The organism is Pseudomonas syringae group sp. J248-6 (genome assembly GCF_032586995.1).
Lineage (GTDB): Bacteria > Pseudomonadota > Gammaproteobacteria > Pseudomonadales > Pseudomonadaceae > Aquipseudomonas > Aquipseudomonas amygdali.
Map to the genome: position 1 here is coordinate 140,035 of NZ_JAWHOP010000006.1, position 183,485 is coordinate 323,519.

The 183,485-nt window shown below is 58.5% G+C and carries 165 protein-coding genes, 1 tRNA gene and 3 pseudogenes (1 of these 169 running past the window's edge); 62 read left to right on the forward strand and 107 right to left on the reverse strand.

Annotated features, from left to right (window positions below; all coding sequences use genetic code 11):
• Window positions 1–160: the end of a hypothetical protein gene (locus RYC17_RS10560; RefSeq protein ID WP_316903013.1), read on the forward strand. It extends 629 nt beyond the left edge of the window; only the last 160 of its 789 coding nucleotides appear in the window; the start codon falls outside the window, past its left edge; its stop codon occupies window positions 158–160.
• Entirely contained in the window at window positions 157–828 is a 672-nt protein-coding gene (locus RYC17_RS10565; RefSeq protein WP_316903015.1) for a hypothetical protein, read from the forward strand. Before RYC17_RS10560 ends, RYC17_RS10565 begins: the two co-directional genes overlap by 4 nt.
• A gap of 2 nt (window positions 829–830) precedes the next feature.
• Here the strand turns inward: RYC17_RS10565 and RYC17_RS10570 are convergent, their stop codons facing one another.
• On the reverse strand, window positions 831–1,043 hold the full coding sequence (locus RYC17_RS10570; protein WP_058417388.1) for a hypothetical protein: 213 nt from the start codon (window positions 1,041–1,043) through the stop codon (window positions 831–833).
• Window positions 1,044–1,167: 124 nt separating this feature from the next.
• Here RYC17_RS10570 and RYC17_RS10575 point away from each other — a divergent pair, with 124 nt between their 5' ends.
• The 3 genes from RYC17_RS10575 to RYC17_RS10585 are packed head-to-tail and all read left to right on the forward strand — an operon-like array spanning window position 1,168 to window position 3,028.
• On the forward strand, window positions 1,168–1,665 hold the full coding sequence (locus tag RYC17_RS10575) for a hypothetical protein (protein WP_316903019.1): 498 nt from the start codon (window positions 1,168–1,170) through the stop codon (window positions 1,663–1,665).
• A gap of 36 nt (window positions 1,666–1,701) precedes the next feature.
• Window positions 1,702–1,944, forward strand: coding sequence for an excisionase (locus RYC17_RS10580; protein WP_316903021.1), 243 nt, complete (start codon window positions 1,702–1,704; stop codon window positions 1,942–1,944).
• Window positions 1,925–3,028 carry a phage integrase Arm DNA-binding domain-containing protein gene (locus RYC17_RS10585; RefSeq protein WP_316903023.1) on the forward strand — a complete coding sequence of 368 codons (1,104 nt, stop codon included), beginning with the start codon at window positions 1,925–1,927 and terminating at the stop codon, window positions 3,026–3,028. Before RYC17_RS10580 ends, RYC17_RS10585 begins: the two co-directional genes overlap by 20 nt.
• 429 nt (window positions 3,029–3,457) lie before the next feature.
• Here the strand turns inward: RYC17_RS10585 and RYC17_RS10590 are convergent, their stop codons facing one another.
• A complete protein-coding gene (locus tag RYC17_RS10590) occupies window positions 3,458–4,240 on the reverse strand; it encodes a hypothetical protein (RefSeq protein WP_316903025.1) in 783 nt (260 codons plus the stop codon).
• Between the two features lie 587 nt (window positions 4,241–4,827).
• Here RYC17_RS10590 and RYC17_RS10595 point away from each other — a divergent pair.
• From RYC17_RS10595 to RYC17_RS10610, 4 genes are read left to right on the forward strand one after another with little or no spacing between them, the layout of a single operon-like run.
• Window positions 4,828–5,175 (forward strand): ArsC family reductase, encoded by a 348-nt coding sequence (locus tag RYC17_RS10595; protein ID WP_316903027.1) that lies wholly within the window; start codon window positions 4,828–4,830, stop codon window positions 5,173–5,175.
• Window positions 5,176–5,222: 47 nt separating this feature from the next.
• A complete protein-coding gene (dapD, locus tag RYC17_RS10600; RefSeq protein ID WP_002554736.1) occupies window positions 5,223–6,257 on the forward strand; it encodes a 2,3,4,5-tetrahydropyridine-2,6-dicarboxylate N-succinyltransferase in 1,035 nt (344 codons plus the stop codon).
• A gap of 58 nt (window positions 6,258–6,315) precedes the next feature.
• A complete protein-coding gene (locus tag RYC17_RS10605) occupies window positions 6,316–7,521 on the forward strand; it encodes an aminotransferase class V-fold PLP-dependent enzyme (protein ID WP_057421386.1) in 1,206 nt (401 codons plus the stop codon).
• A complete protein-coding gene (locus tag RYC17_RS10610) occupies window positions 7,518–7,925 on the forward strand; it encodes a SufE family protein (protein WP_316903029.1) in 408 nt (135 codons plus the stop codon). The genes RYC17_RS10605 and RYC17_RS10610 overlap by 4 nt, the downstream gene beginning before the upstream one ends.
• Here RYC17_RS10610 and tcdA read toward each other — a convergent pair.
• On the reverse strand, window positions 7,916–8,746 hold the full coding sequence (tcdA, locus tag RYC17_RS10615) for a tRNA cyclic N6-threonylcarbamoyladenosine(37) synthase TcdA (protein WP_122259214.1): 831 nt from the start codon (window positions 8,744–8,746) through the stop codon (window positions 7,916–7,918). The two genes, RYC17_RS10610 and tcdA, sit on opposite strands and share 10 nt — an antisense overlap.
• A 412-nt stretch (window positions 8,747–9,158) precedes the next feature.
• Between tcdA and dapE the strand changes: the two genes are divergently transcribed.
• From dapE to RYC17_RS10640, 5 genes are all read left to right on the forward strand, one after another.
• Window positions 9,159–10,310 carry a succinyl-diaminopimelate desuccinylase gene (dapE, locus tag RYC17_RS10620; protein WP_058399647.1) on the forward strand — a complete coding sequence of 384 codons (1,152 nt, stop codon included), beginning with the start codon at window positions 9,159–9,161 and terminating at the stop codon, window positions 10,308–10,310.
• Complete coding sequence (locus RYC17_RS10625) at window positions 10,310–11,119, forward strand: putative RNA methyltransferase (protein WP_058399646.1); 810 nt, start codon at window positions 10,310–10,312, stop codon at window positions 11,117–11,119. The genes dapE and RYC17_RS10625 overlap by 1 nt, the downstream gene beginning before the upstream one ends.
• A 19-nt stretch (window positions 11,120–11,138) precedes the next feature.
• Entirely contained in the window at window positions 11,139–11,516 is a 378-nt protein-coding gene (locus tag RYC17_RS10630) for a hypothetical protein (protein ID WP_058399645.1), read from the forward strand.
• A gap of 164 nt (window positions 11,517–11,680) precedes the next feature.
• A complete protein-coding gene (plsB, locus tag RYC17_RS10635) occupies window positions 11,681–14,182 on the forward strand; it encodes a glycerol-3-phosphate 1-O-acyltransferase PlsB (RefSeq protein WP_058399644.1) in 2,502 nt (833 codons plus the stop codon).
• A gap of 432 nt (window positions 14,183–14,614) precedes the next feature.
• Window positions 14,615–15,304 (forward strand): DUF4197 domain-containing protein, encoded by a 690-nt coding sequence (locus RYC17_RS10640; protein ID WP_230017857.1) that lies wholly within the window; start codon window positions 14,615–14,617, stop codon window positions 15,302–15,304.
• 73 nt (window positions 15,305–15,377) lie between these two features.
• On the opposite strand, the gene RYC17_RS10645 is transcribed toward RYC17_RS10640, so the two are convergent.
• The gene (locus RYC17_RS10645; RefSeq protein WP_230017855.1) at window positions 15,378–16,187 is read right to left on the reverse strand and encodes a class I SAM-dependent methyltransferase; all 810 of its coding nucleotides are present in this window, start codon (window positions 16,185–16,187) and stop codon (window positions 15,378–15,380) included.
• 96 nt (window positions 16,188–16,283) lie between these two features.
• Here RYC17_RS10645 and RYC17_RS10650 point away from each other — a divergent pair, with 96 nt between their 5' ends.
• Window positions 16,284–16,907 (forward strand): energy transducer TonB, encoded by a 624-nt coding sequence (locus RYC17_RS10650; RefSeq protein ID WP_122259217.1) that lies wholly within the window; start codon window positions 16,284–16,286, stop codon window positions 16,905–16,907.
• A gap of 34 nt (window positions 16,908–16,941) precedes the next feature.
• On the opposite strand, the gene RYC17_RS10655 is transcribed toward RYC17_RS10650, so the two are convergent.
• The 6 genes from RYC17_RS10655 to ppc form a co-directional block, all read right to left on the reverse strand.
• A complete protein-coding gene (locus RYC17_RS10655; protein ID WP_122280200.1) occupies window positions 16,942–17,631 on the reverse strand; it encodes an extensin family protein in 690 nt (229 codons plus the stop codon).
• A 133-nt stretch (window positions 17,632–17,764) separates the two neighbouring features.
• Complete coding sequence (locus tag RYC17_RS10660; protein WP_316903104.1) at window positions 17,765–18,628, reverse strand: DUF72 domain-containing protein; 864 nt, start codon at window positions 18,626–18,628, stop codon at window positions 17,765–17,767.
• A gap of 2 nt (window positions 18,629–18,630) precedes the next feature.
• On the reverse strand, window positions 18,631–18,942 hold the full coding sequence (locus RYC17_RS10665; protein WP_002554750.1) for a hypothetical protein: 312 nt from the start codon (window positions 18,940–18,942) through the stop codon (window positions 18,631–18,633).
• Between the two features lie 237 nt (window positions 18,943–19,179).
• On the reverse strand, window positions 19,180–19,854 hold the full coding sequence (tsaB, locus tag RYC17_RS10670; RefSeq protein WP_058399639.1) for a tRNA (adenosine(37)-N6)-threonylcarbamoyltransferase complex dimerization subunit type 1 TsaB: 675 nt from the start codon (window positions 19,852–19,854) through the stop codon (window positions 19,180–19,182).
• A 91-nt stretch (window positions 19,855–19,945) separates the two neighbouring features.
• Window positions 19,946–20,593: an adenylate kinase gene (adk, locus tag RYC17_RS10675; RefSeq protein WP_002554752.1), complete on the reverse strand. Its 648-nt coding sequence runs from the start codon at window positions 20,591–20,593 to the stop codon at window positions 19,946–19,948.
• Window positions 20,594–20,872: 279 nt separating this feature from the next.
• Window positions 20,873–23,509, reverse strand: a complete 2,637-nt coding sequence (gene ppc, locus RYC17_RS10680; RefSeq protein ID WP_316903033.1) for a phosphoenolpyruvate carboxylase — start codon at window positions 23,507–23,509, stop codon at window positions 20,873–20,875.
• 379 nt (window positions 23,510–23,888) lie between these two features.
• Here ppc and RYC17_RS10685 point away from each other — a divergent pair, with 379 nt between their 5' ends.
• Both RYC17_RS10685 and RYC17_RS10690 read left to right on the forward strand, forming a co-directional pair.
• Window positions 23,889–24,302, forward strand: coding sequence for a DUF4398 domain-containing protein (locus RYC17_RS10685; RefSeq protein ID WP_004657980.1), 414 nt, complete (start codon window positions 23,889–23,891; stop codon window positions 24,300–24,302).
• 58 nt (window positions 24,303–24,360) lie between these two features.
• Complete coding sequence (locus RYC17_RS10690; RefSeq protein WP_002554755.1) at window positions 24,361–25,143, forward strand: OmpA family protein; 783 nt, start codon at window positions 24,361–24,363, stop codon at window positions 25,141–25,143.
• Window positions 25,144–25,219: 76 nt separating this feature from the next.
• Here RYC17_RS10690 and RYC17_RS10695 read toward each other — a convergent pair whose 3' ends face one another.
• The 13 genes from RYC17_RS10695 to RYC17_RS10755 all read right to left on the reverse strand — a co-directional run bounded on the left by RYC17_RS10695 (window position 25,220) and on the right by RYC17_RS10755 (window position 40,232).
• On the reverse strand, window positions 25,220–25,540 hold the full coding sequence (locus tag RYC17_RS10695) for a hypothetical protein (protein ID WP_058407362.1): 321 nt from the start codon (window positions 25,538–25,540) through the stop codon (window positions 25,220–25,222).
• The gene (locus tag RYC17_RS10700; RefSeq protein ID WP_058399636.1) at window positions 25,537–26,433 is read right to left on the reverse strand and encodes an alpha/beta hydrolase; all 897 of its coding nucleotides are present in this window, start codon (window positions 26,431–26,433) and stop codon (window positions 25,537–25,539) included. Before RYC17_RS10700 ends, RYC17_RS10695 begins: the two co-directional genes overlap by 4 nt.
• Window positions 26,434–26,653: 220 nt before the next feature.
• Window positions 26,654–27,973: a flavohemoglobin expression-modulating QEGLA motif protein gene (locus RYC17_RS10705; RefSeq protein WP_177342336.1), complete on the reverse strand. Its 1,320-nt coding sequence runs from the start codon at window positions 27,971–27,973 to the stop codon at window positions 26,654–26,656.
• 90 nt (window positions 27,974–28,063) lie between these two features.
• The gene (locus RYC17_RS10710) at window positions 28,064–28,789 is read right to left on the reverse strand and encodes a TetR/AcrR family transcriptional regulator (protein WP_005743405.1); all 726 of its coding nucleotides are present in this window, start codon (window positions 28,787–28,789) and stop codon (window positions 28,064–28,066) included.
• A 77-nt stretch (window positions 28,790–28,866) separates the two neighbouring features.
• Window positions 28,867–30,369 (reverse strand): lysine--tRNA ligase, encoded by a 1,503-nt coding sequence (gene lysS / locus RYC17_RS10715; protein ID WP_005732488.1) that lies wholly within the window; start codon window positions 30,367–30,369, stop codon window positions 28,867–28,869.
• 69 nt (window positions 30,370–30,438) lie between these two features.
• Window positions 30,439–31,534, reverse strand: a protein-coding gene (prfB, locus tag RYC17_RS10720; protein WP_122259221.1) for a peptide chain release factor 2 whose coding sequence is annotated in 2 segments (ribosomal slippage) — window positions 30,439–31,461 and window positions 31,463–31,534 — 1,095 coding nt in all. Because the reading frame shifts where the segments join, the coding sequence is not laid out codon by codon here.
• Window positions 31,535–31,651: 117 nt separating this feature from the next.
• Window positions 31,652–32,656 (reverse strand): PleD family two-component system response regulator, encoded by a 1,005-nt coding sequence (locus tag RYC17_RS10725; protein ID WP_058399634.1) that lies wholly within the window; start codon window positions 32,654–32,656, stop codon window positions 31,652–31,654.
• A gap of 45 nt (window positions 32,657–32,701) precedes the next feature.
• Window positions 32,702–33,712 (reverse strand): chemotaxis response regulator protein-glutamate methylesterase, encoded by a 1,011-nt coding sequence (locus RYC17_RS10730; protein WP_122259222.1) that lies wholly within the window; start codon window positions 33,710–33,712, stop codon window positions 32,702–32,704.
• Window positions 33,709–36,084 carry a hybrid sensor histidine kinase/response regulator gene (locus RYC17_RS10735; RefSeq protein WP_058407364.1) on the reverse strand — a complete coding sequence of 792 codons (2,376 nt, stop codon included), beginning with the start codon at window positions 36,082–36,084 and terminating at the stop codon, window positions 33,709–33,711. The genes RYC17_RS10730 and RYC17_RS10735 overlap by 4 nt, the downstream gene beginning before the upstream one ends.
• The gene (locus RYC17_RS10740; protein ID WP_058407365.1) at window positions 36,081–36,770 is read right to left on the reverse strand and encodes a chemotaxis protein CheW; all 690 of its coding nucleotides are present in this window, start codon (window positions 36,768–36,770) and stop codon (window positions 36,081–36,083) included. The genes RYC17_RS10735 and RYC17_RS10740 overlap by 4 nt, the downstream gene beginning before the upstream one ends.
• Window positions 36,770–38,068 (reverse strand): CheR family methyltransferase, encoded by a 1,299-nt coding sequence (locus tag RYC17_RS10745; protein ID WP_122259224.1) that lies wholly within the window; start codon window positions 38,066–38,068, stop codon window positions 36,770–36,772. Before RYC17_RS10745 ends, RYC17_RS10740 begins: the two co-directional genes overlap by 1 nt.
• Window positions 38,065–38,601, reverse strand: a complete 537-nt coding sequence (locus tag RYC17_RS10750; protein ID WP_058399630.1) for a chemotaxis protein CheW — start codon at window positions 38,599–38,601, stop codon at window positions 38,065–38,067. The genes RYC17_RS10745 and RYC17_RS10750 overlap by 4 nt, the downstream gene beginning before the upstream one ends.
• A gap of 8 nt (window positions 38,602–38,609) precedes the next feature.
• Window positions 38,610–40,232, reverse strand: coding sequence for a methyl-accepting chemotaxis protein (locus RYC17_RS10755; protein WP_058399629.1), 1,623 nt, complete (start codon window positions 40,230–40,232; stop codon window positions 38,610–38,612).
• Window positions 40,233–40,521: 289 nt separating this feature from the next.
• Between RYC17_RS10755 and RYC17_RS10760 the strand changes: the two genes are divergently transcribed.
• The gene (locus tag RYC17_RS10760) at window positions 40,522–46,491 is read left to right on the forward strand and encodes an NEL domain-containing protein (protein ID WP_316903037.1); all 5,970 of its coding nucleotides are present in this window, start codon (window positions 40,522–40,524) and stop codon (window positions 46,489–46,491) included.
• A 57-nt stretch (window positions 46,492–46,548) separates the two neighbouring features.
• On the opposite strand, the gene RYC17_RS10765 is transcribed toward RYC17_RS10760, so the two are convergent.
• Window positions 46,549–47,295 (reverse strand): tellurite resistance TerB family protein, encoded by a 747-nt coding sequence (locus RYC17_RS10765; RefSeq protein WP_057403261.1) that lies wholly within the window; start codon window positions 47,293–47,295, stop codon window positions 46,549–46,551.
• 288 nt (window positions 47,296–47,583) lie between these two features.
• Here RYC17_RS10765 and RYC17_RS10770 point away from each other — a divergent pair, with 288 nt between their 5' ends.
• On the forward strand, window positions 47,584–49,671 hold the full coding sequence (locus tag RYC17_RS10770) for a PAS domain-containing sensor histidine kinase (protein WP_058399627.1): 2,088 nt from the start codon (window positions 47,584–47,586) through the stop codon (window positions 49,669–49,671).
• A 59-nt stretch (window positions 49,672–49,730) separates the two neighbouring features.
• Here RYC17_RS10770 and RYC17_RS10775 read toward each other — a convergent pair whose 3' ends face one another.
• The 3 genes from RYC17_RS10775 to RYC17_RS10785 form a co-directional block, all read right to left on the reverse strand.
• A complete protein-coding gene (locus RYC17_RS10775) occupies window positions 49,731–50,837 on the reverse strand; it encodes an NADH:flavin oxidoreductase/NADH oxidase (RefSeq protein WP_316903038.1) in 1,107 nt (368 codons plus the stop codon).
• A 113-nt stretch (window positions 50,838–50,950) separates the two neighbouring features.
• Window positions 50,951–52,666 (reverse strand): single-stranded-DNA-specific exonuclease RecJ, encoded by a 1,716-nt coding sequence (gene recJ / locus RYC17_RS10780; RefSeq protein WP_004666049.1) that lies wholly within the window; start codon window positions 52,664–52,666, stop codon window positions 50,951–50,953.
• A 62-nt stretch (window positions 52,667–52,728) separates the two neighbouring features.
• The gene (locus tag RYC17_RS10785) at window positions 52,729–53,271 is read right to left on the reverse strand and encodes a YaeQ family protein (RefSeq protein ID WP_002554774.1); all 543 of its coding nucleotides are present in this window, start codon (window positions 53,269–53,271) and stop codon (window positions 52,729–52,731) included.
• Window positions 53,272–53,604: 333 nt separating this feature from the next.
• Between RYC17_RS10785 and RYC17_RS10790 the strand changes: the two genes are divergently transcribed.
• Window positions 53,605–54,444 carry a TIGR02285 family protein gene (locus RYC17_RS10790; protein ID WP_058407370.1) on the forward strand — a complete coding sequence of 280 codons (840 nt, stop codon included), beginning with the start codon at window positions 53,605–53,607 and terminating at the stop codon, window positions 54,442–54,444.
• 183 nt (window positions 54,445–54,627) lie between these two features.
• Here RYC17_RS10790 and RYC17_RS10795 read toward each other — a convergent pair whose 3' ends face one another.
• Complete coding sequence (locus RYC17_RS10795) at window positions 54,628–54,924, reverse strand: DUF3509 domain-containing protein (protein ID WP_005743386.1); 297 nt, start codon at window positions 54,922–54,924, stop codon at window positions 54,628–54,630.
• A 287-nt stretch (window positions 54,925–55,211) separates the two neighbouring features.
• On the opposite strand from RYC17_RS10795, the gene RYC17_RS10800 reads away from it, so the two are divergent.
• A complete protein-coding gene (locus RYC17_RS10800; protein ID WP_058399624.1) occupies window positions 55,212–55,874 on the forward strand; it encodes a response regulator transcription factor in 663 nt (220 codons plus the stop codon).
• On the opposite strand, the gene RYC17_RS10805 is transcribed toward RYC17_RS10800, so the two are convergent.
• From RYC17_RS10805 to ffh, 11 genes are all read right to left on the reverse strand, one after another.
• Window positions 55,847–57,076: an EAL domain-containing protein gene (locus RYC17_RS10805; protein ID WP_230018823.1), complete on the reverse strand. Its 1,230-nt coding sequence runs from the start codon at window positions 57,074–57,076 to the stop codon at window positions 55,847–55,849. The two genes, RYC17_RS10800 and RYC17_RS10805, sit on opposite strands and share 28 nt — an antisense overlap.
• 172 nt (window positions 57,077–57,248) lie before the next feature.
• Entirely contained in the window at window positions 57,249–60,806 is a 3,558-nt protein-coding gene (locus RYC17_RS10810) for an ATP-binding protein (RefSeq protein WP_316903107.1), read from the reverse strand.
• 182 nt (window positions 60,807–60,988) lie between these two features.
• Complete coding sequence (thrC, locus tag RYC17_RS10815; RefSeq protein WP_002552528.1) at window positions 60,989–62,398, reverse strand: threonine synthase; 1,410 nt, start codon at window positions 62,396–62,398, stop codon at window positions 60,989–60,991.
• Window positions 62,399–62,496: 98 nt separating this feature from the next.
• Window positions 62,497–63,801 carry a homoserine dehydrogenase gene (locus RYC17_RS10820; RefSeq protein WP_002552527.1) on the reverse strand — a complete coding sequence of 435 codons (1,305 nt, stop codon included), beginning with the start codon at window positions 63,799–63,801 and terminating at the stop codon, window positions 62,497–62,499.
• A 145-nt stretch (window positions 63,802–63,946) separates the two neighbouring features.
• A complete protein-coding gene (gene dsbC / locus RYC17_RS10825; protein WP_002552526.1) occupies window positions 63,947–64,687 on the reverse strand; it encodes a bifunctional protein-disulfide isomerase/oxidoreductase DsbC in 741 nt (246 codons plus the stop codon).
• A 145-nt stretch (window positions 64,688–64,832) separates the two neighbouring features.
• The gene (xerD, locus tag RYC17_RS10830) at window positions 64,833–65,729 is read right to left on the reverse strand and encodes a site-specific tyrosine recombinase XerD (protein WP_057411794.1); all 897 of its coding nucleotides are present in this window, start codon (window positions 65,727–65,729) and stop codon (window positions 64,833–64,835) included.
• A 102-nt stretch (window positions 65,730–65,831) separates the two neighbouring features.
• Window positions 65,832–66,182, reverse strand: coding sequence for a 50S ribosomal protein L19 (rplS, locus tag RYC17_RS10835; RefSeq protein WP_002552524.1), 351 nt, complete (start codon window positions 66,180–66,182; stop codon window positions 65,832–65,834).
• A gap of 44 nt (window positions 66,183–66,226) precedes the next feature.
• Window positions 66,227–66,979, reverse strand: coding sequence for a tRNA (guanosine(37)-N1)-methyltransferase TrmD (gene trmD / locus RYC17_RS10840; RefSeq protein ID WP_002552523.1), 753 nt, complete (start codon window positions 66,977–66,979; stop codon window positions 66,227–66,229).
• A gap of 5 nt (window positions 66,980–66,984) precedes the next feature.
• On the reverse strand, window positions 66,985–67,524 hold the full coding sequence (gene rimM / locus RYC17_RS10845) for a ribosome maturation factor RimM (protein ID WP_002552522.1): 540 nt from the start codon (window positions 67,522–67,524) through the stop codon (window positions 66,985–66,987).
• A gap of 5 nt (window positions 67,525–67,529) precedes the next feature.
• Window positions 67,530–67,787 (reverse strand): 30S ribosomal protein S16, encoded by a 258-nt coding sequence (gene rpsP, locus RYC17_RS10850; RefSeq protein ID WP_002552521.1) that lies wholly within the window; start codon window positions 67,785–67,787, stop codon window positions 67,530–67,532.
• 247 nt (window positions 67,788–68,034) lie between these two features.
• On the reverse strand, window positions 68,035–69,411 hold the full coding sequence (ffh, locus tag RYC17_RS10855) for a signal recognition particle protein (RefSeq protein ID WP_002552520.1): 1,377 nt from the start codon (window positions 69,409–69,411) through the stop codon (window positions 68,035–68,037).
• Window positions 69,412–69,624: 213 nt separating this feature from the next.
• On the opposite strand from ffh, the gene RYC17_RS10860 reads away from it, so the two are divergent.
• From RYC17_RS10860 to RYC17_RS10870, 3 genes are all read left to right on the forward strand, one after another.
• Window positions 69,625–70,437 (forward strand): inner membrane protein YpjD, encoded by an 813-nt coding sequence (locus tag RYC17_RS10860; RefSeq protein WP_058407374.1) that lies wholly within the window; start codon window positions 69,625–69,627, stop codon window positions 70,435–70,437.
• A gap of 12 nt (window positions 70,438–70,449) precedes the next feature.
• The gene (locus tag RYC17_RS10865) at window positions 70,450–71,697 is read left to right on the forward strand and encodes a CNNM domain-containing protein (protein ID WP_058399622.1); all 1,248 of its coding nucleotides are present in this window, start codon (window positions 70,450–70,452) and stop codon (window positions 71,695–71,697) included.
• Window positions 71,698–71,846: 149 nt separating this feature from the next.
• Window positions 71,847–73,157 (forward strand): MFS transporter, encoded by a 1,311-nt coding sequence (locus RYC17_RS10870; protein WP_058399621.1) that lies wholly within the window; start codon window positions 71,847–71,849, stop codon window positions 73,155–73,157.
• A 56-nt stretch (window positions 73,158–73,213) separates the two neighbouring features.
• Here the strand turns inward: RYC17_RS10870 and purT are convergent, their stop codons facing one another.
• The 5 genes from purT to RYC17_RS10895 all read right to left on the reverse strand — a co-directional run bounded on the left by purT (window position 73,214) and on the right by RYC17_RS10895 (window position 76,611).
• The gene (gene purT / locus RYC17_RS10875; protein WP_058407377.1) at window positions 73,214–74,395 is read right to left on the reverse strand and encodes a formate-dependent phosphoribosylglycinamide formyltransferase; all 1,182 of its coding nucleotides are present in this window, start codon (window positions 74,393–74,395) and stop codon (window positions 73,214–73,216) included.
• Window positions 74,396–74,498: 103 nt separating this feature from the next.
• Entirely contained in the window at window positions 74,499–74,966 is a 468-nt protein-coding gene (locus tag RYC17_RS10880) for a preQ0 transporter (protein ID WP_004666056.1), read from the reverse strand.
• Window positions 74,967–75,164: 198 nt separating this feature from the next.
• Window positions 75,165–75,383, reverse strand: coding sequence for a DUF1289 domain-containing protein (locus RYC17_RS10885; RefSeq protein WP_316903045.1), 219 nt, complete (start codon window positions 75,381–75,383; stop codon window positions 75,165–75,167).
• Window positions 75,383–75,907 carry a gamma carbonic anhydrase family protein gene (locus tag RYC17_RS10890; protein WP_002552513.1) on the reverse strand — a complete coding sequence of 175 codons (525 nt, stop codon included), beginning with the start codon at window positions 75,905–75,907 and terminating at the stop codon, window positions 75,383–75,385. The genes RYC17_RS10885 and RYC17_RS10890 overlap by 1 nt, the downstream gene beginning before the upstream one ends.
• A 107-nt stretch (window positions 75,908–76,014) precedes the next feature.
• Window positions 76,015–76,611: a CoA pyrophosphatase gene (locus RYC17_RS10895; protein ID WP_044323865.1), complete on the reverse strand. Its 597-nt coding sequence runs from the start codon at window positions 76,609–76,611 to the stop codon at window positions 76,015–76,017.
• A 150-nt stretch (window positions 76,612–76,761) separates the two neighbouring features.
• Between RYC17_RS10895 and RYC17_RS10900 the strand changes: the two genes are divergently transcribed.
• Both RYC17_RS10900 and RYC17_RS10905 read left to right on the forward strand, forming a co-directional pair.
• Window positions 76,762–77,313: an NUDIX hydrolase gene (locus tag RYC17_RS10900; RefSeq protein WP_058399620.1), complete on the forward strand. Its 552-nt coding sequence runs from the start codon at window positions 76,762–76,764 to the stop codon at window positions 77,311–77,313.
• Between the two features lie 204 nt (window positions 77,314–77,517).
• Window positions 77,518–77,940: pseudogene (locus RYC17_RS10905) on the forward strand (L,D-transpeptidase family protein); the annotation flags it as partial.
• A 115-nt stretch (window positions 77,941–78,055) separates the two neighbouring features.
• Here the strand turns inward: RYC17_RS10905 and RYC17_RS10910 are convergent.
• Both RYC17_RS10910 and purL read right to left on the reverse strand, forming a co-directional pair.
• Complete coding sequence (locus tag RYC17_RS10910; RefSeq protein WP_004656323.1) at window positions 78,056–78,367, reverse strand: YqfO family protein; 312 nt, start codon at window positions 78,365–78,367, stop codon at window positions 78,056–78,058.
• 5 nt (window positions 78,368–78,372) lie between these two features.
• Window positions 78,373–82,269 carry a phosphoribosylformylglycinamidine synthase gene (gene purL, locus RYC17_RS10915; RefSeq protein WP_122259229.1) on the reverse strand — a complete coding sequence of 1,299 codons (3,897 nt, stop codon included), beginning with the start codon at window positions 82,267–82,269 and terminating at the stop codon, window positions 78,373–78,375.
• Window positions 82,270–82,482: 213 nt separating this feature from the next.
• On the opposite strand from purL, the gene mltF reads away from it, so the two are divergent.
• Complete coding sequence (gene mltF, locus RYC17_RS10920; RefSeq protein ID WP_219171712.1) at window positions 82,483–83,973, forward strand: membrane-bound lytic murein transglycosylase MltF; 1,491 nt, start codon at window positions 82,483–82,485, stop codon at window positions 83,971–83,973.
• On the opposite strand, the gene tadA is transcribed toward mltF, so the two are convergent.
• From tadA to RYC17_RS10935, 3 genes are all read right to left on the reverse strand, one after another.
• The gene (tadA, locus tag RYC17_RS10925) at window positions 83,970–84,479 is read right to left on the reverse strand and encodes a tRNA adenosine(34) deaminase TadA (protein WP_044317308.1); all 510 of its coding nucleotides are present in this window, start codon (window positions 84,477–84,479) and stop codon (window positions 83,970–83,972) included. The genes mltF and tadA overlap by 4 nt on opposite strands.
• Entirely contained in the window at window positions 84,479–85,852 is a 1,374-nt protein-coding gene (locus RYC17_RS10930) for a multicopper oxidase family protein (protein ID WP_057421724.1), read from the reverse strand. The genes tadA and RYC17_RS10930 overlap by 1 nt, the downstream gene beginning before the upstream one ends.
• Before the next feature lie 178 nt (window positions 85,853–86,030).
• Window positions 86,031–88,007, reverse strand: coding sequence for a tetratricopeptide repeat protein (locus RYC17_RS10935; protein ID WP_219171082.1), 1,977 nt, complete (start codon window positions 88,005–88,007; stop codon window positions 86,031–86,033).
• A 747-nt stretch (window positions 88,008–88,754) separates the two neighbouring features.
• On the opposite strand from RYC17_RS10935, the gene RYC17_RS10940 reads away from it, so the two are divergent.
• A complete protein-coding gene (locus RYC17_RS10940; protein ID WP_005743367.1) occupies window positions 88,755–89,333 on the forward strand; it encodes a GIY-YIG nuclease family protein in 579 nt (192 codons plus the stop codon).
• A 9-nt stretch (window positions 89,334–89,342) separates the two neighbouring features.
• Here the strand turns inward: RYC17_RS10940 and RYC17_RS10945 are convergent, their stop codons facing one another.
• From RYC17_RS10945 to RYC17_RS10960, 4 genes are all read right to left on the reverse strand, one after another.
• Window positions 89,343–90,611: a DNA cytosine methyltransferase gene (locus tag RYC17_RS10945; protein ID WP_219171081.1), complete on the reverse strand. Its 1,269-nt coding sequence runs from the start codon at window positions 90,609–90,611 to the stop codon at window positions 89,343–89,345.
• Window positions 90,612–90,921: 310 nt separating this feature from the next.
• Entirely contained in the window at window positions 90,922–92,499 is a 1,578-nt protein-coding gene (guaA, locus tag RYC17_RS10950; RefSeq protein WP_058399614.1) for a glutamine-hydrolyzing GMP synthase, read from the reverse strand.
• 105 nt (window positions 92,500–92,604) lie between these two features.
• Window positions 92,605–94,074 carry an IMP dehydrogenase gene (gene guaB, locus RYC17_RS10955; protein ID WP_004666065.1) on the reverse strand — a complete coding sequence of 490 codons (1,470 nt, stop codon included), beginning with the start codon at window positions 94,072–94,074 and terminating at the stop codon, window positions 92,605–92,607.
• Between the two features lie 94 nt (window positions 94,075–94,168).
• Window positions 94,169–94,717, reverse strand: coding sequence for a hypothetical protein (locus RYC17_RS10960; protein ID WP_005778322.1), 549 nt, complete (start codon window positions 94,715–94,717; stop codon window positions 94,169–94,171).
• A 131-nt stretch (window positions 94,718–94,848) separates the two neighbouring features.
• On the opposite strand from RYC17_RS10960, the gene xseA reads away from it, so the two are divergent.
• The 4 genes from xseA (at window position 94,849) to RYC17_RS10980 (ending at window position 100,329) form a co-directional block, all read left to right on the forward strand.
• Entirely contained in the window at window positions 94,849–96,228 is a 1,380-nt protein-coding gene (gene xseA / locus RYC17_RS10965) for an exodeoxyribonuclease VII large subunit (protein WP_005743365.1), read from the forward strand.
• 7 nt (window positions 96,229–96,235) lie between these two features.
• Window positions 96,236–97,060 carry a M23 family metallopeptidase gene (locus RYC17_RS10970; protein WP_003409128.1) on the forward strand — a complete coding sequence of 275 codons (825 nt, stop codon included), beginning with the start codon at window positions 96,236–96,238 and terminating at the stop codon, window positions 97,058–97,060.
• A gap of 373 nt (window positions 97,061–97,433) precedes the next feature.
• On the forward strand, window positions 97,434–99,104 hold the full coding sequence (gene leuA, locus RYC17_RS10975) for a 2-isopropylmalate synthase (RefSeq protein ID WP_316903050.1): 1,671 nt from the start codon (window positions 97,434–97,436) through the stop codon (window positions 99,102–99,104).
• Window positions 99,105–99,459: 355 nt separating this feature from the next.
• The gene (locus RYC17_RS10980; RefSeq protein ID WP_002552494.1) at window positions 99,460–100,329 is read left to right on the forward strand and encodes an oxaloacetate decarboxylase; all 870 of its coding nucleotides are present in this window, start codon (window positions 99,460–99,462) and stop codon (window positions 100,327–100,329) included.
• A 390-nt stretch (window positions 100,330–100,719) separates the two neighbouring features.
• On the opposite strand, the gene RYC17_RS10985 is transcribed toward RYC17_RS10980, so the two are convergent.
• The 22 genes from RYC17_RS10985 to trmJ form a co-directional block, all read right to left on the reverse strand.
• On the reverse strand, window positions 100,720–101,154 hold the full coding sequence (locus tag RYC17_RS10985; protein WP_058399612.1) for a hypothetical protein: 435 nt from the start codon (window positions 101,152–101,154) through the stop codon (window positions 100,720–100,722).
• A gap of 59 nt (window positions 101,155–101,213) precedes the next feature.
• Window positions 101,214–102,005, reverse strand: coding sequence for an amidohydrolase (locus RYC17_RS10990; protein ID WP_316903053.1), 792 nt, complete (start codon window positions 102,003–102,005; stop codon window positions 101,214–101,216).
• Window positions 101,993–103,141 (reverse strand): pyridoxal phosphate-dependent aminotransferase, encoded by a 1,149-nt coding sequence (locus RYC17_RS10995; RefSeq protein ID WP_316903055.1) that lies wholly within the window; start codon window positions 103,139–103,141, stop codon window positions 101,993–101,995. The genes RYC17_RS10990 and RYC17_RS10995 overlap by 13 nt, the downstream gene beginning before the upstream one ends.
• Window positions 103,142–103,250: 109 nt before the next feature.
• A complete protein-coding gene (gene der / locus RYC17_RS11000) occupies window positions 103,251–104,723 on the reverse strand; it encodes a ribosome biogenesis GTPase Der (protein ID WP_004666071.1) in 1,473 nt (490 codons plus the stop codon).
• A 138-nt stretch (window positions 104,724–104,861) separates the two neighbouring features.
• Window positions 104,862–106,016, reverse strand: a complete 1,155-nt coding sequence (bamB, locus tag RYC17_RS11005; RefSeq protein ID WP_316903057.1) for an outer membrane protein assembly factor BamB — start codon at window positions 106,014–106,016, stop codon at window positions 104,862–104,864.
• Window positions 106,009–106,650, reverse strand: a complete 642-nt coding sequence (locus tag RYC17_RS11010) for a YfgM family protein (RefSeq protein WP_002552488.1) — start codon at window positions 106,648–106,650, stop codon at window positions 106,009–106,011. Before RYC17_RS11010 ends, bamB begins: the two co-directional genes overlap by 8 nt.
• A gap of 39 nt (window positions 106,651–106,689) precedes the next feature.
• Entirely contained in the window at window positions 106,690–107,979 is a 1,290-nt protein-coding gene (hisS, locus tag RYC17_RS11015; RefSeq protein WP_058407384.1) for a histidine--tRNA ligase, read from the reverse strand.
• A gap of 22 nt (window positions 107,980–108,001) precedes the next feature.
• A complete protein-coding gene (ispG, locus tag RYC17_RS11020) occupies window positions 108,002–109,111 on the reverse strand; it encodes a flavodoxin-dependent (E)-4-hydroxy-3-methylbut-2-enyl-diphosphate synthase (RefSeq protein WP_004656273.1) in 1,110 nt (369 codons plus the stop codon).
• Between the two features lie 3 nt (window positions 109,112–109,114).
• On the reverse strand, window positions 109,115–110,113 hold the full coding sequence (locus tag RYC17_RS11025; RefSeq protein WP_010201603.1) for a helix-turn-helix domain-containing protein: 999 nt from the start codon (window positions 110,111–110,113) through the stop codon (window positions 109,115–109,117).
• A complete protein-coding gene (gene pilW / locus RYC17_RS11030) occupies window positions 110,113–110,871 on the reverse strand; it encodes a type IV pilus biogenesis/stability protein PilW (RefSeq protein WP_058399608.1) in 759 nt (252 codons plus the stop codon). The genes RYC17_RS11025 and pilW overlap by 1 nt, the downstream gene beginning before the upstream one ends.
• A 26-nt stretch (window positions 110,872–110,897) precedes the next feature.
• The gene (gene rlmN / locus RYC17_RS11035) at window positions 110,898–112,046 is read right to left on the reverse strand and encodes a 23S rRNA (adenine(2503)-C(2))-methyltransferase RlmN (RefSeq protein WP_002552483.1); all 1,149 of its coding nucleotides are present in this window, start codon (window positions 112,044–112,046) and stop codon (window positions 110,898–110,900) included.
• Window positions 112,047–112,079: 33 nt separating this feature from the next.
• On the reverse strand, window positions 112,080–112,505 hold the full coding sequence (gene ndk, locus RYC17_RS11040) for a nucleoside-diphosphate kinase (RefSeq protein ID WP_002552482.1): 426 nt from the start codon (window positions 112,503–112,505) through the stop codon (window positions 112,080–112,082).
• A gap of 96 nt (window positions 112,506–112,601) precedes the next feature.
• Window positions 112,602–112,802, reverse strand: coding sequence for a Fe-S cluster assembly protein IscX (gene iscX / locus RYC17_RS11045; RefSeq protein WP_002552481.1), 201 nt, complete (start codon window positions 112,800–112,802; stop codon window positions 112,602–112,604).
• 14 nt (window positions 112,803–112,816) lie between these two features.
• Window positions 112,817–113,158 carry an ISC system 2Fe-2S type ferredoxin gene (fdx, locus tag RYC17_RS11050; RefSeq protein ID WP_003433456.1) on the reverse strand — a complete coding sequence of 114 codons (342 nt, stop codon included), beginning with the start codon at window positions 113,156–113,158 and terminating at the stop codon, window positions 112,817–112,819.
• Between the two features lie 3 nt (window positions 113,159–113,161).
• The gene (gene hscA, locus RYC17_RS11055; protein WP_316903060.1) at window positions 113,162–115,024 is read right to left on the reverse strand and encodes a Fe-S protein assembly chaperone HscA; all 1,863 of its coding nucleotides are present in this window, start codon (window positions 115,022–115,024) and stop codon (window positions 113,162–113,164) included.
• Between the two features lie 44 nt (window positions 115,025–115,068).
• Window positions 115,069–115,590, reverse strand: coding sequence for a co-chaperone HscB (gene hscB / locus RYC17_RS11060; protein ID WP_316903062.1), 522 nt, complete (start codon window positions 115,588–115,590; stop codon window positions 115,069–115,071).
• Between the two features lie 11 nt (window positions 115,591–115,601).
• Entirely contained in the window at window positions 115,602–115,925 is a 324-nt protein-coding gene (iscA, locus tag RYC17_RS11065; protein WP_002552477.1) for an iron-sulfur cluster assembly protein IscA, read from the reverse strand.
• Between the two features lie 75 nt (window positions 115,926–116,000).
• Entirely contained in the window at window positions 116,001–116,387 is a 387-nt protein-coding gene (iscU, locus tag RYC17_RS11070; RefSeq protein ID WP_002552476.1) for a Fe-S cluster assembly scaffold IscU, read from the reverse strand.
• Window positions 116,388–116,468: 81 nt separating this feature from the next.
• On the reverse strand, window positions 116,469–117,683 hold the full coding sequence (locus RYC17_RS11075) for an IscS subfamily cysteine desulfurase (protein ID WP_316903064.1): 1,215 nt from the start codon (window positions 117,681–117,683) through the stop codon (window positions 116,469–116,471).
• A gap of 44 nt (window positions 117,684–117,727) precedes the next feature.
• Window positions 117,728–118,219, reverse strand: a complete 492-nt coding sequence (gene iscR, locus RYC17_RS11080) for a Fe-S cluster assembly transcriptional regulator IscR (RefSeq protein ID WP_002552474.1) — start codon at window positions 118,217–118,219, stop codon at window positions 117,728–117,730.
• A gap of 158 nt (window positions 118,220–118,377) precedes the next feature.
• Window positions 118,378–119,154 carry a serine O-acetyltransferase gene (gene cysE, locus RYC17_RS11085; RefSeq protein ID WP_058407387.1) on the reverse strand — a complete coding sequence of 259 codons (777 nt, stop codon included), beginning with the start codon at window positions 119,152–119,154 and terminating at the stop codon, window positions 118,378–118,380.
• Window positions 119,154–119,927: a tRNA (cytosine(32)/uridine(32)-2'-O)-methyltransferase TrmJ gene (trmJ, locus tag RYC17_RS11090; protein ID WP_058399604.1), complete on the reverse strand. Its 774-nt coding sequence runs from the start codon at window positions 119,925–119,927 to the stop codon at window positions 119,154–119,156. Before trmJ ends, cysE begins: the two co-directional genes overlap by 1 nt.
• A 215-nt stretch (window positions 119,928–120,142) precedes the next feature.
• On the opposite strand from trmJ, the gene suhB reads away from it, so the two are divergent.
• Window positions 120,143–120,958 (forward strand): inositol-phosphate phosphatase, encoded by an 816-nt coding sequence (suhB, locus tag RYC17_RS11095; RefSeq protein ID WP_002552472.1) that lies wholly within the window; start codon window positions 120,143–120,145, stop codon window positions 120,956–120,958.
• Between the two features lie 66 nt (window positions 120,959–121,024).
• Here the strand turns inward: suhB and RYC17_RS11100 are convergent, their stop codons facing one another.
• From RYC17_RS11100 to queA, 6 genes are all read right to left on the reverse strand, one after another.
• The gene (locus RYC17_RS11100) at window positions 121,025–121,564 is read right to left on the reverse strand and encodes a glycine zipper 2TM domain-containing protein (RefSeq protein WP_122259238.1); all 540 of its coding nucleotides are present in this window, start codon (window positions 121,562–121,564) and stop codon (window positions 121,025–121,027) included.
• A 108-nt stretch (window positions 121,565–121,672) separates the two neighbouring features.
• Window positions 121,673–122,584: a protein translocase subunit SecF gene (gene secF, locus RYC17_RS11105; protein ID WP_316903066.1), complete on the reverse strand. Its 912-nt coding sequence runs from the start codon at window positions 122,582–122,584 to the stop codon at window positions 121,673–121,675.
• A gap of 9 nt (window positions 122,585–122,593) precedes the next feature.
• Window positions 122,594–124,462, reverse strand: a complete 1,869-nt coding sequence (gene secD, locus RYC17_RS11110; RefSeq protein WP_058399602.1) for a protein translocase subunit SecD — start codon at window positions 124,460–124,462, stop codon at window positions 122,594–122,596.
• Window positions 124,463–124,525: 63 nt separating this feature from the next.
• Window positions 124,526–124,861: a preprotein translocase subunit YajC gene (gene yajC / locus RYC17_RS11115; protein WP_002552468.1), complete on the reverse strand. Its 336-nt coding sequence runs from the start codon at window positions 124,859–124,861 to the stop codon at window positions 124,526–124,528.
• Window positions 124,862–124,914: 53 nt separating this feature from the next.
• Complete coding sequence (gene tgt, locus RYC17_RS11120; protein WP_004656249.1) at window positions 124,915–126,030, reverse strand: tRNA guanosine(34) transglycosylase Tgt; 1,116 nt, start codon at window positions 126,028–126,030, stop codon at window positions 124,915–124,917.
• A 14-nt stretch (window positions 126,031–126,044) separates the two neighbouring features.
• Window positions 126,045–127,109 (reverse strand): tRNA preQ1(34) S-adenosylmethionine ribosyltransferase-isomerase QueA, encoded by a 1,065-nt coding sequence (gene queA / locus RYC17_RS11125; RefSeq protein ID WP_316903067.1) that lies wholly within the window; start codon window positions 127,107–127,109, stop codon window positions 126,045–126,047.
• Window positions 127,110–127,226: 117 nt separating this feature from the next.
• Between queA and RYC17_RS11130 the strand changes: the two genes are divergently transcribed.
• The 5 genes from RYC17_RS11130 to hopZ3 all read left to right on the forward strand — a co-directional run bounded on the left by RYC17_RS11130 (window position 127,227) and on the right by hopZ3 (window position 130,084).
• Window positions 127,227–127,311, forward strand: a tRNA-Leu gene (locus RYC17_RS11130).
• Window positions 127,312–127,497: 186 nt separating this feature from the next.
• On the forward strand, window positions 127,498–127,800 hold the full coding sequence (locus tag RYC17_RS11135) for a phage major capsid protein (RefSeq protein ID WP_227449389.1): 303 nt from the start codon (window positions 127,498–127,500) through the stop codon (window positions 127,798–127,800).
• Window positions 127,781–127,987: a hypothetical protein gene (locus RYC17_RS11140; protein WP_316903068.1), complete on the forward strand. Its 207-nt coding sequence runs from the start codon at window positions 127,781–127,783 to the stop codon at window positions 127,985–127,987. The genes RYC17_RS11135 and RYC17_RS11140 overlap by 20 nt, the downstream gene beginning before the upstream one ends.
• A 397-nt stretch (window positions 127,988–128,384) precedes the next feature.
• Window positions 128,385–128,852, forward strand: a complete 468-nt coding sequence (locus RYC17_RS11145; RefSeq protein ID WP_058399599.1) for a type III secretion system chaperone — start codon at window positions 128,385–128,387, stop codon at window positions 128,850–128,852.
• A complete protein-coding gene (gene hopZ3 / locus RYC17_RS11150) occupies window positions 128,849–130,084 on the forward strand; it encodes a type III secretion system YopJ family effector HopZ3 (RefSeq protein WP_058399598.1) in 1,236 nt (411 codons plus the stop codon). Before RYC17_RS11145 ends, hopZ3 begins: the two co-directional genes overlap by 4 nt.
• A gap of 266 nt (window positions 130,085–130,350) precedes the next feature.
• On the opposite strand, the gene RYC17_RS11155 is transcribed toward hopZ3, so the two are convergent.
• The 4 genes and pseudogenes from RYC17_RS11155 to RYC17_RS11175 all read right to left on the reverse strand — a co-directional run bounded on the left by RYC17_RS11155 (window position 130,351) and on the right by RYC17_RS11175 (window position 134,134).
• A complete protein-coding gene (locus tag RYC17_RS11155; protein ID WP_058399597.1) occupies window positions 130,351–130,680 on the reverse strand; it encodes a hypothetical protein in 330 nt (109 codons plus the stop codon).
• Window positions 130,586–131,007: pseudogene (locus RYC17_RS11160) on the reverse strand (hypothetical protein). The gene RYC17_RS11155 and the pseudogene RYC17_RS11160 overlap by 95 nt, the downstream one beginning before the upstream one ends.
• Window positions 131,008–131,199: 192 nt before the next feature.
• On the reverse strand, window positions 131,200–133,506 hold the full coding sequence (locus RYC17_RS11170) for a type III effector HrpK domain-containing protein (protein WP_058407432.1): 2,307 nt from the start codon (window positions 133,504–133,506) through the stop codon (window positions 131,200–131,202).
• A 73-nt stretch (window positions 133,507–133,579) separates the two neighbouring features.
• On the reverse strand, window positions 133,580–134,134 hold the full coding sequence (locus tag RYC17_RS11175; protein WP_058399595.1) for an RNA polymerase sigma factor: 555 nt from the start codon (window positions 134,132–134,134) through the stop codon (window positions 133,580–133,582).
• A gap of 243 nt (window positions 134,135–134,377) precedes the next feature.
• On the opposite strand from RYC17_RS11175, the gene sctW reads away from it, so the two are divergent.
• Genes sctW through sctU form a run of 12 tightly spaced genes read left to right on the forward strand, consistent with a single transcriptional unit; the run spans window position 134,378 to window position 144,834 of the window.
• The gene (gene sctW / locus RYC17_RS11180) at window positions 134,378–135,484 is read left to right on the forward strand and encodes a type III secretion system gatekeeper subunit SctW (protein ID WP_058399594.1); all 1,107 of its coding nucleotides are present in this window, start codon (window positions 134,378–134,380) and stop codon (window positions 135,482–135,484) included.
• Window positions 135,481–137,568 (forward strand): type III secretion system export apparatus subunit SctV, encoded by a 2,088-nt coding sequence (sctV, locus tag RYC17_RS11185; RefSeq protein WP_122259244.1) that lies wholly within the window; start codon window positions 135,481–135,483, stop codon window positions 137,566–137,568. Before sctW ends, sctV begins: the two co-directional genes overlap by 4 nt.
• A 33-nt stretch (window positions 137,569–137,601) precedes the next feature.
• Window positions 137,602–138,576: a type III secretion system inner membrane ring subunit SctD gene (gene sctD, locus RYC17_RS11190; protein WP_058407435.1), complete on the forward strand. Its 975-nt coding sequence runs from the start codon at window positions 137,602–137,604 to the stop codon at window positions 138,574–138,576.
• A complete protein-coding gene (locus tag RYC17_RS11195; RefSeq protein WP_122259245.1) occupies window positions 138,573–139,922 on the forward strand; it encodes a FliI/YscN family ATPase in 1,350 nt (449 codons plus the stop codon). Before sctD ends, RYC17_RS11195 begins: the two co-directional genes overlap by 4 nt.
• A 2-nt stretch (window positions 139,923–139,924) precedes the next feature.
• A complete protein-coding gene (locus RYC17_RS11200; protein WP_122259246.1) occupies window positions 139,925–140,371 on the forward strand; it encodes a YscO family type III secretion system apparatus protein in 447 nt (148 codons plus the stop codon).
• Between the two features lie 6 nt (window positions 140,372–140,377).
• On the forward strand, window positions 140,378–140,950 hold the full coding sequence (locus tag RYC17_RS11205) for a type III secretion system HrpP C-terminal domain-containing protein (RefSeq protein ID WP_316903072.1): 573 nt from the start codon (window positions 140,378–140,380) through the stop codon (window positions 140,948–140,950).
• The gene (locus tag RYC17_RS11210; protein WP_058399590.1) at window positions 140,947–141,663 is read left to right on the forward strand and encodes a hypothetical protein; all 717 of its coding nucleotides are present in this window, start codon (window positions 140,947–140,949) and stop codon (window positions 141,661–141,663) included. Before RYC17_RS11205 ends, RYC17_RS11210 begins: the two co-directional genes overlap by 4 nt.
• A complete protein-coding gene (locus RYC17_RS11215; RefSeq protein WP_316903075.1) occupies window positions 141,653–142,039 on the forward strand; it encodes a FliM/FliN family flagellar motor switch protein in 387 nt (128 codons plus the stop codon). Before RYC17_RS11210 ends, RYC17_RS11215 begins: the two co-directional genes overlap by 11 nt.
• Window positions 142,036–142,689 carry a type III secretion system export apparatus subunit SctR gene (sctR, locus tag RYC17_RS11220; protein ID WP_057430737.1) on the forward strand — a complete coding sequence of 218 codons (654 nt, stop codon included), beginning with the start codon at window positions 142,036–142,038 and terminating at the stop codon, window positions 142,687–142,689. The genes RYC17_RS11215 and sctR overlap by 4 nt, the downstream gene beginning before the upstream one ends.
• A gap of 7 nt (window positions 142,690–142,696) precedes the next feature.
• Window positions 142,697–142,963, forward strand: a complete 267-nt coding sequence (sctS, locus tag RYC17_RS11225; protein WP_002552413.1) for a type III secretion system export apparatus subunit SctS — start codon at window positions 142,697–142,699, stop codon at window positions 142,961–142,963.
• Window positions 142,964–143,758: a type III secretion system export apparatus subunit SctT gene (sctT, locus tag RYC17_RS11230; RefSeq protein WP_058399588.1), complete on the forward strand. Its 795-nt coding sequence runs from the start codon at window positions 142,964–142,966 to the stop codon at window positions 143,756–143,758.
• Window positions 143,755–144,834 (forward strand): type III secretion system export apparatus subunit SctU, encoded by a 1,080-nt coding sequence (gene sctU / locus RYC17_RS11235; RefSeq protein ID WP_058407440.1) that lies wholly within the window; start codon window positions 143,755–143,757, stop codon window positions 144,832–144,834. The genes sctT and sctU overlap by 4 nt, the downstream gene beginning before the upstream one ends.
• A gap of 205 nt (window positions 144,835–145,039) precedes the next feature.
• Here the strand turns inward: sctU and RYC17_RS11240 are convergent, their stop codons facing one another.
• The 14 genes from RYC17_RS11240 to RYC17_RS11305 all read right to left on the reverse strand — a co-directional run bounded on the left by RYC17_RS11240 (window position 145,040) and on the right by RYC17_RS11305 (window position 156,712).
• Window positions 145,040–145,387 carry a hypothetical protein gene (locus RYC17_RS11240; protein ID WP_002552410.1) on the reverse strand — a complete coding sequence of 116 codons (348 nt, stop codon included), beginning with the start codon at window positions 145,385–145,387 and terminating at the stop codon, window positions 145,040–145,042.
• 2 nt (window positions 145,388–145,389) lie between these two features.
• A complete protein-coding gene (gene hrpT / locus RYC17_RS11245; RefSeq protein ID WP_002552409.1) occupies window positions 145,390–145,593 on the reverse strand; it encodes an HrpT family type III secretion system protein in 204 nt (67 codons plus the stop codon).
• On the reverse strand, window positions 145,590–147,689 hold the full coding sequence (gene sctC, locus RYC17_RS11250; RefSeq protein WP_316903077.1) for a type III secretion system outer membrane ring subunit SctC: 2,100 nt from the start codon (window positions 147,687–147,689) through the stop codon (window positions 145,590–145,592). The genes hrpT and sctC overlap by 4 nt, the downstream gene beginning before the upstream one ends.
• A 1-nt stretch (window position 147,690) precedes the next feature.
• Complete coding sequence (locus RYC17_RS11255; protein ID WP_058399586.1) at window positions 147,691–148,122, reverse strand: type III secretion system protein HrpG; 432 nt, start codon at window positions 148,120–148,122, stop codon at window positions 147,691–147,693.
• Window positions 148,109–148,333 carry a type III secretion protein gene (locus RYC17_RS11260; protein WP_002552406.1) on the reverse strand — a complete coding sequence of 75 codons (225 nt, stop codon included), beginning with the start codon at window positions 148,331–148,333 and terminating at the stop codon, window positions 148,109–148,111. Before RYC17_RS11260 ends, RYC17_RS11255 begins: the two co-directional genes overlap by 14 nt.
• Window positions 148,334–148,416: 83 nt before the next feature.
• Window positions 148,417–148,998, reverse strand: coding sequence for a type III secretion system stator protein SctL (gene sctL / locus RYC17_RS11265; RefSeq protein ID WP_058407441.1), 582 nt, complete (start codon window positions 148,996–148,998; stop codon window positions 148,417–148,419).
• Between the two features lie 35 nt (window positions 148,999–149,033).
• The gene (locus tag RYC17_RS11270; protein WP_058399584.1) at window positions 149,034–149,561 is read right to left on the reverse strand and encodes a hypothetical protein; all 528 of its coding nucleotides are present in this window, start codon (window positions 149,559–149,561) and stop codon (window positions 149,034–149,036) included.
• Entirely contained in the window at window positions 149,561–150,367 is an 807-nt protein-coding gene (gene sctJ, locus RYC17_RS11275; RefSeq protein ID WP_058399583.1) for a type III secretion system inner membrane ring lipoprotein SctJ, read from the reverse strand. The genes RYC17_RS11270 and sctJ overlap by 1 nt, the downstream gene beginning before the upstream one ends.
• Window positions 150,368–150,375: 8 nt before the next feature.
• On the reverse strand, window positions 150,376–150,750 hold the full coding sequence (gene sctI / locus RYC17_RS11280; RefSeq protein ID WP_058399582.1) for a type III secretion system inner rod subunit SctI: 375 nt from the start codon (window positions 150,748–150,750) through the stop codon (window positions 150,376–150,378).
• A gap of 27 nt (window positions 150,751–150,777) precedes the next feature.
• Window positions 150,778–151,815 carry a type III secretion system effector HrpZ gene (gene hrpZ / locus RYC17_RS11285; protein ID WP_122280233.1) on the reverse strand — a complete coding sequence of 346 codons (1,038 nt, stop codon included), beginning with the start codon at window positions 151,813–151,815 and terminating at the stop codon, window positions 150,778–150,780.
• Window positions 151,816–151,867: 52 nt separating this feature from the next.
• Window positions 151,868–152,194, reverse strand: a complete 327-nt coding sequence (locus RYC17_RS11290; RefSeq protein ID WP_058399580.1) for a hypothetical protein — start codon at window positions 152,192–152,194, stop codon at window positions 151,868–151,870.
• Window positions 152,195–152,285: 91 nt separating this feature from the next.
• A complete protein-coding gene (locus RYC17_RS11295) occupies window positions 152,286–153,194 on the reverse strand; it encodes a sigma 54-interacting transcriptional regulator (protein ID WP_058399579.1) in 909 nt (302 codons plus the stop codon).
• A gap of 50 nt (window positions 153,195–153,244) precedes the next feature.
• Window positions 153,245–154,165, reverse strand: a complete 921-nt coding sequence (locus RYC17_RS11300) for a sigma 54-interacting transcriptional regulator (protein WP_058407442.1) — start codon at window positions 154,163–154,165, stop codon at window positions 153,245–153,247.
• Between the two features lie 1,083 nt (window positions 154,166–155,248).
• Window positions 155,249–156,712 (reverse strand): transglycosylase SLT domain-containing protein, encoded by a 1,464-nt coding sequence (locus tag RYC17_RS11305; protein WP_316903080.1) that lies wholly within the window; start codon window positions 156,710–156,712, stop codon window positions 155,249–155,251.
• Window positions 156,713–156,930: 218 nt separating this feature from the next.
• On the opposite strand from RYC17_RS11305, the gene RYC17_RS11310 reads away from it, so the two are divergent.
• On the forward strand, window positions 156,931–162,075 hold the full coding sequence (locus RYC17_RS11310; RefSeq protein ID WP_316903082.1) for an AvrE-family type 3 secretion system effector: 5,145 nt from the start codon (window positions 156,931–156,933) through the stop codon (window positions 162,073–162,075).
• Window positions 162,076–162,124: 49 nt separating this feature from the next.
• On the opposite strand, the gene RYC17_RS11315 is transcribed toward RYC17_RS11310, so the two are convergent.
• From RYC17_RS11315 to RYC17_RS11325, 3 genes are all read right to left on the reverse strand, one after another.
• Window positions 162,125–162,511 carry a type III secretion system chaperone gene (locus tag RYC17_RS11315; protein WP_316887651.1) on the reverse strand — a complete coding sequence of 129 codons (387 nt, stop codon included), beginning with the start codon at window positions 162,509–162,511 and terminating at the stop codon, window positions 162,125–162,127.
• A gap of 77 nt (window positions 162,512–162,588) precedes the next feature.
• Window positions 162,589–164,823 (reverse strand): restriction endonuclease, encoded by a 2,235-nt coding sequence (locus tag RYC17_RS11320; protein ID WP_316903084.1) that lies wholly within the window; start codon window positions 164,821–164,823, stop codon window positions 162,589–162,591.
• A complete protein-coding gene (locus tag RYC17_RS11325) occupies window positions 164,820–165,314 on the reverse strand; it encodes a CesT family type III secretion system chaperone (RefSeq protein ID WP_058399574.1) in 495 nt (164 codons plus the stop codon). Before RYC17_RS11325 ends, RYC17_RS11320 begins: the two co-directional genes overlap by 4 nt.
• 302 nt (window positions 165,315–165,616) lie before the next feature.
• Between RYC17_RS11325 and RYC17_RS11330 the strand changes: the two genes are divergently transcribed.
• Window positions 165,617–166,885, forward strand: coding sequence for a pectate lyase (locus RYC17_RS11330; RefSeq protein ID WP_316903086.1), 1,269 nt, complete (start codon window positions 165,617–165,619; stop codon window positions 166,883–166,885).
• 86 nt (window positions 166,886–166,971) lie between these two features.
• On the opposite strand, the gene RYC17_RS11335 is transcribed toward RYC17_RS11330, so the two are convergent.
• A complete protein-coding gene (locus tag RYC17_RS11335; RefSeq protein ID WP_058407461.1) occupies window positions 166,972–168,342 on the reverse strand; it encodes a hypothetical protein in 1,371 nt (456 codons plus the stop codon).
• Between the two features lie 460 nt (window positions 168,343–168,802).
• On the opposite strand from RYC17_RS11335, the gene RYC17_RS11340 reads away from it, so the two are divergent.
• Window positions 168,803–169,747, forward strand: coding sequence for a bestrophin family protein (locus tag RYC17_RS11340; protein ID WP_058399572.1), 945 nt, complete (start codon window positions 168,803–168,805; stop codon window positions 169,745–169,747).
• Between the two features lie 148 nt (window positions 169,748–169,895).
• On the opposite strand, the gene RYC17_RS11345 is transcribed toward RYC17_RS11340, so the two are convergent.
• Both RYC17_RS11345 and RYC17_RS11350 read right to left on the reverse strand, forming a co-directional pair.
• Window positions 169,896–172,520, reverse strand: a complete 2,625-nt coding sequence (locus RYC17_RS11345) for an ATP-binding protein (protein WP_227447877.1) — start codon at window positions 172,518–172,520, stop codon at window positions 169,896–169,898.
• A 268-nt stretch (window positions 172,521–172,788) separates the two neighbouring features.
• Entirely contained in the window at window positions 172,789–173,217 is a 429-nt protein-coding gene (locus RYC17_RS11350; protein WP_005735168.1) for a MarR family winged helix-turn-helix transcriptional regulator, read from the reverse strand.
• Between the two features lie 97 nt (window positions 173,218–173,314).
• Here RYC17_RS11350 and surE point away from each other — a divergent pair, with 97 nt between their 5' ends.
• Window positions 173,315–174,091, forward strand: coding sequence for a 5'/3'-nucleotidase SurE (surE, locus tag RYC17_RS11355; protein ID WP_058399786.1), 777 nt, complete (start codon window positions 173,315–173,317; stop codon window positions 174,089–174,091).
• Window positions 174,092–174,300: 209 nt separating this feature from the next.
• On the opposite strand, the pseudogene RYC17_RS11360 reads toward surE, so the two are convergent.
• Window positions 174,301–174,540, reverse strand: a pseudogene (locus RYC17_RS11360) (SDR family NAD(P)-dependent oxidoreductase); the annotation flags it as partial.
• Window positions 174,541–174,647: 107 nt separating this feature from the next.
• A complete protein-coding gene (locus RYC17_RS11365; RefSeq protein ID WP_005735171.1) occupies window positions 174,648–175,565 on the reverse strand; it encodes a LysR substrate-binding domain-containing protein in 918 nt (305 codons plus the stop codon).
• 188 nt (window positions 175,566–175,753) lie between these two features.
• On the opposite strand from RYC17_RS11365, the gene RYC17_RS11370 reads away from it, so the two are divergent.
• The 8 genes from RYC17_RS11370 to RYC17_RS11405 all read left to right on the forward strand — a co-directional run bounded on the left by RYC17_RS11370 (window position 175,754) and on the right by RYC17_RS11405 (window position 183,222).
• On the forward strand, window positions 175,754–176,503 hold the full coding sequence (locus RYC17_RS11370) for an SDR family NAD(P)-dependent oxidoreductase (protein WP_058399568.1): 750 nt from the start codon (window positions 175,754–175,756) through the stop codon (window positions 176,501–176,503).
• Between the two features lie 100 nt (window positions 176,504–176,603).
• Window positions 176,604–177,905, forward strand: a complete 1,302-nt coding sequence (locus RYC17_RS11375; RefSeq protein WP_316903089.1) for an MFS transporter — start codon at window positions 176,604–176,606, stop codon at window positions 177,903–177,905.
• 18 nt (window positions 177,906–177,923) lie between these two features.
• Entirely contained in the window at window positions 177,924–178,772 is an 849-nt protein-coding gene (locus tag RYC17_RS11380) for a transketolase (RefSeq protein WP_316887654.1), read from the forward strand.
• Window positions 178,769–179,788, forward strand: a complete 1,020-nt coding sequence (locus RYC17_RS11385; protein WP_316903091.1) for a transketolase family protein — start codon at window positions 178,769–178,771, stop codon at window positions 179,786–179,788. The genes RYC17_RS11380 and RYC17_RS11385 overlap by 4 nt, the downstream gene beginning before the upstream one ends.
• A 58-nt stretch (window positions 179,789–179,846) precedes the next feature.
• Window positions 179,847–180,800: an alpha/beta hydrolase gene (locus RYC17_RS11390; RefSeq protein WP_058407450.1), complete on the forward strand. Its 954-nt coding sequence runs from the start codon at window positions 179,847–179,849 to the stop codon at window positions 180,798–180,800.
• A gap of 41 nt (window positions 180,801–180,841) precedes the next feature.
• The gene (locus RYC17_RS11395; RefSeq protein ID WP_058399565.1) at window positions 180,842–181,129 is read left to right on the forward strand and encodes a YceK/YidQ family lipoprotein; all 288 of its coding nucleotides are present in this window, start codon (window positions 180,842–180,844) and stop codon (window positions 181,127–181,129) included.
• Window positions 181,130–181,252: 123 nt separating this feature from the next.
• Complete coding sequence (locus RYC17_RS11400; protein ID WP_316903093.1) at window positions 181,253–182,998, forward strand: OPT family oligopeptide transporter; 1,746 nt, start codon at window positions 181,253–181,255, stop codon at window positions 182,996–182,998.
• 62 nt (window positions 182,999–183,060) lie between these two features.
• The gene (locus tag RYC17_RS11405) at window positions 183,061–183,222 is read left to right on the forward strand and encodes a DUF2986 domain-containing protein (RefSeq protein WP_316903095.1); all 162 of its coding nucleotides are present in this window, start codon (window positions 183,061–183,063) and stop codon (window positions 183,220–183,222) included.
• Window positions 183,223–183,485: the final 263 nt, after the last annotated feature.

The following is a 183,485-nucleotide window of genomic DNA, read 5'->3' on the forward strand; positions in this document are numbered from 1 at the left end:
CGGAAGTAAACCGGCATGGCTGACCAGGGGCACCTCACGCGGGCAGTGGCTGGAAACGGAACATATGCCGGCTTTCGACAAACAGCACCCCGACGCCTATGCGCTGGCAGTGTTTGAAATCACCTCGAAAGCTGACGCCCCACTGGAGTTATTGTCATGACGAACCAAACCAAAGAACGCCCCATCCTGTTCAGCGCGCCGATGGTGCGCGCCATCCTGTCCGGCCAGAAGACAGTCACGCGGCGCGAGGTGAAGAAGCCAGCCGCGCTGGATTGTCTGGCTGCAGGTTTCGAGCCTGCCTTTCTGGCACTGCCTGGCAACGCCGACCTATGTCCATACGGCAGGGTCGGCGACCGGCTATGGGTGCGAGAGACGTGGTACTGCGATCACTTCCAAGTGCTACGCGGGCCATACCTGAAGCCAGACGATCTGGATGTTGTTGAGGCGCGTGAGGACGGATCACTGGTCTACGCCGCCGATGGCCTTGCACCCTATGAGACGGAGCAGCCAGTCTGGAAACCTAGCATTCACATGCCGCGCTGGGCAAGCCGCACCCTGCTGGAGATCACCGACGTGCGAGTTGAGCGCTTGCAAGCGGGTGACGGGGAAACAGCGTTCGAAAGCCGCTACGTTGCCGAGGGTATTAACAGAATCCATCACGGCGATGGCGAGTACGCGTTTCACCCTTTCAAAAACGAACCAGGCCCAGGCAACTGGATCGATCCTTTCGACGCGTGGCATGAGTTGTGGGTATCGATCAATGGCGCAGACTCCTGGAACGCAAACCCGTGGGTCTGGGTAGTCGAGTTCAAGCGGGGGACGCCGTGACCCTACCGCACCATAAAGATCAGCTCTCCCCTGTCAGTCATCGCCATGCCGTACTTGAGCCGGCCCAGGTACTGCTCGTGCATTGAGTAGACCCGGTCATCGATGATTCTGAATATGAGCGTCCTCCCCGACCATATGTTGCCGTCAGCGCCGCGCCTACCCAGCTTGGCGTTATACGGCCCGTAAACCTCGTTCGTGGCTGTGGTGCATTCCATGACCTCTCCTTGGCGCTGCGCCAGCTCCTGCTGGCTGCGTGGACCATAGCAGTGATCGGTAGCACCTGCCGGATATCCCCTTCCCATTTACAGCCTGCCGGTGATCGGCGGGCGAGGCGTCTCTATGGCTAGTCCAAAGCATCACACGCGTGAAGCAATAATCAACGCCCTGCCTGACATTGCTGTGCAGCTCCCACTCGACTGTGAGCTGGTTGTGATAGCTGTCCGCCCAGGCAGCGACGACTTCGACCTGGTCCTGCCTTCTCCGGAAGCGAACCTGAACAACGCTCTTGATGCTCTCCGCCGAAACGGCCTGAGCATTGACGGAGACAACTCGTACAAACGCGATCTTCTGGATGCGGCAGTGGGCGCGATGGGGTTTGGCTTTCAAGGCACAAATCCACCGCCTCCCGGCCACTGGGGTCAGCGATTCTATGACCTTGGACGCGCAGAGGCTGAACTTCGCGAAGAGCTGGTCGCAGCACTCAAGCTCAACCGCGAAAACCTGCGGGCATGCCAAGCGACCATCCACCTTTGCGGCGGCTTCGATCTCGCCTACGTCAAAAATGCACAGGTTGCCATGAAAGTGGCTGACGACGTGCTAAGCAAGACGCCTCAATAACCCCTACCGCCGCCCAGCGCGGCCCGGAGCAATATCATGAGCAAAGTTACCCTCGACGAGTGGGCGGCCGAACAGTTCCGGACGCCGCCCAGCCGGAACACCCTGCGCAAGTGGGCTCGCGAAGGCCGAATAGCGCCAGCACCCGTGAAGCATGGCCGGAGCTACTATGTAGAAGCCGAGGCGCAATACAGTGAGCCTGAAAAACCTGTTGTCCGTATTTCGGGCGGCAGCCTTATAAGCCGAATAGAGAGTGCACGCAATGGTTCCAAGGCCGCGTAACGCCGGGTCAAAAGACCTACCACCTAACCTATACCGCAAAACCGACAAGCGTAACGGGCACACCTACTACACATACAGGGACCCCATCACCGGGCGCATGTTCGGGCTTGGCAAGGACAAAGATTCGGCAATACGCGAGGCAATCGCAGCAAACTTTGCAGAAGTATCAAGGCCGACTCTGGGCGAGCGAGTGAGCGCGCCCACAGCTATTAAGTCACGCCTATTCACTGAATGGCTTGAAGAGTACCGATCCATATACGCGGAGCGCGGTCTTTCTGTGTCGAGCAACAAAAATGTCGGGATGCGAATTAAACGGATTGATATGGAGTTCGGACAGAAAGATATCAGGGCAATAACCACTATTGATGTAGCAGGTTATTTAACGAGGATGGCGAAGGAAGGTAAGGCGCAGATGTCGCGGGCCATGCGTTCACTCTTGCGGGATACCTTCATGGAAGCAATGGCAGCAGGTTGGACGGACGTCAACCCGGTGGAGGTTACGAAAGCGGCGCGAGTTGTGGTCAAGCGTGAGCGCCTGACGCTGGAACTGTGGAAAGCCATCCACGAAGAGGCTAAGCAGCCTTGGCTGAAGCGAGCCATGGAGTTGGCAGTGTTGACTGGGCAGCGTCGCGATGATCTGGCGTCCATGCTATTTAAGGATGACCGGGACGGATTCCTGCACGTGGTCCAGTCAAAGACCGGGGCAAGGTTGCGCATCAGTACGAGCCTCAGGCTCGAATGCCTTGACCTCGACTTGGCGGCGATCATAAAACAGTGCCGTGACAGGGTTTTATCGCAGCACCTTATTCACCACAGCCGAACTATCAGTCGAGCGAAAGCTGGGATGCCGATCGTGCTGGATACCCTCAGCAAAGAGTTTTCTGCTGCAAGAGATAGAGCTGCAGTGACCCTCGGTATTGACCTCGGTAAAACGCCACCAACGTTCCATGAAATGCGCTCACTTGCAGCCAGGCTGCACGCGGCAGAGGGACGGGATCCTCAAGTTCTACTTGGTCACCGGTCGGCCAAAATGACCGACTTGTATCGAGATTCTAGGGGCGCAGAGTGGATTGACGTTGCTTAATTCACGCAGCCTTTACCAGAGCTTCTAATTCCTCGACTATTAGAATGCACTCCATACAACGCTGGTAATGCGAGTCAGCGTCAATCTGGAGAATCACTGCATCTAGGTCATAGTCAGCCTTGCGTCGGTTTCCAACTAAGGCCTTTAAAATATATCCGACACGCTTACGTTTTCGACGCACAGCCTGATCAGAAGACATGTCTTCCATGTAATAGGCTCGCAGATTCTCGTGACAATGCCCCGATCTGTCAGAAACCGGAGGAATGTTCACCTTATCAGCATAAGCGAGAGAGCTATGATAAAGCCCGTAGTAAGCGCGTGAAATTGAATTCCGCAGTTTACTTTCTGTAGACGGCGCAAAGTGAAGCAGTTCACTAGCATCCGTGCAAAAATCCGCGTACGTAACCGGCATTATTTAATTCCCTGTAATCACGCAGCGTCTTCGGCAGCGCTCGAGTGAAAACTAACGATGTTATACACAAGCTTATCCCAACAAGTAAGCGCGTCACAGTCGATAATAAGCTCAACTACTCTATTATTAACCTTAACAAGATCGGAAGCACACTTAGCTTCAACTGCAAGCTCTACATAAATATGTGCAACGCTATCAAAATTGCTGAGTTGCTCAAACATATGCTTAGCATTATAACCAAACTCGCTCATCGCTTGTTCGACCAATGCTCCTGCAATTTTAAACTCATGCTCAGGCACGCCAACAACTTCAAGATGATGTCGAATCGAGTTTATAGTGCTCACGAAATCAATCTCCGAAATATTGAACTCCGGGTTAGCCCTATGAAAGCGAGACACTAGTGCCTCATATCTCTCAAAATCCCCAGTGAACGCCATCAGCTGCAGGGCACATTCAACGTAAACCGGATTAGCCGGATCCATATCTGCGGCCCTGAGGTAAAGAGTCAAAGACTCAGTCGAGTGTCCTAGTCTCTTCATCGAAACCGCATAATTCACTATCTCGACCAGAGACGATGAAATCTTGAGCGACTTCTCGTGAAATTCCTTGCTACGGGGGTATTCACCCAGAATCGAGCTGAGCATGCCAGTGAGCATGTAGGACTCACCGGCCCTCTTTTGCTTCAAAAGATCGATTTGGCGCTGAAGGGATTTAACCTCAAATGGGGTGACCACATCCTGCCGGGACAGCAGGTTGATTTTTTCGGTGATTTCCGACGACTTCGTCTCGGGAACAGACATTTCTTCTCCTGATGTGGCTTTCCGTGCCCATCGCTGACCTGACTATAGCTATCAGAACACAAGCGATGTGAAAAATTTCTTTCCTAGGGAACGCAACGAGCCACCTAGGAAAGAAATCTTACTGAGCCTGACAAGCCAGGCGGGACGTTAGGCTTCCCAATCAAGCGCTTACGCTTGGCCTGCAGGATCAGGGCTTGAGCAAATTAGCTACTTATTAGCCCATCCTCTGGGCCGCCCGGGCGCAAGACTATCAAATCAACCGACTGTTGAGCAGTGGCGCAAGTCGCAAAAAATGATTATTTATCTGTGGAATCGAGCTTTTTTCTATTAACCGCCTCCTGTGAGCCACGTAACCTGCTTGTAAAATAAGGTGTTTTAGGGGCGCGACCTATGTGTCTAACTCAACATGAAATCTTCGAGTAGGTATGTAAAGTTTGCACGGAGGTACCAAAGCGACCGCTGTAGCAGAGCACCATTTGTCTGACAGATCAGACGCGCTTGGCGGCTTGACGTGGCATAATCGAGAGCTGAATTTTGGGGAGGTATTGGGGGAGTTTTGGGGAAGACCCGACACCTCATATGATTCAATGGCTTACACTCTATTTGGCATCAAAGCCTGCGACACCATGAAGAAGGCCCGCACCTGGCTCGACGATAATTCCGTGAGCTACGATTTTCATGACTACAAGACACAGGGCATCGACCGGGAACACCTCGCGCAGTGGTGCAATGAACACGGCTGGCAGGTCGTGCTGAACCGCGCAGGTACTACCTTTCGCAAGCTCGATGACGGACAAAAGGCCGATCTCGATCAAGCGAAAGCCATAGAACTGATGCTCGCGCAGCCGTCCATGATCAAGCGTCCGGTGCTTGATCTGGGCAATAAAACCCTGATCGGCTTCAAGCCCGACCTGTATGCAGCGGCTTTACAGTAAGCCAGAGCGCTACTGAAAGCCCCTTGATAAAGCCAAGAGGTATTTACATGTCCACTACCCTGTTCAGCCTGGCCTTCGGCGTCGGCACTCAAAATCGTCAAGGCTCATGGCTCGAAGTATTTTACGCTCAGCCGCTGATCAATCCTTCCGTAGAACTGGTCGCGGCCATCGCGCCTGTTCTGGGTTACACCAACGGCAATCAGGCAATCACCTTCAATGTCGACCTGGCATACAAGCTGGCCGAGGCGGTCAAATCCGTGGACGCGACCCAGGCCGCGCTGCTGACTCGTCTGGCGGAAAGCCAGAAGCCGCTGGTTGCCACCCTGCTGGCTGAAGACGCAACCCTGACGTCGACTCCAGAGGCTTACCTCAAGCTGCACCTGCTGTCGCATCGCCTGGTCAAGCCACACGGCCTGAACCTGGCAGGTATCTTCCCGTTGCTGCCAAACGTAGCCTGGACCAGCCAGGGCGCGGTCGACCTCGCCGAACTGGCCGAACGTCAGCTTGAAGCACGCCTTAAAGGCGAACTGCTGGAAGTGTTCTCGGTCGACAAATTCCCGAAAATGACCGACTACGTCGTACCGAGCGGCGTTCGTATCGCTGACAGTGCTCGCGTACGTCTGGGCGCTTACATCGGCGAAGGCACCACCGTCATGCACGAAGGCTTCGTCAACTTCAATGGCGGCACCGAAGGCCCGGGCATGATCGAAGGCCGCGTTTCTGCAGGCGTATTCGTCGGCAAGGGCTCTGATCTGGGTGGCGGCTGCTCGACCATGGGCACGTTGTCGGGTGGCGGCAACATCATCATCAAGGTTGGCGAAGGCTGCCTGATCGGTGCCAACGCCGGCATCGGCATCCCGCTGGGTGATCGCAATACCGTGGAATCGGGTCTGTATGTGACCGCCGGTACCAAGGTCGCGCTGCTCGATGAAAACAACGAACTGGTCAAGATCGTCAAGGCACGCGAGCTGGCAGGTCAGAACGACCTGTTGTTCCGTCGCAACTCGCAGACCGGCGCAGTGGAATGCAAAACCCACAAGTCGGCCATCGAGCTGAACGAAGCACTGCACGCTCACAACTGATGCTGTGTGCGGGTTCAAGGCTGCGGCCTTGACCCCGCCTCCACACGCTGGACGAACAATGCCCCTCATTTCTCCCTGGCGTGGCGACTTCCCCGCTATCGCCGCCCTGCAACGGCAAGGCCAGACCTATCTGGACAACGCCGCCACCACGCAAAAACCCCAGGCGCTGATCGATGCCCTGACTCATTACTACGTCAACGGTGCCGCCAACGTGCATCGTGCCCAGCATCTGCCGGGCGCACACGCCACCCAGGCGTTCGAAGCCAGCCGTGGCAAGGCCGCGCACTGGTTGAATGCCGGCGAGAGCGGACAAATCATCTTTACCCACGGGGCCACTTCTGCGCTCAACCTGCTGGCCTATGGGCTGGAACATAGTTTCACTGCGGGCGACGAGATCGCCATCAGCGCACTGGAACATCACGCCAACCTGCTGCCGTGGCAGCAACTGGCTCAGCGCCGCGGCCTGAAACTGGTGATACTGCCACTCGATCCCGATGGCGTGATCGACTGCCATGCTGCGGCCAGCCTGATCGGCCCTCGCACGCGTCTGCTCGCAGTCAGTCAGTTGTCCAACGTGCTCGGCACCTGGCAGCCGCTCGCCCGCCTTATCGCACTGGCGAAGGCGCAAGGTGCGCTCACGGTGGTGGACGGATCACAAGGTGTGGTGCATGGACGCCATGATGTACAAGCACTGGGCTGCGACTTTTATGTATTTTCCAGCCACAAGCTTTATGGCCCTGAAGGGCTTGGTGTGCTGTACGGACGCAACGACGCGCTACCGAGCCTGACGCACTGGCAGTTCGGCGGCGAGATGGTACTGACCGCCGATTATCAACACGCGAAATTTCGCCCGGCACCGCTGGGCTTTGAAGCGGGCACCCCGCCCATCGCCAGCGTGATCGGTTTGGGCGCTACACTGGCTTACCTGGAAAGCCTTGATCATCAGGCGGTCGCGGAACACGAAGCAAATCTGCACCGGCGCCTGCTTGAAGGCCTGCAAAGGCGTGAAGGTATTCAGGTATTAGGCTCTCCGGACCTGGCACTGGCCAGTTTCGTCGTGGACGGCATACACAACGCCGATCTGGCTCATCTGCTGACCGAACAGGGTATTGCCGTGCGCGCTGGTCGTCACTGCGCGATGCCACTGTTCGATACGCTCGGCCTGCCCAGCGCAATTCGTGTTTCGCTGGCGCTCTACAATGATTCAGATGACTTGCTGCGGTTTTTCAGCGCACTGGATCAGGCACTGGAGCTGCTTCGATGAGCCTTCCCGCATTGGCGCAGACCGCGCTCGACAGTTTTTCCCAGCCACAGAGCTGGGAACAGCGCGCACGCCTGCTCATGCAATGGGGGGATCGCCTCCCCTCGTTGAGCGACGAAGAAAAGACGGGCGACAATCTGGTACACGGCTGCGAAAGCAAGGTCTGGCTGACCGGCGAAGTCAGCGCAGGTGCCTGGCTGTTCCGGGCCAGCAGCGACGCCCGGCTGATTCGCGGTCTGGTGGCGCTGCTGCTGGCCCGCGTTAACGGTCTGTCGGCCCCGGAGCTGGAAGCCGTGGACTTGCCTGACTGGTTCAGTCAGTTAGGCCTTGGTCGCCAGCTCTCGCCGTCACGCAGCAACGGCCTGAATGCCGTACTGCAAAAGATGCGCCAGCTGACTCAAGCCTGATCGGGCGTTGCAACCGCTGGCTTGACCCGCTCCGAAGGCCGTCGCGCACCTGCAACCAGCTTGTCCACTGCACGCGTGGCGGCGACCATGCCGAACGTGGCAGTGACCATCATCACCGCGCCGAAGCCGCCTGCACAGTCGAGCTTTACGCCCTCACCGACGAACTTCTTTTCCAGGCAAATGCTGCCATCAGGCTTGGGGTAGCGAAGTTGCTCGCTGGAAAACACGCAAGGCACGCTGTAGTGGCGGTTCGGTGTGCGTGAAAAGCCATAGTCGCGACGCAAGGTGGAACGGACCTTGGAAGCCAGCGGGTCGTTGAACGTGCGGTTCAGGTCGGCGATCTGAATCAGGGTCGGATCGATCTGCCCACCGGCCCCACCGGTGGTAATCATCTGGATCTTGCGCCGTTTGCACCACGAAATCAGTGCTGCCTTGGCGTTGACGCTGTCGATACAGTCGATCACGAAATCCATGTCCGGGGTGATGCACTCAGCCATCGTATCGCGGGTCACGAAATCAGACACCGCATGCACGATGCAATCAGGATTGATCGCGCGAATCCGCTCGGCCATCACTTCGACCTTCTGGCGACCGACCGTGCTGTCCAGTGCATGCAATTGGCGGTTGCTGTTGCTGACACAGACGTCGTCCATGTCAAACAGCGAAATCTCGCCGACGCCACTGCGCGCCATGGCTTCGGCCGCCCACGAGCCCACGCCGCCGATACCGACCACCGCCACATGAGCCGCGCGCAGGCGCGCCAGCCCTTCAATGCCGTACAAACGGGCGATGCCAGCGAAACGTGGATCTTCTGCGCTCATGATCAATACCTCAAAAACCGGCGCGCATTATAGGGGGTTGTCGGGGGTTAAGGCACCCGGCTTGTCGCCCCGTCGAAATCAGGGCTGACGGGGCAAAAACTATCTCGGGCCTCTCATATAACCCTTTCGCTCCGCACAAAGCCTCTACAAACATATTTGTCCGAGCAGCGAGCAAATAAGAGACGAGACGTCAGGTCCGGGCCTGAGATTCTGGATAGCCATGCTGTTCGCACAATTAATCCCTTATCTGGCAGCCATCATTATTGCCGTCCTGTCTGCTCGCACGACCCGCCCTCCCCTGTCGACTGCTTGACCTATCCACAGCGCACAATAAACGACGGCCCCAGGTCGTCGTTTTGCTTTAAGATATCCGCCTTTTCGCGCCCAAAGTCTTGCTACCGGAGTTCTGTACATGACTGCCCCTACCGACCTGTCGCCCACCCTTCAACTTGCCTGCGATCTGATCCGCCGCCCGTCAGTGACGCCGGTCGATGCCGACTGTCAGGCAGTGATGATGCAACGCCTGGGCAATGCCGGCTTCAAGCTGGAGCCCATGCGTATCGAAGACGTCGATAACTTCTGGGCCACACACGGCACTACCGACGGCCCGGTACTGTGCTTCGCAGGTCATACGGACGTGGTCCCTACCGGCCCGGTTGAGAACTGGCAGAACGACCCGTTCGATGCGTTGATCGACGAGCACGGCATGCTCTGCGGACGCGGTGCAGCGGACATGAAAGGCAGCCTGGCAGCCATGCTCGTGGCCGCCGAGCGCTTTGTAGCCGATCACCCGAATCACAAGGGTTCGGTGGCATTCCTGATCACCAGTGACGAAGAAGGCCCGGCGCACCACGGCACCAAGGCTGTCGTCGAACGTCTGGCAGCGCGCAAGGAGCGTCTGGACTGGTGCATCGTCGGCGAACCTTCGAGCACCACGCTGGTGGGCGATGTGGTCAAGAACGGGCGTCGTGGCTCGCTGGGCGCCACCCTCACCGTGCGCGGCAAACAGGGCCATGTGGCTTACCCGCATCTGGCGAAGAACCCTATTCACCTAGCAATGCCGGCACTTGCCGAACTCGCCGCAGAGCACTGGGACCACGGTAACGATTTCTTCCCGCCGACCAGCTTCCAGATCTCCAACCTGAACGCCGGCACGGGTGCAACCAACGTCATCCCGGGCGATCTTGTAGCGGTTTTCAACTTCCGCTTTTCGACCGAGTCGACCGTCGAAGGCTTGCAGCAGCGTGTCGCCGCCATCCTCGACAAGCATGAGCTGGACTGGCATGTGAACTGGGCGCTGTCCGGCCTGCCGTTCCTGACCGAGCCGGGCGCATTGCTGGATGCCGTGTCGTCCAGCATCAAAAGCGTCACGGGCCGCGACACCAAAGCCTCGACCAGCGGCGGAACCTCCGACGGCCGATTCATCGCAACCCTGGGTACGCAAGTGGTTGAGCTGGGCCCGGTCAACGCGACGATTCACCAGGTCAACGAGCGGATTCTGGCCAGCGACCTCGATGTGCTGACCGAGATCTACTACCAGACCCTGGTCAAGTTGCTCGCCTGATGCTGACCTGCCCGATCTGCTCTGCGCCGCTCAGTACCGCCGACAACGGCGTGGTATGTCCGGCCAACCACCGCTTCGACCGTGCACGTCAGGGGTATCTGAACCTGTTGCCGGTGCAGCACAAGAACAGCCGCGACCCTGGCGACAATCAGGCCATGGTCGAGGCGCGACGCGACTTTCTCAACGCCGGGCACTACGCTCCGGTAGCCCGGCGTCTGGCTGAACTGGCCGCCGAGCGATCCCCCGCGCATTGGTTGGACATCGGCTGTGGCGAAGGTTATTACACCGCGCAGATTGCCGAAGCCTTGCCTCATGCCGATGGCTATGCGCTGGACATCTCCCGTGAAGCGGTCAAGCGCGCCTGCCGTCGTGACCCGACGCTGACCTGGGTGGTCGCCAGCATGGCGCGTGTGCCACTTCCGGATGCCAGTTGCCAGTTTCTGGCCAGTGTGTTCAGCCCGCTGGACTGGCTTGAAGCCAAACGCTTGCTGACGCCAGGCGGCGGACTGATGAGGGTTGGTCCGACCAGCGAACATCTCATGGAGCTGCGTCAGCAGCTTTACGATGAGGTCCGCGATTATGCCGACGACAAGCACCTGTCTCTGGTGCCACCCGGCATGCAGTTGCAACACAGCGAAACCCTGCGCTATACGCTGAAGCTTATCGACGGCCAGTCCCGTGCCGATCTGCTGGCCATGACGCCTCACGGGTGGCGCGCCAGCGCCGAGCGCCGGACTGCCGTCATCGAGCAATCAGGACCTTTCAAGGTCACCGTTTCCATGCGCTACGATTATTTCGTGCTGCAATAAGCATTCAACAGAGGCACCCATGCGCCAACCCGATATCGAGATTTACCTGAAAGACGAAGACGTCGACCACAAGGCTATCGCCCAATGGCTGAGCGTCGCCCTGGGCCCGTGCAGTGACTGGAGCCAGAAAGGCCAGACCTGGAAGTGCAAGGCCGGCAATGTGACCGTAACCTGGCTGCCCAGAGCAGTCGGCAAATGGAACAGTCTGCATCTGGACAGCGATCAGACCCCGTGGGAAGACGACATCGCCTGCGCCCGTGCGGCATTCAAAGCCTTGAACGTCGAAGTGCGCTGCGCACCCGGCACCTGGGTTGAAGAAGAAAGCGACGAGACTGCCGACCGCTGGATACGCGTGAGTGCCGACGGCGAGGAAGAAATCACCTGGCGCACTTCGTAAGCCTTTCGCAGCGACGGTATCAGGATGTGCCGTCGCGGCTCTCGAAGGTGGCCGCTCAGTCTTTACTCTTCTACAAACACCAGGCTTTTTGCCGATCGCTTCGGGATACGTCACACTGACGCCCATCTCGGGCAGTCGCCCGTCCCTTACTCAGCAGAAGCCGTATGACCCGTTCTCCGTTCCGTCGTCTTGTGTTCGGCACCCTGCGCCGATTGTTGTATCTCTGGGTGCGCTCGGAAACCATCAATCAGTCGTCTTTTACGCTCAACCTGGACCGTAGCCGTCCGGTGTTCTATGCCCTGCAGTCGCCGTCTATAAGCGATCTGGCGGTGATCGACACAGAATGTCGCAAGGCTGGCCTGCCTCGCCCCGTATTGTCGGTAGCGGTCGGCAACCTGATAGAGCCAGCTGCATTCTTTTACCTGACCCCGGCGCCTGACTGGCTTGGCCGCCAGGACAAGCGCGGCGCACCGCCGACACTGGAACGTCTGGTCGCAGCCGTGAGCCAGAACCCCGGCGAAGATGCGCAGATCATTCCGGTCAGCGTGTTCTGGGGCCAGTCGCCAGACCGCGAGTCCAGCGCCTGGAAACTGCTGTTCGCCGACAGCTGGGCGGTAACCGGCCGGTTGCGCCGTCTGGTCAGCATCCTGATTCTGGGCCGCAAGACCCGTGTACAGTTTTCCGCGCCCATTCACATCCGCGAGCTGGTGGGTGAAAACAAAGGTTACGAACTGACCCTGCGCATGACCCAGCGTCTACTGCGCGTGCACTTTCGCAACCTGAAAAGCGCGGTCATCGGCCCGGACGTTTCGCACCGGCGCACGGTGGTCAAAGGACTGCTGGACGAGCCGCTGGTCAAGCAGGCGATCATCGAAGAAGCCGAACGGGAGAACATCACCCAGGACAAGGCACGGGACCGGGCGCTGAGCTACGGCAACGAGATCGCCTCGGACTATACCTATTCCGTCATCCGCTTCATGGAAGTCGTCCTCAGCTGGTTCTGGAACAAGATTTACGACGGCATCAAAGTCAGCCACATCGAAGGCGTGCAGGAAGTGGCACCAGGGCATGAAGTCATTTACGTCCCTTGCCACCGCAGCCATATCGATTACCTGCTGCTGTCCTATCTGTTGTTTCGCAACGGGCTCACGCCGCCGCACATCGCTGCTGGCATCAACCTGAACATGCCGGTCGTCGGCAGCCTGCTGCGCCGTGGCGGGGCGTTTTTCATGCGCCGCACATTCAAGGGCAACCCGCTGTATACAGCGGTTTTCACCGAGTACCTGCACACGCTGTTCATCAAGGGTTTCCCGGTCGAATACTTTGTCGAAGGCGGTCGCTCGCGGACCGGGCGAATGTTGCAGCCCAAAACCGGCATGCTCGCCATCACCCTGCGCAGCTTCCTGCGCAACTCGCGGATGCCGATTGTGTTCGTTCCGGTGTACATCGGCTACGAGCGCGTGCTGGAAGGCCGTACTTATCTGGGCGAATTGCGCGGAGCGACCAAGAAGAAAGAGTCGATCTTCGACATCTTCAAAGTCATCGGTGCGCTGAAGCAGCGTTTCGGCCAGGTATCGGTGAACTTCGGCGCCCCCATCAAGCTGGCCGAATTCCTTGACGGCGAACAGCCGGACTGGCGCGAACAGGCGCTGGCACCGCAATTTCGCCCGGAATGGCTGAGCGAAACCACTCATCGGCTGGGTGAGCGTGTGGCCCAGCACCTGAATGAAGCCGCCGCCGTCAACCCGATGAACCTGGTTGCTGTGGCCTTGCTGTCAACGCAAAGGCTGGCGCTGGACGATCAGGCCATGGAGCGTGTTCTCGACCTCTACCTGACGTTGCTGCGCGCCGTACCTTACTCACCACACACCACATTGCCGGAAGGCGACGGGCGCTCACTGATCGAGCACGTCAAAGGCATGGACCTGCTCGCCGAACAAAAAGATGCACTGGGCAAAATTCTGTACCTCAACGAACAGAATGCAGTCCTGATGACGTACTACCGCAACAACGTCCTGCACATCTTTGCCCTGCCCTCACTGCTGGCCAGCTTTTTCCAGAGCTCGTCGCGCATGAGCCGCGACCAGATTCTGCGCTACACACGTGCGCTGTATCCATTCCTGCAATCGGAACTGTTCATTCGCTGGCCGCTGAGCGAGCTGGATGAGGTGGTCGATCAATGGCTGGCTGCGTTCGTCGAGCAAGGCTTGCTGCGCTTCAAAAAGGACGTCTATGTGCGTCCGGAGCCCAGCTCCCGCGAGTTCGTGCTGCTGACCCTGTTGTCACGGGCCATCGCGCAGACCCTGCAGCGCTTCTACATGGCAATCGCCTTGTTACTCAACAGTGGACAGAACACATTGAGCGCCGAACAGCTGGAAGACCTGTGCACGGTCATGGCCCAGCGCCTGTCTATTCTGCATGGCCTTAATGCACCAGAGTTCTTCGACAAGAGTCTATTCAGGCACTTCATCCAGACCTTGCTGGACCTGGGCGTGCTGCGCAAGGACAGCGCCGGCAAGCTGAGCTATCACCCGATGCTGGGCGAACTGGCAGAAGGTGCGGCCAAGCGGGTGTTGCCGGCCGAAATCCGTCTGTCGATACGGCAAGTGGCGTTACACAGCAATGAAGAAGAGCAGGATGCGGGAAATGGTGAAGGGGTAGCGTAGGGCTTTTCCGCAATTAGCCGGGGATCTTTAGACACGTGTTTTATGCTCCCCGGCCGCTGCTAAGGTGTGGTTTGTACCCATGACTGGTACTCATCACACTCAATAAGAAATTGAAATGTCCAGCGAACCCCTGGTAAGTGAAGCCCGCGAAAAACAGATTACCCAGCAAGTGCCATTGCCGTTTGAACTGGGCTATGCCGCAGGACCAGAGCGGTCTGAAGATCAAGGTCATTCAAGTGAACGGTTGATTGTTCTTCGCTGCAAAGGCTTTCATCAACGGCGCGTTTTCAGCGCGCCGTTGATGTTTTTGTTGCTGCGCACCGCATCATTTCCATCGGCACTAAACAGCACTGTTTCCTTTCGGGCTTCGGGTGGATACCGCAAGTTCCTGATACGCTTGATCCCGTACCCACTTCTCACAAGGACGCTCTCATGCCTCGCTTTTCGTTCACCTTCGCTGGTCTATGCGCCGGTCTGCTGCTGTCGGCCAACGTCTTCGCCCTGTCGCTGAACGACCTCTCGCAATCGGATGCGACCGGTGGTCTCAAAGACGCGCTGACCCAAGGCGCACAGGTCGCGGTCAAACAGCTCGGAGTTCCCGGCGGTTTCAGCAAGAATGAAGCGGTGCGTATCGAGCTGCCAGGCAAACTCGGTCAGGTCGCGAAAAAAATGAAAATGCTTGGCATGGGTGCTCAGGTCGATCAGCTGGAAACCAGCATGAACCAGGCCGCCGAAGCTGCAGTGCCTCAGGCTCAGGCGTTGTTGGTAGACGCCGTGAAAAAGATGAGCGTGACCGACGCCAAGGCCATTTTAAGCGGCGGGAAGGACTCGGCAACCCAGTACCTCAACAGCACCAGCCGCGAACAGATCCGCGCCAAGTTCCTGCCTATCGTCAAGAAATCTACCGATCAAGTCGGTCTGGCACAGAAGTACAACGCATTCGCTGGCAAGGCGGCGGCACTTGGCGCGCTGGACAGCAAAAATGCCAACCTTGAAAGCTACGTGACCGAACAAGCGCTGAACGGGCTGTTCGAGATGATTGCAAAACAGGAAGAAAGTATTCGCGCCAACCCCGCGGCAGCCGCTACAGGCCTGGCGAAGAAGGTATTTGGCGCGCTTTGAGTGCAGGGTTAGCGCCTGTATTCACGGGCGCATCTGCGTTTGATTCGGGCTCAGGCCGTCGACGCTACAAGCGCTATGCACCGCTATCGTCTGTGACTGCCTTAGGCTTCAAGGCCTTCTTCGGGTAGATGTCGTAGCGGCTGGATTTTCCATCCAGCGCATAACCTGGCTTGGGCCCGTCAATGCATGGGGCCTTGCGCGGGCGTTTGACCACAACACGGTGAGTGGCAAGCGCAAGAGCCGCTTCCAGCAACGCAGGCGCATCCATGTCATCGCCGACCAGAGGCCGGAACAGGCGCATTTCCTTTTTGACCAGAGCGGTTTTTTCCCGATGCGGGAACATCGGGTCGAGGTAAATGACCTGCGGCGGCTCCGCTGTCCAGCCACGAATGATTTCAATGGAGTTGCCGGTCAACAGCTGCATCCGCGCAACGATCGAACCCACGTCACGATCATCGCGTCCGCGCGCCAGACCGTCTTCCAGCAGTGCAGCAATAATCGGCTGACGCTCGATCAGGCTCAGCTCGCAACCAAGACTCGCCAGCACGAACGCATCCTTGCCCAAACCTGCCGTAGCATCCAGCACGCTGGGACGAACGCCTGGCTGAATACCGACGGCCTTGGCAATCATTTGCCCGGTGCCACCGCCAAACAGACGACGATGTGCCACTGCACCCTCGACAAAATCAACTCGCACAGCGCCAGGCGCATCGTCGCCCAACTGCTGCAATTGCAGGCCATCGTCGGTTGATTGCAACGCAAAATCAGCTTCAGCGTCGTGCAACGGCAAGCCTAGACGCTGCGCCCAATGCTCCGCCTGCTCCTGCCCTGCGACCGCGAGCGCTTCGACCCGGATACGACTGCCTGTTTGCTGCTCAATCATTACGCCCACACACTCAAAAATTGTTAATGATCGGCAAAGTCTGCCGATAACCAAGTATCCGGCATTTTGCCAGACCCAAGGCCAGTACTGATCGCTATGTCAGAGATTGTTCAATCATCCATCGGCTATTTGTCGCACTCAGGCGACTATAGCGTTCGCAACAGCCGCACACTGGGTGGTGTGACGCAGCTGTGGTCGGATGCATTTGCCCGAGCGATGGCGGATCAGGTCAGCGAAAGCACTCCAGTGCCGGTGCACCCGACGGCCGTTGAAGTGGATGTTGAAACAGGCGAACCGGTCGCTGGCGCAAAAACCCTGAGCAAGATTGTCGAGCAACGGGCCTGCCCGGTCACCGACACCGAGGTCAAACCACCTGAGCCGCTGTTCCTGCCAATTGCGGAGTTCGACCTTGACTTGCTGCCGCCGCCTGCCGAGCCCTTCAGCATGGCTGAGCTGATCGAACAACAACGTCATCTGGAATTCGAGAGCCACTGGGTACGCCCTACAGTTCTGAACCCGTACAGCGACAGCGTCAACCCGGGCCCCGGCCCTCAACCACGCCCATTGCACCTGCCAATCGCCGAATTCGAATGGGAACTGGCCGACAAGCCTGCCCTGCCCCTGGATGAGCAGACCATTGCTGCCCAACAACGCCAGTTCGACTACGAGAACGGCTGGGCTCGCCCGCTGATCCTGCAGAACCTGCGGATGGCGGCATAAGCCCCAACGCTCTTGCCGGCAGCTTAAAGGCTCGCTACCTACACACCGACCAGCGCCCCATGTCGACGTGAAAATGATCACGATGCGCCGCGTTGTACTCAGGCCCGAGCACCGTACTGAAGTTTTTGCAGGCGCCGTCACGTAACAGCCTCAGAAAACGCCCCTTGTCCCCTTCGTCGTCCCAATCCTTGAGAACCCCGATGCGCTGACCGTCTGCGAGGCGAAAACCTGCCATATCCAGTGCATTGGCGGTCGCGTGCTGGCTGAGCCGAGCATTGGCGCGGTTGTAGATGTTGCGGCAGGCAAAGCTGCCCAAATGATCGATCCGCGCTACCCGCTGGCCGAAAACAGCCTGGGCGGCGGGTTGCAAGGTGTGAATATCAAACAGCGCATAGGCGACCGCCAACGGGCAACTGGCCAGGAAGCTGCTGCTCAGCGCCACGTCGCCGCCCTGAATGCGCAGGGTATTTTCCAGAGGGCAGCGAGCAGAAGGTTCACTGTCGGCCTGACGACTGAAACGCAGCCCGGACGTACTCAGCACCTGGTCGCACAGCGCAGGGTCGTTCTGCAGTCGTGACAGCTTGTAAGACGTCAGGAAGTTGGGCTCGGCCCGCACATCCAGCGGCGTCCAGGGGTTCCAGCGCGCAGGTACATCGACCCAGCCGCGCCAGACTGCGAACGCCCCCATTGCACAGATCAGCAGGAATACCAGAAGCACACGCATGCTCAGCCCATGCCCCAGACAACAGGGGTGAATTTGAAGAAGGGTTTGTAAATGGCAAGCAAACAGCGCAGTTGCGAATCCATTAGCGGGCTCTCCACAAGGTCGGGCTCTGTCAACCCACACCTGGAAGACCTCAGAGCAAGCCCAACTGTTCCACCTGAGGCCCGCGATCCAGCTCGAACAATGCCGGCAAGCCAGGCAATCGCGCCATTAGTTGCTGGTGAAAGCGCATGGCCTGCTCGGCAGCCTTGATGTTGTCAGGGGTGTGCAGGAAGACATAAGGCGTGCGCCCCTCTTCGATCCACACGGCGACCTTTTCCACCCACTGCACCAAAAACTGATCATTGGCCTTCAGGTCAGGACCGCCGATGAAACGGACCTGGGGAAACAGCGTCAGCGCAGCAGGACGAGGCGGCACCTTGGGCTTTTTCGATTGCGCGTGCAGGACTGCGGGATCGCTCGAGACACAGCTGAACAATGCCCGGGAGTCGAGACAGATGCGCTCGACGCCTCGATCCAGCAGCAGGCGATTGAGCATGCGCTCTTCATCACCCTTCATGAAAAACGCGATGTTGCGTACTTCTACGGCGAGCGGCACATTGAGTTCATCAAGAAAACCGGCCAGCTCGGCCAGACGCTGCGGTGTAAAGCTGGCGGGCAACTGCAGCCAGAACGGTGCGATCCGCCCACCCAGAGGCGCAAGCAGACGGATGAATTCCTCAGCTGCGCCCACCTGCTCACGAAGGTCGCCGTTATGACTGATGTCTTTATGGAATTTGGCGGTGAAACGAAAATCATCGGGCATCGTTTCTGCCCAGCGCTGCACTGTAGTGGCGGCGGGACGGGCGTAAAATGTGGTGTTGCCTTCGACAGCGTTGAATACCTGAGTGTAGAGATTCAGGAAATCATTCGGGCGGGCATCTTCGGGATACAGCGAATCGCGCCAGGCGTTTTCACTCCATGACGGACAACCTAGGTAGTAAGGCAGGCGAGACACGGTCAAACGTGAAGATCGAGCCCCGATACTTCAAGGTCCCAATCGACAAAGCTGGCGGTGGTCAGGTAGCTGGCCAGCGCGTGAGCGACACGAGAGCTCATGGAGCGCGGGAAAATGATGTCTTGTGGACGCGCAGGCACGTTGGCAGTGCTGCCAATCGGTGAATCACCCGCATCGCGACGAGCCTGCGCCGGAGGCGGCGGCAACTCGGCATCAACTACGACTTCCTCGAAAGAACCTTCAACGGTCGAAGGCGTCTTCTGCGGCTTTCGCTTGATGGGGTAAGAGCGTGATGAGGTTCCGTCTATGCGCATCGATTATATACTCGGCGTCGATAGTGGCAATTTAGCGTTACTGCCTTGTAGTTCGCAAATTGCTTAACGATAACTAGACCACACATATTGCAAATTGTTTTCGCCAAATGAGATTAAAGACCATTCAGACGATAAACGGTAGATGGCGAATTGATATTTTTCCAGCTATAGACGGAATAGTATGACTTGGACAGGCACGACAGCAGAACACTGTGGCGTGCCTTGAAGCCAATCACATCAACGCGCTTTGGGCGTTGCAACCTTATCGCGCAGATAGACCGGCTGGGCGTCGTCTGCCGGCAGGGCTTCGCCACGCGCCCAGGCGAAGGACGCCAGCGTCAGCAAGTCCTGCGCATGGGGCAGCATGCCTGCGTCATGACCGGCCAGACTGACCGGGATGCGCTCGGCATAGCCCCAGCCAGTACCGGCTCCAAACCATTGTCCACTGGTGTGCGCAGGCAGTGTCGCCAACTCGGGCGCCATGACCGCCTCGTTGCCGAGCAGACGCATCTCCCCGGCTGTCTCGTGATAGCAACCCCAATACACCTCATCCATGCGCGCATCAATGGCCGATGCCACCTGGGACACGCCATGCTCACGAAAGGCACGCTGGGCCAGCACGGCAAGATTGGAAACAGGCAATACCGGGCGCTCCAGCGCGAACGCCAGGCCTTGCACGACACCAATGGCAATGCGCACGCCGGTGAAAGCGCCAGGGCCGCGCCCGAACGCGATGGCATCCAGCGCCGACATCGCAATGCCTGCCTCGGCCATCAGGCTTTTGATCATGGGCAGCAGCCGCTGGGCATGCAGGCGCGGGATCACCTCGTAGTGGCTCAGCACTTTGCCATCGTGCAGCAAAGCGACCGAGCAGGCTTCAGTGGCGGTGTCCAGGGCCAGCAAGGTGGTCATCGGTGTTTCCGTCATGGTCAGGGTGAAAAGTGCAGCAGTATAAATGACAAATGGCCCGCAAGCGGGCCATTTATTGTTCAGACTGAAAGTCTTACTTCAGGGCTTCCAGTACTTTTGCAGTGATCTCTTCAACCGAGCCGACGCCAGGAATATGGCTGCATTTGGGCTTGCCATCCTTCGCTTCCAGCTTGCTGTAGAACTCGACCAGCGGCTTGGTCTGGGCATGGTAGACCGACAGGCGATGGCGCACGGTCTCTTCGACGTCGTCCTTGCGCTGCAGCAGCGGTTCGCCAGTCACATCATCGATACCCTCGACTTTCGGCGGGTTGAAGATGGTGTGATAGATGCGACCAGAGCCTTCGTGAACCCGGCGGCCCGACATGCGCTTGACGATTTCTTCGTCATCAACGGCGATTTCCAGCACGTGGTCGATTTCCAGACCTGCTTTCAACAGGGCTTCGGCCTGAGGAATGGTGCGCGGGAAGCCGTCGAACAGAACGCCGTTCGCACAATCCGGCTGGGCCAGACGATCCTTGATCAGACCAATGATCAGGTCATCGGAAACCAGACCACCCGAGTCCATGACACTCTTGGCCTTCAGGCCAAGCTCGGTTTCAGCCTTGACTGCAGCGCGCAGCATGTCGCCTGTCGAAACCTGCGGGATGCCGAACTTTTCAGTGATGAATTTTGCCTGAGTACCTTTACCGGCCCCGGGAGCTCCTAGCAGAATCACGCGCATCGTCATGCTCCTCAAAATTTTTATAGTGAAATCAACGGATTCGCCTCGGGGGCCAATCTAAAAATAATCAGGCCAACAGGCCGAAAGGCTGATCAAGATACACAGCCGACCGAGGCCGCACAAGCCGCCAAAAGTCGCATTAACCGCGTGCGCACCGGCTTGCGCGCCCCGATTGTCGAGCGGCGTGATCTGTATCAACGTTTCCGGCAGGCCAGCCCGCAAACCCGGCATTGCCAATGCCGGGCCAAAACGGCCCGGCAATTAAAGTAATGCGCGTGTTCAACCAGTGTTACGCAGACCGGCAGCGATCCCGGCTACAGACACCAGCAGCGCCAGTTCCAGAGGGCTGTCCAGACTGGCTTCGCGACTGCGGGAGCGGGACAACAGCTCGGCCTGGAGCAAATGCAACGGGTCGAGATAGGTGTTGCGCAGACTGATGAATTCCAGCGTTTCAGGGCTATGCGCCAGCAGTTGCTTCTGCCCGGTCAGCCCCAGAACCACATTGCACGCCTGCGACAATAGGTCGCGTAATTGTGCGCCTAAATGTTGCAGCTCAGCACTGACCAGACGCTCGTCATAGAGTCGGGCAATGTCCGAATCGGCTTTGGCGAGGACCATTTCCAGCATGTCGATGCGGGTTCTGAAGAACGGCCACTGTTCGCGCATCTGCGCCAGCACCGTACCCTCGCCGCGCTCCAGAGCCTTGCTTAGCGCAGCTTCCCAACCCAGCCAGGCGGGCAACATAAGACGCGTCTGCGTCCAGGCGAAGATCCACGGAATGGCGCGCAGGCTTTCCACGCCACCTTCGCGGCGCTTGGCCGGGCGACTGCCGAGTGGCAGGCGCCCCAGTTCCTGCTCGGGCGTTGCCTGACGGAAATACTCGACGAACTCAGGGTTCTCGCGCACTACCGCGCGATAGGCACTGACCCCGTCAGCGGCCATCTGGTCCATCATTGTCCGCCACGCCGGTTGCGGAGGCGGTGGCGGCAGCAGGGTCGCCTCCAGCACCGCTGCCAGATAGAGATTGAGGTTCTGTTCGGCGATGTCCGGCAGGCCGAATTTGAAACGAATCATTTCCCCTTGCTCGGTGGTCCGGAAGCGCCCGGCTACCGAACCTGGCGGCTGCGACAGAATCGCCGCATGCGCGGGACCGCCACCACGACCAACCGTACCGCCGCGACCGTGGAACAGCAGCAGTTCGACCTGCTGCTCGCGACAGATCTCCACCAGCTTTTCCTGCGCGCGGTACTGGGCCCAGGCCGCCGCCGTAGTGCCCGCGTCCTTGGCCGAGTCGGAATAACCGATCATGACTTCCTGCGGGCCGTGCAGACGCGAGCGATAGCCCGGCAAGCCGAGCAGCGTCTCGATCACCGGCCCGGCGTTATCGAGGTCAGCCAGGGTCTCGAACAACGGCACCACACGCATCGGCCGTTGCAGCCCGGATTCCTTGAGCAGCAACTGCACGGCCAGCACGTCGGATGCCGAACCTGCCATCGAAATGACGTAAGAGCCCAGCGAAGCTGCCGGAGCTGCTGCCACTACCCTGCAGGTTGCCAGCACTTCTGCGGTGTCGGCTGCCGGTTTGAAGTAGCTTGGCAGCAACGGTCTGCGGTTGTTCAGTTCGCGCAACAGAAAGTCGATGCGGGTCTGCTCGTCCCACTCCTCGTAGCGACCCAACCCCAGATAATCGGTAATTTCAGTCATCGCGGCACAGTGGCGACTGGAGTCCTGGCGGACATCCAGACGCACCAGAAACAGGCCGAACGTGACGGCACGGCGCAGGCAATCCAGAAGCGGCCCGTCGGCAATCACGCCCATGCCGCACTCATGCAGCGACTGGAAGCACAGCAGCAGCGGGTCCAGCAGCTCGCGGTTGTCTCGCAGCACCGCTTCAGGCGCAGGCAAGGCCTCGCTCAATGAGGCATTGGCCCAATTGCGCGTCGCGCGCAGGCGCTCACGCAGACGCTTGAGTTCTGCCCGATAAGGCTCGGCACTGTCACCGACGCTGGCCCGCAAGGCGTCGCTGGCCTGTTGCATCGACAGCTCTGCGGCCAGGTTATCCACATCACGCAAATAAAGGTCAGCCGCCATCCAGCGCGCCAGCAACAACACTTCACGGGTAACCGCGGCCGTGACATTCGGGTTGCCGTCACGGTCTCCGCCCATCCACGAGGCAAAGCGGATCGGCGCGGACTCCAGAGGCAAATGCAGGCCGGTGGCTGCGTGCAATGCATGGTCAGCCTTGCGCAGGTAATTCGGAATGGCGTGCCATAGGGAGTGCTCGATAACCGCAAAACCCCATTTGGCCTCATCAACCGGCGTGGGCCGGATACGCCGGATCTCTTCGGTATGCCACGCCTCGGCGATCAGACGCTGCAAGCGCGAGGTAATCTGTGCGCGCTCGGTGCTGTTGAGGTCACGATGATCGAGCGCGGCCAACTGCGCAGCAATCGCGTCGTATTTCTGAATGAGCGTGCGGCGTGCCACTTCGGTGGGGTGAGCTGTCAGCACCAGCTCGATTTCCAGCTTGCTCAGCTGACGCGCCAGAGCTTCAGGCGTGTGACCTTCCGTTTTCAGGCGGTCAAGCAGCTCGGGCAGCACCCGCGACTCAAACGGCAGAGGCTGGGTATCGTCACGACGATGCATGAGCTGATACTGCTCGGCAATATTGGCCAGGTTGAGAAACTGATTGAAAGCGCGGGCCACAGGCAGGAGTTCATCATCACCCAGCCCGTCGACACTGGCGCTGAGTTGCTCGGCACCTTCTGCAGAACCGCGCCTGCCCGCCTTGGCGCCCTTGCGAATACGTTCGATCTTGTCGAGGAATTCAGCGCCTCGTTGCTCACGAATCGTGTTACCCAACAGCTCACCCAGCAGGTGAACGTCTTCGCGCAGACGCGCATCGATATCGGCCATCGTTCCTCTCCCGGTTTTTGTCTGGGCTCAGTTGCGTACCCGCAAAACAGCGCGGGCGTACGTGAATTTAAATCCGCATGCCAACAGTGCACCAAAAGCCTGCGATTGGACAAATGGTTCAACAAAAAGCCGCACCTCAGTGCCTGATTAATTCTGCATCGACGTCCGTTCACATGTCGACCAACATGCTGACCGCTTTCTGAAGCCCCCTGAAAATTCCTGACCACGCAGTAGATATTTATCTGAACTATTCAAAAACCGCGCAGGTCGGAGCCTTTAACCATTACAGGAAAGCCCGAAAGGCAGCAGGCGGTTGTACGACCTCATGCCCGGACTTGATGCAACAACTGTCATGGATAACCACGTTCGGAGTCAGACAATGGAGTTGATCACCATGAACACCTTAACTGCCAAAACCAAGTTCAAAGGCCTGCGCGGTCTCAAGCTGGCTGCGCTGGCGCTCGGTAGCACCTTTATCCTCGCCGGTTGCGCAGGTAACCCGCCATCCGAGCAATATGCAGTTTCGCAATCGGCCGTCAACAGCGCTGTCAGCGCCGGCGGTACCGAATTCGCAGCGGTGGAAATGAAGTCGGCTCAGGACAAGCTCAAAGAAGCTGATCTGGCCATGCAGGATCACAAGTACGACGAAGCTCGCCGTCTGGCTGAACAAGCCGAGTGGGACGCTCGTGTAGCAGAACGCAAATCTCAGGCCGCCAAGGCTGCCAAGGCTGTGCAGGATGCTCGTCAGGGCGTCAACGAACTCCGTGAAGAAGGCCTGCGTCAGGTGCAGTGATTGCCCTGAACCCTTTCTGTTTTCATGAATTCGTAACTGATTAAAGGACGACAATATTATGCGTAAACAATTGATGATCCCTGCTCTGCTGGCCATGAGTGTTGCCCTGGCAGCCTGTGCAACCAAGCCAAACCCTAATCTGGAACAGGCTCGCAGCAACTTCACCGCGCTGCAGACCAACCCGGAAGCCACTAAAGTCGCGGCGCTTGAAACCAAGGACGCCAGTGAATGGCTGGCCAAGGCAGAACAGGCTTTCCGTAACGATGATGACGTCAAGAAAGTTGACCAACTGTCTTACCTGACCAACCAGCGCGTAGAACTGGCCAAGCAGACCATTGCCCTGCGCACCTCCGAAGCGGCTCTGCAGAACGCTTCTGCTGACCGCGCCAAGGCACGCCTGGAAGCTCGTGATGCTCAGATCGCTGCGCTGAAAAACAGCCTGAACGCCAAGCAGACCGAACGCGGTACGCTGGTAACGTTCGGTGACGTGCTGTTCGACTACAACAAGGCCGATCTGAAGCCGACCGCTCAAGGCGACATCGGCAAGCTGGCTGCTTTCCTTCAGGAAAACCCTGATCGCAAAGTGATCGTTGAAGGCTACACCGACAGCACAGGTTCTGCTTCCTACAACCAGTCGCTGTCCGAGCGCCGCGCCAATTCGGTTCGCATGGCACTGGTACGTATGGGTGTAGATCCAGCGCGCGTTGTGACCATGGGCTACGGCAAGGAATATCCGGTTGCTGACAACACCAGCAACTCGGGCCGTGCCATGAACCGTCGTGTGGAAGTTACTATCTCCAACGACAACCAGCCTGTTGCACCGCGCTCGTCGATGAAATAAGCGACTGAGCCGCTGCACTCAAGCCCCGCCTGCGCATACAGGCGGGGCTTTTTAATGCCGAAAATTATCGCCGTCTTTATTGCTGTGGCGTCTGCTGGCCGACGCACCGCACCGCTTGCCTGTGATCATCAATCAAAACGCCTGACAAACCCTTTCGCGACGTGTCGAACAGCACCAGCACGCCATCAACGCATTGCGCCACCTCGTCCGCTGGCGTCGCGGCGATCTTGTAGTCCTCGCCAGGCACGGTCTTGAGCAGGGTGAACTCACTGAGCAATAGCGCATCTTCAGGCTTCGCAAAATGCAGATAGCCGTAAAACCACAGGCAGCCGACGGTGCCGATGACTGCACCGACAGCGCTGAGGATCATGCCGTTGACGTTACGCTCGCGACTCATGGCGCTGGCGGTGTAGCTGGGGTCGGATAGTTGGGCACTTGCGCAAGGCGACGCAGGCCGTTGAAATGCGTCGGGTCGTCCAGATAGCGCAGCATCACCTGACGCCAGAGAGGGTCGGCGAACGTCTGTACGTGCTCGCCACGGGTCAATTGCAATACCCGCGGTGGAGGCGCCGCCTTGTACAGCTCGATGCCGTTGGCGAGCGGCACCAGTGTGTCGTCCATGCTGTGAAAGATCAGCATCGGTGTGCCGGCCAATCGTGGCAGGCCGTTGACGGCGCTGTCGGCCTCCGGGATCAGCCAGGACAAGGGCGTCTTCAACGGCCAGGTCAGCCACGACTTGCTCAGCGAGTTTCGCGCGACGCTGCGGTAGCTGGCCGGCACGCTGTCCAGCACCAACGCCTTGAGCCGCGAGCGCTCCTGCGGGTGTTCTGACAGGTAATGCACCGCCAGTGCTCCACCAATGCTTTGCCCCAGAACCACAAGGGGTTTGCCTTGCACTTGCGGTGCAGTGTTCAACCAGTCGAAAGCGGCCTGAACATCCTGATAGACCGCCGGCAGGCTCGGCTCGCCCTGCGACTCGCCATAACCGCGGTAATCCACCATCAGCACCTGATAACCCTGCTCGGGCAACCACCAGACGCCACCAAGATGCCAGGACAGGTTGCCGCCGTTGCCATGCAGATGCAGCACCGTACCCTTGACCGGTACACCCTCTTTCGCGGGCAGCCACCAGCCATGCAGGCGCGTACCATCGGCGGCGGTGAGGTTCACATCCTGATACTGCAGGCGCGCCTTGTCGGGTGTGAACGGAACACCTTGCTCGGGGTAGAACAGCATCGAACTGCAACCGGTGAGTGCGAGGAACAGGGTGAAGATGCCGAGCAGTTTCAAATGGGGTTTCCTTGCTGTTTTCATCGCCACATCACCGCCGTGCTGGCGCAGAGCAATGGCACGATAGTTACAAGATTATCGTTCCTCACGCTCCAGCGTGGGAATGCCGTTCTGGACGCTCTGCGTCCGATCCTGACTGTGCAGCGCGGCGCAGATTTGTGACGCGGAGCGTCACCCACTGCGTGCCAACGCGGAGCATTGGCACGATAGTCAGTTCGGCCTACAAAATATTCGAGTAGTCCGCTTCGATACGGTCCAGGCTCAGGTGGTTGAGGAAGTTGGAGAAGCACATCCAGGCCGATAGCGCGTTCATGTCACGGAACTGCTCAGGCAGGTATTTGGGTGCCACCACCAGCCCTTCATCCACCAGTTGGCGCAGGCTGCGCATGTCTTCCAGCGTGGTCTTGCCGCAGAACAGCAGCGGCACCTGTTCGAGCTTGCCCTTGCGCACGGCAAGCTGAATATAGTTGTAGACCATGATGAAGCCTTTCAGATAGGACAGGTCTTTAGTGAACGGCAAGCCGTTGGGCACCGAGCCGCGGAATACGCGACTGGCGTTGCCGTAGCTCTCCGACATGCCGAAGCCCTGCTCGCGGTAAAACTCGAACACCTGCAGAAAATCAGCACCCTGCTCGGCCATGTGAATGGCACGGGTACGATTGGTCAGCTTGCGCAAACGGCTGGGGTAGGAGGCGAAGGCGATGACTTCCATGAGAATCGCCAGGCCTTCCTGAGTGACCGTCGATGAGGGCGGACCTTTGGACAGGAACGTACAGATCGGCTGGTTTTGCCCGTTCAACGTGGTGCCGACGTGTACCAGCCCTTCGTGAACCTCCAGCGCCCGTACATCACGCTCATTGAACATCGCGTCGGTGCGGATCTTGATGTAGTCGGCACCCGCGGCCGCGTCGGCGACGATACCGTCGGACTCGAAAACCCGAATGGTCTCCTCGGCCTCACCGAACACACGATTCAAACGCGATTGCAGCAGCGAAACAGCGTCCTTGGCCGTGAGCGTTTTCGGCTCGTCCTTGAGATCACCACGCCCGGCGATGTTGTTCAGGTAATCCGAGAGCATCAGGCCCAGATCGGCCAGCGTCGGGTCACCGGCGTGAAAGGCATCGGACGCAGCGCCATACAGCTCCTGCGAGATCAGCCCGAAGTCAGGCGTGCCACGCGCTTCGAGCATACGCACCACCATGCGGTACTCACGGCACATGCGGCGCATGATCTGCCCGACCGGGTTGAACTGCCCCAGTTGACGCGTGACATCCCGCTCGATGTTCTGAAACTCTTGTTTCAAGGCAACCGAATCGAAGCCCAGCGGGCGGTTTTCGTAATAGGCACGGTCCACGGCAGGAAGCGCCTTGCCCTTGGCGGCCAGAAACTCCTTGCGAACTGTCTCATCCCATTTAACTGCATCCAGAATGCGAATCGGCGTCTGTGCAACGACGATCCGATCCGATAACGCACGAATAGTCTGTTGATACTCGTCCACCGGTACTCCTTGGCTGGCTGTTTCGCTACTGCTCGGCGGCATGAGAACACGCCACCGCTGGAAAATATCGAAATTGGCAGGGTCGTCAAGCCGTCTGAACCGCCGACCCAGAGCACGTCGAACGAAGTATAGTCACCCTCGAACCGGCTGCGGCGTCCCCAGAACCAGACGCATCTGCCGGGTCAGAATACAGAGCATTTCTTCGTCCGCCTGACGCTGTGGGCCATGCAGCAGGCCTTGATACTCAATGCGCCGGATAAGCCCCGTCAACACCTGAGCGTCCTGATAGGGCTGCAACGAACCAATCACCTGAAAGAACTGACAACTGCCCTGCAGCAGAATTTCCTGATGGGCCATCACCAGCGGGGTCAGACGCGGGTTGATCAGCGCTTCGTGGTAGAACGCCTGTTCGGCGATCAGGTAGTCGCGCCGGGTCAGCAATTGATGCCGGATATGCTCCATCACCATACGCGCAATATCGTCAGCCAGCCGAAATCGATCGGTCGGGCTGCCCGAACTACGGCTCATCATCTCACGCAGAATACCTTCAGTGTTCTGCCAAAGCCGCGCCAGGTAATCGGCACTGCGCTGTACATACTGGGCGAAGGCATCGGTCAGCAGGTCATTGATGTCCTTGAAGTAATAGGTGGTTGCCGACAACGGTACGCTGGCCTCAGCGGCCACTGCGCGATGACGTACAGCGCGCACGCCGTCGCGTACCACGATACGCATGGCCGCATCGAGAATGACCTGCCTGCGTTGTTCACTGCCTTCGCGGGCCGCCTTGCGGCCTTGATACTTGACACTTTTGGCCACCGCGCTCGCTACTCCGGCGGCCCCTTCTCTGGCAATCGTCACGACAGCTTCCTTTTTAAATCGTCCTGAAAAACACCTAAAAAAAAGCCGCCCATTGAAGGCGGCTGTTTTTTCATTGATTACGCTTGCGGGCGCATGTGCGGAAACAGAATGACGTCGCGGATCGAAGGCGAGTCGGTGAGCAGCATCACCAACCGGTCGATGCCGATCCCCTCGCCCGCAGTGGGCGGCATGCCGTACTCCAGCGCACGGACGAAGTCGGCGTCGTAGTGCATGGCTTCGTCGTCACCGGCATCCTTGTCGGCCACCTGAGCCTGGAAGCGTTCGGCCTGATCTTCGGCGTCGTTGAGCTCGGAGTAGGCATTGGCGATTTCACGGCCGCCGATGAACAACTCGAAACGGTCGGTTACGCTCGGATTTTCGTCGTTGCGACGAGCCAGCGGAGAGACTTCGAACGGGTACTGAGTGATGAAGTGCGGCTGTTCCAGCTTGTGCTCGACCAGCTCTTCGAAAATCATCACCTGCAATTTGCCCAGGCCTTCGAAGCCGAGCACCTTGGCACCGGCCTTTTTGGCAATGGCACGTGCCTTGTCGACGTCCTGCAGATCGGCAGCGGTCAGATCCGGGTTGTACTTGAGGATCGAGTCGAACACCGACAGGCGCACAAACGGTTCGCCGAAGTGGAACACCTTGTCGCCGTAAGGCACGTCGGTGGTGCCCAGAACCAGTTGAGCCAGTTCACGGAACAGCTCCTCGGTCAGGTCCATGTTGTCTTCGTAATCAGCGTAGGCCTGGTAGAACTCGAGCATGGTGAACTCGGGGTTGTGCCGGGTCGAAACGCCCTCGTTACGGAAGTTGCGGTTGATCTCGAAGACTTTCTCGAAACCACCGACCACCAGACGCTTGAGGTACAGCTCCGGCGCAATGCGCAGGAACATTTCCATGTCCAGCGCGTTGTGGTGGGTTTCGAACGGCTTGGCTGCCGCACCGCCTGGAATGGTCTGCAGCATCGGCGTTTCGACTTCAAGGAAGTCGCGCTTCATCAGGAAGCTGCGAATGTGAGCGATAACCTGCGAGCGCACGCGGAAGGTCTCACGCACGTCTTCGTTGACGATCAGGTCGACGTAACGCTGGCGATAGCGCTGCTCGGTGTCGGTCAGGCCATGGTGCTTGTCGGGCAGCGGACGCAGCGACTTGGTCAGCAGGCGAACGGTGGTCATCTCGACGTACAGGTCGCCCTTGCCGGAGCGTGCCAGGGTGCCTTCGGCAGCAATGATGTCGCCCAGGTCCCAGGTTTTCACCTCGGCCAGGGTTTCTTCAGGCAGGGTCTTGCGGTTGACATAGACCTGGATACGCCCGGTCATGTCCTGGATCACCATGAACGAGCCACGGTTGAGCATGATGCGACCGGCGACCTTGACCGGAATCGCTGCCTCTGCCAGTTCTTCCTTGGTCTTGTCGACGTACTGTTTCTGCAAGTCGTTGCAGTAGCTGTCGCGGCGGAAGTCGTTGGGGAAGGCCTGACCCTTGGCACGGCCTGCAGCAAGCTTTTCCTTGCGCAGGGCGATCAGGGTGTTTTCTTCCTGTTGCAGGGCTTGCGGGTCGAGTTGTTGGTCGCTCATGTCTTTAAATATTCCATCACAGGTTCGCCCTCGTCTTGCGACGAGGGACTTGAGGTGTCGGCTGACGGTTTACAGCCCTTGCTTGAGGCTCGCGATCAGGTATTCGTCGATATCGCCATCAAGCACCTTGTCGCAGTCGCTGCGTTCGATGTTGGTCCGCAGGTCCTTGATACGCGAGGCGTCCAGTACATAGGAACGAATCTGATGACCCCAGCCGATATCGGACTTGGTGTCTTCGAGCGCCTGGGACGCTGCGTTGCGCTTCTGCACTTCCTGCTCATACAAACGGGCCCGCAGCATTTTCATGGCGGTGTCCTTGTTCGCATGCTGGGAACGTTCGTTCTGGCAACTGACCACGGTGTTGGTCGGGACGTGGGTGATACGTACCGCAGAGTCTGTGGTGTTTACGTGCTGACCACCGGCACCGGAGGAGCGGTAGGTATCGATGCGCAGGTCCGACGGGTTGATGTCGATTTCGATGTTGTCATCGATTTCCGGCGAAACGAACACGGCCGAGAACGAGGTGTGGCGACGGTTGCCGGAATCGAACGGGCTCTTGCGCACCAGACGGTGAACGCCGATCTCGGTACGCAGCCAGCCAAAGGCGTATTCGCCCTTGATGTGCACGGTAGCGCCCTTGATACCGGCGACTTCACCGGCAGACAGCTCCATGATGGTGGCGTCGAAACCGCGCTTGTCAGCCCAGCGCAGGTACATGCGCAACAGGATGTTGGCCCAGTCCTGCGCTTCGGTGCCGCCGGAACCGGCCTGGATGTCCAGGTAGGCGTTGTTGGGGTCCATCTCGCCACTGAACATGCGACGGAATTCGAGCTTTTCCAGCGATTCGCGCAGGCGCTCGACTTCGGCAGCGACGTCATCGACGGCGGCCTGGTCCTCTTCTTCGGCAGACATCAGCAACAGGTCTTTGGCATCGGCCAGACCCGAGGACATTTCGTCCAGGGTTTCTACGATCTGCGCCAGCAGGGAGCGCTCGCGCCCCAGTTCCTGAGCGTAGGCCGGGTTGTTCCAGACGTTTGGATCTTCGAGCTCGCGGTTGACTTCGGTCAGACGATCATGTTTGTGATCGTAGTCAAAGATACCCCCGAATGGTTTCGGAGCGCTCGGACAAATCCTTGATGCTGTTTAGGATCGGGTTGATTTCCATGGTAGGCAGCACTCGCAGGCGAAATTTTCAAAGCCGACGAGTATACCCCAGGCAAGGCCACGAAAGCAGCCCGTCGAGCAGGCGTTGTGAGGCCTATTTTACCGGCCACTGGCGGCGTCAGCCTGCCGCGACCTGATTGCGTCCGTTGTTCTTGGCCTGATAAAGCCCCTTGTCGGCATCCAGAATCAGCTGGCGGCTGTGCATCCCGACCTGCGGCGTCAGGGTAGCGACACCAATACTCACGGTAAGGCTGGAACCAGGCGTTGGAGCGATATGCGGGATATTCATGCCTGACACGCTCTGACGCAGTTTTTCAGCCAGCAGACGCGCCCCGCCTGGAGAAGTATTGGGCAGGACCATGGCAAACTCCTCGCCGCCGTAGCGCGCGGGCAAGTCCGACGGGCGACTGCAACTGTTGCGGATGGCTTTCGCCACCTGACGCAGGGCCTCGTCGCCCTCCAGGTGCCCGAAATTGTCGTTGTAAGCCTTGAAGTAGTCGACATCGATCATCAGCAGCGACAACTGCGCCTGATCGCGAGTGGCACGCCGCCACTCCAGCTCCAGGTACTCATCGAAATGGCGGCGGTTGGACAGTCCCGTCAGGCCATCGGAGTTCATCAGGCGTTGCAGCACCAGATTGGTGTCAAGCAACTGTTGCTGGCTGACCCGCAGGGCACGATAGGCCTCGTCACGCTGCAGCAGTGTCATATAGGAGCGCGAGTGGTAGCGAATGCGCGCCACCAGTTCGATGTTGTCCGGCAGTTTGACCAGATAATCGTTGGCCCCGGCCGAGAACGCGGCGCTCTTGATCAGCGGGTCTTCCTTGGTGGACAACACGATGATCGGGATATCGCGGGTCAACGGGTTGCTGCGGTACTCGCGAACCAGCGTCAGACCGTCCAGGCCCGGCATGACCAGATCCTGAAGAATCACGGTCGGCTTGATCCGCACAGCCTGGGCAATTGCCTGATGCGGGTCGGCGCAAAAGTGGAAGTCGATCGATTCGTGGCCAGACAGTCCACGCCGGACAGCCTCGCCAATCATGGCCTGATCATCAACCAGAAGCACCATGGCGGTGTTCTCATCCGGGGTCTTGATCTCATCCGTCTGCAGGTCATGCATAGTGTTTCTCCTGATCGCCGACCACAGGTGAATGCACCTGAACGGTCATTGAGTAAATACCTCGACCAAGCGAGGGGCAATGGCGGGCAGCGGACGGATCTCAACAGCAGCATCAATGGCTGCGGCCGCTTTGGGCATCCCATACACAGCAGAACTGGCCTGATCCTGGGCGATGGTCAGAAAGCCTCGCTCCCGCATTGCCTTGAGTCCCTGCGCACCATCGCGCCCCATGCCGGTCAGTAGAACGCCGACTGCCTCACCACTCCAATAACGGGTTACGCTCTCGAAAAACACATCGATCGAGGGCCTGTAGACTTCATTCACTGGCTCTGCGGTATACGCCAGCGTACCGTCCTTGAGCAAACGAATATGATGATTGGTTCCGGCCAGCAGCACCACCCCAGGCTGCGGCGTTTCGCCTTCCTTTGCCAACCGCACGGGCAAGCCGGAAGCGGAAGTCAGCCACTCTGCCATACCGGCTGCAAATACCTGATCAACATGCTGCACCAGGACGATCGCTGCCGGAAAGCTCACCGGAAGCCCCTTCAGGAGGATCTCCAGCGCCGCGGGACCGCCCGCCGAAGAGCCGATTGCAACGAGCCTGTCGCGCCTCGCCGGCTCCGATCTCGGCGCAGCCACCACGCGCTCTCGGCCGACGCGCTGACCGATCAGCCAGTCGATATTGAGTATCTTGCGCAGCAGGGGCGCCGCCGCCTCTTTGGGGTTGGGACCGCCGATGGCAGGCGTATCCACCACATCCAGCGCACCGTGCCCCATCGCTTCGAATACGCGGCGCATGTTCTGCTCGCGGTCGACGGTTACGATGACAATAGCGCAGGGTGTTTCGGCCATGATCCGACGGGTGGCCTCTACGCCATCCATCACCGGCATGATCAGGTCCATCAGGATCAGGTCCGGGGTCTGCTCGACGCAGCGCTGCACGGCATCGGCACCATTGGACGCCACCCATATGATCTGGTGCGCGGGCTCGAAGGCCAGCGCGCGACGCAGGGCTTCGATGGCCATGGGCATGTCGTTGACGATGGCAATCTTCATCCTTGCGCGTCTCCTATCAATTCGACAACAGCGTCGAGCAAGGCATCATCGTGGAAACTGGCTTTGGCCAGATAGTAATCCGCTCCGGCGTCCAGGCCGCGGCGTCGGTCTTCTTCACGATCCTTGTAGGAAACAACCATGACCGGCAATGACTGCAAACGGGTATCACGGCGCAGCAACGTCACCAGTTCTATACCGTCCATGCGCGGCATATCGATGTCGGTGATGAGCAGGTCGAAGTCCCCGGCACGCAGGGCATTCCAGCCGTCCATCCCATCCACGGCGACCGACACTTCGTAACCGCGACCGACCAGCAGCTTGCGCTCCAGCTCGCGAACAGTCAAAGAGTCATCGACCACGAGAACCCGCTTGCGCGACACATGGTCGACCTGACGGTTGCGCCGGTCAATACGCTCCAGGCGTCCGGTATTCAGGAGCTTCTCCACCGAGCGCAGCATGTCTTCTACATCAACGATCAACACTACAGAACCGTCATCAAGCAAGGCCCCTGCCGAAACATCCTGAACCTTGCCCAGCCGCGCATCAAGCGGCATCACCACCAGCGTACGCTCACCGATGAAGCGTTCGACGGCTACGCCATAAACTGCATCACGCTCGCGAATAACCACAACCTTGAGCGCTTCGCCGGCATTCTGGGCGGGCGGCCGATTCAATAACTGACTGGCCGAGACCAGACCGACATGGCGCTCTTCATCCCAGAAGTGCTGACGCCCTTCCAGTTGCAAAATATCATCCGGCTGCAAGTCGCGCATGCGCTCGATATGGGCCAGAGGGAAGGCATAGGCTTCTCCGCCCACTTCCACCACCAGGCTGCGCACTACTGAAAGCGTCAGCGGCATTTCAATCCTGAAACGACTGCCCTCGCCCGTCCACTGCTGCAGCTCGACACTGCCGTGCATCTGGCGAACCATATGCTGCACAGCATCAAGCCCGACACCACGACCGGAAATCTGCGTGACCTTGTCGCGCATGCTGAAACCCGGCAGAAACAGAAAACTCAGCAGTTCCTCCTCGCTCAACTGCGCGGCGGTTTCTGCTGGCGAAAGCTTGCGTTCAACAATGCTCTGGCGCAAACGCTCCAGGTCTACGCCGCCACCGTCGTCACTCAACTCAACGACCAGCAAACCAGCCTGATGCGATGCCTGCAGACGAATCAGACCTTCAGGGTCCTTGCCCGACGCCGCGCGTTTTTCGGGCGACTCGATACCGTGGTCCACAGCATTGCGCAACAGATGGGTCAGCGGCGCATCAAGCTTTTCAAGTACATCGCGGTCGACCTGGGTCTTCTCCCCTTCGATCTGCAGACGTACCTGTTTACCCAACTCACGCCCCAGATCTCGGACCATGCGCGCCTGACCGTTCAGCACATCAGCGAAGGGCCGCATGCGGCAGGCCAGTGCGGTGTCATACAGCAGCTGCGCGCGCTGCGCCGACTGCCAGCCAAACTCATCCAGCTCTGCGGTTTGCTGGACCAGCACCTGTTGCGCCTGGGACAACAGGTTGCGTGCATCTTCCAGGGCTTTTTGCACATCAGCCGGGGGGCCTTCTTCGCCAAAGCTCGCACCCAGCACTTCAAGCGCGCGGTCGCTGCTGCTTTGCAAGCGTTTGAGGCGCTGCATACCGGCCAGCAGCGGCTTGAGTCGCTGGGTCTCGACCAGCGACTTGCTGGACATGTCCAATAGCCCGTTCAAACGCTCGGCAGTGACCCGCAATACACGCTCGCCGCCCTCGGCCACTCGACGTTCACGCAAAGGGGTAAAAGGTGCTTCCGGTTCCGGCGCCGACGTGGCTGCGGGCCTGGATGGCGGACGCGACTCTGCTGGCAGCGGATCAGGTGCAGGGTTGATTATTGGCTCAGCCCCTTGGGCTGAAGACTCAAGCTGCTGCATCGCGCTGGCCAGCAATGCGTCCGAAGCCGGGTCAGGCAGCGGCGTATTGACCGTGCGCGCTGCGCCAGCACCGGACGCCAGCAGCGCGTTGAGCCTTTCAACATAACTGTCGATATCCGGCTGACCGACGCTGTTACCGCCTGGCGTAGCGATACGCATCAACAGGTCAGTGCCGGACAGCAGCGCATCGATGTGCTCGGCCTGCAGCAATAGACGGCCTTCCTGGGCGCTGACCAGACAGTCTTCCATCACATGCGCAACGCTCACCCCGAAATCGACGCCGACAATGCGCGCCGCGCCCTTGAGCGAATGTGCCGCCCGCATGCAGGCTTCCAGTTGATCCGCCTGGGTCGGGTTACGCTCAAGTGCCAGCAGGCCCGCACTCAATACCTGAGTCTGCGCATCGGCTTCCAGCGTGAACAGTTCAAACAGTGAGGCGTCACGCATTTGATCTGGCGTCATGTAAGGCTCCGGTGCACCGCCGACAACAACTCTTCTTCGTCCAGCCAACGCAGGCTGCGGCCCTTCCATTGCAAAACGCCGCGAGTGAAACGGGCGTTGGCATGAGTACCGGACGCAGAAGCGGCTTCCAGCTCACGCTCGTCAATGGCGTGAATGCCGTCTACCTCGTCCACCGGCACCACGACCGGACCGCCTTCAGCGGCAACGATCAACATGCGTGGCACCACCCGTGCCGACTGGGTACTCGCTGCATTGCTGTCGAGCCCTAGCAACTCGACCAGCGATATGCACGCTACCAGAGCACCCCGTACATTGGCGACACCCAGCATCGCACGCGAGCGCTGGTGCGGCAGCGAATGGATGGTCTGGTTGGGGGCGACCTCCGAGAGGCAGCGGGAGGCCAGCCCCAGCCATTCTTCACCAAGACGGAATACCAGAATGGAGCGGGTCTTGATGTCGCGCAGCAACACAGAGCCCTGAAACTGTTCATGCGACTCCTGGGCCAGCGCGTAGCGGTCCAGCAGACGGGTGGCCGCCGCGGAATAAACCGCGCAGTTGCGGCAGTGGATGTGCTCTTCAAGCAACGGGCAGGAACGATCACCGTGAATACCGATACGGTTCCAGCAGTCATCGATATCCAGGGCTTGGTCATGGGTAAGACTGGAAAAACCGGACACACCCGTCATCAATGGTTTCCTTGTTTATTCGCGCCACGTGCAGCGCGGTCCTGCAAGCGCCGGGCCCCGGTACTGTCACCCTGGGCGGCCAGCAACGCCGCCAGTTGGGCCAGCGATTCGGAATGCTGCGGTTGCAGGTACAACGCCTTGCGATAGAAACCCTGAGCCTGCGCCACGCTACCTTCTACTTCGCTGAGCAGGCCCAGCCAGTAAAACACCTGTGCAACCGGCTCATGCTGTTGCAGATAGCGTTCGCAGGCAGCCCGCGCCTCGACACTTTTGCCTTCGTTGGCCAGGCCGGCAATCCTGTCGAGCAGCGCCGAAACCTCGCTATTGCCAGTGACAGCAACCGGCTTGACGATGGGCGCAAATGCTGCGGACGTTCGTGTGGCAGGTCGTGGCGCAGGCGCTCTGGCAGGTGCATCAGGGACCGGGCGCGGTGCAACCGGCGCGGCTACCGGCGCCGGAGTGCGAGCCTGGACTGGAGCCGGAGCCGGAGCCGTCGGTTCGACTGGCGCATGCCGGAAGGCAAATGATTGCGCAATACCGATCGAACGCATGCCAATACCTGCCAGCAGGTTGCCCTCCGCCGGCCCGATGAACAGCAGGCCGTCTTCCCGGGTCAGCTGCTTGAGGACCTTGAACACATGTTGCTGGGTCTGCCGATCAAAATAGATCACCAGGTTGCGGCAGAAAACGATGTCATACGCGACCTGCGAAGCCAGTTTCGGATCGAGCAGGTTGCCAGCCTGAAAACTCACACAAGCGCGCACACTGTCGGCGATTTCAAACCCGTCAGCGACCGGGTTGAAATACCGCTCGCGAAAACCGGTGTCGCTGCCCCGGAACGAGTTCTTGCCATAGATGCCGTGCTCGGCCTTGGCAATCGAAACAGGGCTGATATCAATGGCATCGACCTTGAACTGCCTGGCATCGACCCCCGCATCGAATAACGCCATGGCAATCGAATAGGGTTCCTCGCCGGTCGAGCATGGCAGGCTGAGAATGCGCAACGGGCGCACACCGGCAAGGCTGGCTATACGTTCACGGGCCAGCATGCCCAGTGTGACGAAAGATTCCGGGTAGCGAAAAAACCAGGTTTCAGGAACGATCACCGCCTCGATCAGCGCCTGCTGTTCTTGAGGAGACGACACCAGAAGGTGCCAGTACGCATCACTGTCGGGGCAATGGGCGGCCGTCGCACGCTGACGCAAGGCACGCTCGATGATCGCCTCGCCGACCGAGGTCACATCCAGCCCGATGCGCTCCTTGAGGAAGCTGAAGAAGCGTGAATCGTCGACCTTCATGGCGCGTCCTCAAGCAATTCGAGGTCGATTGGCGGCACCGGGTACAACAAATCTCGAACCGGCTCGCTCAACAGCTCCTGAACGTGAATCCATTGCAGCAGCCCCTGCTCATCCTCGCGAACCGGCCCCAGGTAAGGTGACAGGCGATTGTCCAGCCCATACGCCTTGAACTGTGACACCGGGCAACGCAGCGTTTCGGTGGCCTGCTCCAGAATCAGCCCGAGCAACTGCGCCGGGTGCGCGTCGTCGTGCCGATAATGCACCAGAACCATGCGTGTGCTGGTGCGCAAGCGCGCTGACTGACCCGAGTTCAGCGCACTGATGTCAATCACCGGCACGATCTCGCCGCGATGGGCAAAGATCCCCGCCACCCAGTGCGGAGCCTGGGCAATTGCCTTGAGTTTCACCCGAGGCAGGATTTCAGCAATCTCTGTCGCGTCCAGCGCATAGCGGTCTTCGCCGATGCAAAACAGCAGAAAGAGTTTGCTGGTGGTCAGTGGCGTGCCGTTGCGCCTCGGCGATTGATCCGTCATTGGAGTGTTCAGACCTTGAATCGCGAAACGCCACCGCGCAGCCCGACCGCGACCTGACTCAGCTCGTCGATGGCGAAACTGGCTTGACGCAGAGACTCGACGGTCTGGCTGCTGGCATCCGCCAGTTGCACCAGTGCCTGATTGATCTGTTCGGCACCGGTAGCCTGAGCCTGCATACCTTCATTGACCATCAACACACGGGGCGCCAACGCCTGTACTTGCTGAATGATCTGCGACAACTGCTCGCCGACCTGAGTGACCTCGAACATGCCACGGCGCACTTCTTCGGAAAACTTGTCCATGCCCATAACGCCTGCGGAAACCGCCGACTGGATTTCCCGCACCATTTGCTCAATGTCATAGGTGGCGACAGCAGTCTGGTCGGCGAGGCGGCGCACTTCGGTGGCGACCACCGCGAAACCACGGCCGTACTCACCCGCCTTCTCGGCCTCGATGGCTGCGTTAAGCGACAGCAGGTTGGTCTGGTCGGCCACCTTGACGATGGTAACGACGACCTGATTGATGTTACCGGCTTTCTCGTTGAGGATGGCCAGCTTGGCGTTGACCAGGTTGGCAGCGCCCATCACCTGATGCATGGTGTCTTCCATGCGTGCCAGCCCCTGCTGGCCGGAACCGGCGAGAATCGACGCCTGATCTGCTGCAGAGGTGACTTCGGTCATGGTTCGCACCAGGTCGCGCGAGGTGGCAGCAATTTCCCGCGAGGTCGCGCCGATCTCGGTGGTGGTTGCCGCGGTCTCGGTAGCGGTGGCCTGCTGCTGGCGGGAAGTCGCAGCGATTTCAGTGACAGAGGTCGTTACCTGCACCGAAGAACGCTGGGCCTGCGCAACCAGCGCGGTCAGCTCGGTCATCATGTCGTTGAAGCCGGTTTCGACCGCATTGAACTCGTCCTTGCGGGACAGGTTCAGGCGGGTGCTCAGATCTCCTGTACGCATAATGTCCAGAATCCGCACGATCAGTTGCATCGGAGCCATGATCGAACGCATCAGCAGCAGCCCACAGGCCGCTGCAGCCAGCACTGCCACCAGCAACGACAGGATCATGCTGACCTTGGCAGCCAGCACGGCATTGACGATATTGGCAGTGGCCTGATCAGCCAGCTGCTTGTTGGCGACAATCAGGTCGTTGAGCTGCTTGCGGCCCGTGAGCCAGACCGGGTTGACCTCGCCATAGAACTCGGCGCGCGCACCGGCGTAATCGCCGCGGTCATACTTGGCGTGAACATCGGCAAGCATGCGCGAATAGGCTTCGCGGCGTTTTTCGAAAAGCGCAAAACTGTCTCTGTCCGCGTCATCGAAGATGGACTTCTTGTAGCCGTCCATCTGCGCCTGCAGGTTTTCGTCAAACCCCTGAAACTGGTCCCTTTCCTGCTTGGTCAGCGCACGCCCCTGCCCTTCGGCAATCAGCTCCAGGGTGCGGATGTAACTTTCGCCCCATGCGCTGCGCACCAGCGTGCTGTAGTAGACACCGGGTAACGCATCAAGACGGACATCTTCCTCGCTGGACTCAATGGACAACAGTCGTGAATAAGATACAACGACCATCAACAGCATGATTGCGATGATGACGGCGAAACTCGCCAGAATCCGTTGGCGCAAGGTCCAGTTCTTCACAGTCAGCCCTCAAGAGTTCAACGACGGCATCGGGCCGTGTTCAAGAAGCGGACCGACGAGCGGTCCAAGCGGCGTGAGTATAGCCCAGCCGTCAACGGGTACACGGGGAATGAAAACCAAATCATGGCACCTGCTCATTAACCCGCTTTCCTGCCTTCTTGTCGGCACTTGTCACCACTACTTGAGCACAAGGTCTCAGGAACCTGTGCAGGCTATAAATAGTTAGCACTTGCTGTCCCGACCTCAAACGTAAGCTTTGTCGCCTGCTCACTCACGACAAGGCACTTCAATGCTGGATCAAACTTCGCCGGGCAAGGCATCTACCGCCCCGCATGTGCAACTTATAAAAGATAAAACACCCCGATGGCTGCTTGACGCAGAATCGGCAACCCATGCGGCTCTGCGCAAAACCTCCGGACGCCCCTTGCAATGGCTGACGAGCGCGCGCGCATCCAGTCCGGAGCAAGTCGATAAACTTCAGCAGCTCTATGCCGAACATCGCCAGAATGAACAAAAGGTTCGTCCGACGCTTGATCGCCTCTCGACACTGGAAGACTTTGCGCTCCCTCTTCTGACGGCGGCGATCAAGGACCGCTTCGGTCTGGACGTGGACGTCGCCCGAACCTCGCTGTTTCACGCCAGCCGGGCCAGGGTCGACCAGTCGTTCCTTGCGGCATCCCGAGACCCCATCACTCAAGCCAACATTGCCTTGAGGGCCGCCTGTCAGAGCCTGCTAAAGGCTGCACTGCAGAATTTCGAAACGTGGGAAACCGCGCCTGGCGCGATGGACTCGGACTCGGGCATCGAGGCTCAGGTGTTTTCCTCCGTTGAAATCATCGGCCCACAGATCGCCGGCCAGTCCTTGCCGATATCTGCAACCGGGTTCGCAGCAATGTGCCGCGAGCTGGACCTGGGCGGTAAATACCAGACCCACCTGGAGTCCGTCTTCAATGCACCTTCAACACCCGAAGAAACAGCGGACGCTGCGGCATCCAGGCTGCGCAAGGACTTCCTGAAACTTCAGTCATCGTCCATCCGGCTTCAACTGCAGATTGCCTCCCTGCAGAAACTGGTCAGCCCGCCATTGCAGGGCGCGTTACTGGATATTCTCGAAGGCAAGCAAAACGTCCGGCTTGATAACAGGCCGGTCACCTGCAGCGTGCTGTGCCTTGGGGATGTCGAACTTGACGGCCCGTTCGTTATTGGCAAAGACCGCGACATGGCAACTCAGGCAGAAAAAATTGTCGTCTACATTCCGGACGATCCCGTTGCGCCATTGAAGGAATACGACTCGGTCGAGGCGTTTATAAACTCGTTGCGCGACCGAATGTTCATCGATGGGTATCTGAATTTTTTCATGCGCTTCATACCGGCGCGCCAGCGAAGTGCCTTGTTTGAAAAGCTGTCCGAGCGTCTGCACCCCAAAGTCAAGAAAGGGGGGTTCTTCGAGCGCCAGTGGCTGGAACGTGAAGCTGACCGAAACGCCCGGCTGGACCTGAGAGAAATCCCGCTGCAAGGTCTCTTGCCGGAGGCCCTGTACGATCGCAAACGGGCAGCGTTGAAGGACAATGCGCTGTTTCATGGCGTGCCGACAGCGGCGCAGGACCAGAAAACCTTCGACGAGCGTGTGCAGTACTTCAAGGACAAAGCCTTCGACGTCTTGAACATCGCCGCTTTTGTCGTTCCGGTATTGGGCGAAGTGATGATGGCCGTCACCGCCATTCAGCTGGCCCATGAGGTTTATGAAGGTATGGAGAGCTGGGCCAAAGACGAGAGACAGCAGGCGTTCGCCTACCTTTTCGATGTGGTGGAGAACATTGCCCTGATGTCGGCCCTTGGCGCTGCGATGACGGGAGCAGCAGGCATCCCGGCGATACAAGTGCCCGAGTTCGTAAACGGACTCAAACCCGTGGAATTACCGGGTGGAATGACTCGCCTCTGGAAGCCTGACCTGGCACCCTTTGCCCATGACGTCGTGCTGCCAAAGGGTCTGCATCCCGACGCTACAGGCCTGTACACCTGGCAAGACAAGCAATGGTTGCCACTTGAAGGGCGAACGTACTCGGTCAGACCTGAGCCGACCGGCGATGGTTATCTGATAGAGCACCCAGCCAACCCGCACGGCTATCAACCCGCCCTGCGCCACAACGGCGCGGGAGCATGGCTGCATGAACTTGATCGCCCGCTGGAGATGGAAGGTCTGACACTGTTTCGACGGTTGGGGTATTCCAGCGAAGCGTTTTCCGACAGCGCAGCCAGACGCATCCTGAAGGTCAGCAATACGCCTGAATCCGTGATGCGCCAGGCACTGGCTGATCAGCGCCGCCCACCGGCCTTGCTCGAAGACACAGCGCGCCGTTTCAGGCTGGATCAGGAAATTGATCGTTTCATAGCTCAGATGGAAGCCAACGATGCAGACGCAGCAGCGCCCCTCCAACTTGAACTGCTGAGCCATGACCCTGGCTGGCCGAACAATCGCGCTCTGGTGCTGGTGGATGCCCAAGGCAACACGCTCCAACGGTTCGTTGCGGCGCAGCAGTCTGGCGCTGCTGCCCCCCTCGACATGCATATTCGTGCCGATCAGCCAGATGCCCTGCGCCAGGTCCTGGAAAAACTGAACAACATCGAAATCCGGACTCTGCTCAACGAAGAGTTCGGTGCGGGTCAGCCGGGCACCGCACCGCGGCTGATCGCTTTACGCGCGCAATTGATGGCGCGTGCCCGGATAACCAGAGCCTGGTTGTTCGAATCACATTACCGCGCCCTGAAAGTCACCGATACGGACGGCGCGCAAACCCTCCAGCAGGCGTTTGCCGGCCTGCCGCCGCTGGTCGTCGAGGAATTGGCCAGCCACGCCTCGCCAGCCGAGCGGATACAACTCACTACAGAGCGCCGCGTACCGTTACGAATGGCCGAAGAAGCCAGTGCCTATTTGCAGCAAGTACGGCTGGCACGGGCCTATGAGGGCCTTTACCTGACCTCGGTATCCAGCGCAGATACCGATTGCCTCGCCCTGCACAGCCTTGAAGCCCTTGCGCAATGGCCTTCAAACGTCAGGCTGGAGGTGCACAATCGCGTCTTTGGCGGCCAACTGCTCGACAGCATCGGGGCCCAGGAGGCTCCTGTTCGCAAGGTGCTGATCAAAGATGGCAATCGTTATGCGACCCGTGACGCTGACGATCAGCACCTGCACGGGCTGGACGATCTGTATTCATCCGTACTTCACGCCCTGCCCGATGCCGAGCGCAGCCAATTGGGTTTTGCCCATACCGGCCAGGGGCAGGCGCTGGAGGCTCTGATTCAGGAAACCCCTCTGCCTCGCCAGACTCTCGCGCCACTGCTGAAAATGCAGGCGCTCAAACCCGGCTCCAAATCCCCCATGCGTCTGGCCGATGGGCGCCTTGGTTATCCCTTGAGCGGTAACGGCAGAACCGACTGGCATATGACCGATGAAAGTCTGCTGGACAAGATCCGTTTGCTGGAGCTGGAAGACGCGTTCCCCGAAGACATTCTCAGCCGCCTGCGCCACACCGGCCGGGATAATCGGGCTATCGATGAACGACTCAACAGTTTGCTGGGCGAACAAATGACGCTGCGGGCAAGTCTTGACGCCTGGACCTCTGAGGTCGTGGCAATGCCCTCCATGAGTCAGGCGCATATCGATAGCCGGACGCGTATCAGTGAGGCGATCTGGAACCATTGGCGCATCAATAACCTGCCTGAAATCGGGCGAACGCTTGAGCCACTGTATCTGCAGCAGGTATCCCTGACTGACTTCCCACGACACCTGCCAGATTTTGTCTACGCGCGGGTGGGCGGACTCTATCTGGAGAATATTTCGATCGAACCCCGAGTGCGCCCGGGCGCGGAGCTTTCAACACCGATAGCCACGGATCTACCCAGACAGTTGACCAACAGCTTCGAACTTGGACACTTTCTGCAACGCTTCCCCCACACGCGCTCACTCATTCTGGTCGGCGAACCCGGCGCCGGTGCGGATCCGGAGATATCGGCCTTCCTCAACCTGCCCCAGCAGGTGTCCAGTGTGCTGCCGCAACTTACTGAACTGGGACTGATAAACCAGAACATTTTTCTGGATCAGGCGCAGATGGAGCACTTGCGCGATATGCCTGATCTCAGGTCGCTGAACCTCAGCGGCAACCGGCTGGTCAGCTTGCTGCCCATGGACCTTGGCTGGCTGCATCTTGACCGGTTGATACTGGAACGAGTCGGCATGCACCGCTGGCCTTCCTGGCTGACGGACATAATCCCGAACAATATTCGTGAGCTGTCGGTGGCTCATAACAACCTGACCGAACTGCCGGACTGGATCCTCGACAATCCCCTCAACCCCGAGCATCAGACCCTGATCGATTTGCGCGGCAACAGCCTGTCCAGGCATACGGTGATGCACGCACGCATCAATGAGGCTGTACCCGACTGTTCGTTTCGCTTCCTCATGGACACGCCGCTCGCCGTGCAAGCCGCTATAAACATGCAATTGCGCGAAGGTGCCGAGTTATCTGCCACCCTTGATCCGTGGACACACGCCTCAAGTTCGCTGGCCATCACGAGTGAACGGACCATCGAAGCCCGCCGCGAGATCGGCAGGATACTGACTGATCACTGGCGAGCGTTCAGCCTGGGGCAAATCCACCGTCCACTGCGCCTGGAAAACCTTTCGCTGGTCGACTTTCCCCGCCAGCTGCCGGAGTTCTTCTATCGTCAGATACGCTATCTGCGCCTGAGCAGAGTCACGGCTACGGGATCTGATCTGGACCAGTTGCTGCGCCGTATGACTGATCTGAACTCACTGGAAATGAACGGGTATGTCGCACCGCTGCTGCAACTGCCTCCGGCGCTGCTTGAACTTCGATCACTTCGTTCGCTATTGCTGATTGACCAGGGAATGGTGATCGAGCAAAAGCACATCGATTTCTTCAGCCGTATTCCGACGCTTGCAAGGCTGGAACTGGATGGCAACCGGATGGGTGCGATCAGCGATCTGTCTGCCCTTAGCAATACCGCGCTCAACTGGCTATCACTTAATAACGTCGGATTAACCGAATGGCCGACCTGGGTGAATGACATGATTCCAGCACATCTGGGGACGCTCCTGCTGGAGGGCAATCTGATTACTGACTTGCCGGAGCATATTCTGGCCAATCCCGGCAGCGAATCTTCGCACACGGAAATAAGCTTGCTGAACAACCCGCTTTCCGAAGACAGCATGCGTCGAGCACACTTTTCAGAAAGCTATGGACGCTCTTTCACCTTTGACATGGACCTGCCACCCGAACTCGCAGCGATGGACTGGACGGAGCAGCATGATTCGGACTCATCGATATCAGACTACGAGTCAGAAGACAGTCGGGCATCGACTCCAGAGCCAGTGACTGCCGAACCCTGGCTGGACGACAGCAGCCCGCTCATCGCCGCGCGGCGTGCGCTCTGGGAGCAACTGGAGATCAGCGACCACAACCGAAGGCTAATGGACCTGATCGGTTCGCTGCGCCACAGTGCCGACTATCGCAATACGGCCAACCGGGCAGCACTGCAGGAGCGCGTCTGGCGAGTACTCGGCGCGGTGAGTCAGGACCCTCAACTGGGAATGACCCTGAGTGCTATCGCCGAAGAACCACTCAGGCTGTTCCGTGACAACAACACCTGCCCGGACGGCATCCTGCTGGAGTTCAACCAGATGGAGGTGATGGTGTTCATTCGTCAGTCACTGCACGATGTTGTGCCGGAGCAGCGAGGTGCATTGCTGTACAGGCTGACAACCCGGCTTTATCGCCTGTCCGAACTGGATGCTGCTGCCCGAGAGCAGACCGGGAGCCGCGATGAAGCTGAAGTCCGCCTGGCGTATCGCATACACTGGGCAAGCGCGCTGGACCTGCCCGTACCACCGGAAGGCATGTTGTATCAGGCCCACGCCGCCATCAGGCCGGGTGAGTTCGATACAGCCCTGCTTCGCGTGCAGTCCGGAGAACAAGGCGAACCATTCCTGCGCTTCGCCCAGCAGCAGGATTACTGGATCAACTATCTGCGCGAAACCCATGCTGGACGGTTCGATGCACTCGAACGTATTTACAGGACTGACCTGACCCGACTCACCGACGAATTCGAACAGCGCAACATCAGCCTGGACAATCCGGAATACGAAAAACGCATTCGCGAATTCGAAGCCAGCTTCAAGGAACAGCAAACAATGCTGATAAGGGAGCTGACCAACGCCGAGGGGCTGGAGCATCATTGATGGCATGGGCCGCCTGACGCACAGTGCGCCAAGCGGCCCGGCAGCGGACGTGGCAGCTTACTCGGCGCCCCGCACCTGTGCTTCCAGTTCGGCCTTGAGACCGGGCTCCAGTTTCAACTGGCGCGCCAGCTCATCGAGATAGGCGCGCTCCATGAAATGCTCTTCATCCACCAGCATGACACTGGCGATATACATTTCCGCCGCCATTTCAGGCGTGGTCGCGGCGCGAGCCACTTCTGCCGGGTCCAGCGGTTTGTTCAACTCGCCCTGAAGCCATTGCTGAAGCGCCTGATCGCTGTTCAATTTGCTGAACTCCCCCTCGATCAGTTCACGCTCACGCTCATCCACATGACCATCGGCTTTTGCAGCGGCAACCAGTGCACGCAGGATGGCCTGGCTGTGCTGCTCGGCTTCAGCCTCGGGCAAGCGATCAATGGTTTGCGGCTCACGCTGACCGACGAGGCCCTGACTGGACTGCCAGTTGTTATAGGCCTTATAGGCCAGTACGCCCAATGCCGCCAAGCCTCCGTAAGTCAGCACCTTACCGCCCATACCGCGCGAGCGTTTGCCGCGCAGAAGGCTCATGGCACCTGCAGCCAGTGCACCGCCACCGGCGCCGGACAGCAGACCGCCAAGACCGCTCTGGGAGGTCCCTTGGCCTTTGCCGCCGCCGAGCAGGCTGCCCAGACCATTGATCAATGAATCGCTGCCCGAAGACTGCTTGCCGGATTTGCCGTTAGCCTTGTCCTGCAACATGCTTTGTCCGGATTTGAGCAACTGATCGAGTAAGCCACGCGTATTCACAGAAAGCCTCCTACAAGGTTTGTCAGATGAGTCATTGACCAACAAGTTGACAGGAAGTCACTGACTCAAGATTACCGGTGTGCTTCCGGATGTTACGATTCCCGACCAGCCCCATTCATCCAGTCATTCCCGATATCAGCGAAACACGTGCAACGCGCGGCTCTGATAAGGGGTCAATAGTGGAGCAGCCGGTACGAAAAGCAGTTAAAAAGACTGCTCGTCCAGATTGATCAACCTTAAGTACACCCATATGAACGCAAGACGCATACCGTCAGGAGCTTGCCTGAAGTGATATCGCCCACTGGTTTCCCGACAGCTAACGGCACGGCTGCCGGGATTATCCGATCAAAGGACTGGAGCCAGACACCACTCGGACCCATCGAGCGTTGGCCGGTATCGCTGAAAAACACCCTGAATCTGATTCTGAACTCGCCGGAATCGATGTATCTGCTCTGGGGACCGGAGCTGGTGTTTTTCCACAATGATGCTTATACCCCCATCCTCGGCCCGCGTAAGGATAACGCCATTGGCGCGCTTATTCCGGACCTCTGGGCTGATGTGTGGGATCAGGTCGCGCCACTGGTCATTGATGCATACGCCGGCAAGCCCTGCCATTACAAGGACATGCCGCTGAGCATGGCGCGCTATGGAGAGGTGGAGCAGACATGGTGGTCATTCTCCTTCTCGCCGGTGATCGACGAGCAAGGGATGATCGTTGGCATGTTTTGCATCACCAACGAAACCACCGAGCATGTCCTCAGTCAGCAAGCGTTGCAGGACAGTGAGCGCAAACGCCTGAAACTGATCGACGATCTGGTAAATCTGGAACGACGGCAGACCGCCAGGCTGGCGCAGCGGACCCTGGAGCTGGATACATTCTGGGAGATTTCCCCGGACCCGCTGGCGATACTCGATTTCAACGGCATTTTCCTGCGGGTGAACCCGGCCTGGACAGTGCTGTTGGGCCGCACTGAACAAGAGCTTCTGGGCAGTTCGATCATGAGCCTGTTGCATCCAGATGATGTCCGTAATACCGAGGATGCCCTGCAACACGCCATCAATCATGTTTTGCCGCTGTTCGAGAATCGCTACCTGCATGTGGACGGGACCTATCACTGGTTCGGCTGGACCGCTGCGCCAGGCAATGGAATCATTTTTGCGCTGGGCAAGCACCTGACCCATGAGAAAGATCGCATCGAAGCATTGCGTATTGCCGAAGAAGCACTGATTCAGGCCCAGAAAATGGAAGCGGTCGGACAGTTGACCGGCGGTTTGGCCCATGACTTCAACAACCTGCTGATGGGCGTGACCGGCAACATGGAGTTGCTCCTGTCGAGGATCAGACAAGAGCGCTTCACGGAGCTGGATCGCTATATCAATGCAGCACTGGAAGGCTCAAGACGCGCAGCCTCCCTGACGCACCGCCTGCTGGCATTCTCGCGCCGTCAGACACTGGCCCCCAAGGCGACGGATATCGACCTTTTGGTGGCGGGCATGGATGAACTGATCCGGCGTACCGTGGGCCCTGCCATCGATATGCAGGTCATTGCGTCACGAGGGCTGTGGTCGACCCTGGTGGACCCGCATCAGTTGGAAAACTCGCTGCTCAATTTATGTATCAACGCCAAGGACGCCATGCCCGACGGCGGGCAGCTGCTGATTCAGACCGGCAACCGTCATCTGAATGCAGCCGCAGCGGCGAGGTATCAGTTGCCCGCAGGTCGTTACGTGGAGTTATGCGTCAGCGATACAGGCACGGGCATGGACAAAGATGTCATGGCACGGGCCTTCGATCCGTTCTTCACCACCAAACCGTTAGGCATGGGGACGGGCCTCGGGCTGTCGATGATTTACGGCTTTGCACGGCAGTCCGGAGGCGGCGTCAACATCACCTCAAACGTCGGAGAAGGCTCGAAAGTCTGCATCCTGCTGCCGATGCATGAAGGTGAGCCTGAAGCGGTGGCACTTGAAGACAACCCTCTACAAGTGCCCGCACCTGGCATCAGCGATGAAACCATTCTGGTCGTTGATGACGAGCCCGCTGTGCGTCTGCTGATTGCCGAGTTGCTTGAAGACCTTGGCTATACCATTTTGCAGGCCGAGCGAGGCGCCGATGCTCTGACCATTCTGCAGTCAAAAGCGGCCATCGACCTGTTGATTACCGATGTCGGTCTGCCCGGCGGCATGAACGGTCGCCAGGTCGCAGACGCCGCCCGGGATGTTCGGCCCGACCTGAAAATACTGTTTGTGACCGGCTACGCTGAAAACGCGGCGCTGGCCCACGATACGCTGGAACCTGGCATGCATGTACTGCCCAAGCCTTTTGCCATTGCCGAACTGATCGGACGCGTCACCGAACTGCTGGAAGGCGAATAAAAATGAGCGCCCTGCGGCGCTCACTTATTTGCTGCTTCCTTCCGTAAACCCAACGGGCATCAATCCCGCAGATCAGACTCATGAATCGGCTGATCCCGATGTGTGGCGCGTTGGTACTGTGCAGGCCAGGTCGCCAGACGCCCGCCCAAGTCTTCATCGGCACGCAGCGGCCAGTACGGATCACGCAGCAGCTCACGCGCAAGCAGGATGATATCGGCCTGCCCGGTGCGCAGAATATGCTCTGCCTGGGCCGGATCAGTGATCATTCCTACCGTCCCTGTAGCGATTTCGGACTCTTTGCGAACCCGTTCGGCAAAACGCGTCTGATAGCCTGGCCCAACCGGAATTTCCGCGTTGGCTGACGTGCCGCCCGACGACACATCGATCAGGTCGGTACCCAGCGCCTTCAGACGGCGCGCCAACTCTACCGTTTCATCGGCGTTCCAGCCGTCTTCCACCCAGTCGGTGGCGGACACGCGAACGAACAACGGCAGCTCTTCAGGCCACACTGCGCGCACCGCTTCGGTGACTTGCAGCGTCAGGCGAATGCGGTTCTCGAATGAACCACCATATTGGTCGGTGCGCTGGTTGCTCAATGGCGACAGGAACTGGTGCAGCAGATAGCCGTGGGCAGCGTGAACTTCTACCACCTTGAAGCCCGCGGTCAGGGCGCGCCGTGCGGAATCGACAAACGCCTTGATCAGCTCCTGAATCTGCGTTTCGCTCAGTTGCACAGGCGCCGTATGCTGCGGATCAAAAGCAATTGCCGAAGGCCCGACCGGAGTCCAGCCACCTTCATTGAGGGAAATGCTGCCGTGCTTGCCAAGCCACGGGCGCCAGGTGCTGGCCTTGCGACCTGCGTGCGCCAGCTGGACGCCAGCCACTGCACCCTGAGCATTGATAAAGCGGGTAATGCGTTGCAGCGGCTCGATCTGTTCGTCGTTCCAAAGCCCCAGGTCTTCGGGGGTTATGCGGCCGTCCGGCGTCACCGCCATCGCTTCAGTGATGACCAGGCCGGCGCCGCCAACCGCTCGGCTTCCCAGATGAACCAGATGCCAGTCGTTGGCCAGGCCGTCGACACTGGAATACTGGCACATCGGCGAGACTGCAATACGGTTGCGAAGGGTCAATTGGCGCAGGGTGTAGGGTTCAAGCAGCAGGCTCATGGCAACCTCTCGTAATGAAAATTCAGGTGTCCAGGCACCGTTCATTCAATGAACAGGTTTTGCAGACAGTCTGTTGTCGACAACCCGGTAGCGAGAGGGGTTCCTGCTGATTGTCAGCGTGGCGCGATGTGCACCACCATCAACTGCACGGTTTCGTTGCCACGAAACTCGTTGAGGTCAAGTTTGTAGGCCAGTTCGACCCAGCGAATGTTGGGGTTGGGCCAGATATCGCGGTCGACGCCGAACGCAATGCCATCGAGCTTGACGCTGCCGCACTCGGTCTTGAGCACCATCTTCAAGTGACGCTCGCCCACCACCCGCTGTTCAACAAGCTGGAATACGCCGTGGAACAAGGGCTCGGGGAAGTGCTGTCCCCAGGGACCGGCGTTGCGCAGTGCGCGGGCCAGTTCCAGATGAAATTCCTCGACGGCCAGCGAACCGTCAGACAGCAGACGTCCGGTCAGGTCCTGCTCATCGAGCTGACGACGTACCTCCAGATCGAACGCTTCGGCAAACGCCGGGAAGTTCTCTTCAGGCAGCGAGAGACCTGCCGCCATGGCGTGGCCGCCGAACTTGCTGATCAGATGCGGATGACTGGCCGCCACAGCGTCCAGCGCATCGCGAATGTGAAACCCCGGCACCGAGCGAGCCGAGCCTTTGAGCACGCCCTCCCCGGCACTGGCGAACGCGATGGTAGGTCGGTGGTAGCGCTCCTTGAGGCGCGAGGCCAGGATACCGATGACACCCTGATGCCATTCGGCATCGAACAGGCACAGGCCGAACGGCATGGACTCCAGCGGCAGGTCCTTGAGCTGCGCGAGCGCTTCACGCTGCATGCCCTGCTCAATGGATTTGCGATCCTGGTTCAATTCGTCCAGTTGCACGGCCATTTCTCGCGCCAGTGTCGGGTCGTCGCAGAGCAGGCATTCAATGCCCAGGCTCATATCGTCCAGGCGCCCCGCCGCGTTCAAGCGTGGTCCGAGAATGAACCCCAGGTCAGTGGAGGTGATGCGCGAAGGTTCACGTCGTGCGACTTCCAGAATGGCGCGCAGCCCCGGACGGGCACGCCCGGCACGGATACGCATCAGGCCTTGATGGACCAGAATGCGGTTGTTGGCGTCCAGCGGCACGACATCGGCCACGCTGCCCAGCGCGACCAGGTCCAGAAGCTCACCCAGATTGGGCTGGGCACGCTGGTTGCTCTCGAACCAGCCGGTGTCACGCAAACGCGCACGCAAGGCCATCAACACATAGAAAATAACCCCGACACCGGCCAGCGATTTGCTGGGAAAGGTACAGCCTGGCTGGTTGGGGTTGACGATGGCGTCTGCCGCCGGAAGCTCGTGACCCGGCAAATGGTGATCGGTGACCAGTACCTGCAAGCCTGCCGCCTTGGCAGCGGCCACGCCTTCGACGCTCGAAATGCCGTTATCCACAGTGATCAATAACTGAGGTTCGCGCTGCAACGCGACTTCGACGATTTCCGGCGTCAGGCCATAACCGTACTCAAAACGGTTAGGCACCAGATAATCGACGTGTGCCGCGCCCAGCAGGCGCAGCCCCAGAACACCCACAGTGCTGGCAGTCGCGCCATCGGCATCGAAATCACCGACAATCAGCATGCGCTGGCCTTCGCGCAGCGCCGTTACCAGCAGGTCTACCGCAGCATCGATACCCTTGAGTTGCTGATAAGGGATCAACCGCGCCAGGCTTTTGTCCAGCTCGGCCTCGCAGGCCACGCCCCTTGCGGCATAAAGACGAGTGAGCAAGGGCGGCAGGTCGCCGAGAAACGGCAAGGTATCGGGCAATAGACGAGGTTCGATGCGCATGCGGGTCAGCTGATTCTCTTTGCAGTGTCGATGAATGTTTTTTCGATCGGAACCGGCGGCTGTCAGCCGCGTTCGCCCGCAAGCCATTGCAACTGGACTTCATGCTGGCCGCGGTCGTCGGTGACGAACACCGTTCCTTCACTGATCATCACATCCCACTTGATGACCCGCGGCATATCCTTGGCCAGCACTTCCAGCACGTCCTGCGGGACGGCGGCAATATTGACGTTTTTCAGGTTCTTGATCGCCGGGATGACCTTGCCTTCCCAAACACGCAAGCTGCCGTAGGCCAGCAGGCTGGTGCGTTCGGTGCGACGCGAGCACCAGGTCAGGCGGTCGGCATCCGGCTGCCCGACTTCGATCCAGTGCAAAACCCGATCATCCAGGCTTTTTTCCCACAGTGCGGGTTCGTCCACATCAGACAGGCCGCGACCGAACGACAATTGTTCGTTGTACCAGAAGGCATAGGCCAGCAGGCGCACGGTCATGCGTTCTTCGGTTTCCGAAGGATGGCGGGCAATGGTCTGTTTGACGCTCTCATACACTCCGCGATCGAGGTCGGTGAGGTTGAGTTCGAATTTGTAGGTCGTGGACGGCTGGGCCATGAACGGGCTTCTAGAGTCTGGAGGTAAGACCGCAAGTCTAACCGATGCCGGGCCTGTGAACGAACTTGCTCGCGCAGGGGATGTAATTGCTCCGACTTGCGGGCTATACAAAAATCGATAGCCTGAAACAAAATTCTGATACAGATTGGCTTTATAGACGATCTGCTCCGCGTACCTGGATCCCGGCAAGGGACTGCCGAAGCACTTGAATGTGACGCCACAGGCGCAGCGCCACTCAAAGAGCTGCCACCCTACTCCAGTTTGCTGAATCTTTTTCGAGGATGAAACCAGCGAATGTCCCTTCCTGCCTCGTACTGCACAACGGCTCGATTGATGCTCGCCCTGTCGCTGGCAGCCCTGTCATGCGCCAGCCAGGCAAGGGAGACACTGACCTGGCTGATGCGCGACATACCGCCTTCGACGATCTTTTCCGGGGTCATGCGCGGGCAAGGTGCCATTGATCAGCTCATGCCTTTGTTAACGGCACGAATGCCCGAATACGATCACGTGCTGATGCGCGTCAACCGTGCCAGGGGCCTGCAGATGCTTAACGACGGCACGTCTCTGAGTTGTGATCCCACCATGCTGTGGACTGAGGAGCGAGCCAGAACCCTGCTTTTCTCCATACCGATCGGTGCCATATTCAGCAGCGGCCTGATTGTACGCAAGGAAGACATGTCGACGTTCGAGCCGTATGTCGAGGACGGAAAAATCGACTTCGCGGCGCTGATGGCCAGCCGGACGATCAAATTGGGCATAGTTGCCGAGCGCAGCTATGGAGAACTGATCGACCATACGCTGCAAGCTGTCGACGAAGATGCGCTGGTGCTCCATTACGGTAACGATGCCACTGGCAGCCTTCTGCAAATGGAACGCCTGGGGCGCCTGCAAGCCTTTATCAGTTTCTGGCCGGAAGCGCGCTATCAGGCCATGCAACAAGGCATAAGGCCGGATGAACTGGCCTTCTTGCCGATCAAAGGCAACCCGGCCTATCAATTCGTCTATATCAGTTGCAGCGACTCACCTGAAGGCAAAAAAGCCCTCGCACAGATCAACCGCGAGATGCGTGTGTTGCGCGAAAGCAGCTTGATGGGCTTTTACGCGCAGTGGCTGGACCCCGAGCAACGGGCAAGCTACCTGGAAGACGTCAAGGCGCTGTTCGAGAAGAACTGACCACACAAAAGAAACCCCGGGCAGAGGGGGAGCCTGCTCGGGGTAAACATGACCATGATGGTCAGTACGCCAACCTTTGATCACCGGAGCACAATGATCAAACCTGACGTAATGGATAGGAGTGCGACGAGCGCGTCAGGTTCCGACATCGTTGACGCGAGTCAGATAACTGTTAAGCAACTGTTAAGCAAAAGACGGAGTGCCGACAAACGTTCGGCTGATTGCAGCATTGCGCATCGCGGCAATGACGCAGGGTTCGATTCGACCTTCGGCGACCATCAAATCCCGGCGCAGGCCGTCTACCACGTCGGTGAGCTGACGCTTGTCGCTCAGTTGGTCAGCGCCGAATGTACGCTCGATCACACAGACGCCCGCTTTATCTTTAAGCGTCACCAGACGTTCGCCCCGAGTACCCGCCGGGCCAATACTGGCCTGATAAGGAGCCAGCGCTTCGCTTAGCAGTAAGCTGATATTTTCCATCCGGATCACCACTCAACAGTTTGAATGCAAAGGTGCTAACCAATGACCGTCGGCGACAGCAGAAAGTTCTTTCTATCGCCTGATCACAGCACCGGTCTGTCATTTCGAGCATGCCTGTTGAATGTGACAAGGAAAAAACCGGAGGCCGATGGCGACGGGAAGTGGGCTTGTAGGAAAACTCAACATAATTCCGCTACACGTCCTACAAGGTGCCTATGCTATTGATCACTGCGTTAAACAATCCCGTCGTCTTTAATACCAATCAGCCTTTTTGATGGAGCCACATCTTGAGCGATTCCACTGATCGCCCGTTGCGCGTCATCGTGGCTGACGACCACCCTATTTTTCTCATCGGCCTGCGTGTCGTACTGGAACAGGACGATCTGGCTAGCGTCGTCGCCGAAGCCTGTAATCCGGACGAACTGTTACAGGTACTCGCGCGCCACACCTGCGATGTGCTGGTGACTGATTTCATGATGCCGGTCGAGTTGCAGAACGACGGCCTGCGCCTGTTGCAGCGTATCCACCGGGATTTTCCGGCATTGCCAGTGATCGTTGTAACGACACTGAGCAATGCCGGACTTTTCCAGTCCATGCTGGACCTTAACGTGCGCGGCCTGTTGAGCAAGGCCAGCCTTGCCGGAGAACTGCCTGCGGCCATCAGGGGCGTTCAGCGCGGTGAGTTTTTTGTCGCTGATTCCGTGCGCAGGGTGCTGAGGGAGGCCCGTCAGTACGGCCCTGACGCGCTGTCGCCAGCAGAAAAGCTGTCGCCAAGAGAGCTGGAGGTGTTACGCCTGCTCTCGGCGGGTCATACCGTCGGCCAGATCGCTGCGCAGCTCAATCGCAGCAAACAGACTGTCAGCGCACAGAAAGTCGCGGCCATGCGCAAGCTCGGTCTGGCCAACGACGCCGCGCTGTTCATTTACTTGCAGGAAAGCGGCATGTCCTGAGGCTGGCCGTCTGTCAGCATGGCCTGCAGATGAGACTCGCGCTCGACGGCCCAGCGCACGAACTCTGATGCGGGCATCGGACGCGCAATGAAATATCCCTGAATGGCCGGGTTGCCCAATGCCAGCAGGCTATGAAAGTCGTCAATCGTTTCGACCCCCTCCACCACTACCGACATGGACAATCTCTGCGCCATGAGCATGGCTCCAGCCACCACTGCAGACTTGCGCGCATCGTCGGCCATGCCACGCACAAATTCGGTCGGTATCTTCAACTCGCTGAAGGGCAACTGCAGGAGCCTGTCGATATTCGAAGCCCCCATGCCAAAGTCATCAATAGACAATTTGCAGCCCTGCATGCACAACCGCAGCAGGCCCTCCATCTGCCAGGTTTCCGGGCGGGCAGCGTCCTGTTCGAGAATCTCCAGGGTCAGCGCGGTTGCTGGCACGCCATGACGGGCCAGCGCCTGCATGATCTGCCCGGCGAAATCCGCCTGTTGCAGCACTTGTGGGTCAATATTGACCGCAACCGAAAGCACTTCGCCCTGCTCGCGCATGAACTGTGCAGAGAACAGCAGGGCCTGATCCAGCACACGCCAGGTCAACGCAACCGTCAGCGCCTCAGCTTCAATGGCTTCCATGAATCGTCCGGGAGCCAGCAAGCCATGCGTGGGGTGCTGCCAGCGGACCAGCGCCTCGACACCCAGCAACTTGCCCTGCAGACTGACCTTGGGTTGAAAATAGGCAATCCACTGCTCGGCAACAGACGCAACGTCTATGGGCATATTGTCTTTTGGATCAAACAACTCCACGGCAGACAGTGCCCCGAACGCACGCTTTACCGGTGACTGTGGCGCACTCCCGGCACGGCCTGGCCCGTAGGCCTCAAGCAGGTCATGGAGTACAGCGGCCGAAGCAGGTTTTTGCACATACCCCAACACGTCCAAACCCTGGCTGAGCGCCAGCTGCGCAACACCTTCCAGCACGCAGGCAGCTGAACTGCTGACAATGATCAGCGCCCTCGCCAACCCGTTTTCGGCCATAAAGCGGATCAGCTCAAGGCCGTCGGGGCCGTCCATCTGCAGGTCACAGATAGCAATGTCGACAGGACCACGGCTTTGCAGGGAAAGCCTGGCAACCTCAACGCTCTCGGCAGCCAGCACATCGAAGACCTGATTGGCGTTGAGCATCTGGTGCAGAGCCATCAATTGGAACGGATGGTCTTCGAGAATCAGAACCTTGAGTGAGTGCACGGTCACGCCTACGGGAGTCAGAGCCAGCGGCTCAGGGGAACACTCACTGTAGCTCCTCCCGAACGCATGCCCCATAGGACATGTCCTAAACCCGGTAGCGATAACAGAATTTTTTACGCAAGTCTCAATCGCGAGCCGCCGCAATGTCGGGCACTGCCACCAATTGCAACTCGATATCAGCGCGCAGGCCGGTCATCGCAGCTTCCAGCGCCAGCCAGCGCTCAGGCACACTGGCCACACACTCAAGCCGCACACTTTCATCGAGCGCCGCGCACGCCTTGGCCAACGGTACTGCGTCAACCAGACTCGCCGCGCCCTTGAGCCGATGCAGGCAAGCGCTCAATGTGTTCCAGTCATGTGCCAGCACCGCAGGCTCCAGCAAGGCGTGTTCATGCCTGAGATTCTTCCACAACTCGCCCAACAACCGTTGCATCTGTTGCGGGTTGGCCCGGGTCATGTTTTGCAGCGTGCTGATGTCGAACGTCGGCTCACGTACCCGATCCGCCAGCTCCTGGGCCAGACGCGCCAGGGAAAGCGGTTTGATCAGCAGACCGTCCATCCCCGCCTGCTCACACCGTGCAGCCTCGTCGCTCATTGCGTTAGCGGTACAGCCAATGACCGGGCAGCGCCGGCGCTGCTCTTTCTCTTCGATCTGTCGAATGGCTTCGGTCAATGCATAACCGCTGATACCCGGCATGTTGCAGTCGGTGATGACCGCATCGAACGGCTCTTCGCACCACCTCGACAGCGCAGCCTCGCCATCTTCGACAGCCACCACATGATGGCCAAGAAACTCCAGCTGGCGGGTCAACACCAGCCGGTTGGCCGACATGTCATCGACCACCAACAAGCGAAGGCTGCGCGTATCCACAGGTGCATCCGGGACATCGCTGGAGGGCGAAACCGGCTCGCTTACCCTGACCAGCGGCAAATCGATGTTGACCAGCGTACCCTCGCCCGGCTCGCTGTAGAGGCTAATGTCGCCCTTCATCAACTCCACCAGTTGCCGGGTGATGCTCAGTCCCAGCCCGCTCCCGCCGTAATGTGCGGCAGTGTCATCGCTGGCCTGAGTGAAGGGCTGGAATATCTGCTGTTGACGCTCGGGATCGATACCTTCGCCACTGTCCTGGATACCGATGCGTACACGCGATGAGTCATCCAGCGCCGTCACACTCACGACGACCGCCCCTTGCCGAGTGAATTTCAGGGCGTTGCCCAAGACGTTATGCAACACCTGACGCAACCTCAGCGGGTCAAGCCAGTAATCGCCCTGAGCCTGTTCGGAGAATTCCAGTCGAAGTTCCAGGCCCTTTTCGCGAGCCTGCGCTGAAAAAAGCTCGATGACGCCTTCGAAAAGAGCCTGCAAGGGTGTGACCGTCAATGACAACTGCATGCCGCCCGCTTCGATTCTGGCCAGATCAAGACTTTCGCCAATCAGTGCCACCAGCTCCGTAGCCGAGCGATAGGCGACCTGCAAGCCTTGGGACGGTGCCTGCCCCTCGCGTAAAGCGTGTGCGCATTCCAGCTCGAGCAAACCGATGATTGCCCCCATTGGCGTGCGAATTTCATGGCTCATGCTGGCCAGGAAGATACTTTTCGCCTCGTTGGCCTGAGCCGCCAGACGCATTGCTTCCTGGAGCTGCTGCTCAAGCTGCTTGCGCTCGGTGATATCGACCCAGCCGCCCAGCAAACCCTGCAACTGCCCGTCGGCGGCGAAGAAAGGCACCGTCCATTGCCAGACGTCCATGCGTCTTCCGGACAGTTCGATGGTGCGATCGGAAAAGACCGGCTGGTGATTTTCCAGCAAATTCAGGTAATCGGTATGCATCTGTTCGGCCAATGCATGCGGTATCAGGTTGACATCGGTAAGGCGTCGACCATTCATCTGCTCGAAACTGATGCCCAGGCTCTGCTCGTAGCTACGGTTGCAGGAAATCAGTCGCCCCTTGAGATCGCGTACATAAATCGGATTGGGGATACCATCGAACAAGGCGTGCTTGAAGGCCAGTTGGTCATTGAGCTGCCTTTCGGCCTTGAGACGCTGGCGAATCTGCACCTTGAGCCGACTACTCCAGACCAGCGACACTAGCCCGGTGAGTAACGCCAGGGCCAGTATCCAGAATACCCACTGCGGTATACGCCCCCAGAGCGAAGGCTGAGGCAGTGCCGAGCCCAGCCACTTCAAACGGATCGAGCGCAACTCGGCCACCGGGAACTCCTCCAGCGCCTTATTCAGAATACCCAGCAGTTCGGGCTGGGTCTTGATCACCGAAAACCTGTCGGGTGACCATTGTCCATCGACACTGCGGGCGACCTTCAGTTGCCCGGCCGGGAACAGGTAGGCACCTACTTCATTCTGAATGGTCGCGTCGGCAACACCGCTTTCCACCAGGGCTCGGGCCTGGTCGTAGGTGTCCACCAGACGCAGCTGGATCAAGGGGTGCTCGCGCCTGATCAGGTCCTCGAGCGCATGCCGGGCAGGCAGTGCCAGCACTTTACCGGCCAGACTGTCGAGCGATACTCGGGATGAGCGCTCGGAGCGCACCACGAACATCCAGCTATTGCCTCCGAACGAATAGGTAAAGTCCAGAAACCGCCGACGCTCGGCATTTTCTGCAAGCGAGGTGTTCATCTCGGCAAGACCGACACGCAGCATTTCAATGCTCTGCTGCGTGGAAGGCACTTCCTGATGGACAAACTGCAACCCGGTCATGCGTGAGATACGGGACAGCACATCTGCGTTCAGCCCCACCCATTGGCCATTCTTGTCTTTGTAGATGTACGGCGGATGCTGTGTGGTGGCGATGGTCACGCTCGGGTGCTTGAGCAGCCAGCGCCGCTCGGCACCGGTAAGGCGAATGCGTTGCCCCTCCACGTCAGCGCCCAGCCCCATGGTCCAGCGGCCGAGCACTTCACGACCGATCGACGGTTCAATGCTGTCCAGCGCCCGATTGATGAAGGTCAGCAAGCGCTGCTCATCGTCACGCACTGCAAAAGAAAACCCTACCGGAGGCAACCGGCTTTCGAACTTGATCTGCAATCCGAGATAAGGACGCAGGGCGGTGTAGGCCCGGACAATGACTTCGTTGCCGATAAAAGCGTCGACCTCGCCTTGGCTCAGGGCCTCCAGAGCACTGTAGAGGTTAGGCGCGATAATCAGCTCGCTGTCAGGATAAACGCGGTGAGCGACGTCCGAGTCGGCATAGCCATCAAGCAGCACAACCTTCTTGCCGGCCAGGCTTGGCGGCGGGCTCAGATCGTTGCCACGACCGACGACAACAGATCGGTCAGGCATGTATTCGGTTGAGAACGACAGTCCTTTCACGCCCCGCTCAAAGCCATTGGCGCTGGTCAGCAGGTCTATCTTGCCGTCGCGCAATGCCTCGATGGCCTCGTCACGCCTGGCAAACCCGGTCACTTGCACCGGAATGTTCAACTGGTCGCTGACCAACCCCAGATAGTCGGCACTGATGCCCTGATAACGGTTGCGGTCACTGGTGATATCAATCGGCTCGTAGTCGGCAATCGCAATACCGACCCGAAGCACCTTGCGTTGATCGAGCCAGGCACGATCCTGATCTGCCAGGGCCAGATCCGCTGAAGCCACGAAAGGGGCTGTCAGGGTAAACGGCAAGCTTTGCGCCGCATCGACCGCCCCGACAAAAACCAGTGCCAACCACATGCATGCCATGCGCCATGCGCGGCCTCTCAATGTGCTGTCTGCCTCCCTGACTACGCTTTGCATGCTTGCCTGCTTCACTACAAATGACCCAACTCTATGGTTCGAAAACCAGCGAAGTTTGGCACGTAGAAACAGAAAGGCCCGCCAAGTGGCGGGCCTAAAGTTGTTACACGACGCTTCTGTCAGAGCGGTTTGCCGCGATTGCCATGCTGGCTGACAAACGCCTGTATGGCTTTCAGGTCATTTGGCAGCACAGTGCAGCGCTCGTCACGCTCGAACAAATCAGACAAATGTGCAGGTAGCTCAAGCGCTTTTCCTACACCGGCCTTCTCCACTGCCTCCGGAAACTTGACCGGATGCGCGGTACCCAGAATCACCATTGGCGTGTCCAGGCTGCGACGGCATTCGCGAGCAGCCTTCACCCCGATAGCGGTATGCGGATCAAGCAGTTCGCCGGTGCTGGCAAACACTTCAGCAATGGTCGTGCAAGTGTCCTCGTCGCTGACCGCCAGCGAATCGAACAGCTTGCGGGTTTCAGTCCAGCGCTCTTCTTCGACACTGAAACCGCCACCCTGCCTGAACGTGCTCATCAACTCGGCAATGGCAGAGCCGTTGCGACCGTGCATATCGAACAACAGGCGTTCGAAGTTCGACGACACCATGATGTCCATGGAAGGCGACAACGTCGCGTGCAGGGTTTCCTTGACGTACTGATTGCCGCTCATGAAGCGATGCAGAATGTCGTTGCGGTTGGTGGCGACAATCAGTTGATTGACCGGCAGCCCCATGTTGCGGGCCAGATAACCGGCAAAGATATCGCCGAAGTTGCCGGTCGGAACCGAGAACGATACCGAACGTGCTGGCCCGCCCAACTGCAGCGATGCATGGAAGTAGTAGACGATCTGGGCCATGATTCGCGCCCAGTTGATCGAGTTGACGGCGACCAGACGCGTGCCCTTGAGGAAGCCCTGATCGGCGAAGCTGGCCTTGACCATTTCCTGGCAGTCGTCGAAGTTGCCTTCTACTGCAATGTTGTGGATGTTGTCGCCAAAGATGGTGGTCATCTGCCGGCGCTGGACATCCGATACCCGATTGTTCGGGTGCAGAATGAAGATGTCGACGTTGTCACAGCGACGGCAGCCTTCGATGGCTGCAGAGCCGGTGTCACCCGAGGTAGCGCCGATGATCACCACACGCTCGCCACGCTTGGCCAGCACGTAGTCCAGCAAGCGACCGAGCAATTGCAGCGCGAAGTCCTTGAACGCCAGGGTAGGACCGTGGAACAGCTCAAGTACCCACTCGTTGCCATTCAACTGACGCAACGGTGCCACTGCACTGTGGGCGAAGACACCGTAGGTCTCTTCAAGAATTTTCTTGAAATCGGCATCCGGGATGCTGCCAGCCACAAATGGGCGCATCACCCGAAAGGCAAGTTCGTGATACGGCAGACCGGCCCAGGAGGCGATCTCTTCCTGAGTGAAGCGTGGCAGGTTTTCCGGCACATACAGACCGCCGTCGCTGGCCAGACCAGTCAACAGCACGTCTTCGAAGTTCAGGGCCGGCGCCTGGCCGCGAGTACTGATATAGCGCATGGGATCAAACCTTTGGTTTGAGCTGAAAGCCTCAAGCCTCAAGCTCAAAACGACTGGCGTCTGACTTTGAGCTTGCAGCTGACGGCTCGCAGCTGATGTTAATTAAGATGTTCTACGCGAATACGAACCACCGGGCCAACCACGTCCTGAAGAGCTTCCAGGGCCTGAATGGCGTCATTGATGCGCTGCTCCACAACACGGTGCGTCAACAGGATCATCGGCACCAGGCCATCGTGCTCTTCGACTTCCTTTTGCATGATCGACTCTATGTTGATACCGCGCTCGGACAGGATGCTCGCCACCTGGGCCAGCACGCCCGGGTGATCCTTGGCCTGGATGCGCAGGTAGTAGGCGCTTTCACAGGCTTCGATCGGCAGAATCGGGTGCGCGGACAGCGAATCGGGCTGGAAGGCCAGATGCGGCACGCGGTTTTCCGGGTCGGAGGTCATTGCCCGCACCACGTCCACCAGATCGGCCACCACGGAGGAAGCCGTAGGCTCCATACCGGCACCGGCACCGTAGAACAGCGTCGAGCCGGACGCATCGCCATTGACCATCACCGCGTTCATCACGCCGTTGACGTTGGCAATAAGACGATCGGCCGGGATCAGCGTCGGGTGTACGCGAAGTTCGATACCCTGGGCCGTGCTGCGTGCAACGCCCAGGTGCTTGATGCGATAGCCCAGCGCCTCGGCGTAATTCACGTCGGCGGTGGTCAGTTTGGTGATGCCTTCGGTGTAGGCCTTGTCGAACTGCAGCGGGATGCCGAAGGCAATGGAGGCCAGAATGGTCAGCTTGTGCGCTGCATCGATACCCTCAACGTCGAAGGTCGGATCGGCCTCGGCATAACCCAGCGCCTGGGCTTCGGCCAGAACGTCCGGAAAGGTACGGCCCTTCTCGCGCATTTCGGTGAGGATGAAGTTGCCAGTGCCGTTGATAATGCCTGCAACCCAATTGATACGGTTTGCAGACAGCCCCTCACGGATGGCCTTGATGACCGGGATGCCGCCAGCGACAGCCGCCTCAAAGGCTACGATTACGCCCTTTTCACGTGCCTTGGCGAAAATCTCGTTGCCGTGAACTGCGATCAGCGCCTTGTTGGCGGTCACTACGTGCTTGCCATGCTCGATGGCCTTGAGCACCAGATCACGGGCGATGGTGTAACCACCGATCAGTTCAACAACGATGTCGATTTCAGGGTTGGTCGCAACGGCAAACACATCACTGGTAGTAGGCGTACCGGCAATCTGGCAGTTGGGGTTTGGTGTACGAACCGCAATTTGCGCAACTTCGATTCCTCGCCCGGCACGGCGGGCGATCTCCTCGGCGTTACGCTGAAGTACGTTGAAGGTACCGCCACCGACAGTACCCAGCCCACATATGCCTACTTTGACCGGTTTCACTGATGAACTCCCCGAAAAACAGCCGATGCTTGATCAGCCGTGAAATCCGCCGCACGTTGCCATGCGGCTACAAATGTGAAGAGGCGCCAGAAGCACAGCCTCGTGTAGCGCATGCTTATATGAAGCATGCTGATGTGACAAAGTGTTATTTGGCGCCCATTGCCAGTTTGGCAACCTGAGCAGCAGGCTGATAGCCCGGAATCACCTGACCGTCGGCGAGGACAATCGCCGGGGTGCCGTTGACGCCGATCGACTGACCCAGCTCATATTGCTTGCTCACCGGATTGTCGCACTTGGCGGCCTTGATGTCCTTGCCGTCTACCATGCGGTCCATGGCGCTTTTGCGGTCCTTGGAACACCACACAGCCTGCAACTGCTCGTCACCCGGAGAACCCAGGCCCTGGCGCGGGAATGCCATGTAACGGACTTCAACGCCCATTTTGTTCAACTGGCCGACTTCTTCGTGCAGTTTGTGGCAATAAGGGCAGGTAGTGTCGGTGAATACCGTGATGTGCGATTTGGTCTCGCCCACCGCCGGGTAGATCACCATTTCGGAAAGCGGAATGGCATTGATGGTCTTGGCAATGGCCAGTCGCTCGGTCTTCTCGGTCAGGTTGACCGGCTTGCCGTTCTGCACCTGAAACAGATAGCCCTGAACCACGAACTGGCCGTCGGCGCTGGCGTAAAGCACGCGACCGCCCTTGAGCTTCACTTCATAAAGGCCATTGAGCGGGCTCGGCGAGATGCTCTCGACCGGCAACTGCAATTCCAGCGAATCGAGGGTCTTGCGGATGGCCTGATCAGGGGCAGCATCAGCCAGGGCAGACATACTGAATGTGCCGGCCAGCAGTAAAGCGGCGGCAGCGAAAATCTGGGGCAAACGCATGGAAACTCCTATGACGACGGGCAGACTGGCGGCGGTCGAAAAAAGGGGCGCCAGCCTTGATATGCGAAACCGGCAAAGCCTACCACATAAGGCTCGCGGGGCCGACTCGGAGCGACGTAAGAAGCTTCGCAAAATACGTCGTGAGTCAACCGCGTGGATGGTGCTTGGCATGCATCTCCTGCAACCGCGCGCGCGCCACATGGGTGTAGATCTGGGTCGTCGAAAGATCGCTGTGCCCCAGCAACATCTGCACCACACGCAAGTCAGCGCCGTGATTAAGCAGATGGGTGGCGAAGGCGTGGCGCAGGGTATGCGGTGACAGGGATTTGCCGATGCCCGCAACCGTTGCCTGATGCTTTATGCGGTGCCAGAAGGTCTGCCGGGTCATCTGGTCGCCGCGGGTGCTGGGGAACAGAACGTCACTGGGCTTCCCGCCCAACAACTCGTCGCGGGCACCGCGCAGGTAGCGCTCTACCCAGACAATGGCCTCCTCGCCCATGGGCACCAGCCGTTCCTTGCTGCCTTTGCCCATCACCCGCAGCACACCCTGGCGCAGGTTGACCTGCTCCAGTGTCAGGCTGATCAGTTCGGTCACCCGCAGACCGCAGGCATACAGCACTTCCAGCATGGCACGGTCACGCTCGCCGATGGCCTCACTCAGGTCGGGTGCTGCCAGCAGCGCTTCGACGTCGGCTTCGGAGAGTGACTTGGGCAATGGCTTGCCCAACTGAGGCATATCGATCTGCAGAGTTGGATCGAGCGTGATGAGCTTTTCACGCAGCAGGTAACGATAGAAGCCTCGGGCACCGGATAAAAAGCGCGCTGTAGAGCGCGGTTTGTAGGCATTTTCAACGCGCCACGCAAGATGATCGAGGATGACCTCGCGTCCGGCACTGGGCAGATCAACGTTGCGCTCCTGCAGCCAGCCGTTGAACAGCGCCAGGTCGCTGCGGTAGGAATCGCGGGTGTTATCGGACAGCCCCTTTTCAAGCCAGAGCGCATCCAGAAACCGGTCAATCAGCGGGTGGTCGATGGCAGCCATTTCAACTCAGTATGTGCGTGATACGCCGAAGACGAATTTTCAAACATCAGATAGCAAAAAGGCAGCCCGAAGGCTGCCTTTTTTATGCATCGAAAAACTGTATCAGGACAGTTTTTCCTTGATGCGCGCTGCTTTACCGGACAGGTCACGCAGGTAGTACAGTTTGGCCTTGCGAACGTCACCGCGACGTTTCACAGCCATGCTGTCGATTTGCGGGCTGTAAGTCTGGAAAGTACGCTCAACGCCAACACCGTTGGAGATTTTACGAACAGTGAAAGCACTGTTCACGCCACGGTTACGCTTGGCAATTACAACGCCTTCGAATGCTTGCAGACGAGCGCGGTCGCCTTCCTTCACTTTAACCTGAACGACGATGGTGTCGCCTGGTGCAAAGGTAGGGATCTCTTTGGTCATCTGCTCTGCTTCGAGGGCAAGAATGATTTTGTTAGTCATGCTGGTGCTCCTAAGGTAATCCGTATGGATCGACCATCGATACGTTAACTATCGTCCCGCTCGCGGATGTATTCCGCCAGCAGCTTCTTCTCTTCTCCAGAAAGCGAGCGGCTTTCCAGAAGATCAGCGCGTCGTTCATAGGTCCGCCCAAGGGACTGCTGTAAACGCCAACGCCGGATGTGCGCGTGATTGCCACTTAGCAACACGTCGGGAACACGCTGATCCGCATACACCTCAGGTCGGGTGTAGTGCGGGCAATCCAGCAGACCGTCCGTGAAGGAATCTTCCTCCGCGGAGTCCACATGCCCTAAAGCTCCAGGCAGCAGCCGCGTAACCGCGTCAATCAGGACCATAGCCGGCAGCTCGCCACCGGAAAGAACATAGTCACCAATCGACCACTCTTCATCGACATGAGCATCAATAAAACGCTCGTCAATGCCTTCATAACGACCGGCGATGAGGATAATCGCTTCCTCCTGCGCCAGTTCGCGTACCGCAGACTGATTCAGCTGGCGGCCTTGTGGCGACAGGTAAATAACCTTCGCCGCATCCCCTGCCGCTTGCCTGGCCTGAACCAGAGCATCTTCAAGGGGCTTGATCTTCATCACCATGCCCGGACCACCGCCAAATGGGCGATCATCCACAGTGTGATGGCGATCAGTGGTGTAATCCCGCGGATTCCAACAAGTCAGCTGCAACAGCCCTTGTTTCACCGCACGGCTGGTAATGCCGTATTCGCTGATGGCGGAAAACATCTCGGGAAACAGACTGATGACTTCTATGCGCAGGCTTGCCATGGCATTCAGAAGTCCGCGTCCCAATCCACCTTCATCTCGCCAGCAGCCATATCGATTGCCAACACGCATTGCTCCGTATAGGGCAACAGGCGTTCACGATCATCCAGGCTACCCGCGCAGGGCTTTACAACCATTACATCGTTCGAGCCGGTTTCGAGCAGGTGATCGATTTTCCCGAGCAGTTGCCCGAGTTGGTCGATGACCTTGAGGCCTTCAAGCTGGTACCAGTAGTACTCGCCATCGTCCAGATCAGGGAACAGGTTACGCGGCACGCAGATTTCGTAACCGGAGAGAAGACGAGCTTCTTCACGATCATCGAGACCTTTGAGCTTTGCGACCAGAAACTTGCTTTGCAAGCGTCCGCTGACCAGCTCCACCTGTTTCTCAACGCTGCCTTCGCGCCGAAGCGTCCAGGTTTTGTAGTCCAACAGGTTTCCAATCGGATCAGTAAAGGAAAAGACCTTCACTTCGCCGCGAACGCCATGAACCGAGTAAATCTTGCCAATGACGATCAGATCGTCGGCAGATGCAGGCGTCGCGTTCATAAGACTCAGGCCGCGGCCTTGGTCTTGTTGTGCTCTTTGAGCAGCTGGGCAACGCGCTCGGAAGTTTGTGCACCAACGCTCAACCAGTAGTTGACGCGTTCTTCGTTAACGGACAGACGGATTTCCTGACCACGGGCAACCGGGTTGAAGAAACCAACCTGTTCCTTGTGGGAACCGTCACGAGCGTTGCGGCTGTCGGTTACGGTCAAGTGGTAAAACGGGCGCTTTTTGGAGCCGCCAAGGGCAAGACGGATGGTTAGCATTGAACATCGTTCCTGTAGTCGGTGCTGCAAATCTAAGATGCACAGCGGGCATAGGTGCCCGAAAGGCCGCATATTCTAAGGAATATCCCGACTTTTGCAAATGTCTTTTTCCGGCGCCTATCGGCATGCCTTCCAGATTTGCGAGGGAGCTGTCGGTATGACAGCAGGTAAAAGCCCGCATAACGCGGGCTGACCGGGGGTCGCCCCCCGTGTGGGACGCGTGCAAAGAGGCTTGCACGCGACGCAATTACATTTTTGGCATGCCGCCGCCAGGGAGCATTCCGCCCATGCCGCGCATCATTTTTGCCATTCCGCCCTTGGCGGAGAACTTCTTCATCATCTTCTGCATCTGTTTGTGCTGCTTGATCAGACGCCCGATGTCCTGCACCTGGGTACCCGAGCCCATTGCAATACGGCGCTTGCGCGAGCCGCTGATAAGGTCCGGGTCACGGCGTTCGCCAGGCGTCATCGAGTTGATGATGGCTTCCATCTGCTTGAACTGCTTCTCGGCCGCGCCCTGGGCATTGCCCATCTGCGCAAGATTGACGCCGCCGATGCTTGGCAGCTTGTCCATGAGACCGCCAAGGCCGCCCATGTTTTTCATCTGCTGCAACTGATCGCGGAAGTCTTCGAGATCGAAGCCTTTGCCTTTCTTGAGCTTTTTCGCCAGTTTGTCGGCTTTATCCTTGTCGAGGGTCTGTTCAGCCTGCTCGATAAGGCTGAGCACATCGCCCATGCCAAGGATTCGCGACGCGATACGGTCTGGGTGGAAAGGCTCCAGCGCCTCGCTCTTTTCGCCCATACCGATGAACTTGATCGGCTTGCCGGTAATTGCACGCACCGACAGGGCCGCACCACCGCGTGCATCACCGTCGACCTTGGTGAGGATCACACCGGTCAGCGGCAGTGCATCGCCGAAGGCCTTGGCGGTGTTGGCCGCATCCTGACCGGTCATGGCATCGACCACGAACAGCGTTTCAGCTGGCTTGGTCGCAGCATGCAGCGCCTGAATCTCGCCCATCATCTCGACATCGACGTGCAGACGACCGGCGGTATCGACGATAACTACGTCAATAAACTTGAGCTTGGCTTCTTTAATGGCCGCCAGGGCGATGTCGACCGGCTTCTGGCTGATATCGGAGGCGAAGAACGTCACACCGATGTCGTTGGCCAGGGTTTCAAGCTGCTTGATGGCGGCAGGACGGTAGACGTCGACCGACACAACCATCACGGTTTTCTTCTTGCGCTCTTTAAGGAAGCGCGCCAGTTTGCCGGCGGTAGTGGTCTTGCCCGCACCCTGCAGGCCCGCCATGAGGATGACGGCAGGCGGCGTGACATTGAGCACCAGATCTTCGTTGGCAGCGCCCATCAGGCTTTCGAGTTCGGCCTGGACGATCTTCACGAACGCCTGGCCTGGTGTCAGGCTGCGCGACACCTCGGTGCCGACGGCGCGCTCCTTGACGTTGTTGACGAAGTCTTTGACCACCGGCAAGGCGACGTCGGCTTCAAGCAACGCCATACGCACTTCGCGCAAGGTATCTTTGATGTTGTCCTCGTTCAGCTTGGCCTTGCCAGTAACATGGCGCAGCGTCTGCGAGAGGCGGTCAGTCAGGTTTTCAAACATGCGCGATCCTTTCAGGCTCTCGTCGAACCCCGGTTGATGCGGCCCGGCCCGTAATGCAGAAATGGCGCTCGGCGAGCCTGCGGCTTGAGCAGGTCGCGGATTATAGCGAAGACTCCGCCGCACGGACACCACGCAGTCTGCTTCTGTGGTCTTTCGTGATTTGCCGGTTCTATGCCAAACTCAACGTCTTTTCAGGCCCGTCCATCAGGATCTATGTCCCCTTTGCCACCCAGCCTGCTTCCCAGCCTCGCCGCCGCCGTTCTGTACGCCGCTGCGACCGTCTATCAGAGCCTGCGCCTGAGCCAGGCCGTCAAGCCCGACAAGCGGCTGCTTTGCCTGCTCGGTACGCTGGCGGTGATCGCACACGCCACCGGTCTGTTTTCCCAACTGACGCATTCCGTCGGCCTGGGTCTGGACTTTTTCAACTCGGCCAGCCTTATCGCCGCGTCAGTGATCGTTGTGACCCTGATCGCCACGTCACGCATTCCGGTGGAAAACCTGCTGGTGCTGCTGTTCCCATTGGGAATGGTCACCGTGATGCTCGCCCAGTTCGCCCCCAGCGGCACCGTACAGCCGATCATGGAAGAACCCGGCATCCTGAGCCATATCCTGCTGTCGCTGCTGGCTTACGGGATGTTCACCATTGCCGTATTCCAGGCGTTGCTGTTGCTGTTGCAGGACTACCGGCTCAAGCACAAGCACCCTTCCGGACTGATCAAGAACTTCCCGCCGCTGCAAACCATGGAAAGCCTTTTGTTCGGCTTTCTCTGGGCTGGCTGGACACTGCTTTCACTGTCGCTGATTTCCGGCTGGCTGTTCGTTGAAAACCTGTTTGCCCAGCATCTGGTGCACAAGACCCTGCTGGCTTGCCTGGCCTGGGTCGTGTTCAGCGTACTGCTGTGGGGGCGCAATCGCCTTGGATGGCGAGGCCACAAAGCCATTCGCTGGACCCTGGGCGGCTTCTGCCTGCTGATGCTCGCCTACTTCGGCAGCAAGCTGGTACGCGAATTCATCCTGCACATCTGACGGGCCCTGATCATGGATAATCTGCCCCTTGGCCCACTGCTTGGCGTCCTCGCCCTCCTTATGCTCTGGGCTGGTCTGCTGACGTCAGTCGAAGCCGCGCACCACCAACTCAAGGCAATGCGCGCCGCCAGCCGTTCGGACAAGGCCGCGCCGCTTCCCGAGCTGGCGTTCAACCTGAACAGCCTGATCCTGGGCAATACGCTGATAAGAGTGCTGATCACCGTAATCGCAACACTGATTGCTGCCCATTACTGGCTCTACAACGGCCCGACCGTGGCATGGCTGGGTACCGTGAGCGTCATGCTGGTGTTCGCCGAATACATACCGCGCCGCCTGGCGAACCGTCATCCTGTCTCGACACTGCTACTGGGCAATGGCGTACTGCGCATTCCAATGAAGATCGTCTGGCCGCTGGCCTACGTGTTCAACGTGCTCGCCAAGACGCTGCTGCGCCCGTTTCTGTCACGCCACGTGCAGCAACAGGAGCAGAACTTTGAAGACGATGTGCAGAAAACCAACCGCCACGACATTGTTCACGAGCACTATCCGCGCGCCAGCGTGCTGTCGGGCATCCGCGCACTGGACAGCATAACGGTCAATGACATCCTGATACCGCGCAACGAGGTGGATGGCGTCAACCTTGATGATCCGATGGAGCTGATCATCGAGCGCCTGATCATTTCACGTCACACGCGCCTGCCGGTCTATCACAACGACATAAATCAGGTTCAAGGCGTCATCAATACACGCGACATCAGCCACCTGCTGCCCAAAGGCACACTGACCAAAGAGCAGTTGCTGGCAGTCTGCTACGAGCCTTATTTCGTTCCGGAAAGCACTCCGTTGCAGTTGCAGTTGCTGAATTTCCACAAACAGCAGCGCCGCCTCGGCGTGGTGGTTGATGAGTACGGGGAAGTGCTGGGTATCGTCACACTTGAAGACATTCTTGAAGAAATCGTCGGCGAATTCGAAAGCGAGCAGCGGCTGGACAATCCCCACGTCAAGCAACAGGAAGACGGACGCCTTGAGGTAGAAGGTGCTGCATCCATTCGCGAACTCAATAAAAGCCTTGGCTGGCACCTGCCTTCGGATGGTCCGAAAACCGTTAACGGGTTGGTTACAGAAGCATTGGAAACCATTCCAGAGGCTCCGGTCTGCCTGAAAATAGGGCCTTACCGGCTGGAAATCCTCGAGACCGAAGACAATCGCGTCAAGCGCGTGGCCATGTGGCAGAACACCCTCGTTCGCACCTTCAAATAGATTTCTGCCTTCAAATAGATCCCGGCGACACCCTTGTCTCTCGACCCATTCGGGTTACTCTGCTCGACGCTTTACCCACAATCACAATAATGAATGCTAGCCGGAGCACGGTCCTTGCCGCCCGGCGAGTCGACAGCCAGGGAATCCGCATGACCAGCACCCCGCTCTCTCGCGAAAATAACACCGAGTCCGTAAAACCGGTGAATTCGGCAACCCGCGTCGCGACAGCCAGCTTTATCGGCACGGCTATCGAGTTCTACGACTTTTACGTTTACGCCACTGCCGCCGCGCTAGTGATAGGTCCGGTGTTTTTCCCGCAGACCTCAGGTACGGCGCAGATGCTGTCGTCATTTCTAACCTTCGGTATCGCCTTTCTCGCCCGCCCCCTCGGGTCGGCGCTGTTCGGTCATTTTGGCGACCGGATCGGGCGTAAATCGACCCTGGTGGCGTCGCTGCTGCTGATGGGTATCTGCACCACGCTGATCGGCGTATTGCCCGGTTACGCGACTATCGGCGCGTGGGCACCGATTCTGCTATGTGTACTGCGCTTCGGTCAGGGGCTTGGCTTGGGCGGGGAATGGGGTGGCGCTGCGCTTCTGGCGACCGAGAACGCCCCGAAAGGCAAACGCGCCTGGTTCGGCATGTTTCCACAGTTGGGACCTTCAATCGGTTTTCTGGCCGCCAATGGCCTGTTTCTGGCACTGGCCATGACCCTGAGCGACGAGCAGTTTCGCGCGTGGGGCTGGCGAATCCCGTTTCTGCTCAGCGCCGTGCTGGTCATGGTCGGGCTGTATGTGCGCCTGAAGCTGGAAGAAACTCCGGTCTTCGCCAAGGCCATGGCCCATCACCAACGCGTCAGCCTGCCGATCGTGGAAACCTTCAGCCAGCATTGGCGGCCAATGCTGCTTGGTGCAGCGTCGATGGTCGTCTGTTATGCGCTGTTTTATATCTCGACGGTGTTTTCATTGAGTTACGGCGTGGCCACGCTGGGCTATACCCGTGAAACGTTTCTGGGGCTGTTGTGCTTTGCGGTGCTGTTCATGGCGGCTGCCACGCCATTGGCTGCACTGGCAAGCGACCGCTTCGGGCGCAAGCCGGTACTGATTGTTGGCGGTGTGCTGGCGATTCTGTCAGGTTTCACCATGGAACCACTGTTAACCCACGGCAGCACCTGGGCTGTGGCGTTGTTTCTGTGCATCGAGCTGTTTCTGATGGGCATTACGTTTGCCCCCATGGGCGCACTGCTGCCAGAACTGTTCCCGACACAGGTTCGCTACACAGGCGCATCGGCGGCGTACAACCTGGGCGGAATCGTCGGCGCTTCGGTTGCACCCTTCTTCGCCCAGAAACTGGTGGCGATGGGCGGCTTGAGCTGGGTGGGCGGGTATGTATCTGCAGCTGCGCTGATCAGCGTGCTGGCGGTGTTGAGCCTGAAGGAAACTCGGGATAGGGAGCTATAAGCCTCAAGCTGCAAGCAAGAGCACCACACTCCTGCTTGTAGCTTGCAGCTGCACCCTTACAACTTTACGTCTACCGCTTGCGATGCTCGGGTCGCTTTGGCCCGCGCGGCTTCGATGGACTCATCGCGAGCCAGGGCAACGCCCATGCGGCGTTGACCGTTGACTTCCGGTTTGCCGAACAGGCGCAACGCGGTGTCAGGCTCGGCCAGCGCCGCGCCGAGGTTAGCGAAAGCGGTCTGAGTGGACTGGCCTTCGACCAGAATCACTGCGGAAGCAGATGGCCCGAACTGGCGGATCAACGGGATGGGCAGGCCGAGAATCGCGCGAGCGTGCAGGGCAAACTGCGACAGATCCTGAGAAATCAGGGTGACCAGACCGGTGTCGTGCGGGCGCGGCGAGACTTCGCTGAACCACACTTGATCGCCCTTGATGAACAGCTCGACGCCGAACATGCCACGGCCACCCAATGCCTCGGTCACCGCCCTTGCAACACGCTCGGACTCTGCCAACGCTACCGGGCTCATGGCCTGCGGCTGCCAGGATTCCTGATAGTCGCCCTTCTCCTGGCGATGGCCAACCGGCGCGCAGAACGTGGTGCCACCGATGTGACGCACGGTCAGCAGGGTGATTTCGTAATCGAAGTCGATGAAACCTTCGACAATGACGCGGCCCTTGCCAGCGCGACCGCCTTCCTGCGCGTAATCCCAGGCTTTCTGCACGTCATCGGCGCTCTTGAGCAGGCTTTGCCCTTTGCCCGACGAACTCATGACCGGCTTGACCACGCACGGGAAACCGAGGTCTTCGACCGCCTTGCTGTAGTCCTCGAAGGTGTCGGCAAAGTGGTAAGGCGAAGTTGGCAGTTTCAGCTCTTCGGCCGCCAGACGACGAATGCCTTCACGGTTCATGGTCAACTGTGCCGCGCGCGCGGTCGGGATCACAGTGAAGCCTTCGGCCTCAAGCTCAACCAGAGTTGCAGTGGCGATGGCTTCGATTTCCGGAACGATGAAATCCGGCTTCTCGGCCTCGATGACTGCACGCAACGCGGCACCGTCGAGCATGTTGATCACATGGCTGCGATGAGCAACCTGCATCGCGGGCGCGTTCTCATAACGGTCAACAGCGATCACTTCAACGCCCAGGCGCTGCAGCTCGATCACGACTTCCTTGCCCAGTTCGCCGCTGCCGCAGAACAGTACGCGAGTCGCGGTGGGCGACAGTGGAGTTCCGATTTGAGTCATCTCAGGTCCTCGTGAAGCAGATATCGAGGGCTGCCTGCCTTATGCAAGCAACCGCTGTGGAGAAAGGCGCGCAATTTACCACGAAGCCCCGGCAAATTGGGGCTCAGCCCGGACAAGCATTGTTGCGCGCTCGCCAGGCCATGATCATCCAGACCAGGGTCACGCCGGCGAACTTCGATGCCAGTGCAGTGAGCACAACTGGTGCAGTCAGGGCGTCGATCATGCCGAAGAAGATAAAGGTATCCAGCGGAATACTGAGTGCCGAGCTGATCCATAACCGGTCACGCAATGGGCGTCTGGTGATACTGAACACCAGCCAGTCAATGCACTCGGAGACCGCGAACGCAGTGGCGCTGGCCAGGGCAATGGTCGGATCGCTGGTGACGTAGGAAAGCACCAGCGCCACCAGCATGGCGATGATCGCGCCATGACCAAAGCGAATCTGCACCATATCGCGCAGCACAAACACCAGCCCGCCCCAGGCAGACCAGATGATGTCCAGATGCGGCGCACTGGAGAAGGCGAAGTTGATCAGCACGACACTGCCGATGTAAGCGATGAGGAAAAGCATGGAGGGTTATACGCTTGGGGAAACGGATGGCAATGATAGCTCAACGAGCCTCAACTATCGTACGACGCAGAGCGTCGAGAACTGCATTCCCACGCTGGAGCGTGCGGAACGATCAACCCGACTATCGTGCGGCGCTCTGCGTCGCATGCCGTTCCGGACGCTCTGCGTCCTCTTGCGACGCAGAGCGTCAAGCACTGATCAGCCTGCCCCGCCCACCGTCCACATCAACCCGCTGGCCCTGGCGCGCTCGTCGCACAGCCCGAGCACAACACGGCGCTCGACGTTGCTCATCCGGCTCCACCGGGTGATCTCGTTCACGGTTCGCTGGCAACCGGTGCATATATCCTGCTCATCGAGCGCACAAATGCTCACGCAGGGAGAACGGACCGGCTTTTCAATCGGGGTATCAGTGCTCATCACTCTTCCTGCACAACCAGGTCACGGGCGTAACGCTGGGCATTGTGTACGTAATGGGCGGCGCTGGCTTCCAGCATTTTCTTCTGCACGTCGGTGAGTTCGCGCACTACTTTGCCCGGTGACCCCATGACCAGCGACCCGTCGGGAATGACCTTGTTTTCTCCGATCAGCGAATTGGCGCCGATGATGCAGTATTTACCAATCTTCGCCCCATTGAGTATGACCGCATTGATACCGATCAGGCTGTAATCGTCAACACTACAACCATGCAACATCGCGTTATGCCCAATGGTCACGCTCTTGCCGATGCTCAGGGGCGAACCCATGTCGGTGTGCATTACCGTACCATCCTGCACGTTACTGTTTTCACCGATATGGATCAGCTCATTGTCGCCACGCAACACCGCGTTGAACCACACACTTGCCCCGGCTTCCAGCCTGACATTGCCGATCAACACTGCATTGGGAGCAACCCAGCTCTGCGGGTCGGTCTGGACACGGGATTCCCCCAGGCGATATTTCATGCAGCTTCCTCAGGCGGGTCGTACTCATGGGTACGGATTGTTATGAACAGCACTTCTTGTGAGCAGCACTTTCTGTGGACAGCACTTCTGCTGCAGGCCACTCAGGTTCAAGTGGTCGAGCGCTCGGGCGGATGATGCAGACTGATTTTGGTGTCGTACAGCACATTGACCAGCTCGACGATCATGATCGCGGTAAGCCCCCAGATCTTGTACCCGCCGTAACGGTAACTGGGCACGTACCAACTGCGGCCTTCGTAATCAATGCGGTGCGTGTGTTCACGGGTGTCCTGACGGAAGAACTCCAGCGGTACGCTGAACACCGCCGCGATCTCGCCGTCATTGGGCTGGTATTCGACAAAGTCAGGTATGACACCGACATACGGCGTGACTTTAATGCCATGTTTGGAGATAAGCGGGCTTAACGGGCCGACTACTTCGACCAGCCCGGGAGGCAGGCCGATTTCTTCCTCGGCCTCGCGCAGGGCAGTAAAAATCAGGTCCGGGTCGCCTGGATCGCGTCGTCCCCCCGGAAAAGCCACTTCGCCACCATGCGTAGACAGGCCACTGGCACGCAGGGTCAGAATCAGCTCGGGTTGTTCACTGCGGGTGACAGGCACCAGAACAGCCGCCTCGGGGAATCGTCGATCCGAGTCGAGGGTTTCGGGCGTATGATTGACTACACGGCGAAGTAGCTCATCCAGCATGGGAAATCTCGATCTGTTGCCTGTCTGGCATCATGCACCAAAGCGAGGTTGCGCCCAACCCCTTGCAAAGCAACTCCTGTCACACAGAGGGTTGCCGAGCCGCAGCACGACAGGCCAAGATAGCGACTGCGTTCACTATCGACTGACCCCATGAAATTTTGCAGCCAGTGCGGCAACCCCGTTATCCAGCGTATTCCCGAAGGCGACAGCCGATTGCGGTATGTCTGCGAGCATTGCCACACCATTCATTACCAGAATCCGAACATCGTGGCGGGCTGCCTGGTGACGCTGGGCGACAAGGTCCTGCTGTGCCGCAGGGCCATAGAACCGCGCCTGGGTTTCTGGACGTTACCGGCCGGTTTCATGGAGAACGGCGAAACCATCGAACAGGCCGCGCGGCGTGAAACCATCGAGGAAGCCTGCGCCACTCTGACCGACCTGCATCTATACACTTTGATCGACGTTCCGCATATCAATCAGGTGCATGTGTTCTATCGGGCAGAAATGGCTACTGACTCATTCGCCGCAGGAATCGAGAGTCTGGAAGTGCAGTTATTCGACGAAGCCGACATTCCGTGGTCGGACCTGGCTTTCATGACAGTCGGGCGTACCCTAGAATACTTCTTCGCGGATCGGCGTCGGCAGGTCTACCCGGTTCATACCAGCGCCCTTCCCCCGTCACGTCCGTTGCTGGACACCTGAAAGTCAGGGTCGCACACAATATCGGCGTTTTTTATAGAAAGAAGCACCTTCAGGGAAATCGTAATGCGCTGGTTGTTCGCCTTCTTTTGTATGTCATTCGTACCGCTTTCGCAGGCTGCGTTTACCCAGACCATCGTGCCCAAGGGCAGCGAACAGAAAATCATCAACAATAAAGTCATCAATACCGAGAGTATTGCCAGCAAGCCGATCGACAAGGTGCTGGTACTCAAGTCGGTTCGCCAGTTGCAACTGATCAGCGGTGGCGAGGCCCTGAAGACCTATCGAATCTCTTTGGGCAAGAACCCCAAGGGCACCAAACTGCAGGAAGGCGACCAACGCACGCCGGAAGGTTTCTACTGGCTCGACTGGCGCAAGCCCAGCAATAACTACAACCTGTCGATGCACATTTCCTACCCGAACATTTCGGACTCGGCACGGGCACGTCGCGAAGGCGTGAAACCGGGCAGCATGATCATGATTCACGGTACGCCGGTGGATGAAGAGTATCCGGAGTGGTACTTCCACACGCTGGACTGGACCAACGGCTGCATCGCGCTGAAGAACAACGACATGCGGGAGATATGGGATCTGGTGAAAGACGGGACGATGATCGAGATTCGGCCTTGAATAGGCGGCTTTGCGCATTCGCGAGCAAGCTCGCTCCCACGAGACGCTCTGAACGATAGTTATCGTCCCCACGCGCCAGCATGGGGAAGCATTTCCGGACGCTCCGCGTCCAACTTCAGAACTCTTCCAGCCGCCATACTTCGTAAGCAGGCGTTTCGTAGGGATGGCTCTGCTTAAGCGCCAACACTGCTTGCTGAATCAGATCATCAGCCACGACCAGCTCGACCTTCCATTCCTCCACCGATTCGACCACTCCGCTCTGCCCGACAAATGGCTGACTGCCATTCAGCGGGCGGAACTGGCCCTGGCCGAGCACTTGCCATGAACAGTGATCGTAAGCGCCGATTCGCCCTGCACCAGCAGCGAATACAGCGCTCTTGACCTCGTCCACATGGCTCGGCGGAACAAAGAAGGCGAGCTTGTACACGCGCCTTAGTTAACCCAGGCCCGCGCGTTGCGGAACATGCGCATCCAGGCAGCGTCCTCGTTCCAGTCCTCGGGACGCCACGAGTTCTGCACCGCGCGGAACACGCGTTCCGGGTGCGGCATCATGATCGTCACGCGACCGTCCAGGGTGGTCATGCCGCCGATACCGCGCGGCGAGCCGTTCGGGTTGGCCGGGTAGGTTTCAGTGACCTTGCCGTGGTTATCGACGAAGCGCAGTGCCACAGTACCGGACACGTCCGCCTCAAGCAGCGCGTCGTCATTGCGGAACTCTGCGTGACCTTCACCGTGAGCGATGGCGATTGGCATGCGCGAACCGGCCATGCCTTGCAGGAAGATCGACGCCGACTCCTGAACCTGAACCATTGCCACGCGCGCTTCGAACTGCTCGGAGCGGTTACGCACGAAATGGGGCCAGAACTCGCTGCCCGGAATCAGCTCGTGCAGGTTGGACAGCATCTGGCAACCGTTGCACACACCCAGCGTGAAGCTGTCGGCACGCTCGAAGAAGCCCTGGAACGCATCGCGGGCGCGGCTATTGAACAGTGCCGACTTGGCCCAGCCTTCACCGGCGCCCAGCACGTCGCCATAGGAGAAGCCGCCACAGGCAACCATGCCCTTGAAGTCGTTCAAGTCGACACGACCGGCAAGAATGTCGCTCATGTGCACGTCAATCGCATTGAAGCCTGCGCGATCAAAGGCTGCCGCCATCTCGACCTGACCGTTGACACCCTGCTCGCGCAGCACGGCAACCTGAGGACGAACACCCGTCTTGATGTACGGCGCGGCGATATCTTCGTTGACGTCGAAGCCCAGCTTGACGGTCAGGCCCGGATTGTCCTCTTCCAGCAGCGCATCGAATTCCTGATCCGCGCATTCGGCGTTGTCACGCAGGCGCTGGATCTGGTAGCTGGTCTCGGCCCACTGACGTTGCAGCAGACGACGCTGGCCACTGAATACCGGCTCGCCATGGAAGCTGATCGATACTTCATCGTTGTTGATCGGCTGACCGATCACTGCCACGCAGTCTTCCAGACCGGCCGCGCTGAATTGCGCCAGCACCAGTGGAGTAGCGTCCTGACGCACCTGGATGACCGCGCCCAGCTCTTCGTTGAAGAGGATCGCGCTCAGTTCGGAGACGTTGTCGGCCACACCGTCCAGATGCAGGTTCAGACCGCAGTGACCGGCGAAAGCCATTTCCAGCGTGCTGACCAGCAAACCACCGTCGGAACGGTCGTGATAGGACAGGATATGACCGTCTGAATTGAGGCCCTGAATCACGGCGAAGAAGGCTTTGAGGTCTTCAGCGTCATCGACGTCTGGTGCGACACGACCCAGCTTGCCGTGGGTCTGGGCGAGAATCGACGCGCCCATGCGGTTCTGGCCACGGCCCAGATCGATCAGGATCAGGTCAGTGATGCCTTTGTCCATGCGCAATTCAGGCGTCAGGGTCTGACGAATGTCGACTACTGGCGCAAAGCCGGTCACGATCAGCGACAGCGGCGAAGTCACGCTCTTCTCAGTGCCTTCGTCGCTCCAGCGGGTTTTCATGGACATCGAGTCCTTGCCCACCGGAATGGTAATACCCAGCTCCGGACACAGCTCCATGCCCACCGCTTTCACGGTGTCATAAAGACGCGCGTCTTCTCCAGGGTGGCCGGCCGCCGACATCCAGTTGGCCGACAGCTTGATGTCAGAAAGCTTTTCAATACGCGAGGCCGCGATGTTGGTCAGCGTTTCGCCGATCGCCATACGGCCCGACGCCGGAGCATTCAGCAGCGCCAGCGGAGTACGCTCGCCCATTGCCATGGCTTCGCCGGTGTTGACGTCGAAGCTGGTGGCGGTGACGGCGCAGTCAGCCACAGGCACCTGCCATGGACCGACCATCTGATCGCGAGCGACCAGACCGGTAATGCTGCGGTCACCGATGGTGATCAGGAAGCTTTTGCTGGCGACTGCCGGGTGGCGCAATACGCGCTGCACACTTTCTTCGATGTCCAGCGTGCTTGGATCGAAATCATCGCCGATCTCTTCTTCGCGGGCGACCGAGCGGTGCATGCGCGGCGCCTTGCCCAGCAGGACTTCCAGCGGCATGTCTACCGGACTGTTACCGAAATGGCTGTCAGTGACGGTCAGTTGCGGCTCTGCCGTGGCTTCGCCGACAACCGCAAACGGGCAGCGCTCGCGCTCGCAGATGGCCTTGAAACGCTCGAAATCTTCGACGCCGACGGCCAGCACGTAACGCTCCTGGGATTCGTTGCTCCAGATTTCCAGCGGGGCCATGCCCGGCTCGTCGTTGGGCACGTTGCGCAGTTCGAAACGTCCACCGCGATCGCCATCGTTGACCAGTTCGGGGAAGGCGTTGGACAGACCACCGGCACCGACGTCATGGATGAAGCTGATCGGGTTACGGTCGCCCAGCTGCCAGCAGCGGTCGATCACTTCCTGACAGCGACGCTCCATCTCTGGGTTTTCACGCTGAACCGAAGCGAAATCCAGATCGGCAGAACTTGTACCGGTCGCCATCGAGGACGCTGCGCCGCCGCCCAGGCCGATCAGCATTGCCGGGCCACCCAGCACGATCAGCTTGGAACCCACGGTGATCTCGCCCTTCTGGACGTGATCTTCGCGGATGTTGCCCATGCCGCCAGCCAGCATGATCGGCTTGTGATAACCACGAACTTCGTCGCCATGTGGCGTGGCAATCGACTGCTCAAAGGTACGGAAGTAGCCGGTCAGCGCCGGACGGCCGAACTCGTTGTTGAACGCCGCGCCACCCAGCGGGCCTTCAATCATGATGTCCAGCGCGGTGACGATGCGCTCGGGCTTGCCGTATGGCACTTCCCAAGGCTGCACGAAACCGGGAATCTGCAGGTTGGACACGGTGAAACCGGTCAGCCCCGCCTTGGGCTTGGCACCGCGACCGGTTGCACCTTCGTCGCGAATCTCGCCGCCGGAACCGGTCGCTGCACCAGGAAACGGCGCAATGGCAGTCGGGTGGTTGTGAGTTTCTACCTTCATCAGAATATGCACCGGCTCCTGCACCGCGCCGTACTGGCGGGTTTCCGGGTCCGGGAAGAAACGGCCGGCAACGTTGCCGACGATCACCGAAGCGTTGTCCTTGTACGCGGACAGCACGCCTTCGCTGTGCATCTGATAGGTGTTCTTGATCATGCCGAACAGGCTTTTTTCCTGGCTCTGGCCGTCGATATCCCAACTGGCGTTGAAGATCTTGTGACGGCAGTGCTCGGAGTTTGCCTGGGCAAACATCATCAGCTCGATGTCGTGCGGGTTGCGCCCGAGACCGTTGAAGCTGGTGATCAGGTAATCGATTTCATCTTCAGCGAGGGCCAGACCCAGTTCGACGTTGGCTTTTTCCAGCGCCGCACGGCCGCCACCCAGAATGTCCACCGCGGTCAGCGGCTTGGGCTGGGCGTGGCTGAACAGGCTGGCGGCTTGCTCGTGATCGCCCAACACCAGTTGCGTCATGCGGTCGTGCAGGCTATCGGCGATTGCCTGAGCCTGGGCCTCACTGAACTGGCCTTCTACATAGAAGGCAATCCCGCGCTCGATACGCTGGATTTTCGTCAGGCCGCAATTGCGGGCGATGTCGCTGGCCTTGCTCGACCAGGGTGAAATGGTGCCAAAACGCGGCAACACCAGAAACAGACGGCCGCTCGGCTCTTGAACCGGCACGCTGGGGCCGTATTTCAGGAGACGATCGAGAACCTGCTGTTCTTCGCTGGTCAGAACGTCGTTGACGTCCGCGAAGTGGGCGAATTCGGCGTACAAGCCACTGACAGCTGAAACTTTTTGTTTCAGTTGTTCTAGTAATTTGCTGTGGCGGAAGGCAGAAAGGGCAGGAGCACCGCGCAGGATCAACATCTTCGGGACAGCCTCGAGAAGGGGGTGTGCTTTGAGGCCGCACATTCTAGCCTAAAGCGGGCCTTTGATCACCCAAAACGGCGGCATCGGGTGCGCCCGAATGTCGCTCCGCGCAAAAAAAGTCTGAAAATGCCTGTAAAACCCCCTCGCCTATCAGACGCAGGCTTCACTGTCGAGATATGGCGCCCGGTGCGCTTTGCGTATACTGCACCGATGTTCTTCAGACCAGATTTCCGCCCACGCTGCGCCAAGTGGCTCATCGCAACCGGACTCTTCCTGATGCTCGGCGCCTGTGTGGAGAAACCCACCACACTGGAGCGAGTCAAGGAGGACGGCGTACTGCGGGTGATCACCCGTAACAGCCCGGCGACTTACTTTCAGGATCGCAACGGCGAAACCGGCTTCGAATACGAGCTGGTCAAGCGTTTCGCCGACGATCTGGGCGTCGAACTGAAGATCGAAACAGCCGACAATCTGGACGATCTGTTCGACCAGATGAACAAGCCGGGCGGCCCGGTCCTGGGTGCCGCGGGCCTGATCGAGACGCCAAAGCGCAAACAACAGGCGCGTTTCTCGCACTCTTATCTGGAAGTGACCCCTCAGGTTGTCTACCGCAACGGCCAGTCGCGCCCCACCGACCCGGGCGACCTGGTGGGCAAACGTATCGTGGTTCTGAAAGGTAGCGCGCATGCCGAGCAGCTTGCGGCACTCAAGGCGCAGAATCCCGGCCTTGAATACGAAGAGTCGGACGCGGTCGAGGTCGTCGATCTCCTGCGCATGGTCGATGAAGGCCAGATCGACCTGACGCTGGTCGACTCCAACGAGTTGGCGATGAACCAGGTGTACTTTCCCAACGTGCGTGTAGCCTTCGACCTGGGCGAAGCCCGCGAACAACGCTGGGTGGTTGCACCGGGCGAAGACAACAGCCTGCTTAATGAAATCAACGCGTACCTCGACAGGGTCGAGAAGAACGGCACGCTGCAACGCCTGAAAGACCGTTACTACGGCCACGTTGACGTACTCGGCTACGTTGGCGCCTATACCTTTGCGCAGCATTTGCAGGAACGCTTGCCCAAATACGAGAAACACTTCCAGACATCGGCCAAGAAAGAACAGGTCGACTGGAGATTGCTGGCCGCCATCGGCTATCAGGAATCAATGTGGCAACCGGCCGTTACCTCGAAAACCGGTGTACGCGGCCTGATGATGCTGACCCAGAACACCGCTCAGGCGATGGGCGTGACCAACAGGCTCGACGCGCGACAAAGCATTCAGGGCGGGGCAAAGTATTTTGCCTACGTAAAGGATCAGCTGGACGACTCGATTAAAGAGCCAGATCGCACTTGGCTAGCTCTCGCGTCCTACAACATTGGCAGCGGTCACCTCGAAGATGCGCGCAAATTGGCCCAGAACGAGGGGCTGAATCCTGATAAATGGCTCGACGTGAAGAAAATGCTGCCGCGTCTGGCGCAGAAGAAGTGGTACAGCAAGACACGTTACGGCTACGCCCGAGGCGGCGAGCCGGTGCATTTCGTTGCCAACATTCGTCGCTATTACGACATTCTGACCTGGGTCACGCAGCCTCAGCTTGAGGGCAGCCAGGTCGCCGATGGCAACCTGCATGTTCCCGGCGTCGACAAGACCCAACCGCCCGCGCCGCCTGCGCCTGCTTCAGGCAGCAGCCAGGACAAGCCTGCGCTCTAAACGCCGCCCTGGTTTTTGTCTGCATCCTTGGCCGCCCGGCGCATTCTGAAAAACTCGCTCAGCATTGCCCCGCATTCCTCGCCCAATACCCCGCCCTCAAACAGCACGCGGTGATTGAGAAAGCCCTGACTGAAAAACTGCCCCTGGCTTTGAACGATGCCCGCCTTGGGCTCAAGCGCGCCGTAGACCACGCGCGCTACCCGCGAATGCACGATCAACCCGGCGCACATGCTGCACGGCTCCAGCGTCACGTAAAGCGTACTGCCCGGCAGACGATAATTATCCAGCGCCCTGGCGGCATCACGAATAGCGACCATTTCGGCGTGCGCACTGGGGTCGCTCGCGCTGATCGGGCAATTGTAACCACGACCGATGATCTCGCCGTTCTGCACCACGACTGCACCGACCGGCACTTCGCCCAGCAATGCGCCTTGCGCGGCGAGCGCCAGGGCCTCACGCATGAAGTCCTGATCCTTGCTGCGGTCGATGATTTGCGGCTGACGCATCACGACACCTCGATCGCGGCCATGAGGCCGGTTTCCATGTGATCGATCACATGGCAGTGGAACATCCACACGCCTGGGTTATCCGCCACCAGCGCAACCCGCGCCCGCTCGTTGCGGCCCAGCAAGAACGTGTCGGTAAAGTACGGAATGATCTTGCGCCGATTGGACGCGATCACCTTAAAACTCATGCCGTGCAAGTGAATCGGGTGCTGATACTGAGTCATGTTCTTCAACTCGAAGATGTAGCTCTTGCCCAGCTTCAATTTGGCGATTGGCCGGTCGGCGCAAGTCTTGTCGGTGATGTCCCAGGCTTCGCCGTTGATCTGCCACAGGCTGGGCGGCTTGCCGTTGTCGGTGTTGACCGACATCGAGCCCACCCATTCGAAGTTGAAATTTATCTTCTCGGCGTTATCCATATCCGGCTCGGCCACCGGGTTGGCAGGCAGCTCGGGTGGCCATTGGCCGGGCGCTTCGTTATTGGCGACCGAGCGAAATGTTCCCAGACGCACCGGGCCGTTACGCAATGAAATTTCCTCACCCGCAGGCGGTGCCTTGATTGCCAGACAGATGCGCATGCCCGGCCCCAGCCAGTACTCGTCGCCAAACGGCCGCGGCGTGACCGGGTTGCCATCCAGTGCATAAATCTGCGCCTCGGCGTCCGGCAGGTTGAGGCGATAGGTGACGGTATTATCGAGGTTGAGCAAGCGCACGCGGGTAATCTGCCCAGCAGGCAATTCAATGACCGCCTGCGGAACACCATTCAATGTCGAAAGCCGACCCGCCGTACCTTCACGCGCCGCCTCACGCAGCACGCTGAACTCGGTAAACGCGCCAACTTCATCCACATGCCAGCTTTTCAGGCTGACCGTGCGCTCATGGGCGAAACCGGTGGGCTCGCGCTCTTCAACGATCAGCGGCCCGACCAGCCCACGGCCCAGCTCTTCACTGCTGCTGACGTGCGGGTGATACCAATAGCTACCGGCATCCGGCACCCGGAATTTGTAATCGAAATATTCACCCGGCTTCACTGGCAACTGTGAAACGTACGGCACGCCATCCATCTCCAGCGGCAAGCGGATACCATGCCAGTGAATGGTCGTCTCGACCGGCAGCTGGTTGATGAAGCGCAAGCGCAACCACTCGCCCTGCCGCACCCGCAGCTCGGTGCCCGGTGCAGAACCGCCAAACGCCCAGGCAGGTGTCTTGTGGCCAGAGACCAACTCTATATCCAGTGGCGCGGCGATCAGCACAAAGTCCGAACCCGCTTGCGACTCACGACGCCCCATCCAGTAACGCGAAGCACCGCCCGCGCCAAGGCCGACTACAGCAAGACCGGCGATGCCTGTAAGGATTTGACGACGGGTAAAGGACATGAACGGCGGGACCTCGAAAACGACGACTGAGCGCATCTGCGAGCAAATGCGAGGGGCGAATACGATACACCTGCATTTGCGTAAAGATAAGGGTGGATACCACGAACTGAAGTTGAGGCGTAAAAAAGCCGGGCAAGACAGTGACGCCCGCTCCGGCTTTTTGCATTAATCAACCGCGCTACGACTGACTAACCCGCTCAAGCCATTCGATATACGCAGGCTCTGCATCAAGCGGTACATTGGCGCGGTAATCCTGTAACTCTGCCTGCATGCCAAACCCTTTCCATATCAGCGGTGCGAGGCGCGATGCCGGGCTGTTCGCCCGCTCCAGCTCGCTCAGCACTTGCAGGCTTCGTTGCTTGTGCTCGGCCACTGTATCCGACTTGTAATCGAAAGCCTTCCCCAACCCGGAGAGGTACATCAGTTTTGCGGTTTCTATCTCAGGCCACTGGAGCGCCATATTCAGGGGCCATTCGAGCATGGCGCGTTCGCCCCACATCGACGACTTGGGTAAATGGTCGTTCGCAAGCAACGTCAGCATGAATGATTGGCCCAACTGGGTCAGATACACCGGCAAGATCTCAGCGTCAGGCTGCCGGTAAAACACATCCAGAGGCTGCTCACGCTTGAGTCCGATGCCGGCCAGCAAGCGCTGCTGAAGATCAAGTACCAGCGCGCCAAGTTCCGCCTTGCCTGCACTACCGTTTTCAACGGTTTGCCGGGTGCGGGTCGTGCAATTCCATAAGCTTAGTGAAATCCGCCACTGGGCCTGATCGCCCTCACCCGAACAACCCACCTCGCCCGTCACGAAATACTTCGTCGTTGGCGGGACGATATCGAACAGTGTGTTGCCGTCGACCTCAACCCCCGATACGACCGGCCCCGCACCCTCCGCGACCTGGACATAAAAATTGGCTGCATAGTCATTCCAGTAGTGAACCGACTCAGCCATGTAAAGAGGGATGGCACGCGTATAGCGCCCGACATCATCCTCGCGCTGCGATTCGGCGGGCTCTGCTTTCTCCATGATTTTGGACAAGGCGAAGAAACAGATTTCTGGCGCACCTTCCGGTTTTTGCGCGAAGAGCCAGTCAGCATTGCGCAAACCGTAGTGCCAGACCGGCTTGGTCAACGCCACGGTATTGATCGCCACGCTGGCAGGATCAATCGGAATGCCTTTGTCTTCCTGCCTGCGCACGTCCTCGAAAGCGTGCGCAAACTGGTCAAGGTGACTTTTGATTGGCGCAAAGCCGAGGGCATACAAGCGCGTAAGCAACGCCTCGCCTTCATCCACCCTGCCCAGTTCCTGATAGGCACGCAGCAAGTTGAGACCTGCCGTCGAATCATGTTTGTGCTCATCATAAGCAGGCCCGACAAGCTCGACGATCAGCGGAATGTGGCCATTGTTGCCCAGATCCCCCGAGATCATCTGCAGCGCGCTTCGGTCGAACTGGCCACCTGCCAACACTTCTTCATACAGCACGCGCGCCTGCTCGACGTTCTGCTGTTGGAGGTAATGCCGCGCCATCCACAGCTGCGCACGCCAACTGCCCGGCAACGCCGCTACTGTGTGAAGAGCAGCGAGATAGGCCGCCTCGCCGCCCCGCTCCTGCTGAATGCTCAGCCACCACAACAGGCCATTTTCCTGATTCGGATCGGCCTCAACCGCCTGCCAAAGCGTTGCCTCTGCAACTGATTGCTCACCACGCTCGGCAAACACCTTGGCCAGATTGGTCAGAATGATTCCCGACACACCGACTTTCGCCATCCCGGCCCGCAGGGTGGCTTCAGCAGCATCAAGCTGAGCGTTGTGCATCAGCACGATACCGTTCACCACATGACTGCGCTCGGGATTAGCGTCGATCTCGACCAGTCGTTCGGCTGCTGGCATTAGGTCAGTCGCAAATCCATCGTTCAGGCCCGAAACAATGAGATTGTAGAGCTCGTCAGCATCGCCCCACTGCTGCTTCAGATTGGGCAGGAACACCTTCTCGCGCCACTCGGCCCGAGTGATCTTTATCTCGCGTCCGTAACTGTCGTAGGCAGTGATCAACTCGCCGTCGTGGGCTTCTGGCGACGTCGTATCAGCAGGCGCGTTATCTGTTGAAGCTTGAGATTTCTTGCCGCTGAGAGCGGACAGAATGCGTTTGAACATGAGTGGAGTCGCCGCGGTTTGGGGTTAGTGGGTACTGGCAGATCCTGGATTAGGTTTACCAGACTTTTACGAGCTCGTATGTGCCTTGGTGTTATCGTTTTGCTCGTAAAATGCGGACGAGGCAGTTCCGAAGTATTATTTTAAACGGCTCGTGGCGAGCTTTATCTTCCGCATCGCGCAGGATGCCCTTTTTACCAAAGCTTGCAGGGTGATAAAAAGAGCTTCTGGTGCCACAACAGGCCCGCAATAGTACTCAATGAATCCGGCGCGGCACGAGACTCGGACATTACCTCCCCTGCAGCTTGAAAAGCGACCGAAGCAGGATTGATGCGTCCATGCTTGATCACAGCGGTAGCGCCTTCAGAGCCGTAATCCCTGTCTCGACTGCTGCACCTGCGCCGACTTTCACCGCACCTGCCAACCCGCCTTTCGACTCACCTACTGCAACCAGCGCATTACTGACGCCAGGCAAAGACCAGAGTTTTTTTACACACCCCTCTGTAAAAGCCTAGAAATTATCCTTATCCTTAAAAAGGGCTATCTCGCGACGACTCGCTGTGAACGTACTCTGCGATAGATGCAAAAGTTTTTGAAAATTTAAATACCATGGTGTTTTCTGCTGATTAATATGGTTTAGCGGGCGAAATGCACATCCCCTTGCTTATCTGGAGCAGCTTCACTCTTTAAACGAAATAGGTGTTCAGATGAACTCTGGACGCTCCAAGCACACTGACTCAATGGATAGAAATGACAGATTTTGCATTCAGAAAACTAGCCGTCAAGCAACTGCCCACCGCCATCGGCGTCTATGTGCTATGTGATTTAGACAATATCCCCATTTACGTCGGTCAATCGAAGGATGGGATTCGTAGTAGAGTTGCTAGGCACCTCACTTCGGCTCGTTCAGATATCATTGCCAACAGACAGATCGACGTGTGGGAAATTGCCTACGTCTGGGCATACCCCGTAGCTTACGCAGAGGATATCAATACGCTGGAAGCGCAGTTATTCCACATATTTAACATCCAGTTCCCGCTGATGAATGGCACTGTTCCACCCTCGATAAACTACGGAAGTGCGCCAAATCCTGCGCTAGTTGTTCAGGTCATGCCGCCAGATGAAATTAACAAGCGCAGAGATCCAAATCAACGATTGCCTCGCCAGGCAAATCATTACGCACAGTTAGTTGATCATTTCCTGACAGTGAAGAACTCAGCGCAAATCGCTCGAGCTATGGACGCACATTTTGGACGCCTACAGAAGTACCATCGCACCCTGCTCGGCTACGCCGAAAACCTGCCCGAAGATGGAAACGATAGGGACTGATACTCTGAATTAGGCGCTCTGCTGGGCCTGATGAAAAACACCACCGCCGACCTCAGACAAAATGGGTTCCAAGATAAACTGCGCCAAATGGCGCACTACCGGAACCGCCACGCCGTCGCCTACCACGTGGTAGGCATCATTGTATCGACTGGGCAACTTATACGTATCATCCAGCCCCATCAACCGCGCCGCCTCACGAGGCGACAGCAAGCGTGAGCGAATCGCCTCACCCTCGACCACAAGGATCACCTGACGGCTCGACCCCCCGGCAGGAGTGCGCAAACAGCCAGCTAAGTCGTCAAAGCGCACTTCGGCGCGCTGAATCTTATTGCCCTGTTCATCGACGCGGGTGCGCTTATATAACCCTCCTACCATACGCCGGCCTAACTGCTGAGCCGCGCGCACCTTTTCAAGATTGGCCGTGCTCATCATGGCCAGAAGCTGTGCGGTTTTCTCATCACTATCCCAGCTCATTCCCTCTGGATACTCCTCAATCAGCTCAGCAAAGGTAGTGATCCGCGCCTCAGGGATAGGTAGACGCCACCACAACCAAGCATTTTTAGCACTCTCAGAGAGACCGGCATAAGCTTTTAACATCCGCTCTGGATGCCACGTATCAAGAGGAACCGGAGATAGTAGAGCAGGCGCAATTGCCACATCGGCATGCACCCCAACGATAAAAACCCGTGGACGCGACTGCGGGACAAAATGACGGGCATCAATCACCAAGGCACCAAACCTGTAGCCCAAATCAGACAACGCCGAGCAAACGGCAGAGAAATCCCCACCTTCATTGGAGGTCAATATGCCGCAAACATTTTCAAGCACGATGGTCTTGGGAGCACGCGCCTCACTCATGAGGCTACGCATAAGTCGCCAAAAAGCCCAAAAGGTACCCGAACGGGTCTGCTGCTGATCATGTTCGCGCCCGATCCCCTTGTATACGCCGGCCAGAGAAAGGTCCTGGCACGGAAACGAAGCCCAGACCAAATCGGCCTGATCGGGCAACTGTTCTGTCGTGAGTTTGTTAATATCCTCCACCATCAAATCTAAGCCACCGCCCCAGTTATCGCGGTAGGCGCGCCCTTTCATCGGATCGAAATCGTTGGCGAACAGGCAGTCCCAGCCATCCCCCAAACCAGCTCGAGCCATTCCTCCACCTGCAAAGAACTCGTAGAAACGGCGACCTTGGCGTACATTCAGCGCTGGCCGATCCTGAGCCAGTTGCGTATCACGCTGAATCTTTTCGTCGATTGCTCGTGCAATCCATGTACTCATGCTAATCCTGCCTCCGTCCACCTGACAAAAGCTGCCAATCGTCTCGTGTTGTAACTGTGTGAGACGAAGGCTTGTGCGGTATTCGGAAGCAAGGTTCATAATGTATCCAGAAAATGGCGCCAGATTCGGGCTCCATGAAGGATACCGGGTAACGAGGTGTTGTCAACCCAGCATCTCGAGGTCGTTACAACTCTAGCCCCCCCCGCCATAGCTTCACAGCGCACCTACAATATCCAAACCAAAAGCCCGCAATTACGCGGGCTTCAGGGCATTTCTTGCTAGATCGTGCCGGACAATGCCGGACGTCCGATCACTCCCACTCAATAGTAGCCGGCGGCTTGCTCGACACATCGTAAGTCACCCGCGAAATCCCTTCGATTTCGTTGATGATCCGGCCACTCACCGTCTCCAGCAGCTCATAAGGCAGGTGCGCCCAGCGAGCGGTCATGAAGTCGATGGTTTCCACCGCACGCAATGCGACAACCCAGGCATAACGGCGGCCGTCACCGACGACGCCAACCGATTTGACCGGCTGGAACACTACAAACGCCTGGCTGACCTTGTGGTACCAGTCGGCCTTGCGCAGTTCTTCGATGAAGATGTGGTCGGCACGACGCAGGAGGTCGGCGTATTCCTTCTTCACTTCGCCGAGGATGCGCACGCCCAGGCCTGGGCCGGGGAATGGGTGGCGGTAGACCATGTCGTAGGGCAGGCCAAGTTCGAGGCCCAGGCGGCGGACTTCGTCCTTGAACAGTTCGCGCAGTGGCTCGACGAGCTTGAGGTTCATTTCTTCCGGCAGGCCGCCCACGTTGTGGTGCGACTTGATGACGTGGGCCTTGCCGCTTTTCGCGCCAGCGGACTCGATGACGTCCGGGTAGATGGTGCCTTGCGCCAGGTACTTGATGTTGTCCAGCTTGCAGGACTCGGCATCGAACACGTCGATGAAGGTGCGGCCGATGATCTTGCGCTTCTTCTCTGGATCGCTCTCGCCTGCCAGGTTGTTCAGGAACTGCTCTTCGGCGTTGGCGCGGATCACCTTGACGCCCATGTTCTCGGCGAACATGGCCATTACTTGCTCGCCTTCGTGCAGACGCAGCAGACCGTTGTCGACGAATACGCAGGTCAGTTGATCGCCAATAGCCTTGTGCAACAGCGCCGCGACCACGGAGGAGTCAACGCCGCCGGACAGGCCCAGCAATACATTGTCAGTACCGACCTGAGCGCGAACCTGAGCGATAGCGTCTTCAGCAATCTTCGAAGGGGTCCACAGCGCTTCACAGCCGCAGATGTCGAGGATGAAGCGCGACAGGATGCGACCGCCCTGCTTGGTGTGGGTCACTTCCGGGTGGAACTGCACGCCGTAGTAACCGCGAGCGTCGTCAGCCATACCGGCAATCGGGCAGCTCGGGGTACTGGCCAGAATGTGGAAGTCTTCCGGCAGTTTGGTGACCTTGTCACCGTGACTCATCCATACGTCGAGGCCAAACAGGCCGTCGGCGTCGATATGGTCTTCGATACCATCGAGCAGACGGCTTTTGCCGACTACGTCAACGCGAGCGTAGCCGAACTCGCGCAGCTCGGAACCGGCAACCTTGCCGCCCAACTGCTCGGCCATGGTCTGCATGCCGTAGCAGATACCGAACACCGGCACACCCAGGTCAAATACCGCTTGCGGGCAGCGTGGGCTGTTGGCTTCGTGTACGGACTCGGGGCCGCCGGCGAGGATCACGCCTTTTGGAGCGAATTCGCGAATCGCTTCGTCGTCCATGTCAAACGGATGCAGCTCGCAATACACGCCGATTTCACGCACGCGGCGGGCGATCAGCTGGGTGTACTGGGAACCGAAGTCGAGGATCAGGATACGGTGGGCGTGAATGTCGAGGGCCATGACTCATTCTCGTCAAAAAACAGAAACGACACGGGGCTGCGTCAACAGCCCCGGCTATAAAAAGTGTTGGCCTGCATCGCGGCGCACACCACGATGCAGTCCGGATCAACCAACGCGATAGTTCGGCGCTTCCTTGGTGATCTGCACGTCATGGACGTGGGACTCAGCCATGCCTGCGCCGGTAATGCGCACAAACTCGGGCTTGGTGCGCATCTGCTCGATGTCGGCACTGCCGGTGTAACCCATGGAGGAACGCAGACCGCCCATCAACTGATGGATGATGGCCGACAATGGACCTTTGTAGGCCACACGGCCTTCGATACCTTCCGGCACCAGTTTCTCGGCACCTGCGGACGAGTCCTGGAAGTAGCGATCGGACGAGCCTTGCGCCTGGGACATTGCACCCAGCGAACCCATGCCGCGATAGGCCTTGTAGGAACGGCCCTGAAACAGTTCAATCTCGCCTGGCGCTTCTTCAGTACCGGCGAACATCGAACCCATCATCACGCAGGAGGCACCGGCCACGATGGCCTTGGACAGGTCACCGGAGAAGCGGATGCCGCCATCGGCGATCATCGGCACGCCCGTGCCTTCAAGGGCAGCGGAGACGTTGGCGATGGCGCTGATCTGCGGCACGCCGACACCGGCAACGATGCGCGTGGTGCAGATGGAGCCTGGGCCGATACCGACCTTGACTGCATCGGCACCTGCAGCAACCAGAGCCTTCGCAGCTTCGCCAGTGGCGATGTTGCCGCCGATGACCTGCACCTGAGGGAAGTTTTCCTTGACCCAGCGAACGCGGTCGATCACGCCTTTGGAATGGCCGTGAGCGGTGTCGACCACGACAACGTCAACGCCGGCAGCGACCAGCGCAGTGACGCGCTCGCCAGTGTCCTTGCCGGTGCCGACAGCAGCGCCGACGCGCAGGCGAGCCTGATCGTCCTTGCTGGCCAGCGGGTACGCCTTGGCTTTTTCGATGTCCTTGACGGTCATCATGCCCTTGAGCGCGAAATTGGCATCCACGATCAGGACTTTTTCCAGACGGTGTTTGTGCAGCAGCTCACGCACTTCGTTCTTGTCGGCGCCTTCACGCACGGTGACCAGACGTTCTTTAGGCGTCATCACTTCGCGGACAGGGACATCAAGACGGTTTTCGAAGCGTACGTCGCGGGACGTCACGATGCCGACCAGGTCGCCATTGTGAAGCACGGGTACGCCGGAAATGTTGTGCATGCGGGTGAGTTCGAACAGATCACGAACAGTGGCGTCGGCTTCGATCGTGATCGGGTCCTTGACGACACCGGCCTCGAACTTCTTGACCTTGCGCACTTCGGCAGCTTGCTGCTCGATGGTCATGTTCTTGTGGATGATACCGATACCGCCTTCCTGGGCCATGGCAATTGCCAGACGGGCCTCGGTGACTGTATCCATTGCAGCAGAGACCAAAGGTATATTCAGCTCGATGCCACGGGTCAAACGGGTTTTCAGACTGACTTCGTTGGGAAGTACCTCGGAATAACCGGGCACAAGGAGAATGTCGTCGAATGTAAGGGCTTCTTGACTGATACGCAGCATCGCGGGGGCTCCCGGGCGGGAAATTGGAAGCGCGCCATTATACCCACAGACCCCGCCCGGCTCAATGTAAACCTCAGCCTATTATCAAAGCTGTTTATAGACGCACATTAACGCAGGAGACCGGGCGATCCAGACGTTCGGCGAAGTCATCCAGAAAGGTCTGCGTGAACGACGCATCCAGCCAGTTGTTGAAGATGAAACCGAGGTTGGAAAACCCGCAGGCGTCGAGAAAAAGAAAGCCGTTGATGTCATCTTCGTGGCGGCATTCTGGGCAGGTGAAATTATCGGTGTGACCGGGCATCCAGTCTTCCAGGCTGTCGAAAAGCGCCTCCCCCACTTCGCGGCGGCACTCCGGGCAACCGGCTTCTTCGGCGAAGTCATTCAGCGGGGTGTAGATGCAGCGCTTGGTGACAATTTCCAGACCATTGACTGTTTGCCCGAAAGGCAAGGCATCGGGGTGCTTTACTACCCTTCTCGCTCCGGGTGCCACGGCATAGGCCATCTTGTTATAGGTGCGCCCGCATGTTGTCAGCTCCGGCTCGACTACGTCGAGCTTGACCAGCCAGCGCAGAATCAGCCGCGCCCTGGCCTCGTGCCCGGGAAAGGTAGAAATTTGCGGGACGATGATGCTTTGGGTGTTCATAACGGAGCGTCGCTTAAAGCTGTTCGAGGCCGCAGCTTAATAGGCTGATGATTCTGGTCAAGGTGAAATCCTGATCGAAGTGGCGATACGGACCTGTGCGCCAGACCGGCATTGCCATTATGATGCCCGACATGATCAAAGACCCTTTCGCAAGACTCGGCCTCGACCGGGAAGTCCTTACTGTCAGCCAGCTCAACGGCCGTGCGCGGGTGTTGCTGGAGGACGTGTTCAGCAGTATCTGGGTCGAAGGCGAGATATCCAATCTCTCGCGTCCGGCTTCGGGGCACGTGTACTTCACGCTGAAGGACTCTGGCGCGCAGGTGCGTTGCGCACTGTTCCGGCAGAGCGCGGCGCGTGTGCGTCAGGCGCTCAAGGACGGTTTGCAGGTCAAGGTGCGCGGCAAGGTGTCGCTGTTTGAAGGCCGTGGCGACTACCAGCTGATTCTCGACACCGTCGAACCCGCCGGTGATGGCGCTTTGCGCTTGGCATTCGATGCGCTGAAAGCCAAGCTCAGCGACGAAGGCCTGTTCAGCGCCGAGCGCAAGGTTGCCTTGCCGTTGCATCCGCAACGTATCGGCATCATCAGCTCACCGACCGGCGCGGTAATCCGCGACATCATTAGTGTGTTCCGCCGCCGCGCACCGAGGGTCGAACTGACATTGATCCCCACCGCTGTTCAGGGGCGTGAGGCGATCAACCAGATTGTCCGCGCGCTGAAACTGGCCGACAGCAGAGGCTTCGATGCACTGATACTCGCCCGTGGCGGTGGATCGCTGGAGGACCTGTGGTGCTTCAACGAAGAAGCCGTCGCCCGCGCCATCGATGCTTGCGTGACGCCGATTGTCAGCGCCGTTGGCCATGAAACCGATGTGTCCATCAGTGATTTCGTGGCCGATGTGCGCGCACCGACGCCCTCCGCTGCCGCCGAACTGCTCGCCCCGGACTCCAGTGACCTGCATCGACGCGTCGACAGCCTGCACCGCCGACTGGTGAGCCGTATGCAGGATCGACTGATGCGCGAGCGCTTGCGTCTTGAGGGCATTTCGCGGCGTCTGCGTCATCCTGGCGAGCGCTTGCGTCAGCAGTCGCAACGGCTGGACGACCTGGACATGCGCCTGCGCCGCGCTTTCGAACAGAACATGCACCAACGTCAGGTGCGTCTCGCCCACATGCAGAGCCGTCTCGCTGCACAGCATCCGGGCCGAACCCTGGGTTTTCTGCGTCAGCGTCTGGATGCATTGGCCGAGCGTCTGCCGAGAGCCATTCGCGAACAGATCAAGGCACGCAAGCTGCAACTGCAAAGTCAGGTGCAGACCCTCAACGTGGTCAGCCCGCTCGCCACACTGGGACGCGGTTACAGCATCCTGCTCGACGAGCGGGGCCATGCGATCCGTAATGCCGCACAAACCCGAACGGGCCAGCGACTCACCGCCAGGCTCGGCGAAGGCGAACTGCAAGTGCGCGTCGAAGACAATCACCTCACGCCTGTGACCCTTTCCCTTCTGGACTGACTGCCTGATGCTACGTTTTATTGCCCCGCTGTTCGCCCTGCTGCTCTGTCTTCCCGCTCACGCTGACAGCTTCATTACCCGCGCACTCGACAAGCCTGTACCCGGCGGTGTGGCGGTTATCGATCTGGGCACCGGCGCTCAGGCTCCGACCGCCACCTATCAAGGCAAACCGGTGCTGGTGGTCAAGGAACAGGGCACGCGCTGGCTTGCCATCGTGGGCATTCCGTTGACCGTCAAACCCGGCACTCAGCAAGTCACGTCCGGCGGGCGCACGCTCAACTTCACCGTCGGCAGCAAGAAATACCCGGAACAGCACATCACGCTCAAGAACAAACGTCAGGTGAACCCAAACCCTGAAGACAACAAGCGTATCGAGGGCGAACTGGCTGAACAGCTACGCGCCTACCGCAGCTTCAGCCCCGGAACGCCGAGCAACCTGATTCTGGACAAGCCAGTCAACGGCCCGCTATCGAGCAAGTTTGGCGTACGCCGGTTCTTCAACGGCGAAGAGCGCAACCCGCACTCAGGGCTGGATTTCGCTGTACCGGCCGGCACGCCGATCAAATCTCCGGCTGCGGGCAAGGTGATCCTGACCGGTAATTACTTTTTCAATGGCAACACTGTATTCGTTGACCACGGCCAAGGCTTCATCAGCATGTTTTGCCACATGTCGAAAATCGATGTGAAAGTAGGTGATCTGGTCCCTCGTGGCGGCGTGGTCGGCAAGGTCGGTGCTACCGGTCGCGCAACCGGCCCGCACATGCACTGGAACGTCAGCCTCAACGATGCGCGCGTGGACCCGGCGATCTTCATCGGCGCTTTTCAGCCGTAAGCCTGTTGGTGAGTGAGCGTTACGGCGCTCGCTCACACAAGCCCTCACTTGCGCACATCGCTTTCGGCCAACAACAACCAGCAAATAAACGCTCAGAAACCGCTATAAAAAATCGATAAAAGCGTATTTTCGAGAATTTATCCTAATCTTTTTCAAGTGCTTGCCATCATCCATGCCAATGGTTACGGTTGGCCTCATGAAAACCTCTCAAACCCTTATTCTGTTGCGCCAACATCGGTGCCTCAGCCTGGTCAGCGCCCGACTGCCTGGCTAGCATGCTGTGCCTCGTCCCTGTGTTCGCAATTCCCTGTGCTATCTATCCAGAACGGCAGGCCGCCCAACCCCGGCCCCGTGAATACAAAAGGATTTCCTGATGACCATGCTCAAAGACCCATCGAAGAAGTACCGCGCATTCCCGACCATCGATCTGCCTGACCGCACCTGGCCTTCGAAGACCATCGATGCAGCGCCGATCTGGTGCAGCTCCGACCTGCGCGACGGCAACCAGTCGTTGATCGAACCAATGGACGCGGCCAAGAAACTGCGCTTCTGGAAAACCCTGGTCAGTGTTGGCGTCAAGGAAATCGAGGCATCCTTTCCATCGGCTTCGCAGACTGACTTCGACTTCGTGCGTACCCTGATCGAAGACGGCCATATCCCGGATGACACCACCATCCAGGTACTGACCCAGGCTCGCGAAGACCTGATCGCTCGCACCTTCGAATCGCTGCGTGGCGCGAAAAAGGCCATCGTCCACCTGTATAACGCGACCAGCCCGTCGTTCCGCCGCATCGTCTTCAATCAGGACAAGGCCGGGGTGAAAGAAATCGCGGTCAATGCGGCCAAGCTGTTCGTCAAATACGCTGAACAACAGCCTGAAACACAGTGGACCTTCGAGTACTCGCCGGAAACCTTCAGCGCGACCGAGCTGGAATTCGCCAAGGAAGTCTGCGATGCCGTGATCGAGGTGTGGAACCCGACGCCCGAGAACAAGGTGATCCTCAACCTCCCGGCTACCGTGGAAGTGGCGACACCCAACATTTACGCTGACCAGATCGAATGGTTCGGCCGCAACATCACCCGCCGCGACAGCGTGCTGATCAGCCTGCACACCCATAACGACCGTGGTACAGGTGTCGCTGCTACCGAGCTGGGCCTGATGGCCGGTGCGGATCGCGTCGAAGGCTGCCTGTTCGGTAACGGCGAGCGGACCGGCAACGTCGATCTGGTCACCGTGGCCCTGAACCTTTACACCCAGGGCATCGACCCGGAGCTGGACTTCTCGGATATCGACGGTGTGCGCAAGGTCGTCGAAGAGTGCAACCAGATCCCGGTGCACCCACGTCACCCGTACGTTGGCGACCTGGTACACACCGCGTTCTCCGGTTCGCACCAGGACGCCATCCGCAAGGGTTTCACCCAGCAGAAGGACGGCGAGTTGTGGGAAGTGCCTTACCTGCCGATTGACCCGGCCGACATTGGCCGTAGCTACGAGGCGGTGATTCGCGTCAACAGCCAGTCAGGCAAAGGCGGCATCACTTACCTGCTGGAACAGGAATATGGCATTTCCCTGCCACGCCGCATGCAGATCGAGTTCAGCCAGGTGGTTCAGGGTGAAACCGATCGTCTGGGCTTGGAGATGACCGCTCAGCAGATTCATTCGCTGCTGCGCCGTGAATACCTGCAAGCCAACACACCTTACGCGCTGATCAGCCACAAGTTGCAGGAAGAGAACGGCAACAGTGCGGTCGATGCCGAAGTGCATGTGGACGGTGAAACCCAGCATTGGCGCGGCAAGGGCAAAGGTGCTCTGGAAGCGCTGGTCGCCGGTCTGCCAGTTGCTGTGGAGATCATGGACTACAACGAGCACGCCATTGGCTCGGGCACCACGGCCAAGGCGGCCGCCTACATCGAGCTGCGCGTGAATGGCGAGCGTGCCGTTCATGGCGTGGGTATTGATGAAAACATTACCACCGCCAGCTTCCGGGCATTGTTCAGCGCACTGAACCGCTCGCTGAGCCAGACCCAGGCCAAGGCAGCCTGATTCGATAGCCGGATGACGGACGCAGGTCCGTCATCCGCATCGCCCTCTTCCCTCCCCGCCTCACACTGCACCAGCCTCTTGCATTCCGCGCATGACCCTGCCTGTTTCGGCATAATCTTTTCATTTATGCTGTGGTAGCATGCTGCCCTTACTCCAGAGCGCGCCCAATCAAACAGCAATTCATATGCTGACGATGCCTGCTCGGACTTACCTGCCAGCTACATCTTTCCTATAAAACCAAGACGACTATTGCATTGATTTCCGGACGAAAAGAATGCTCGGGCAGACCCACCGTGCATTGAAATTACTATCGGCCTCGGTACGCTGAGCTGATCCAATCACATTTGGAGCGATTATGCCCAAGGCTTCCCATCAAGATTTGCGCCGCAGTTTCCGTGCGCTCACCTCGTCGAATTCATGCTTTCACACCGCCTCGGTATTCGACCCCATGTCAGCGCGAATCGCAGCGGACCTGGGCTTTGAAGTAGGCATCCTCGGCGGCTCTGTCGCATCGCTGCAAGTACTCGCAGCACCTGACTTCGCACTGATCACCCTCAGCGAGTTCGTTGAACAGGCCACGCGCATCGGCCGCGTTGCGCAGCTTCCGGTTATCGCGGACGCAGACCATGGTTATGGCAATGCCCTTAACGTCATGCGCACCGTTGTTGAACTGGAACGTGCCGGCATCTCGGCATTGACGATTGAAGATACCCTGCTGCCTGCGCAGTTCGGGCGCAAATCCACTGACCTGATTTCCACGGCTGAAGGCGTTGGCAAGATCCGCGCAGCACTGGAAGCGCGTGTCGATCCGGAGATGTCGATTTTCGCTCGTACCAACGCAGCGATCATCCCGGTTCAGGAAGCCATCAGTCGGGTTCAGCAGTATCAGGCTGCCGGGGCTGACGGCATTACCATCGTCGGCATTCGTGACTTTGATCACCTGGCGCAGATATCCGAAGGCGTGACCGTACCGCTGATGCTGGTGACTTACGGCAACCCTGAGCTGCACGACAATGCGCGTCTTGCCGAGATGGGCGTGAGAGTCTGCGTACATGGCCACGCCGCGTACTTTGCCGCGATCAAAGCCACCTACGACTGCTTGCGCGAACAACGCCAGATTCTGGGCAGCGAGTCGAACATGAGCGCTACCGAATTGACCCACACCTATACGCAGCCTGAAGACTACGTAGAGTGGGCACGCAAGTTCATGAATGTGAACGAGTAAGGGCTCTGGATACTGTGGCGCTCTGCGTCACAGATCTGCGCCAAACCGCACACTCAAAATCGGACGCAGAGCGTCCAGAACTGCATGCGACGCAGAGCGTCGCACGATAGTTGAGGTCATCGTTCCGCACGCTCCAGCGTGGGAACGCAGTTCTCGACGCTCTGCGTCGCAAGAGGCCGCAGAGCGCCCAGAACTGCATACGATGCAGAGCGTCGCACGATAGTTGAGGTTATCGTTCCGCACGCTCCAGCGTGGGAATGCCGTTCATGACGCTCTGCGTCATAAATCCACGCCGCACCGCACATTCAGGATCGGACGCAGAGCGTCCAGAACTGCATGCCGGCGCCGAGCATCGGCACGATAGTCCAGATCATCATCCGCGTCAGGACATCAGGCAGTGGTGTTGACGCCACCTTCAGTCTCCAGCTGCAGCAAGGATGCTTGCAGCGTCTGCAGGTTAGCGCTGGTGGACGCAATCTGGCCCTGAATCGCCATGGCTTTCTGGGCCTTTTCTTCCGCTGTGCCATTACCGCTTTGAGCGGCAGCCAATTGCGCCTGCTGTTGAGCCAGTTGCTTCTGGGCGTCCTTGATCTGCTGCTTTATCTGTTCGATCGTCTGATTAAGAGCCGATTTGCTGGAGCCACCAACGCTGCCCCCATCACCCGCTGCACCAGCCTTGCCACCTTCGGTGGAGGCCTGGTCAGAGGTCTTCTCGGTTTCAGTCGTGGTAGTTGCAGACTTGATTGCCTCTGCGTCGGTAGATTTAACCGCTAGGGTCAACGGGCTTGAATAGCTGTTCAATGTGGACGTATTGATGGTAATCATGGCGGTCTCCTAGGTGTCTGCACACGCTATCGGCCAACTCGTAACATTCTGAAGTAATTTTATTGAATATTAAAAGAGTCAGCGTCCAGGCCGGCCGGAAAGCGTGTGCGATAGGCTTGCAAGTCTGCCGCGCTTAACGTCGCACTGAACACTCCATCCGCTTCGCCTGCGCCCAACAGGCTCTCGCCTTGAAAATCCAGAACCTGACTGTCACCGGTGTACGCAAAGCCCTTCCCGTCCGACCCCACCCGATTTACCGCGGCAACATAGCACAGGTTTTCAATGGCCCTGGCGGGCAGCAGGCGGTTCCAGTGCAGACGTCGCGCGCCTGGCCAGTTGGCGGTGTACAGCAACAGGTCGGTGCTCTCGGCATCACGGCTCCAGACCGGGAAGCGCAGGTCGTAACAAATCAGCGGGCGAATACGCCATCCATTGAGCTCGAACATCACCTGACGCTCGCCCGGCGTGTAGTGTTCGTGTTCACCCGCCATACGAAACAAGTGACGCTTGTCGTAATGCAGCAACTCGCCATCCGGTCGCGCCCACAGCAGACGGTTGCGATAACTGCCATCGGCAGCGCGAATGATGACGCTGCCGGTCACCACCGCATTGATCCGCTTAGCCTGCGCCAACAGCCAGGTCGATGTAGGCCCCGCTTCAGGCTCAGCCAGGGCCTCGGACTCCATCGAGAACCCGGTAGTGAACATTTCAGGCAGGATCACCAGATCAGCGCCATGCGCCTGGCCCAGCAAGTGTTCGAAATGCTCCAGGTTGGCCTCGCGATCATGCCATGCCAGAGTCGTTTGAATCAGCGCAAGATTCAGGTTTGGCAGTTCGCTTATATCGCGCATAGTTTCTCCGCCGCCTGACGCAACGTGTCCTCTTGCTTGGCGAAGCACAGGCGGATCAGACGCTGGCCTGCTGGAGGGCTCTGGTAGAACACAGAAATCGGAATGCTCGCCACACCGTGTTCACGGGTCATCCACAGCGCCATGTCCACGTCATTCAGGTCAGGCCGTATCTGCGAGTAATCGACCAACTGGAAATAAGTACCGCCAACAGGCTGGAAGCTGAAACGCGATTCAGCCAGATGACCACAGAAAAAGTCGCGCTTGGCCTGGTAGAAACCTGGCAGCTCGTCGACATGCTCCGGGTGCTCGGCCATGAAATCGGCCAGCGCGTACTGCAATGGCGTCACGCCACAGAAACTCACGTACTGATGCACCTTGCGCAACTCGGATGTCAGCGCGGCTGGCGCGACCACGTAGCCGGTTTTCCAGCCGGTAACGTGATAAGTCTTGCCGAACGAGCTGACGACGAAGGCGCGCTGGTACAGTGCTTCGTGATCAAGCACGCTGACATGGCGCGCGCCATCGAACACAAGATGTTCGTAGACTTCATCGCTGAGCAGGTAGATATCACGATCGGCAATCAGCGCAGCCAGTCGATCAAGCTCGGAGCGACTGATCAGGGCACCGCTGGGGTTGTGCGGGCTGTTGATGACAATCATGCGCGTACGCGGGCTCAGTGCATCGCTGAGCTTTTGCCAGTCGATGGAGAAGTCATCCAGCCCCAGTTGCACATGGACGCAGCGCCCACCGGCCAACTCGACAGCGGGCTCGTAGCTGTCATAGCAAGGGTCGAAAATAATCACTTCGTCGCCAGCGCGAATAACGCTATGGATCGCGCAGAAAATCGCCTGCGTGGCACCCGGTGTGATGGTGATCTCGCTGTCCGGATTGACCGTACGGCCATAGCTGCGGGCGATCTTTGCCGCGACCTGCTGACGAAGTGCCGGCAGCCCGGTCATCGGTGAGTATTGGTTATGACCTTGAGTGACATGCCGACAGACCGCATCGCGCAGCGCCTGCGGCCCATCGAAATCGGGAAAACCCTGGGACAGGTTGATAGCGCCGGTTTCGGCGGCCAGCTGTGACATGACGGTAAAGATAGTGGTGCCCACGTTGTGCAACTTGCTGTCGATCATGGAACCCTTTCCCTGCAATCTCCCGGCACCGGGTGGCACGGGTCAGGCAGGATAGCCCATTAAACAGGCACAAAAAAAGGCGCCGAAGCGCCTTTTTCCAGATGCCGACTCAGCGCTTGTCGCGGCGCTTCTTATCGGCTTTCTTGTGGTGCGACATCATCCGGCGCTTCTTGTTGACCTGACGGTCGGTCAGCGTGTTCTTGTTACCTTCGTACGGGTTCTCGCCACCCTTGAACTCGATGCGGATCGGCGTACCGACCAGCTTGAGCACGCGGCGATAGGTGTTTTCCAGATACCGGACATAGGACTTCGGTACTTTTTCGACCTGGTTGCCGTGGATCACGATCAGCGGCGGGTTGGCGCCGCCCAAGTGAGCGTAACGCAACTTGATACGGCGGCTGCCGACCATAGGTGGCGCGTGCTCACTGACCGCATCTTCCAGAATCTGGGTCAGACGGCTGGTTGGCCAGCGCGTTACGGCAGACTTGAATGAGTTCTGCACCGACTGATACAGGTTACCCACGCCCGTGCCGTGCATCGCAGAGATGAAGTGGATGTCTGCGAAGTCGACGAAGAACAACCGGCGTTCCAGTTCGATCTTCACAAAATCACGTTCACCCGGCGTCATGCCATCCCACTTGTTCAGCGCGATAACCAGCGCACGACCCGCTTCAAGGGCGAAGCCCAGCAGGTTCAGGTCGTGGTCGACCACACCTTCGCGGGCGTCCATGACAAAGATCACCACGTTGGCGTCCTTGATGGCCTGCAGCGTTTTGACCACCGAGAACTTTTCAACTTCCTCGTGGATCTTGCCGCGCTTACGCACACCGGCAGTGTCGATCAGCGTGTACTTCTCTTCATTACGCTCGAAGGGAATGTAGATACTGTCGCGCGTGGTGCCTGGCTCGTCATAGACGATAACCCGGTCTTCACCCAGCATACGGTTGACCAGCGTCGACTTGCCGACATTGGGACGCCCGATGATGGCGATCTTGATGCCGTCTTTTTCGCTCGGACCAGGAATGCGCTTGGCTTCCTGACCTTCGGCAACTTCCTCGACCTCCTCGCCCTCTTCCAGCTCGTCTTCGTCCTTGGGGAACTCCCGCAGGGCGATTTCGAGCATCTGCGAGATGCCACGACCATGGGCACCAGCCACCGGAATGGCGTCGCCCAGACCCATCGGGCTGAACTCGGCACGTGCCAGGTTTTCGTCGATGTTGTCGATCTTGTTGGCAACCACGTAGGAACGCTTGTTACGTTTGCGCAGGTGCTCACCAATCATCTGATCAGCAGCGGTATAGCCTGCACGGGCGTCCACCAGAAACAGCACCACATCGGCTTCTTCAATGGCCAGCAGCGACTGCTCGGCCATCTTTTCGTCCATGCCATGCTCGTCACCGGAGATACCGCCGGTGTCGATCAGAATATAGGAGCGCCCTTGCCACTTCGCCTCTCCGTATTGGCGATCACGGGTAAGACCGGACAGATCACCGACAATAGCGTCGCGAGTCCTGGTCAGGCGGTTGAACATGGTGGACTTGCCGACGTTCGGTCGACCCACCAGGGCGATTACGGGAACCATGCGGCTCTCCACTTCGTTATTTCAGAAAATACAAAAGCCGCTGCAGGGCAGCGGCCGGAGTTCGGGGCGATGCCACAAAGGCACCGCAGCCTTGCCGAAGCAAGGGCACCCGAGGCCATTGGCCCCGGGCATGGACACTTATTGCTTGATGGTCAGGGCTTCCAGTTTGCCGCTGTTGCCATACACGTAAATCATGTCCCCAACCACCAGCGGACGAGCACGCAGGCCGTCGCTGTCGATACGTTCGCGACCGACAAAACGACCGTCCACCTGGCTCAACAGGTGCAGGTAGCCTTCCATGTCACCGACCGCTACATAGCTGGAATACACTTCCGGCGCGCCGAGCTGGCGGCGAGCCAGTGATTCGTTGCTCCACAGTGCAGAGGACGAACGCTCGTCGATACCTTCGACAGTGCCGGAGGCCAGGGTTGCGTAAACGCTGCCAAAGCCCTGGGCAACGCCCGAGTAGCTCGAAGCATCACGCTGCCAGAGCACACGACCGCTTTCCAGGTCCAGACCGGCGACGCGACCCTGATAGGTAGCGACGTACAGTGTACCGCCGGACAGCAACAGGCCGCCGTCGATATCCACAACACGATCCAGTTCCGAGCGACCTTGCGGGATGGCAACACGCTGCTCCCAGACAGGCACGCCGTTGGTAATGTCCAGCGCGACGACCTTACCGGTTGACAGACCCGCCACAGCAAGACGATTGGTTGCAAGTGGAGCACCGGTACCGCGCAGGGTCAGCACCGCTGGAGTACTTTCGTAAATCCAGAGCTGGGAACCGGTAGAAGCGTCGAAACCGACGATGCGGTCATCCTGAGTCTGAACCACTACCACAGAACCGTTGGTGGCAGGCGGAGCCAGCACTTCGCTGGTCACGCGAGCGCGCCACTTTTCCTCACCGGAGGTGGCGTCCATGGCAATGACTTCACCCTTGAGGGTACCGATCATCACCAGGCTATAGCCCACGCCGACTGCACCGGAAACCGGCAGATCGAGATCTTTCTTCCAGATCACATCACCGGTCAGACGATCCAGCGATACGACTTCGCCAGTGACGTCAGCCGCATAGATGCGGTCGCCATCGATGGCTGGCACGAGCATGTTGTACGTCTTGCCCTGACCGTCGCCGACGGAACGGCTCCATTGCTTGTGCAGAACCACTTCTTCTTTGAAGTCGGTCAGCTCGGCCGGAGGCAATTCCTTTTTGCTGTTGCTGCTGCAACCCGCGGCCAGAATGGCCAGAGCCAGCAATGCTGCATGTTTCCAACGAATCACGTCACGCATCCCCTTTCGCCAGATCGTCGAGCTTCATTTGCAGGCCACCCACTGCTGCGTCTTCGGACAGAGCGGATTTGGCCTTTTGGTATGCAGCATACGCCTCGTCGGTACGACCCAGCTGTACCAGCAGGTCACCCTTGAGTTCTTCACGACTGGCGAGGAAAGCCTTGTCGGCATCGCCGTCGAGCAGCTTCAGCGCGTCATCGGTCTTGTTCTGCGCAGCCAGCACGCGTGCCAGACGCTGACGGGCAATCTCGCCCAGCGTGTCATTGGCAGGCTTGTCGGCCACGGTTTTCAGCTCGGCTGCAGCATCGTCCAGCTTGCCGGCATCGACCGCCACCTTGGCGACGAACAGGCTACCGAACTGTGCATAGGTAGTGCCACCGAATTCGCTTTTCAGTTTGCCGGATATCTCGGCGACACGTGCGGTGTCTGCCTGGCCACTGGGCGTCAGCGCGGTTTCCAGCAATTGCTGATAAAGCATCGAGGCGCCTTGCGACTGGCTGGCCTGATACCTGTGCCAGAACTGCCAACCCAAGACCACGACCAACGCGAGCAGACCACCGGTCAACAGGGGTTTGCCGTTACGCTGCCACCAGTCCTTCATTACCGCCAGCTCTTCATCTTCGGTACCCGACACCCCAATACTCCTATTCGCTAAACGGCTGTTAAATCAGCTTCAACCCTGCACAACGCAGGAGGCCAGGTGCTCTGACAGAGCGTCCCAGGCAATATTTTGTTGTTCACCCTGACCGCGCAGGGGTTTGACGCCAATGACCTTCGCCGCCAGTTCTTCTTCACCGAGAATCAGCGCATACAGCGCACCGCTCTTGTCGGCTTTCTTGAACTGGCTCTTGAAGCTGCCGGCACCGGCGTTGACCTGCAAACGCAGGCTCGGCAACTGATCGCGCACCTGTTCGGTGAGAGCCAGCGCAGCCAGCTCAGATGCTTCGCCAAATGCGCACAGGTAAACATCGACCTGACGGGCAATTTCTTCCGGGACCTGCCCGAGGGTTTCAAGCAACAGAACCAGACGCTCGATACCCATCGCGAAACCAACGCCGGTAGTCGGCTTGCCGCCCATCTGCTCGACCAGACCGTCATAACGACCGCCTGCACAGACCGTACCCTGGGCACCCAATTGGTCGGTGACCCACTCGAAAACGGTCTTGCTGTAGTAATCCAGCCCGCGAACCAGCTTCGGGTTGATGACATAAGGAATGCCGGCTGCGTCCAGACGGGCCTTCAGGCCTTCGAAGTGAACGCGGGATTCGTCATCCAGATAATCTGCCAGCTTTGGAGCATCGACCAGCACAGCCTGGGTTTCGGGGTGTTTGGTGTCCAGCACGCGCAGCGGATTGGTTTTCAGACGACGCTGGCTGTCTTCGTCGAGTTGATCAAGACGTGCCGACAGAAACTCGACCAGCGCATCACGATAACGCGCACGCGCTTCGCTGGTGCCCAGGCTGTTGAGTTCAAGCTTGACCGCATTGCGAATGCCCAGCATGCCCCACAGGCGCCAGGTCATGACGATCAGTTCGGCATCGATGTCCGGACCGTCAAGATTGAAGACCTCGACACCAATCTGGTGAAACTGGCGATAACGGCCTTTCTGTGGACGCTCGTGACGAAACATCGGCCCGATGTACCACAGTTTCTGAACCTGACCGCCACCGGTGATGCCGTGCTCCAGGACCGCACGCACACAGGCAGCAGTACCTTCCGGACGCAGGGTCAGGGAGTCGCCGTTGCGATCGGCGAAGGTGTACATTTCCTTCTCGACGATATCGGTCACTTCACCGATGGAGCGCTTGAACAGCTCGGTGAATTCGACGATAGGCATACGAATCTGCCGGTAACCGTAGTTATCCAGCAGACGTGAAACGGTGCCTTCGAAGTGGCGCCACAGCGGCGTCTGCTCGGGCAGGATGTCGTTCATGCCACGAATGGCTTGTAGAGACTTACTCACAGAAAATCCTTAGCAATCCTGGTTAGCCGCGCACGATGACAGATGCGTCGGCTTCGGCCTTTTCAGCCGCTTTCTCGCGAATCAAGCGTTCAAGCTCGTCCACGAGATTGTCGTTGGTCAGTTTCTGCGCAGGCTTGCCGTCGATGTAAATCAGGTTCGGCGTACCACCAGTCAGGCCGATATGCGCTTCCTTGGCCTCGCCCGGACCGTTGACTACACAACCGATCACTGCGACATCAAGCGGCACCAGCAAATCTTCAAGGCGACCTTCAAGCTCGTTCATGGTCTTGACCACATCGAAGTTCTGCCGCGAGCAGCTCGGGCAGGCGATGAAGTTGATACCACGGGAACGAAGGCGCAACGATTTGAGGATGTCGTACCCGACTTTCACTTCCTCGACCGGATCAGCAGCCAGCGAGATGCGGATAGTATCGCCAATTCCTTCGGCAAGCAGCATTCCAAGACCGACAGCCGATTTCACCGTGCCTGAACGCAAGCCGCCAGCTTCGGTGATACCCAGGTGCAGCGGCTGGACGATCTGTTTGGCCAGCAGGCGGTAGGCTGCGACGGCCATGAACACATCGGATGCCTTGACGCTGACCTTGAAGTCCTGAAAGTTCAGGCGCTCCAGGTGCTCGACGTGGCGCAACGCAGACTCCACCAACGCCTCTGGCGTCGGCTCGCCGTACTTCTTCTGCAGGTCTTTTTCCAGCGACCCGGCGTTGACGCCGATGCGGATCGGAATACCGCGATCACGCGCAGCATCGACCACGGCCCGCACCCGGTCTTCACGACCGATATTGCCCGGATTGATACGCAGGCAGTCGACACCCAGTTCAGCCACACGCAATGCGATGCGATAGTCGAAGTGGATGTCGGCGACCAATGGCACTTTGACCAGTTGCTTGATGCGACCAAAGGCTTCGGCAGCGTCCATGTCCGGTACAGAAACACGCACGATGTCGACACCGGCAGCTTCCAGACGGTTGATCTGGGCGACAGTGGCCGCAACATCGTTGGTATCGCTGTTGGTCATGCTCTGCACGGCAATCGGCGCATCACCGCCGACCGGTACGGAACCGACCCATATTTTTCGGGATTCGCGACGCTTGATTGGAGATTCGCCGTGCATGACTTATTGCCCTAGCTTCAGGCGAGCAGTTTCGCCGCTGGTAAAAGGTGCCACGTCTACAGGCTGACCGTTGTAGCTGACCTGCGCGCCGCGCGCGTAGCCCAGACGCAGGGTCAACGGCGGCTTGCCGCTGACGTCCAGGCTGTCGCCCTTGCGCTTGAGGCCGCTGACCAGCACCTTGCCGTTTCCGTCAGTAACCTGGGTCCAGCAATCGGCGACGAACTGCACAGTAACCTGACCGGCCCCGGCCATGACTGGCGCTGGCTGCTCGGCTGGTGCAGTCGGCATCGACGGTACGGTCGGCGCAGCAACAGGCGCTTGTGGAGCATTTGCTGGCGGCGTAGCGGTGGCCGGTGTCTGCGCAGGCGCATGACTCGTAACACCTGCAGTAGGAGCAGCAGGCGTCGCGCTCGGCGATTCACTGGCAGGCGCACCGGTGTTCAACGGCAGCGAAGTCTGTCCGGCAGTAGGCGTTTCGGCCACTGCGGGCTCTTCCGGCTCGTCCAGCGGGTGAATCTGAGTGGTGCCGTCGGCGCTTTCGACCTCGACGTGCTCCATGTTCAGCCCGGACTGGTCCCTGCCACGCAGAGAAGCCTGATCCTGCCACCAGAAGAAACCGCCACCGACCAGAAGCACCAGCAACAACAGGCTGACGATACGCAGGATGTTGTGTGACAGCCTGACCGGCTCTTCGATACGGCCCAATGCGTGGACCGAACTGCCCTTGCCATCGGTGCCGGTGAACTGGTCGAACTGTTCGACCAGCGCCGCCTGATCGAGGTCAAGCAGCTTGGCGTAGGCGCGTACATACCCCCGGGCAAACGTATGCCCAGGCAGCTTTTCAAAATGTCCGTTCTCCAGATTGCTCAGGGAGGTCACGGTGAGGTTCAGTCTCAAAGCCACATCTGGCAGCGACCAGCTCCTGCTCTCGCGGACCTGGCGCAGGGTTTCTCCAGGGTTCACGCGGGTGGTTGCTACAACTTCGGGATGCGCCGCTTTCATCATTGCTCCGACAGGTATTGCTGATATTCCGGCGTACCGGGATAGAGTCTTTTCAACAGCAGACCAAAACTGGCCGCCTTGTTACGATCATCATAGATCTTCGCCAGGCGTGTACCGAGCAATAGACTACGTGCATTTTGCTCGCTGAGTTGGCTAAAACGGTCGTAATAATCACGCGCCGGCACATATTGCTTGTCTTCGTAGGACATCTGCGCCATTTCCAGCAGCGACCTTGGCAACTGACGGTCCAGGCGCAACGCCTTGGTAAAATGCTCACGGGCCTGATCGCGGTTACCCAGCTTCAGCGAAGTCATACCCAGGCTCTCAAAGACCCGCGACCGCTCAGGATACAGGTTGTCGGCAGCGGCCTGCTCAAAACGCTCGTAGGCTTCCTTGTAACGCTTTTGTTCGAACAGAAAACTGCCGTAATTATTGACGATGCGTGTTTCGTTGTTACTGGAGGCCAGCGCCTTGCGAAAGTACTGCTCTGCAAGCTCCGGCTCCATCTCGGTCTGGAACACCAGCGCCAGCGCGGCATTGGCCTGCGCGTCGGAACTGTCCAGTTCGAGCGCCTTTTTCAGCGGAACCTTGGCGCGCTCGGTCTGCCCCTGCTGAAAGTAACCCAGCCCGAGCTGCACGTACGCTCTGCGCGCTTCCTCACGCCCCTGCGCCGTTGTCAGCGGGTTGACGTTGCCGGTGGATACGCACGCCGTCAGCAGCATGAAAACACATAGCAGCAGCGAGGCACGCACAGACATGGAGTCTCTCTCGATCAGGTTGGCAGTCAGGTTCGAGTCGCCGCAACCGGGGCCGTCTCGGCCTCGGCGCTCAACTCACGCACAGCAATGTAGCGTTCACTACGGCGTGTACGGTCCATCACCTGCCCGACCAGTTGGCCGCATGCTGCATCAATGTCTTCACCGCGCGTGGTGCGCACAGTGACGTTATAACCAGCCTGATGCAACAGGTCCTGAAAACGACGAATCGCGTTATTGCTGGGACGCTCGTAACCGGAGTGCGGAAACGGGTTGAACGGGATCAGGTTGATCTTGCAAGGCGTGTCCTTGAGCAGCTCGATCATCTCGACGGCGTGTTCAACCTTGTCGTTGATGTCCTTGAGCATGGTGTATTCAATGGTGAGCACACGCTTTTCGCCCAGACTGGACATGTAACGGCGGCAGGAATCAAGGAGCATTTGCAGCGGGTATTTCTTGTTGATCGGCACCAGCTGGTTACGCAGCGCATCGTTCGGTGCGTGCAGCGACAAGGCCAGGGAAACGTCGATATGCTTGGAAAGCTCATCGATCATTGGTACCACACCGGAGGTGGACAACGTCACCCGGCGCTTGGAGATGCCATAGCCCAGGTCATCCATCATCAGATGCATGGCAGCAATGACATTGTCGAAGTTCAGCAGCGGCTCACCCATGCCCATCATCACCACGTTGGTGATGGCACGGTCGACGGTCGCCGGTACGCTGCCAAAGGATTTGTTGGCAATCCACACCTGACCGATGACTTCGGCGGCGGTGAGGTTGCTGTTGAAGCCTTGCTTGCCGGTGGAGCAGAAACTGCAATCCAGGGCACAGCCCGCCTGGGACGAAACACACAAGGTGCCCCGCTTGCCCTGCGGGATATAGACGGTCTCGACGCAGCTGCCGGACTCTACGCGCACGACCCATTTACGGGTACCGTCGCTGGAGATGTCCTCGCTGACCACTTCAGGACCGCGAACCTCGGCACACGCCTTGAGCTTTTCGCGCAGGGCCTTGCTGACGTTCGTCATCGCGTCGAAATCGTCGACGCCGAAGTGGTGAATCCACTTCATGACCTGACCGGCACGGAAGCGCTTCTCCCCGATAGAGTCGAAGAATTTCTCCATTTCCTGTTGAGTCAGCCCCAGCAGGTTGGTTTTACCAGTCGATGCAATCATGAATTCACCCTTCACTCGTCAGTCAAAAATGACTTAGCGAGCGGTTACTTCGGTAGCTGCGAAGAAGTACGAGATTTCGCGAGCGGCGGCTGCTTCGGAATCGGAGCCGTGAACAGCGTTGGCGTCGATGGAATCAGCGAAATCAGCACGGATGGTGCCGGCAGCAGCTTCTTTAGGGTTGGTAGCGCCCATCAGCTCGCGGTTCAGAGCGATAGCGTTTTCGCCTTCCAGAACCTGAACGACTACCGGACCGGAGATCATGAAAGCAACCAGGTCGCCGAAGAAACCGCGAGCGCTGTGCTCAGCGTAGAAACCTTCAGCTTCGGCCTTGGACAGTTGCTTCAGCTTGGAAGCGACAACGCGCAGACCGGCTTTTTCGAAACGAGTGGTGATCTCGCCGATTACGTTCTTGGCAACGGCGTCAGGCTTGATGATGGAGAAAGTACGTTGAACAGCCATGGTGAAACTCCAGAAGCAGTGATTGAAGCGAAAAATTAAACCCGCGAATTATACGCGGGTTCTGGTGTATTGCCTAACTGCGTACGTTACTGAACGTCAATCGGCCTCTTCGATCCATAACCCTTGGATCGCCTCGAGAACCTTTTCCCCACTACGGTCCGGGTGGTCATCGAACTCAGGCAAGGCCATGACCAGATTACGCAGCCTGGGAAAACTCACAGTCAGCGGATCGACATCCGGGTGGCTTTCAGCCAGCTGGATGGCGATTTCCTGCACATCAACCCATTTGAGACTCATGAGCAATCCTTGAATCAGTGTGGCGCTTCAGCGGCGTGGTTGAGCGAATACTTGGGTATTTCGACCGTGAGGTCTTCGTTGCCGACAATGGCCTGACAGGACAGACGCGATTGCGCTTCCAGGCCCCAGGCTTTGTCGAGCATGTCTTCTTCCAGCTCATCGGCTTCATTCAGCGAACCGAAACCTTCGCGGATGATGCAATGGCAGGTGGTACAGGCACACACGCCACCACAGGCGCTTTCAATCTCGATGTGGTGCTCGTGGGCAATATCGAGAATAGACGTGCCCGGCTCCACTTCTACAACCAGCCCGTCCGGACAATGCTCGGCGTGGGGCAGAAAAATCACCTGCGGCATCAGTTATTCCTCAATCTCATTCAAGTTGCGCCCGGCCAGTGCGGCTTTTACCGTCGAATCGAGGCGTCGGGCAGCAAATGCGTCGGTCACCTGCGACAGACGCTTGGTCTGCTGCTCGATGGCATAACCATCGGTGCCTTGCATCAATTCACGTAATTCGTTCATCTGCAGGTTGATGACCAGGCGCTCTTCTTCGTCGAGAAGACGCTCACCATCAGCCTCAAGGGCACCTTGAACCGCTTCGAGCAAGCGCTCGGCGTCAACCTGGTGCTCGCGCAGCACACGAGCGACCTTGTCGTCGCCGGCATACTCGAAGGAGTCCTTGAGCATGCGGGTGACTTCGTCATCGGTCAGCCCATAGGAAGGCTTGACCTGAATGCTCGACTCGATACCCGAGCCCATTTCACGCGCCGAAACGCTGAGCAGACCGTCAGCATCAACCTGGAAGGTGACACGAATCTTTGCCGCACCCGCGACCATCGGCGGGATGCCACGCAGCTCGAAGCGCGCCAGCGAACGACAGTCGCTGATCAATTCGCGCTCGCCCTGCAGGACATGAATCTTCATGGCCGTCTGGCCATCCTTGTACGTGGTGAATTCCTGACCACGTGCCACAGGGATGGTGGTGTTGCGCGGAATGACCTTCTCCATCAGCCCGCCCATGGTTTCCAGCCCCAGCGAGAGCGGGATCACATCGAGCAGTAGCAGTTCACCACCATCACGCTTGTTGCCTGCCAGAGTATCGGCCTGGATCGCAGCCCCGATGGCCACCACTTGATCCGGGTCAATCTCGGTCAATGGCTGACGACCAAACAGCTCGGCGACAGCCTCGCGCACACGCGGAACACGGGTCGAACCACCCACCATGACCACCGCCTCGACTTCTTCAAGCTCGATACCGGTATCACGCACCGCACGACGACACGCCTTGAGACTGCGCGCGATCATGGGTTCGATCAGCGCATTGAGCGCATCGCGAGTCAGGGTGCCACGCCAGTCACCATAGGCGACCTCAACAGACTCGGCGTCGGTCAAGGCTTCCTTGGCCGAGCAGGCTGCCTGCAACAGGCTGCGTTGAGCGGAAGGGTCGATGTCGGCAGACAAACCGGCATCAGTGACAATCCAGTTGGCTATCGCATGATCGAAGTCATCGCCACCCAGAGCGGTATCGCCGCCAGTGGCCAGTACTTCAAACACACCGCCGGTCAGGCGCAGGATCGAGATATCGAAAGTCCCGCCACCCAGATCATAGATGGCAACCACACCTTCGGCTTTCTGATCCAGGCCATAGGCGACCGCCGCCGCCGTGGGCTCATTGAGCAGGCGCAGTACGTTGAGGCCCGCCAGTCTGGCAGCGTCCTTGGTCGCCTGACGCTGAGCGTCATCGAAGTAAGCAGGAACGGTGATCACCGCGCCTACCAGCTCGCCACCCAACGAGGCTTCTGCGCGCTGGCGCAGGACCTTGAGAATGTCGGCAGACACTTCAACCGGGCTTTTCGGCCCCTGCACGGTGTCGATGAACGGCATGTGCGACTCGCCGCCAACAAAGCGATAAGGCAGTTGCTCGCCCAATTGCTTGACGTCAGTCAGCCCGCGACCCATTAGGCGCTTGACCGACAGAACGGTGTTGAACGGGTCCTGGGAAGCAGCGACTTTCGCTGACTGCCCCACTTCGACACGATCAGCGTGATAGCGCACGGCGGACGGCAGAATGACCTGCCCTTCTGCATCGGCCAGCGGCTCGGACAGGCCGCTGCGCACTGCAGCAACCAGAGAATTGGTAGTACCCAGGTCGATACCCACAGCCAGGCGACGCTGGTGCGGTTGAGGACTCAGGCCGGGTTCGGCGATCTGCAGTAAAGCCATGCTGTTCAGAATAATCACTGGCGCGCGACCGAAGCCGCGCGGGGTTAATCGTCGAGGCGCTCTTCTAACTGGCGCACTTCGTGAGAGAGCTTGTCGAGAAACTGCATGCGCCGCATCAGCTTTTCAGCGTGATCGCGTTGTGCAGCATCGTTCCAACAGGCAGCGAAGCTCTGGTTCAGCTCGTCCTGAGCGACCTTGAGCTGGCGCTTGAAGGTCGCAACGCCAACGAGATCAGCTTCTTCCTGCAAGTCCTCGAGGTCTTCGCGCAATTGCATCTGCTGCAGAAGGAACTCGGGATCGTGCACGGTGACCTCAAGCGGCACCTCGTTGCCATTCATTGCCAGCAGGTAACGCGCCCTTTTCGGCGGGCTTTTCAGGGTCTGATAGGCCTCGTTGAGACTGGCCGAGCGCTCCAGCGCCACACGCTGCTCACGCTCGGGGGCATCCGCAAAGCGATCCGGATGCACGTTACGCGCAAGCTCACGGTAGCGCGTGGCCAGCTGGTCAAGATCAAGCTGAAACTCGGGCTTGAGGTCGAACAGGGCGAAGTGACAGGGAGTACCCACAATAAAAAGCCTCAGACGTTGAAGCTTTCGCCACAGCCGCACTCACCGCGCGAGTTAGGGTTGTTGAACTTGAAGCCTTCGTTCAACCCTTCGCGCACGAAGTCGAGCTCGGTGCCATCCAGATAGACCAGGCTTTTCGGGTCAATGATCACCTTGACGCCGTGCATTTCAAACACAGTGTCTTCGCCGGCCGCCTCATCGACGAACTCGAGCACATAGGCAAGACCTGAACAACCTGTGGTGCGAACACCCAGACGAACGCCATCACCCTTGCCGCGCCCCTCAAGGGAACGTCGTACGTGGTTAGCGGCAGCTTCTGTCATGCTGATAGCCATCGGAACTCCTTAGCCTGTTGCATTAGCCTGTTGCAGTTGACTCTGTTGCAAGCGTCTATTGAAAAGCCTGCTTGCTTACAGCAGACCTTTCTTCTGCTTGTAATCGCGAACGGCCGCCTTGATGGCGTCTTCAGCGAGTACCGAGCAGTGAATCTTCACTGGCGGCAGCGCCAGCTCTTCAGCCAGCTGAGTGTTCTTGATGGTCTCTGCTTCATCCAGAGTCTTGCCCTTCATCCACTCGGTCGCCAGCGAGCTGGAGGCAATGGCCGAACCGCAGCCGTAAGTCTTGAACTTGGCGTCTTCGATAACGCCCTGTTCGTTAACCTTGATCTGCAGACGCATTACGTCGCCGCACGCTGGAGCGCCGACCATGCCGGTGCCGACATCAGGATCTTCCGCGTTCATCTTGCCGACGTTACGTGGGTTCTCGTAGTGGTCGATGACCTTTTCGCTGTAAGCCATGATTCTATTCCTCTCACATCAGGGAGCCGCTCTGCAGGTCACGCGCAATTGCACATGACCTGTGTTGGAGGCGACTTTAAATTAGTGCGCCGCCCACTCGATCTTGGAGATGTCGACGCCGTCTTTGAACATGTCCCACAGCGGCGAAAGTGTGCGCAGCCGGGTGACAGCCTCGCAAACCTTCTGCGCGGCGTAATCGATTTCTTCTTCCGAGCTGAAACGGCCGAAGGTGAAACGAATCGAGCTATGCGCCAGCTCATCGTTGCGACCCAGGGCACGCAGCACGTACGAAGGCTCAAGCGAGGCCGAGGTACAGGCTGAACCGGACGATACCGCCAGATCCTTGAGCGCCATGATCAGCGACTCGCCTTCGACGTAGTTGAAGCTCAGGTTCAGGTTGTGCGGTACGCGGGCAGTCAGGCTGCCGTTGACGTAAAGCTCTTCCAGATTTTCGACCTGCTTGAAGAAACGATCACTGAGTGCCTTGATGCGCACGTTTTCAGCAGCCATTTCTTCCTTGGCAATGCGGAATGCTTCGCCCATACCGACGATCTGGTGGGTCGCCAGGGTACCGGAACGCATGCCACGCTCGTGACCGCCGCCGTGCATGGTCGCTTCAAGGCGAACACGCGGCTTGCGGCTGACGTAGAGCGCGCCGATGCCCTTAGGACCATAGGTCTTGTGCGCCGAGAACGACATGAGGTCAACCTTGAGGCTGGCCAGATCGATTTCAACCTTGCCGGTCGACTGCGCGCCGTCAACGTGGAACAGCACGCCACGCGAACGGGTCAGTTCACCGATCGCAGCGATGTCGTTGATAGTGCCGATCTCATTGTTCACATGCATGACCGAAACCAGGATGGTGTCGTCGCGCAGTGCCGCTTCAATCATGGCAGGCGTGATCAGACCGTCTTCACCTGGCTCGATGTAGGTAACTTCGAAACCTTCGCGTTCCAGCTGGCGAGTAGTGTCGAGGACAGCCTTGTGTTCGACCTTTGACGTGATCAGGTGTTTGCCTTTGCTGGCGTAGAAATGCGCAACACCCTTGATAGCCAGGTTGTTGGATTCGGTGGCACCCGAGGTCCAGACGATTTCGCGCGGGTCGGCGCTGACCAGATCAGCGACCTGACGACGGGCGTTCTCGACCGCTTCTTCGGCTTTCCAGCCAAAAACGTGGGAGCGCGAGGCCGGATTGCCGAAGTTTCCTTCGACGGTCAGGCATTCGATCATTTTCTGCGCGACACGCGGATCGACCGGGGTCGTCGCGGAGTAGTCGAGGTAAATTGGCAATTTCATTGAAGCTCTCCTATCAGGCAGGCGCACCGCTCATTCATCTGCGTTCATTCGACGGCGGACGTTTCGATCTTACCCAGTTGCGACATGTGGTTATGACCACGGCGCATATCCTGGCGCTGAGCGACTTCTTGTACCTCACGGCGAGTGACAAGATCCGCCAAGCTGATACCGCTTAGAAATTCGTGAATCTGCTGGCTCAGGTCGCACCACAAGTGGTGGGTCAGGCAGGTATCGCCAGCGTGGCAATCGCCCAGACCCTGACAGCGTGTGGCGTCGACCGATTCATTGACCGCGTCGACAACCTGAGCCACCTGGATACCTTTCATGTCGCGCGACAGCTGGTAACCACCACCCGGGCCACGAACACTGGAAACCAGATTGCCGCGACGCAGCTTGGCGAACAGCTGCTCGAGGTAGGACAGGGAAATGCCCTGCCGCTCGGAGATGTCGGCCAGAGACACTGGCCCGTTCTGCGCGTGCAACGCCAAGTCAAGCATGGCTGTTACAGCGTATCGGCCTTTAGTAGTCAGTCGCATGGCGTATACCGCAGAGGTTCGGAATGAGAGCGAGTATGCTATTCCCGAGTAAAAGAGTCAACTATTAGACCAAGTAAAACAGTCGGGATTAGCGAAAAGTGCGGGCTGCATCATAGCAAAGGTGCGACGTAATGGCACGCGTCACACCGCCGTGCCACCTAGCCAACCTTGCCTTCGTGACGATCCTTGACGCAGTCGAATACTTCATCACGCAGCTCGGGAAGGTCTTTGGCGCAGTAATCGCTGCCCAGCCTGCCGAGCGCATCGCACATGCCCTCGAGGCGACCGTCGACCGCCTGCAAATGGTCGAGCAACTGGCCAATGGCGCGAGCGATAGGGTCCGGCATGTCGGCGCTGACGCCATATGCGTCGAAACCGAGCTTTTCAGCCATGACCTTGCGCCGGGCTTCGGTTTCATCGTCGGACTTGACGATGATGCGCCCCGGAATGCCCACGGCCGTTGCCCCCGCAGGCACCGCCTTGGTCACCACTGCGTTGGAACCAATCTTGGCACCGGCACCCACCGTGAACGGCCCGAGCACCTTGGCACCCGCCCCCACCACGACGCCGTCTTCCAGCGTCGGGTGACGCTTGCCGGCATTCCAGCTGGTACCGCCCAGGGTCACGCCCTGGTAAAGCGTCACGTCATTGCCGATCTCGGCGGTTTCGCCGATCACGATGCCCATGCCGTGGTCAATGAAAAAACGGCGACCGATGCGCGCCCCCGGGTGGATCTCGATACCGGTCATCCAGCGACCGAAGTTGGAGACCAGCCGCGCGAGCCACTTCCAGCCGTTGCGCCACAGAATGTGCGCAAAGCGGTGCAACCATATGGCATGCATGCCCGGATAGCAGGTCAGCACCTCAAAGGCATTGCGCGCAGCAGGGTCGCGATGGAATACGCTTTGAATGTCTTCTCGCAGACGCTTGAACATTACTGATCCTTCCGCTTGTAGGGCTCACCGCGTGCGGCCTTCTGAGTTTCGGTGAGCACACCGCGCAGGATACTCAGCTCGGATCGCTCGACCTCGCTACGCCCGTACAGCCTGCGCAGTCGTGCCATCAGATGACGCGGCTTTTCCGGATCAAGGAAACCGATGGCCACAAGCGTGGCTTCGAGGTGCGTGTAAAAGCCTTCCATCTCATCCATCGTCGCCAGCTCGGCATTATGCGCCGAGACCGCTCTGGGCGTTTCGCCCTGCTCTGACTGTGCCGAAGCGGCCAGCCAGGCCATGCGCACTTCGTAGCTGAGCACCTGTACAGCCGCAGCAAGGTTCAGCGAGCTGAACCCGGGGTCCGACGGGATGTGCACATGAAAGTGGCAACGCTGCAGCTCTTCATTGGTCAGGCCGGCGTGCTCGCGACCGAAGACCAGCGCCACTTCCGCGCCCTCTCCGGCCTGCTCGATGACCTTCTCACCGGATGCGCGCGGATCGAGTAGCGGCCACGGCAGACTGCGATCACGCGCGCTGGTGCCGAGCACCAGACGACAGCCGACCAACGCGTCTTCAAGGGTCGCGACAACCTGCGCACCTTCAAGAATATCGGTGGCACCTGACGCACGCGCATCGGCATCAGGCGAAGGAAAGATGCGCGGATCGACCAGCACCAGACGCGAAAGCCCCATGTTTTTCATGGCGCGAGCGGCCCCGCCGATATTTCCGGGATGGGTAGTGCCGACCAGGACAACACGAATGTTCTGCAACAAAGCGAACGCTCACTGACGCGAATTAGGGGGGCAAATCTTACAGAAACGGTTCGACTAACGCTATGAAGCTGTGCGGACCGGAAGATCGGAACTGACCGCTTGCGACATGAAAAAATCCACCCGAACCCGACAACCGTAACAACGCAAGGCTGGAAATAATTCGAATCAGCCCATAGAATGCCCGGCTCTCTTTAACAACCTTAGGTGAATTGTCCATGCAGCCCATGCTGAATATCGCGCTGCGCGCCGCCCGCAGCGCCAGCGAATTGATTTTCCGCTCCATCGAGCGCTTGGATACCATCAAGGTTGACGAAAAAGAAGCCAAAGACTACGTCACAGAGATCGACCGCGCCGCCGAACAGAGCATCATCACCGCTCTGCGCAAGGCCTACCCGACTCACGGCATCCTTGGCGAAGAAAGCGGCCTGCACGAAGGCAGCGGCGAAGGCACCGACTACCTGTGGATCATCGACCCGCTGGACGGCACTACCAACTTCGTTCGCGGCATCCCGCACTTTGCTGTCAGCATCGCCTGCAAATATCGCGGTCGCCTTGAGCACGCTGTTGTTCTGGACCCGGTCCGCCAGGAAGAATTCACCGCCAGCCGTGGTCGCGGCGCTGCCCTGAACGGTCGCCGTCTGCGCGTCAGCCAGCGCAAGAGCCTGGAAGGCGCACTGCTCGGCACCGGCTTCCCGTTCCGTGACAACCAGATGGACAACATCGAGAACTACCTGGGCATGTTCCGCAGCCTGGTAGGCCAGACCGCCGGCATCCGCCGCGCAGGCGCTGCAAGCCTCGACCTGGCTTATGTCGCTGCCGGTCGCTTCGATGCGTTCTGGGAGTCGGGCCTGTCCGAATGGGACATGGCAGCGGGCGCTCTGTTGATTCAGGAAGCAGGCGGTCTGGTCAGCGATTTCACCGGTGGTCACGACTTCCTCGAGAAAGGCCACATCGTTGCGGGCAACACCAAATGCTTCAAGGCCGTGCTGACCGCAATCGCACCGCACCTGCCGCCTTCGCTCAAACGCTAAGCTGCAGACATAAAAAAACCGGCGAAAGCCGGTTTTTTTATGTCTTCTGAAGCTCAGCGGCTGGCGTTACTGCGCCTGACCCAATATCAGCTGACCGTTCTTGTCGACCGGAATCTGGCTACCCGGATCACGCTCCATACGAACCTGACCCACTTTCTCGTTCAACTTGTATTTGACGTTGTAACCCACAACCTTGTCGCTCACATCATTGACCGTCGTGCAGCGGTTCTGCGTAGTGGTGTAGGTATCACGCTCCTGCATGCCTTCCTGAACCTTGTTGCCCGCATAACCACCACCTACCGCACCCGCAACTGTAGCGATCTTCTTGCCGTTACCGCCACCGATCTGGTTAGCCAGCAAACCACCGGCAACCGCGCCAATAACGCTACCGACGATCTGATGCTGGTCCTTGACCGGCGCCTGACGGGTAACGGTTACGTCCTTGCAAACTTCACGGGGGGTTTTGATCTGCTGATTGATCGGCTCTACCGCCAATACATCCGCATACTCAGGACCACCCTTGACCAAGCTATAGGTGGCAACGGCGCCGCCAGCAGTCACTACAGCAGCACCTAACACAGCACCAACAAGCATAGACTTGTTCACTTGAACCTCCTGACCAATCGAAACGCAGCATGACTGCGCAATGCCTAGCCTTGGAGCATAAAAAAAGGCGCGAGTTCAGCACTCGCGCCTTTTTTATGATGGCCGGACCTACGGGAGGTCGTCAGCCTTCTCGACGACCACTGGAGGAATCAGGTCCTCGGTGGTCAGGTTCAGCCAGATCAGCACCACGTTGGCGATGTAGATGGACGAGTAGGTACCCGCCAGTACGCCGATGAACAACGCGATGGAGAAGCCTTCCAGGCTGTCACCGCCAAACACCCACAATGCCACGATCGCCAACAGGGTCGAAACCGAGGTGGCAATGGTGCGCAGCAGTGTCTGCGTGGTGGAGATGTTGATGTTCTCGATCAGCGAAGCCTTGCGCAGCAGACGGAAGTTTTCGCGTACCCGGTCGAAGACCACGATGGTGTCGTTCAGCGAGTAACCGATGATCGCCAGCACCGCCGCCAGCACCGTCAAGTCGAAGGTGATCTGGAAGAACGACAGGATACCCATCGTCACCACCACGTCGTGGATCAGCGACACGATCGCCCCGACTGCGAATTTCCACTGGAAGCGGAATGCCAGGTAAATCAGAACACCGCCCAGCGCCATCAGCATGCCGAGGCCGCCCTGATCGCGCAGCTCTTCACCCACTTGCGGGCCGACGAACTCGACACGCTTGACCACTGCCGGGTTATCGGCACCGGCCTTGCGCAGCGCTTCAGCGACCTGAGCGCCCAATTGCGGGTCTTCACCCGGCATGCGCACCAGCAAGTCAGTGGTGGCACCGAAGCTCTGCACAACGGCTTCATGATAGCCCGCTGAAACCAGCTCTTGGCGAACCTTGCCCAGATCGGCTGGACGCTCGTAGGTCAGCTCGATGAGCGTACCGCCGGTGAAGTCCAGACCAAAGTTGAGCCCTTTATGGAACCAGCTGAACAGCGCCAGTACGGTAAGGAGCATTGTGATGGCGAACGCAACATTGCGAACGCCCATGAAGTTGATGGTACGTAACATGGCAGCCCCTTAAATCCACAACTTCTTGAAGTCACGACCGCCGTAGATCAGGTTGACCATAGCGCGGGTCACCATGATGGCCGTGAACATCGAGGTAAAGATCCCGAGCGACATGGTCACCGCAAACCCCTTGACCGGGCCGGTGCCCATCGCAAAGAGAATGCCGCCGACCAGCAGCGTCGTCAGGTTGGCGTCGAGGATCGCCGTGTAGGCACGATCGAAACCTTCGTTGATAGCACGCTGAACCGTCATGCCGTTGGCGATCTCTTCACGAATACGCGAGAAGATCAGCACGTTGGCATCCACCGCCATACCCATGGTCAACACGATACCGGCGATACCTGGCAGGGTCAGTGTTGCACCCAGCAAGGACATCAGTGCCAGCAGCATGACCATGTTAAAGGCCAGTGCGACGGTCGCGATCAGACCGAAGAAGCGGTAGATCGCCATGATGAACAGCGAGACGAACAGCATGCCCCACAGGGAAGCATCGATACCCTTGGTGATGTTGTCGGCACCCAGGCTCGGGCCAATGGTGCGTTCTTCAGCGAAGTACATCGGTGCCGCCAGACCACCAGCACGCAACAGCAGCGCCAGTTCGGAAGATTCACCCTGACCGTTCAGACCGGTAATCCGGAACTGACTGCCCAGCGGCGACTGAATGGTCGCCAGACTGATGATTTTCTTTTCTTCCTTGAAGGTCTGCACCGGCACGTCTTTTTCGACGCCGTTGACCATCTGTTTGGTGTAGGTGGTGGTCGGACGCTGCTCGATGAAGATCACCGCCATGCTGCGACCCACATTGCTGCGGGTTGCGCGGCTCATCAGCTCGCCACCGTGGCCATCAAGATTGATGTTCACCTGTGGACGGCCATGCTCGTCGAAGCTGGCCTTGGCGTCAGTCACCTGATCGCCAGTGATGATCAGACCACGCTCCACCGCCGCTGCCGGACGACCGCCTTCGCGGAATTCGAACATCTCGGTGGTGCCTTTCGAATCATCCGGGCCTGCGCCCAGACGGAATTCGAGGTTGGCGGTCTTGCCCAGAATACGCTTGGCTTCGGCCGTGTCCTGCACACCCGGCAGCTCGACCACGATGCGGTTGGCACCCTGGCGCTGAACCAGCGGCTCGGCAACGCCCAGCTCGTTGACACGATTACGCACGGTAGTCAGGTTCTGCTTGATCGAGTATTCGCGAATCTCGGCCAGCTTGGCCGGCGTCAACGCCATGCGCAGTACGGGAATACCGTTCAGCTCGGCAGGCGTGATTTCGAAATCGGTGAAGGTCTTGCGCACCAGTGCACGAGCCTGCTCGCGCTCTGCGTCATCGGTAAAGCCCAGCTGAATCACATTGCCCAGTTGCGGCAGGCTGCGATAACGCACCTTTTCCTTGCGCAACAGGGATTTGACTTCGCCTTCATAAACCTTCAGACGTGCATCGATCGCCTTGTCCATGTCGACTTCCAGCAGGAAGTGCACACCACCGGACAGGTCGAGACCGAGCTTCATCGGGCTTGCACCCAGGTGACGCAACCAGGTCGGCGTGGTACGCGCCAGGTTCAGCGCAACGACATAGTCGTCACCCAACGCCTTGCGCACGACATCCTTGGCTGGCAACTGGTCTTCCTGCTTGCTCAGACGCAACAAACCGCCCTTGCCATTCTCGGCCAGAGAAGAAGCCTTGACCGAGATGCCGGCATCGGCAAGCGCCTTGGCTGCACGATCCACGTCTGCCTGATTGACTTGCAGTGCAGTGCTTGCACCGCTGATCTGGATGGCAGAATCATCAGGGTAGAGATTGGGTGCGGAATAAATAAAACCGACCACCAGCACCGCCAGGATCAGTATGTATTTCCACAGAGGGTATTTGTTCAGCATCACGCCGCCCGCTTAAAACGCGGGGCGCCTTGCGCGCCCCGTCGATGGGTAAAAAGTTACTGCTCAGATCGCTTTCAGGGTGCCTTTTGGCAGAGTGGCCGCGATGGCGCCCTTCTGGATTTTCAGCTCAACGGTGTCAGACACTTCGATCACTACGAAGTCGTCGGTCACTTTGTTGATCTTGCCCGCGATGCCGCCGCTGGTCACAACTTCATCGCCTTTCTGCAGGTTGCCCAGCAGGTTTTTCTGCTCTTTGGCGCGCTTGGCCTGTGGACGCCAGATCATCAGGTAGAAGATGACCAGGAAGCCGACCAGGAAAATCCACTCGAAACCACTGCCCGCAGGACCGGCAGCCGGTGCAGCAGCATCCGCAAAAGCGGGAGAGATGAAAAAGCTCATTTGTCGCTCCAGTTACATAATTAGTATAAAAAGCAGGAAAAACTCGTTCTGTTTCAACCCAGAGGCGGCGTTGGAAGGCCGCGTTTGGCATAGAAGGCATCGACGAAGGCGGCCAATGTACCCTGTTGAATAGCCTCGCGCAAACCAGCCATAAGCAGCTGGTAGTGGCGCAAATTGTGGATCGTATTCAGCATGCTCCCCAGCATTTCTCCGCACTTGTCCAGGTGATGCAGATAAGCGCGCGAGAAGTTCTTGCAGGTGTAGCAATCGCAGGTCGGATCCAGCGGCGAATTGTCGTGGCGATGGAACGCGTTACGAATTTTCAGCACACCGGTATCGGTAAACAAGTGGCCATTGCGGGCGTTGCGGGTCGGCATCACACAGTCGAACATGTCAACGCCGCGGCGCACACCTTCGACCAGATCTTCCGGCTTGCCTACTCCCATCAAGTAACGAGGTTTGTCTGCTGGCATAAGGCCCGGCAGATAGTCCAGCACCTTGATCATCTCGTGCTTGGGCTCGCCTACCGACAGGCCGCCAATCGCCAGACCGTCAAAGCCGATCTCATCCAGACCTTCCAGCGAACGCTTGCGCAGGTTCTCGTGCATCCCACCCTGAACGATGCCGAACAACGCAGCAGTGTTTTCTCCATGCGCAACCTTGGAGCGCTTGGCCCAACGCAACGACAGCTCCATGGAGACCCGCGCTACATCTTCGTCGGCCGGGTACGGCGTGCATTCGTCGAAGATCATCACGACGTCCGAGCCCAGATCACGCTGAACCTGCATCGACTCTTCAGGGCCCATGAACACCTTGGCACCATCAACCGGCGAGGCGAAGGTCACGCCCTCCTCCTTGATCTTGCGCATGGCGCCCAGGCTGAACACCTGAAAACCGCCGGAGTCGGTCAGAATCGGTCCCTTCCACTGCATGAAATCGTGCAGGTCACCATGGCCCTTGATGACTTCAGTGCCCGGACGCAGCCACAGGTGAAACGTGTTGCCCAGAATCATCTGCGCACCAGTGGCCTCGATATCACGCGGCAGCATGCCCTTAACCGTGCCATAGGTGCCCACCGGCATAAACGCCGGGGTCTCGACTACGCCACGCGGAAAGGTCAGGCGACCGCGACGGGCCTTGCCGTCGGTGGCCAACAACTCGAAAGACATACGACAGGTGCGACTCATGCGTGATCCTCTGGTGCCGATTCCTGTGGGGCCGTCGGCGCGGGATTGCGGGTGATGAACATCGCATCACCGTAACTGAAGAAGCGGTAGCCGTGCTCGATGGCCGCAGCGTAAGCCGCCATCGTCTCGGGATAACCGGCGAACGCCGAAACCAGCATCAACAGCGTGGATTCAGGCAGATGGAAATTGGTCACCAAGGCATCGACCACATGAAATGGCCGGCCCGGATAGATGAAGATGTCGGTGTCGCCGCTGAACGATTTCAGTTCGCCATCACGCGCGGCACTCTCCAGCGAGCGCACGCTGGTGGTCCCGACGGCAATCACCCGCCCGCCTCGCGCACGGCATGCGGCCACGGCGTCGACCACGTCCTGGCCAACTTCCAGCCACTCGCTGTGCATGTGGTGATCTTCGATCTGCTCGACGCGCACCGGCTGGAACGTACCCGCGCCGACGTGCAGCGTGACGAACGCAGTCTCGACGCCCTTGGCGGCGATCGCCTCCAGCAGCGGCTGATCGAAATGCAGGCCGGCAGTTGGTGCAGCCACAGCGCCTGCACGCTGCGCGTAAACGGTCTGATAACGCTCGCGGTCCGCGCCTTCATCCGGACGGTCTATATAAGGAGGCAACGGCATATGGCCGACACGCTCCAGCAACGGCAGCACTTCTTCGGCGAAGCGCAGTTCAAACAGCGCATCGTGCCGCGTCACCATCTCGGCCTCGCCACCGCCATCGATCAGAATCGACGAGCCAGGCTTGGGCGACTTGCTGGAACGCACATGCGCCAGCACACGATGGCTGTCCAGCACGCGCTCGACCAGAATCTCCAGCTTGCCGCCGGACGCCTTCTGCCCGAACAGCCGCGCGGGAATCACACGGGTATTGTTGAACACCATCAAGTCGCCCGGGCGCAAATGCTCAAGCAAATCAGTGAATTGACGATGTGCCAGCGCGCCAGTCGGCCCATCGAGGGTCAACAGACGACTACTGCGACGCTCGGCCAGTGGATGGCGAGCAATCAGGGAATCGGGGAGTTCGAAGGTAAAGTCAGCGACGCGCATGATCGGGTTCGTTTAGCAGGGCCGGGAAGTTTATCCGGTTTGGCGGCATTAGTAAAAAACCTGCGTAAATCCCTGTTGACCAACGGAAAACTCATCCTTATACTTCGCCGCCATTGAGCCCTGATGGCGGAATTGGTAGACGCGGCGGATTCAAAATCCGTTTTCGAAAGAAGTGGGAGTTCGATTCTCCCTCGGGGCACCACACATAATTATCTAGCGTTGCTCAAAACGCCCAGATAACCAGAGAAACCGGCCACTGAGCCGGTTTTTTTGTGCCCAGCATTCCCAGTGATTCCCTTGTAAGCCCATTTTATTGTGAGTAGATCGAGTTCGGTCCAGATTTCTACTCACACCCTGACGGGAAAATCCCCCGCCAGCGCCACCGAACCTGTGGGGTACGCCGGTAGTTGTCACCATGGGAATGCCCGAGGGTAGAGCGCTGATTCTCGACACCACCTCACTGCTTGATCGCCAGGAAGTGGCGGTTGAGGCAAGCCGGATGGACGGCGACAACTTCCGCCGCAACCTAGTAACGATCCTAGCTGAACTGCGCACCGGCCTCGCCGTGTACGCCCCATCCTCGATGCGTCTGGTGTCCCTGACCCCAATTGCCCCTCAACCACTGGCTGGATCGGGTCGATGCGTCGAACCGGTCCGCGAGGACTGCAAACATGAGCATCACCAAACCTGAAACGCTACCCAAGCCGATTCAGCGAGCGCTAAACCAGATCGCTCACAGCCGGTCCCTGCTCTATCAGGCAGCCTGCCGCAATCAGATCCGGAAGGAAATCGACACGCTACTGGCCAGAGGCATGAGCCATCAGGACGCGATCGAGCCGCTGCGGGCCTGCCCGCCGACTCTCGACCCGGACTACTAGGCCAATTGGTTGCCAACCCCACCGATTTGGTACGAAAACAGCGATTCGGGCAGCGAATGAGGGATTCAAGGCGCTGAAAAACGCCGTTGACGGATTCGCTGAAGAGCTTGCCAGGCTGGACCGATTAGGAATGCCCTAGCCGCCGTCGCCAAGATTCCGGCCGTTACAACGGCTGAAATCAGTTCAGCTTAACGTACTTTAAAATCCTTTTTCTGAGGCGCCCCTAAAAGATCCTTCATTGAGTCGATCAATTCCTGGGGAACTGACTGAAGGCCTCAACCACTCAACGATCAGTAATAGGGCACCAGGCCAGCCGGTCAGGACCTGGCCATGACAGGGCGAGGTTTTGCATCGATAGCGCCTGATGCACAGTCTCCTGACCTGCAGAGTTCCGATTATGACGATACAAGACTTGCTGAATGCGTTGGCGATAAGGCTTGAAAGTGGACCGCTTTCTCTGGATGCGAATCACCTATGCTGTCTGAAGGTCAACGAACTGGACATGACGCTGGAACGGATTGAACAGCAAAATACGCTGTTTGTTTATCTGTGCGTGGGCACGCTTTCTACTCCAGCCAGCAGCACACTTCTGAGCGATATTCTGGCCGCCAACCTCTTTCATTATGGCTCCAGCGATGGTGCGGCCTTCGGGCTGGACGAAAAAAATAATGAAGTGCTGCTTTTTCAGCGGTTTGATCCGTTACGGATTGGTGAGGATCACTTTGTCAGCGCCTGCGTTCAGATGATCGAAGTGGCGAAAATATGGCGGGCAAAGTTACTGCATGGCCATTCTGCTCCGCTCGCCTCCTCAACCAGGCTGACGAAAACCGGCTTGATGCTAACCATGGCGGGGACTATTCGATGAATATCTCAGGTCCAAACAGACGTCAGGGGACTCAGGCAGAGAATACTGAAAGCGCTTCGTCATCATCGGTAACTAACCCACCGCTACAGCGTGATGAGGGCAGACGTCTGCGACGTCAGGATGCGCTGCCAACGGACATCAGATACAACGCCAACCAGACAGCCGCATCACCACAAAACGCGCGCGCGGCAGGAAGATATGAATCAGAGGCCAGCTCATCCGGCGCGGATGATACTCCGCAAGCTGAGGGTTCAATGCCTTCGTCGTCCGCCCTTTTACAATTTCGCCTCCCCGGCGGGCGGAACCATTCTGAGCTGGAAAATTTTCATACTATGATGCTGAACTCACCGAAAGCATCACGGGGAGATGCCATACCTGAGAAGCCCGAAGCAATACCTAAGCGCCTACTGGAGAAGATGGAACCGATTAACCTGGCCCAGTTAGCTTTGCGTGATAAGGATCTGCATGAATATGCCGTAATGGTCTGTAACCAAGTGAAAAAGGGTGAAGGTCCGAACGCCGATATTACACAAGGAGATATCAAGTTACTGCCGCTGTTCGCTAAAGTGGAAAATACAAGAAATCCCGGCTTGAATCTGCACACATTCAAAAGCCATAAAGACTGTTACAAGGCGATAAAAGAGCAAAACAAGGATGTTCAAAGAAACAAGCAATCGGTGAGTATACGGGTTGTTTACCCTCCTTTCAAAGTGATGCCAGACCACCATATAGCCTTGGATATCCAACTGAGATACGGCCATCGACCGTCGATTGTCGGGTTTGAGTCTGCCCCAGGGAACATTATAGACGCTGCAGAAAGGGAAATACTTTCAGCATTAGGCAACGTCAAACTCAAAATGGTAGGAAATTTTCTTCAATACTCGAAAACTGACTGCACCATGTTTGCGCTTAATAACGCCCTGAAAGCTTTTAAACATCACGAAGAATATACCTCCCGTCTGCACAATGGAGAAAAGCAGGTGCCTATCCCGGCGACCTTCTTGAAACATGCTCAGTCAAAAAGCTTAGTGGAGAATCACCCGAAAAAAGATACCACCGTCACTAAAGACCAAGGCGGTCTGCATACGGAAACGCTATTACACAGAAACCGTGCCTACCGGGCGCAACGATCTGCCGGTCAGCACGTTACCTCTATTGAAGGTTTCAGAATGCAGGAAATAAAGCGAGCAGGTGACTTCCTTGCCGCAAACAGGGTCCGGGCCAAGCCTTGACTCACGTCCTCTGAAAAAACGCGCCTTATGGTTGGCGCGTTTTGTCCGAGGACAGGTGTTCGAGAAGAATAAAGGTTGTCATCTCAAGAGGCAGGAGGAAAGAGTCGAGGCTCGGCTTGCTCAGCAAACGAAAAGCTGGCGTAACGGGTTTGGCCAGCCCCCCCCCTATTAGAGCCGGGGCCGTGTATCGCGGCCTCAGCTCCACTGCAAGACGAATCAGGTTATAGAAAGACGTGCGTCACTTTGCTGAAAGAGCGCCAACGCTGTCAGGAATGCCGAAGAAAAGTCCGCAGATCACGCACACGCAACTCAGCGTTTATATCCTGTAGCGCCTCAAGACTCAGCGTATTCAAGGGCGCACCATTGGACATTTCCGAGACCTGCTCAAGAAGATTATTGCGAAACCTATCAACAGCTGACGCATCCAGATACTCGGCTTTCTCTTTCTTGCTCGTGTTCAGCCTTACAAGCAGATCCTCAGGCAGCTTTATATTCTTGAGCTCACATCCCAGAGACAGCGTTACAAGATCGCCAAGGTTTCTGATCTCCACTTCCTTGATTGCCACCGTCTGCCTCCCCGGCCAGGCGATGCTCATTTGCCTTGTACATGAACCTATTATTCTTGCCCGGTATAGAGGTACTGATCCCATGGGCAGAAAGACCTTTGACTTTTTCGAATCCTAAAACCAAGGGCACCACCGTCCCACGATTCAGCAGGCTGTTAAAATGCGGATCAGGCCATCGGGCCACACCTACTAACGCCTGCTGGTAAGGCATCAATCTGCTCACTTGGGGCCCTGAAGCTCACCGCACCTTGGCGTCCTGGCTCGTTGATGGACTGAGGATGCCTCTGGAGAGTTTGTATATGATGCGCGAAAGCTGTCCGAAGAAATGACAGATGCTTTTGACGATACGCAACCCATCGGGCTCACCTTTTAACTATTTAATTTAATGTCAGGCCTGACAAAAGTCCGATATTTGTCAAATAGCCTCGGTTTTTTTAGCGTCTAGCGCTAACGCTTTCCATAAACTTTTATGCTGCCGATTAAACAGCTCACACGGATCTGTAAAAATGAAGGCTCAGCATTCAAGGCGTCTGAGCCGACTCAATTCAATCAATGCGCCCTGGCAATCCCGAACTGGTCCAGCACCGGGTCAACGTTATGATCGAACGCCTTCTGCGCCTTGTGCTTCTTGACCGCATCAATGATCGCCGAGATACCGAAGCCCAATGCCATGGCGCCGTCGATGGCCCAGCCGATAACCGGAATCGCAGCACCCAGTGCCGCACCCGCAGCAAGCCCGGTGGCTTCGCCGGCGACCAGGCCGACAGCGCGGCCGATCATCTGCCCGCCCAGACGCCCGAGACCGGCGGAGGCCTCGCGGCCCATCATCTTCGCCCCGGCGTCGACCCCTCCCTTGATCGCCTCGGCGCCCAGCTTCGTGCTGTCGTAAATGGCCTGCGTCGCGCCAAGCTTGTCGCCATTGGCGAGCATGGTGGATACCGATGCAAAGCCCATGACTGAATTCAGCACCTTGCCGCCCGCCCCGGCATCAGCAAGTTGAGCCAACAGCGAGGGGCCGCCCTCTTCATCGCTTTTGCCTTCCAGCAACTTGCGGCCTTTTTTGGAGTTCTGCAGCTCATTCAATGTGCTGGTCGTGTAGTTTTCATGCTCGCCTTCAACGAAATCAGCGGGCAGCACACTTTCATAGGCCGCTTTCTGGTTGTCTGCGGTTTGCAGGGCTTCGCTGGCATCGGCCTTTTTCTGGCCGAGCAATTGTTTCAGTGCGCCGCCTTCGCTGAAGTTGCGAACGTACGAATCGGCAATAGACGATTGCAGATCAGGTCGATTGCTGACCACTTGCTCGGCCGTCGGCACTTCGGCATCGGGAAACAGATCTTTCTGCAGTTGCAATTGCGCCGACAGACCGCTGATAGCGCCGCTGTAATCGGGGTTTGGCTTGTGCTTGTCGACCGCTTTGTCCGCTGTCGACATGTCGGTCTGCAGCGCCTTGCCGCTGTTGACGTTTTCAGCTTGCTCGGCCACCGCTTTTTGCAGCGCGCTATCGCTGCGCACCAGTTTGCGTTCCTGCTCGGGAATGCTTTTGTTGAGGTAAGCCTGAACGTCGGGATCGGCCTGTAGCTGAGCGATTCTTTCGTTGAGGCCAGCCTCGGTTTTTTCAGTATTGCGCAAGCCGCGACCGGCGATCACGCTCTGCTGGGTTTGCTGCAACTTGACCATCACGGCGGCTTTCTGCGCGCCGGTGTAAGACTTGGGTTTATCGAAAACCCCGGCGTCCAGCTTGCTGATGTCGATACCCGCTACAGAATTCAGGGTCGCCGCATCGCTGAGCATGCTGGCGAACTGGCCACCATTGGTGGGCGCACTTTTCCTGATCCATTCGCTCATGTTTTTCGCGTCGAACAACTGGTCGGGACTGTGCGCAGCTTTCTTGCGCCCGGTCATCCCCGCCTCGTCCACCTGACTGAGAAAGCCCGGCTGCGACCACGTGCTGCAGGATTGCTTGAGCGTACCCGACAACCCGGGGTTATTTTCAGCCAGCCCTTTCAAGTCGTCGGCACTGATATTGCCGTCCACGTCGGTCTTGTCAGTCGCACCGACCGCATGATGCGGGTCAGCGGCCACCGTCAGCGGCATATTGGCTCGCATCACTGCGGCATTGCGCACCATTTCCAGGGATTGAGGATCCGCATCGGGGTTGTCCTCCATGTATTTACCCAGGTCCTTGTCGGCAGCGTCCGCGGCCTTTTCCATATTTTTGGCGAACGCCTTGAGGTCTTTGTTGGTGATTTTGCCATCTGCGTTGCCGCCATCCTTACCGACGTCCACAGCCGTCTTCAACGCAGGGTTGGCGTTGATGAACGCCATCGCCTTGTCAGCATTGGGGCCGTGCTCTCTGGCCATCCAGGCGGCCGCAATCGGTCGGTTGAGTTCTTTGGCCGCCTGCTCGCGCTCTTCGGGCGGCAGGTTGGCAACCATCGGGTCCCAACGCTTGAGGGCCTCGGGCGAAGAGTATTCGGAGTTATCGAGAAACGCGGCATCGGTAGCGCTTGGGGCGTTTGCCGGGTCGGAGGCAGCCGCCGCAGGTGACGCGCTCGCGGTTGACGAGACCGATGTCATCGGCGAAACCTGATCACTGTCCTGATCGATGCTGGAGGTACTTTCGCTACTGCTGCTGCGAGTCAGCAGACTCATCAGCGATGAGCCGCTTTGCTCGGTATCGGAAAAGGAAGATGTATTGTCGTTGGCCTGGCCGAACTGCACAAAGGCCTGACCACCACCTGCGCTGCTCTGCGTGAGCGAGGCTTTGGCTAATGGCGTCTCAGCAGCCAGTTCGCCAGAGGTGGGTTGATTCACGATGCTGCCGAGGGCAGGACTGGGAGAACTGGATATACGCATGGTTGCCATCCAAGTGGTGAGGGATGGCAACTGTGTGGTTTTGCGCGCGAGTTGGTTCCAGACAGATATCCACTCAGGCAAACGGGTCAATCTGCTGCTTCAATTGCACCCGCGCCCGGGACAGTCGCGAGCGCACAGTGCCAATCGGAACGCCGAGCGTGTCCGCCGTATCCTGATAATTGCCATCCATCTCCAGCGACACTTCCAGGACCTTTTGCATGTTCGACGGCAAGCAATCGATGGCTGCGATGACGCGTGCCAATTGCCTGTGTCCGTCTACCTGATGAGTGATATCGCCATTCCATTCCAGCTCTGAATGAACGTCGTCTTCCCAGCTTTCCTGATAGGGCTGACGATACATTTTGCGGAAGTGATTGCGGATCAGGTTCAACGCAATACCACACAGCCAGGTCTGCGGCTTGCTGGCATGCTGAAACTTGTGCTCGTTGCGCAGGGCCTCCAGAAATACGCATTGCAGGATGTCATCGACATCATCCGGGTTCATTACGCGCTTCTGAATGAACGCTCTGAGCATCTGTATCTGATCAGCCGTCAGTTGACGGATACCGGCAGACGAAGAGTCATTACGTGGCTGGGTTGCATCAAGAATCACAAGGTTGGGAAACATGGGCTTACCTTAATTTAATGGTGTGCAAGCCCTATAGCGATAACCGTGCCAGCCAAAATACTTACATAAGACATTGATTTATATAACTATTTTAAAATGTGTAATTCTTTGTAATACATTTTTTTGCGCAACGCCGATTTTATCCCTACAGCTTTTGGCACAAACGCGTCAGCCCCTTTTACAAGGGAACCGAATCCTGGCCAGGCCCCACTCAGCGGTCATGACCAGGCTCAGAACCGTCCTATGAAAATCGTCGCCCCGCCTATATTGCCAACCCACACGGTCACGCCGATTCGCGCCGTCACGCCCGCTGCGCGAGCGATTCCCGGCACCCTATCGTCGGAAAAAGGCACGTCATCGCAACAGGTCTCGCGCTTCGCCGCAGCACTGGTGCAAAACAGCCGGATACTGCGCCAGCGCGAACTGATCGCAAGCAGAAATGCACTGCAGTCGCGGGCCGTCAAACTGGGTGAGCTCTATCAGTTGTTGATGAGCGCCAACGACACCGGGCTGGATAATGCCGCGAGGCTGCTGCGCAAAAAACTCCTGCAAGAGAACGACACAGAACTGGAACAGGTTCTGGAATTTGCCGATGGCGATGCGGCCAAGGCCCACGTGGTGCTGCAAGCAGCGCGCAAACAGGCTGAGGACGATGGCGCTGAAGGCGAGTACGTGGCGCTCACCCAAACGCTGAAACAGCTGCGGCGCAAGTTCGGACCACACGCACGGGCGGGCATTAATACTGCCAGGGCGTTCGGGCGACAGAACGTCGACAACAAACGCCGAGCCGCATTGCGCAACCTGTATGGCGTAGCGGTTTCCGGACAGCCGAACGTGACCGGTCTGATCGAAGCCTTGATCAACGAGCAGGAAGAGACCGGAGACTTCGACCTCAACCTGCGCGACATGCGCAGAGCCATTGCCGACGATCTGTCGGCGATTACCCCTTCGGCATCTCATGAACAGCTGCGCACATTGATGCACGGGCTGACCACGGCACGGCACGTGACGACGTTGTTGCGCGGTTGTGAACACCTGCTTGGGCGCATGCGCAACAAGAACCCTGACCTGAAGGTGGATCCGCCAGCCTTTCTCAAACACTTGCTGACCCTGACGGCCAATGGAATGAACGTGAACCAGACCCTGCAACTGACTCAACACATCGGCGGTGCCAGGCTCAAGAACCAGCTGGCATTTCTCAATGGCTTGCGGCCGATGCTTATGCAATTGCCCATCCTGCTCTGGAAGGACATGAAAAGCCGCCAGGCTGCGCTGAATAACCTGCTCACCCTGATGGCAGAACTGACTCAACAGGAACAGAAGCAGCTTTTTGAGGGACTTGCCGGATGAATCAAGTCATCAACTTTCTGAACATGATTGCCCTGTCGGCCATGCGCCGGTCAGAGCTGGTTGGCGCATTCTTCGTCATCGCCATCGTCTTCATGATGATCACCCCCCTGCCCACAGGGCTGGTTGATGTGTTGATCGCGGTGAACATCTGTATCTCGTGCCTGCTGATCATGCTGGCGATGCATTTGCCCAGGCCGCTGGCATTCTCGACCTTTCCGGCCGTGCTGTTGCTGACCACCATGTTTCGTCTGGCACTGTCGATTTCCACCACACGATTGATCCTGCTCAATCAGGACGCCGGGCACATTGTCGAAGCCTTCGGCCAGTTCGTGGTAGGTGGCAACCTGGCGGTAGGCCTGGTGATCTTTCTGATCCTGACAGTGGTCAACTTTCTGGTTATCACCAAAGGTTCGGAACGGGTTGCCGAGGTCGGCGCACGGTTTACGCTGGACGCGATGCCCGGCAAGCAGATGTCCATCGACAGTGACCTGCGCGCCAACCTGATAACCGTTCAGGAGGCGCGCAAGCGTCGCGCCGAGCTGAACAAGGAAAGCCAGTTGTTCGGTGCCATGGATGGCGCGATGAAGTTCGTCAACGGTGATGCCATTGCCAGCCTGATCATCGTTGCCATCAACATGATCGGCGGTATTTCCATCGGCGTGTTGCAGCACAACATGAGCGCGGGCGATGCGTTGCAGCTGTATACCGTGCTGACCATAGGTGACGGCCTGATTGCACAGATTCCGGCGCTGCTGATCTCCGTAACCTGCGGCATGATCATCACCCGTGTACCCAATACCGAGGCCGGCGCAGAGGCCAACATTGGCCGTGAAATCGCCGAACAGATCACCAGCCAGCCCAAGGCGTGGATCATCGCCGCAGTGGCCATGCTCGGCTTCGCTGCCTTGCCGGGTATGCCCACGGGGGTGTTCATCACCATCGCGATCATCTGCGGTGCCGGCGGCATGCTGCAGTTGCAGCGGGCAAAACCCAAGCCCGACGAACAACGCGCCACTGCCGTCGCCCCGGAAATGAACGGCAAGGAAGACCTGCGTACCTTCTCACCCAGCCGGCAGTTCGTCCTGCAGTTTCACCCAGGCCAGGACAGCGCACAGATAGAGGCACTGATCAGCGAAATACGTCGGCGACGCAATAGACTGGTGGTGCAATACGGTCTGACCCTGCCTTCGTTCATTATTGAACATGCCGATCATCTTCCTCCGGACGAGTTTCGCTTCACCGTCTACGACGTACCCATGCTCAAGGCGACATTTACCCAGTCCCATGTCGCCGTGGACGCCCGCCAACTCGGTGGTGAAAACCTCCCGGCGGCGATCCCTGGCAATACCGACCGCCAGGAAGATCAATGGGTGTGGTTGCCTGCCGAGCAATGCGGTGAGCTGAACCCGGTCAGCGCCATGACTCTGATTGTCGAACGCATGGAACGCGTATTGCAGTCCTGCGCGCCGCAGTTCATCGGCTTGCAGGAGACCAAAGCCATCCTCAGCTGGCTGGAATCCGAGCAGCCGGAGCTCGCGCAAGAGATACAGCGGGTGCTCACGCTGACGCGCTTCTCGGCGGTTCTGCAACGTCTCGCGTCGGAGCGCGTACCGCTCAGGGCAATCCGGCTGATCGCCGAAACCCTGATCGAGCATTGCCAGCATGAACGCGATACCAACGTGCTGACCGACTACGTGCGCATCGCGCTCAAATCGCAGATCTACCACCAGTATTGCGGTGCCGAAGGCCTGCAAGTGTGGCTGCTCACGCCGGAAAGCGAGGGCTTGTTGCGCGACGGTCTGCGCCAGACACAGACCGAAACGTTCTTCGCACTGAGTAACGAGATCAGTCAGATGCTCGTGCAACAAATGAATATCGCATTCCCGGTGCGCGCGCCCGAACAGGCGGTACTGCTGGTCGCGCAGGACCTGCGCAGCCCGCTGCGGACCTTGTTGAGGGAGGAGTTCTATCACGTTCCCGTACTGTCTTTCGCAGAAATCAGCAACGCGGCCAAGGTCAAGGTAATGGGTCGCTTCGACCTTGAAGACGATCTTGAGCCAATGGACAACGAGCACGCAGCTTGAGCCTTTCAGGCTTGAGCAAAGGGAGACTTTCAGATGTTTGAATTACGCGTACTGAACGGTCAGCACCAAGGCGCAGCCTTGCCACTGGTGGGCGAGCAATGGTCGATTGGCTCTGCCGCGCAACACGATCTGGCACTGGACGACGCGGGTGTGGAAAGCCTGCACTGCCGCCTGCAACGCCTGGACGACAGCTGGACACTGAACGCTGAAGAAGGCGCGGTGTGCGACGAAGAAGGTAACGCCCGGCCCAGCATTGACCTGACACTCAACACTGCGTTCATGTTGGGTTCAGTGTGGTTGTGCGTTTCGCCCGCAGACGATGAGTGGCCTTCAGTGCCAGCAGTCATCCCGAAACAGCCACAGGCTGACCCCGAGCCAGCACGCAATGATGTGCCGCTGAAAAAGGTCAAGTCGCGCTCGCAATTGCTCAACCGTACCACAGGGATCATCGCCGGTTTGCTGGTGGGTGTCATCGGCAGCGCCTGGAGCCTGACCCGCCCGCCCGCCATTGCAATGGACCAAGGCCCCGGCCACATGGCCTCGGTCACAGCAGAGGCACCGGCAGAGACATCTCCAACACCGGCAAAGACCATCAAACCCGCGGCCGACAAACGCATACGCCTGACCAGCGCGGAGGCAGTCCGCCATCAGTTGGGCACCATGCTCAGCGACCGGCTGCTGACCGATGTCAGCGTGGAGGAAACAGCCGAGGGGCTGGTGCTTAACGGTGATCTCAAAGAGGAATCCCTGCTGGTCTATCAACGCATGCTGCAGCGTTTCAAGGACCGCTATGAATCGCCGGTGACGGTGTTCGACAACGTCGCCAGCACACGTAGCGCCCTGCCCTTCGTGGTGGTTCAGATCATGACCGGCCCGCATGCGCATCTGGTGACTGCAGACGGCCGCCGTATCTATGTGGGTGACGAAGTGGATGGCCTGCGCCTGACGCGAATCGACAATCAGCGCCTGCAATTCGACGGCAATCGCCACATTGAGGTGAACTGGTGAATGCTGCACTGAGCCAATGGAAAGACACCCACGCAGCGCGCTTGCGTGACTACAGCGCCGTGCGCGTCAGTGGCCGGGTCAGTGCAGTGCGCGGAATTCTGCTGGAATGCAAGATTCCTGCGGCCAAGGTGGGCGATCTTTGCGAGGTGAGCAAAGCCGACGGCAGCTTCCTGCTGGCTGAAATAGTCGGTTTCACTCAGGAATGTACGCTGCTCAGCGCCCTGGGCGCACCCGACGGAATTCAGGTCGGGGCTCCGATCCGCCCGCTGGGCATCGCCCACCGGATTGGCGTTGACGACAGTTTGCTGGGCTGTGTTCTGGATGGCTTCGGACGTCCGCTGCTCGGTGATTGCCTCGGTGCTTTTGCCGGACCGGATGATCGTCGCGAAACACTGCCAGTGATCGCCGACGCCTTGCCACCCACCCAGCGCCCGCGCATCACCAACGCCCTGCCCACCGGGGTACGCGCCATCGACAGCGCCATCCTCCTGGGCGAAGGTCAACGTGTGGGGCTGTTCGCCGGTGCTGGCTGTGGCAAGACCACACTGATGGCCGAACTGGCCCGCAACATGGGCTGCGATGTCATCGTCTTCGGGCTGATCGGCGAACGGGGCCGCGAGCTGCGCGAGTTTCTCGACCATGAACTGGACGAAACCCTACGCGCCCGCTCGGTGCTGGTCTGTGCCACCTCCGATCGCTCAAGCATGGAGCGCGCACGCGCAGCGTTCACCGCGACCGCTATCGCCGAGGCATTCCGCGCACGAGGCCAGAAAGTGCTGTTGCTGCTCGACTCCCTGACCCGGTTTGCCCGTGCGCAGCGGGAGATAGGGATTGCCTCGGGCGAACCGTTGGGGCGTGGCGGCCTGCCACCCTCGGTTTACACCTTGCTGCCACGCCTGGTCGAGCGCGCCGGCATGAGTGAGAACGGCTCGATCACCGCCCTCTATACCGTGCTGATCGAGCAGGACTCGATGAACGATCCGGTGGCGGATGAAGTGCGTTCACTGCTCGACGGGCACATCGTGCTGTCCCGCAAGCTGGCCGAGCGCGGGCATTACCCCGCCATTGACGTATCCGCCAGCATCAGCCGGATCCTCAGCAATGTCACCGGCCGCGAACACCAGCGAGCGAACAATCGTCTGCGCCAGCTACTGGCTGCCTACAAACAAGTGGAAATGCTCCTGCGGCTGGGCGAATACCAGGCCGGTGCAGACCCGGTGACCGATTGCGCGGTGCAACTGAATGACGACATCAACGCCTTTCTGCGCCAGGACCTGCGTGAGCCGGTGCCCTTGCAGGAAACCCTGGACGGGTTGTTGCGGCTTACCTCCCGACTGCCGGAGTGATCATGGACGACACACTGGAAGACGACCCACAGCGCGCGGCACTGGAACAGGTGATCAGCTTGCTGACCCCGCTGCGCCAGCATCGTCAGGCGAGCGCTGAACGGGCTCATCGCCACGCGCAGGTGGAACTGAAATCGATGCTCGACCACTTATCAAAAACACGGGCATCGCTGGATCAGGAACGTGACAACCACAAGCGGCGTCGCGAGGGCCTGTCTCAGCAACACCTGGAAAAGACCATCAGCCTGAACGATATCGACCGATGGCATGAGAAAGAAAAACACATGCTCGACCGCCTGGCCTGTATTCGGCAGGACGTGCAGCAACAGCAATTGCGGGTAGCCGAACAGCAGGCGTTGCTTGAGCAGAAGCGCCTGCAAGCCAAAGCGTCTCAGCGCGCGGTCGAGAAACTCGCCTGCATGGAGGAGACGCTCAACGAAGAAGGTTAAGTGACGATGACCGCACCGATCAAACACCCGGCCAAAGCGCCAACGGCACCACCCGTAGTGCATGCCACGCCGCCTTCTGCGCCCGCGCAGCGCGCACCGGACAAGGCTGATGACAAGCTACCGGTTTTTGGCGGCACAGCACGTACCGACATGCCAAAGATCCGCTTCGCACAAAACCGTTCGGCGACAGAGACACCGGAGAGCGCCGACGGCCTGTTCTTTTCCCAACTGCTGATACCTCAGGTCGGTGAAGAGCCTGATCAGCAAGGCTTCGGCGGCAGCAGCATCGCCCTGCCCGTGCACGCCGAAAATGTACCGCCCCAATTGATCGACGAGCTGGCGCAGCGTTTGCCCGAACAGCCCGTCGGCCCGCTGGCGTTTACCCTGCTGATGCCCAGCCTGGGGACAGTACGCGTCAATGCCGAAAAAACCGAACACCGTTGGAGCATCCAGCTGGGCTTCGCCCGTCGTGACGTTCTGAAGCGTTTGCAGGGTCATACCGGCGCATGCCGTGATTCACTGTCGCGGGCACTCGGCCATGACGTTGAGCTGGACCTGCATGAAGATCTTGCAGCATGAGCGCGCTGCGTCTGCGCAAGGTCGATGCCCTGCTGGCTCAGGCCACGCGTGAGCTGGGTGCCGGTCAGAGCCTGGGCTTCAGCGCCGCAGGTCAGGACGCCGAACTGACCCTGTTGCCACTGCTTGCCGACACAGGCGAACCGGCAGGCGCTGTCTGGCTGAGCACATCCGTCGGCCCCCTTTTGCTCAGCGACGCCGAAGCGCTGCTCAGCCTGCTGGGCGATATCCCCTTTACGCTCGGGGGCGAGCAACAAGCCTGGTACTGGCAGCTGTTCAATCAACGCCTGAGTCCGACCATTGCCCGACTGCTGGCACCGATCGAACCCCTGCACAACAGACCGCACGCACTCACCCTGGGCTGCCGGGTTCAGGTACAGCGCGGTGGTGAGCAGCTTCACGCGCACTTGCATGCCACGCCCGACACACTGCTCAGGCTGCTGCAATCGGCGCCCTGGCAAGCCCGCATGCGCACTGTGGATGAGTCCTGGTCAGTGGCCAGCCCCCTGATCATCGGTGAAATGTCGCTGACCCTGGAACAAATCGCCTCGCTGCGCCCCGGTGACGTGGTGCTGCCCGCCCACTGCCAGTTCGACAGCGCCGGGCAAGGGTTCCTGAGCCTGGCAGGACGGCAATGGGCGGCGCAGACCGACCAGCAAGCGCAGCGTCTTTTTTTGCGGCTCAGTCATGAGGAGCACCGCCACCATGAGTACTGAAGATCTGTATCAGGAAGATGTCGAGATGCTCGACGACTATGAAGACCCGTCGACTGAACAGCACTGGTCCGAAGAAGACGGCGAGCCATCCGGGTATGTGACGACCGAACCGGACGATCACGCAGCGCAGGAAGAACAGGACGAGCCCCAAGCCCTTGATTCGCTGGCAATGGACCTTACCCTGCGTTGCGGCGAGCTCAGGCTGACCCTCGCCGAACTGCGCCGGCTGGATGCCGGGACCATCATTGAAGTCACCGGCATTTCGCCGGGGCACGCGACACTGTGCCATGGCGAACAGGTGGTGGCCGAGGGCGAGCTGGTGGATGTCGAGGGGCGCCTGGGTCTGCAGATTACCCGCCTGGTGACCCGCTCATGATCATGGAGGGCGTAAACCCGATCATGCTGGCGCTGTTTCTCGGCTCGCTGTCACTGATCCCCTTTCTGTTGATTGTCTGCACCGCCTTTCTGAAAATCGCCATGACCCTGCTGATCACCCGCAACGCCATTGGCGTTCAGCAGGTGCCGCCGAACATGGCCCTGTACGGCATTGCCCTGGCCGCCACGATGTTCGTCATGGCCCCGGTGGCGCATGAGATCCAGCAACGGGTCCATGAACACCCGCTGGAACTGGGCAGCGCCGACAAGCTGCAAGCCAGTCTGAAAACAGTGATCGAGCCACTGCAACGCTTCATGACCCGCAATACCGACCCGGATGTGGTCGCCCATCTGCTGGAAAACACCCAGCGTATGTGGCCCAAGGAAATGGCCGACCAGGCCAACAAGAACGACCTTTTGCTGGCGATTCCGGCCTTTGTGTTATCGGAGTTGCAGGCCGGTTTCGAGATCGGCTTTCTGATCTACATTCCCTTCATCGTCATCGACCTGATTGTTTCCAACCTGTTGCTCGCACTGGGCATGCAGATGGTCTCGCCGATGACCCTGTCGTTGCCGCTCAAGCTGCTGCTGTTCGTGCTGGTGTCGGGTTGGTCCCGACTGCTCGACAGCCTCTTCTATTCCTATATGTGAGGCGGCCATGGAAGCGTTGGCGTTGTTCAAGCAAGGCATGTTTCTGGTCGTCATCCTGACCGCTCCGCCGCTGGGTGTCGCCGTGCTGGTCGGGGTGCTCACCTCGCTGCTGCAGGCACTCATGCAGATTCAGGATCAGACGCTGCCGTTCGGCATCAAACTCGGGGCGGTCGGGCTGACCCTGGCCATGACCGGCCGCTGGATCGGCGTCGAGCTGATTCAGTTCATCAATATGGCCTTCGACCTGATTGCACGGTCCGGGGTCAATCACTAAATGCCCTTCGACGCCCACGAAGCGTTCCAATTCATGCTGGGCATGGGTCTGGCGATGGCGCGCCTGCTGCCGTGCATGCTTCTGGTGCCAGCCTTCTGTTTCAAATACCTGAAAGGCCCGCTGCGCTATGCGGTGGTGGCCGTGCTGGCGATGGTCCCGGCTCCCGCAATCAGCCGCGCGCTGGGTTCTCTTGACGATAACTGGTTTGCCATCGGCGGCCTGATGATCAAAGAGGCGGTACTGGGGACGCTATTGGGGCTGTTGCTGTATGCGCCGTTCTGGATGTTTGCCTCGGTCGGTGCCCTGCTCGACAGTCAGCGCGGGGCGCTCAGCGGTGGCCAGTTGAACCCGGCACTCGGTCCGGACGCCACACCGCTGGGCGAATTGTTTCAGGAAACCCTGATCATGCTGGTGATTCTCACTGGCGGCCTTTCACTCATCACTCAGGTCATCTGGGACAGCTACAGCGTCTGGCCACCGACTGCCTGGCTGCCGGGCATGACCGCAGGTGGCCTGGATATCTTTCTGGAACAGCTCAACCAGACCATGCAACACATGCTGTTGTATGCCGCGCCGTTCATTGCCCTGCTGCTATTGATCGAAGCCGCGTTTGCGATCATCGGTCTGTATGCACAGCAACTGAACGTATCGATTCTGGCCATGCCAGCCAAAAGCATGGCTGGCCTGGCCTTTCTGTTGATCTACCTGCCAACGCTGCTGGAGCTGGGCACCGGTCAACTGTTGAAGCTGGTTGATCTGAAGTCGCTGCTGGCGCTTCTGGTGCAAGTGCCGTGAGTGAAAAAACCGAAAAGGCTACCCCCAAACAGATACGTGACGCTCGCGAAAAAGGCCAGGTGGGGCAGAGTCAGGACCTTGGCAAACTGCTGGTGCTGATGGTCGTCAGTGAAATCACCCTGGGCCTGGCCGATGACAGCGTCGACCGATTGCAATCCTTGCTGGCGCTGTCTTTCAAAGGTATTGACCGGAGCTTTGCTGCATCCGTCGAGCTGATCGCCAGCGAAGGCCTTTCCGTGTTGCTCAGCTTCACGTTATGCAGCGTCGGCATGGCCATGCTGATGCGCCTGGTCAGCAGCTGGATGCAGATCGGCTTTCTGTTCGCGCCCAAGGCCTTGAAGCTGGACATCAACAAGATCAACCCCTTCTCGCATGCCAAGCAGATGTTTTCCGGGCAGAACATCCTCAACCTGCTGCTCAGTGTCCTCAAGGCTGTCGCCATTGGCGCGACCTTGTACATGCAGGTCAAGCCCGCGCTTGGTGCTCTTATCCTGCTGGCCAACAGCGACCTGACGACGTACTGGCACGCATTGGTCGAACTCTTTCGCCATATTTTGCGCGTTATTCTGGGATTGCTGCTGGTCGTCGCCATGGTCGACTTTGCCATGCAGAAATACTTTCACGCCAAGAAGCTGCGCATGAGCCACGAGGACATCAAGAAAGAATATAAACAGTCCGAAGGCGACCCTCATGTCAAAGGTCATCGTCGACAACTGTCCCATGAAATCCTCAACCAGGAGCCCAGCACCGCTCCCAATCCGGTGGAGGAAGCGGACATGCTGCTGGTCAACCCGACGCACTACGCGGTGGCGCTGTATTACCGGCCAGGCGAGACGCCTCTGCCGCTGATTCATTGCAAGGGTGAGGATGAAGAAGCCCTGGCGCTGATTGCTCGGGCCAAAAAGGCCGGTATCCCGGTGGTGCAGAGCATCTGGCTGACAAGAACGCTGTACCGCGCCAAGGTGGGCAAATACATCCCTCGCCCCACGCTGCAAGCTGTCGGGCACATCTACAAAGTGGTTCGCCAGCTGGATGAAATCACCGATGAAGTGATTCAGGTTGAGGTGGAGCTTTAGGCTGGGAGCTGCAAGCCAGGCGTAACAGGTGCTTATGCACCAGCCCTCCCCCACGCCCTGTTTCAATCTCTAGCCTCTAGAAGACCGCGTCCTGAAACAATCCTCAACATTACCTTACCTGTAGCTCGTGCCTGCAGCTCCAGCTGCCCAAAAAAAAGACCGCCTCCTCTGCAGGGGCGGTCTTCTTTCATGCTGGCCGAATTGCCTAAGCCAGGTGTTCCAGGCCTGCCAGCATCAGCTCATGCCGCCGGATGTCATCCAGGTTGGTGACGGCATCCGGCGCGTCGCTTACGGCATGCCACACTACAAAATCACGCTGTACATCCAGAAACAGAAAGTAGTTTCTGAACCGCTCGGCCTCTGAGAACCTCATTTGCAGCGCCTCTCTCAGTTGCTCGGGACGCAGCGCACGCCCCTCGATGTGCAGCGCGATGCCCCAGTCATGATGCTCACGCCGACTGACGAAGGACACCCCGTTTGCCACCGGCCAGACCGCAGGGCTCTGGGCAGCAACGTTGTAGTAGAACGCCGCTTTTTCCTTTACCTCAATCATTTCTAATCCTTTAACTTCACGACAGTGTAATCCCGCTCGTGGTCCTGGTCGTCCAGACCGTCGCGCATGTCCGGCGGCCACCAGATGACCAGTTCGCGGTTTGTGGAGTCCGGACGTTTGCAGGCAACTCCCGTACAGCCATGGGTGGCACACCCTGACAGGGTAGCGAACAGCACCAGCACAACTGCAATGCTACTGATCTTCATGGTTTCGTTCCCTTGAGCAGTGATGGCCGACTCTCTTTTGCCATTTTCGATATCTGTGGCTGGCGCACAGCGATATACACCTCGCTCTCTTCACCCGGTTGCAGCCAGGCGTGAGGCCAGGCGGCAACGCCGATGACCCAGCGACCACCGCAGCGGCTCTCGTCGATACGTACCGGTTTGTCGGTATTGTTGTGCGCCACGACAACCGCAACACCCCAGTCCTTCCTGGCGTACCACTGCGAACGTTGACCGTCGAGCGTCAGCCCCGCGCCCGGATCACAGAGGCTATCGGTTTCAAATGGCAGTGTTTCGCCGGTACGCATACCCACGGGGGCAGTTCCATCGACCATCTGGGTGAAGACCTTCTGGACATCGCCGCGGGTCGGCAACTCCCCACCGTCGCGTCGCTCCTTGATCCTTTTCATCTGATCATCGACGTCATGCGGGTTACCGTTTTGCACATAGCGAGCCGGGTTGACCTGATCACCAATCAGCCGCGGCGTCAGAATGAACAGACGTTCGCGCTGGCTCAGTTCACGGCTGCGGGACTGGAACAACAGCTTGCCGATGTAGGGAATGTCGCCCAGCAAGGGAATCTTGTGGACCTTGTCATTGGCTTCCAGCCCGTGGAAACCGCCGATCACCAGCGAACCATGTTCGGCGATGACGGCTTGGGTGCTGACATTGCCTTTGCGCACGCTGGGTTGTGTATCGTTGATATCGGAGATATCGATCTGGCCGTCTTCAATGTCGACGATCAGTTGCACCTGAGGCTTGCCATCGTGGTCCAGTGAACGCGGGATCACCTGCAGACTGGTCCCGGCGGTGATGGGCTCGATATTGGCGACGCGTTCTGACGTCGCCGTGATGTACTCAGTACGACTGAAGTCAATGACAGCCGGCTGATTTTCCAGGGTAAGAATGGACGGGTTGCCGATCACCGACGCTGAACCGTTGCCCTCCAGCGCGTGCAGCTCTGCAGAAAACTTGCCCGCGTTCTGAATGAACATCGTCGAACTGGTGCCTGCGTCGAACAGGTTGACGCCACCGCCGACGCTGCCTGCGTTGAAATTCCAGCGACTGGAGAGCTCCGCCAGCTCGTTGCGATCAATGTCGAGGATCACCGCATCGATTTCGATCAGGTTGCGTGAGACGTCCAGTTCCTTGATGAGTTTCTCGTACATTGGTTTGCGCGAAGGCAGGTCATAGATCAGCACCGCGTTGTTGCGCACATCGGCTGTTACACGAATGTTCGCGCGGCCACCGGAACGGCTTTTCCCGGATTTCTTGCTGCCGCTGCCATAGCTCAACACCCGATCAAGGCCCTGTTGCAAGGCGCCGGTATCGATGCCGCTGGAATCCAGAGGCAGGCTTTGAGTGTCCGCGCCGCCACCCGCGAGTCCGGCATTTGCGCCACCGTGCCCCAACAGGTTGATGCCATTGATGGCTTCGCCGCGAGAACGCGTGTCGAGCAAATCCTGAAGAATGCTGGCGACACCCGCTACTGTCAGTTGTTGATCACGATAACGAATGGTCCGGTCCGACGCGTTGGCGTATTTGAGCGGAAACACAACAATGTCTTGCTTGTCGCCCTTTTCCGGCGTCTCGACTTTTTTGCTGTAGTCACGCACCAGTTCCACATATTTTGCCGGGCCGCGAACCAGCACCACACCCTCGTTAGGCAGGACGCCCCAGCCAAAGCGTTTATCCAGCAGGCCTACATCGGTCAACGCCGTCTGCAAGTCATCTACCGCATCGGATGAGACTTCTACGCGCGCCGAGGTGTGTTCGCTGGACGGGCTGACGTAGAGCGTGTCGTTATAGACAAACCACTGGAAGTGGTATTCCTGACCAAGCCGATCGAGAAACTCTTCCGGGCTCTGGGCACGAATCCGGCCATCAAGCGTTCCTGGAATGGACGGCATGTCCAGCGCCATGCCGAACTCTTTGGCAAAATCAGCCAGCGCCGTGGTCAGTTCAGTCTGCCGGGCGTCGTAGGCGTAAGCCGTGTGTTTCCAGGCTTCGGGGGTGACCGCCCATGTAACAGGGGTCAACCCGATCAACAATAAAGGCAACCACATCAAGGCCTTGCGCATTTCAAACTCCCGGTTGCCGGTGATTGAGGGTCGTGCGCCCGGATATCGCGGGCGTCATGTCGCCAATGGTGGTGTGCATCAGGCTGAGCAAGGCCGCACGCTGATTGGCCAGGCTTTCAAGGCGATCGAGTAGATCGGCGAGGTTGCAGGGGTTGGGTATCCAGGTGACCAGGACCATGCAGCGGGTCTGCGGATCAATGGCGAAGGCGCCATCACAGGCACACGCAAGACTGGCACCCCCGTGGCTGAGCAACGCCTCGATGCGTTGGGAGTCATTGGCATCGTAGGGATCGAGCAGCTCGATGCTGCAACGTATTCCATGACCAACCACTTCCAGGCGGGCGTTGGCGTCGTCGACCCAGCAGTCCAGCGCAGTCGCCGGACGCTGATCACACCACTGGCCGACGACCTCAGCGAACTCACTGAAATCCATCGATGACATTTTTGGTCATTTTGTAGCCGGCTTGCTGGCACTGGTCAGCGATGTTGGAGCTGACAGCGGCCTGCTGACTTGCCTCACCGAAGGCATCAATGTCGTCGGCAGTAAAATGCCCGTTGCCACCCTCAAGCACGTCATCCACGTCGGACAAGGCGCGATTCAGCGTGCTGTCGAGGTTATTTTGCAGAGATTTGAAACTTATCATGTCCTTTTACTCCAGCAGGAAGGTTCAAACCTTGAGTGGAGCAAACGGCTGGTGCGGTTCCATTTTCGGCGCAAGAGCCTGTTTCAGGCAGACGAGTCACGGCCTGCCAGCCCGTTGCGCAGCGTCGCCCAATCGATGTCGAACGCGCCATTGGCGTCGCTCAGGCGCAGGCTTTCGGTGGTCAGCGATGCGTCGCGCTTGAGCTGCCAGTATTGGGCAAACCGGCTGTCAGCCAGCCACTCGGCGACCGGCTCGGCCATATCGGGGTGAACGCTGAGGGTCGCCACCGCTTCGTTGAGCTGACTGGCCGCGAGATTTTTCACCAGTGCCCTGGCGCGCTCGGCCAGCGTCGTGTCGTCAAGCAGGTGCCGAAGTGACTCGCTGAGCAATTCCTCTATGGCGGTCATTGCTTGCTGCTGTAACACTTCACGCTGCACCTGCAATTGAGCGAGGAACGCATTGGCGTTTTCCCAGAAGCTGACCAGCGCCTGCTGATGCAGCAGGTCGGCCTTCTCTTGTTCGAGAACCAGCATTTGCTCTGCCTGGCGCTGCGCGTCGGCCAGAACATCGCGAGCCAGCAGGCTGTTGGCAATGTCTTCACGACGCAGCACAGGTTCAGGCAGAAGCGCAGTGGCAGTCAGCGTAATACTGCGTTTGGCGAGCATGGGGAATTCCTGATACAGAGCGAACCGGATCGAATTCAAACCGCCGTGACACGCCATAAAATGGCCTGCCACAACGTCTGAAGTTTATTCTCGGGTGCCTCGCACGGGGTGTCGGGAAGCTCATCTGGCGCCCATGCCAGACGCAATCGCGACCAATACTCAGGCCCCAGCCAGGCCCCCAACAGCAAGCGAGGGTCTTCGTTGGCAAGTTCCAGCCAGACGCCGGGGCGCAGCGCTTTGGTCAGCGCCCAGCACCATTGCCCGTCAGCGCCATCGCTTTCATTTCGGCAAAAGCAGATGCGCCCGGCCAGATCCAGCGCCCGGTCACGCTGTATGGGTGTCAGCGCCAGCCAGCGCAACACAGGCTCGGCAGGCATCGGCGGTTGATCGGGGTCAATGCCGACACTCTGCAAAAATACGCTGTGACGACTGGCCATCAGCCCGTCACAGTCACTGAGTGTCAGCCCGCAGTTCAAGGCAAAACGGCGTTGCCAGTCCGGATGCGCAAACTGCCAGGGGTTGCACCACCATTGAACCCAGTGCTCCTCGGCAATCAGCTCCATCAGGCACGCGCCGGTACGGTTGATCGACTCCGGGCGCCGAACCCGATTCGCCGAAGCAGCGCGGCACGCCAGTCACTGCGCAGCAGCAGCGCAATAATCAGCAGCAATACGACAACACCGGCCGGTACCAGCCAAAGCATCAGGTGCCAGAACGGCAAATCTTCGCTGTCGAGCTTGAACGGTCCGAAGCTGGCCCATTGCGTCGTTTCCTGAAACTCGGTGGCCGGTACAAAAACGATGGAGAATTTCTTCGATTCTGCCGATTGCGTGGACATGCCAGGGATGCTGCTGGCGACCATCTGCTGAATACGCCCACGCACACTGTCCGGGTCCAGCGCAGCCGAGTGCTTGATAAATACCGCCGCAGAAGCAGGTTGCACCGGCTCGCCCGGAGCGATGCGTTCCGGCAGCACCACATGCACTCTGGCCACGATAACGCCGTCTATCTGCGACAGCGTGGCTTCAAGTTCCTGAGACAGGGCATAGATGTAGCGGGCACGCTCTTCGAGAGGGGTCGAAATGACCCCTTCTTTCTTGAAGATGTCGCCCAGACTGGCGCGCGACTGGCGTGGCAGGCCGGCAGCGTTAAGCACGCGTACGGCGCGGTTCATGTCGCTGGCTGCGACCGTAACCACGACACCTGTCTTTTCAAGGCGCTTGCGCGCATCGATGTGCTGGTCCGCAAGGCGTGCAACCACCTCGTTGGAGTCCTGCTCGGACAAGCCAGTGAACAGATCGGTTTCATCACTGCACCCGCCAAGCAACAACATGCAAAACAACAGCAGCCCTGCGCTCAGAAATTTCACGAGAACCTCTACTGCAGGTTGGTCAGCTTGTCGATTGCCTGCGCAGTCTTGCTGACGACTTTGGTCGTGAGCGCTGTCTGCAGCGAGCATTGCGACAATGTGCGAGTCATCGCCGCGATATCCAGTGCCTCTCCGCTGCCCGAGGCCTTTTTCATGGAGCGCATGGCTTGCTGGGACATTTTTTCGGTTTCGCCCAGACCACCGGAAATCGCGCTGGCGATATGCTCGGAAAGCGGTGCTCCGCTTGAAACATTATCCGGACGCGTTGCGGCGGTGAAGATATCGACATCCGCCTGGGGAGGTTCTGAAACGAGCCCTTGTGGTACATCCTGCCCGAGCTCCGGCGAGATGTTTTTAACATTACCAAGGTGGGAAATGGTCACTTGAGTTCTCCGTCAGGCGGGTGTCAGTCAGGCAGCAGCCTGATTTTTAGTGCTTTGCAGCAGCATGTTGACCAGCAGCAAGGCAACTTGAGCAGCGCTGGCCTGCACGCCGGTGCCGGTCTGGCCAGCATCCTGAAGCGTCGCTTCCAGACCTTTCTGCAGCAAGCCACCGAGTAACTGACCCAGGTCCTGATTCGGCTGTTCGCCGCCAGGCACAAGGGCAGTATTGGCGGTGCTCACAGGTGTTCCCAAGCCGCCACCGGCCAATACCGATTGCAGGCCTCGGTCTATCAGCTCACCGATCAACTGGCCCACATCACCATTGGGATTGCTGTTGCTGGCGGGGCCGGTGTTAGCGTCGATAAGCGGGTCACCCAGTGAACCAGGCGAATTTTCCGTATTGCTCACAGGGCTGCCCAAGCCACCACCGCTGCTGTCGCCCGCCAGACCGCCGGCTGCATTCTGTTGACTGCCCAATTGCTGGCCGATGATGTCGAGTGCCGAGCGGAACTGTGCTGTTTCGTCGCCGTCGAGGAAGTTATCTTCCTTGAGTTCGTTCACCCACGAACCCGAGTCCGGTTTGGGAAACTGTGAGGGGTTGTCGTCCATGAACTGCGCGATCTTTTTCAGCATCGGCATGTCGTCCTCGGAAAAACGAGTGCCGCCATCCTGCTTGGTCAGAAGATCATTCAGCATCGACTTGGCCAGGCCATTGAGCACCTGTGTCATCAAGTCGGGTTGTCCGGCATCCGAGGCGTTGTCGGCAGAAGCGCCAAAATTGTCGCCCAGCTTTTCGTGGATAAGCGTGTCCAGCGCAGCCTTGATGTCCTCGAGGCCGCCGCCAGCCTTGCCACTGGCGGCCATCGCTTTGCCGAGCAACTTGCCCAATGGCGAGCTCTCGTCCAGTTGACCATTATGGGTCAGCTCCTGGGCAAGCTGCGCAATCACTTCCTGAAGCGCCCGGCTGGATGTACTCGCCCCGGTGGTCTCGGTTTCAGGACGGATCAGAACGAGCGCCATCGTCGGGCTTTGCAGCGTGCTGTTATTAAGACTGAGACTCTGCATCACAACCTCCTCAAAGTAGCAGCCCCCTCTGTGTGAAGGGGCATTCAAGAAATCAGAACTGGACGACCGAGTTCCGGATCTTGCTCGCAACGATTTGGTTGGAAAGCGCTTCTTTCTTGTCTTCGAAGCCCGCCAGCATGCTCGTCTCTCGCAGCAGGCCGTTCTCTTCGTTCGCAGTGCCGTCAAGCTCGGCGCTTTTTGCATCACCTTTACTGATGCTCGAGCGGGTAGCATCGATACTGTCAGTGCTACCCGTGTTTTTGGTCAGTGCAGTGTTGCGGTCGACGCTGCTCTTGACGCTGTTGATACCCTGCGCAGCGCCACCCACTGTGTTAACGACACCGCGACCCGCGTTAGTCAGAGAACTCATGATGCTCATAACGTGATACCCCTTGGTCTGTACCAGCGTAATTGCTTGGTACAGATAGGTGGTAACGACCCTTAAATCGGTTCCAGCACTCTGCAAAAAATCAGATCTGCAACTCCTTGATACGTCGATAGAGCGTGCGGCGTGGCATGTCCAGCTCCAGGCTTGCCGCATCAATGCAGTTACGGTGACGCTTGAGTGACTGTTGAATCAGGGCCTTTTCAATCGCCCTCAGCTGGGATTTGAGCCCACAGGCCAAGTGTTCTTCACTCTGCGGGTCGACGCCCAGCACCGGAAAACCCAATACATGACGTTTTGCAGCAGCCTTGAGCTCACGAATGTTGCCGGGCCAGTCATGCCCCAACAGTACCTGCTGGAGCAGCGGACAGACATCGGGCGGAGCAACGTCCAGTTCTTTGGCAGCCGTGGCCAGAAAGCGCTTGAACAAGGGCTGAATGCGCTCAGGCTGTGTGCGCAACGGTGGCAGCTGGAGTGTCAGCACGTTAAGGCGAAAGTACAGATCGCGGCGAAATTTCCCTTGCTCGACGGCATCATCCAGAGACGACTGGGCCGAAGCAATCACGCAGACATCCAGCTTGATCGTCGAAGTCGAACCCAGTCGCTCCAGTGCTCGGGTTTCGAGCACCCTCAGCAGCTTGGCCTGCAGGCTAAGCGGCATGCTATCGATCTCATCCAGATACAGCGTTCCGCCTTGTGCCGCTTCGATGTAGCCGACTCTGGAGCGGTCAGCACCGGTGTACGCACCGCTGACCACTCCAAACAGCTCACTCTCCGCCAGAGACTCCGGAATCGCAGCGCAATTCATCGCAACCAGGCGACCTTTACGACCCGACATTGCGTGAATGCGCTGGGCAATCGTGTCTTTGCCGGTTCCGGTTTCGCCTGACAGCAACACATCGATACCGAGTTGCGAAATGCTTTCAGCGACGATCCCCAGATTTGGAACACGCTCCTCGTCCAGGTCGTCATCAAACCCCTCATCAAGATCCATCACATGACTCCCGAGACATCAGCTTTTTGGACTCCAGCCGTTGCTGCGATCTATGCAGCAACTCCCAGCTCCTTCATACGGTGGTAAAGCGTACGTCTAGGCAGTTCGAGCTCCTGAAGCACGGCGTCGACATTGTGTCGATGCCGCTTCAACGCATCCTGAATAAGCATCTTTTCGATCACGCGCATCTGCATGCGCAGACCTGTCACCGGATCGCGAGCATCCATCGGTTCGGCCCCCAGCAGCGGGAACCCCAACACAAACCGCTTGGCCGCGGATTTCAGTTCGCGCACGTTGCCCGGCCAGTCATGGCTGAGCAGGATCTGCACACGCCCGTTATCCAGTGCAGGAACGGGACGTTGGAACTCAGCGGCAATCTCCTGGGTGAACTGGTCGAACAATGGCAGGATCTGTTCGCGACGTTTGCGCAAGGCTGGCAAGTGGAGCGTCAGCACGTTGAGCCGAAAAAACAGGTCGCGACGAAAAAGTCCTTGTTCCACCAGTTCATCCAGAGGGCGCTGGGCGGAAGCAATCACGCGCAGGTCCAGTGGAATGAATTCGGTCGAGCCCAGCCGCTCGACTCCCCGGCTCTCCAGCACGCGAAGCAGCTTGGCCTGGAGGCTGAGCGGCATGCTGTCGATTTCATCGAGGTAAAGCGTGCCGCCGCTGGACGCCTCGATGTAGCCCTCGCGAGCGCGGCAGACACCGGTAAATGCGCCGTTGACGACACCGAACAACTGGCTTTCTGCCAACGATTCGGGGATGGCAGCGCAGTTCATGCCGACAAAGGGCCCGGACCTGCTGGACAGCTCATGAACGCGATTGGCCAGGGTGTCTTTACCCGTCCCGGTTTCCCCGCACAGCAGCAAGTCCATATCCAGAAATGCGCTGTTCATTGCAATTTGATGACCAGCGGATAATGCAGTTACGTCCCAACACTCTCGGACGTCCTTATCAATGTCTGTGCTCATCGATCACTCTCACTGTGGGTGGCAAGCGGACTATTAATACCACGTCTTACAAGGCACACATATAGTAATTTAGTTCCCCATGAAATGAGAAAAAGCTCACAAAGTTGAGAATTATTATCATAGTAATATCGTCATATGACGAGCAACACCCGCATAGAGCCAGACTGTTGGGATGATTAGTTTAATCTATCGATATTCCATTCCGATCAAGCGCTTACCGTTCAAAAAAATCTTAAAACCCCCGGCGTGCGGGCCGTTCGTCCGACTGCCCCGTCTTGGACCCGGGCAAAAAACCATGTAATCACACGGTTTATTATTAGAAAAAACCGTGCAGCAAAGTGACTCGACTTATAAAAAACCAACGTACCGTTACAGGCCACATGAAAGGGCTCAACTAATAACGGGCTGAAAGAAATAAAAACGGGAAACACACACTTAACCAGTCCCCCCTCAAGGAAAATTAAGTTACCCAACTACCGAACCAAAACAAAAAGTTCGACATTGAAACTTAACTTACTGATTGGAAACGGAAGACGTTACACGTAACGCTGAACAGCGTTACTCACAGGTTTTCATTCATTCGGTTTTCCGAACGCTGCTCACCCTCGGCATGTAGGGTTACAAAATTCTCCCGGTTTTCGGGCTCGAAACGAGATAGCTTTTTGCCACCCAGCCATTCGGCTATCCGAACGAGTGGATTTCGTTGCGCGTAGACTCAAAATTGGAGGGAAGGGATAGTTAACTGAAAGGATTCAGTGTAGGACAATCCGCCAATCGCAAGCTGTCGCTGCGCCAAAGGTAGTGACCATAACCAACGGTGATACCTCGTCATCACGGAAGAATGTTTCTAAATGTGTGTAAGCACTAGCTTACAAAACTTTACAAAAGTTCAGCAAAAATAGTCGGCGAGCGTAAAAAGTTTATGGCTACCTGCCACGAACGAGAACAAAAAAAAGGACGTATCAGCGTTGAAATATAGCGTCTTAACGGCGAGTCACACCGAAACGCCAACAAGAAAAAGCACCAAAAAAGGGCATTTTTCAGGTGATTTTGCTAGGCATCCGGCTTTAAAACCGCAGGTTATTAGCGTGAACCGCTGGCATAGACCACGATACGCGGGCCGCTTGGCAGCTCGCGCGGGCCCGTACGATCCTCGATATCATCACGTCTGCGAGGCGACGAGCGGTCATCCACGTAGCGCCCGGCTTGTACCACGCTAGGCACCGATAATGCCTCCCTTGCCGGTGTCCGCAGGGTCATCGGCGGCTCTTTATGCTCGACAGCCGGTACCAAGGGTGGTGTTTGCGGCGCAGAAGCCTGCTCTGCCACCTGCATGGGTTCCACGGGCTTGGGCACAGGTGCCCGTTCAGCCACCTCCACCGCCTGCACGGGCCTGGGCACCGGCGTTCGCTCGACCACACGCACCGGCTGCGGCGTCCGGGGTAATGCCAAGTGCTCGACCACAGGCTTATCAACGCGCTGAGGGGCGCTCCTGGTTACAGGCGATTCTCCGGTAATTCGCGCGATACCGGCTGTCAGCACTTGCTTCTGAGTCTTGGGCAGCAGCAACCGCCCCGGTCCATCCGGCGTTTTTTTGCGCAGAAACGCCGAGTTGAGTCTCAGCAACTGCCCCTCATCCACGCCCGCAGTGGCCGCAAGCTGGGTCAGGTCTACGGCATGGTTGAGTTCGACCACGTCGAAATATGGTGTATTGGCCACCGGGGTGAGTTTTACACCGTAGGTAGCGGCGTTGCGCACGATCAGCGAGAGCGCCAGCAGCCTGGGCACGTAATCCAGGGTTTCCCTGGGCAAATTCAGGTGCCAGTAATCAACAGGCAGTCCGCGTCGCCGATTGGCCTCGATCGCCCGGCCGACAGTGCCTTCGCCCGAGTTGTAGGCCGCCAATGCCAGCAGCCAGTCATTATTGAACTGATCATGCAGGCGGGTCAGGTAATCCATCGCCGCCCTGCTGGATGCCACCACGTCACGGCGCGCGTCATACGTAGCGCTTTGATACAGATTGAAGCTGCGCCCGGTAGAAGGCATGAATTGCCAAAGGCCCGCCGCAGCGGCCGGTGAATTGGCCATCGGGTTGTAGGAGCTTTCGATCATTGGCAACAGTGCCAGCTCCAGCGGCATATTGCGCTCGTCCAGGCGCTCGACAATAAAATGCAGATAGGGGCTGGCCCGGACACTTGCCCCACTGATAAAGCCACGATTGCTCAGCAGCCAGTCGCGCTGGCGAGCGATACGCTCATTCATACCCAGGCCATCCGCCAGCCTGCTGCGTTGCGCAACGCGCTGCCACACGTCCTCGCCGTTATACACGGGCAAATCGGAAATTTTCTCTGCCGCCCGCGCACCTTCCTGATCATCTCCCCCCCAGTAGACCAGGCCCGTAACCAGCCGCGGATTGCGTTCCTGCCGTGGTGCTGAATAGTCCACAGACTGACAACCCACACACAGCGAGCCCAGGGCGAGGACAGCGATTTGAACAGCGCGAGCCAGCAAGCGGGGGCTCGATACGAAGGAGGCAACGGCGGGCATGGGGGGAATGTCCTGAACGTGTCCATCCTACGTGGCACGTTCACCGTTACGGTTCCCTTTGAAACCGATATCAGCGCTGCAAGGCGCTGGGCTGAATCATTTCAGCCATAAGTATTTGCGATGGAACCCTCCACCATCTCTTGCCACTCAGCCGATGAAGGAATTTTCACGCTTTGCATCAGGCTGCCATCAGTGGCAAATGGACAGGGAGATTCACCGTGCATTCATCATCGATCCACCGCAACACCGGAAGCATCATTCAGCCGCCAGTCTCGGCAAACACGAACGCTGCAGCTGATCTACAGCAAAAAACCGAACAACCCAAGCAACGCTCCTCGCACTCACTGAGCAGTGTCGGCAAGCGAGCGCTGAAGAACGTCAGCAAACTGTTCCAGAAATCCAAGGCACCGCAGCAGAAAGCGGCCACGCCTCTCACCGTAAAAAACGTCAAGCCTTCACAGCCCACTTCAAATGCGAAGACAGCCAAAGATAAAGCGCCTGTATCTCAGTTATCGAGCAATAGTCTTGATGACCTGGACGATACGCGCCAGCCAGTGACGCGTGCGGGGCATAGCGGCGCCAGCACTTCCGGCACCAAAGCCCAAGACCCGGACGAGCCGGCAACGCTCCAGAGTTCTCGGCAATCGATGATGACGCGCAGCAACGGAGGCCGTTTCGAGCTGAAAGACGAAAAACTGGTTCGCAACTCAGAGCCACAAGGCAGCATTCAACTGGACGCCAAGGGAAAGCCTGACTTCTCCACGTTCAATACTTCCGGCCTGGCCCCACTGCTGGATTCCATTCTCGCCACCCCCAGGCAAACCTACCTGGCCCATCAAAGCAAAGACGGCGTGCACGGCCACCAGTTGCTACAGGCCAACGGGCACCTGCTGCACCTGGCGCAGGACGACAGTTCGCTAGCCTTGATCCGCAGCAGCAAAGAAGCACTGCATATAGAAGGAAAGAAACCGCCAGCGGTGAAACTGGAGCGTGAAGACGGCAACATTCACGTCGACACCGCGAGCGGGCGAAAGACTCAAGAGTTACCCGGCAAGGCGCACATCGCTCACATTACCGGTGTGCTTCTCAGGCACGACGGCGAGCGTATGCGAGTGCATGAAGACCGGCTCTATCAGTTCGACCCGATCAGTGCTCGCTGGAAAGCGCCTGAAGGCACGGAGGACATCGCTTTCAACAGTCTGGCCGCAGGCGGCAACGGCTCGGTCTATGCGAAAAGCGACGATGTGGTAGTCGACCTCACGAGCCCTTTCATGCCGCACGTCGAAGTCAAGGATCTGCAGTCATTTTCGGTGGCACCGGACAACAGAGCGACATTGCTCAGCGGCAAAGAGACCCAGGCGATCCTGCTCACAGACATGAGCCCGGTGATTGGCGATCTGACCGAGAAGAAAACCAAAGCGCTTGAACTCGACGGCGGCAAGGCGCAAGCGGCTGCGGTCGGCCTGAGCGACAACAAGCTGTTCATAGCAGACACCCAAGGCAGACTTTACAGCGCGGACCGGAGCGCATTTGAAAGCAATGACCCGCAATTGAAGCTGATGCCCGATCAGGCAAACTTTCAATTGGCAGGCCTGCCGCTGGGTGGCCACGACAGCGTCACCGGATTCATCAACGGGGATGACGGCCGTGTGCATGCATTGATCAAAAACCGCCAGGGCGAGATTCACTCTCACGCACTCGATGAGCAGAGTTCAAAACTGGAAAGCGGCTGGAACATGACCAATGCTCTGGTACTGAGCAACAATCGCGGGCTGACCATGCCCCCGCCCCCCACCGCCGCTGACCGGCTCAACCTCGATCGTGCGGGTCTGGTTGGCCTGAGCGAAGGACGCATTCAGCGCTGGGACGCGACGCCCGAATGCTGGAAAGACGCCGGTATAAAAGATATTGACCGCCTGCAACGCGGTGCCGACAGCAACGCCTATGCGCTCAAGGGCGGCAAGCTGCACGCGCTCAAGGTGACTCCTGAACACCCCAACATGGCCTTTGACCACAACACGGCGCTGGCCCAGACCGCGCGCTCGACAACAGTCGAGATGGGCAAGGAAATCGAAGGGCTCGACGACCGGGTGATCACAGCCTTTGCAATGGTCAGCAACAAACGCTTCGTCGCCCTCGATGACCAGAACAAGCTGACCGCCCACAGCAAGGATCACAAACCCGTCACTCTCGATATCTCCGGCCTGGAAGGCGATATCAAGAGCCTTGCTCTGGATGAAAAACACAACCTTCATGCGCTCACCAGTACCGGCGGGCTTTATTGCCTGCCCAGGGAAGCCTGGCAATCGACAAAGCTGGGGGATCAGATGCGCGCCCGCTGGACGCCGGTTGCCCTACCCGGAGGTCAGCCGGTCAAGGCACTTTTCGCCAATGACGACAACGTGCTCAGCGCCCAGGTCGAAGACGCCGAGGGCCAGGGTCTGATGCGGCTCAGTGCAGGCAAATGGCAAGCTTTCGAGCAGCGCCCGGTAGAAGAAAACGGTTTGAATGATGTGCACTCGCGAATCACGGGATCGAACAAGACCTGGCGAATTCCAAAAACCGGGCTGACGCTCAGAATGGACATCAATGCATTCGGGCGCAGCGGTATGGAGAAATCCAAAAAAGCCAGCACCCGCGAGTTCATGCGCGCCAACGTCTACAAAAACACCGCAGAAGTGCCCCGCTGGATGAAGAACGTTGGCAACAACATTCAACATCGCCACCACGGTCGCCTGGGTCTGAATGAGGTATATAAAACCGAGTCCATGCTGTTCAAGCAGTTGGAGCTGATCAATGAGTCCGGCGGCAGGCCGCCAGCCCCGGGCAAGGATTTGAAAGCGCGCATTGCCGCACTGGAATCAAAACTGGGGCCTCAAGGCGCTACGCTGGTCAAGGAACTGGAAACCCTGCGCGAAGAGCTGGAAAATCACAGCTACACGGCGCTGATGTCTATCGGCCAAAGCTATGGCAAGGTGAAAAACCTCAGGCAACAAGACGGCATTCTCAACCAGCACGGTGAGTTAGCCAAGCCGTCGGTGCGCACCCAGTTCGGCAAGAAACTCGCTGAGCTGGGCACAAAGCTCAACTTTAAAAGCTCTGGACATGACCTGGTCAAAGAGCTTCAGGACGCCTTGACTCAAGTTGCTCCGTCTGCTGAAAACCCCACCAAAAAGTTACTCGGCACGCTGAAGTATCAAGGGCTGAAACTCAGCCACCAGAAAGCCGACGTACCCTTGGGGCAGCGCCGCGATGCCAGTGAGGAGCATGGCCTGAGTAAAGCGCGTCTGGCGCTGGATCTGGTCACGCTGAAAAGCCTCGGCGCGCTGCTCGACGAGGTCGAACAGCTACCGCCGCAAGCCGACATAGACCCGTTACAAAACAAACTGGCGACGCTGCGTGATGTGACTTACGGCGAAAACCCGGTCAAGGTGGTTACAGACATGGGCTTTACCGATAACAAAGCGCTGGAAAGCGGTTACGAAGCGGTCAAGACATTCCTCAAGTCGTTCAAAAAAGCTGACCATGCGGTTAGCGTCAATATGCGCGCAGCCACAGGCAGCAAGGACCAGGCGGAGCTGGCCGGAAAATTCAAAAGCATGCTCAAGCAACTGGAGCATGGCGACGACGAAATCGGGCTGCAGCGCAGTTACGGACTGAACCTTACCACCCCGTTCATCATTCTTGCCGACAAGGCCACAGGACTATGGCCAACGGCAGGTACTACCGGTAACCGTAACTACATACTCAATGCCGAGCGTTGCGAGGGCGGCGTTACGCTTTACCTGATCAGCGAAGGTGCGGGAAACGTAAGCGGTGGCTTCGGTGCCGGCAAAGACTACTGGCCGGGCTTTTTTGACGAAAACCATCCTGCTCGTAGTGTCGACGTCGGTAACAACCGCACGTTGACCCCCAACTTTCGCCTGGGCGTGGACGTGACAGCCACCGTCGCCGCCAGCCAACGTGCCGGCGTGGTCTTCAACGTTCCGGATGAAGACATCGACGCATTTGTCGACGACCTGTTTGAAGGCAAGCTGAACCCCTTGCAGGTGCTTAAAAAGGCCGTCGACCATGAGACCTACCAGGCTCGGCGATTCAACTTCGACCTCACGGCGGGCGGAACTGCCGATCTACGCGCGGGGATAAACCTGACCGAAGACAGAGACCCGGATGCCGATCCCAATAGCGATTCGTTCTCTGCGGTGGTGCGCGGCGGATTCGCGGCGAACATCACCGTTAACCTGATGACCTACACCGATTACTCGTTGACCCAGAAAAACGACAAGACCGAGTTGCGCGAAGGCGGCAAGAACCGCCCGCGCTTTCTCAACAACGCAACGCTTGGCGGGCAGCTTCGCGGTCAGATCGGCGGCACCCACACCGCCCCCACAGGCACACCCGCCTCCGCGCCGGGACCGACGCCCGCTTCACAGTCAGCCGCCAACAATCTGGGAGTAGCGGTCAATTTCAGCGTAGAGAACAGGACTGTCAAACGGGTCAAGTTTCGCTATAACGTCGCCAAGCCGATAACCACCGAAGGTTTGGGCAAGCTGTCTAAAAGCCTCGGCGAGGCATTCAAGGACAGCACGACCAAAGCAAAACTGGCCGAACTGGCCGACCCGCTGAATGCGCGTTACGCAGGCAAGAAACCGGATGAGGTTATTCAGGCGCACCTCGACGGCCTTGAAGAACTGTTTGCCGACACTCAATGGCAGAACGACAAGCAGTACAAAGCGCTTCGTGGCCTGAAACGCGGGGCGGTCGAGCATCGGGCATCAGTCAATAAGCACAGCGTGATGGATAACGCACGTTTTGAGACCAGCAAAACCAACCTCTCCGGCCTGAGCAGTGAAAGCATACTCACCAAAATCATGGGCTCAGTGCGTGAAGCGAGCGCCCCCGGCAATGCAGCCAGGGTTGCCGAATTCATGCGCCAGGACCCGAAACTCCGCGCCATGCTCAAGGACATGGAGGGCAGCATCGGGACACTGGCGCGCGTACGGCTGGAACCGAAGGACTCACTGGTCGATAAAATCGACGAAGGTAGCCTGGACGGCACCATGACCCAAAGCGACCTCTCCGACCTTCTGGGGGACCGCAGCCAGATGCGCATCAAGCGCCTGGTGGTATTCCACACCGCGACTCAGGCTGAAAACTTCACCTCACCAACACCCCTGGTCAGCTATAACAGCGGAGCGAATATGAGTGTCACTAAAACGCTGGGGCGCATCAACTTCATTTATGGCGCAGACCAGGACAAACCGATTGGTTACACCTTTGACGGCGAGTTGTCGCGGCCTTCGGCGTCGCTCAAGGAAGCGGCGAGCAAGTTGAAGCAAGAAGGGTTTGAACTGAAAAGCTGAAAACGCAAACAGTGAAAAAAGCGCCGCCTTTACGCGGCGCTTTTTTTATTCAAGCCAGAAATGCGCGAGCCTCGCGTGCCTGGGAAATGAAGCCGCGAGTCACATCGCAGAACGCCGGTTCATCGAGCGATGCCAGTTCACGCTGGGCGCATAGACGTACATCGCCCTGATCGACAGCAAACCAGCAACCGTGCAAACGGGCGACGTCGAAGTTCAGGCTCAACAGGCGCTGCAGATCAGTGGAACGCTCCGGACAACGGCCTACACTGCAATGAAAGACGACCATTTCGCTGTGCTCGGGCAACTCGATGATCGCCGCTTCGTTGTTCTGGCCGTCGTAAAGGGCGCATACGCCATTCTGCAAGGCCAATGATGTACCGAGCTGGACGCTCAGAGCGTTAATGAAGCGGGCGAAATCGGGTGTCGGGTTTCTCATCGTTATAGTCCTTTAAAGTTAAAGCAGTCTGAATCAGCCGGACAGCAGACAGGTACGGACTGTGCCCGGCGTTGGAATCAGCGCGGAGCGAGCAAGCCTTCTTCCAGCGCCCGCAACTGCTCGTCGTCAAGCGGAACGGAAGGTGCCGGCCGCTGCACTGTGGGGCTGGTTGGCGACGTTGGGGCCGCGTTCCGGGGCTCGTCGACGGACCCGCGAGCTTCAGGCGGTTTTGCTGGCGTAAGCGCAGCGCGTGCTGACGACACGCCGTTCAGCACACCGTCTGCCAACACTCGAACCGTGTCCACAGCCATCTGGGTTGGCAGCTGCAACGCGCCTCGGCCCATGTGATAAGCGTTTTCCATAGCCCTTGGAATGCCGCTCAATGTGCCCGGCTGGGAGGTATGTGGCAGCGATGCCCTGTTCGGATGGCGGATGTTGTTCAAGGCTGTTTCGGTACGATCCAGCATCGGCGTTGCGCCGCCCATGCCCGCATCCTTCAGCGCCTTGGCTTCGGCGGTGACAGACTGGTTGGCGTACAGCGTGGACAAGTAGGAAATCGAGCCCGTTGCGGCCAGAGCCATGTTGCGCAGGATATTCCCCGCACTGAGCGTACCGCGCGCGCCTTCGGGCTGGGCTGTCACTGGCGGCAGTGCCGAGGTCAGCGCCGAGCTCTGAATACCCGATATTGCCTTGCTATAGAACGTGGTACGTACCGACGCTTCGCGCAGGTCCATGCCTTTGGCCAGATCCTTTTTCAACTCTGTCTCGGCTCGGTCTGGCGTGAATACCGGAATTTTGCGCCCTGCGGGATCGACATACGTCGACTTCAACTGCAAAAGCGTTTGCGAACTGGCAGACACCGCCCCGCCAAAGCCGGATGCCAGGGCTCTTGCGCTCAGCGTCTGGCCATTGATCTGGTGTAAATCGTTGAGCATCTGGCGCACAGCCTGAGAACCACCAAAGGCACTGTAAGCCATCAGTTCACCCACCGGATGGGTGGACGAACCCTGGACCTTCTTCTGGTTCAGCACCGCGCGTTCGCCCTTGACGAATGCCTTGTCCTGAGCGAGTTCATCGGGCGTTTTCCTGATCAGTTCACCGTGCTCGCTTTTCAGTTCGAAGGGGTCAGGAATCACCGAATTGGTATCGATAGCCTTGAGTGGCACCATGTTCAAGCGCTCGTTCAGGCCAGTCTTCTGCAAGGCAGCCTGAAACACCGGTTTCACTACGCTATTAACTGTCTCGTGAGCAATGCCCGCGACCATTCCGGTTATTGCCGCCTTGAGCATGCTGGCGTCGCTGCTGGTCTCAGGCACCTCCTCTCGCAGCTTGTCACTGGTGGACAAACGCACGTAACCCAGGTGCGTCATTGACGACAGGAACTGCGGAACCGCAGCCGCAACAATCGGCCCGGCACCTTTCCAGCCGCCAACCGAGTTGCGGGCAGTGACAAGATCACTGACGACGGTGTCCAATTGTGTATGTGCGGCGACCGAAGCAAGGCGTTTGGCCTCTGGCGATTTGACGAAATCGGCGTGCAGGCCGACCAGAGTGGTTTTGGCATCAACCAGCGCCTGCCTGTTAGCGTGCAAAGCTTCCTTGTCGCCCTCTTCGGCACTTTGCAAGCTCACATCCACTGCAGCGATGTGCTCATCCAGCGACACGATGCTTTTGCTCAGCTCTTCGCCGATTGCCTTGCTAGCACGACCGGCGTACTCGCCAAGAGCGGCCTGACTGACGGCAAGAGTCGCCCGATCCTCGTTGGCATGCGGGCCTGTCTTGGTTGGCGTAGCGTCGTGCATCAACTGAAAGTGCTCCAGTTGATCGGCGACCGATTGTGCGAAGCCCTTGATCAGTTGACCGACTTCGGCTTTGTCGGGGGCCTGACCCGGCTGGGTAAACTTGTCCAGCAGTTGTTGCAAGTCCGAACCATGAAACTGCTTCAGTTGATAGCGCTCAGGAGAGAGACGCTCGGCCATGACTTCAAAAGGCAGCTTTTCAGCCTGCAGCAAGCTGCCAATCAATAACGCGGCACGCGAGCTGATCATCGGCGCGCCGCTGACCGGAGCCGTCGCAGGCTCAGCCTTGAAGGCTTGTAAAAGCTGCGTGTGTCGCGCCGCAACATTCAGCCGCGCGGCACCGGCAGCCGAGCTTTCTGCTGCGTGCGGCCCTGCCTGATTGGGAGTCAGCGGCGGATTCATGCCTGGCGTCACTGCATTCGGGTGAGCGGTCTGGGCGGGAATAGCATCGGGCTGCTGGTTTATCCGGGCGAGCTCGATGCCGCCCGATCCACCGATTCGCGGAGTGTTCATTGAAACCTCCCTGAGGCCGACAGGCTCTCGCGTTTGGCTGCCGTGGCAACAGGCTGCTCAGCCGAAGCACCTGCCGTTGCGGCCTGCCCGATGAACCCGTGCTCGCGCCACTCGTTCGCCAGATCAGCGAACGACTTCATCAACAGCAGCACGCCTTCGGCAGAGGCTCGCTCCAGGCTCACGGACCCCATAAGCAGCACCCGGCTGGTCTGAGCATTCCAAGAGAAAACCGGGCTATGGGCGCCCGAGAACATATGAAAATTGATGTCCATCAACGCCAGCAATACAGCGTCACGATTGCGTGTCGGCAACGCTCCCATGTCGCCGTAAATCAGAACAGCACGGCCCTCATCGCGATCCTGATACTGAAGTGTGAAGTCCACTTCGCTGATTTTGAAATTGGCAGATTCGTAAAAACGTTCAGGCGTGGAAATAAGGCTGAGCGCGCAGATTTCGTTTATCAGGGTGTGGTACGGGTCATTATTGGTCATTTCACGGCCTCTGAGTGCGATATAAAGCCACACCGTTTTTCTGCCGGTGTGTTCGCACTGAGTCGAAGGTAAAGGCGTTTTGGTTCCTTGCGCTCGTCAAGCGCACAAGGGATGGCGTCTTGAAAACATCGCCATCGATAGCGGCGAAACGGGAACCGCTCACCTCGCTTTGCCACTCACTTCGAGCAACATCTGGCGAATTCCTCGTCGACCTATAGAACTGACAGGGACGCGGCGACCGACGCTGGTAAATCCGGAAGACGACGCTGGTTCATATGTCCACCCCATCGAGGTAAAACATCATGAGCATCGGTATCACCCCCACGCCCTACCAACCCGCGCCAGCCGCGCTGGACTTCTCGGCGCTGAGTGAAAAAAGCCCGCAGACAAACACCTTCCACGATGAGAACACACCGCAGGCCGTAGACGCTGGCGCCATGCTGTTCAACAGCGCCGCACAGAAAAACGTCAGTTTCGGGCAACCCGACAACAGCGTGCAGAGCCCACAGGATGCCAACAACACAGCCAACCCCGAGTCCAACCTCATCAAGCTGTTCAGTGCATTGATTGTTTCACTGCTGCAGATGCTCATGAACCTTAATAAAAAACAGGACACAGATCAGGACTCGAGCGAGTGGCAGGACCCTTTTCAGAACAATGGCGGGCTCGGTACGCCTTCAACCGATAGCGGTGACAGCGGTGACGGCAGTACGCTAGCCGCAACGGGTGATGGCAGCGGCGATACCCCCACCGCAACAGGTGATGGCGGTGGCGATACGCCGACTGCAACAGGCGGTGACGGCGGCGATAGCCCTGCACCCACTGCAACAGGTGGCAACACGCCTTCTGTCGAAGGCAGCAGCGAGAACGATGATGGCGTAACACCGCAACTGGCCAACCCCAACCATACCTCAGGCACGGGTCCGGTTTCGGATACAGCGGGCGCCAACGACCAGGCCGGCAAGGTCATTGTGGTGAAAGACACCATCAAAGTCGCTGCCAACACAGTCTATGACGCACATGGCGCAACCTTCACCGCCGACAAGTCGATGGGTAACGGAGACCAGAGCGAAAACCAGAAGCCTTTGTTCGAACTGGCAGAAGGCGCCACCTTGAAAAACGCGAATCTGGGCGAGAACGAGGTGGATGGCATACATGTGGTAGCCAAAAGCGCCCAGCAAGTCACCATTGATAACGTGCACGCCGAAAACGTCGGGGAGGACATGATCACTGTCAAGGGCGAGGGAGGCGCAAAGGTGACCAATCTGCAAATCAAAAACAGCAGTGCTGAAAACGCAGACGATAAGGTTGTCCAACTTAACGCGAACACTCATTTGAACATCACTGGTTTCGAAGCCAACAATTTCGGAACGCTGGTTCGCACCAATGGTGAAAAGCAGTTTGATGACATGAATATCAAGCTGGACGGTGTAGACGCTAATCACGGCAAGTTCGCACTGGTAAAAAGCGACAGCGAAGACCTGAAGCTGGAGACCAGCAACATCGCCATGACCGATGTCAAACATGCCTATGATAAAACCAAGGCCTCGACCCAACACACAGCGCTTTGAATCCCAACCGGACAGCTGGAAAAAAGGGGTGGCCTCACTCGTTGAGCCCGCCCCTTTTTACCGTCTAATTGCAACTTACAGTTTGCTTACGACCATCCAGGCTGAAACGGTGTTTCACTTGGAGAAGCCGCAATACCACCCTCTTCAATATCCGCTTCACGCGCGGGACGATGACGCAGGTTATTGACCGTGTTGCGCAAGCTGGCACCGGTATTGACGAGCGCTTCCCCGCCTTTGTCTTTGACGGTTTTTGCCAGTTTCACGGTCTGGTCGGCAACATAGCCTGTCGTACTGGACGCAGTCGACTTCACCGTGTCCTGTATGAACGACTCGGCTTTTTTAACCGCAGGGTCAGTCGCCAGTGCAGCGGTGGTCCAGCCTGCGAAAACGCCTGCCGAACCCGCCAGGTTGGTCAACTGACTGACCGCAGCACTGGTCGCCGGATGGGAGATGTTTTTCGTCGCCATCTCCTGCAACTTGCCTACCCCTGCGAAACCGCCCGCCAAGGCAACCCCGTTTTGTACCAGACTGGTTGCCGAGACCAGACTTCTCACCGCCTTGAGCCCGTCAGTCGCGATGTCCAGTGGCAGACCGGCCATCCGCTTGCCAGCGTTAAGCGCCGCACCTGAGTAGCTGGCTGACTTGATCGCGTTGTAAGCATCGAGCCAGTCAGTTTCGTCATTCAGGTCAGCCTTGGGCTGTTTATCCTTCAGGCCGAGCACGAATGCACCACCGCGCAGGTGATCGCGCGACTGCACACTGAGCATGCGGTTGCCAAAGCCTGCGTTGGCAGCCAGACCACCCGCCGTCGACACGCTGATGTCGACAGCACTCTGGACTGCCGGTCTGGACGCCAGTGCCGGAGCCAACACCGTACGCACTGCGTTGCGCGCCGAGTACGTCTGCACCGCAATCCCCATGTCCACAACCTGCCTGCCAAGCCCTGGCGAGTGGCGCTTCACAGAGGCAGCCATCGCATCATGGAGCCTGTCCGGCGAGGTGCTCAGGTAATGCAGATCACCTGTCGCACGATCCATCATCTTGGTGCCCACCTGGTCCATCACCCCCGACAGCGCCCCGGAAATGAACGGGGTTAGCGGCTTGAGTGGCGCAGGTAGCCAATCGCCCTTGTTAATCGCTGGCTGCATGTACTGAAGCACCGAAGCAGCGGCAAATGGCGTGGCCCGTAACGCGCTTGATGCCGTCGTCGCCAATCGGTCGAACTTTTCCGCCTTGGCAAATGTTTCTCCGATGCTTGCACGGGTTTCGCCCTGCTCACTCAACCGCCTGGCGCGCGCATCGATCAGCGCATCGATCTGCTCGTTATGAGCATGAATGGCAGCGTGGTCGTCCAATGAGCCGGTCAACGGCAATTTGTGTGCAGCGAACACATGATCCTTCAGGTAATCAGTGATCGCATGCAGATTGTCCTGCGCACCGGAGTTGACGGACCGCACAGAACTGGAAGCAAGAGACGCGTCAGACGCGGTTCGAAAGCTCTCTATCTCAATACCAGGCGGTTGTTGGGCGGATCGGTTGATGTGCATGGAAATTCCCTCTCGGTCTACGGAGTTTGAACAGCAAAGCGCTGAGGCGGGCTTGTCCGGAACGAGTATTTGCGTGAAAGCAATGCAACGAAGTGTCGATCAAACAACGCCAGAAACAGCGAAACGTCCGGCTACCCGCCAGTTGAACAGGATCGACAAAGGCTGTGTGGTCCCGGATCCGTTGACGGTTCCAGTGCATGACCTGTGCATGCCGAATTCAAAGGCACCAGCCGAAACAGCACAGCAAACCGTGTTGAAAATTACGCACCCGGAAATTAAGCGGGCTTTAAGGCGAGCGGCGTAAGTTCGCGGCATAACGTGTTCACTGAACATATACAGCCTTCTTCCAACCCAGCAAGGGAGTGCCGTAATGACGGGGCTTTTCGAAAAAAAATGGCGGTGTATCAGCCGAACGGTCACCTACGTTGGCTGGTCGCTGTTCTGGCTTCTGCTCTGGGACCTGGCCGTGACCATGGATGTCATGCTGATAGAAGGCAAGGGCATCGATTTCCCGCTGATGCCTCTCACGCTGCTTTGCTCGGCACTGATCGTGCTGATCAGCTTTCGCAACACAAGCGCCTACAACCGCTGGTGGGAAGCGCGCACGTTATGGGGCGCGATGGTCAATAGCTCACGCAGCTATGGCCGCCAGGTGATTACCCTGATTGAGGGTAATACCGATGATCGCAACAACCCGGTGAAAGAAGTGCTGTTTCATCGCCACGTGGCCTACCTGCGGGCACTGCGGGCCCATCTCAAAGGCGATGTCGGCACCGCAAGGCTCGACGGTCTGTTGTCGAACGCCGAAATTCGTCGAGCCTCTGACAGCAATAACTTTCCCAATGACATTCTGAACGGCTCGGCAGCCATCATCTCCGAAGAGTTTGCAGCGGGACGCATCGACAGCATTCGTCTGGCGAGACTGGAGTCGACCATGGTCGAACTGTCCAACTGCCAAGGCGGCATGGAACGCATCGCCAACACACCCTTGCCCTACCCGTACATCTATTTTCCGAGGCTGTTCAGCACCCTGTTCTGCGTCATCATGCCACTGAGCATGGTGACCACCCTGGGCTGGTTCACCCCGGCGATATCCACGGTGGTCGGCTGCATGCTGCTGGCAATGGACCGTATCGGCACCGACCTGCAAGCGCCCTTCGGCAGCAGTCAGCACCGGATTCGCATGGAAGACTTGTGCAACACCATCGAAAAGAACCTGCACTCGATGTTTAGTGCGCCGGAAAAGCAGCTGCTGTCGACAGGCTCGCAAGGCGAGGACGGTGGTGCTTGGCAGGCGCATCGGCTGGCCGTTTGAAGAGCTGATATAAGCGCTAGCGGCCAACCATAAAAATTTTCACAGGCGAAGGAGGTTTGGAGGCATAGCCTGTGATGAACGGCGCATCATTGACTGCCAAATCCAAGCTGACAGGAACGATGGCCTTCACCCCATACTCTGGCGAAGGTCAGGGTGCCAAGCCATAAGCTTCTGGCGCGGGGCCGCCGCCCTTGCCGTGAAGCGGGGCAAGGCATGCTGCAAGTTCGCTTTTGCGAAACGGCTTTGTGAGCCGCGGAAGATCCGGATCAAGGCCCTCACGTTCGGCATATCCGGAGACCAGCAGGATCGCGGTTCCAGGCCTTGAGGAGCGGACCACTCGGGCCAGATCGGTCCCGTTGATACCCGGCATGAGGTGGTCAGTGATCAGCAGATCAAATGCCTGCCCGTTGGCTATCAGTTGCATGGCCTCTTCACCTGACCCGGCCTCGATCACGCGGTAACCCAGCTCGGCCAGCATGTAACAGGTGCTTGCCCGTACCAGTTCCTCATCGTCGACCAGCAGCGCGATCCCGCGCGTCAATTGCGGCTCTGACGCCTCGACAATGTGCAAAGCCGCTGCTGGCACGGTCATGCTGCGCGGCAACCACAGCTCCACTTTCGTCCCGGAACCTGGCGAACTCTGAATCGTGAGAGCACCGTTTAATTGTGATGCCAGCCCATGCACCATCGAAAGACCCAGACCAGTCCCTTTGCCGACACCCTTTGTGGAGAAGAATGGCTCCACCGCTCGGCCAAGCGTGGCAGCGTCCATGCCAGTGCCCGTGTCTGCGACAGTTAAACAGAGGTATTCGCCTTTCGGCAGCTTCGAACGATGCCCATCGCCCACCAGCACCGTGCCGGCAGATATGCACAGGGTGCCGCCTGCGGTCATCGCGTCACGCGCGTTCACGGAGAGATTGAGAACAGCCATCTCCAGCTGGTTTTGATCGGCAATGGCAGCAGGCAGATTCTCTGGAGCATCGACGACCACCTTGATTTTCGGCCCGGCCGTTCTGGCCACCAGATCACCCATATCGCTCAGCAATTTGGCCACATCGACCGGAACCGTCTGCAACGGCTGACGGCGCGCGAAGGCAAGCAGTCTCTGTACCAGCGTCTTGGCACGCTCCGCCGACTGCATCGCGCCCGAGATGAGACGTTGCTCTCGATCGCCACCCACGCCACGTCGCAGGAGCAGATCGAGCGTGCCCACAATGGGCGTGAGCAGGTTATTGAAGTCATGCGCAACGCCGCCGGTAAGCTGCCCCATCGCTTCCATCTTCTGGCTCTGGCGCAGCGTCTGCTGGACCTCCTCGCGCTCGGCGATGGCCTGGACAATTCGCCTTTCAAGGGTGTCGTTAAGCTCTCTCAGCTCCTCCTCGGCAGCCTTGCGAGCAGTGATTTCGATTGCGGTGCCGGTGACGCGCAAACAGACACCGGCTGCATTGAACACCCCGCGCCCCTTGGCCGTGATCCAGCGAACGACGCCGTCCTCTCGGCCAATCGTGCGATAGTCGACCTCGTAGAGCGCGCGACGCTCTGGGTCTGCGGCCGCCAGGAAGGCGTCGATCGTCGCATCACGATCCTCGGGGTGCAAACCATCATAGAAATCTTGCAACGTGACCGTCACGTTAGCCGAGATGCCGAACATCGCCTTGGTTTGTAAAGGCCAAACCAGCGTGTCATGCACCAAATCCACGTCCCAAAAACCCACATCGGCGTGGTCAACGGCCAGGCGCAACCTCGACTCGCTGATACGGATCGCGGAATCCGTTCGTGCACGGTGAACAATCAGTCCGACCGTATGAGCCACGAAGTCGATGATCTCAACATCCTCTGGCAACGGCTCACGCAGCTCACGGTGGTACAGGACGAAAGCACCGAGCAGTGCGCCCTGCGCCGAACGGATAGGGACTGACCAGCAGACGAACAGCCCATGTCCGACGGCCAGATCGCGGAACTCGCTCCAGCGTGGGTCGATCATGATGTCGGCCACTGCCATTAATGCGCTCTGGTAGCCCAGGAACGGGGCGACAGCAATAGCTTTGAGAGCGTCAGTGTAAGCGTCAGGCAGACTCGGGCCGGCACAATGCTCCACGTGATCCATGTCCTCATCCAGGAGCACGATGCTCCCCACGAATCCCGACGTTGACAGCGCTTCCACTTCGCGGACGATTGCGTCCAGAGTAACGTTCAGGGTTGTCACTTCTACAGCCAGTTCAAGGATTCGATTCTGAGTGGCCCTTAGTGCCGCCCCGCGATTGCGTGCCTGGGTCAGGCGCGCATTCTCGATTGCGATGGTTGCCAGTCGCGCTAGACTTTCCAACAGTTTGATCGTATCGGGATCATGATCGCGAACATCGGACCAGTAAGCGCCAAGAGCCGAGAACGGAACAGGTCTACCGACGGGCACCATCACGAGGCTTCGGACAAAGGTCGGCGCGTAAGCGTCCTGCGAGATGCGTGGATCGAGCCAAACATCACTGATCGCAACCGTCTCACCATGGCGCATCGTCCAACCAGATACACAATGGCTAATCGGGAAGCTCTGTCCTTGCCAAAGGGGAGAAACCGCATCTTCGGCTACATAAGAACAGCGGCCTTCATTTTCAATGACGACCGCAATGCCCTCCGCGCCTACCGCAGCGCGCGCCGTGTCCCTCAATACAGCGACGACCTCCTCAACCGAGGCCGCACTGGTCAGCCTCTCGCTGGCACTCAGCACATGCGACAGGCGGTCATCACCAATCAGATCCTTGGGAACATTAAGCAAACGGGTCTCCCAACGGTCGCAGAATACTGTTCCGCGGCATGGTTCAAATTGAAGGAGGAAAAGAGATACTGAAGCGCCACTCTCTTTTCGTATTTGTCGAATTTCAGTCTCTCAGAAAATCTTGTCAAGCATCACCATAGCGATGGTTTACGACCGGCAACACTTGGCCGATTTCTGTTTTTCGTGAGCAGCGTATTCGGGTCGAGAGTCGGCTGGCGCGAGAGGCGAATCTCGACCCATAGCTGCCTGCTGTCGGGGCTTATTTTTGCTAATCGCTTAATTTCTTATAACCGGCCAGCTTCTCCATCAGCGCTCCAGCAACTTCCAGTTGTTTGAGTTCTTTATCCGAAAGGTACGCTTCCACCGCGTTGCCCAGCCATTCATCGCGTCGATCTCGGCTTGTCTGTAATACCAGCCTGCCTTTTTCGGACAACCCTATCCATGTGCGGCGTAGATCACTGGTGTCGTGAGTGCGCGTAATCAGCTCACGAGCTTGCAGGTCGCGCAGCAGAGAGGCCACGTTCGACGACCGCATGTTTTCGGCCTCTGCAATTTTCGAAGGCGTCGCCGTCCCGTCCATTTGGTCAATTGCACTCAAGACCAACATTTGCGACCAGGTTTCAGGGTGATTTTGTGCTTCCTGACGCAGACGTTTGCTTAGTCGAGTCACCTGTTCACGAAACAACGAAATATCCATCAAGGTATACCTATAATAAAATAGCTATGTAATCATAGCTAAAACAGCCTACGGCAGTATTCTCAGATTCGGCCGGAAAATCATGACGGGAATTAAGATGCCTAATGACCACCCGAGATTCGAGCGGATTCTTCTCACCAATGATGACGGTATTGATGCTCCGGGGCTTAAGGTTTTGGAACGCATTGCGTCTCAAATAGCACGGGAGGTTTGGGTTGTAGCTCCGTTACTGGATCAAAGCGGCACTTCTCACTCGCTGAGTCTTCACACTCCATTGCGGATGAGCTTTCATGGCCCCAGACGCTTTGCAGTCACCGGGACACCGGGGGATTGTGTGGCAATGGCGTTAGGGCACCTGCTCAATCACGACAGGCCTGATCTGATTTTGTCAGGAATAAATAGAGGCGCGAATTTGGGAGTCGAAACAGTTTTCTCGGGCACGGTTGGGGCCGCCATGACGGGGTTGCTGTATGGGGTTCCATCTATCGCGTTGAGCCAGTCGTTTACCGACAGGAGTGCTGTACCTTGGGAAAACGCGCTCAATCATGCGCCACAAGTCATCGCCCAGCTCATGGGTATGGACTGGCCGAAAGACGTTTGCTTGAACATCAATTTCCCCTGCTGCCCCTTGGCCGCCGTGCTTCCATTGAAACTGACACGCCAAGGATCTGGACGTTTGAGCGGTGTATCCGTACGCACAGAGAATGATCCTCGCGGCCTTCAATATCACTGGTTGAGCCTGGACAGGCACACACAAGCTGATACAGCAGGTACTGAAACGGCCGAGCTTCTTGCTGGGCATATTACCGTAACCCCCCTGCAATTTGAGCGTACCTGTGACAAGGCATTAGTATTGCCGGGGCCACAGAATTGAGACTTGCTCGTGGATTAGCACGGCCAGGTTTCTACTTCTTGCGAGCATAGTGGGGGCACGGTTAGAGAATAACCATCTGCCGTCTCGACCGCTTGAACAGCAAGCCGGAAGCAGCCTCTGAGTAAGCATCTGTTTCCGGCCGATTACGGCTTTTCGCGACCTCCAGCTTTCGGCCAAAACCGTCTTTGGCAGGCGTGATCTGAATGTCCTTGGCCTTGATTTGAAATCTGCGCGGCCAGTCGTTGCCAATCCTCTTCACGCCGCACATCCAGACGCAGAAAACAGGCGCGACTACCCAATGAGCTTGCAACCGCATTACCAAGGTCGTCGTTAATATCCGTGACATAAACGAAGCAGCCTTGTTGCACAAAGAGTTTTGCAATGGCGGCACCGATGCCTTGAGCCGCGCCGGTAACGACCGCTGTTCTGGAAACCAGTTTATTTTCCATAAATGATGACATCTCCATGGTGAGGCGTATTCAGACATCATGAGAATGAGCCCATGCCCTATGCCACGCTCACACCTGGCAAAGAGGCTAACCATAAGCGGGGCGGCTCAAAACACAAACCCCTGCCCTAACTCATGCTCCATCCATTCAAGAAATCTTCTGACTCTGGGGAAGCCGGAATGGGCCTTGGGAAAGACCAGATGATGCGCTGCAACCGGTGCAGTCAATTCTTGAGGCGCAACTTCGATCAGTTCGCCAGTGCCCAGATACTTTTGCGCCAGCAAGGTGCTTTCCAGCGCAAAACCCAAGCCGTGACTGGCGGCTTCCAGCGTCATGTACGAGCGGTCGAAACTCAGCGCATAAGGCTTTTCCGGGCGAGCCAGACCATGCCGGGCAAACCATTCAGGCCATTTGAGCAACGTGGCTTCGGAGAGAATCAATTCGCGGTCGAGCAAGTCCGCTGCGCTATGCACCGGGCGACGCGCCAGCAGTTGCGGAGACGCCAGCACAGCGAATTTCTCGTCACGCAGGGTGCGCACTTCGTAGCTCGGCCAGTTTGGTCTGCCATGACGGATATCGACATCGATCTTGTCCCGGCTGAAATGCAGCGACTCATAAGAGCACGACAGGTTGATCTGGATATCCGGGTGGCTTACCCGAAACGCCTCCAGCCTTGGCATCAGCCAGAGCAGCCCGAAACTGGGCGCGGAATGCAGGCGCAAGCAATCGAGACTGACATCGCTTGCCGCACGTTCGGTCGCGACGGCAAGGCTGTGCAACACCCCCGAGACATCTTTCAGATACTGCTCGCCGACCGGCGTGAGCGTGACACCACGCGCGGCCCGGACGAACAATTGCCGTCCGATCAAAGCCTCCAGTCTGGCCAGTTGGTGACTGACTGCCGAGGGTGTCAGGTCCAGGACCTCGGCTGCTCTGGCCAGATTGCCGAAGCGGGCAGTCTGTTCAAAGGCCTGAAGCGCTTTCAGCGGTGGCAGGCTCAGAGGTGCATCGTCATCAGGCTGCATGAACACTCCGATGTGTCCGATTATTCGAGTTTCATGCATTCAACCACTGGTATAGCGGATTGACGAGAGGTGAATTTTTTTCAGCATCCAGTGATTTTTGCGGCATTGCTCAGGACCCGCACCGGGAACACTCTGAAGTCATCGATCACCCGAATCGAATCCAACAACAATAATCAGAGGTAACCCTTATGCTTCTTCAAGGCAAAATCGCAGTCATCACCGGCGCAGCGTCGGAGCGCGGTATTGGTCGCGCAACTGCGGTCACGTTCGCCAGCCATGGCGCACGCGTGGTCATTATCGATCTGGATGAGTCCGCTGCACGCGATGCCGCTGCCGCACTGGGTGAAGGTCATCTGGGTCTGGCGGCCAACGTCGCCGATGAAAAACAGGTTCACGAAGCCGTCAGCAAAATCATCGCGCACTACGGTCGCATTGACATTCTGGTGAATAACGCGGGTATCACACAGCCCATCAAGACCCTGGACATCCGCCCTGGCGATTACGACAAGGTGCTCGACGTCAGCCTGCGCGGCACTCTGCTCATGTCGCAAGCGGTGATCCCGACCATGCGCGCCCAATCCTCGGGCAGTATCGTCTGCATGTCGTCGGTTTCCGCCCAGCGCGGCGGAGGCATTTTTGGTGGCCCTCACTACAGCGCGGCGAAAGCCGGCGTGCTGGGACTGGGCAAGGCGATGGCACGTGAATTCGGGCCTGATCAGGTGCGTGTCAATTCCATCGCCCCCGGCCTGATTCATACCGATATCACCGGCGGTCTGATGCAGGATGAGCGACGCCACGCGATCATCGACGGCATTCCCTTGGGCCGCCTGGGCGCAGCGCAGGACGTGGCCAATGCCGCGCTGTTTCTGGCCAGCGACCTGTCGTCCTATCTCACCGGTATCACGCTGGATGTGAACGGCGGCATGCTGATTCACTGACCGCGTGTGGACGGGCTGGCAAACAGCCTGTGTTTGTTCTGGATCGACGATACGCCAGGCGGTTGCCTGGCGGTCTATAAAAACAAGAGATCAGACCATCATGATAACCACCATGACCCTCGACGCGGTGTCGACCACGCGCGCCAATGCCTACCGCAAGACCGCCTGGCGACTGATGCCGTTCCTGATGCTGTGCTACCTGTGCGCTTATCTCGATCGGGTCAATGTCGGCTTCGCCAAGCTGCAGATGATGAACGACCTGGCCTTCAGCGAGACTGTCTACGGCCTCGGTGCAGGCATGTTTTTCATCGGCTATTTCCTCTGCGAAGTACCCAGCAACCTGATCCTGCACCGGGTCGGTGCCAGACGCTGGATCGCCCGCATCATGATCTCCTGGGGCATCATTTCCGCCCTCTTCGCCTTTGTCGAAACCGCCTGGCAGTTCTATACCCTGCGCTTTCTGCTCGGCGTGGCGGAAGCCGGTCTGGCACCGGGCCTGCTGCTGTACCTGACGTACTGGTTCCCCTCTTATCGCCGCGCGCGCATGACCGTGCTGTGGTTCATCGCCATCCCGCTGTCCGGCATGATCGGCGGCCCGCTGTCGGGCTACATCATGACCCGCTTCGCAGGCGTTCATGGCTGGGCTGGCTGGCAATGGATGTTCGTCCTTGAAGCGATCCCGACGGTGATCGTCGGCTTGCTGGTACTGAGCTATCTGAAGGATGGCGTGCATCAGGCGACATGGCTGTCCGCTGAAGAAAAGGAATTGGTCAACAAGGAGCTGCAAGAGGACAACAGCCAGAAAGTGGTACACGCGTCGGTAGGCGCCTTCATTCGCGACAAGCGTCTGTGGCTGCTGGCATGCATCTACTTCTGCGTGGTGATGGGCCAGTACGCGATCACCTTCTGGCTGCCGACGCTGATTCGCAATGCAGGCGTTTCCGATCCGCTGCATATCGGCCTGATGACCAGCCTTCCCTACCTGTGCGCAATCGTCGTGATGCTGCTGATGGGGCGCAGCGGCGACAAACATCGAGAACGTCGCTGGCACCTGGTCGGGCCGATGATCGCAGGCGCACTCGGGCTGAGCCTGGCAGCGCTGTTTGGCGGCAATCTGCTGCTGTCGGTGCTCAGCCTGTGCCTCGCCGCAGCGGGCATTCTCTCGGCATCGTCGCTGTTCTGGATGCTGCCTACCACCCTGCTGGGCGGGGTATCGGCGGCCGCCGGGATCGCCGGAATCAACAGTTTCGCCAATCTCGCGGGCTTCTGTTCGCCCTACCTGATCGGCTGGATCACCACCACGACCGGCTCAAGCGCCATTGGCATGTACCTGATTACCGGCGTGCTGTTCATCGGCGCCTATCTGGTGCTGCGCATCCCTGCCGCCTCGGTCAATCGTTGAGTCAACGGAGTAATCACCATGACAGCCACTACTTTACCTGCGCCTTCCACTTCGCTGGCGCAGCGTGCTCATAACATTCGCCGGCACGCATTACGTATGGGCCAGGTTCAGGGCCAGGGTTATGTCGGACAGGCGCTGGGCGCTGCGGACCTGCTCGCCGTGTCCTATTTTCACGCGCTGAACTATCGGCCTGAAGACCCTGAATGGGAACAGCGTGACCGCTTTTATCTGTCGATCGGCCACTACGCCATTGCGCTGTACGCGGCATTGATAGAGGCGGAAATCGTCCCGCTCGATGAACTGGAAACCTACGGCTCGGATGACAGCCGTCTGCCCATGTCCGGTATGGCGACTTACACCCCCGGAATGGAAATAACCGGCGGTTCGCTGGGTCATGGTCTGGGCATTGCGGTAGGTGCCTGCCTGGGCTTGAAGCGCAAGGCATCAAGATCTTTCGTTTACAACCTGCTGTCGGACGGCGAGCTGAACGAGGGCTCCACCTGGGAAGCGGCCATGTCGGCCTCACACTGGAAGCTGGACAACCTGATCGCGATCATCGATGTGAACAACCAGCAGGCCGATGGCCACTCCAGTGAAGTGCTGGCTTTCGAACCCATCGTGGATCGCTGGCAGGCGTTTGGCTGGTTTACCCAGCGCGTCGACGGCAACGACTTGAACGCACTGGTTGCAGCCTTCGACGCGGCCCGCCAACACGTCGGCGCTCAGCCCAGGGTCATCATCTGCGACACGAAAATGGGCAAGGGCGTGGCGTTTCTGGAAACCCGTGAAAAGACCCACTTCATCCGCGTGGATGAGCATGAATGGGACGTCGCACTGAATAACCTCGACGAGGGGAAAATCGTATGAGCTCTGCCAATCACACACTGTCTCCGTCCGTTGCCACGAAGAAAAAACTGACCACCTCGGCGATGATCGCGTCTATCGCGTCCGAGGGTCAGGCCACTCGCCCGGCTCCGTTCGGCCATGCATTGGCGGCGCTCGCGGAGCAACGTCAGGATATCGTCGGGCTGTCGGCTGACCTGTCGAAATACACCGACCTGCACATCTTCGCCAAAGCGCACCCTGAACGTTTCTACCAAATGGGCATGGCCGAGCAATTGCTGATGAGCGCGGCTGCGGGCATGGCTCGGGAAGGCTTCGTACCGTTTGCGACCACTTATGCGGTGTTCGCCTCGCGTCGCGCTTACGACTTCATCTGCATGGCGATTGCCGAGGACAACCTCAACGTCAAAATCGTCTGCGGCCTGCCGGGCCTGACCACTGGCTACGGCCCCAGCCATCAGGCCACCGATGACCTGGCGATCTTTCGCGCCATGCCCAACCTGATGATCGTCGACCCCTGCGACGCGCTGGAAATCGAGCAGGCCGTACCGGCGATCGCAGCGCATCAAGGCCCGGTTTACATGCGATTGCTGCGCGGCAACGTGCCGTTGGTACTGGATGAATACGGTTACACATTCGAGATTGGCAAAGCCAAGACCCTGCGCACCGGCAACGACGTGCTGATCATCTCCACCGGCCTGATGACCATGCGAGCCCTGGAAGCGGCCAAGGCACTCCAGGCCGACGGTGTCGATGTTGCGGTGCTGCACGTGCCGACCATCAAGCCGCTGGACGAGCAGACCATTCTGGCGGAAGCCAGAAAACCAGGCCGTCTGGTGGTGACCGCCGAAAACCACTCGATTATCGGCGGGCTGGGCGAAGCAGTGGCGACTGTGTTGCTGCGCAATGGCGTTACACCGACCTTCAGGCAGATCGCCCTGCCGGACGCTTTTCTCGACGCTGGAGCGCTGCCTACACTGCATGATCGTTATGGCATTTCCACGCCGGCAGTCTGCACGCAGATCAAAGCCTGGCTGTAGGCACTGAAGGTGCACAGGGGCACTTTCCTGTGCACCTCCTGCGCATCGGGGGCAACCGTTGAACGCAAATGAATTGCTGGACCCGGCCTATCACTCGTTCATGGATGAGCCTGCGGGTAGCTGGACACATCAGACCCTGCCCGGGATCAGGGCTCGTGTCGGTGCCGCCTGGACGGCAGCCACTGCGGCCCGTAGCGAGCAGCACTGGACCACAGGCGTTTCGGACGTCGGCATCAGGTTATGCCTTTACCGGCCCGGCCCGCCGCTCGAACACCCCAAACTCCCCGTCATCCTGTATATCCACGGTGGCGGCTTTGTTCTGGGCAGCCCGGAGATGGCCAATGATTACCTCGCAGAGCTAGCCGTCGAGCTCAAGGCAATCATCGTCGCTGTCGATTATCGGCTCGCCCCCGAGCATCCATTCCCGATCCCGCTGGAAGACTGTTACGCAGCGCTGGAGTGGATATTCAGCAATGGGCTGACGCAAGGCATGGACACCCGCAACCTGGTGATCATGGGCCACAGCGCAGGCGGCGGGCTTGCTGCCGCGCTCGCTCTGCTGGCAAGAAACAAAGGGCTGCGGACACTCGCCGGTCTGGTGCTGATCTACCCCATGCTCGATCACCGCACTGGCGCGCCTGACGCGCTGCCAGCCAACCCGACTACCGGCACTTTCAGCTGGTCGCGTCAGGCCAATCATTTTTGCTGGGAATGCCTGCGCGGTGCCTGCGCACTGGACGATGAGCGCAAAGCACTGTTCTCCCCCGCACTGGCCACCGACCTGAGCGATCTGCCGCCCACCTTCATCTGCGTTGGCGCACTGGACCTGTTTCTGGAAGAGGATCTGGCATTCGCACTGACCCTGTCGCGCTCGGGGGTGCCGGTGGAATTGCATGTCTACCCGGGTGTGCCGCATATGTTCGATCAGTTGCCAGGCGAGCAGACAGCGCAGGCTACGCAAGATATTGCCCGGGCCGTGCGCAGGATGATCGCCGCAGGGTTATGCGACTAGAATGACGCACACGTTGCATCAACTCTGAAACAAGGGAATGTATGTTCAAGCAATGCCTGTTACTGGCTGCAGCCATCTCACTGAGCGGCTGCTGGAGCCTGATGTATCACCTTGATGGTGAACGTTGCGTCTATCCCGGAACACGACACGGCTGGGCATGGGGTACCAAAGACGTGACATCAACCTGGCCCTGGCTGATAGACGTGCCGTTCTCTTTGGCGCTGGATACGCTGTTTTTGCCCTACGACCTCACCGCTTTCCTGCCAGAAAACCTTGGCGGTGATGATCGCGAGTGCCATTTCAATGATGGGCTGAATGTGCTTGGTTGAGAGGATCCCGCAGAGTCAGGATTCTACACAGTGACGAGGGGCTGGAAGCCCGTCATCTGAACCTTCGGCCACTATGACGCTCACTTTATAGGTTGCCTTGTCTCATTGCCGAAAGGAACTCGCATGCTTTCAACCTCGCCATCGATGCCTCTTGTCAGTCCTGTCGAGCGCGAGCTTAGTCTGCGCGCGGTCATTACCGGGGTCGTGCTCGGTATCCTGTTGACGCCTTCCAATGTCTACGCCGGGTTGAAGATTGGCTGGTCGTTCAATATGTCGATCATCGCCTTGTTGATCGGCTATGCGATATGGCAAGGGCTTTCAAAGCGTTCATCCGAGCATCTGCCGTGGACGCTGCATGAGAGCAACATCAATCAGACCGTGGCGTCGGCAGCTGCGTCGATCATTTCCGGTGGGTTGGTCGCGCCGATTCCGGCTTATACCTTGCTGACCGGTCAGCAACTGGATGCCGTCCCGATGATCGCCTGGGTGTTCTCGGTGAGTTTTCTGGGGATCTGGATTGCCTGGTACTTGCGGCCATCACTGCTCAACGACAAATCGCTGAAGTTTCCCGAAGGCATGGCCACTCTGGAAACCCTGCTACACATCTACAACCATGGGCGCGAAGCCGCAATACGCTTGAAGGTGCTGCTCAGCACTGCGTTGCTGTCTGCGCTGGCCAAGTGGGTCGACACATTCATATGGGCGTTCCCGCGCTGGTCGCCGAGCGCTCACCTGGAGCGTCTGACCTTTACCGCCGACCCTTCGCTGCTGTTGGTTGGGTTCGGCGCAATTATCGGCATTCGCGTCGGCATGACCCTGCTGCTCGGTGCTCTGCTGGCCTGGGGCGGTGTGGGGCCGTGGCTACTGAACCAGGGTCTGGTGACATTACCGGCCGACAGCAGCGGCCCGCAGTTCGCAGCACTGGTGGAATGGTTGCTATGGCCGGGTGTGAGCCTGATGGTCTGCTCGACCCTGGCTTCACTGGCGATCCGTTTGTGGGCATTGCACAAATCCACCAGAGCCAGTGGCGGGACGACCTGGTCAGTGCCCAAGGCCGGGCCTGCCGTCGGTTTTGCGCTGGCGATTTTGCTGGTGGTCAGCCTGCAGGCGCTGTTATTCGGTATCAATCTGTGGATGGCATTGCTGACCATTCCCCTGGCAATCTGTCTCGCAGCCGTGGCGGCTCGAGTAGTCGGTGCCACCGGCATTCCCCCTATCGGGGCAATCGGGCAGTTATCGCAACTGAGCTTCGGCATCGTTGCGCCCGGGCAGGTGCCGATCAACCTGATGAGCGCCAACACGGCCGGAGGTTCTGCCGGGCAATGCACGGACCTGATGAACGACTTCAAGGTCGGCCGGGCGATTGGCGCCACGCCGCGTAAACAGCTGATCGCCCAGACACTGGGGATTTTCGTCGGCAGTATCGTCGGGGTCCTGGCTTATATGGCGCTGATCCCGGACCCGCAATCGATGCTGCTCACCGAAGAATGGCCCGCCCCGGCAGTAGCCACCTGGAAAGCCGTCGCACAAACGCTGACCCACGGTCTGGATTCGCTGTCAGCGAGCATCCGCTGGGCGATTTTCATCGGCGGGCTGGTCGGGTTGTTGCTGGGCATCCTCGACAGCACGCTGTCTGCTCATCGCGCCCGGTACTTGCCCAGCGCCGCAGCACTGGGCCTGGCCTTTGTCCTGCCGGCCTCGGTGTCTCTGATGATGGCCCTTGGCGCAGTGCTCACCTGGCTGGTGAACTGTCGCTGGCCGTCCGTTACAGAACGCTTCGCCATTACCGCGGCGGCAGGCTTGATTGCCGGAGAGAGCATCACCGGTGTCGGTGCGTCGTTGTGGCAGATGGTTCAGAACGGCGGGTAGTCGCATGCATGGTGCGACAGGCAACTGCTATGATTCGCGCCTGTGCAAGCGAGTTGAAAAGCATGAATCGTCGCAAGAAAATCCAGCAGTTGCTGAAAGCCCACGCCAAAAAGGCCAGCGCCAAACTGGCCCCGCAGAGCAAGGCCAAATACATCAGCAAGGCCGACCGCTTGAAGCTGGCGGCCGAAGCGGATCAGGACTCGACCAGCCCGTCCCAAGGCTGACCCGCCACATGCGCGCCTTGACGACGCAGAGCGTCGAGAACTGCATTCCCACGCTGGAGTGCGGAACGATAATCTCAACTGTCGTGCGGCGCTCCGCGTCGTAAAGCCCAATGCTGGAGCGATCATCGCAATTATCGTGCGGCGCTCCGCGTCGCATGCCTTTCCGGACGCTCTGCGTCCTCTTGACGACGCAGAGCGTCGAGAACTGCATTCCCACGCTGGAGCGTGCGGAACGATGACCGCAACTATCGTGCGACACTCCG

Bases quoted from the DNA above. Each gene is read 5' to 3' on its own strand.
- RYC17_RS10795 (WP_005743386.1), bottom strand. From the start codon at position 54,924: ATGGAAAATATCAGCTTACTGCTAAGCGAAGCGCTGGCTCCTTATCAG.
- adk (WP_002554752.1), bottom strand. From the start codon at position 20,593: ATGCGCGTGATTCTGCTAGGAGCTCCCGGGGCCGGTAAAGGTACTCAG.
- rlmN (WP_002552483.1), bottom strand. From the start codon at position 112,046: ATGATTGCATCGACTGGTAAAACCAACCTGCTGGGGCTGACTCAACAG.
- purT (WP_058407377.1), bottom strand. From the start codon at position 74,395: ATGACTCAAATCGGAACTCCACTGTCGCCCACCGCGACTCGCGTACTG.
- RYC17_RS11315 (WP_316887651.1), bottom strand. From the start codon at position 162,511: ATGAGAAACCCGACACCCGATTTCGCCCGCTTCATTAACGCTCTGAGC.
- thrC (WP_002552528.1), bottom strand. From the start codon at position 62,398: ATGCGCTATATCAGTACTCGCGGCCAGGCGCCGGCCCTGAACTTCGAA.
- RYC17_RS10585 (WP_316903023.1), top strand. From the start codon at position 1,925: ATGGTTCCAAGGCCGCGTAACGCCGGGTCAAAAGACCTACCACCTAAC.
- suhB (WP_002552472.1), top strand. From the start codon at position 120,143: ATGCAGCCCATGCTGAATATCGCGCTGCGCGCCGCCCGCAGCGCCAGC.
- RYC17_RS10580 (WP_316903021.1), top strand. From the start codon at position 1,702: ATGAGCAAAGTTACCCTCGACGAGTGGGCGGCCGAACAGTTCCGGACG.
- RYC17_RS10750 (WP_058399630.1), bottom strand. From the start codon at position 38,601: ATGACGGATCAATCGCCGAGGCGCAACGGCACGCCACTGACCACCAGC.
- RYC17_RS11375 (WP_316903089.1), top strand. From the start codon at position 176,604: ATGATAACCACCATGACCCTCGACGCGGTGTCGACCACGCGCGCCAAT.
- RYC17_RS11255 (WP_058399586.1), bottom strand. From the start codon at position 148,122: ATGGATTTCAGTGAGTTCGCTGAGGTCGTCGGCCAGTGGTGTGATCAG.
- iscU (WP_002552476.1), bottom strand. From the start codon at position 116,387: ATGGCTTACAGCGAAAAGGTCATCGACCACTACGAGAACCCACGTAAC.
- RYC17_RS11215 (WP_316903075.1), top strand. From the start codon at position 141,653: ATGAGTACTGAAGATCTGTATCAGGAAGATGTCGAGATGCTCGACGAC.
- RYC17_RS10760 (WP_316903037.1), top strand. From the start codon at position 40,522: ATGCTGGATCAAACTTCGCCGGGCAAGGCATCTACCGCCCCGCATGTG.
- RYC17_RS10890 (WP_002552513.1), bottom strand. From the start codon at position 75,907: ATGAAATATCGCCTGGGGGAATCCCGTGTCCAGACCGACCCGCAGAGC.
- RYC17_RS10595 (WP_316903027.1), top strand. From the start codon at position 4,828: ATGGCTTACACTCTATTTGGCATCAAAGCCTGCGACACCATGAAGAAG.
- leuA (WP_316903050.1), top strand. From the start codon at position 97,434: ATGACCATGCTCAAAGACCCATCGAAGAAGTACCGCGCATTCCCGACC.
- RYC17_RS10575 (WP_316903019.1), top strand. From the start codon at position 1,168: ATGGCTAGTCCAAAGCATCACACGCGTGAAGCAATAATCAACGCCCTG.
- RYC17_RS10945 (WP_219171081.1), bottom strand. From the start codon at position 90,611: ATGAGTACATGGATTGCACGAGCAATCGACGAAAAGATTCAGCGTGAT.
- sctC (WP_316903077.1), bottom strand. From the start codon at position 147,689: ATGCGCAAGGCCTTGATGTGGTTGCCTTTATTGTTGATCGGGTTGACC.
- RYC17_RS10980 (WP_002552494.1), top strand. From the start codon at position 99,460: ATGCCCAAGGCTTCCCATCAAGATTTGCGCCGCAGTTTCCGTGCGCTC.
- hopZ3 (WP_058399598.1), top strand. From the start codon at position 128,849: ATGAATATCTCAGGTCCAAACAGACGTCAGGGGACTCAGGCAGAGAAT.
- RYC17_RS10690 (WP_002554755.1), top strand. From the start codon at position 24,361: ATGCGTAAACAATTGATGATCCCTGCTCTGCTGGCCATGAGTGTTGCC.
- RYC17_RS10685 (WP_004657980.1), top strand. From the start codon at position 23,889: ATGGAGTTGATCACCATGAACACCTTAACTGCCAAAACCAAGTTCAAA.
- RYC17_RS11350 (WP_005735168.1), bottom strand. From the start codon at position 173,217: ATGGATATTTCGTTGTTTCGTGAACAGGTGACTCGACTAAGCAAACGT.
- dsbC (WP_002552526.1), bottom strand. From the start codon at position 64,687: ATGCGTTTGCCCCAGATTTTCGCTGCCGCCGCTTTACTGCTGGCCGGC.
- sctR (WP_057430737.1), top strand. From the start codon at position 142,036: ATGATCATGGAGGGCGTAAACCCGATCATGCTGGCGCTGTTTCTCGGC.
- RYC17_RS11400 (WP_316903093.1), top strand. From the start codon at position 181,253: ATGCTTTCAACCTCGCCATCGATGCCTCTTGTCAGTCCTGTCGAGCGC.
- RYC17_RS10570 (WP_058417388.1), bottom strand. From the start codon at position 1,043: ATGGAATGCACCACAGCCACGAACGAGGTTTACGGGCCGTATAACGCC.
- cysE (WP_058407387.1), bottom strand. From the start codon at position 119,154: ATGTTCAAGCGTCTGCGAGAAGACATTCAAAGCGTATTCCATCGCGAC.
- RYC17_RS10645 (WP_230017855.1), bottom strand. From the start codon at position 16,187: ATGATTGAGCAGCAAACAGGCAGTCGTATCCGGGTCGAAGCGCTCGCG.
- RYC17_RS11140 (WP_316903068.1), top strand. From the start codon at position 127,781: ATGAGCATCACCAAACCTGAAACGCTACCCAAGCCGATTCAGCGAGCG.
- iscX (WP_002552481.1), bottom strand. From the start codon at position 112,802: ATGAGTCTCAAATGGGTTGATGTGCAGGAAATCGCCATCCAGCTGGCT.
- RYC17_RS11170 (WP_058407432.1), bottom strand. From the start codon at position 133,506: ATGCGTATATCCAGTTCTCCCAGTCCTGCCCTCGGCAGCATCGTGAAT.
- trmD (WP_002552523.1), bottom strand. From the start codon at position 66,979: ATGGCAAGCCTGCGCATAGAAGTCATCAGTCTGTTTCCCGAGATGTTT.
- RYC17_RS10860 (WP_058407374.1), top strand. From the start codon at position 69,625: ATGTCCCCTTTGCCACCCAGCCTGCTTCCCAGCCTCGCCGCCGCCGTT.
- RYC17_RS10695 (WP_058407362.1), bottom strand. From the start codon at position 25,540: ATGAGTCGCGAGCGTAACGTCAACGGCATGATCCTCAGCGCTGTCGGT.
- surE (WP_058399786.1), top strand. From the start codon at position 173,315: ATGCCTAATGACCACCCGAGATTCGAGCGGATTCTTCTCACCAATGAT.
- RYC17_RS10625 (WP_058399646.1), top strand. From the start codon at position 10,310: ATGCTGACCTGCCCGATCTGCTCTGCGCCGCTCAGTACCGCCGACAAC.
- RYC17_RS11145 (WP_058399599.1), top strand. From the start codon at position 128,385: ATGACGATACAAGACTTGCTGAATGCGTTGGCGATAAGGCTTGAAAGT.
- RYC17_RS10665 (WP_002554750.1), bottom strand. From the start codon at position 18,942: ATGCGCATAGACGGAACCTCATCACGCTCTTACCCCATCAAGCGAAAG.
- RYC17_RS11270 (WP_058399584.1), bottom strand. From the start codon at position 149,561: ATGGAGCTGATTGCCGAGGAGCACTGGGTTCAATGGTGGTGCAACCCC.
- xseA (WP_005743365.1), top strand. From the start codon at position 94,849: ATGATCAAAGACCCTTTCGCAAGACTCGGCCTCGACCGGGAAGTCCTT.
- RYC17_RS10985 (WP_058399612.1), bottom strand. From the start codon at position 101,154: ATGATTACCATCAATACGTCCACATTGAACAGCTATTCAAGCCCGTTG.
- RYC17_RS11240 (WP_002552410.1), bottom strand. From the start codon at position 145,387: ATGATTGAGGTAAAGGAAAAAGCGGCGTTCTACTACAACGTTGCTGCC.
- ndk (WP_002552482.1), bottom strand. From the start codon at position 112,505: ATGGCTGTTCAACGTACTTTCTCCATCATCAAGCCTGACGCCGTTGCC.
- hrpZ (WP_122280233.1), bottom strand. From the start codon at position 151,815: ATGCAGAGTCTCAGTCTTAATAACAGCACGCTGCAAAGCCCGACGATG.
- tgt (WP_004656249.1), bottom strand. From the start codon at position 126,030: ATGTCTTTCGAGTTGTTGGCCACCGACGGCAAGGCCCGTCGCGGTCGC.
- tcdA (WP_122259214.1), bottom strand. From the start codon at position 8,746: ATGAGCGCAGAAGATCCACGTTTCGCTGGCATCGCCCGTTTGTACGGC.
- ppc (WP_316903033.1), bottom strand. From the start codon at position 23,509: ATGGCCGATATCGATGCGCGTCTGCGCGAAGACGTTCACCTGCTGGGT.
- RYC17_RS11340 (WP_058399572.1), top strand. From the start codon at position 168,803: ATGACGGGGCTTTTCGAAAAAAAATGGCGGTGTATCAGCCGAACGGTC.
- ffh (WP_002552520.1), bottom strand. From the start codon at position 69,411: ATGTTTGAAAACCTGACTGACCGCCTCTCGCAGACGCTGCGCCATGTT.
- iscA (WP_002552477.1), bottom strand. From the start codon at position 115,925: ATGGCTATCAGCATGACAGAAGCTGCCGCTAACCACGTACGACGTTCC.
- RYC17_RS11405 (WP_316903095.1), top strand. From the start codon at position 183,061: ATGAATCGTCGCAAGAAAATCCAGCAGTTGCTGAAAGCCCACGCCAAA.
- RYC17_RS10935 (WP_219171082.1), bottom strand. From the start codon at position 88,007: ATGTTCAAACGCATTCTGTCCGCTCTCAGCGGCAAGAAATCTCAAGCT.
- dapE (WP_058399647.1), top strand. From the start codon at position 9,159: ATGACTGCCCCTACCGACCTGTCGCCCACCCTTCAACTTGCCTGCGAT.
- guaB (WP_004666065.1), bottom strand. From the start codon at position 94,074: ATGCTGCGTATCAGTCAAGAAGCCCTTACATTCGACGACATTCTCCTT.
- RYC17_RS11300 (WP_058407442.1), bottom strand. From the start codon at position 154,165: ATGAGCACAGACATTGATAAGGACGTCCGAGAGTGTTGGGACGTAACT.
- RYC17_RS10605 (WP_057421386.1), top strand. From the start codon at position 6,316: ATGCCCCTCATTTCTCCCTGGCGTGGCGACTTCCCCGCTATCGCCGCC.
- RYC17_RS11290 (WP_058399580.1), bottom strand. From the start codon at position 152,194: ATGAGCATCATGAGTTCTCTGACTAACGCGGGTCGCGGTGTCGTTAAC.
- rplS (WP_002552524.1), bottom strand. From the start codon at position 66,182: ATGACTAACAAAATCATTCTTGCCCTCGAAGCAGAGCAGATGACCAAA.
- RYC17_RS11385 (WP_316903091.1), top strand. From the start codon at position 178,769: ATGAGCTCTGCCAATCACACACTGTCTCCGTCCGTTGCCACGAAGAAA.
- RYC17_RS11395 (WP_058399565.1), top strand. From the start codon at position 180,842: ATGTTCAAGCAATGCCTGTTACTGGCTGCAGCCATCTCACTGAGCGGC.
- der (WP_004666071.1), bottom strand. From the start codon at position 104,723: ATGGTTCCCGTAATCGCCCTGGTGGGTCGACCGAACGTCGGCAAGTCC.
- RYC17_RS11380 (WP_316887654.1), top strand. From the start codon at position 177,924: ATGACAGCCACTACTTTACCTGCGCCTTCCACTTCGCTGGCGCAGCGT.
- RYC17_RS10995 (WP_316903055.1), bottom strand. From the start codon at position 103,141: ATGATCGACAGCAAGTTGCACAACGTGGGCACCACTATCTTTACCGTC.
- RYC17_RS11370 (WP_058399568.1), top strand. From the start codon at position 175,754: ATGCTTCTTCAAGGCAAAATCGCAGTCATCACCGGCGCAGCGTCGGAG.
- dapD (WP_002554736.1), top strand. From the start codon at position 5,223: ATGTCCACTACCCTGTTCAGCCTGGCCTTCGGCGTCGGCACTCAAAAT.
- mltF (WP_219171712.1), top strand. From the start codon at position 82,483: ATGTTCTTCAGACCAGATTTCCGCCCACGCTGCGCCAAGTGGCTCATC.
- rimM (WP_002552522.1), bottom strand. From the start codon at position 67,524: ATGAACGCGACGCCTGCATCTGCCGACGATCTGATCGTCATTGGCAAG.
- lysS (WP_005732488.1), bottom strand. From the start codon at position 30,369: ATGAGCGACCAACAACTCGACCCGCAAGCCCTGCAACAGGAAGAAAAC.
- purL (WP_122259229.1), bottom strand. From the start codon at position 82,269: ATGTTGATCCTGCGCGGTGCTCCTGCCCTTTCTGCCTTCCGCCACAGC.
- RYC17_RS10705 (WP_177342336.1), bottom strand. From the start codon at position 27,973: ATGCCGCCGAGCAGTAGCGAAACAGCCAGCCAAGGAGTACCGGTGGAC.
- RYC17_RS10740 (WP_058407365.1), bottom strand. From the start codon at position 36,770: ATGACGGGTGTGTCCGGTTTTTCCAGTCTTACCCATGACCAAGCCCTG.
- RYC17_RS10590 (WP_316903025.1), bottom strand. From the start codon at position 4,240: ATGTCTGTTCCCGAGACGAAGTCGTCGGAAATCACCGAAAAAATCAAC.
- guaA (WP_058399614.1), bottom strand. From the start codon at position 92,499: ATGGCCCTCGACATTCACGCCCACCGTATCCTGATCCTCGACTTCGGT.
- RYC17_RS10805 (WP_230018823.1), bottom strand. From the start codon at position 57,076: ATGGCTCTGCACCAGATGCTCAACGCCAATCAGGTCTTCGATGTGCTG.
- RYC17_RS11155 (WP_058399597.1), bottom strand. From the start codon at position 130,680: ATGAGCATCGCCTGGCCGGGGAGGCAGACGGTGGCAATCAAGGAAGTG.
- bamB (WP_316903057.1), bottom strand. From the start codon at position 106,016: ATGCGTGACGTGATTCGTTGGAAACATGCAGCATTGCTGGCTCTGGCC.
- RYC17_RS10640 (WP_230017857.1), top strand. From the start codon at position 14,615: ATGCCTCGCTTTTCGTTCACCTTCGCTGGTCTATGCGCCGGTCTGCTG.
- hscA (WP_316903060.1), bottom strand. From the start codon at position 115,024: ATGGCTTTACTGCAGATCGCCGAACCCGGCCTGAGTCCTCAACCGCAC.
- RYC17_RS11325 (WP_058399574.1), bottom strand. From the start codon at position 165,314: ATGACCAATAATGACCCGTACCACACCCTGATAAACGAAATCTGCGCG.
- RYC17_RS10865 (WP_058399622.1), top strand. From the start codon at position 70,450: ATGGATAATCTGCCCCTTGGCCCACTGCTTGGCGTCCTCGCCCTCCTT.
- RYC17_RS10810 (WP_316903107.1), bottom strand. From the start codon at position 60,806: ATGTGGTTGGCACTGGTTTTTGTCGGGGCGGTCGATGCGGCGCAAAGC.
- RYC17_RS11320 (WP_316903084.1), bottom strand. From the start codon at position 164,823: ATGAACACTCCGCGAATCGGTGGATCGGGCGGCATCGAGCTCGCCCGG.
- secD (WP_058399602.1), bottom strand. From the start codon at position 124,462: ATGCTGAACAAATACCCTCTGTGGAAATACATACTGATCCTGGCGGTG.
- sctT (WP_058399588.1), top strand. From the start codon at position 142,964: ATGCCCTTCGACGCCCACGAAGCGTTCCAATTCATGCTGGGCATGGGT.
- RYC17_RS10650 (WP_122259217.1), top strand. From the start codon at position 16,284: ATGTCAGAGATTGTTCAATCATCCATCGGCTATTTGTCGCACTCAGGC.
- sctS (WP_002552413.1), top strand. From the start codon at position 142,697: ATGGAAGCGTTGGCGTTGTTCAAGCAAGGCATGTTTCTGGTCGTCATC.
- rpsP (WP_002552521.1), bottom strand. From the start codon at position 67,787: ATGCTAACCATCCGTCTTGCCCTTGGCGGCTCCAAAAAGCGCCCGTTT.
- RYC17_RS11365 (WP_005735171.1), bottom strand. From the start codon at position 175,565: ATGCAGCCTGATGACGATGCACCTCTGAGCCTGCCACCGCTGAAAGCG.
- RYC17_RS10940 (WP_005743367.1), top strand. From the start codon at position 88,755: ATGACAGATTTTGCATTCAGAAAACTAGCCGTCAAGCAACTGCCCACC.
- RYC17_RS11295 (WP_058399579.1), bottom strand. From the start codon at position 153,194: ATGGATCTTGATGAGGGGTTTGATGACGACCTGGACGAGGAGCGTGTT.
- RYC17_RS10565 (WP_316903015.1), top strand. From the start codon at position 157: ATGACGAACCAAACCAAAGAACGCCCCATCCTGTTCAGCGCGCCGATG.
- sctV (WP_122259244.1), top strand. From the start codon at position 135,481: ATGAATCAAGTCATCAACTTTCTGAACATGATTGCCCTGTCGGCCATG.
- RYC17_RS10775 (WP_316903038.1), bottom strand. From the start codon at position 50,837: ATGAGCCTGCTGCTTGAACCCTACACCCTGCGCCAATTGACCCTTCGC.
- RYC17_RS10790 (WP_058407370.1), top strand. From the start codon at position 53,605: ATGCTCGCCCTGTCGCTGGCAGCCCTGTCATGCGCCAGCCAGGCAAGG.
- tsaB (WP_058399639.1), bottom strand. From the start codon at position 19,854: ATGACCACCTTGCTGGCCCTGGACACCGCCACTGAAGCCTGCTCGGTC.
- RYC17_RS10880 (WP_004666056.1), bottom strand. From the start codon at position 74,966: ATGCTTTTCCTCATCGCTTACATCGGCAGTGTCGTGCTGATCAACTTC.
- ispG (WP_004656273.1), bottom strand. From the start codon at position 109,111: ATGCACGGCGAATCTCCAATCAAGCGTCGCGAATCCCGAAAAATATGG.
- RYC17_RS10725 (WP_058399634.1), bottom strand. From the start codon at position 32,656: ATGCATGACCTGCAGACGGATGAGATCAAGACCCCGGATGAGAACACC.
- secF (WP_316903066.1), bottom strand. From the start codon at position 122,584: ATGTTACGTACCATCAACTTCATGGGCGTTCGCAATGTTGCGTTCGCC.
- RYC17_RS11330 (WP_316903086.1), top strand. From the start codon at position 165,617: ATGAGCATCGGTATCACCCCCACGCCCTACCAACCCGCGCCAGCCGCG.
- sctD (WP_058407435.1), top strand. From the start codon at position 137,602: ATGTTTGAATTACGCGTACTGAACGGTCAGCACCAAGGCGCAGCCTTG.
- RYC17_RS11205 (WP_316903072.1), top strand. From the start codon at position 140,378: ATGACCGCACCGATCAAACACCCGGCCAAAGCGCCAACGGCACCACCC.
- recJ (WP_004666049.1), bottom strand. From the start codon at position 52,666: ATGCGCATCGAACCTCGTCTATTGCCCGATACCTTGCCGTTTCTCGGC.
- RYC17_RS11075 (WP_316903064.1), bottom strand. From the start codon at position 117,683: ATGAAATTGCCAATTTACCTCGACTACTCCGCGACGACCCCGGTCGAT.
- fdx (WP_003433456.1), bottom strand. From the start codon at position 113,158: ATGCCGCAGGTGATTTTTCTGCCCCACGCCGAGCATTGTCCGGACGGG.
- iscR (WP_002552474.1), bottom strand. From the start codon at position 118,219: ATGCGACTGACTACTAAAGGCCGATACGCTGTAACAGCCATGCTTGAC.
- hrpT (WP_002552409.1), bottom strand. From the start codon at position 145,593: ATGAAGATCAGTAGCATTGCAGTTGTGCTGGTGCTGTTCGCTACCCTG.
- sctL (WP_058407441.1), bottom strand. From the start codon at position 148,998: ATGCTCGCCAAACGCAGTATTACGCTGACTGCCACTGCGCTTCTGCCT.
- RYC17_RS11025 (WP_010201603.1), bottom strand. From the start codon at position 110,113: ATGAAAGCGGCGCATCCCGAAGTTGTAGCAACCACCCGCGTGAACCCT.
- xerD (WP_057411794.1), bottom strand. From the start codon at position 65,729: ATGGCTGCCATCGACCACCCGCTGATTGACCGGTTTCTGGATGCGCTC.
- RYC17_RS10970 (WP_003409128.1), top strand. From the start codon at position 96,236: ATGCTACGTTTTATTGCCCCGCTGTTCGCCCTGCTGCTCTGTCTTCCC.
- pilW (WP_058399608.1), bottom strand. From the start codon at position 110,871: ATGTCTGTGCGTGCCTCGCTGCTGCTATGTGTTTTCATGCTGCTGACG.
- RYC17_RS10900 (WP_058399620.1), top strand. From the start codon at position 76,762: ATGAAATTTTGCAGCCAGTGCGGCAACCCCGTTATCCAGCGTATTCCC.
- RYC17_RS10735 (WP_058407364.1), bottom strand. From the start codon at position 36,084: ATGACGCCAGATCAAATGCGTGACGCCTCACTGTTTGAACTGTTCACG.
- RYC17_RS11175 (WP_058399595.1), bottom strand. From the start codon at position 134,134: ATGTTTCCCAACCTTGTGATTCTTGATGCAACCCAGCCACGTAATGAC.
- RYC17_RS10655 (WP_122280200.1), bottom strand. From the start codon at position 17,631: ATGCGTGTGCTTCTGGTATTCCTGCTGATCTGTGCAATGGGGGCGTTC.
- RYC17_RS10885 (WP_316903045.1), bottom strand. From the start codon at position 75,383: ATGAGCACTGATACCCCGATTGAAAAGCCGGTCCGTTCTCCCTGCGTG.
- tadA (WP_044317308.1), bottom strand. From the start codon at position 84,479: ATGCGTCAGCCGCAAATCATCGACCGCAGCAAGGATCAGGACTTCATG.
- RYC17_RS10610 (WP_316903029.1), top strand. From the start codon at position 7,518: ATGAGCCTTCCCGCATTGGCGCAGACCGCGCTCGACAGTTTTTCCCAG.
- RYC17_RS11260 (WP_002552406.1), bottom strand. From the start codon at position 148,333: ATGATAAGTTTCAAATCTCTGCAAAATAACCTCGACAGCACGCTGAAT.
- RYC17_RS10870 (WP_058399621.1), top strand. From the start codon at position 71,847: ATGACCAGCACCCCGCTCTCTCGCGAAAATAACACCGAGTCCGTAAAA.
- RYC17_RS10930 (WP_057421724.1), bottom strand. From the start codon at position 85,852: ATGTCCTTTACCCGTCGTCAAATCCTTACAGGCATCGCCGGTCTTGCT.
- yajC (WP_002552468.1), bottom strand. From the start codon at position 124,861: ATGAGCTTTTTCATCTCTCCCGCTTTTGCGGATGCTGCTGCACCGGCT.
- RYC17_RS11305 (WP_316903080.1), bottom strand. From the start codon at position 156,712: ATGCCCGCCGTTGCCTCCTTCGTATCGAGCCCCCGCTTGCTGGCTCGC.
- RYC17_RS10730 (WP_122259222.1), bottom strand. From the start codon at position 33,712: ATGAAGATTGCCATCGTCAACGACATGCCCATGGCCATCGAAGCCCTG.
- RYC17_RS10990 (WP_316903053.1), bottom strand. From the start codon at position 102,005: ATGCGCGATATAAGCGAACTGCCAAACCTGAATCTTGCGCTGATTCAA.
- queA (WP_316903067.1), bottom strand. From the start codon at position 127,109: ATGCGCGTCGCTGACTTTACCTTCGAACTCCCCGATTCCCTGATTGCT.
- RYC17_RS10630 (WP_058399645.1), top strand. From the start codon at position 11,139: ATGCGCCAACCCGATATCGAGATTTACCTGAAAGACGAAGACGTCGAC.
- RYC17_RS10960 (WP_005778322.1), bottom strand. From the start codon at position 94,717: ATGAACACCCAAAGCATCATCGTCCCGCAAATTTCTACCTTTCCCGGG.
- RYC17_RS11200 (WP_122259246.1), top strand. From the start codon at position 139,925: ATGGACGACACACTGGAAGACGACCCACAGCGCGCGGCACTGGAACAG.
- sctW (WP_058399594.1), top strand. From the start codon at position 134,378: ATGAAAATCGTCGCCCCGCCTATATTGCCAACCCACACGGTCACGCCG.
- RYC17_RS10785 (WP_002554774.1), bottom strand. From the start codon at position 53,271: ATGGCCCAGCCGTCCACGACCTACAAATTCGAACTCAACCTCACCGAC.
- plsB (WP_058399644.1), top strand. From the start codon at position 11,681: ATGACCCGTTCTCCGTTCCGTCGTCTTGTGTTCGGCACCCTGCGCCGA.
- RYC17_RS11210 (WP_058399590.1), top strand. From the start codon at position 140,947: ATGAGCGCGCTGCGTCTGCGCAAGGTCGATGCCCTGCTGGCTCAGGCC.
- RYC17_RS10895 (WP_044323865.1), bottom strand. From the start codon at position 76,611: ATGCTGGATGAGCTACTTCGCCGTGTAGTCAATCATACGCCCGAAACC.
- RYC17_RS10745 (WP_122259224.1), bottom strand. From the start codon at position 38,068: ATGAAGGTCGACGATTCACGCTTCTTCAGCTTCCTCAAGGAGCGCATC.